This window comes from Herbaspirillum rhizosphaerae, from assembly GCF_001189965.1.
Taxonomy (GTDB): domain Bacteria; phylum Pseudomonadota; class Gammaproteobacteria; order Burkholderiales; family Burkholderiaceae_D; genus Herbaspirillum; species Herbaspirillum rhizosphaerae.
In genome coordinates this window covers 1-202,953 of record NZ_LFLU01000009.1, presented here as the reverse complement: position 1 = coordinate 202,953, position 202,953 = coordinate 1, and the positions used below count along the sequence as shown (strand labels likewise).

Below are 202,953 nucleotides of genomic sequence, written 5' to 3'. Positions count from 1 at the left end.
GCCTTTTGCCATCTTAGACTCCTAACGATTGATGAGAATGTTCAGGCAACGCGCCCGATCGACTTGCTGACTTGCTGAAGCGCTAATTGCTGTCACAACGACTACATATATAACTGGTGCCCTTGACGTGGATTGAACACGTGGCCTCTCCCTTACCAAGGGAGTGCTCTACCACTGAGCTACAAGGGCTTACCTGCCAATTGCACCAACAACCAAACGATGCAACCGGACAAAACTTGGAGCGGGTGAAGGGAATCGAACCCTCGTCATAAGCTTGGAAGGCTTCAGCTCTACCATTGAGCTACACCCGCGAGGAACTGCTTTCGAACTTCTTTCACTTCACAGCCGCAACACTAATGACTGATCCCAAAATGGTGGAGAGGGCTGGATTCGAACCAGCGTACTCGTAAGAGGGCAGATTTACAGTCTGCTGCCATTAACCACTCGGCCACCTCTCCGCGCAGGGAACTCAAAACTATAGGCGAACACTTATCCCTTGTCAACTAAAATGCGAGAAGAGAGGCATTATTTTTTCTTTGACGCCCTTAGTTTCCTGAAATCACATCATTGGCGCGACGCCCGACCTGATGCCAGGGCGCAATTCTAACCAGCATTGCCATTCCGGGCAACGCCAGGATGAAGCAAAGGATAAAGAAATTGAACCAGCCCAGTTCGGCCACGATGTAGCCGACCGATGAATTGACGAAGGTACGGGGCACCGCAGCCAGGCTGGTGAACAGCGCAAACTGCGTCGCGGTATAGCGCGGATCGGTTTCGCGCATGATGTAGGCCACGAAGGCCGCCGTGCCCAGGCCCACGCCAAACGCCTCAAAGCCGATAACCAGCGCCAGCACCAGCGTATCGGCCCCGGCCTGCGCCAGCCAGGCGAAACCGAGAATCGCGACCGCCTGGATCACGCCGAACACCCACAGGGCCTTGTTGATGCCGAGGCGAATCATCCAGACGCCGCCGACGATGCCGCCGACCACGCTGGCCCACAGGCTGGTGGTCTTGGAGACAACGCCGATTTGTGTCATCGAAAACCCGAGGTCGATGTAAAACTTGGTCGCCAGCGCCGTCGCCATGCTGTCGCCGAGCTTGTACAGGAAGATGAAGCCCAGCACCCACAGCGCCGAACTCCAGCCGTCACGCGTCACGAACTCCTGAAACGGCTGCACCACGGCTTCACGCAGGCTTTTCGGCGGTGTTCCATAGACTTTGGGCTCTTTTACCACCAAGGTGCACAGCAAACCCGGCAACATGAAGGCGGCGGTGATCCAGAATACGCTTTGCCACGCCATCAGGTCGGCCAGCACCAGCGACAAGGCGCCGGGCACCATGCCGGACAGCTTGTAGGCGTTGACGTGGATCGCGCTGCCCAAGCCCAGCTCTTCTTCCGGCAGGATTTCGCGGCGGAAGGCGTCGATGACGATGTCCTGGCTGGCGGAAAGGAAGGCCACTACCGACGCCATGAAAGCGATCGTGCCGACCTGCGTATGCGGATCCAGCATCCCCATGCCGCCGATACCGAGAAACAGCGCGATCTGCGTAAAGAACATCCAGCCGCGCCGGCGCCCCATCTTGCCGAAATGAAAGCGGTCCATCAGCGGCGACCAGAGAAATTTCCAGGTGTAGGGAAACATCACCAGCGCGAACAGGCCCAGCGCCTTGACGTTGAGCCCCGACTTCGCCAGCCATGCCTGCAGCAGACTCAGCAGGATGAACAGCGGCAACCCCGATGAAAAGCCCAGAAATACGCAAATCAGCATGCGACGGTTGAGATAGCTATGCCATGAAATCGGGGATGGGGTCATAAAGAGGCAAAGAGGGACGAAGGATGATGCGCAGGCAAGGCGCCGGAACTCCATTCACGATGCGGCATGAACGGAGGCGTCTGCGGAGTATAAGGAATTTGCCGGCGCCGGTCTGTTTTTCCGGCGCCGGCGGCGGGCTTACGATTTCTTTTTCAGACGGAAAACAGCCAGGCTGCCGCGCCAGTTCGGCAAGAAGGTAATCGGCTTGCCGTCATGCAGCGCTACGCATTCCAACACCTCCAGCCCGACTTCATTGGCCAACTCTTCGAAGTCCTTGATGGTGGCGCAGCGCAGGTTGGGCGTGTCGTACCACTCGTAAGGCAGCGACTTCGACACCGGCATGCGGCCGCGCAGCAAGGCCACACGGTGCGACCAATAGGCGAAATTGGGAAAGGACACCGTTGCCTCGCGTCCGACACGGGCGATCTCGCGCAGGATGCCCTCGACGTCCTTGACCATCTGCAGCGCGGACAGACACAACACCGTATCGAAGGCATTGTCTTCGAACATCGCCAGACCGCCCTCCAGATCCTGCTGGATCACGGAAACGTCGCGCGCCACGCATGCGGGAATCAGCGCATCGTCGATCTCGATGCCGTAGCCGCTGCAGGCCTTGTCGGTCTGCAGGTAGTCGAGCATCACGCCGTCGCCGCAGCCGACGTCCAGCACTTGCGAGCCGGCGCGTATCCAGTGGGCGATGAAGGCGAGATCGGGGCGCAGTACGCTCAGTTCGGGGAAATTCATGCGCACTCCTCCTGGGCGATTTCAGCCCACACGCGTTGGTAATATTCACGCAGCAATGTCATGTAGCGCGGATCGTCGAGCAGGAAGGCATCATGGCCGTGCGGCGCGTCGATTTCGGCATAGGTGACGCGGCGCTTGTTGCTGACCAGTGCCTGCACCATCTCGCGGCTGCGTTCCGGCGAGAAGCGCCAGTCGGTCATGAACGACGCCAGCAGGAACTGCGCCTTGGTGTTGGCAAAGGCCTTGGCCAGATCGCCGCCGAAATCGCGCGCCGGATCGAAGTAGTCGAGCGCCTTGGTGATCAGCAGATAGGTATTGGCATCGAAGTAAGTCGAAAATTTGTCGCCCTGGTAACGCAGGTAGGACTCGATCTCGAAATCGATGCCGAAGCCGAACTGGTACTCGCCCGAGCGCAGATCGCGGCCGAACTTCTCCGCCATATCGTCATCGGACAGATACGTGATGTGCCCCACCATGCGCGCCACGCGCAGGCCGTTTTTGGGCACCACGCCGTGGGCGTAAAAATCGCCGCCGTGAAAATCCGGATCGGTCAGGATGGCCTGCCGCGCGACGTCGTTGAAAGCAATGTTCTGGGCCGACAGCTTGGGCGTCGACGCAATGACGATGCAATGGCGCAGGCGATCCGGGAACATCATGCTCCACGCCACCGCCTGCATGCCGCCGAGCGAGCCGCCCATGACTGCCGCGAACTGCGCGATGCCGAGCTGGTCGGCCAGCCGCGCCTGCGCATTGACCCAGTCTTCCACCGTCACGACCGGGAAACTCGCGCCGTAAGGCTTGCCGGTCGCCGGATTGGTGTGCATCGGACCGGTCGAACCGAAACAGGAACCGAGGTTGTTGACGCCGATGACGAAGAACTTGTCGGTGTCGAGCGACTTGCCCGGACCGACCATGTTGTCCCACCAGCCGACGTTTTCCGGATCGTCGGCGTAGACGCCGGCAACGTGATGCGAGGCGTTGAGCGCATGGCACACCAGCACGGCGTTGGACTTGTCGGCATTGAGCGTGCCGTAAGTTTCATACATCAGCATGTAGTCGGCCAGCGACGTCCCGTTCTTGAGCGGCAAGGGCTCGGGAAAATGCATGATTTGCGGCGATACGATTCCGATCGACATGGGCTCTCTTTGTAATCTCGCAGTTAAACCATCCACAGGCAAAGCTGTGGATTAAAAACAAAAAAGCCCGGAAGCTTGCGCTCGCGGGCTAAATAATGGGCTTGTCTGGTACTGCTCCAAGCTCGCTTTAGCCGTATTTATATGGAACCTGGGTTCCGGCGCCCGCAAGCTGAGGTTTGGATAAACCATTCAAATCGGCGCAGTGGTGTAAGAATAACCAAGTCGACGCATGCCGTCAAACCACGATTGACGGCATGCCACTACAACAACGGCGACAACGTCAACAACTCAGCGACGGCGCACGGCAGTCGCCTTGATCTCCGGTTCGGCGTTGAGCGTGCGCAATTGCGCCATGGCGGCTTCGATCACGGACGGTTCGGTGGCTTTCAACACCTTCTTGACCTGCGGTTCCAGCAGGGTCAGGTCGCTGTTGAGGATCTCCTGCTTGACCGACAGCAACTGCGACGGATGCATGGAGAATTCCAGCAGCCCCATGCCCAGCAACAAGCGCGTCCATTTCACGTCGCCGGCCATTTCGCCGCATACCGCGACCGGGATGCCTGCTTTGCGCCCCATCGAAATCACGCTCGACAGCAGGAACAGCACAGCCGGATGCAGCGGATCGTAAAGATGCGCCACTTCGTGATCGACACGGTCGATCGCCAGCGTGTACTGGATCAGGTCGTTGGTACCGATGGAGAGGAAGTCGAGGCGCTTGATGAAGATCGGCAAGGCCAGCGCTGCGGCCGGGATTTCGATCATGGCGCCGATCTCGATGTCTTCGTCGAATTTCTGCTTGCGCTGACGCAACTGCTCCTTGGCTTGTTCGATCAGGGCCAGCGTCTGATCCACCTCGAAGGCGTGCGCCATCATCGGGATCAGCAGTTTGATCGGGCCGAACGCGGAAGCGCGCAGGATCGCCCGCAACTGCGTCAGGAACATCTGCGGCTCGCTCAGGCAATAACGGATCGCGCGCAAACCCAGGGCCGGGTTCAGGGCAGTCTGCTCATCTTCGTCCAGCGGCTTGTCGGCGCCGACGTCGAGCGTACGGATCGTAACTGGGCGGCCCTTCATGGACACCACGGTCTGGCAATACGAATCGAACTGCTCGTCTTCCGTCGGGAATTTCTCCAGATGACCGGCGCGCCCCATGAACAGGAATTCGGAGCGGAACAGGCCGACGCCGTTGGCGCCCGCTTCCAGCGCCGGGGCGCTGTCGGTCGGCAGCTCGATGTTGGCCAGCAGGGTGATTTCGGTGCCGTCTTGCGTGATGGCCGGGGTTTTCTTGAGGCGTCCGAGCTTTTTGCGGTCGCGCAGCATGCGCTCCTGGCGCGCCCGGTATTGCGCCAGCACCAGCGGCGACGGATTGACGATGGTCACGCCGGCGTCGCCGTCGATGATCAGGACGTCGTCCTGCTTGATCAGCGCCGAAGCGTTATTCATGCCGACGGCCGCGGGGATGTCCAGGCTGCGGGCGACAATCGCGGTGTGCGAGTTCTGGCCGCCGAGGTCGGTGACGAAACCGCCGAAGGCGCCGTCGCGGAACTGCAGCATGTCGGCCGGAGAAATATCGTGCGCCACGACGATGATGCTGGCGGTGGGGCCGTCGCCGCCTTCGGCCGGCGGCAGATTGATGGCGCTGCCGGTCAGCACCTTGAGCACGCGGTCGCCGACTTGCTGGATGTCGGCCTTGCGCTCGCGCAGGTAGGGATCTTCGATCTCGTCGAACTGCGCCGACAGGCCGTCGATCTGCGTCACCAGCGCCCATTCGGCGTTGTAGTAGCGATGACGGATGATGTTGAGCGGCACTTCGGCCAGCATCGGATCGGACAGGATCAGCGCGTGCACGTCGATGAAAGCGCCCAGTTCGGGCGGCGCTTCCTTCGGCAGTTCGCTGCGGATGGTCTGCAGCTCCTGATGGACGGTGGCGATCGCGTTTTTGAGGCGCAGCACTTCTGCCTCGACCTGATCGTCGGGAATGAGGTAATGCTTGACGTCGAGAGCGGCGGGAGCAAGCAGATGCGCGCGGCCGATCGCGATGCCTTTTGAAACCGGGATACCGTGTAAGGTAAAAGATGCCATCGCGTTGGTCTCCTGCGTTATTTGTTATGCCTTGATGTAAATCATGATCGCGGTAGCTCTCAAAACCTTACCGGACAACGCCATGTTTGGCAATCGTGCGGAAAAATAAGAGGGAAACAAACAGGAAAAAATCGATATTTACGACTGATTTGCGACGGCGGCTGAACACACTGGACAGCGCACGAGGGCCGCCACCGCCTGCAAACGCCTTACTGGCCTTCGCCGAAACGGTCATTGATCAGCGCTTCCAGTGCGGTGAAGCAATCCTGCTCGTCGTCGCCTTCGGTTTCCAGCAAGACCTTGCTGCCCTTGCCCGCCGCCAGCATCATCACGCCCATGATGGATTTGGCGTTGACGCGGCGCTTGTTGAAGGTCATCCAGACCTCGCACTTGTATTTGGACGCCAGTTGCGTGAGCTTGGCCGAGGCGCGTGCGTGCAGACCGAGCTTGTTGATGATCTCAAGTTCTTTTTGAATCATGAAGTTCTTTCTTTTTTCTTGTCGAAGTGAAGACGAACACCGCCGGCGCTATATTGCCAGCCTTCTTATTGGGAGGAAACACGAACCCGGTTGTCGACGCGTACGGCGCCGCTCTGTCCGCCGGCCAGCGCCATTTCCATGACGACGTCGAGCGTGTCGTTGCGATACGTCAACGCCCGCAGCAGCATCGGCAGGCTGATGCCGGCGATGACTTCCACATTGTCGATGGCGCACAGGTAACCGGTGCAGTTGGACGGCGTGCCGCCCATGACGTCGGTAATCACCAGCACGCCGCTGCCGTCGTCGAGACGACGCACGGCTTCCGCAGCCAGTTTTTGGACTTCCGCCGGGTTCTGGTCGGCGATGACGTCAATGGCTTCGATGCGCTCGGGCAGACCACGGAATACGTGCGTTGCCGCCGCGATGAAAGCCTGACCCAGCGGGGCATGCGTGAGAAGAAGGATACCGACCATGAATTTCTACTTGCTATAGATACGTTGCCAGACAAGGCGCCGGATTGCTTGCTTCAGCTGCCTGCGACTGCAGTTTCCAGCGCATCGACGAACATGGCGGCAACATCGAAGCCGCTTTGCTGCGTGATTTCCTGGAAACAGGTCGGACTGGTGACATTGATTTCTGTTAAATAATTGCCAATAGCGTCCAATCCTACCAGCAACAACCCCCGCTGCGCCAGAATCGGCGCCAGTGCTTCGGCAATCTCCAATTCGCGCGGCGAGATAGGCTGCGCAACGCCGAGACCGCCGGCCGCCAGATTGCCGCGCACTTCTCCGCCTTGCGGAATGCGCGCCAAAACATGCGGCACCACTTTACCGCCAATCAGCAAAATGCGCTTGTCGCCCTTCGAAATTTCCGGGATGAAACGTTGCGCCATGATCGTACGGTTGCCGTTGTCGGTCAGGGTTTCGATGACCGAACCAAGGTTCATGCCGTCCTGGCCGATACGGAAGATGCCCATGCCGCCCATGCCGTCGAGCGGTTTCAGGATCACGTCCTTGTGCTCGGCGTGGAAAGCGCGCAGGCGCTTGGCGTCGCGCGTGACCAGCGTCGGCGCGGTGTATTGCGGGAATTGTGCAATCGCCAACTTTTCGTTGTGGCTGCGAATCGCTTCGGGCTTGTTGAAGACGCGCGCGCCCTGCTTCTCGGCCAGTTCCAGCAAATACGTCGTGTAGATGTATTCCATGTCGAACGGCGGATCCTTGCGGATCACGATGGCGTCGAACTCGGACAGGAAGGTCGGGGCCGGCGCATCGGCGCGATACCAGTCGTCGGCGTCGCCGGTGAGCGTGATTTTGGCCACGTTGGCGGTCACCAGACCGCTTTCGAGCACGACATCGCTCTGCTCAAAAGCGTAGATGGCGTGGCCGCGCCGGGCGGCCTCACGCATCATGGCGAAGGTCGAGTCCTTGTAGGTCTTGAAGGTGTCGAGCGGGTCGGCCAGGAAAGCGATTTTCATGAAATGTCCGTCAAAAATGTCAGGCAAATAAGATTAATAGACTTCCGGATTCGGATCGGTCTTTTCCATTTCCAGCGATGCCGCCAGCAGCGCCAGGCGCGCCACCACGCCATACATATAGAAGCGGTTCGGCGCCGCAGTGCCCGGCTTGGCCTGCAGATCCGGCAAGGCGTGCTGCTGCTGGAACGCCAGCGGCACAAAATGCGCGCCCGGCGCGTTCAGGTTTTCGTTGACGTCGCGATCCGCATGCACGCGGTAGAAACCGCCGACCACATAGCGGTCGATCATGTAGACCACCGGTTCGGCGACGGCTTCGTTGATGCGCTCGAAGGAATGCACGCCCTCCTGGATGATCAGCTCGCTGACTTCCAGGCCCTCCTTGCCGACCACCATCTTGCTGCGCTGCTTGCGGTTGAAGTCCTTGACTTCGCTGGCGTCCTTGACGGTCATGATGCCCATGCCGTAGGTGCCGGCGTTGGCCTTGACGATCACGAAGGGTTGTTCCTTGATGCCGTATTCCTTGTACTTCTTGCGGATCTTCGACAACAGGCTGCTGACGTTGTCGGCCAGGCAGTCGGAGCCGGCGTCTTCCTGCAGATTCAACTCGCCGCATTTGGCGAACAGCGGGTTCAGCATCCACGGATCGACGTCGACCAGTTTGGAGAATTTCTTGACCACGTCGTCATAGGCGGCAAAGTGGTTGCTCTTGCGGCGCACGGCCCAGCCGGCGTGCAGCGGCGGCAACACGTTTTGCTCGTCGAGGTTTTCCAGCACCGACGGGATGCCGATCGACAGGTCGTTGTTCAGCAAGACCGTACAGGGGTCGAAGTTTTTCAAACCGAGGCGACGGCCGTTCTTGGAACGCTCCAGCGGTTCCAGCGTAATGCTGGTGCCGTCCGGCAAGTCGATCTGCTTGGGCTTCTTGATGTCTTCCAGGGTGCCGAGGCGCACGTTGAGGCCGGTCTGGCGGAAGATCTGCATCAGCCGCGCGACGTTTTGCAGGTAGAAGCTGTTGCGCGTGTGGTTCTCGGGAATCAGCAGCAGGTTCTTGGCATCCGGGCAATATTTTTCAATCGCGGCCATGGCCGCCTGCACGGCCAGCGGCAGCATCTCCGGCGACAGGTTGTTGAAGCCGCCCGGGAACAGGTTGGTGTCTACCGGCGCCAGCTTGAAGCCGGCGTTGCGCAGGTCGACCGAGCAATAAAACGGCGGCGTGTGCTCTTGCCATTCCATGCGGAACCAGCGCTCGATCGCGGGAGTGGCGCCCAGAATTTTCTTTTCCAGGTCCAGAAGCGGACCATTGAGGGCGGTGACAAGATGCGGAACCATAAAAGACCTTCTGCGCGTGCTGGGTAGCGATGGAGACGAAATAGCGGTCGGGAATCGATAACAAAACCGACAGGAACCGGCCATTTTAGCGGGATTCTTGCTATTACGTCGTTAGCCGTCCGGCAATATCTGGTGGAGAGGTCATTTACGTGGTGGCGTTGTCGTTTTTTTAAAGCCCCCATAAAAAAAGCGCCCGGACCGGAGGTCGCGGGCGCTTCTGAAAGGAGCCGCCAGGGCTCCCGGGACACAAATTACGAGTGGTAAGCCGATTCGCCGTGGCTGGAGATGTCCAGACCTTCGCGTTCTTCTTCTTCCGTCACACGCAGACCGATCACGATGTCGACCAGCTTGAAGGCGATGAAGGAGACCACGCCGGAGACGATCACTGTCGTCAGCACGCCCTGGAACTGGATCCAGACCTGACCGCCGATCGAGTAATCAGGAGCAACTGCGTTGGCGACGTAGTCATAGATACCTGTGCCGCCCAGGCTAGGCGCAGCGAACACGCCAGTCAGGATCGCACCCAGGATACCGCCCACGCCGTGCACGCCGAAGACGTCCAGTGCATCGTCCGAACCCAGGATCTTCTTCAGGCCGGTAACACCCCACAGGCACAGCAGACCAGCGATCAGGCCCATGACAACCGCGCCGCAAACACCCACGAAACCCGCTGCAGGAGTAATTGCCACCAGACCGGCAACCGCACCCGAAGCTGCACCCAGCATCGAAGGCTTGCCCTTGCCGATCCATTCGCCGAAGCTCCAGGACAGGACCGCGGCAGCTGTTGCCAGGATGGTGTTGACGAAGGACAACGCTGCACCGCCGTTGGCTTCCAGACCGGAGCCGGCGTTGAAACCGAACCAGCCGAACCACAGCAGCGAGGCGCCGACCATGGTCAGAGTCAGGCTATGCGGCTTGAACGCTTCCTTGCCGAAACCGACGCGCTTGCCGATGACGTAGGAACCCACCAGGCCGGCAACCGCAGCGTTGATGTGAACCACAGTACCGCCGGCGAAGTCCAGCGCGCCCTTTTGGAACAACCAGCCCGAGATTGCAGTTGCTTTTTCAGCAGCGGCAGCGTCGGTGAATGCATCCGGACCAGGCCAGAACCAGACCATGTGAGCCATCGGCAGGTACGAGAACGTGAACCAGATGATCGAGAACACGATCACGGCGGAGAACTTCACACGCTCAGCGAACGAACCGATGATCAGCGCGACGGTGATCGCAGCGAACGCGCCCTGGAAGGCCACGAACGACAGTTCAGGAATCACGACGCCCTTGCTGAAGGTTGCCGTATTCGAGTCGCCGGTCAGACCGTGCAGGAACAGACGATCGAAACCGCCGAAGAATGCGCCGCCTTCTGTGAACGCGATGCTATAGCCGTAGACGAACCACAGGATATAGATCAGCGAGAAGATCACGAAACATTGCATCAGCACCGACAGCATGTTCTTGCTGCGGACCAGGCCGCCGTAGAACAGGCCCAGGCCTGGCAGTGTCATCAGAATCACGAAGGCTGTGCAAATCAGCATCCATGCGGTGTCGCCCTTGTTAGGAACAGGCGCTGGTGCGGCAGCCGCAGCGGCGGGCGCTGCAGGTGCAGCAGCGGCGGCGGCCGGAGCTGCTGCCGGGGCGGCTGGCGCCGCTGCCTTCGGTGCTTCGGCTGCTGGCGCTGCCGGAGCAGCTGCAGCGGCGGCAGCTTCCGGCTTAGGCGCATCCTGCGCCTGCACCGGAGCGGCAAAACTCACTGCCAACAATAAAGTGCCCGCTGCCAGCGCACTCGACAACATTTTTTTGATACTCATTACTGTTCCCCCTTAAAGAGCGTCTTTGCCGGTTTCACCGGTACGGATGCGGATAACGTCCAGCAGATCTTGTACGAAGATCTTGCCGTCGCCGATTTTGCCTGTGCGTGCGGCAGCCTCAATGGCTTCCAGCGCGCGCTCGACGATGGAATCGTCGACTGCGGCTTCGATCTTGGTCTTCGGCAGGAAGTCCACGACATATTCCGCACCGCGATACAGCTCGGTGTGGCCTTTTTGACGGCCGAAGCCTTTGACTTCAGTCACGGTGATGCCTTGCACACCGATCGCCGACAAGGCTTCACGGACCTCGTCGAGCTTGAATGGTTTGATGATCGCTGTAATCAGTTTCATACCGACCTCAATTAGAAAGTTTTGCTAAGGGAGAAAACGACGCCGTTACGACCGACATTCTTGGTGCCATTCGATGCAGGTGTTGTGCTGACGCCGTCTTTCAGGTCAGTACCGACGTATGCCACACCCAGAGTGATGCCGGCCAGATCTTCAAATGTCTTGCTCAGACCGATTTTCCAGTCGTTATAGCTGAACTGGGCGGTCGCGCCGTGCACACTTTGGTGACCGAGATGCAGGCCCACGACCGTGCCCCAGTAGCTGTCGATGTTGGCGCCCAGATCGTAGTACTGGCTGTACTTGCTGTTGACTGCGCCGAACAGGTTGGTCAGCGATTGCGAATACTTGAAGTAGCCGGGACCATAGCCGACCTGACCGTAGAGTTCGAATGTATTGGCATTCTTGACGCCGCTGTTTGCCAATGTGTTGCCTGGATAGTAGTAGTACAGGCCGCCGACGTCATAAGTGAAACCGCCGCCGATGTCGCCGCGCTTGCCACCGTAGATATCCCACTCGATATTGCCCTTGGTGTTGGTGCTGGTGAGCGTGCCCGCGTCCTTGATCCACTTGATGTTGGTCGCCCATGTACCCAGGTACAAGCCTGTCGGGTTATTGGTGTAGTCAGCACCCACTTGCAAGGCCGGATCGAAGCGCGTTTGTGTCAGGCCGCGGTAGCGATAGTCGCTGACGACGGCTGCATTGAAAGTGAATTCATTATCTGGCTTAGGTGCGTCCTCGGCATGCGCGAAGCTGGATACAAACGATGCTGCGACTGCGGCTGCAAGAATCAGTTTTTTCATGGCGTCCCTCTAGGTTTCTGTTAAACAACAAATTATTCATTTCTGCACAATTTGTATAGCAGGAGCCATGCCAACCCTTTTTGGCGGCTTTGCGTTAGCTTTTTTAGCGCAAATCAACATTCCAATTAGGCATTTTTTCTTTTCCTCCCAAATATAGTGCATAAATCTCGCCCGCGCATGATCACGCACAACAATAGGGCGCAACAATTCCAATTCAACATTTTCCTTCCGGAAATAATGTGTTTTTAATGGTGCAAGTGGAATACTCACGGGTATGTACATGCCTGTTCCACCGCTGAGCGGAATGTTGCATTCCCGCAGCGGGCACACCGGTTGTACCAAAGAGATGCGGGCCTGCTGGCCGAAGTGCGGGAATCCGCCACCGCCGCCGCGTTTTTGACGGACGCTGGACGCGCCACAGGGCCGGGCCGTCAGAGATCGAGCCGCGATATTTTATTTTCAAAAAGACAACAAAACAGCTGAACGTTTTCAACCGGAATCGGACAAAAGAAAACCACCCCTGCCCGTTTTCTTTGCCGTTCAGATTCCGCCGGCATAGTGAAAGCGCTACACTTGCCAGATCGTCATTGCCGAAACACTCTATATAAAAAGGACCATCATGGACAAACCGCAATTTTTCGAAGATCTGCAATCCAAGATCAATAAAGCGATCGAAAACTCCCCCGCCAAGGACATCGAAAAGAACGTCAAGGCAATGCTGAGCCAGGGATTCTCCAAACTCGATCTGGTGACCCGCGAAGAATTCGACATCCAGGCGCAGGTGCTGGCCAAGACCCGCGCCAAACTGGAAGAACTCGAAGCCCGCGTCGTCGAACTCGAAGCCCGCCAGAAAGCATCCTGATATTTGCCTGTCTATCTCTCTATATAATTTCCATCGCCGTAGATGAGTCTTGCCGTATTGAAGAGCCGTGCGCTTGCGGGCATGCAGGCACCGCAAGTCACGGTGGAAGTCCACCTTGCCAACGGCTTGCCCTCCTTCACCATCGTTGGCCTCCCTGAAACCGAGGTCAAGGAATCCAAAGATCGCGTGCGCGCGGCGTTGCAGAACGCGCGCTTTGAATTTCCCGCAAAGAGGATAACGGTCAATCTGGCGCCGGCCGATCTGCCGAAAGAATCTGGGCGTTTCGACCTGCCCATCGCACTGGGCATCCTTGCCGCGTCCGGCCAGATGCCGGGCGACGCGCTCGATGCCTATGAATTCGCCGGCGAGCTCTCCCTGTCCGGCGACCTGCGCCCGATCCGCGGCGCACTGGCGATGACCTACGCCATGCACAAGTCGAACAACAGCGACGGTTGCCAGCGCACGTTTATCCTGCCGCGCGAAAACGCCGACGAAGCCGCGCTGGTCAGCGATGCGACCATCTTTCCCGCCGATTCCCTGCTGCAGGTCTGTGCGCACTTCGCGGGATTCGACCCGGATGCGAAATTGAGCCGGCATCGTCCTGCCGTACCGCCCGGTGCGCCGGCCTATCCGGATTTCTCCGACGTCAAAGGGCAGCTGCACGCCAAGCGCGCGCTGGAAGTAGCCGCCGCCGGCGGCCACAGCGTCCTGCTGGTCGGCCCGCCGGGAACCGGCAAATCCATGCTCGCCGCCCGCTTCCCCGGCATCCTGCCGCCCATGACCGACGACGAGGCGCTGGAATCGGCCGCGGTGCAATCGCTCACCGGCGGCTTCTCAGCCTCACGCTGGAAAACCCGCCCTTACCGATCCCCGCACCATACCGCGTCCGGCGTGGCCTTGGTCGGCGGCGGCGGCACACCGCGCCCGGGAGAGATCTCCCTCGCACATCGCGGTATTTTATTCCTGGATGAACTCCCCGAGTTTGACCGACGGGTGCTGGAAGTCTTGCGCGAACCGCTCGAGTCCGGCCATATCACCATCTCGCGCGCCGCACGGCAGGCGGATTTTCCGGCCCGGTTCCAGCTGATTGCCGCCATGAATCCCTGTCCGTGCGGATTCCTCGGCCACCGTGAACGGCAATGCCGCTGCACGCCCGATCAGGTGGCGCGGTATCAAGGCAGGATTTCCGGCCCGCTGCTGGACCGCATCGACATGCAAATCCAGGTCGGCGCGCTCGCACATGACGAACTGCTGCAGCAAGCCAACGGCGAAACCTCCGCCAGCATCGCCGGGCGGGTGGCGCGCAGCTTCGAGTTGCAGCAGCAGCGCCAGCAAAAGGGCAATCACCTGTTGTCGACAAGCGAAATCGATATCCACTGCAAACCCGACGCCGCCGGCGAAGACTTGCTGAGAACCGCCATGACACGACTGAACTGGTCGGCGCGCGCCTATCACCGTGTATTGAAAGTGGCGCGCACCATCGCCGATCTGGCGCAAACTCCCGTTATCGGCAAAGCGCACATTGCCGAAGCGATTCAGTACCGCCGCGCCTTGCGCGAGCAATAAGCGATAGCCGAATCGGTCGCAACGACCGCACAACATTGTCTTGCGGGGAATGCCTCCTTCTTGGGCTACCGGATGCCGGTATTTATTCGATTGAAACGCTCTTTACTTTTTTCGCCCCGCTTCGGGCCGGCCCCGTTTGCTATCATGACAGCCTTCCAGCCTGCTACCGCCTCTATGACCAAGCCCGTCCGCATCGCCGCTTCCCTGTTACTGGTTTTGACAAGCGCTCTTGCTTTCAGCGCCGAAAATATCGCCAGCGATCGCGACATCGGCAAAGCCATGAATCTGCTGCCGCCCGACGTGCAAAAGAATCTTGACGACAACGCCGCCAGAGATGCCAAGGGCGCAAGCGCCAATACGCCGGAACTCAGCCCGCGCTGCCGCCAGCTGCGCGCCGACATCGAACGCGCGCAACACGGCGCACCGGAACCGCAGCACAATACCTATCCGCAGGAGCGGCGGCGCGACGGCGGCTTTGTCCCCGCCCCTTCATCGATCCCCGGCGTGCAGGTCAACTCGTCCAACAGCGCCCCGGGCCAAATCCGCTATAGCCGGCGCGCCCGGCTGGAGGATCAGTTCCAGCGCGAATGCCGGTAAGCGGCGATACTGGCGCCTTCACGCCGCATCGGTTTCATGCGTGACATCGATGCCCGCGTTTTTCATGCTCACTGATGGTCTTTTATGTTGATTGGCATTCTCTGCGCCTTGTGCGCCGGCCTCATGTGGGGCCTGGTTTTCGTCACCCCCTTGTTGCTGGCCGACTATCCCGGCGTGGTGCTGTCGCTGGGCCGTTACGTCGCGTTCGGCCTGATCGCACTGGTCCCGGCCTTCTTTGATCGCAAGCGCATTGCCGCGCTCAGCCGCGCGGACTGGAAGGTCGCCTTCAAACTGGCGCTGATCGGCAATCTGCTGTACTACGCGATGCTGGCCACCGCCATCCAGCTGGCGGACGCGCCGTTGCCGACCATGCTGATCGGCACCCTGCCCATCGTGATTTCGGTCTGCGCCAACTGGCGCCCCGGACATGTGTCGGAGTCGGTGGCCTGGAGCCGCCTGGCGCCGTCGCTGGTGATCCTGTGCGTTGGGCTGATGCTGGTCAACAGCAGCGAACTTGAACATCTCAACAACAGCATCGGCGCCGGCAGCAGCGCCCGCTCAACCACGGACTACCTGCTGGGCTGCATGGTCGCGCTCTGCGCCGTCGCCGCCTGGACCTGGTATCCGATCGTCAATTCGCGCTACCTGCGCGCGCATCCGCGCATCAACCCGGTCACCTGGGCCACGGCGCAAGGATTGGCGACGCTGCCGATGGCGCTGGCGGGCTTCGTCCTTTACGGGATTTACAACCATGTCGCCGGCAACGCTTATGACTTCCCGCTGGGGCCGCGTCCGGACGTCTATGTTCTGATGATGTTGCTGATCGGCCTGTCCGCTTCCTGGATCGGCACCTTGCTGTGGAATAAAGCCAGCCAGTTGCTGCCCACCGCACTGGTGGCGCAACTGATCGTGTTCGAGACGCTCGCCGCGCTGCTATACGCCTTCCTGTTGCGCGGTGCCGCGCCGGACGTGAAGATATTGGCCGGCGTCGCCTTGCTGTGCATTGGCGTGGTGTTCGGCGTACGCACTTTTTCCCGGCACGCGCCGGTGTCACCCACAGTCTGAGCCCAGTCCATGCGCATACTCCGTCTCGCCGTCCTCGCCTGCAGTCTCGCCTTGCTGGCCGCCTGCTCGCCCAAGTACAACTGGCGCGAAGCCCATGGCGACAAAATCCAGTTCACTGTATTGCTGCCGGCCAAGCCGGCCTCGTTCTCGCGCCAGATCGATCTGAACGGCATGCCGGTAATGATGACCATGACCGCCGCCGAGATCGACGGCGTGACCTTCGCCGTCGGCGCGGCCGAGTTGTCCGACGCGGCGCAGACACCCAAGGCACTGGAATCGATGCGCACCGCACTGATCAACAATATCGGCGGTACCGCGCGCGACACCCCCATTCCCGGCAAGGCCGACGGCGACCATACGCTGGACGTCAGTGCCACCGGCGTCGCGCGCGGCCAGCCGATGATACTGATGGCGCGCCTGGTCGCCAGGGACAAGCGGATCTACCAGGTGCTGGTTGTCGGTGGCGACAAGGCTGTGACACCGGAGAATATCGAAACCTTTTTCACCTCGTTCAAGCCGGCCTGAAGCGGCTTCCGGAGACGCCGCCCGGCGCAAAGATGACAAGTGCTGCCGGGACGATGTATCCTAGTGGACTGCTGTAAACCTGATATCTGCATTAAGCGTTGTCTCCACACCTGTTTTATGAAAACGCTCTGACTAACATCAATACCCTGAGGAAATATGCTGGTTACGTTCAAATCAAAAGCTGCTGCCGATGTTGTCATGTATGAATCGCATGCCAAGCCCATCCTCGATTTGCTGCACAAAGACATCGCGCGCGGCGTGATTACCGCGGCGGAAAGCGGCGCGGCGGTCGCCCTGCTGGAAAAGCAAATCGACTCCAGCAAAGCGCACGAAGCGGCCGAAGCGCTGGAGCGCGACGTACACGCGCATCACAATGCCAACGGCGACGACCATGGCCACGAAAAGATCGAGCCGGTGACCTTCTCGGCGCGTGCTTATCCGCTGCTGGACATGCTGCGTGAAGCACACAAGGGAAATTACGACATCCTCTGGGGCGTTTGAAGCATCAAACCCCGAGGAGTGAGTACAACACAGGAGCTGCGGCTCCTGTGTTGCTTTGCGGCATGCAAAACTACTGGGCCGTGGAGCGGAATTCCGTCAGGTAATACAGCAGCGCCAGCGCCGGGAACGCGAAACCCAGCCAGGACGTCGCGCTCCAGCCGCCTTCGGCATAGATCCATGCCCCCAGGGCCGAGCCCAGCGCACCGCCGCCAAAGAAGGTGGCCATGAACAAACCGTTGAGCCGGCTGCGGATTTCACCGCCGAGCGCATAGATGGCGCGCTGGCTCAACACCAGATTGGCCGACACGCCGAAGTCGAGCAGAATCGCCGCCGCCAGCAACACAGCCAGCGAAGATTCGCGCCCACCTGACCAGAAATGCGTCGACAAGAATGCCGCTGCGCCCGCCAGCATCGCCACGCCGGTGGCCGGTCGGCTCCAGCCGCGATCGGCGACGCGCCCGGCAATCGGCGCGGCAATCGGCGCGGCAATGACGCCGATCACGCCGGCAAAGGCGAACAGGGCGATTCCCTTTTGCGACATGTTGAACGCCGGACTTGCCAGCCACAGCGGGGAAGCCGTCCAAAACAGGCTGAAGGCGGCAAACATCAAGGCGTGGTAGATCGAACGGCGACGCAGAATCGGCGTCGTTTTCACGAGCTGCCACATCGACGCCAGCAAGTCGAAGTAATGCATGCCGGCCGGCGGACGGCGCTGCGGCAGGTAGCGCAACAACACCAGCGCCAGCAAGGCAGTGGCGACCGCCGACAAGCCGAAGATCGCGTGCCAGCCCAGCAAATCCGCCACCAGGCTCGACAACGGCCGCGCCAGCAAAATCCCCATCAGCAAGCCGCTCATGACATTGCCGACGGCGCGACCGCGGGTTTCCGGCAGCGACATGTGGGCGGCATACGGCACCAGCACCTGGGCGCCGACGGAGCTGACGCCGATGACGAACGCCGCCAGGAAGAATTGTGTGGCGTTGTTGGCATACGCCGCGCCGACCAGGGCGATGCAGGTGACGACCATCAGGCTCACCACCAGCTTGCGGTTCTCAAGCAGGTCGCCGGCCGGGACGATGAACAGCAAACCCAGTCCGTAGCCGATCTGCGCCAGCGTGACGATCAGTCCGGCGGCGCCGGGCGAAATGCCGGTGGCGGCGGCAATCGGGCCGATCAGCGGCTGCGCGTAATACAGATTGGCGACGATGATGCCGCATGCGGCGGCCAGCAACATGATCATCCAGCCGGCGATATCCTGCTGCTTGCCGTGGACGGCGGAAACGGTTTCCATGAGACGGGTCTTCCGGTCAAAAATGAGGGGAACACTGTAGCCGAATTGGCGAAATCCTGCCGGTGACGGTCCGATGGGCCGCTGGATCGAGCCGGCCGGTTACCGATGTAAATTTCTCCTTTGCCGGCAATACCGCCGCTATCATGGCGCGCGGGCGTCGAACGGCGTACATGCGCATCCGTTCAACAAGCGGCGAGACAGACGACAAACAGGCCGGGACACAGACTTTTTTGCAGCCGGATCGTTTTTTGTTGTCCACAGCTCATCGGTAATGGCGACGCAGCCTTGGTCGCTGGTACACTGACGCTCCGCGTGGATGCCCGGATTTCTCAGGTTTATGCCTGATGATCCGACCCGCCACGCCATCGGCGGCGTTTTGACAGACGTCGGCTTCGGCGTCGAACCAGCCTTTAACAAGCATTAATGTGACTCAAGTTTCCTTAAAAACAGATTCCCTGGCCTACGGCCTGCATGGCGCCGCACAGGCGATCGTCAGCGTGCGCGAGGGCACCGCCCTGCCGCAGGCGCTGGCGCGCATCTTTTCGCACAGCGACGCCACGCCGCAGGCGCGCGGCGCGATCCAGGATCTGTCCTATCTGAGCATGCGCAAGCTGGGCGTGGCCGACGGCCTGCTCGGCCTGCTGGCCAACAAACCGCCGCAACCCGAGGTGCTGCACGGCCTGCTGACCTGTGCGCTGAGCCTGCTGCTGGATGAGGCCGATCCGGCCTACGACGATTTCACGGTGGTCAATCAAGCGGTCGAGGCCGCAGCCGCCGATCCCGAGATGAGCCATGCCAAAGGCGTGGTCAACGCCATCCTGCGCCGCTTCCTGCGCGAACGCGCGGGCTTGCTGCCGCAAGTGGAGAAGACGCCGGCCGGCGCATGGAATTATCCGACCTGGTGGATCGACCGCCTCAAGGCCGCCTATCCCGAGCAGTGGCAAGCCATCCTGCGCGCCGGCAATGCGCCGCCGCCGCTGACCCTGCGCGTCAATCGGCGCAAGACCAGCGTTGCCGACTACCTGCAGACGCTGGCCGCGCAAGGCGTCGGCGCACGCCAGGTCGGCCCCGATGCCGTACGCCTGGACAAACCTGTGCCGGTCGCGCAGATCGATGGCTTCGCCGCGGGTCTGGTCTCCGTGCAGGACGCGGCAGCGCAGCTGGCGGCCCCTTTGCTGGACGTGCAGGACGGCATGCGCGTACTCGACGCCTGTGCCGCTCCCGGCGGCAAAACCGGCCATCTGCTTGAATGCGCCGATATCGACCTGGTGGCGCTGGACCATGATCCCAAACGTCTGCGCCGGATTGAAGAAAACCTGCAGCGCCTGCAGCTGCATGCCGCGCTCAAGGCCGGCGATGCGCGTGCCGGCGGCGACACGGACGACGGCTGGTGGGACGGTAAACCATTCGACCGCATCCTCGCCGACATCCCTTGCACCGCCTCCGGCATCGTGCGCCGCCATCCGGACATCCGCTGGCTGCGCCGCAAAACCGATACGGCGCAACTCGCAACACTTTCCTCGCAAATCCTAGACAATCTTTGGCAGATGCTAAAGCCGGATGGTAAATTGCTGTTGGTAACTTGTTCGTTGTGGCCGCAGGAATCGGAAGATCAGGCTGCCGCGTTTGCCCAACGCAACCAGGCCATCCGACTGCCAGCTCCAGGTCAATTGCTGCCGACCGCCGGTGCAGAAACCGACCACGACGGCTTGTTTTATGCGCTGTTTCAGAAAACTGGACCATGAATTGACGCAATCGGCCCTTATTTCCACTCATCTGCCGCCATTCCGCCATTTGCCACCGGCGGCGGCATCGACAGCAGTACGCCTGTTCTGGCAACTGCGCTGCGTGTTGCTGGCGCTTGCCCTGCTGTTCTCGCAGACCAACAGCCACGCCGCGGAAATCGATATCCAACAAGCCTCGCTGGAAGCAACCGACGACGGCTATCGGCTGTCGACGTCGTATTCCTTCGAACTCAATCGCAGCCTGGAAGACGCGCTGGTACGCGGCGTGCCGCTGTACTTCACCACCGATGTGCAACTGACGCGGCGCCGCTGGTACTGGTTCGATGAAGTATCGGTGTCGGTCTCGCGCACGGTGCGCATCTCTTACAACGTGTTGACCCGCCAGTATCACGCCTCGACCAGCGGCCAGCTGCAACAAAGTTTTTCGACGCTGGAAGACGCCATGTCGCTGATCCGCCGGCCGCCGCGCTGGATCATTGCCGACAAGAGCACCCTCACGTCCGGCGATATCTACAAGGTCGGCCTGCGCATGCGCCTGGACGTGGCCCAGTTGCCCAAACCGTTCCAGATCAACGCGCTCAATAACAGCGACTGGCGCCTTTCCTCCGACTGGAAAGAATTCACCTTCAAAGTCGAATGACCCGGACCCTGCGCTATTTGCTGGTGGTAGGCGGCGGCGTCATCAGCATCCTGCTGTTCCTGCTGGCCTCGGCCTCCGAGAATTCCGCCCTGTTCGATCAGCACTACCCCTGGCTGCTCGGCCTGAATGCGCTGGCGGCGATCGCGTTGCTGTTCCTGGTCGTGCTGCTGCTCACACGGCTGTACAAACGCTACCGGCGCGGCAAGTTCGGCTCCAAATTGCTGGCGCGGCTGGTGATGCTGTTTGCGCTGATCGGCATTTTGCCCGGCGCAGTGATCTATCTGGTGTCGGTGCAGTTCGTCTCGCGCTCGATCGAATCCTGGTTTGACGTGCGCATGGAAGCGGCGCTGGAATCCGGCCTGAACCTCGGCCGCAATGCGCTGGACTCGTCATTGACCGACCTCGCTGCGCGCGGACGTTCGATGGCGCAGGAACTGGCCGACATGTCCGAGTCCGAGCAGGTCACGTACCTGTCGCGGCAGCGCGACCAAAACATGGAAATCACCATCGTCAACGCCAACGGCCAGGTTCTCGCGACCGTTGGCGGGCGCATCGGCGTGCTGACGCCGGCCGTGCCGACCGCCGCGATGATGCGCCAGGCCAAAGTCACACGCGGCTTCTCAGTGGTGGAAAGCGACGATTCGCGCCCGCTCAACGGCGAGTCGGATTCGGACGGCAACCTGCGCCTGCACGTGGTGATCTCGGTGCCTGCCTCGTCCAAAGCCATGGGCCTGCAAAACGACAGCCGTTTCCTGCAGATCCTGCAGCCGGTACCGGACTACCTCGCCACCAACGCGGAAACCCTGCGGCTGGCCTACAGCGAATACCAGCAGCGCTCGGTGGCGCGTTCCGGCCTGCGCAAGATTTACATCGTCACGCTGACCCTGACGCTGCTGCTGGCCATCTTCGGCGCCATCGCCAGCGCCTTCCTGATCGCCAGCGACCTGGCCAAACCTTTGCTGCTGCTGGCCGAAGGCACCAAGGCCGTGGCCGAAGGCAACCTGTCGCCGCGCCCCATCGTCAGCACCTCCGACGAGCTCGGCACGCTGACCCAGTCCTTCAACACCATGACGCGGCAACTGCTGGAAGCCCGTACCTCGGTGGAAAAGAACCGCGCCGAGCTGGAAAACGCCAAGGCCTATCTGGAATCCGTGCTGGCCAACATGTCGGCCGGCGTGATGGTGCTCGACAGCGAGTTCTCCATCGTCAGCGTCAACGACTCGGTGCGCCGTATCCTCGGCTACGACTTCAGCGGCCGCATCGGCACGCCGCTGCACACCATCGAAGGCCAGGCGCTGTTTGCCGAAGCAATCATCAAGGCCTTCTCCGAACAGCGCGCGCAACTGGCCTCCGACGCCACCGACAGCCTGCACTGGCAACAGCAGATCGAGTTGCCGCATCGCGGCGCAAACACCGACGGCAGCGACGTCCCGGCGCCGGAAACCCGCAAGGAAGGCAACAAGGAAGGCGACTCGACCAGCGGCAAGATCACCTTGCTGGCGCGCGGATCGCACTTGCCGGTGGAAAGCGGCGTCGGCTATGTGGTAGTGTTCGACGATATCAGCAACGTGATTTCCGCCCAGCGCTCGATTGCCTGGGGTGAAGTGGCGCGGCGTCTGGCCCATGAGATCAAGAATCCGCTGACGCCGATCCAGCTCTCCGCCGAGCGCCTGCAGATGCGCCTGGCCGACAAGCTGCTGCCGCAGGATGCAGCGATACTGGAAAAAAGCACGACCACGATTGTGAATCAGGTCACCGCCATGAAGCACATGGTCGACGACTTCCGCGAATACGCGAAGACGCCGCCGGCCAAACCTTCCGCGCTGGACCTGAATGCCTTGACCGAAGAGATTTTGCACTTGTACCTGGCCGGCGACGGTCGCGACAGCATCCACGTCAAGCTGGCGCCCGATCTGCCCAAGGTCATGGGCGACGCCACGCAATTGCGCCAGGTCATCCACAACCTGCTGCAGAACGCGCAGGACGCGGTTGCCGAGAACGGCGACATCGCGCCGCGCATTGAAGTGGCAACGGAACTGATCAAGTACCAGGGCTCGGGCGGCGCAGCGCGCGGCGCCGTGCGCCTGACCATCACAGATAACGGCCCCGGCTTCGGCCCAAAGATTTTGGCGAACGCGTTCGAACCTTATGTAACATCGAAACCAAAAGGCACCGGTTTGGGCCTGGCAATGGTCAAGAAAATCATCGATGAACATGGAGGCCGCGTCGATATACAAAATCGAAGCGAAACAAGAGGCGCAAAAATATTGATTTTGCTGTTAAAGTTAGCATCCGATGCATAAGGATTAAGATTTTTGTTATAGCTGCCGTTGATACATGGGTCTTTACCTAGTAAGGTTGCGAAATTAGCCCGGCGTTTTTTTGTGTCTGCGTGCCGTACCATTATGCGTACTGTCCTAGCCGACACATCCAGACACACTTAGCCAGATTGATTTTGCAGCGGTGCTTGATAAAGAATTCAGCGGTCGCACAGAAAATCTCAAAAATATCTAGTGAGGAAAGCAGGCACATGGCTAACATCCTGGTCGTCGATGACGAAATGGGCATCCGCGAATTGCTCTCGGAGATTTTGGGCGACGAAGGACATGTCGTAGCAACCGCCGAAAATGCACAGCAGGCGCGTGAATTGCGTTCGGGCAGCGTCCCCGATCTGGTGTTGCTCGACATCTGGATGCCTGACACCGATGGCGTGACCCTGCTCAAGGAATGGCAACGCGACGGCCTGCTGACCATGCCGGTCATCATGATGTCCGGCCACGCCACTATCGACACCGCCGTCGAAGCCACCCGCATCGGCGCGCTCAACTTCCTCGAAAAGCCGATCGCCCTGCAAAAACTGCTCAAGGCGGTCCAGCAAGGTTTGTCGCACAGCCGCGAACCGGCGCGTCCGGTGTCCTATATCCGTCCGACGGTTGCGGCCAGCGCCGACAACCTCGATCACCATGCAAGTCCGCCGTCGTCTTACGCGCCCGCCGCCGACACCCTGCACCACGGGCACGGCATGGCCGTCGCGCCGGCCTATGCGCCGATTGCCGACAACGCTTCCAACATTTCCTTCGACTTGCCGCTGCGCGAAGCACGCGATGCGTTCGAGCGCGCTTATTTCGAATATCACCTGGTGCGCGAGAACGGCAGCATGACGCGCGTGGCCGAACGCACCGGGCTGGAACGCACGCACTTGTACCGCAAGCTGAAGCAGTTGGGTGTGGAACCCGGCAAACTGTCCAAAAAGAGCATCTGATCCTGATGCCTGACGGCAAAGCGGGCCTGCCCGTTTTGCCGCTTACCGTATTTCTACCGTCCCTCTCCCGTCGGCCTTTGCGCCTGCTCCATCGTTGTTTACCTTGATTGCGGGCAAGCGCGCCGGAACCTTCCCGCCCTGCGCTTATCCACTCTGAAGGCAGCTCGCCTGTTTGTTCATGTCATTTTGTTATCCGGGGCACAAGTTCTCCCCGATTGCGCCGTAACACACTTAGGGAGATTCAAAAACGAGTCCGGGGGGAGCACCTCCCCCTGCCCTTGAAATCCCCGGATATGACGCCACTTCCTTCACAAAGCTAGCATTTGCATAAGGAGCCACTATGAACCTGATCTACAACAGTGAGCAATACAGCGTCGTTGAATTCGGTGCCGACCGTGACCATGAAGCCTTGCGCTTCGGCGGTTATGAAATCATGGACAAGTCGGGCCAGCGCGAAATCTACATCGACGGCCCCGCCGCCGAACTGTTTCGCAAGGATGTGCAAGAGTTGATCGCGACGGAACCGTCGATGGAAGACATCGATACCTTCCTCAGCAAGTACGATCTGATGATGCGCCATCCGATGACCTTGCACTAAACACGAAGCAATCCCGCAGCATTCGTCCTGGCGGGATTGCTTCGCGCCGGTAGTCCCCGGCAGTTCCCTCCGCTCTCCCCCGCACTTTTCCACACGGCTATAATGTCAGGCTTCTTCCGCATCCAAGCCTGAAGTGAACTCGTCCCCCATCACCAGCAGCCAGACCGGCATTCATGAGCAGCTCGCCACGCTGGTCGCTAGGCACCTTGCGACGCCCTTCCGCAAACCCGTCACCGCCTACAACCGCAACGCCTTCGACGCCAGCATCGCCGCGTGGCGCGCGGCCGGGTCGCCGCCGCTGATCCTCGATACCGGCTGCGGCGTCGGACTGTCTTCGTACAACCTGGCGGTTGAGTTTCCGGATCACTTCGTGCTCGGCATCGATCAGTCCGAAGACCGTCTGGCGCGCAATACCCACTGGAGCGGTCCCGCGCCGCTGAATCTGTACTTCGTGCGCGCCGACCTGGTCGACTACTGGCGCCTGCTGCTGGAGGCCGGCATCTCGCCCGCGCGCCAGTATCTGCTCTACCCCAATCCCTGGCCCAAGATCGGCCACGTGGCGCGGCGCTGGCAGGGCCACGCGGTGTTTCCGACCATCGTTGCGCTGGGCGGCTATATCGAATGCCGCAGCAACTGGCACATCTACATTGAAGAATTCGCCGCCGCGCTCAACCAGGCCGCGGCGGGCAAGCTCGACCGCGTGGCGGCGAGCGAGGCCTACACGACCGCTGCGCCGATCACGCCGTTTGAGCGCAAGTACCTCGCCTCCGGCCATGCGCTATGGCGCTGTCGCGTACACGTGGCGTAACGCCTTGTCCCCGCCTGCATCGATGCCCCTTCTTCCAACCTGCGCCCCCAGGGCCTTTCATCCCGGATATCCCATATGAGTTTCGCCGTCGTCGCCCTGGTGCTCTGCGCCGCCCTGCTGCACGCCTCCTGGAACGCTTTGCTGAAAAGCAGCGGCGACCGCCTGGCCTCGCTGACCGTCATGACCATCGGCGCCGGCATCGGCGCCATTCCGCTGGTGGTGTTCACACCGCTGCCGCATGCGGACGCCTGGTTCTACATCATCCTCTCGGCGATCCTGCATACCGGCTACAACCTGTTCCTGATCCGCGCCTATCGCATCGGCGATTTCGGTCAGTCGTATCCGATTGCGCGCGGCTCATCGCCGATGCTGGTGTCGATCGGCGCCGCCATCTTCGTCGGCGAGCAAATGAGCGCTTACACCTGGCTGGGCGTGGCGCTGGTGTCGATCGGCATCGTCAGCCTGGCGCACATCAAAGACCGCCGCAACCTGTCCGGACCGATTGCCGCCTTCACCACCGGCGCCTTCATCGCCGCCTATACGGTCACCGACGGCATCGGCGCGCGGCTGGCGGGCAACGCCATCTCCTATTCGGGATGGCTGTTCGTGCTCGACAGCTTTCCGCTGGCGTTGATTTTCATGTGGATGCACCGGCGCCTGCCGATGGCGACAGAACGCAAGCAGAACTGGCTCAGCCTCGCGGGCGGCGTCATGTCCTTGCTGGCTTACGGGATTGTGATCTGGGCGGTGACGCTGGCGCCGATGGGGACCGTCTCGGCATTGCGCGAGACGTCGGTGCTGTTTGCAGCGTTGATCGGAGCGATCTTTTTAGGAGAAAAACTGACGATGCGGCGCATCTTCGCCTGCCTCGTCATTACCGTCGGCGCTATCGTGCTGGGGATGCATCGCTAGGGCCTGTTAACAATTAATTTGCGAGATGCGTTGTTCCCTGAAAGCGTGCTGGCAAGGCGCGTGGCGCAGCAGGTGGTGGCCCACCTGCAAGCCATGCAACGCCGCCAGCGCGCTTTCAGGGAACAACCCTTCGGGAACGGCGGCCGGCGTCGCCTGCCGTTGTTGCAGCTCCTTGCCGTAGCACCGCTACGACGCGTCGCTGCGCCTAGGCAGTCAACGCCGGCCGCACGTTCGCACTCGTAAATTAATTGTTAACAGGCCCTAGTACGATAGCGCCAAGGTAAATGAAACCTTAAATTTCGACCTTGGTTCCCAATTCCACCACCCGGTTCGCCGGAATATGGAAGAAATCAGAAGGCTTGGCGCCGTTCTGGTACATCCACGCGAACAGCTGTTCGCGCCACAGCGACATGCCCAGCAACTTGCTCGGCACCACCGTATCGCGCGCCAGGAAGAAGGACGTGTCCATCAGCTCAAACTCCATGTTGAACTGCGCCGCCGTCAGGTCCAGCACCTTGTTCACCTCCGGCGCTTCCTTGAAGCCGAACGCCGCGCGCAGCAGATAGACGTTGCCGCCCATGTCCTTGAGCGTCAGGCGCTCTTCATCGGACACATACGGTACGTCCCAGATACTGATCTTCAGGAAGAACACCCGTTCGTGCAGGATGCGGTTGTGCTTGAGGTTATGCAGCAGCGCCACCGGCACGGTGTTGATATTGCCGGTCATGAACACCGCCGTGCCGCCGACGCGATGCGGCGGATGCGCCAGCAGGCCTTCGACGAAAGGCTCCAGCGGAATGCCGTCGTCCTTGATGCGCATGCGCAGCAACATGCGGCCTGAATACCAGGTCATCAGGAGGAAGAACGCCGCGCCGCCCAACAACAACGGGAACCAGCCGCCATCCGCGATCTTCAGCAAATTGGCCGTGAAGAACGCAAGGTCGACCGTGAGGAAAGCGCCGATCACCAGCGTCACCAGCACCGGATGCCATTTCCATTCGATGCGCATGACCACCGCCGCCAGCATGGTCGTAATCACCATCGTGGTCGTCACCGCCACGCCGTACGCCGCCGCCAGGTTGTCGGACTTCTTGAACGCCAGCACCACCGCCACCACCAGCACCAGCAGCATCCAGTTGATCAGCGGAATATAGATCTGGCCGCGCTCGTCTTCCGACGTATGCAGAATGCGCATGCGCGGCACGAAGCCCAGCAGGATCGCCTGGCTGGTCAGCGAGAACGCGCCGGAAATCACCGCCTGCGACGCAATCACCGTCGCAAAGGTCGCCAGCACCACCATCGGCACCAGCAGCACCTCCGGCACCATCAGATAAAACGGATTCTTGATCGCCTCAGGATTGGCCAGCAGATTGGCGCCCTGGCCGAAGTAATTGATCACCAGGCACGGCATCACGGTGTACAACCAGGCGAAGCGGATCGGACGAATGCCGAAATGGCCCATGTCCGCATACAGCGCTTCGGCGCCGGTCAGCACCAGCACCACCGAACCGAGCACGATGAAGGCCTGCAGCGAATGCTCGATCATGAAATGCACGGCGTAGTAGGGGTTGATCGCCACCATGATGCCCGGCGCCTTGAGAATATGGAACAAGCCCAGGGCGCCCAGCGAAATGAACCAGATGAACATGATCGGGCCGAACAGCTTGCCGACCAGATTGGTGCCGTGGCGCTGGATCAGGAACAGTGCGATCAGAATCACCAGCGTCAGCGGAATCACGTAATGCGAGGTCCCCGGCGCGGCGATATCCATCCCCTCCACCGCCGACAGCACGGAAATCGCCGGCGTGATCACCACGTCGCCGTAAAACATGCAGGCGCCGAACACGCCCAGCATCATCAGGAACTTGGCGCGCGGCGAGCCGCTCACGGCCGTGCGCAGCGACAGCGCCATCAGCGCCAGCACGCCGCCTTCGCCGTTGTTGTCGGCGCGCATGACGAACAGCACGTATTTGAGCGAGACCACGATCGTGATCGACCAGAACAGCATGGAGATGATGCCCAGCACGGCGTCATGCGAAAACGCGATGCCGTGTTCCGGACTGAAGCATTCTTTAAGCGCATACAGCGGGCTGGTGCCGATGTCGCCGAACACGACGCCCAGTGCTGCCAGAGTAATGATGTGGAGTTTTTGCGACCGGAAGGAATAATTTGGTCTGACCTGAGATGAACTCATTGTTTTCCCGTATTTGGTGTTGATGCTTTTAGTTCAAGTTGCGTACCGGCAGCGGCTGCGCAGTTGTTCGCGTTGTTCGACTTGATTGCAGCCAGCGATTGCAGAGCCGGTAAGCGCGTACTTTATCGCACTATTTCCCCGGCGGGATGCTGCGTTGCGCAAAGGCATCTGTCTTGCGTGTCGGCCTTGACATTGCAACAAGGCCGGGCATCGGCGAGCGCCGTCGGGCGGCGATTTTTTTCAAAAAACGCAACGCGCGGCAATGGCTTCCAAAATGCAGCGAAAACCGCATAAAGATATGCAATAAACGCGTTTTTCATTCTTCCGGCGGCTTTATATACTCCTAGCTCATAAAGAACTGCGGCTTTCGCTGCTGTTTGTTCTTAAGACTGTTTTTTCCGGGTGTCTTTCTACTTTTCTCTTCTTCTCGTCCTGACACGAGAGGAGTGCAGTATCAACACGAGGTATCCATGTTCGCCAAACGATTTCTTTCCGCCGCGCTCAGCATGAGCGTCATTGCGACTGCGGCCACCATCGGCGCACCGTCGCTGGCGCGCGCCGAAGGCCAGTTGCGTATCGCCGAACAATTCGGCGTCGTCTATTTATTGCTGAATGTCGCTCAGGATCAGAAGCTGATCGAAAAGCATGGCAAGGCCCAGGGCGTCGACATCAAGGTCGACTGGGTGAAGCTGTCGGGCGGCTCGGCCGTCAATGACGCGCTGCTGTCGGGCGCGATCGACATCGCCGGCGCCGGCGTCGGTCCGCTGCTGACCATCTGGGACCGCACCCACGGCCGCCAGAATGTGCGCGGCGTCGCTTCGCTGGGCAACCTGCCCTACTACCTGGTCAGCAACAACCCCAACGTCAAGACCATCGCCGACCTGAGCGACAAAGACCGCATCGCGCTGCCCGCCGTCGGCGTCTCGGTGCAATCGCGCGTGCTGCAACTGGCCTCGGCCAAGCAATGGGGCGATGCGCAATACAACAAGCTCGACAAGATCAGCGTAGCCGTACCACATCCCGACGCCGCTGCCGCCATCATCAACGGCGGCACCGAGATCAGCGCACACTTCGGCAATCCGCCGTTCCAGGAACAGGAACTGGCCGGCAATCCCAAAGCCCACATCATCCTGAATTCGTATCAAGTTCTTGGCGGCCCGTCGTCGGCCACCGTTTTGTACGCCACCGAAAAATTCCGCAAAGACAATCCCAAAACGTACAAGGCCTTCGTCGCCGCGCTCGATGAAGCAGCCAAATTTGTCACCGCCAATCCGGACAAGGCGGCCGATACCTACATCCGCGTCAGCAACGCCAGGATCGACCGCGACCTGCTGCTGAAGATCATCAAGAACCCGGAAGTGCAATTCAAGATCACGCCGCAAAACACCTATCCGCTCGCCGAATTCATGCAACGCGTCGGCGCCATCAAGAACAAACCGGCCTCGGTGAAGGAATATTTCTTCGACGACGCCCACATCAACGGAGGCAGCTGAAATGCGCTTCACCTCACTGCTCGTCACCACCGCCACCGCCCTCATCGCCTCGCTGGGTTTCAGCGCCGGCGCCCATGCTGAAGGCCAGATCCGCATCGCCCAGCAATTCGGTATCGGCTACCTGATCCTCGACGTCGTGCAAGACCAGAAGCTGATCGAAAAGTACGGCAAACAGCAAGGCCTCGACATCAAGGTCGAGTGGAACAGCATCTCCGGCGCCACCGCCATGAACGAAGCGCTGCTGGCCGGTGCGCTCGACGTGGTCTCGGCCGGCATGCCGCCGATGCTGACGCTGTGGGACCGCACGCGCGGCCGCCAGAACGTCAAGGCGATCGCATCGCTGGGCTCCATGCCCAACTATTTGCTGAGCAATAATCCCAAGGTCAAGACGCTGCAAGACCTGAGCGACAAAGACCGCATCGCGGTGCCGGCCGCCGGCGTCGGCTATCAGTCGCGTACCCTGCAGATCGAAACTGCGCGCGTGTTCGGCAAAGCCGACTACAAGCGCTTCGACAATATTTCGGTGAGCCTGTCGCATCCCGACGCCACCGTGGCGCTGATCTCCGGCGGCTCTGAAATCAACACGCATTTCTCCAGCCCGCCGTTCCAGTACCAGGCGCTGGAGAACAAGAACGTGCACAAGATCATCAGTTCCTACGACATCCTCGGCGGCCCGGCGACCTTCAACGTGCTTTACACCACGCAGAAATTCCACGACGACAATCCCAAGACCTACAAGGCCTTCTATAGCGCGCTGGTCGAAGCCGCGCAATTCATCCGCGCCAACAAGGCCAAGGCGGCCGACACCTTCATTCGCGTGCAGAAGTCCAAGCTGGCGCCGGAGTTCGTGCGCAAGATCGTCGAAGATCCGGAAATCGATTTCACCGTCTCGCCGCAACGCAGCTACGTCTACGCCGACAAGCTGCACGACATCGGCGTGCTGAAGAATCGCGCCGCGTCGTGGAAAGACTACTTTTTTGAAGAAGCGTATGCACAACCAGGCAGCTGATCAGGCGCAAACAGGATTGCACGCGGTTGAGGGCGGCCGCGGCCACTCGCCGCTGCTGCATGTCGACCGCGTCGGCCTGCAATATCGCAGCGCCACCGCCGTGGTGCAAGCCACGCACGACGTCAGCTTCGACGTCTATCCTGCCGACCGTTTCGTATTGCTCGGCCCGTCGGGTTGCGGCAAGTCGAGTCTGCTGAAAGCAGTCGCCGGCTTTCTCAAACCTGCCGCCGGCGAAATCCGCCTCGACGGCGCCGCCATCCACCAGCCCGGGCCGGACCGCATCGTCGTGTTTCAGGAGTTCGACCAGTTGCCGCCGTGGAAAACGGTCAAGCAAAACGTCATGTTCCCGCTGCTGGCCTCACGCACGCTGGGCAAGCGTGAAGCCGCCGAACGCGCCCTGCACTATCTCGATAAGGTCGGTCTCGGCAAATTCGCCGATGCCTATCCGCATACGCTGTCCGGCGGCATGAAGGCGCGCGTAGCGATTGCCCGTGCATTGGCGATGCAACCGAAGATCCTGCTGATGGACGAGCCCTTTGCCGCACTCGACGCGCTGACGCGCCGCAAGATGCAGGAAGAGCTGCTGATCCTGTGGGAAGAAGTACGCTTCACGCTGCTGTTCGTCACCCACTCGATCGAAGAAGCGCTGGTGGTCGGCAACCGCATCCTGCTGCTGTCGCCGCATCCCGGCCGCGTGCGTGCCGAGATCAACAGCCACCAGTACGACTTGCAAAGTATCGGCGGCGTCGGTTTCCAGGAAACCGCGCGGCGCGTCCACCGGCTGCTGTTCGACGAAGGCCAGGCCGAACCGGCGGCGCAGGTCAATTTCAAGGACGTGCGATTTTCGTATTGAGTGAATATCAGCGTGGGACGCAGTAGCAGACAGCGTCCCACGCGAAGAAAACATTGCGACGACTATCTGGGTTTGCATATACCCGTTATCAGCGAGCGCGCGGCTCACGGCAGCGCGGTTCGCGCATCATGAGGCCACTTAACCTCCAGGAGTCCGCCATGAGCGCAACCGCCACATCATCCCAGCCGGCCTACAGCACAGAACAAAGCGAAGTGCTGAAGCCCATCGAACAATACTTCCTCGGCCACGCCCGCGATGATGCTGCCCACATGCGGCAGGCTTTCCTGCCGACTGCGCACATCGAATCGATGCGCGACGGCGTGTTCACCTCGTGGCCGCTGGACGTCTACTGCGAGCGCTTCAAAGGCACCCCGGCCGCCGACGAAGCGAATCGCCGCCGCACGGTGGACTGGATCGATATTGGCGGCCTCTCGGCAGCCGCCAAAATCACGCTGGTGCACGGCCCGGTCACCTTCACCGATTACTTCGTGCTGTTGAAAACAGCCGACGGCTGGAAGATCGCCAACAAGGCCTTCCACGGCCGTCCGAGCTAAGTCTCCGCAACTCCCCCCTCCAGTTTCTCTCCCTTTCCCGCCGCCCCGCTCCTGCATACGCAGGGCACCGGCGGCGATTGCCTCCTTCGCTTTCCCCCGACAAACCACCATATACGAAATTCGCATTTGTTTGTGCGAAATGATTCGTGTGCGGCGCAATCGCTCTCCATTACGGTAAAGGATTTTTAACACGATACGGCAATCCACAAGGTCGAGTCCGCCATGAATCTCTCCCCACCCATCCGCGCAGAATACGAAATCACCCTCACGCCGTTGGACAACGTCCCGCTGGAACGCACGCTGTCGCTGCCGCAACGGATATGGCAGCAAAGCTGGGTGCGCAAGACCGTCATTCTGCTGATACTGGCCGTGATCTGGGAAGTCGTGGCCCGCATCCAGAACAATGACTTGCTGCTGCCGGGCTTCGTGCAGACGGCGCAGGCGTTCGTCGACGGCATCGCCACCGGTGAACTGATCGGCAAGGTATGGATTTCGCTGAAAGTGCTGCTCAAGGGTTACCTGATCGGCATCGTGCTGGCGTTTGCGCTGACGACGCTCGCAGTGTCGACGCAACTGGGCCGCGATCTGCTCAGCACGCTGACGTCGATGTTCAATCCCCTGCCGGCAATCGCCATGTTGCCGTTGGCCTTGCTGTGGTTTGGCCTGGGCGAGAACAGCCTGATCTTTGTACTCGTGCATTCGGTGTTGTGGGCACTGGCGCTGAATACCTACGCCGGGTTTCTGGGGGTGTCGGATACCTTGCGCATGGCGGGACGCAACTATGGCTTGCGCGGATTGCGGTTTGTGATTTTCATGCTGGTGCCTGCGGCATTGCCGTCCATCCTTGCCGGCCTGCGCATCGGCTGGGCGTTCGCATGGCGCACGCTGATTGCCGCGGAGCTGGTGTTCGGGGCGTCCAGCGGCAAAGGCGGGCTGGGTTGGTACATCTTCCAGAATCGTAACGAACTCTATACCGATAAAGTGTTTGCCGGGTTGGCGATGGTGATTTTGATCGGCTTGCTGGTGGAGAATCTGGGTTTTAACGTGATTGAGCGAGTTACCGTCAAGCGCTGGGGGATGCAGCGCTAGCCCGTCGACTGCTCCTTCAGGTTTCGGCCCAGAGTCGCAAGAGATTGTGATAATGCCCGGCCAACACAACCGTTTCATCGCTGTCGCCATGGCGCCCGCGCAATGCGTGGATGGCCTGGTCCAGCTCAAACATCATGCTGCGCCGATGGTCGTCGCGGATCATGCTCTGGGTCCAGAAGAAAGCCGCGACGCGGCAACCGCGGGTCACGGGCAAGACCTCGTGCCGGCTGGTCGACGGATAGAGGATCAGGTCGCCCGCCGGCAGCTTGATTTCATGCACGCCATAGGTGTCGTGCACAACCAGTTCTCCGCCGTCGTAGTCGCCGGGGTCGCTCAGGAACAGCGTGGACGACACGTCGGTGCGCAACTGCTGGTCGGCCCCGGGGGTTTTGCGTACCGCGCCATCGATATGCACGCCGTAACGTTCGCCGCCTTCATACCGGTTGAACAAGGGCGGCATGGTGCGCGCAGGAAGCGCGGCGGCAAAGAACGTTGCGTTGGCCGCCAACGCCGTCATGATCTCGCCTCCCAGTTTGCGACCGATGGCGCAATGCCCGGGCAACTGACGATTGCGTTTGACACGCGCCCCTTGCGACCCGACGGTCGCGCGACCGTCCGTCCAGTCGGCGGCGTCGAGCCTGTTGCGCAACGACAGTACCTGCTGCGTGGTAAGGACGCCGGGAATGTGCAACAACATCATGTACTCCTTGTAAGACAAGTCCGGAGCCGCAAGACCCGCCTGCCGGATTGCGCCGCGGCGAGGCCTTGCCCTGCGGTTGAGATAACCCCGCCGGCAGCCGCAAATCAATAGGCCAGATTCAGGCTGAGCCTGGCGGAACGCTCGGCGCCGGGGATATAGCGCGCGCCGCTGTTGTTCAGCGAAGCGACATAGCGTTCGTTGGTAAGGTTGTACAGATTCAGCTGAACGTTGACGTTCTTGCTGAGCTGGTATGCCGCCATGGCATCAGCAATCCAGTAACTCTGGGCGTAAGGCGTGTTGGTCGTGCCGCTTATCGTGGTGCTGGCGGTCCGCGCAATCGTGTCGACGTAGCGGATGCCGCCGCCGATAGTGAAACCTGACGGCAGCAGATAGGTGCTCCATAGCGTCATGGTCTTCTTCGGCGAGAAGCTCATTGCGGCGTTGTTCTGATTGCTGGTGGCGGACGCATTGCTTGTGCCGCTTGACACTTTGGCGTTCATCAATGCTGCGCTGGCATTGACCGACCAGCTCGAAGTAATTTCACCGGAAGCTGACAGTTCGAGGCCGTCGACGCGCTTCTTGCCGTTTTGCACGTACAGATTGCTGGTGACGGCATCCTGCGTGATCTCGTTGCTGACTTCAGTCCGGAACAAGACCGCCGACACCAACAATTTCTTGTTGAAAACTTCCCACTTGGTACCCACTTCCGTCGTGCCGGTTTTCTGCGGCGCGAAATTGGGATTGTCGGCGCTGCTGCCGGTGGTGCTCAGGGCAAACGCAGCGCCTCCCGGCGGCTGCTGCGATGTCGCATAGGCAGCATAGATGCTGCCGTTGCTGGCCGGCTTATAGAGTGCACCGATCTTCCAGTTCAGCAGGGTTCCGCCTTTGCCGAGCGTGACCGGCACCAGCGTTCCGACCGGCAAACCCGGCGCGCTGTCGGCCGTCGACAGGGTAATGCCGTTGTAGTCGGTGTTGTAACGATCCAGCCGCACACCGCCGTTCACTTGAAACTGCGGGCTCAGTTCCAGCGTATCGAAGAGATAGGCGCCAATCGTGTTGGTCGTGCCTTCGTTGCGAGCGCCGCTTGGGCGCACCGACAAACTCGCCGGCGCATAGGCATCGGGAGCGTAGAGATTTGCGGCGGCGAGCGTGCCGGCGTACAGCACGGCGGTCTGTTTTTCGCGGATGAATTCCACGCCGGTGGTGACCGCATGCTTGATGGCGCCGGTATTGAATTTGATGACGGCGTTGGTCTGATTGGTGAAAATCTCGTTGCCCCGATCAAGCGTCTGCGCCAGCCGGCTGACCGTCCAGTTGGCCGGGTTCGAGGCGCTGCCGTCGATCACGAACGGACTGCCGATCCGGTAGTCCTGTTTGGTCTTGCCGTAACGCATGATGTTGCGAATCGTCATGCCGGCGCTGAGGTCGTGTTCGAAGATCGCGGTAAACATGTCGCTGGTGCTCTTGTCGTAGTCGTTGGCCGTGCCGTAATAATTGCTGCGTGCGACCGCGGCGCCGTTTTTACCGACCGTGCTGGCGTTGTAAAAACCCGGTGTGCCGATGGTCGGAAGGCCGGCGTCCGGCACATTGTTGCGATCCACATGCAGATAGTCGAACAACAGGCGTGTCGGCGTCCCCAGTCCGATGGCGAAGGACGGTGCAATCGCCCAGCGCTTGTTGTTCACGCGGTCGCGGCCCGGCACGCCGCTGTCTTGCGTCATCAGGTTGAGGCGGAACGCACTGCCGTTGAGACCGTCGATCTGACGATTGAAATCGGCGGTGAGGCGTTTGTTGTTGCCGGTGCCGTAGGTGGCGCTACCGGAATAGGCATTCTCCAGCGTCGGCTGTTTGGTCACCATGTTGATGTAACCGGTCGGCGCGCCGCGGCCGTTGTCGGCGCCGGCCGGTCCTTTGACGACTTCGACCTGTTCAATGTTGAACAGGTCGCGCGAGACGCTGCCGGCGTCGCGGATGTTGTCGACGAAGATGCTGTTGGCGGTGTTGAAGCCGCGCATGAAAATCGCATCGCCGGTTGATGTGGCGCCGTTTTCGCCGGTGTTGAAAGTACCGACGCCCGCGCTGTTCTGCAATGCTTCTGTCAGCGTTGTCGCCTGTTGCGACTGCATCAATTCCTTCTTGATGACGGTGATGGTTTGCGTAGTGTCGACCAGCGGCTGCGTGAATTTGGGCGAACTGACGCGCTCGGCCTTGTAGGACTCGTTGCGTTCCTTGATTTCGACCGGCGGCAGATTGCCGTCATTCTGTTGCGCCGAAACGTTAAACGGCGCAGCCAGCGCCAGCGTTGAGGCGGCGATGGAAATGCCCAGCGAAGTGCGCAAGTTAAGTGGAAGGCCGGCAGCGCCGTGTTTTCTGCTCTTGATATGAATAGACATTGAATTTCCCAGTGGTAAGTGACGGTCAGCGCCGACCTCCGGATAACGCGATTCGGGAAGACTGGCTGGCTGGGAAAAAGAGGGGCGGGCTGCGGATCGAACGGGATATCTTGTTGCTGTGGTCGGCGCAGCGAATATAGTTTTGGCTTCGACCGAATGCAACGCATTCGGGCACGGCGATGCAGATATTCCGGTTTCCTTGATATTCGCCAATTCTCTCCTCGAAACTAGTCGGCAGAGGCGACGTGTTGTCTCGGGATTTTTATCGTTCGCTAAAAGACCCCGCTGTATGCAGGGAAAGCACTGCGCAGCATGTTTTTGTGGAGCCGGAACGCAGGCGTACAATAAAGCGCATGAACGACATGACCATTGCCACCACCATTTCCCTGACCGACCTGGAAGAAGCCATCAACTACTGGCGCATCCAGCGCCCCGCCACAGGCGAAGAATGCGCGCTGTCGCCCGAGGTCAACGCCTTGGCCGACGTCTATGCGGTGATGATCATCGAACATTCGCATGCCGTCGATCCGGGCACTCTCGGCAAGGAGCCGCTGCAGCTGATCGATGCCTGGCGCAAGGCACGCGCCCGCGTCTGAATATCGGCCGGGGCGCGCTTGTCACATTTGTAGCGTATGATTTTTATCACATGCTGCATTGAACAATTCGCTTGATGCGCAGTCTGCTGTATTCCAACTGCAAGGAACAAGATGCGACGCAAACCCGCTGTGAGTCCTTCCCCGACCTCCGTTTCAACTGAACGCAAGCATCGCATTGCATTGGTGCTGCAAGGCGGCGGCGCCCTCGGCGCCTACCAGGCCGGCGTTTATCAAGCCATGCACGAGAACAACCTGACGCCGGACTGGGTGATCGGCACCTCGATCGGCGCCATCAACGCCGCCATCATCGCCGGCAATGAACGCGAGTTCCGCATCCAGCGCCTGCGCGAATTCTGGGAAAGCATCTCGCACGACGACCTGATCAATCTGCAACAAGTCCCCGATTCCACACGGCAACTGGCGACCTGGATGACCACCATGGACACCTTCGCGCGCGGCGTGCCGGGATTCTTTACCCCGCGCCCGTTCAATCCCTTCGCCATCGGCTTGCCGGTGCCGCCGGAAGAAGCCAGTTTCTATAACACCGAGGCGCTGCGCACTACGCTCAACAAATACGTCGATTTTGACTATCTCAACAACAAGGATGTCGGCATCCGCATGACCATCAGCGCCGTCAAGGTCACCTGCGGCACACTGGTCAAGTTCGACACCGACAGCCAATCCATCAGCGCCGAGCACGTGATGGCCAGCGGCGCCTTGCCGCCCGGCTTTGCGCCGGTGCGCGTGGACGGCGACCTGTACTGGGACGGCGGCCTGTATTCGAACACGCCGCTGGAGGCTGTGCTCAGCGACGAGCCGCGCCAGGATACGCTGTGCATGATGGTCGACCTGTGGCATGCCGACGGCCCCGAGCCGCGCACCTACGAAGAAGTCCAGACGCGCCAGAAGGATGTCACCTTCGCCTCGCGCTCGCAGCGCCATATCGAGGCCTATTTGAAGCAATACCAGTTGCGCAAGCTGGCGCGCGAACTCTACGAACGCCTGCCGGCCGACCTGCGCAAACCCGCCGACCGCAAGCAACTGGCGGAACTGGGCGCCGACACCACCATCCACATCGTGCGCCTGCCCTACGCGGGACGCGACTGGAACATGGCGTCCAAGGATGTGAACTTCTCGCGCGGCTCGATCGAGTGGCGCTGGGAACAAGGTTATCAGGATGCCATGCGTGGCATTGAAGTCAGCCAGGGCTGCCCGTTCCAGGTCTCGGATGCGGGCGTCGTGGTGCACGAATTGCCGCCGGTCGTCGAGGTGGCAACCGGCTGACGGCGCACGGTGTTAGCCCTGTGCAATAACAAATTATGTTGTTTATGTTGCAATTTTCGACATTTTTGTGCGACGCACAAAAAATTCTTGACCTCACCATTTAAGTGCGTAAAATAGTATTTGTTGCGGCGCACAAAAATAGTTTTACGAGACCGAAGCCGCCAGTCCCAGCTGTTTTTTGAAAAACCAAAGGAGAAGCACATGTTTTCGTATCAAGACCAATTTTCCGCTGCAACCAAGACCCACTTCCAGGCTCAACTGGACCTGATCAACACGCTGACCACCAAGACTTTCGAAGGTCTGGAAAAGATCGTCGAACTGAACCTGAGCGCCGCCAAGGCATCGCTGGAAGAGTCCGCCGCTACTGCACAGCAATTCGCATCCATCAAGGATCCGCAAGAACTGCTGGCCCTGGCGCAAGCACAAGCGCAACCGACCGCAGAAAAGGCAGCCGCTTACGGCCGTCATCTGGCAAGCATCGTCTCGGCTACCCAGGCTGAACTGACCAAGGCAACTGAAGCGCAAGTCGCCGAAACCAGCCGCAAAGTCAGCGCCCTGGTCGACGAAATCGCCAAGAATGCACCAGCCGGTTCGGAAAACGCCGTGGCCCTGCTGAAGTCGGCTATCGGCAACGCCAACGCCAGCTACGAGCAACTGACCAAGAACACCAAGCAAGCTGTGGAAACACTGGAAGGCCACCTGAGCAACGCGGCCAAGCAATTCACACAAGTTGCTGAAAAGACCACCAGCCGCAAGAAGTAATTCGCAAGAATTAACGCTACGGCGCAGTCGCCAGACTGCTGCAAGACTTGAAACGGATCGCCTTGGCGGTCCGTTTTTTATTGTCCTTCTTACTGCCCGCCCCACAAAGCTCGGCCCTTTCCTCTCCGCTCTTCCTGCATTGCCGCGCCAATCCGGCCAGAAACTCATTTACACTCAAATTCTCACAAATCGAGAATTCAATTTTCAAATATGAGAAAAATGAGGAATTATCCGGTCATGAACTCAGCCGCCGCCACTCCGCAAGCTCCCGTCGTCGCCACCAGCGAGCGTTCGCTCATGGTGTTGTCGGTAATCGCCCGGCACGGCAAACCGATCGCCGTGCGCAAGCTGAAAGAGCTGACCGGTCTGCCGCAAAGCACGCTGTACCGCCATCTGCTGCCGCTGAAAAAATGGGGCCTGGTGCAGGAGCAGGACAATTTTTACGCGCCCGGTCCGCTCAGCGTGCAACTGGCCTGGGGCTTCGACCACACCTCTTATCTGGTCAGCAACGCCCAGCCGGAAATGCTGCAGCTGGCCAAGAAATGCGGCGAGAGCGTCGGACTGATGGTGGCCGTGAACGATCAGGTCACCTGCCTGGACATGGTCGACAGCGAACAATCGCTGCGCTGCTCGTTTTCCAAAGGCCGTTCGCATCCGCTGTCGCGCGGCGCATCCGCCAAGGCGGTGCTGGCGCATCTGCCGATCGCCATGGCCGACAACATCGTGCAGCGCCAGTTGCACGGCCAGGACGAAGAGATCGCCCGCCTGCAAAACGAACTCGCCGCCATCCGCGCGCAGGGTTATGCAGTCAGCGAGGGCGAAGTCGACTGGGGCGTGTGGGGCGTGAGCGCGCCGGTGTTTTACAAACCCGGCCAGGCGGTCGGCGCCATCACCCTGATGGCGCCTGCAATCCGGGCCGAAGAGCGGCAGCGCGAGCTGATTGCCGCCACGGTCCAGGCCGCCGCCGCCATCAGCGAACGTCTTTCATTGTTTTAAGCCAGCAGTTTTCAGCCGTCATCAGAACTATTCACTCCAGGGAGAAACCATGATTCACCGCCGCCGCTTTGCCAGCATGCTCGCCGTCAGCCTTGCTTTCAGTTTCGCCGCCAGTGTCGTTCCCACACTGGCCTCCGCCCAGACCGTCGACGTCATCCGCGTCGCCACCGACGCCACCTTCCCGCCGTTTGAATTCTTCAAGGACGGCAAGCGCACCGGTTTCGATATCGAGCTGATCGAATTGCTGGCCAAGACCATGCACAAGAAAGTCGAATGGACCGACATCGATTTCAAAGGCCTGATCCCCGGCCTGGTGTCGCGCCGCTTCGACGTCGCTTCGTCGGCGATCTACATCACCGAAGAGCGCCGCCGCGTAGTCAACTTCACCGATCCTTACTACCCGGGCGGCCTGGTGGTGCTGACCAAGGCCAGCAATACCTCGATCAAGCAACCGTCGGATCTGGCCGGCAAGAAAGTCTCGGTACAGGTCGGCACCAAGTCGGCCAATTATCTGAAAGAGTACTACCCGCAAGCCGAGCGCATCGAAGTCGAAAAGAACCAGGAAATGTTCAACCTGGTTGAAATCGGCCGCGCCGACGCCGCCGTCACCGGCAAGCCGGCCGCCATCGAATACGCCAAGACCCGTCCCGGCATGAAGGTGCTGGACAAGCAAGTCAGCGTCGAACTGTACGGCTACGCGGTGCGCAAGGACCTGCCGCAGCTGACCGAAGAAATGAACGTCGCGCTGAAGAAGGTCAAGCTCGACGGCAGCTACGACAAGCTGGTGCAGAAGTGGCTGTCGTCGTCGGCCAAGTAACTAACAAGAAACAAGAACCTGTTTGCGATCCGTAGCGAGAGGCCATCAGCCGGTGGCGGCCGGAGCACAGGAACCGGAATGTACTTCAGTGCATGATGATTCCGAGCACCGCCCGACACCGGATCATGGCCTCGCAGTAGGATCGCAAGCAGGTTATAGACGTAAGGAGAAGAGATGAGCTTGGATTTTTTGCCGGTGCTTGAGGGCTGGCCCGACCTGCTGCATGGCGCGATCGTGACGGTGGAAATCACCGCCGCATCGCTGGTGCTGGGTTGCATTCTAGGTCTGCTGGTCGGCCTGGGCCGGCTGGACCGCAGCAAGCGCCTGCGCTATGCCATCTGTACTGCTTACGTCACCTTCATCCGCGGCACGCCGCTGCTGGTGCAGTTGTTCCTGCTGTTCTTCGGCTTGCCGCAATTCGACATCCTGCTGCCGGCCTTCCTGTGCGGCGTGCTGGGCATGGGCATCTACTCGGGTGCTTATGTGTCGGAAATCGTGCGCGGTGCCATCCAGTCGATCGACAAGGGGCAGATGGAAGCGGCGCGTTCGCTGGGCATGTCGTCCGGCAAAGCGATGCGCACCATCATCCTGCCGCAGGCCGTGGTGCGCATGATTCCGCCGCTGGGCAACGAGTTCATCGCGCTGATCAAGAACTCGGCGCTGGTGTCGCTGCTGACCATCGCCGACCTGATGCACGAAGGCCAGAAGATCATCAGCGTGTCCTACCGTTCGCTGGAAGTCTACATCGCCGTCGCGCTGGTGTATCTGGTGCTGACCAGCCTTACCAGCATGGCCCTGCAACGGGTCGAGAAACACCTGCGCGCAGGAGGAGCCGTCTGATGCAGCCGTCCACAACATCCCCCATGATCAACATCGCCAAACTCGGCAAGTCCTTCTCCGGCCACCGCATCCTGCACGGCATCGACCTCGAAGTCGCCGCCTCGCAAGTAGTCGTCATCATCGGTCCCAGCGGTTCCGGCAAGAGCACCCTATTGCGCTGCTGCAACGGACTGGAAGTCGCCGAGGAAGGCAACATCTCCATCTGCAATCAGGACCTGCTGGTCAACGGCAAGATGATCGCCGACCACGCCCTGAACGATTTGCGCACGCAGGTCGGCATGGTGTTCCAGTCGTTCAACCTGTTCCCGCATCTGTCGGTACTGGAGAACGTGACGGTCGGTCCGCGCAAGATCCGCGGCACATCCAAAGAAGAAGCCGAGACCCTGGCGCGCAGCCTGCTGGCGAAAGTCGGCCTGGCCGCCAAAGTCGACGCCATGCCGGCCACGCTGTCGGGCGGCCAAAAGCAGCGCGTGGCGATTGCCCGCGCGCTGGCGATGCAACCGAAAGTCATGTTGTTCGACGAACCGACTTCGGCGCTCGATCCGGAACTGGTCGGCGAAGTGCTGCAAGTGATGAAGGCGCTCGCCAACGAAGGCATGACCATGATCGTGGTCACGCATGAAATGGGGTTTGCACGCGAGGTGGCCGATGTCGTCGTGGTCATGGACCAGGGCCGCATCGTCGAGGCCGGCAAACCCGATCAGATCTTCGTCAATCCGAAACAGGAGCGCACCCGCAGCTTCTTGCAGGCGGTATTGACCCGCAACAATTCTTCCGCCGCAGAACCCGCCTCGGCATAAAGACAGCGACAGACAAGACGAAAAATATGGATCACTCTCTCTGGAACGGCCGCCTCGACCACGACAGCGCCGGCGACACGCGCCGCCTGTACCAACTGGTGCGGCCCTTCGACAACAGCATCCGGAACGGCAGTGCGCTGATCGGCTTCGCCAGCGATGAAGGCGTACGCCGCAACCATGGCCGCGTCGGTGCGGCGCAAGGGCCGGACGCGATCCGCCGCATGATGGCGAATCTCCCGGCGCATCGCATTGAGGCGCTGTCCGACGCCGGCAACATCGATTGCAACGACGGCGACCTGGAACAGGCGCAGCAACGGCTGGCGTCCAAGATCGCCGACGTCAAGTCGCAGGGCGTGTTCCCGCTGGTGCTGGGCGGCGGCCATGAAGTGGCTTACGGCACCTTCCTCGGCATCACACGCCATTTCGGCAAGGCCATGGCGCAGCGCAAACTGCTGATCGTCAACTTCGACGCCCACTTCGACCTGCGCGAAGCGGAACGCTCCACCTCCGGCACGCCGTTCAAGCAAATGGCGGAATGGTGCGAATGGGCCGACGTCGAGTTTCACTATCTCTGCTACGGCATCAGCCAGCTCGGCAACACGCCGGCGCTGTTCAACCGCGCGCGACAGCTGGATGTCGACTACGTGATGGATACCGACGTCGCGCTCGGCAGCCTCAACACCCTGAATGCGCAACTGCATACACGGCTGTCGCAAGTGGACGACGTCTACCTGACCATCGACCTCGACGTGCTGCCCGGCGAAAAGGCGCCCGGCGTCTCGGCGCCGGCTGCTTACGGCATGGCGCTGGAAAAAGTCGAGCGGCTGGTGAGCACCATCAAGGCCAGCGGCAAACTGGCTGCGGCCGACATCGCCGAATGCAATCCGGTCTATGACCGCGACGGCATGACCGCCAAGGTAGCGGCGCGATTGGCGCATCTGATCCTGCAGCCGGCCTGATATCGTCATGCGCGGGATAAATCCCGTCATTCGTCCTATACTGTTTTCATGCCCCACCTGATTCCACAATCCAAGCAACGCCTGATGCGCTGGAAAAACGGCGGCGGCATGACGTGCGAAATCATGCGTTTCCCGCAAGACAGTTCACTGGAGGCATTCGACTGGCGCGTCAGCGTCGCCACCGTGCAGCAAGGCGGTGCGTTCTCCTTGTTCCCGGGTGTGGACCGCTCGCTGGCGATACTGGAAGGCAAAGGCATCGCGCTCGACATCGCCGGCGTCGCGCAGACACTGACGCCGCGCGACCCGGTATTGCGCTTCGACGGCGCCACTGCCGTCCAGTCCGAACTGATCAGCGGCGGCATCGTCGACTTCAACGTCATGACGCGCCGCGCTGCTTTCACCCACACGGTGGAACAGATCACCGTCATACAGCAGACGGCGCTGCCGATGCATGGCGATGCGGTATTGATCTATGTGGTCAACGGCAGTTGCAGCCTGTCCGATGAGTACAAGCTGCACGCGGGCGATGCGGTGATGTTCAGCGCGGAAGAGAAGAGTTGCATCCTGGACGCCAGCGCTGCGGAACTGATGCTGGTGCGCTTGTACCGCCAGGCAGCGTAACCGTCACCATCGCGTCACCATCGCGCCGCCGTCTTGCTGACTTACTGAGCGACGATCGCCAGCGCCACCGCTTCGGCAATCTTGATGCCGTCGATGGACGCCGACATGATCCCGCCCGCATAACCGGCGCCTTCGCCGGCCGGATACAAACCCTTGGTATTGAGACTTTGCAGCGTATCGTCGTCGCGGCGGATGCGCACCGGCGATGAAGTGCGCGTCTCCACGCCGGTCAGCACCGCGTCATGCATGGCGTAACCGCGGATCTGCTTGTCGAAGAACGGCAAGGCTTCGCGGATCGCATCGATCGCGTAGTCGGGCAAGGACGGACCGAGATCGCCCAGCAGCACGCCCGGCTTGTACGAAGGAATCACGCTGCCGAGTTGAGTCGACGGTTTCTTCGCCAAGAAATCGCCGACCAGCTGGCCCGGCGCATCGTAATTGCGGCCGCCCAGTTCGTAGGCGCGCGACTCCCACTGGCGCTGGAAGTCGATGCCTGCCAGCGGATGGCCCGGATAATCGGCCGGCGAAATGCCGACCACGATGCCGCTGTTGGCGTTGCGTTCGTTGCGCGAATACTGGCTCATGCCGTTGGTGACCACGCGTTCCGGTTCCGAGGTCGCCGCCACCACCGTGCCGCCCGGGCACATGCAGAAGCTGTAGACCGAACGGCCGTTGGAGGCGTGGTGCACCAGCTTGTAGTCAGCGGCGCCGAGGATGGGATGGCCGGCGCTCGGGCCGAAACGGCATTTGTCGATCAGCGATTGCGGATGTTCGGCGCGGAAGCCGATCGAGAACGGCTTGGCTTCCATGTAGACGCCGCGGTCGTACAGCATCTGGAAGGTGTCGCGCGCGCTGTGGCCGATGGCCAGAACGACGTGGTCGGCGGCGATATGTTCGCCGCTGGCCAGCGTGACGCCGCGCACTTGTCCGTCTTCGATGACGATATCATCGACCTTTTGCTCGAAACGGAATTCACCGCCCAGCGAGACGATCTTTTCGCGCATCAGCTGCACCATCTTCACCAAGCGGAAGGTGCCGATGTGCGGCTTGCTGACGTACATGATTTCCGGCGGCGCATCGGCGGCGACGAATTCTGTCAGTACCTTGCGGCCGTAATGTTTAGGATCCTTGACCTGGCTGTAGAGCTTGCCGTCCGAGAAGGTGCCGGCGCCGCCTTCGCCGTATTGCACATTCGATTCCGGCTTGAGTTCGCGCTGGCGCCACAGGCCCCAGGTGTCCTTGGTGCGCTCGCGCACGGTCTTGCCGCGTTCCAGGATCAGCGGATTGAAACCCATCTCGGCCAGGATCAGGCCGGCGAAGATGCCGCACGGACCGGTGCCGATGACGACAGGACGCTTGCTCAGGCCAACCGGTGCTTTCGCCACGAAATGATAATTGGTGTCGGGCGTCGGCACGATCGGCGACTTGTCCTTGAGATTCTGCTTGCGCAAGACGGCGGCCTCGTCGCGCACTTCGACGTCGACGGTGTAATTCAGGGTGACCGCGGATTTCTTGCGCGCATCGTAGCTGCGGCGAAACAGGCTCACGCTCAACAACTCCGCGTCGGACACGCCCAGGCGCGCCAGAATCGCCGCACGCAGGTCGGCTTCAGGATGTTCGAGGGGGAGTTGTATTTCAGTGATTCGCAGCATGCGCAGTCTTTCAGTTGAGAAACGCTGCATGGCAATTTCAGGCTTGTTTGCGTTGTTTGCAGCAGCCGGCATTTTACTACAAGGGCCTGCGCCCTCCGGTACGCCTCATGCGGTGCTTGCCTTGCTGATTGGATAAGGTTGTTGCTGAAAATTATTCCCTCTCCTTCTAGCAGTGTTGCCCCCGCAGTCATCGAATTTTTCTGAAAAAGAGAAAAGCTTTCATCGGTCTCCGGCGAAACGCTTGTCATCGCAAAAGAAAGCGCCTTTACTCCTAGCTGCCCGGGGGGCGGAGATCGTCCGATCTGCACGTCCCGGATGGTCTTATACATTTTTCAGGAGCTTTCGCGATGCCTGTTCGCAACATATCTACACTGCACCATTCTTTGCTGCTCCTGGCGGCCCTGACGTTCGGCCATATCGACGCCGCCAATGCGCAGACATGGAAAGAGATACGTTTTGGCGTGGAAGCCGAGGTTCCTCCCTTTGAAAGCCGGAATGCCAAAGGAGAACTGGTGGGGCTCGATATCGAACTGGGGGATGCGCTGTGTGCCCAAATGAAGGTCAAGTGCAGATGGGTGGACCAGCCGTATGCGGGCAATATTGCGGCGCTGAAAGCCAGGCGCTTCGACCTCATCGTGGGGATGACTCCCACCGCAAAACGCAAGGAACAGATTGACTTCACGGACGTCATGTATGAACTGTCGAGCCGGCTGGTGACGCGCAGGGGCACCGACTTGCAACCTACTACAGCATCGCTGAAAGGCAAACGCGTCGGCGTCCTGCGCGGCACCAGCCGCGAAGCGTTTGCCCTGGCGCAATGGGCCCCGGCAGGCGTACAGGTCGACAGTTTCGACCTGAATGCGGAACTCATCCGGAGCCTGCAGGCAGGGAGAATCGATGCCACCCTGCAAGACACCGTCGAAATATCGCACGCCTTGCTGGATACCCCCGACGGGCGCAATTTCAGCTTTTCCGGCCCCGCCGTCACCGATCCCCTGCTTGGCAGCGGCATTGCCATGGGCGTACGCAAAGACGATCCGGAACTCAAGGCCATGCTCAATCGAGCCATCGCTGCGTTGAAGGCCAACAGCGTACTCCGGGCGATCACCAGCCGCTATCTGCCTGCGCCATCCCTCTCCGACGCAACGACGCCGCCGTCGAGGGCTCCCTTGCGCTATTTCGGCACCGAAGGCGGACGCCCTTTTTCGCAAGCAGTACGGGCCGGGAACATGTTGTATCTGTCCGGCATCCTCGGCGACGACGCCAATGGCAAATTTGCAAAAGGGACGGCAGCGCAGACGACCGCGATCATGGATAACATCCGCACCGTACTCGAAGAAAACGGCTCGTCGCTTGATCGTGTCGTGCAATGCAAGGTCATTCTTGCGGACATCAACGACTTTGCCGATATGAACAAGGTCTATAGCCGTTATTTTCCCGCCGGGCGCTTTCCTGCCCGCACCACCTTCCAGGCTGCCAGATTGGTGGCCGATGCCGCGGTTGAAATTGAATGCATGGCGGATGTGGAATAACTCATCAACAATCTACGAGCGCATCGCCGCATCACGTCCAAGATCGCCTGAAAATGACATTTTTGTCATGTAAATGTCATGCCAATGGCAGATTGCCTGCCTAGAATGAAAATTCCTTAACTCGTCGGTTCCCGCCATGCATACCTCCTTCCAGAAGCGTCTTCGCGGTGCAGCAGTATCAGGTCTTATGTCCGTCCTCGCCGGCGGCCTCATCCATTCGGCCGCTTTCGCCCAGACGCCGGCGCCGGCCGGCGTGCGCGGAACCATCGTCTCGGCCAGCGCCGACAAGCTGGTCATCAAGACCAACCGCGGCGTCGAACAGACCGTTGGTCTTGACAAAGACACCCGGGTCGCGGCGATCTCCATTGCCCGTATCGAAGACATCAAACCCGGCAGCTATATCGGCACCGCAGCCATCCCTCAGCCGGACGGCTCGCAGAAGGCACTGGAGGTGCATGTGTTCCCGCCGGCGATGGCCGGCACCGGCGACGGCCATCGACCGTTCGATCTGGCGCCCAACAGCACCATGACCAACGGCACCGTCGGTGATGTCGTGGCCAGCAACGGCCGCACGCTGACGCTCAAATATAAAGGCGGCGAGAAGAAAATCGTCGTACCGGAAGATGTGCCCATCGTCAATATCGAAGCGGGCGAGCGTTCCCTGCTGGTCGCCGGCGTCAAGGTGGTCGCGCGCGCCCGCAAGAATCCCGATGGCAGCCTGACCGCGCTGTCGGTCAGTGCCGGCAAGAACGGCATTACGCCGCCGATGTAAGAAAGCCCTGCGATGCGCAAGACTATGCTGCTTCATCCGCTGGCGATCCGTATCGCGCACTGGCTCAATGCGTTTGCCATTGTCTGCATGCTGATGAGCGGCTGGGCCATTTACAACGCCTCGCCGATCTTCGGTTTCAGGTTTCCGGCGTGGGCCACCTTGGGCGGCTGGCTGGGCGGCGCCATTGCCTGGCACTTCGCGGCGATGTGGCTGCTGCTGGCCAATGGCTTGTTCTATCTGCTCTACGGGGTGGCCAGCGGCCACTTCCGCCGGCACTTCCTGCCATTGCGCGCACGCGATGTGATGGCCGATGCGCGCCAGGCGTTGCTCCTGCAACTGCCGCACCGGCCGGGCGTCTACAACGCAGTCCAGAAGTTGCTTTACTGGACGGTGATCGCGCTGGGGATGCTGGCGGTGCTGTCGGGGCTTGCCATCTGGAAGCCGGTACAGCTGGAAGTCTTGAGCGATCTGTTCGGCGGTTTTGACACCGCACGCAAGGTGCATTTTTTCGCCATGGCAGGCATCGCGACGTTCGTCGCCGTGCATCTGCTGCTGGTGATCCTGGTCCCCAAAACCCTGCTTCCCATGGTGACTGGTCGGGGCCGTTCGAACGAACATGCAGAGAATACGCCATGAGCCGGCAAGACGATAAACCCGCACGCAAACCTGCCGGCATCCGCCTGGCGGACCATCGTACCGCGCTGGTCAAACTCGAGCGGCGCCTGTTCCTGCGTTCATCGCTGTCGGTGGGTGCGCTGTCGATGCTGGCCGGCTGCAACCTGCAGGACAACGACCAGGTGGACAAGGTCTTGTGGGCCATGTCGCGCTGGAACGATCGCGTGCAGGCGGCGCTGTTTCGCGGCGACAAGCTCGCGCCAACCTATGCCGCGAACCAGATCACCAATCCGTTTCCCTTCAATGCCTTCTATGACGAAGCCAGCGCGCCGGATATCGACATCGCCGACTGGCGGCTGGAGGTCTCAGGCCTGGTCGGGGATAAAAAGCCATGGACGATCGAGCGCCTGCGCGCGCTACCCCAGGCTGGGCAGATTACCCGGCACATCTGCATCGAAGGCTGGAGCGCCATCGGCCAATGGTCAGGCGCACCGCTGAAACTATTCCTGCAGGCGGTCGGAGCCGACCTGTCCGCGAAGTACGTCGGCTTCAAATGTGCGGACCGTTATTACTCAAGCCTGGATATGCCGACGGCGCTGCATCCGCAGACAATCCTGGCGTTGGATTTCGGCAAAGAACCGCTGCCGACGCCCTATGGTTACCCGCTCAAGGTACGGGTACCGACCAAACTTGGATTCAAGAATCCCAAGCATGTGGTCGCCATCTATGTGAGCAATGAAAATCCGGGCGGTTACTGGGAAGACCAGGGCTACAACTGGTTCAGCGGCATCTGATTTTTGCGACCGGAGCGACAGGAGCTGCCCCCGGTCACCATTGCGACGCGTGCTCGTCCTGATAGCTCAAGGCAGTCTTGCGACGCGAACAACTTTCCCACACGGCGGTGAAGATCAGCACTGCCGTCGTCAGTCCGCCGACCATCAGCAGATCGGTGACATGGGCGAACATCGCCAGGATCGCCAGCAGCAACAGCCCGACGATATGCGACAGCGGGAAACGCCGGTACACGACCTTTTTGTAGACGGCGTTGCCGAACAAATACATCGCCGGGCCGGCGATCAGCACCAGCAGCGTGGTCGGCGCGATGCGCTGGTCCGGATGCGCAATCACCAGCTCGTTGCCCACTGCCGACACGATGACGCCGGCGACGATGATCACGTGCACATAGTGGAAGTAGGCGCCGATGCGGCCGGGGTCGCTGGACAGCACGATGGCTTCGCTGCCGTCCTTGCTGCTGGTGTCGAAGTACAGCCACCACATCGCCAGGCTGCCGATGAAAGTGACGATGAACGCGACCATGATAGGCGCATCCCATGCCTGCGCGTGGGCGATGGTGGCGCCGGTGATCAGCAGCGCCTCGCCCAGTGCGACGATCACGAACAGCTGGCAGCGCTCGGCCAGGTGGCCGCCTTCGATGGTCCATTCCTGCGTGTCGGAACGCCCCATGCCGGGCAGGGCGAAACCGGTCATCGGCGAGAAATATTCACAGGCGACGGCGATGACCCAGAACAGCAGACGATGCTCCTGCGACATGCCGCCGGCAATCCAGAACGCGGCGGAAATCGCCAGCCAGCCGAACATGCGGCGAAAGTTGGGCGTCAGTGCATGACGCGAACCGAGGCAGACCAGCACGAACAGCGTGCGGCCGACCTGGATGGTCGCGTAGGCAATCGCAAACACCAGGCCGCGTGCGCCGAAGGCATCGGGAATCGCCGCCGCCATCAGCAGGCCGACCAGCATGATGGCGAACAGCAAAATGCGGATCGGCAAGGTTTCCGGATCGAACCAGTTGGTGACCCACGAGGTGTATTGCCAGGCCAGCCAGACCGCGAACCAGAGGACCAGGGTTTCGATGGCGCCGTTGAGGCTGAGGTTTTCCAGCAGGCGATGCGAGAGCTGGGTGACGGCGAACACGTAGATCAGGTCGAAGAACAATTCCACGAACGAGACGCGCGCTTCATGCCCGTCGCGTACGCGCAGCAGACCGGTTTGCGATGGCTTTTTCATGCTTTCCCCCTGTGCTCTCTGGCCCTGACTCACGGCCACAGTCACATCGTCGCATGTGCGCAGCGACAGCGACAAGACATGTAGCGCGACGCATGCAGGAAAGTGCGGCGGCAGTTGCGTATTTCTGACAATCGACTGACGAGGGATTTGTTTCGGGCTATTTCCGTTGCGCCAAAACAGCCGCGTACGGATACACAAAATTACAGTCTGTACATTTCAGCTGATCTACATTGGAGTCATCGGCCGGGCAGCACTTGAAGGCAATTGCGAAACACCGCCACCGCCGAGTCATTTCAAAACACGGGAGTACATCATGAACTACAAGAACATCGTCCTGGCAGTCCTGCTGACCACGAGCGCCGCATCGGCTGTGCTGATGGCGCCGGTCGCACAAGCGCAAGCGCGCACCTCGGTGGATATCCGCATCGGCACGCCGCCGCCTCCGCCGCGCTTTGAACGCGCACCGCCGCCGCGCCGCGGCTATGTGTGGGCGCCGGGTTACTGGGCATGGGACGGCCATCGCCACGTCTGGGTCGGCGGTCACTGGGAACGTGTGCGCCGCGGCTACCACCACTATGCGCCGCCGGGCTGGTACCAGGATCGCGACGGCTGGCGCTTCAACCATGGCGGCTGGGAACGCTGATCGGGCCTCCCTCCGGCGCCGTCGCAAAAGAAAAAACCTGCATGTCGCTCATGCAGGTTTTTTTATTGACGTATTGCCGGATGAATAATCAACGCCTGTCAGCCCATACCTTGCCGATGCGCCTTCAACGCAAAACGCGCAGGATCCAGCAGCGCCAGCAAGTCTTTGCCGAGCGGGGCCGGTTCTCCTTCCAGACGGCAAGCCAGAATTTCGGCGGCCAGCGGCGCCCAGATCAGGCCGCGTGAAGCGTAAGCCAGCAAGCCGTGCAATTGCGGCTGGCGCGGCACGTCGCGCAGTTGCACTTCTCCGGCATCGGCCAGCGCCGCGCTATCCGGCAAGGCGCCGATCAACGGCAGGCGGTCGGCCGATACGCAGCGAAAACCCACTCGCCCGGACAACGCCGACTGATCGGCGGCGGACATCAGTTTTTCCACCAAGGCGGGTTGCCGCAGCAATTGACCGAGCTTGTCGAGATTGCCGCGATGGCTGTCGAGGCGCAATGCAGGATCGGCATCCTGATCGTAACTGGCGCCCACGCTGACCACGCCGTCCACCGCGCCGGTCAGGTAGCCGTCGCCGCACAGCACGAAAGGCAAATCGGGCAAGACCGCCGCCGGCACGTGGCTGACCTGGCCGCGGATGGACTGCATCGGCAAAGACGCCGCCTGCGCAAATCGCGTGGCGTGCATGCCGTTGGCCAGGATCACCACCGGCGCTTGCGCGATCACTCGCCCTTGCGCATCGCAGACCTGCCAGGCATCGCCGGTGCGCCGCAAGGCAGTGGCGGCTTGTCCGAAGTGCCGCTGCAGGCGATCACCGCAAGCCGCCAGCAGCGCCTCGCACACCACCGGCGGCCGCAACCAGCCGCCGGTCGGGAAAAACCAACCGCTGCCGGTCGCCCTGCCCAGGCGTTCGCCGGCCTCATCCGCCGACAGCCATTGCGCATAGTCGGCGGGATAGCGCCAATGCTGCGCCGCCTGCGCAAAAGCGTCAGCCTGTCCGGCATCGCGCGCCACCTGCAGCACGCCACAGGCCTCGCCGGCCTGGCGCACGCCATCGAATACGCCGCTGCGCGCCCAGACCTGCTGCGCAAACAGAAAAGCCGCACGCGTGAGGCGCGCCGTCGGATTGTCGTCGCGCGAAATCGCCGGCATGTAGATGCCGGCCAGATTGCCGGACGCTTCCTGCGCGGCTTGTGCATGCTGCTCGATCAACGCCACTTGCCAGCCGCGCGCAGCCAGGCTTTCGCACGCGGCGCTGCCGGCCAGCCCTGCGCCGATGACGATGGCGCTGCGTTCAGGCGGCGTCTCGTCCGCGGGAACCTGCCAGCGCGGAGCGAAATGCGCCGGCGTCAGTTCATCTTCATTTGCGCAGACGAAACCGGCCTGTTGCCATTCCCGCCGCGCAAACGGCAATTCGCCTTGCGCCAGCACACCCGCCTGCGGCGCCGCCAGCCGGCCCAGCCATTTCAACAGCGCGGCGTTCCACGCCGGATCGCCGCGCAGCAGGAACAGGTCGATGCGCGCTTCCAGCTGCGGCAGGCTATCCGCCAGATCGCCGTTGATCAGCGTCAGCACAAGCTGTTTTGCTCCTTGCGTCAGGAAGAGCCGGTGATACCCGGGCACCTGCGGCGGCCAGCATCGCTGCCATTGTTCCGGCAACGCAGCTTGCCGCTGCGCCAACTGCGCAAATTGCGCGCGCGTGGGCGGCTGCGGATCGATGATGAGGTAGTGCAGGCGCGCCGGCGCGTCGGCATCAGCCTGCCATGCCGAGCATGCCTGCAGCAGTTGCGCGCCGTCGCCGAAGCCGTTTTGCAAGACCGTGAAATGGACGCGCCCCTGCCAGCGCTGCCGCAAGTCGGCATCGTTGAACTGAGGAAAACCCGGTGAAGTTGGCGTCATGCGAATGGGAAAAGAGGAGCAACCCGCTGCCGACCACGGCAGCCTGCCCGATATGATACGCTGTCCGTTCACTGTGTTTGCCCTGCCCGGCGCGACGACACCATCGCCGGCAGGACCGCTGCCGGAATATTCCCCATGCCGCCCTCCACTCGCCTTCCTCCGCTGTCCGCGTTGCGCTTCTTCGAAGTCGCCGGACGGCTGCAGAGTTTCAAGCTGGCCGCCGCCGAACTGAACGTCACGCCCAGCGCCGTCAGCCACGGCATCGTCAGCCTCGAGCAAAGCCTCGGCGTCACGCTGTTCGTGCGCGAGCCGCGCAAGCTGACCCTGACGCCGGAAGGCGCCGATTATCTGCGCCATATCTCGCAAGCCTTTGCCCTGATCGCCACCGGCACGCAGCGCCTGCCCGGACGCGACCGCCATCACCGCAGCATCGCCGTCAGCTGCGCGCCGACGCTGGCCTCGCGCTGGCTGCTGCCGCGCCTGCCGGCGTTTCGCGCTCACTGGCCCGACACCAGCGTCACGGTCGATACCTCGCAGCGCCAGGTCAATCTGTTGGCGGACGGTTTCGATTTCGCCATCCGCATGAGTCGCGTGCCGGTGCTCGACGCCAATTGGGCGCGGCTGTTCGGCGAGCAGTTGGTGCCGGTGTGCAGTCCCGCCTATCGCGAGCGCCTGCTGGATGCGCACGGAGAAGCCGACCTGCGCCGCGCAACGCTGATCCACGTCAGTCCCGCCAGCGAAGACTGGTCGGTCTGGCTGGCGCATGCCGGCCTGAAGGACGTCGATGCAAATCGCGGCCTGCGTTTCGACACCATACAGATGGCCTTCGAAGCCGCCATCGGCGATCTTGGCGTGGCGCTCGGGAGACGGCCGCTGGTGGACCGCGACCTGGAAGCCGGGACGCTGGTCGAGCTCTGCCCGCAAGTAGTCGACGCCGAAACGGCTTACTGGCTGGTCAGCAGCCAGGACGAAGCGCACCGTCCCGACGTGTCCGGTTTCAAGCACTGGCTGCTGCAGGAAGCGCGCAGCTTCGAAGACCGGCGGTTGTAGCAATTTGCACAGGTGAGCCAGGCTCACCTGTCGTCAAGGGTTTTTCCTTTGTCGCGCCGTGCGCGCGCTGCTAGTGTGATGCCTGTCATTGCACTCAGGATCGCCACTATGTCGCCGACGCATACCGTCTCTCAAGCCAGCAGTCCCCTCAGCCGCAACGCGCTGGTCGTGGTTATCACGGCCGGGCTGGTGCTCAGCGTGGTGATGGGCATCCGCCAGACCTTCGGCCTGTTCATCAATCCCTTCTCTTACGACCGCGGCCTGCCGGTGACGATCATCGCCTTCGCCATCGCCATGCACAATCTGGTGTGGGGATTCGCCCAGCCCTTCGCCGGCGCGGCGGCCGACCGTTACGGCGCAACGCCGGTAGTGGCCTTCGGCGCAGCAAGCTTTGCCGGCGGCCTGGCGCTGGCCGCCGTGGCGCCGTCGGGCTTGCTGCTGGTGCTGGGACTCGGCGTACTGGTCGGCATCGGCATCAGTTGCACCAGCTTCGGCGTGGTGCTGGCGGCGGTGGGCCGCGTGGCGACGCCGCAGCAGCGCAGCATGGCGATGGGCATCGCCAGCGCCGGCGGCTCGCTCGGACAGGTGCTGCTGGTGCCGCTGGCGCAGACGGTGCGCGAAGGCGCCGGCGTGTCGGTGTCGCTGTTCGTGCTGGCGGCGCTGACGCTGCTGATTGCCCCGACCGGCATGCTGCTGGACCGCAGCCGGCGCAAGGACGCTACGTCTTCCGCACTGCAGGCATCTGCGCCGTCCTCGCTCAAGGACGTGCTGGCCCTCGCCGCCCGTCATCGCGGCTATCGCCTGCTGACCATCGGTTTTTTCACCTGCGGCTTCCAGCTGGCGTTCATCGGCACGCACTTGCCGGGATATCTGTTGCTGTGCCACATGCCGCTCGGACTAGGCGCGACTGCGCTGGCGCTGATCGGCCTGTTCAACATGGCCGGCAGCTGGGCTTGCGGCTGGCTGGGCGGACGGTTTCGCCAGCAATATGTATTGGGCTGGCTGTACCTGATCCGCAGCGGCGCCATCGTGGCCTTCCTGCTGCTGCCGACCACCACGAGCTCGGTCGTGATTTTCGCCGCCGTGATGGGCCTGACCTGGCTGGGCACCGTGCCGCTGACCAGCGGGCTGGTGGCCAAGGTGTTCGGCACGCGCCATCTGGGCACGCTGTTCGGCGTGTGCTTCCTGAGCCATCAGATCGGCTCCTTCCTCGGCGCCTGGCTGGGCGGATTCATGTTCGACCTGACCGGCTCCTACACGCTGGTGTGGGGCGCGACGGTAGCGGCCGGCCTGCTGGCGGCGCTGTTGCATTTTCCGATTGACGACAAGGTGGTTGATCTCCCCGCCGGGCAATTGCAGCCGACCTGAGCACATGGAGCAAGCGTGAAAAGACGGACCGTAGGAAACGCATTAAAATCGTTACGGCTTCGGATCCACTCCTTTCACGCTTGCGTACCTAATGCGCCTTGTGCGCCCACTTCATGCTCGCCATCTTCAACGTCGTCTTTCCGATTTTTGCGCTGATCTTCCTCGGCTACCTGTGCCGCAAGCGCAATATCCTCAGCGTCAACGCCGCCAGCGAGCTGAACCGTTTCGTCATCTATCTCGGCCTGCCGGCGCTGCTGTTCGACTCGATCGCGCGCCTGACCCCGGTCGACTTCAGCAACCTGCGCTTCATCGCCGTGTTCGCCATCGGCATCGCGGCGGTGTTCCTGCTGACGGCGTGGATCAAATATCGCCAGGGCGCAGCGGCGGGCGACATCATCATCGACAGTCTCGGCACCTCCTACGCCAACGTCGGCTTTATCGGCATCCCGCTGTGCCTGCTGGCCTTCGGCCGCGACGGCATGCCGCCGGCGGTGATCGCGATGGTGATGACCGCCTGCCTGCTGTTCGCGATTGCGATTGTGTTATTGGAAATCTGCCTGCACGCCGAGAAGCACATCGGCCGCAGCCTGCTCAAGACCGGCAATTCGCTGATCCGCAATCCCATCCTGATCGCACCGATTCTCGGCGGCCTGGTGGCCAGCAGCGGCTACGTGCTGCCGGCCGGCGTGCAGCAATTATTCAAGCTGCTGGGCGCCGCCGCCAGTCCTTGCGCGCTGGTGTCGCTGGGCCTGTTCCTGGCGCAGCCGATTGCCAACAAGCAGTCCGGCTCGGTCAGCCTGCTGGTAAGTTTCAAGCTCTTGCTGCATCCGGCCATCACGGCGGTATTCGCCTACTGGATCTTGCCGCTGCCCAAATTGTGGGCAGACACCGCGCTGCTGCTGTCGGCCATGCCGATCGGCACCGGCCCCTTCATGCTGGCGGAGTTGTATCAACGCGAAGCAGCGCTGATGTCGCGCGCAATCCTGATTTCCACCACGACCTCGCTGGTGACGATCACGCTGATCCTCGCCTGGATCGCCCACTGAGCTCATACCAAATTCGCCTATGAAAATCCAGATCGCCTCCGACCTGCATCTCGAACGCATGCGCGATTTCCCCGGCTATCGCGCGGTCGAACCGACCGACGCCGACGTGCTGGTGATCGCCGGCGACATCCACAACGGCACCAGCGCGATCGATGCCTTCGCCGACTGGCCGGTGCCGGCGATCTATGTGCATGGCAATCATGAAGCCTACGACGCGCAGTATCCGGTCGTGGTCGACGACATCCGGCGTCATGCCGACGCCCACGGCGGCAATGTCATCCATCTGGAAAACAATGCGCGCGTGATCGGCGGCGTGCGCTTTCTCGGCTGCTGCCTGTGGACCGACTATGCCTTGCAGCAGGACGGCGTGGAGCCGCTGACGCTGGAGGCGGCAATGGAAGAAGCCGGCAAGATACTCTACGACCACCGCGTGATCACGATGCCGGACGGCATCTTCCTGCCGCAGCATGCCTTGCAACTGCATCGGCAATCGCGGCACTGGCTGGAGCGGCAACTGGCGCAGGATTTCGACGGCCCGACCGTGGTGGTGACGCACCACGGCGTGCATCCGCAATCGATCCACGCGCGCTTTGCCGGCTCGCCGCTCAACCCCGGCTTCATCAGCGACCTCACGCCCTTGCTGGCGCAAGCCGACCTGTGGATACACGGCCATGTGCACGACAGTTTCGATTATGAAGTGGCAGGCTGCCGCGTCGTCACCAATCCGCGCGGCTATGCGCTCAATCTCAGGCAGGCGGGCTCACTGGAAGAGCTTGAATGGGAGAATCCGCATTTCAATCCGCAGCTGGTGGTGGAGATCTGAGCGCGGCGAGCTAGCGGGAGCTGCTGACCAATGCGCTCGTCATGAGGTCGCTCTTCTGCTGCAGCAATTTCTCGAACTGTTGCGCCGGCACCGGCGGGCTGAACAGATATCCCTGCATCTCGTCGCAACCGTGGCGGCGCAGATAAGACAACTGCTCCTGCGTCTCGACGCCCTCGGCGATGACGTGCAGCTTGAGGCTGTGCGCCAGCGAAATGATGGAGACGGTGATCGCCGCATCGTCGGCATCGACCGTAATGTCGCGCACGAAGGACTTGTCGATCTTCAGCACATCGATCGGGAAGCGCTTGAGATAAGACAGGCTGGAATAACCGGTGCCGAAATCGTCGATGGACAGATACACGCCCAGCTCCTTGAGCTGGCGCAGGATGCCGATGGCGTGTTCGACATCGGTCATCACCAGGCTTTCGGTCAGTTCCAGCTCCAGCAGACCGGCGTCGAGTCCGGTGTCTTTCAGCACGGCTTCGATCGACGACACCAGATCCTTTTGCACGAACTGCCGCACCGACAAATTGACCGACACGCGCAGCTTGCCCCAGCCGGCATCCTGCCAGGCCCTGGTCTGCTCGCATGCCGTGCGGATCACCCATGAGCCGATCGGCAGGATCAGGCCGGTTTCTTCCGCCAGGCTGATGAAGCGCATCGGCGACACCATCCCGAGTTCCGGATGCTGCCAGCGGATCAGCGCTTCCATGCCGACGATGTTGCCGCTGCGCAGATCGATCTTGGGCTGGTAATGCAGCAGGAATTCATTGCGCTCCAGCGCCAGCCGCAGATCGCCTTCGATGCGCAGGCGTTCCAGCGCCTGCTCGTTCATCGCCGGTGTATAGAATTGATAGTTGTCGCGCCCGTTCTGCTTGGCGCGGTACATGGCGATGTCGGCATGCTTGACCAGCGTCTCGGCGTCGCGGCCGTCGTCCGGATACGCCGCCACGCCCAGGCTGCAGGTCGGGAAGAAGGTATGTCCCTCGATCGTCATCGGCGCGGCGATGGCGGCCTGGATGCGTTGCAGGTTGCGCGTGTCGAGCCCGACGTCGGTGTATTCGGACATCACGATCACGAACTCGTCGCTGCCCAGGCGCGCGATGGTGTCGGTGTCGCGCACGGCGCCGCGCAGGCGTCCCGCGACCGTTTTCAGCAACAGGTCGCCGGCCTTGTGGCCCAGCGTGTCGTTGACGAACTTGAAGCGGTCCAGGTCGACGAACACCACCCACAGCGAGCGCTGGTAGCGTTCCGCGTAGGCCATCGCTTCTTCCAGCACCTTGCGCAGCATGTTGCGGTTGACCAGGCCGGTGAGCACGTCGCGGTTGGCCTGGAATTCCAGTTCGGCTTCGTAGCGCTTCATCGAGGTGATGTCGTAGAGCGCCGCGACGAAATGCGTCACCGTGCCGTATTCGCTCTTGACCGGGGCGATGTAGAAGTCGTTCCACATCAGCGCGCCGTTCTTGTTGTTGGTGCGCAGGACGACGTTGCATTCGCGTTGTTCGTTGAGCGCGCTCCAGATGTCGATGAAGCCTTGCTTGTCGACGTCCGGCCCTTCCAGCATGCGGATGCTGTGGCCGGCGACTTCGGCGGTGCTGTAGCCGGTGATGCGCTCGAACGCCGGATTGACGTATTCGATGGGATAGTCGGGCGCGCTCGCCTGCATGATGATGATGGCGTTGGCACTGGCCTCGATGGCGCGCTGGCGCAGTTGCAGGGCGCGCTCGGCCTGCTGGCGCGCGTGGATGTCTTCCTTGAGCAGGACGTTGGTCAGGCGCAGCTCGGCAGTCCGTTCGTCGACCGTGCGCTGGATGCGGCGCGAGCGCATCGACAAGGTGTAGAGATAGGCTGCGGCCAGCAGGGTCAGCAAGGTGCCGGCGCCGAGGATCAGCAGCGAGTTGGAATGATTCGACACCAGCGGGATCGGCGCCGACTTCACCTCCAGATGCCAGGGCTGGCCGGCGATGTCGAAGGTGCGCCGCACATGCACCGGACGACGATAGCCCAGCCAGGTCGGCAAGCCCGGCACGATCGCCTGGCGCGGAATGTCGTCGGTGCGGTACACCAGGTCGTCGCGGTTGGCGCTGGTGCCGATATAGACGCTGACTTCGACACCTTCGCGCCGGATCGGGCCGAAGGCGTTGAAGATCCGCTCCAGCAACACGCGGGCGTGGAATACCGCTGTGGTGTCGCCGATGACGGCGGCGCGGCGTTCGTCGGGGGTGTTCAGCGGCATGCCGTGGCGATAGACCGGCATCAGCACCAGCAGGCCGCGCTCATTGGTCGAGGCCTGCGCCAGCCGCAGCGCGCCGGTCGATACCGGGCTGTTGGTCTCGATGGCGCGCTGCAGGGTATCCATGACCACCTGGTTGGCGGAGAGGTCGAGCCCGAACGCGGCCTGGTTGCCTTGCATCGGTTCCAGATAATCCACCACCAGATAACGGTCGCGTATCGGCGCCTGGATGGTCTTGCCTTCGACCAGCGTGGTGATGCCGAATTTCGGATAGCGCGCCTGCATTGCGGTCTCGAAATCGGAGCGTTCGCTGCGCGTGATGAAACGCTGGAAACTGAACGCCTGCACGTGCGGATATTTCTGCAGCAGCGGTTCGGTAAACGTATGGAATTGGTCGCGCGTGGGACTGTCGACGGTCGTGAAGACGCGGTTGATCACGGTCAGCACCTGGACCGCCTCTTCCAGCCCGCGCTGCAAGGTGGTCACGCGTACCGATGCGCGGCGTTCGAAATCCAGATTGAAAGCGTCGTCTTCAAGCTTGCAGGTTGCCAGGAACAGCAAGGCGGTTGCGCCAAAGCCGATGACCAGTGTCAATGACACCGAAATGGAAGCCCCCACGCGTTTGATCGCTTTGTACATGCCAAGATGACGTTTTTCGTGACTCTGATGAAGCCATCATAAACGCGCGCTTGCTCATGTCGCCAAATTATTAATTAATTTTTTCTCAACTTTGTCTGAAGCAATTTTGTGCTGCATCGTATAGAGAATAGCTTCACTAAAACGGCGCGCAGCTGTCCTACAAGGGAAACTCTTGCTGTGCGCAGAACCTCACCATAACAGGGCGTATCGGAAGGCAAAACGCGCCTCAAAGTGTGGCGCGTTGTTGTAGCTTCACGGAAATATTTCCCGATGGCGCGCCGTCACAATTGCGGCATTTTTACCACGCCCCGGATTGCTTGCCGCCGCCCTGCGCGCGCTGTTCCTTTTGCTCTTTTTCGATCGCCTGCGTCTGCATGAAGGCGGTGAACGAACGCTCGATGGTCGCGCGTTCGATGTCCTTGGTGATGAACACGATGCGCGTGCGGCGATCTTCCGACGGCCAGGCCGGCAGGGTCACGGTCGGATGGAAGATATGCTGCACGCCGTGGATCACGGTCGGCTTTTCCTCGCCGGCAAGATTGACGATGCCCTTGATGCGCAGGATGTTCTGGCCCTTGAAACCGACCAGCAGGCTCAGCCATTCATCGAACAGATGCGGCTCGATCGGATGGTCGAAGCTGAAGCAGAAGGCGCGGATGTGATCGTCGTGGCGGTTGACGTCTTCATGCTTGTGCTCGTGGTCGTGGTCGTGGTCGTGGCCATGATGATGACCGTGTCCGTGATGATCGTGCGCGGGTTGCGCATAGGATTCTTCGTTCAGCCAGCGCTCGACGTCGGGCGTTTTTTCCGCAGTCTTGAACAAGCCCGCATCCAGCAATTTCTGCGGCGCAACCTGCCCTTGTTGCGACAGGATTTGTTGCGCACCCGGATTCATCTGCGCCAGCCTCGCCTGCAGGTCTTGCAAGGTTGCGGCATCGGCCAGGTCGCTCTTGGTCAGCAGCAGACGATCGGCGACGGCGGCCTGTTGCACTGCTTCAATATGGTTGTCCAGCGTCTGTTTGCCGTTGACCGCGTCGATGGTGACGATGACGCCGTCGAGCCGGTATTTGGACGCAATGAAGTTGTCGGTCATCAGCGTGTGCAGGATCGGAATCGGCGACGCCAGTCCGGTGGTCTCGATGATGACGCGGTTGAATTTGCGTTTGCCGCCTTCGGCGAAACGCCAGGTGATGTCTTTCAGCGTCTTCTTCAGATCGCCGCGGATGGTGCAGCACAGGCAGCCGCTGCTCATCTCCACCACCACCTCGTCCTGGCTGTGCGCCACCAGCAGATGATCGAGACCGATCTCGCCGAATTCGTTGATGATGACCAGCGTGTCCTTCAGCTCGGGCTGCGCCACCAGATAGTTGAGCAAGGTGGTTTTGCCGCTCCCGAGGAATCCGGTCAGCAGGGAAATGGGGATCAGTGGCGTAGCGTCTTGTGTCATGGAGCAAAGAGGCAGGCGGGCCGGCAATGTCGGCCGCCTGCCGGATGAATGATGGTCAATCCGCTATGCTACATGACTCTGCGCTTGCGCACCTGCTCACCGGTGAAGGCCGCTCCTGGTCAGCCGGCGACGGCGGCCTCGTCCTCTTCGATGCGCGTCCAGTCCGGGAACGGATCGGGAAACGCACGCCAGTGATGGATGCCCTTGCGCGTTTCGGTGAAGTTCAGTTGCGCCGATTTGAATTCGCGCTCGATCAGCGCGCGGTCCATATCCTGACCGATGAAAACCACCTCGCAGATGCGATCGCCGTAGGGTTCTTCCCAGTTGGCGTCGATGGCCGCGCGCTGCGGCGATCCGCGCGGGGGCATGCGATCCTGCGCGGCCGCCCACCATTGGCCTACGGGTTCCAGCGTGGCGGTGTTGCCCGCGCGCGAATACGATAAGGCCCATTCGGGACGGCTGGCCAGCCAGACATATCCCTTGGCGCGGATCAGGCCGGTCAGGGGCTTTTCCAGAAACGCGGCGAAGCGTTGCGGATGCAGCGGTTCGCGGCTGCGCAGGACGAAACTGCCGATACCGTATGCTTCCGTCTCGGGATGATGCTCACCGGCAAGCTCTTTGGCCCAGCCGGCCATGCCGCCGGCTTTTTCCAGATCGAATTTGCCGGTCCCAAGCACGGTAGTCAACGGCACGCGGCCGCGCTCGGCGTGCACGATCGCGGCGCCAGGATTGAGCGCCTTGACCACGCCCACCACCGCCTGCAGTTGCACCGCAGACACCATATCGACCTTGCTGATCACGACCACGTCGGCAAATTCGATCTGTTCGGTCAGCAGTCCGGCCAGCGTGCGGTTGTCGCCTTCTCCGGCGACCGCCCCGCGCTGTTCGAGCAGATCTTCGCTGCTGAAGTCGCGCAACAGATTGACCGCGTCGACCACCGTCACCATGGTGTCGATGCGCGCGACATCGTTGAGCGAATCGCCCTTCTCGTCGGTGAAATCGAACGTGGCCGCCACCGGCATCGGTTCGCCGATCCCCGTGGATTCGATGAGCAGATAGTCAAAGCGCCCTTCGGCGGCGAGCTTGCGTACTTCCATCAGCAAATCTTCGCGCAGCGTGCAGCAGATGCAGCCGTTGCTCATCTCGACCATTTTTTCTTCGGTGCGCGATAGCGCCGCGCCGTTGTTGGCGGCCGATTTCTCGACCAGGGAGGCGTCGATGTTGACTTCGCTCATGTCGTTGACGATAACCGCCACGCGCAATCCCTCGCGATTGGACAGGATATGGTTGAGCAAGGTGGTTTTTCCGGCGCCGAGAAAACCGGACAGCACCGTTACCGGCAGGCGTTGATCTTTGGCTGGCATGCGTTGTTCTCCTGATATGAACGGGCTCGCGTGGATGGCGGACATGAGTCCGCCATGTCGTTGCAACAATATTCAACTAAGTGCAGTTAGATGCAACTAAGTTGCATATTTAAGTTGAAGGCATCATAACGCAGTCAACCCTCATTTGCAACACAGTTGCAAATAGAGATTTCAAACCGACTTTTGCAGGATGGCTCAGCACAATGCGCAGTGCACAGAAGGGGGGGGAAACGGAGGAAGGGAGAGAGGAAGGAAGCGCCGCGACAGGGAACGTCGCGGCGGCATGCGACAGCGATACGACGATCGGTCAGTCGTTGTCGTGCGATGGCAGCAGATGGCCCAGCTTGGTCGCCTTGGTGCGCAGATAGCGGATATTGAAAGGATTGCGGTTTTCCACCAGCGGCACGCGTTCCAGGATCTCGATGCCGTTTTCCTGCAGGGCGTTGACCTTGCGCGGGTTGTTGGTCATCAGGCGCAAACCCTTGATGCCGAGGTGATCGATCATCGGCACCACCATGGTGTAGCGGCGCATGTCGGCCGGGAAGCCCAGTTGCAGGTTGGCTTCCACCGTGTCGGCGCCGCCGTCTTGCAGATGATAGGCGCGGATCTTGTTGAGCAGGCCGATGCCGCGGCCTTCCTGGCGCAGATAAAAGATCACGCCGCGCTTTTCCTTGGCGATGCGTTTCAGTGCGGCTTCCAGTTGCGCGCCGCAATCGCAGCGCTGGCTGAACAAGGCGTCGCCGGTCAGGCATTCGGAGTGCACGCGCGCCAGGACCGGTTCGCCGTTGGCGACGTCGCCCAGCACCAGCGCCAGATGTTCCTTACCGGAAACATGGTCGACGAAAGCATGCAGTTGAAAAGTTGCCCACGGCATCGGCAATGCGCAGGAGCTGACAAATTCCAGATTTTCTTCGGGAATGACGACGTCTGTTTCGATATTTGTTGTTGACGACATGATGAACCTATATGAGTACCTGAGGCTCCGCTAACGGATTAACGGAGCGCAGCCGCATATCTTACCTCGCGGCCCGAATTCTTTCAGGCGAGCTGAGCTTGCTGTTGCTCAATGTGACGGACCCGCTCCCCTGTCAGCGTCGCCCGGTGCGTGTTTGTATACGCAAATTAAATGGTAGCAGGCTCTGCGTTCTTCAAGTGCCACCTGGCGCTTTTTGCGCGCGAAGGCCGGCGCCGGCAAGAATTGTTGTCGTTTTCATGAGATTCACTGCCGTACTCGGGAAATGAAAAAAGCCGGAACAGCAATCCGCTGTTCCGACTTCCTTGTTTCTCCACAGCATCAGTTTCAGACCTTGCGATTCTTCCCAGGCCACATCCGCACAATCAGCGCGCCCACCGAAGCCGCAGTCGCCAGCGCAACCACGCCGATCCAACCCCATTGCGCCAGCAGCAGGCTGCCCAGTGCGGCGCCGGCGGCCATGCCGATGAACATGCCGACGAACAGGACTGCGTTCAGACGGCTGCGGGCGCCGGGTTCGATGCTGTAGACGATGGTTTGGTGCGCCACCAGCGTCGCCTGCACGCCAAGGTCGAAACCCACCGCCGCCAGCGCCAGCAACCACAGCTGGCCGCTGGTCGAGAAAGCCGGCGCAAAGGCCATCGCAATGAAGGACAGGATCGCCAGGCCGATACCCAGGCGGGTCACCAGTTCAGGACCTTTCTTATCCGAGATGCGGCCGGCCAGCGGCGCAGCCAGGGCGCCGGCTGCGCCTGCCAGACCGAAGGCGCCGGCAGCGGCGCTGCCCAGATGGAACGGCGCGGCGTGCAGCATCACCGCCAGCGTGGACCAGAAGGCGCTGAAGCCGATCGACAGCAAACCCTGGGCCAGGGCCGCGCGGCGCAGTGCAGGATGCTTGTGCACCAGCTTGCCCAGCGAGCCCAGCAGCGCGCTATACGCCAGATGGGTAGTCGCCTTGAAGCGCGGCAGGCCGCGCCATGCTGCGACGCCGATCAGCGCGATGCTCACCGAAGCCGCGACGAACATCACGCGCCAGCCGAAGTGTTCGGCCACGAAACCGCTCAGCACGCGCGACAGCAGGATGCCGAGCAGCAAGCCGGTCATCACGGTGCCGACCACCTTGCCGCGATGCGCTTCGGAAGCCAGCGTGGCGGCGGCGGGCACGATGTCTTGCGCCAGCGTCGCCGACAGGCCGATGGCCAGGCTCGCGACCAGCAGCATGGCGATGCCGGACGAAGCGCCCGCCAGCAGCAGTGCGCCGGTCAGGACGGCGGCCTTGATCAGGATGATGCGCCGGCGATCGTAACGGTCGCCCAGCGGCGCCAGCAGCAAGATGCCGAGCGCGTAGCCGAGCTGGGTCAGCATCGGCACCATGCCGACGGCGCGATCGGACGCGCCGATGTCGGCGCCCAGGATGCCGAGCATCGGCTGCGAGTAATACAGTGAAGCGACGGCCAGGCCGGCGCCGGAGGACAAGAGCAGCATCAGCGATGCCGGCAGGTTGGCGCCGGCCGGTGCTGCAGCGGCAACCTGACTTTTGCCGCCTGCTGTATGCGTTTGTTGAATGGAAGACATGATCTGCACCCCTATGGATTTGTTGATGGGTCGCAGTGTGCGCCGGGATGCTGCACCGCGGTAGTAGCACGGCTTGCAGAATTGTTATACGCTTGCCGTATGACCCCGCCCGACAACTTCAACCCGCCCGCCCCCACCGCTTCGGACCGCATCGAGCTGATCCAGACCTTCGTGCGCATCGTGCAGGCCGGCAGTCTGTCGGCGGCGGCGCAACAGCTGGGCACCACGCAGCCCACCATCAGCCGCCGGCTGCAACTGCTGGAGCGTTCCATGGGCCTGCGCCTGCTGCAGCGTTCCACCCACGCCATGAAACTGACCGAAGACGGCGAGCGCTGCTACGAGCGCGCGCTCAACCTGCTGGCGGAGTGGGAATCTTTCGAGTTCGATTTGCGCGGCGCCAGCGTCGAAGCCGGCGGCTCGCTGCGCGTGGTGGTGCCCAATGCGTTCGGACAACGCCAGCTGATTGCGCCGCTGGCCGAGTTCATGCGCCGCCATCCCGGCATCACGGTGGAATGGCTGCTGTACGACCGCATCGCCGATTTCATCGCGCACGGCATCGACTGCGCGATCCAGGTCGGCGAAGTCACCGACCCCTCGGTGGTCGCGATCCGGCTGGCGGAAGTGCCGCGCATGCTGGCGATTGCGCCCGCGCTGCTGGCGCAGCACGCGATGCCGGCGCACCCGCGCGATCTGACCTCCATGCCGTGGCTGGCGATTCCGCAGTTCTACCGGCGCGACATCACGCTCAGGAACGTCGTCACCGGCGAAGTCGCCGAGGTCGCGTTCCAGCCCCGGCTCAGTTCCGACAGCCTGTATGCGCTGACCAATGCGGCGGTCGAAGGCGTCGGCCTGATCCTCGGCTCCGCCTGGCTGCTGCACGAACACATGGAAAACGGCCGCCTGGTGCCGCTGCTGCCCGAATGGGAAGCCGCGCCGCTGCCGGTGTCGATCATCTATCCCTACGCCCGCTTCTATCCGGCGCGGCTGCGTTACTTCATCGAAACCATGCGCGAGGCGATGCCGGCGGCCGTGGGTTCCGCTGCGCGCTGGACCTGAGGATTATTTCGCCGGGCCGGCAGAAGCGACGCCCGGAATGCCCATCCGGATCAATTCAGAAAAGCGCGGATCGTTGCCGGCCGCCAGCGCACGCTGCGTGATGCGTCCGCGTGCACGCAGCGTGGCGTAGTCGAACCCCGGCGCGAGGCCGGCGACGTCGTAGGCATATTCCGCCAGATAGCCCGACGCCAGCAAGCGATAATCCAGCGGCAGTTGCGGATTGATGGCGCGCGCCAGGTCGAACACGATGGTGGTGCAATTGCTGGTGAGCGTGTTGTAGAAGGCCGGCGCCTGTTCCAGCTTGCGCGCTTCGCCGGCGTAGCCGATGAACAGCTTGCGCAGCGTTGCCGGCGCAACCTGCAGGCGGTAAAAATACACGTCCTCGCCGCGCACGTTGCTGCGCACCCGAACGATGTCGCGCTCGTCCGAGGCCACCAGCACGGTTTCGAATTTGCGGAAGAAGCCGCCCAGCGCCGAAAAACTCTCGCCCTTCTCCTTGCGGATCTCCACCGAAAACGTCAGGTAGCGGCCGTCGTCGAAGCCGAACGACACCAGCGTATGCGCAATCGCCGGCCCCATCCAGTAAGACAGCACCAGGTCGGCCGTGACCAGGTGATCGAGATCGTAGTCGCGGTTCTCCCAGCGCACGGTGTAGTCGGTCTCGCTGCGCCAGTCGAAGTTGCGCACATTGGTCAGGCGCACTTTGCTGCCGTCGACATCGATATGCAGCAGGCGCGCCACGTCGTCGGCCCAGACCCGGTCGTGCGACGGTTTGAAGCTGCTCCACCAGCCCAGCACGGCGGCGAAAAACAGCGCAAACCACAACACCGGTTTCCAGCGCCGCCGCCACAGCGCACGCACCGCTGCCAGCACCGCCAGCGCAAGAAAGACGATGGCTGCGGTCTTGATCTGCATCGGCGCGGTCAGCTGAAACCACAGCGCGAAGCCAGTCCACACGCCGGCTATCGTAATCGCCAGCGTCAGCAGCAGACACAGGACGAGCCAGAGAACTTTGCGCAGGCGGCCCGCAGGCGGGCGAGAAGGAAAAGAAGGAAAATCCGGCATGGCAGCGAGTGGATGGACGATGCGCACAGGATAGCGGAATTTTCCTTGTCTTCATTCAGTCTGTCCCCCCCGGCGCACGCCGGGAGCCAATGACGTCAATGCGTCGTTTCAGCTTCATCACGACATTGGACGATGCACGCAAAACGGCGTTGACGTATTTGCAAGCCGTCCTTGAGGCAGGGCTGTAGGAAAACCGGCGCATGTAAATCCGCTTCCGGCCTACAGTCAAACCCGCCCGGGAGGCGGAACATGGGCTCTTGCACGAATCTGCCTGCAGGAGAGCGCCATGAAGACCAGGGACATTCCGGAACAAGCCACCTTCACCGCCTACACCAACGCCGCCGGCGGCTGGGGTTCGGTGCGCGCGCTCGGCTCCATCCTGATGCAGGAGCACGTGGTCGCCAGCGGCACGCGCGCCCTGATGAAGCAGAACAAGCCGGAAGGCTTTGCCTGCGTCAGTTGCTCCTGGGCCAAGCCGGCCGATCCGCATGCCTTCGAGTTTTGCGAGAACGGCGCCAAGGCGACCGCCTGGGAAATCACCGACAAGCGCGCCACGCCGGAATTTTTTGCGCAGCATACCGTCACGGAACTGGAAAGCTGGTCCGATTTCGAACTGGAATCCGCCGGCCGCCTGACTGCGCCGATGCGCTACGACGACGAGAGCGACAAGTATCTGCCGGTCTCATGGGAGCAGGCCTTCAATGACATCGGCTCGGAACTGCGCGCCGCCGATCCCGACAAGGTCGTGTTCTACACCTCCGGCCGCGCCTCGCTGGAGACGTCCTACATGTACGGCCTGATGGCGCGCATGTACGGCACCAACAATCTGCCGGACAGTTCCAACATGTGCCACGAATCGACCTCGGTGGCGCTGCCCAAGACCATCGGCGTGGCGGTCGGCACGGTGGGACTGGATGACTTTGCCGCGACCGACTGCCTCCTCTTCTTCGGCCACAACACCGGCACCAATGCGCCGCGCATGCTGCACTCGCTGGAAGAAGTACGCAAGCGCGGCGTGCCGGTGATCACCTTCAATCCGCTGCGCGAGCGCGGCCTGGTCAGCTTCGTCAATCCGCAGTCGCCGCTGGAAATGCTGACGCCGGCACGCACCGCGATCAGCACGCAATACGTGCAGATCAAGATCGGCGGCGATACGGCGGCGGTCATGGGCATGGCCAAATGGCTGATCGAAAACGACGACGCCGCGCTGGCGGCGCGCCAGCCGCGCCTGCTCGATGCCGGCTTCATCGCCGACCACACCGCCGGCTTCGAGGAATTCGCCGACGCTGCGCGGCAAGCCGATTGGGACGAGATCGAACGGCAATCGGGCGTCTCGCGCGCGCAGCTGGAACAAGCTGCACAGACCTACGCCAACGCGCGCGCCTGCATGCTGATGTACGGCATGGGCGTGACCCAGCATCGCGAAGCGGTGCGCACCATCCACATGCTGACCAATCTGCTGCTCCTGCGCGGCAACATCGGCAAACCCGGCGCCGGCATCTGCCCGATACGCGGCCACTCCAACGTGCAGGGACAACGCACCGTCGGCATCACCGAGAAACCGGAACTGGTGCCGAAAGGAAAACTGCAGCAGCAATACGGCTTCACCGTGCCGGAAAAAAAAGGCCTCAACACCGTCGAGGCCTGCGAAGAAATCATCAACAAGAACATCTCCGCCTTCTTCATGCTAGGCGGGAATTTCGTGCGCGCCATTCCCGACCACGACCGCATGGAACCGGCATGGCGGAAGATTCCGCTGACCGTGCAAGTGATGACGCGTCTGAATCGCAGTTCGGTGATCCACGGCAAGCGATCCTACCTGCTGCCCTGCCTGGGGCGTATCGAGATCGATCAGCAAAGCGGCGGCACGCAGGCGGTCTCGGTGGAAGACAGCACCGGCCGCATGCACGGCTCGCATGGCGTGGTGAAACCGGCATCGGCGCAGTTGCTGTCGGAAGTCGCCATCGTGGCGGAAGTCGCCAAGCGCATCCTGATCCCCAATCCCAAGGTCAACTGGAACGCCTGGACCGCCGACTACGCGCGCGTGCGCAACGCGATTGCCGAGACCTATCCGGACATCTTCCACGACTTCAACGAGCGCATGTGGACGCCGGGCGGTTTCGCTCGTCCGCTGGCGGCGCGCGAGCGCAAATGGAACACGCCCAACGGCAAGGCCAATTTCATCACGCCGGACAGCTTCGACGAAGATCCCGACATGCCGGACGAGCCGGGCACCCTGCGCCTGATGACCACGCGCGGCGACAGCCAGTTCAACACCACGGTATATGGCCTCGACGACCGCTTCCGCGGTGTGCACGGTACGCGCCGCGTGCTGCTGATGAATGCGGCCGACATGGAACGCCTGGCGCTGCAGGACGGTGCCTTCGTCACGGCGCAAACGGTCTGCCACGACGACATCGCGCGCCGCGTGGCGAACCTCCGGGTGCAGACTTACGATATTCCGGCCGGGTGCATCATGGGATATTTTCCGGAGTTGAATCCGCTGATCCCGTTGTCGCATCACGCCAAAGGCAGCAAGGTGCCGGCGGCGAAATCTATCCCGGTGCGGCTGATTCCGCATCGCCTGTAAAAGCTGAGGGCCCCGGCGTGCCGGGAATCTACTGACGCTTCATCACCATCTGCACCGATCCCTGCCCATGGCATTCGAAGGCCAGCGACACATCCGTCAGCAGGCTGGCGGAGCACAGCGTCTGCTGATCCTTCCAGCTCAGCACGCTACCGCTGACCGTGCCGCTGGCGCTGATCGGCACCGTCGGGAAGTTGCCTTCCATGGTGCCGGTGATGGCCGCCTGTCCCGCTGCCGTGGTGGCGAAGCTGAGCGTCCAGCGCTGCGCCGACCCGAAGGAATTATTCCCCGCGCCCGCCCATTGCCCGTCGAACAGTCCCGGACTGAGTTCGCTCTTGACCGGTTTCTTGTCTTGCGGAATCGGCGTGATGGAGACCTGCTTGCAGACCTGGCAGCTGATCTCGGTGATGTTGGCGCGGCTGATCTGCTTGGGTCCCCAGAGATTGTCGGTGCCGGTGTTGCCGCTGACGAGCACATTGAAATACGGCGTGCCGTCGACGTAGTAATTAATCTTGGAACAGGCCGGCGCGGAGGAAGTGAATTTCAGTTCTGCCGCGTAGGAACCGAGCGTGGTGGCTTCCACCGGCTTGACAGCAATCGATGCGGAACAAGCGCCGACCGGTTGCTGGCAGTCGCAGCTGGGATCGGCGGTCGGTGTGGCCGCGGCAGCTGCAGTTTGCGCAGCGGCCTGGGGCAACAAAACAGTCGCGGCGCTGGCGAGAAAAAGTGCAGGAAATAGTTGTTTCATCATCATTGACTCACCTTGTGCTGAAGAACATGGTTAGTGCGTGACCAAGTCCATCTTACACCGGAGCCATACAAGCGACGCTGAGACAATCAGGCGCAGTCACCCGATCAACGCCACGCTCCCCGAGGCCAGCAGCAAACCGGCCACGATGCGGTTGAACCAGACGGCGGGCAAGCAACCGTACAGGCGCTCGCCGACCAGCACGCCGCCGGCGAAGGCCGGGACCAGCAGACAAGTCGAGCCCAGCAACGGCGCGTGCAGTTGCCGGTTGACGGCCAGCAGCATGGCCGCGCCGATAAACAGCACGGCAAAATAACCCAGCAGATTGGCGCGCAAGATCACCGTTTCCGCTCCGCGCGCAGCGGCGCCCGCGGCCATGCCGCTGAAGTAATACACCGCGGGCGGACCGCCCATGCCGCCGAGCGCGGTCATCGCGCCGCTGACCACGCCGGCAGCGATCGTCGACGGCATGCCGCCGTCATGTCGCCAGCGCCAGCCGCGCAGATGCAGAACCGTCATCGCCAGCACCGTGAAACCGATCACGCGATGCAGTTGCGGGTTGCCCGCCGCTTCCATCCAACGCATCGCCAGCGCGGTGCAGATCAGCGCCACCAGCGCCAGCGGCGCAACCGATTTCCATTGCACCAGCGGGCCCCAGCGGCGCACTCCCTGCAGGCAGGTGGCGCAATGCACCAGCACGATCAGCGCGCCGGCTTCGGGCGCCGGCAACAGCAAGCCGAACAAGGGCGCCATCACCATCGCCGCACCGAATCCGGTAACGCCCTTGGCCATGCCGGCGAGCAGGCTGATCAGCGCCAGCGGCAACAGAATGGAAAACGGCATCATGGCGTGGACCACTATCGGATTGAGTTGGCGCAATCATTGCATTGATGAACACGGGCGCATAAGACCAAGCGCAGCAATCGATGGGTCCAGCACAGCAGTGCAACTGTTCGCACAAAAATAGTGCCGCGATACCGAGCCATGCACAGATCGGGAGCAGACAACGTCAGGCCCGGCGTGCAGTTTGCGGGTGACCGGCAAAGGTGAACGATGTCCGCCGCATTCCGATTCGGCACAGGCGAACCTGTGCCGATGTGAACGGCGCTGCAGGCCACCCGCAGGCGGCTGGTCCAATCGAAAGCTCGCCGTGGCACCATGGTCTGGCCCGGATTCTGCGTCAAAGTAGATGTGTTGCGGCGCGCTGTGCCGACAACTGGAACGCATTTCATCGACAAGCATGAGAGGCGTTCTTCCCAACATCACATCTCATCGAGGGGTATCACATGAAAGCATCCGCGTTGTATCGCATGATCGCCAGCGTCAACAATGTGCAACTGAAGAAGTGGGTTCGCAAGTCTGGCCGGCTGCTGGTGTCCGCCGCTCTGTTGAGCGCCGCCGGCGGCACGTTTGCCGCCGACAAGGAAGTGACCATCGCCTTCCAGGACATGATGGTGCCGTGGCGTTACGCGCAGCAGCTGGACGAAGCCGCGAAGGAAACCGGCTACAAGGTCAGCTATCGCAAATTCGGCGGCGGCGGCGACGTCATCCGCGCCATGGCGTCGGGCAATGTGCAGATCGGCGAAGCCGGTTCCAGCCCGGTGGCCGCAGGCCTGAGCCAGGGCTTGCCGATTCAGCTGTTCTGGATTCTCGATAACATCAATGACGCCGAAGCGATGGTTGCGCGCAACGGTTCGGGCGTGACCAGCGTGGCGCAGCTCAAGGGCAAGCGCCTGGGCGTGCCGTTCGTCTCGACCAGCCATTTCCACGCGCTGCTGGCGATCAAGAAAGCCGGCCTGTCGCCGAGCGACGTCAAGGTGCTCAACATGCGTCCGCCTGAAATTGCGGCAGCCTGGGAACGCGGCGACATCGATGCGGCCTTCGTCTGGAATCCGGTGCTGGCGAAAATTTCCGCCAGCGGCAAGGCCATCACCAGCTCCGGCAAGATCGCCGCCGACACCGGCATCGCGACCTTTGACGGCTTCGTGGTCAACAGCGAATGGGCGCAGGGCAACCAGGCTTTCATGATGACGTTCGTCAAGATCCTCGCCAAATACGATGCCATGTATCGCGCCCATCCCGAGCAATGGACCGGCAGCACGCCGCAGGGCAAGGCGGTAGCGGCCATCAGCGGCGGCGAACCGGGCGAAGTGGCGGCGGCGCTGGCGCTGTATCAGTTCCCGACCCCGGCCGAACAGGCTTCGGTGAAGTGGCTGTCCGGCGGCAAGAACGCCGGCGCGGTGAAATCGCTGCAGGCGACCGCCGATTTCCTCAAGGAACAGAAGACGCTGCAAAGCACGCTGCCTGACTACTCGGTGGGTGTGACCGACCAGTACGTCAAGGCGCTCGCCAAGTAAATCCAGGCACCTTCATTCACGGAGACCGACCATGCTGGAAATCAACAATGTGTCCATCGAGTACGCCGCCCGCAAAGGACCGCCCAGTCTCGCGCTGGACAATGTGTCGCTGTCGATTGCGGCGGGCGAGTTCGTGGTGGCGCTGGGCGCGTCGGGCTGCGGCAAGACCACGCTGCTCAACACCATCGCCGGCTTCATTCCCGCCACGCGCGGCGAAGTGCTGCTCAACGGCGCCCCGGTCGAAGGGCCGGGGTATGAGCGCGGCGTGGTGTTTCAGAAGCATGCGCTGATGCCGTGGATGAATGTGGTGGAAAACGTCGAGTTCGGTCTGCGCCTGCGCAAGATGCCGCTGCATGAGCGCCGCCGCATCGGACTCGAATGCCTGAACAAGGTCGGCCTGCTGTCGTCGGCCTACAAGCAGGTGTACGAATTGTCCGGCGGCATGCAGCAGCGCGTCGGCGTGGCGCGCGCGATTGCGTCGTCGCCGTCGGTGATGTTGCTGGACGAACCGCTGGGCGCGCTCGACGCCTTCACCCGCGAGTCGATCCAGGAGCTGCTGCTCAACCTGTGGGACGAGGCCAAGGGCGTGTTCTTCTTCATCACCCACGATGTCGAAGAGGCGCTGTTCCTCGCCACCCGGCTGATCATCATGGCGCCGCATCCGGGCCGCGTGGTGCACGAGATGGAATTGCCCTTCGCGCGCCGCTATCTGGAAACCCGCGACGCCCGCGCCACCAAGGCCAGCCCCGATTTCATCGCGGCGCGCGAACGCGTGCTGACGCTGGTGCACGAAACGTCATCGGGAGGATTCCACTGATGCCTTCCTCTTCTCCAACCTCGTCCCTCATCGGCACACCCATCGCGGAGCTGACCATGCCTGTCGACACCACCACCGTCAAGCAGGCCACGCCTGCGCCGCTGTCCAATGCGGCGCGCCGCAAACGCGCCCGCAGCTACGGCGCGCTCGGCCAGGGCAGCACCTGGGTCATCAGCAGCGTCACCGTCGTCGTGCTGCTGGGACTGTGGTGGCTGGCGACGACCATGCATTGGATCAAGCCGCTGTTCCTGCCGTCGCCGGCGTCGACCTTCAAGGCTTTCGTCAGCGCCCTGCAGGGGCAGACGCAAGGCGACACGCCGCTGGCCCAGCATGTGCTGATCAGCATCACGCGCGTGATGTCGGCATTCCTGCTGGCGGTGGTGACTGCAGTGCCGGTCGGCATCGCCATGGGCACTTCGCGCATCGCCCGCGGCATCGCCGATCCGCTCATCGAGTTCTATCGGCCGCTGCCGCCGCTGGCGTATTTGCCTCTGATCGTGATCTGGCTCGGCATCGATGAAAGCGCCAAGGTCACGCTGATCTACCTGGCCTGCTTTGCACCGCTGGCGATGGCCTCCAAAGCCGGCGTGCGCTCGGTGGCGGTAGAACAGATCAACGCCGCGCGCTCGCTGGGCGCCAGCAACTGGCAGGTGATCCGGCTGGTGGTCTTGCCGGCGGCCCTGCCGGAAATCCTGACCGGCATGCGCATCGCGATCGGCTTCGGCTGGACCACGCTGGTGGCCGCCGAGATGGTTGCCGCCACGGCCGGCATCGGCCAGATGGTGCTCAATGCGTCCAACTTCCTGCGCACCGATGTCGTGATCATGGGCATCGTCGTGATCGGTTTGCTGGCCTACGGCATCGACGTCCTGATGCGCAAGATGGAAGTGCGGCTGATTCCGTGGAAGGGCAAGATGTAAGCGCTCCCCGGCGCATTACTATTGTTTCTATCGTTTCAATTGGCACGAAAGATGCAGGTGTCACCTGCATCTTGTCTTTGGAGAAGCATGTGCGCATCAGCGACGCTCATCAGGTGATGTGGCATCAGATTTTCCCCGAGCCGGACCGGCGCGGCAGCACGCTGCAAAGCCAGCTGCGCGTGTGCTTCGTCGACGCCGTGCTGGACGGCCGGCTGATGGCGGGCATGCGCCTGCCGTCCAGCCGCGAGCTGGCCGACATGCTGTCGATCTCGCGCAATACCGTGGTGCTGGTCTACGAAAAGCTGGCCGAAGACGGCTATCTGGAAAACCGTCCGCGCAACGGCTACTACGTCAGCGATCAGTACCTGCGCCAGGTGCGCGATGCCAGCGCGGCCAAACCCGTCCTGCAGGAGCGCGACAGCCATCGCGTCGACTGGCGCGCGCGCATGAGCGCCCTGCCGGACGCGATGAAGTGGCTGGACAAACCCAGCGACTGGCAACGCTATCGCTATCCCTTTCTCTACGGCCAGTTCGACCCCAGCCTGTTTCCGATTGCCGACTGGCGCGAATGCAGCCGCCAGGCGCTGGACGTCAGCGCCATCCGCGGCTGGGCGCCGGACGCCATCGACCACGACAACGCCTCGCTGGTCGATCAGCTGATCCGGCGCGTGCTGCCGCGACGCGGCATCGCCGCCAAGCGCGAAGAAGTCTTGCTGACGGTGGGCGCGCAACAGGCGCTGTACCTGGTCGGCGAACTGCTGGTGCCGCCCGGCTCCACCGTCGCGGTGGAAGATCCCGGCTACATGGATGCCCGCAACATCTTCCTGCGGCGCGGCGCCCGGCTGCAAGGGCTGGGCCTGGACCGCGACGGCGTGCTGCCCGATGCGGCCGTGCTGGCGTCGTCGCAGACCGTGTATTGCACGCCCAGCCACCAGTGCCCGACCGGCATCACGCTCAACACCGAACGGCGGCTGGCCTTGCTGGCCTGGGCGCGCGAGCATGACGGCATCCTGATCGAAGACGACTACGACGCCGAGATGCAATACGTCGGCAAACCTTCGCCCGCCCTCAAGGCCATCGATCACGACCAGCGCGTGATCTACATCGGCAGCCTGTCGAAGACCTTGTCGCCCGGCTTGCGCATCGGTTATATCGTGGCGCCGGCGGAAGTGATCATGCAACTGCGCGTGCTGCGCCGCCTGATGATCCGCCACCCGGCCACCAACAATCAGCTGGCGGCGGCGCTGTTCATCTCGCACGGCCATTACGACCGTTTCCTGCACGTCATGCGCGAAGAGCTGGCCAGGCGCGCCTCGATTCTGATCGAAGCGGTGCGCCGGCATCTGCCGGAGATGCAGTTCGTCGCGCCGGACGGCGGTTCGGCGCTGTGGGGAACGTTTGCGGAAGAGGTCGACACGCGCCTGCTGCGCCAGGCGGCGTCCGAACATGGGATTCTGATCGAATCGGGCGAGGCGTTTTTCCTCTCGCCGCAGGGGCAGTTCAATTGCGTGCGCCTGGGCTTTTCATCGATCCCGGCCGACCGCATCGAGGCCGGCATCCGGGAGCTGGCATTGCTGGCGGCGCCGCTGCTGCGCCGGCGTGCCGTCAGCACCTAGACGAAAAGCGATTCAGAGAATTTCGTCGCGCAGCCAGTACCAGCGATACAGCATGCTTTGCCCGAAACGGCGGAACGGCGCCGCCCACTCGCCCTGATCGGGAAACGGCAGCGGACTGTCGTAGATCGGCAAGTCCATGCTGCTGTCGCGCACACCCGCCACGCGTTCGGCCATGCGCCGCCCCGCATGCGCGGAAAACGACACGCCGTTGCCACCGTAACCGAGGGCATAAAAAACCTGCTGCTGCGGATCCGGCTGCACCACGCGCGGCATCATGTCGTGGCTGACATCGACCCAGCCCCACCAGGAATAATCGATCTGGATACCGGCCAGCGCCGGGAATTTGCGCGCCAGGCCTTCGACCAGCAAACGGTAATGGGTCTGTTTGTCAGCTTCTGCGCCGGCGATGGCGCTGCGGCTGCCAATCTGCACGCGGTTATCGGGCAGCAGGCGGTAATAGAAGCGCAAGGTCCGCGTATCGGTGATGGCCTGGTGCGTCAGGAAATTGGTGGCCTTGAGTTCTTCCGACGTCAGCGGACGCGTGACGATGGAATTCGACAGCACCGGGAAAAGGCGATTTTTCAGCAGCGGCGTCAGCCCCGGGATGCCATAGGCGCCGGTCGCAATGGCGACGGCGCGGGCGCGCACGATGCCGCCGGGCGTGCGCAGATGATGCACGCCGTTTTTGGTTTCCCAACCGATGACGGGACTCGACGGATGCACGCGCGCGCCGAGTGCGCGCGCCTTTTTCAGATAGCCGAAAGCCAGCTTGAGCGGATGCACGCAGATGCCTTCCGCCTCATGCATGGCCCCGGCCGCCTCCTGGTCGCCGCACCAGTCGCGCCGCACTTCCTCGCTGCTGAGGATGCGCGTGTCGTAACCGAACTGCTCGCGCATGACGCGCGCTTCATTCTCCAGGAAAGCCATCTTCTTGGGACGATGTGCAATGTAGAGATGCCCGCCCGGCTGCGGATCGCAATCGATCTGCGCCACCAGATTCTTGAAGGTGTCGAAGCCGTAGCGAATTTCTTCATCCAGGCGCAGGGCCGTCTTCAGGCCCCAGCGTTCTATCCATTGCGAACGATACAGGCGGCCGCTGGCGTTTTGCCCCTGGCCGCCGTTGCGGCTGGTGCAGCCCCAGGCGACCTGGTTGGCTTCCAGCACGGTGGCGCGGATGCCATGCTCCTGCGCCAGGAACAAGGCCGTCGCCAGCCCGGTGAAGCCGGAGCCGATGATCACCACGTCGGCATCGACGTCGCCGCTGACAGGACCGTCGTGCTGCGGCGGCTCGCCGGCGGTGGCGACCCAATAGGTCGGCGCATAGTCGCTATTGCGGCCGATGCCGGCCGACACCAGCGGATCGAAATGCCGGTCGTAGGGTTGCGGTGGCACCTGGGCGAAAGCGGAGTAGGGGCTATTCATGGCGGATCCTGTGGACCTGGCGAAAGGAGGAGAATCAATCAGACGGAGGCCGGCAGACGCGGACGGTCTTTGCGGAACACGTTCTTTTCGAGGATCTTGCCGTCGCGGAACGTGAACAGATCGACGCCGTCGGATTCCGAGCGCGTGCCGTCAGCGGCGGTGCCGGTAAAGGTCCATTCGGAGACGCCGCGTTCGCCGCTGACCCAGTGGCGGCCGTTGCGCCATTGCGCGTCCGGGAAGTTGGCCCAGGCGGCGGCAAAAGCCTTGCCGACGGCGGCGTGGCCGACATGGCGCGTGCCGCAGGTTTCCGGCCCGGCGGCGGTGAGGAAGACGCAGTCTTCGTGCATGAAACTCATCAGCGCCGGCAAATCATGGCGGTTCCAGGCATCCGAAAATGCTTGCAGCATCTCGGGGCCAACGCCGACGCCAGCCGCGCCGGAAGAAGGGAAAACGGACAAAGAAGAGGATGAATCCTGCATGAACGGCTCCTGGACTGACTGCATTGGCAAAGCGGACGCACTGTGCGTCGGGACGATGGATACAGCCTAAAGGAGCGCTGGACCTATCCATAGAGCCAGGGACATGTTTTGATCAGGCCAGCAAATTGCAGGGGCAAGGATGAAACGCTGACGGCATGCTGGCAAAAAGCTGACGTGAGTGTGACGAAATTGTCATGCGTTCGTCATGTTGGCGTTGAGCATCGTGGCGCACACTGTGTTCCACGATGGACGCAGCCCCCTTTTTAACGCTTCCTCTTTAGCCATGCCGTCTGCATGGCTGACTGCGACCATCGTCTGATATCTGGAGAACTACCATGCGTAAATTTCACATCGCCTTAGCCACTCTCACCGTCCTGACACTGGGCAGCGCCGCCAGCGCCTTCGCCGAAGCACCGTATCCGGTCGACCAGCCGTTCACCTCGACCGTCACACGCGCACAGGTCAAGCAAGAGCTGATCCAGGCCGAACGCCAGGGTCTGCTGTCGGAAGGCGAGAACTATCCTGTCATCTCGCAAGCGCCGTCATCGCTGAGCCGCCAGAGCGTTGAGCGTCAATTGCAGACGGCACAGCACGGCGACACGGTGTATTCCGGCGCCTGAACCCGCGGACTGCAAGACGTCGCGACACCGCTGAACAAGGGAAGCAAGTTGTTGTAGCGGAAACCATGTCGATGGACATGCACGCCGGACGGGGGGATGGCAGGCATGTTCATGTAGCATGAAAAAAGGCAGACCGGCTTTCGCCGGTCTGCCTTTTTTGTCTGGCGGATCTGCCGGCTTGCGCAGGCAGATCCGTTTTGCTTTTTACTTCAACGCCAGCCGATTACTTGACTGCGCTCAGCGCCGCATTGAAGGTCTCGCTAGGACGCATGACTTCGCTGACCTTCTTCGGGTCGGCCAGGAAGTAGCCGCCGATGTCGACCGGGTTGCCTTGCACCGCCTTGAGTTCTGCAGTGATCTTGGCTTCGTTCTCGGTCAGCGTCTTGGCCAGCGGTGCGAACTTGGCGGCCAGTTCGGCGTCGTCATTTTGTGCTGCCAGTTCTTGCGCCCAGTACATGGCCAGGTAGAAATGGCTGCCGCGGTTGTCCAGCTCGCCGGTCTTCGGCGATGGCGACTTGTTGTTGTCCAGCAGCTTGCCGGTGGCATCGTCCAGCGCCTTGGCCAGGATTTGCGCCTTCTTGTTGCCGGTCTTGATGCCCATGTCTTCCAGCGACACGGCCAGCGCCAGGAATTCACCCAGCGAGTCCCAGCGCAGATGGTTTTCTTCCACCAGTTGCTTGACGTGCTTCGGCGCCGAACCGCCCGCGCCGGTTTCGTACATGCCGCCGCCGGCCATCAGCGGAACGATCGACAGCATCTTGGCGCTGGTGCCCAGTTCCATGATCGGGAACAAGTCGGTCAGGTAATCGCGCAGGATGTTGCCGGTCACCGAAATAGTATCCAGGCCGCGGATCACGCGTTCCAGCGTGTAACGCATGGCGCGCACTTGCGACATGATCTGGATGTCCAGGCCCTTGGTGTCGTGATCCTTCAGGTAAGTCTCGACCTTCTTGATCAGTTCTGCTTCGTGCGGACGGTACGGATCGAGCCAGAACACGGCCGGCATGCCGGAGTTGCGGGCGCGGGTGACGGCCAGCTTGACCCAGTCGCGGATCGGGTCGTCCTTGACCTGGCACATGCGCCAGATGTCGCCTTGCTCGACGTTTTGCGTCAGCAGCACTTCGCCTGTCGCCAGGTCGACGATGTTGGCGACGCCGTCTTCGGCGATTTCGAAGGTCTTGTCGTGCGAACCGTATTCTTCCGCCTTTTGCGCCATCAGGCCGACGTTAGGCACGGTGCCCATGGTGGTCGGATCGAAGTTGCCGTTGGTTTTGCAGAAGTTGATGACTTCCTGATAGATACGGGCGAAGGTGCTTTCCGGGATCACTGCCTTGGTGTCTTGCGGCTTGCCGTTGGCGTCCCACATCTTGCCGCCGATACGGATCATGGCCGGCATCGATGCATCGACGATCACGTCGTTCGGTGCGTGCAGGTTGGAGATGCCCTTGGCCGAATCGACCATCGCCAGCGACGGACGGTGTTCGTGACAGGCGTGCAGGTCGCGGATGATTTCTTCCTTCTTCGACGAAGGCAGGGTTTCGATCTTTTCGTACAGGTTGACCAGGCCGTTGTTGACGTTCACGCCCAGTTCGTCGAACAGCTTGCCGTGCTTGGCGAACGCTTCCTTGTAGAAAATCTTGACGGCGTGGCCGAACACGATCGGGTGCGACACCTTCATCATGGTCGCCTTGACGTGCAGCGACAGCATGACGCCGGTCTTGCGCGCATCTTCAAATTGCGTTTCGTAGAAATCGCACAGCGCCTTCTTGCTCATGAACATGCTGTCGATGATTTCGCCGGCCTTCAGGGCAACCTTCGCCTTCAGGACGGTGGTCTTGCCGCTCTTGCCGATCAGTTCCATCTTGACGTCGCGCGCGGCGCCGATGGTCATGGATTTTTCGCCATGGTAGAAGTCGCCGTGGGTCATGTGCGCAACGTGCGAGCGCGATGCCATGCTCCATTCGCCCATGCTGTGCGGGTGCTTGCGTGCGAAGCGCTTGATCGATGCCGGCGCGCGACGGTCGGAGTTGCCTTCGCGCAGGACCGGGTTGACGGCGCTGCCGAGCACTTTGGAGTAGCTCTTCAGGATTTCTTTTTCTTCGTCGGTCTTTGGATCTTCCGGTACATCCGGAATCGCAAAACCGCGCGATTGCAGTTCACGCACGGCGGCTTGCAGCTGCGGCACCGAGGCGCTGATGTTCGGCAGCTTGATGATGTTGGCGCTTGGATCTTGCGTCAGCTTGCCCAGCGCGCCCAGGTTGTCCGGGACCCGCTGTTCAGGTGTCAGACGGTCCGGGAATTCGGCCAGAATACGCGTCGCCACCGAGATATCGCTTTCCACGACATCGACGCCCACCGGTGCGGTGAAGGTCCGGATGATCGGCAGGAGGGAGTACGTCGCCAGCAGCGGCGCCTCGTCAGTAAGCGTATAGATGATGGTGGATTTATCTGTGGTCATGATGACGTCCTTGCTGTTGATGTGTCGGTATGCTTCTCTGTTGTTTATCCAGTGCAGCCCATAAAGCTGCCGGCAAAAACCCGCTGGCGAGGTTTTGCCGGCAGCTTTTATTGCCAAGGCCTGATTGTATCGGCGCTTCCTGTCGCCAATCTTCATTGCGCGCTGAAACAGTCTGAGGAGAGTGTTTCAAAGAAGAAATTATTGCCATATGAGAAAGTTTGTTCCGCAAAACCGCAGGTTTTGGGGCTTTCTTCCCGGCGCACAACACAAAATCAGCCAGTAGTTTACATCGAAGCCGCTCTGAATGCCTTGAGAATTGGATTTTTGGAGCGGGACAGGCCTTTGCCGGAAAACGGCGCCCGCCGCGGCTGCGGCGACACCGATGAAAAAATGGCAATTTTGCTGCAACGACAAGGACGGCGAATGCGTCCCGGAAGCTCAATTCCTGAGCAGATCCACGCCCAGCGCCCGGAAATCCTGCGGCGCCACGCCATAGGCGCGGCGAAACGCGCGCGTGAAGTCCGACGGACTGCCGAACGACCAGCCGTAGGCGATTTCCATGATGCTTACATGCGATGCGGTGACCAGCTCTGCGGCCGCTTCCCGCAGGCGGCGGTTGCGGATGTAGGTGCCGATGCCGCCTTCATGCTCGAACATGCGGTACAGGGTCGGCCGCGGAATCGGGAAGGCGCGCAGGATGGTTTCCGTCGTCAGTTCGCCGTCGCGCAGGTTGATCTCGATGAAGTCGCGGATCTGGTTGCGGGTCGCCGTCTGTATGGCGGCATGCGCGCCGGCGCTGCGGCGCGATTGCTTTTTGAAGGCCGCCAGGATCAGTCCGGCGCACACGCGGATGGATTGTTCCGCTTCTTCCTGCTGCATCGTCGGCAAGCCGTGGCACAGGCTGGTCACGCGGTCGAGGACCAGGCGCGTCAGCGGCGTGGTGTAGCCGACCACCTGGCCGTGCAGCGATTCGGCATCGGGGATTTCTTCCTCCACCATGGCGCGCGGCAGGAAAAACGCCAGCACCCGCGACCAGGTCGGCCGCACCATGTGCATGGACTGCCCCATGTCGAGCGCCAGGATGCCCGGCACGAACTGCGCCGACTTGCGTTCCTTCACGGTGCCGGTGGCGGTTTCCATGATGCCTTCCACGGCGACGTGGAAAACGTAGTCGCGCACGCTGTCGCGCGAGATGCGGGCATTGGTGCGGGACTGCGACAAGGCGTCGGTGCGGCTGTCGAGGTAAATCATGTCGCTCAGGACATAGGTATCGATCTCACCCCTGAAACCGAATTCGCGCTGGGTCCGCGACACGGGAAAATCGAGGATGCGGCCGACATAGTCGCCCCAGGCCGGCGCCTGCAAAGAACGGCTTTCTCCGGCCACGGTGAAATGCTGATGGATGACGTGCGGCATCGACGCCTGCAACCCGGCGTCAGGCGCAGGAAATGCGTAGCGCTGCTCCTGGTTGGCGATGAGCCGGCTGACGGCAGCGGAATAGCCTCTGCTCATGATCTGCAGATTTTCCGGTGGGTAATACGGTGAAGTAAGTCAGCAGCCACGATCGTTCCAGATTGATTGACTTCGAAAGCGCGTCTTCAGTCATCGATGCCGTGCCGGCAAGATTCCACGAAGAAACAAAACAGGCGCAAGCGCTCAATCGCTACTGTAAACAATTGCTGCAGACTCACAAAGCCTGAAAAGAACTGTTTTCCAAAGGCAATTCCCGCGGGGACGCTCGATGCAGGCCAATTGCAGGCAAGGCCGACATCAAGTCTCGCCCATCCGCCGGCTCAGATCCGCAAATGCTGGCTCATGTGATCGATGAATACGCGCAACTTGGGCGATGCATAACGGCTCGCCGGCCACAATATCCAGAAGGTCACCGTGCGGTCGAGATAGTCGTCCAGCACCGTGCGCAGCAAACCCTGGTCGAGCGCATCGCGCACCAGGAAGGCCGGCAGGAAAGCAATGCCGCGCCCCTGCAGCACCGAATACGCCAGCGGCTCGATGGTGTTGACGGTGATGGTTTCGGGCAGCACCAGCTCGGGATCGCTTGCTTCGCGGCGCAGCGGCCAGCGCTCCAGCTTGCCGGTGGCGGGAAAGCGATGCTGCAGGCAGGCGTGCTTGGCCAGTTCGTTCGGATGCGTGGGCGTACCGTGCTGCTTGAGATAGCCGGGCGTAGCCACCAGCACATGCGGACAAGCGCCCAGGCGGCGCGCCACCAGCCGCGAATCGGTCTGCTCGCCGGTGCGGATCACGATGTCGAAGCCCTCTTCCACCACGTCCACCATGCGGTCCGACATGTCGATGTCGAGATCGATGTCGGGATAGCGCGCCATGAAGCTGTCGAAGATCGGCATCAGCAGATTGACCAGTTGCGGCGCGCCCACCCGCAAGCGTCCGCGCGGATTGCCGGCGGCATCCGACAACTCGGCCTCGGCCGCATCGACCTCGCTGAGGATGCGGCGGCAGCGTTCGAGGAACAGCGCGCCCTCCGCCGTCAGCGTGATGCTGCGCGTGCTGCGATGGAACAGCCGCACGCGCAGCCGCTCTTCCATGCGCGCGATGCTCTTGCCCACCGCCGAGGACGACACACCGAGAATGCGGCCTGCTTCCGTAAAGCTGCGCGTCTCCGCGACCTGCACAAACATTGAGATGCCGTTGAGACTGTCCATGATCCGGTTCCGAGGTGAGTGATACGTCCTGTTGTGGGATGTGCCGTGGGGAAATCAAGCAAGCGATTCAAGAACTATTGTCCGATATGTTGAGAAATCAGGGCTATTTTTCTTAAGTGCCGGGACGCCTATATTGCCTACACCGCACTTGCATTTGAATCCTGCACTGCGTTTTGCAGACATTCCAACAACTTATCCAACTTACCCGTGAGCAAAACCATGTCCCAACTCTCAACACTCCACACCGCCGTCAACGTCGGTCCTTATGAAATTGCCCACCGCGTCGTGCTGGCGCCGCTGACCCGCATGCGCGCCGAAGCCGGCGCCATTCCCGGCCCGCTGATGGCGGAGTATTACGCACAACGCACTTCGGCGGGCGGTCTGCTGATCGGCGAAGCCACCATCGCCGCCGCCAACGGCAACGGCTATCTCGGCGCACCCGGCCTGTACGACGACAGCCAGATCGCCGGCTGGAAGCTGGTCACCGACGCCGTCCACGCCAAGGGCGGCCGCATCTTCCTGCAGCTGTACCACGCCGGCCGCCAATCCAACAGCCAGCTGCAACCAGGCGGCGCACAACCGGTCGCGCCCTCGGCGGTGGAACACGGCGGCGTCGCCTACACCGAAGCCGGCTGGATTCCCAACACCCCGGCGCGCGCGCTGACGATTGCAGAAATCAAAGACCTGGTCGAAAGCTTCCGCACCGCAGCCGAACGCGGCGTGCAAGCCGGCTTCGACGGCGTGGAAATCCACGGCGCCAACGGCTACCTGTTCGACCAGTTTTTGCAGGACGGCAGCAACAAGCGCACCGACATGTATGGCGGTTCGTTTGAAAACCGCAGCCGCTTCCTGCTGGACGTGACGCGCGCGCTGATCTCGGTCTGGGGCAGCAAGCGCGTGGCCGTGCGCCTCGGCCCGAGCGGCACCTGGGGCGACATGTCGGACAGCAATCCGGAAGCCCTGTTTACCTACGTGGCGCAACAGCTCTCGGCGCTCGACCTGGCCTATCTGCATCTGATCGAACCGCGCGTGCTGGGCAACGTCGACGACGACAGCAAGGACCCGGCTCCGGTTGCCGCCCAACTCATGCGCAAACATTACAAAGGCCTCATCATTGCGGCCGGCGGCTTCAAGGGCGATAGCGCGGAAGCGATCCTGCAGGCCGGCGACGCCGACCTGGTGGCGTTCGGCCGCGACTTCATCGCCAATCCTGACCTGCCTGAGCGCCTGCGCAACGGTTGGGCCTTAAACCCGTATGATCGTCCTACTTTCTTCGGCGGCACCGAGGTCGGCTACACCGACTATCCGTTCCACGCGCGCCGCGAAGACAACGCAGGCGCTGCATTGGCGGCATAAGTACGGCGGGCACGGGCAGGATGTCTGATGCAGCGTGCCCCGTTCTTTTTTACTTTTCGGAGAATCTGACATGGCAGACGGCAACAACACTTTCCTGATCGACGGCACGACGCCGGTGCAACGCCTCGGCTTCGGCGCCATGCGCATCACCGGCCCCGGCATCTGGGGCGAACCGGAAGACCGCGCCGAAGCGATCCGCACGCTGCGCCGCCTGCCCGACCTCGGCGTCAATTTCATCGACACCGCCGACTCCTACGGCCCGAACGTATCGGAAGACCTGATCCGCACCGCACTGCATCCCTACGGCGGCATCCTGGTCGCGACCAAGGCCGGACTGGTGCGCACCGGCCCCGATCGCTGGGTGCCGCTGGGCCGCCCCGAATACCTTATCCAGCAGGCCCACACCAGCCTGCGCCGGTTGGGTGTGGAGCAGATCGGCCTGTGGCAATTGCATCGCATCGATCCGCGCGTACCGGCCGATGAACAGTTCGGCGCGGTGCGGCAACTGATCGACGACGGCGTGATCCGTCATGCAGGCCTGAGCGAAGTCAGCGTGGCCGACATCGAAGCGGCCTCGCGCCACTTCAAGGTAGCGACCGTGCAGAATTGCTACAACCTCGCCGACCGCAGCAGCGAAGACGTGCTCGACTATTGCACGCAACACGGCATCGGCTTCATCCCCTGGTATCCGCTGGCCGGCGGCGATCTGCTGCAGAGCGCGCTGTCGTCGACGCTGGCAAGCATCGCGACGCGTCACGAGGCCACGCCGGTGCAGATCGCATTGGCCTGGCTGCTCAAGCGCAGTCCGGTGATGTTGCCGATTCCCGGCACATCGAAAGTCAGACACCTGGAACAAAACGTCGCCGCAGCACGCATCTGCCTGAGCGAGCAAGAGTTCAGCGAACTCGACGCCGCCGGCCGGGCGTAACCATGACTTGAAATGACATGCTGCCGGAGGCGGCATCCCTGATCGAGAGAACGTGATGACAACAACTTCTTCCACCGGCGCGGTTTCCGCAAGCTCGTCCTTCCTGCCGCTGTTCTGGCTGGCGCTCGGCACCTTTGCGGTCGGCACCGAGAGCTTCATGATCGCCGGCCTGTTGCCGGACATGGCGGCCGACCTGCAAGTCAGCGTGGTCGCCGCCGGCCAGCTGGTGACCGTGTTTGCGCTGGCGTATGCGCTGAGTTCGCCGGTGCTGACCGCACTCACCGGCGCCATCAATCGCCGCCGCCTGATGATCGCGGCGATGGTGATGTTCACGCTGGCCAACCTGATGGCGGGCACCGCCACCAATTACTGGTGGCTGATGGCGGCGCGCATTTTGCTGGCCGCCTCCGCCGGCATCTTCGTCCCCGGCGCCAATGCACTGGCCGGCGCCACCGTGACGCCGGAACGCCGCGGCACCGCGCTGGCCATCGTCAACGGCGGCATCTCGATCGCCGTCGCCTTCGGCGTGCCGCTGGGCGCACTGATCGGCGCGCACCTCGGCTGGCGCATGACCTTCTTCGGCGTGGCGATGCTGTCGGCGCTGGCGACCGCCGGCCTGATCTTCGGCCTGCCGCGCGGCATCGGCGCCAATCTCCCCGTCGCCAGCCTGCGTGAACGCATCGCCACGGCGCGCCGTCCGATCATCCTGATGAGCTTGCTGGTGACCACCTTGTGGGCCATGGGCGCTTACACCGTCTACACCTATCTCGCCTTGCTGGTGTCGCACGCCACCACGCTGCGCGGCGCCGAAATCGGCTACGTGCTGTTCATGTGGGGCGCTGCCGCCGCCATCGGCGTGGCCATCGGCGGCAAGGCCGTCGACCGTCTCGGCCCGCGCCCGGTGATCCTGCCCAGCCTCGCCATCATGGCGCTGGCGTTCGCGCTGCTATCGGCCACCGCCTACTGGCTCTCGCCCGTGCATGCACTGCTGCCGCTGCTGATCGGCGTGGTGGCATGGGGACTGGCGCACTGGTCGTTCTTCCCGGCGCAGCAAGCCAGCCTGATCGGCATCGCCGGCCTCAAGGGAACGCCGATCGTGCTGTCGCTCAACGCCTCCTTCATGTATCTGGGATTTTCACTCGGCGCAGCGCTGGGTGCGCTGACCCTGAGCGTGTTCTCGGTCTCGGATCTCGGTTGGGTGGCGGCCGCGTGTGAAGCCGGCGCACTGGCGCTGACGCTGGCAGTCAACAATGTGTCTGCGCGATGCGTGAAACCATCGCTGGCTTGACGCGAATTAGTAACCGCTGCCGCGATCCACCAGATTGCGCAGCGGTTCGCCTTGTTGCAGGCGGCGGATGTTTTCTTCGATCTGGTCGAGCACGCTGTCGTAGCTGGCGGCAGCCGCGATATGCGGCGTGACGATAACGTTGGACATGGACCAGAACGGGCTCTCGACCGGCAAGGGTTCTTTTTCAAACACGTCGAGAATGGCGCCGCGCAAGTGGCCGTTTTCCAGCATGGCCTGTACCTCGGCCGATACCAGATGGCCGCCGCGGCCGACGTGGATCAGCGCCGCGCCGGCAGGCAATGCCGTCAGCGTGGCGCGGTTGAGGATGCCTTGCGTTTGCGCCGTCAGCGGCAACAGGCAGACCAGAATGTCAGTGCCGCCGAGGAAGTCCCAGAACTGCGGGTCGGACAAGGATTCGCCATGAAAACTCTGCATGCCGTCCACCGTTTTTTCCTGGCGCGACCAGCCGCGCACCTTGAATCCCATCCGCAGCAATTCGCCGGCGACATGCGCGCCGAGCTGCCCCACGCCCATGATGCCGACGCTGCACGACGACGCAGCGGCAGGCGGTGTTCGATTCCAGATCATGTTGCGCTGGTTGGCGAGAGCACGGTCCAGGTCGCGGTGGTAGTAGAGCACGCCCCAGATGATGAATTCCGTCATGGCGACGGTGAGGTCGGGCGCGACCACGCGGCACAAGGGCAGCGCCGGCAGGTGTGGATCGCACAGGATATTGTCGACGCCGGCCGCGATCGCGTGGATCAGGCGCAAACGCGGATACGCCGCCAGCGCGCCGGGCGGCGGCGCCCAGCAGACGGCGACCTCGGCTTCTTCTGCACCGGCGTCGCCGGGCAGCAAGACCTCGATGTCACCGGTACGCTCGCGCGCCAGCACCGCAATTTTCGGAACGTCGGAACTGACGCCGAGGAAGACGACCTTGGTCATAAGTAAAAGATCAACAGAGGATCATTGGCGATAGTCGGGCTGGTCGTTTTCGATCAGGCGCAATGCCGCCTGCCATGCCAGATCCATGATGCCGCCGGCATTGTCGCCGGCAAACTGTTGCGCTGTGCGCAGGCGCACCGCTTCCGGCGGCAAGCGCAGCGCCTGTCCGCCCGACAATGCGGCGACCTGTGCCTGGCAGGCGCGTTCGAGGAAATAGATTTCGTGGAAGGCTTCCGCCGCGCTCGAACCTGCCGCCAGCAAACCGTGATTGCGCAGGATCATCGCCTTGTTGTTGCCGAGGTTGGTGACCAGCCGCTCGCGCTCGGCCAGGTCGAGCGCGATGCCCTCGTAGTCGTGATAGCCGAGCTTGCCGTAGAACTTCATTGCATGCTGGCTGATCGGCAGCAAACCCTGTTCCTGCGCCGCCACGGCGATGCCGGCCGAGGTGTGCGTGTGGATCACGAAATGCAGATCGGGCCGCGCATGATGCACCGCCGAATGGATCGTGAAACCGGCGGCGTTGACACGCTGCCCGGCGGGTGCGCCGTTGCCGGTTCTGAGTTCGCGCCCGGCGTAATCGACCTTGACCAAATCCGAGGCGCGCATCTCGTGGAACAGCACGCCGTAGCGGTTGATCAGGAACTGATCTTCATGCCCCGGCAGACGCGCCGAGATATGCGTGTCGATCATGTCGGTCATGCGGAAATGCGCCGCCAGCCGGTACAGCGCCGCCAGTTCGCAGCGGGTGTTCCATTCGGCGTCGTCACCGGCGGCAGCAACATCAGTCATGGCTTACTTCCCCTGGTTCACGGCCACCGGCATGCTCGACGATTGCAGCTTGTATTTCGCCAGCAGCTTGTCGTAGGTGCCGTTGCGCTGCAGGTTTTGCAGTGCGCCCAGTACGGCTGCGCGCAGCGCCGGTTCGGTCTTGGAGACCGGGATGCCGGTCTCTTGCTGGAACAGCGGCTGGCCGAGCAGGACGTAGGTGTTGGCTTCCATGGTCTGGAAGTACGGCAGGGTCTCGCTGCCCTGCACCGCGACGTCGATGCGGCCGGTCTTCAATTGCGTGCGCGCATCGACCGAACCTTCGGTGCCGATCACGGTGATGGCGGCCTTGCCTTTGGCGACGCAGTTGTCGTTGCTCCAGGCGGCGATCTGCACCGGCCAGTTGGTGTTGCGGCTGGCGCCGACCTTGGCGCCGCAGACGTCGGCGATGCCTTTGATTTTGGCGGCATTGGCTTGCAGCGTGAAGAACTGCGGACCGGTCTTCATGTAGTCGATGAAGTCGGCGACCTTCTGGCGCTCCGCCGTGTCGCTGATGGCGACCATGGCGATGTCGACGCGGCCGGTGGCCAGCGAGCTGAAGACCTGAGCGAAGGCGGTTTCCTGATATTCGACCTTGAGGCCGAGTTCCTTGGCGATGGCTTCGCCGAGTTCGATGTCGAGACCCATCAGTTGGCCGGTTTCGGGATTCTTGTAGGCGATCGGCGGATAGTTGGCCTGTGTGGCGATGACCAGCTTGCCGGCCTTCTTGATGCGATCAGGCAGGTCGGCGGCGTGTGCCGAGAATGCGCCCATGGCCGTGATGGCGGTGACTGCCAGCGCGATGTTTGTCGAAAGACGGTTGAACAGTTTCACTTGATTCCCCTTGTTAAAAACATCAGCTCAAAATCGCTGCAATAAATTCCCTGGTGCGCGCATGCTGCGGACGCGTCAGGACTTCGGCCGGCGTACCGCATTCCAGCACCTGTCCCTGGTCCATGAAGACCACGCGGTCCGACACTTCGCGCGCAAAACCGAGTTCGTGCGTGACCACGATCATGGTCATGCCGGACAGCGCGAGATCCTTCATCACGCCGAGCACTTCGCCCACCAGTTCCGGATCGAGCGCCGAGGTCGGCTCGTCGAACAGCATCAGTTTGGGCCGCATCGCCAGCGCACGCGCAATCGCCACGCGCTGCTGCTGGCCGCCCGACAATTCGCCGGGATAGGCGCCCGACTTGCCGGCCAGGCCGACGCGTTCGAGCAAGGCTTCGGCTTCGTCGCGCACTTCGGCGCGCTTGCGCTGCTGCACCACCACCGGGCCTTCCATGATGTTTTGCAAGGCGGTCATGTGACCGAACAAATTGAAGCGCTGGAACACCATGCCGCTGGCCAGGCGCTGACGTGCAATCTCGCTGTCGCTCAGTTCGCGCAACTCGTTTCCCTTGCGCCGATAGCCGCACAGTTCGCCGCCCAGCCAGATGGCGCCGCCGTCGGTGCGTTCCAGCTGGTTGATACAGCGCAGGAAGGTGCTCTTGCCGGAACCGGACGGGCCGACGATGCACATCACTTCGCCGCTGGCGACTTCCATCGAAATGCCCTTGAGGGCGTGATAGCTGCCGTAATATTTCTGGACGTCGTGCGCGACCACCATAGGCATGGCGGCTTGCGTTTGCGGGACGGCGCTCATGGTTGCGCTCCTTCGATGACGGCGACATGCGCCGCTTTCGGTTTTGCAGTCTTTGCCGCCTTGCGCTGATTGCGCGCAAACGCTTTCTCCAGGAAATGCTGGCCGATGGAAAACACCGTCACCACCGCCAGGTACCAGACCGTCGCCACGATCAGCAGCTCGATCACGCGCGCGTTGGCGAAGTAGATGGTCTGGGCGTTGTGCAGGATTTCCGAAAACTGGATCACGCTGGCGACCGAAGTCAGCTTGACCATGCTGATGACTTCGTTGCCGATGGGCGGAATGATCACACGCATCGATTGCGGCAGGATGATCCGGCGCAGCGCGGTCAGGCGCGTCATGCCGATGGCCTTGGCGGCTTCGGTCTGGCCGTTGTCGACCGACAGGATGCCGCCGCGCACCACCTCGGCGGTGTAGGCGCCCTGCCCGATGCCCAGGCCCAGCAGGCTGGCGATGAAGGGTGTGATCAGGTCCACCGTGCGCGCTTCAAACAGGCCGGGAATGCCCATCGTCGGGAACACCAGCGCCAGGTTGAACCACAGCAGCATCTGCAGCAGCAGCGGCGTGCCGCGGAAGAACCAGATGTAGAACCCGGCGATGGCCTTGAGCATGGGATTGGGCGACATCACCATCACGGCGAAGATCACGCCCAGCACGATGCCGATGGTCATCGCATAAATCGTCATCAGGATGGTGTTGAGCAGCCCGTGCATGATGACCTTGGCGGTCATGAACTGGGCGACGATTTTCCATTCGATCTGGCCGTGTGCGAAGGCATTGACGATGAAGGCGAACGCCAGCAGGATCAGCGCCGCCGACAGCCAGCGGCCGTAGAAACGGCGCGGCACGATCTTCAGGTGATCGATGGCGAAAGGCGAAGTTGGCGAAGAGGATGGCATCGTCATGAGGCACCTGCAGCGGAAGATTCCAAAGAACCCGTCGGCCCGGCTTCATTGCCGCACCATACGCGCTGGCCGGCCACGGTCTGTTGCAGGCGCTGCAATTGCGCCGCGACTTGCGCCGGCGCGGTACCGCCGTAGCCGCTGCGGGCGTTGACGGCGGCTTCCGGCGTGAGCACGCTGCGCACTTCCGGTAACAGGTAGGGGCTGATGGCGCTCATTTCGGCGTCGCTCAGTTCGTGCAGTTCGACCTGCTTGTCTTCACACAGCTTGACCATCGCGCCGGTGATTTCATGCGCGGCGGAAAACGGCACGCCGCGGCGCGCCAGCCAGTCGGCCACTTCGGTCGCCAACGTGAAGCCCTGCGTGGCGTCGTGGCGCAGCTTCGCCGTATTGACGCGCATGGTGCGAATCATCCCGGCCATTGCCGGCAAGACCTTGTGCAGCACATCGACCGCTTCGAAGGCGGCGAACTTGTCTTCCGCCAGGTCGCGGTTGTAGGAAAAAGGCAGCCCCTTCAGCGCTACCAGCATGGTGGTCAGCATGCCGATCAGGCGTGCGGAGCGGCCGCGCGTGAGTTCGGCGATATCGGGGTTTTTCTTCTGCGGCATGATCGAGCTGCCGGTGGAAAAGCTGTCGTCCAGATCGACCCACTGAAACTGGCGCGACGCCCACAGCGTGATTTCTTCCGACAGGCGCGACAGATGCACGCCCAGCATGGAGGCGACGAACAGGAATTCGGCGACGTGGTCGCGGCTGCCGACGGCGTCGATGGAGTTTTCGCACGGCGCGTCGTAGCCGAGATCGGCGGCCGACAACTCGGCCTGCAAGGCGATCGCCGAACCGGCCATGGCGGCGGCGCCCAGCGGCGAGCGTGCGCTGCGGCGATCCCAGTCGATGAAGCGCGACATGTCGCGGCTGAAGGTCTGGGCATGCGCCAGCAACTGATGCGCAAACACGATGGGCTGCGCCGCCTGCAAATGCGTGAAGCCCGGCGCCAGCGTTTGCAAATGCTGGCCGGCCTGGCCCATCAGTGCGTCTTGCAGATCCAGCAGCAGGTCGCCGATGGCGCGGCTCTCGGCGCGCAGGTAGAGCTTGAGATTGTTGGCCGCCTGGTCGTTGCGCGAACGGCCCGCGCGCAGCTTGGCGCCGGTGTCGCCGAGGGCGGCCACCAGGATGCGCTCCATGAAGGTGTGCACGTCTTCGTCGGCGGGCGACGGCGTGATCTCGCCGCGCGCGAAGGCGGCGCCGAGTTCGCCGAGCTTGCCGACGATGGCCTTGCATTCGTCTTCTGTCAGCAGCTTGGCGCGCAGCAATTCGCGCGCGTGCGCCTGCGACGACACGATGTCGAACTGCGTCAGCCGGAAATGCGCCATGCCGCCGCGCGACAGGTTCATCAGGGCCTCGTCAGGGGCGGAGCGGAAACGCGCGCCCCACAACCGGGTTTCACTCATGGAATGCCATCCTTGGATTTCGTTTTAACAATACTGATATGACGCAAAACATCAGACGCGCTATCAGGCCCGATACTTCACGCCGGGAAACACGCACAACATTTCATACGCCAGATTGGCCGCCACCAGCGCCGTGGTGCCGGCTTGGTCGTAGGGCGGCGAGACTTCGACGATATCGGCGGAAGCAATATTCAGGCCTTTGGCGCCGCGAATGATCTCCATGCCCTGCTGCACGGTCAGGCCGCCGATTTCCGGCGTGCCGGTGCCGGGCGCAAACGCCGGATCGAGGCCGTCGATGTCGAAGGTCAGATAGACCGGGCCGTCGCCCATCTGCGCACGCACTTCTTCCATCAGCGGCGCGAGCGACTTGTTCCAGCACTCTTCGGCCTGCACCACGCGGAAGCCCTGGGCCCGGCACCAGTCGAAATCGTCGGCGTGATAGCCGGTGCCGCGCAGGCCGATCTGCACCACGCGCTGCGGATCCAGCAAGCCTTCTTCGAAGGCGCGGCGAAACGGCGTGCCGTGGGCGATCTTTTCGCCGTTCATCGTGTCGTTGACGTCGGCGTGGGCGTCGACGTGGATCAGGCCGACCTTGCCGTATTGCTTGTGAATAGAGCGCAGGATGGGCAGCGTCATGGTGTGGTCGCCGCCCATGCTGATGGTTTTGCAGCCGGTGGCGTAGATGCGGTCGTAGGCTTCCTCGATCATGCGCACCGAGTCGAGCAGGCTGTAGGGGTTGAGCGCGACGTCGCCGATATCGGCGACCTTGAGCGAATCGAAGGGCGCGGCGCGCGTGGCCATGTTGTAGGGACGCAGCAGCACCGATTCAGTGCGGATCTGGCGCGGGCCGAAACGCGTGCCGGAACGATTGGAGGTGCCGATATCCAGCGGCACGCCGACGAATGCTACGTCCAGGCCGGCCGGATTTTCGACATAGGGCAGCCGCATCATGGTGGCAATCCCCCCAAAACGGGGCATCACATTGCCGCCCATGGGCTGATACAGTGCATGTTCCATCGATACGCATCCTTGTAAATGGAAGTGGTTTTATGCATTGTAGCGACGGACTTTGGAAACAAATATGCGTATCTCGCGACGTTTGCATCGATCTGGATCGATGTATAGACTGAGGTCTTTTCCGCTCTGGTAACCGCCATGCTCAACAACGTATTCGATCTGGATATCCGCCTGATACGGGTCTTTCTCACCGTGGTCGACGCCCACGGCGTGTCGGCCGCGCAATCCAAGCTCAATGTCGGCCAGTCCACCATCAGCGCCCAGTTGAGCGCGCTGGAAACGCGGCTCGGCTATCGCCTGTGCGAACGCGGCCGCGCCGGTTTCCGGCTGACCGCCAAGGGCGAGAAATTCGCCGACTCGGCGCGCCGCATGATCGAGGCGCTGACGGAGTTCGGCATGGAGGCGCGCAATCTCGACAAGAAGCTGGTCGGGCGGCTCAGCATCGGCCTGATCGGCCACACGCCGACGCACCAGAACACGCGCCTGTCGGAAGTGATCCGGCGCTTTCGCCAGCGCGACGAAGCGGTGCGGCTGGACATCGTGGTGCGCACGCCGAGCGAACTGGAAGAGATGCTGATCAACGGCAGCATCCAGGTGGCGATCGGCTATTTCTGGCGGCGCGTGACGGCGCTGCAATACACGCAGCTGATGCTGGAGCGCCAGGTCGCCTACTGCGCGCCGCCGCATCCGCTGTTCTACAAGGAAGAAGAAATCGAGCCGGAAGAAGCCGCCGGCTACGCCTGGGCCTGGCGCGACTACCCGGTGCCGCCGGGCCACGTGCCGATCCACCGCCGCAACATCATGGCCATGACCGGCAACATGGAAGCGATGTCCATCCTGATCCTGTCAGGCCAGCACCTCGGCTACCTGCCGGAAGAAATGGGCCGCGAACACGTCGCGCGCGGCGCCATGAAAGCGCTCAACCGCACCGAGCTGTCGTACGAAGTCGGCATCAGCGTGGTGACCAACCGCGCCAATGCCAACGAGCCCATCGTGGCGGCGTTCCTGGAAGACCTGAAGTCGGTGCAGTTGTAGCGGCGGACTACGCCGCTGCGATCTTGCGCGCCAGCGGCAGCCACAGCGTGAAGCGCGTGCCGCCCGCGTCCGAATCCCAGGCGACCGTGCCGTCGACCGCTCTGGCGCGACGCTGCTGATTGTGCAGACCGCGTCCTGCCGCGCTGTCGAGCGCTTTCGCGATGTCGAATCCCTGGCCGTTGTCTTCGATGACGACCGATACGCCCGCGCGGTCGTGCGCGGTGCTCACGCGGATGCGGTCGGCGCGGGTATGGCGCAGGATGTTGGCGATGCTCTCCTGCACGATGCGCAGGATGTGCAATGCGCTCGATGGCTCCAGCCAGGACAGCGTCGGCAATTCCTGCACGTCCCACACCAGCGTGATGTTGCTGCCTTCGAAACGCGGTTCGAGACGGAAGCGCAGCGTCGCCAGCAACAGCAGCAGATCCGCTTCGACCGGCTCCATCGAGTCGATGGTGAGCTTGAGATCGTCGAGGCAGTCCTTGAGAATCTGCGACACCCTGGCGTCGCTGACGCCGCCGTGCTCCACAGAGCGGATGGCGCTGATGAGCGATGAGCCGAGGCCGTCGTGCATGTCCTGCATCAGGCGCTGGCGTTCTTCGCTGATGGTTTGCCGCTGGGCCGCCTCGCGCAGCAGCCGGTGGCTCTTCTCCAGCTCGGCTTCGCGCGCCTGCAGGCGTTGCGCCAGGCTGGCGTTGATCTGCTCTACCTCGGCGATGGCGTTGAGGTAGCGCCGGTACATCAGTCCGCCGAACATGGCGAAGGTGACGGCGTTGGTATATGCGCCGAGGAACCAGCCTTCCGGATTGACGACATCGTTGTGCAGCAGCCAGTCGGACATGCCGAGCAGCACCGCCACGCCGACGCCGCTGACCAGCAGCATGGCGTCGCGCGAACGTCCCCACGACGCCTGCGCGCCCATTGCGCACACCAGTATCCCCATCAGCACGGTAACCGCATACATGAAGGGCACCATCAGCGAGGTGCTCGGATACACCGGCAGGATGCCCAGCGCCGGTATCGACAGCACGCTGGCGGCGAGCGTGACGCCGGTCAGCGTACGGGTCAGCCAGGTCAGCGGACGGCCGTGCAATTGCCGCAGGAACAGATGGACTACCGTGAGCAGCCATAACAAGGCGTTAGCGGTCAGCCAGGCAAACCAGTCGGTCACGATGGGCAAGCTCACGTAATAGTGCAGATGACCGACGAAAGAAACCGCCGCGAGATTGAAGAACAGCAGATAGCGCATCTCATGGCGGCGCCGGAACCAGACGAACAAGGCAAAAATCCCCACCGCCATGAAGGCGGCGCTGAGCGTGGCCGGCAGTTCGCGCTGCAGCCATTGGCGCAGGTAATAGCGCCCGCGCAATGCTTCGGCGGTGCCCACCCACAGCGACGACAAGCCCACCGGCGTCTCGGGAAGATGCTCCACGCGGATCAGGATTTCCTTCAGCGGCGCGTCGCCGTCGTGCTGATCGAGCGCGAACCACAGCGGCGTGAACAGGCTGTTCCACAGTTGCCCGCCCTGCTGCGTGCGATACGTCAGCCGGCCGTTCGCATAGACCGCCACCGTGCCGTCGGTCTTGATGCGGATGCCGTACAGCACCAGCGGCCCGGCAGGCAGCGGCCCCGTGACGGGCAGCCTCAGCCAGGTCGTACGGATAGCCGCCGCGCCGGCCGTCGTCGCTGGCGGCGGCGCAACCGGCAACGCCGACGGCAACATCGCGTGCTGCCAGGATGGCGGCAGGCTGCTGCTGTCCATCGTCAAGGGCGGCGCCGAGAAACCATGGCCGTCCGCATCCTGCCAGTCCACCTGCGTCAGATGCAGGCCGGCCGACGTGGCCTCGCCGTCTCCGCCCTGCACATACCAGGCGCCGACGGCGATCAGCAAGGCCAGGGAAACGGCGAAAAGCGCATTGGCAAACAGGCGGGGCGAAAGTATTTTCATGCGGGCATTATTACCGAAGAAATCAGGACCGGGCGGAATGCCGTTCAGTCGGGCAGCAAGCCCAGCGTCCTCGCTTCGTAGATGGCTTCCGTCTTGGAGGTGACCTTGAGCTTGCTGTAGATGCGGCGCACGAAGGTGCGCACGGTGAAGGGAGACAGCTGCATCAGCTTGGCGATCTCCTGCGCGGTGAAGCCGCGGGTGATGTAGTCGAGCACTTCCTTTTCGCGTGCCGACAGCAGGACCTGGGCTTCTTCCTGCCCGCGCGCGCCGGCGCCGCGCTGGTCGGCTGCGGCGGAGGCGGCAGGTGCGGATGCAGGTAAAGCCGCGCCGCGGAAACGCGCCAGCACCTGGCGCGCAATGATGGGACTGATGGGGCTGCCGCCGCTGGCCAGGCTGCGGATTTCGTCGATCATCTTGGCCGGCGAACTGTCCTTGAGCAGATAGCCGGCAGCGCCAGCTTCAATCGAGCGCATGACGTGGGTCTCGTCGCCGAAGGTGGTGCTGACCATGATGTTGCAGCTCGGCCATTGCGCCACCGCCGCCACGATGACGTCGATGCCGGAGCCGTCCGGCAGGCCGAGGTCCACCAGCAGCACGTCCGCCGGCGGCCCCTGCAGCATGGCGAGTCCTTCCGCACGGGTGCCGGCCATACCCGCCAGCAACATGTCCGGCGCAGCGCCCACGGCCTTGCTCAGCGCATCGCAAAAGCCGGGGTCGTCCTCGACGATGGCGACGTGGATGACGGGCAGCACGGGAATGTCGGTGATGGATGACGGCATGGGAGGGCCATTGTACGCCGGGATATCGCCGTCCCAACGCCGATGCTTGTAGCACATTTGTTCTACAGACAAGCGCCGGCGGCAGTTCTACAGTCTCGTTCATTCATGATGCCGTAGAGGAATAATTCAAAATGCAAGGCATGATCACAACGCATCGCTCCGCGCACGCGATCAGGCGCGATGCACTGCTGGACGACATTCGCAACTACATCAAAGACCGGCTTGATCAGGAGTCGCTCACCCCGGCCGCCATCCAGGCGGCGTTCCAGCTGTCCCGCCCTACCCTGTATCGCCTGTTCGAAGCGGAAGGCGGCCTGATGGAATACATCCGCAACTGCCGTTTGCGCGAAGCCGCTGCCGAGATGATCGTTTCGCCCCAGTGCACGATCATGGACATTGCCTACGGCGCCGGCTTCAACAGCGCCTCCGACTTCTGCCGCGCGTTCCGCCGCGCCTACGGCATGACGCCGCGCCATTTCCGGCAATGCCGGCTGGCGCCGCCGGGCGCCCATTCTTCCGCCCACTGCGCCGCATCCTGACGTCGATGCCGGTTCGTCAACATTGCGCTGCCGGTTTTCCTCTCTTTCACAAAAACCGCGCATTTTCCGTACAAAAAATGAGACAGGCGGTTAAGCCGCGAAAGATTTCTCTGCCACAATCTTCGCGGCAGGCAAAAAAGACCTCTTAAAACGCAGCAAGGGAACAGGCGCAGCCTGGCGGGCAGATTGCGGGAGACATGGACACGGGCGTCGCGCAGCGCGACCGCCGTCGGCAGGGCATCGCCCTGCGCCAACCCATTCAGAGGTCTTATGGAACAGACATTACCGACCGCAGAATTCCTGCGCTACATGCCGGACGTGGCATTGTGCGAACGCTCTCTGCGCGAACTCAACTTCGCCTGGCGCCTGATCGAATCCACCGCAAAAATGGTCTGCCCGGTGGAAGCCAAAAGCATCCTGCCGACCATGAAGGTGACCCGCGAAGGATTCAACAATCTGGAGCAGCGCCTCATCGCCAACCTGGTCCGGCAGAACATCGCCAAGTCGGTGCAGGAAATCGACTTCAAGGCGCAGGTCGTCATCGACATCGTGGTGCGCAACCTGTTCGAGCGCACCGCCGACGTCGGTTTCCTGGCGATGGACGACGCCATCCGCGCATTCATCCTCGACCGCGAGCGCGGCCCTGACGACAGGGACAATATCGTCGCGCGCCTGCGCGCTTATCGCGACAAGTACACCGTCTACGACGAGATTCTGATCCTCGACACCGAAGGCCGGGTGCTCGCCAATCTCGACGGCAACAACGACGTCAGGCACTCCTTCGATCCGCTGATCGCGCAGACGCTGAAGTCCGACCGCTACGTCGAAACCTTCGCGCAGTCCGATCTGCGCGACAGCGGCGAACGCGCGCTGATCTATTCGCACAAGATCGTCGACCCGGCAGACGGCGAAGCCATCGGCCTGCTGTGCCTGTGCTTCCCGATCGCGGTAGAAATGAAGGACGTCTTCGACGGCCTGCGCAAGGCCGCCGACCGCTCGGTGATGCTCATGCTCGACGATGCCGGCTGCGTGATCGCCAGCAGCGATGCGGAACACATTCCCGCCGGGCGCACCGTGCCGCTGGCGCTGGAGGACGACTACCAGATCGTGGTCTACGCCGGCCGCGAATATCTGGCCCGCACCTGCGCGGCGCGCGACTACCAGGGCTACGGCGGCCCCGGTTGGTACGGCCACGTCATGATCCCCTGCGAAACGGCGTTCCGCCAGCAAGGTACGGACGTGCTCGCCGGCTACGACCCGGCCATGCTTGCCGGCGTGATGTCGCATGCCAAATCGTTTTGTCCGCCGCTGCACGACGTCACCATCATGGCCGAGTCGATCAATCACTCGCTGCGGCGCGTGGTGTGGAACGGCAAGATCATGTCGGCCGGAGAAGACCGCGACCTGCTGCGTCTGAAAGCGATTTTGCAAGAGATCAGCCAGACCGGCGACGAGACCAGCAAGATCTTCCGCGAGTCGATTCAGGATCTGTACGCCACGGTCATCTCGTCCAGCCTGCAGGACATGCAGTTCATCTCGCGCCTGATGATCGACATCATGGACCGCAACCTGTATGAACGCGCCAATGACTGCCGCTGGTGGGCGCTGACGCCGGACATTCGCCGCATTGCAGCCGACCGCCGGCGTAGCGAACAGGACCGCGCGCGCGTCGCGCAGATCCTGGAATCGATCAATGCGCTCTACACCGCTTATGCGCGGCTGGTCGTATTTGACGCCAACGGCGCCATCATCGCCGCCTCCGATCCGCATGGCGACGGCCCCGACATGAACGGTCGCAGCATGGACGAACTGCTGGTGCGCAAGACGCTGCAACTGACGGACAGCCAGGCTTACTGCGTTTCACCGTTCGAACCGACCTGGCTGTACGGCGACCGTCCGACTTATGTGTATTGCGCGGCGATCTTTCATCCCGACCACGAGGGACAAGCGGTGGGCGGCATCGGTATCGTGTTCGACGCCGAACCGGAGTTCCGCAACATGCTGTCGGCGTCGCTGCCGGAACAGGACCAGGCCTTCGCCGTCTATACCGACCGCAGCGGCCACGTCATTTCCAGCACGCATGCCGGCTATCCGCCAGGCAGCGTGCTGCGCACGGACAGCAGCGTGACGGAAATCGCCAACGGACTCAGCGCCGCCGCCATCCGCGTGCACGACAGACAATACATGGTGCTCGGCCACACCGCCTCGTTCGGCTATCGCGAATTCAAGAACGCCGACAGCTACGTCAACGATGTCATCGCCATGGTGTTCGTGCCGATCGGTGTGCAAGACAACGTCGCCGCCGTCCGGCACGGCGATACAGTACCGCTCGAAGTCGCCCGGCACAGCGGTGGCGCGCGCGAGTACGCCACCATCCTGATCGACGGCGACATCTTTGCGATGCCGGCATCGAGCGTGGTCGAATCGCTGGAAGCGGAACGCATGCTGACCGCGTCGACCCTCAAACCAATGATCGCCGGCGCGCTGAACTACCAGGACAACAGCGGCGGCGCGTCGTCCTTCGTGCCGGTGATCGACATGCGGCAGCTGCTCCATCCCGGCGCGCAAAAACTGGAAACGGCCAGGGAAATCGTCGTGGTCCGCCATGGCCGCCATACCCTCGGCCTGCTGATCGACGATCTGCACAACGTCATGGAATTCGGCGCCGCACAGATCGACCCACCGCTGCCGATGTTCGGCAATCGCGCCAACTATGTCTGCAACATCATCCGCACCGCCAACCCGGGACAGATGGTGCAGGTAGTCGATATCGAGAGCATCGTGCGCAATGTGTTTGGCGGCAACGTCGCGGATTTTTCTTGCGAAGAGACGCCGGGCGGCAAGAAAATCGTCGTCAGCGACGCCGTGTAGCCAGGCTGTCGCTGCAGTTGTCCCGGCCGCGCTGCTGTCGCTAGTAACCCGCCGCAGCATCCAGCTGCTGCGTCATCCAGGCGATGAAATCGCCCTGCATCTCGGCATTGAGTTCGTGGCCGGCGGGGTATTCGCGATAGGCGGTCGGGATCTGATGTTCGTTGAGCAGGCGCCGCGCATTGCGTGCGTACTCCACCGTCAGCTTGTTGTCCTGCACGCCGTGCGAGACGCAGGCGCTGCTCTTTCTCAAGGACTCCGCACCCGCGATCAGCGGAGCGATCTCGGGCAGGATGCGGCCGCTCAGGATACCGAAACCCGCCGCCTTGTCCGGCCGCGTCAGGCCGACGCTTGCGCTCATGATGCCGCCTTGGCTGAAACCGGCGATCCAGACTTTTTCCGGCGCGATGCCGTAGGCGGCCGGCAAACCATCGATGAACGCGACCAGCATGTTGCGCGACGCTTCCGCCTGCGCCGGATCGATCACCGGACCGGCCGCCGTGAAGCTGACGTTGAACCAGCCATGCTGGCCAGCTCCGAAAGCGAGCGGCCCGCGCGGCAGGATCACGGTCAGGCGCGGATCCTGCGCCTGCGCAAACGCGGCGAGATTGGTCTCGTTCGAGCCGACGCCGTGCAGCAGCAACAGGCAGGCGCCTTCTCCACCGGCTGCAGCGCGGTGCACCAGATGGTGCAAGGGCAGGCCGTGATCGTTGGATGTGCTGGAGGAGGCGTTCATGATGATCCTGTGATGAGTGTGAGTTCACTCTAACGGGATCGCTGCTGGAAATAAATACTGTCCAATGCGACGATTTGTTTTGTTATCCGTGACAATCGGCAGCGCCGTCTATTCCCCCCGCAAACAGTTTGGTCGCTGCCGAGCACAGCCGCATTCATCACATTCCTCGCATTCATGACGTGGCGGCATGAATGAAATGACGACAAGGCCATGTCATCACGCCTTCCCAGCGCCTATCATCCGCCGCATCGCGATGGATTTTCGCTGCCGGCGCTGCGCCGGAAGTACCTGTTCAGACAGGCGTACTTTTACTCTCACCTGATGGAGTCGACATGACACACAATCTCAGCCGCCGCAGTATGCTCAAGGGCGCCTCCGGCCTGCTCGCCGCCACGACGCTGGGCGGATTGCTGAGCGGCCGGGCCGCTGCACAAAACGCGCCTCAGGCCGTGCGGGACAACTACGTGCCGGACCAGGCATTTGCAGCGATCGACCGCGTGCTGGAACAGGCGGTCGACAACAAGACGGTGGCCGGCGTGGTCGCCATGGGCGCCACCGACAAGAGGATGATTTACGAAGGCGCCTTCGGCAAGGCCGATGTCGATGCCGGCACGCCGATCTCGATGGACAGCGTGTTCTGGATGCTCTCCATGACCAAGGCCATCACTGCGACGGCCTGCATGCAGCTCATCGAACAAGGCAGGCTGAAGCTCGATCAGCCGGCCGGCGAAATTCTTCCCGAACTCAAGTCACCGATGGTGCTGGAGGGCTTCGACGCCGCCGGCAAGCCGAAGCTGCGTCCTGCCAGACGCGCCATCACCGTGCGCCATCTGATGACCCACACTTCGGGTTACACCTATCCGGTCTGGAGCAGCGACATCCTGCAGTACGAAAAAGCCACCGGCATGCCGGACATCGCCTATTCGATGAACGGCGCCTTTGCCGCACCGCTGGAATTCGAGCCCGGCGAACGCTGGCAGTACGGCATCAGCCTGGACTGGGTCGGCAAGCTGGTTGAGGCGGTCACCGATCAGTCGCTGGAAATCTACTTCCGCGAAAATATCTTCGACCCGCTCGGCATGCGCAACTCCGGCTTTCTCATCGGCGGCGCGCAGAAGAAACGCGTGGCGACCATGTACAACCGCCAGCCGGACGGCTCGCTCAAGGCGGCGCCGTTCGAGATGAATCAGCGTCCGGAATTTTTCAGCGGCGGCGGCGGGCTGTTCAGCACGCCGCGCGATTACATGGCCTTCCTGCAGATGCTGGTGCGCGGCGGCAGCTTCAACGGGGCGCGCCTGCTCCAACCTGAAACCGTGGCGTCGATGTTCAGGAACCAGATCGGCGACCTGAATGTGGTGGAGATGAAATCGGCGCTACCCGCCTATTCCAACAGTTTCGACCAGTTCCCGGGCATGCCGCATAAATGGGGCCTGTCGTTCGACATCAATACGCAAGCGGGGCCGCACGGGCGCAGCGCCGGCAGCGGCAGCTGGGCCGGATTGCTCAACTCCTATTTCTGGATCGATCCCGTCAAACGCGTGACCGGCGCCATGTTCACCCAGGTTCTGCCGTTCTACGACGCGCGCGTGGTCAACCTGTGGGGACAAGTGGAAGAAGGCATATACGGCGGCCTGCGCCGCAGCTGATCAGTTGAATTCTTCAAACTGCGGCAACTGATCGGTGATGGTGAACCACGGCGCCTTGGACCCGACGAAGATATGCGCCGTCGGCCGGATCGCCGGCGTGTCGACCAGGGTGCCGAGCGTGACGTGAACATAGGCGCCGTCACGCACCAGCGAATACAGCAGCGAGCCGCATTTGCCGCAATGGGCGTCGTGCGCTTCGTGTTGCTGCGGAATGCCGTCGCCGCCGAAGCTATGCAGGTGTTCTTCGCCCGCCGTGATGCGCAGCTTGTGGGCTTCGATGCCGGCGAACGGCTTGAAGGCCGAGCCGGTGGCGCGGCGGCAGTTGGAGCAGTGGCAGTTCAGCGCGTACTGAAAGCTGTCTTCCACCGCATAGCGCACCGCGCCGCACAGGCACATGCCGGCGAGCGTGCGCGGCGGATTGTCAGTGGGAGTTGTCATGCGATACCCCTGATGAAAACGTCCTAGTTCAGCGACTGCCAGCCGCTGGCGTGCGTCTCGCTGCCGCTTTCCGCCCAGCCGCCATAGATCGTATTGCCGCCCTCTTCCACCTTGCGCGGAATCGTCACGGTGAAGACCGTGTGGCCGTTGGCCGACTGCACGCCGATCTCGCCGCGATGGGCAGTGACGATCTGTTCGACGATATACAGACCGAGGCCGAGACCGTCGCCGTGTCCTTCGCGACGGTGGCCGCCGCGGAAGGGATTGAAGATGTCCGGCAAAATTGCCGGCGGTATGAGGCCGGCATTGGCGACCGAGAACACGACGGCATCGCTGCGGGTGCCGTCGATATGCACGCGTACCGGTTCGGCAGGGTCGCCGTGGCGGCCGGCATTGCCGATCAGGTTGGCGGCGACTTGCGCCAGACGGTCGGCGTCCCACTCGCCGGCGGCGTCGCCTTCGGCATGCACGTCGATACGGCAATGCGGGAAGCCAGCCTGGTATTCCTGCACCACGCGCTGCACCACGTCGTCCAGCCGCGCGCTGTTGCGCACCAGCGCGATACCGCCGGCCAGGCGCGCACGCGCGAGGTCGAGCATGTCGTCGATCAGGCGGCCCATGCGCTTGCCGCTGTTGACGATCTGCGCCGTGGCTTTCTGGTTGATCTCCTCTTTCAGCGAGCGTTGCAGCAGGGTGGCGGCGGTGAGGATGGCGCCGAGCGGATTGCGCAGGTCGTGGCCGAGGATGGCGACGAACATTTCGTTGAGGCGCAAAGTTTCCGTGCGCTCGCGCAGTTCCAGTGCGAGCTGCTGCTTCTGGCGATACAGCTGGAAGAACACTTCGGCCTTGTTGCGCAGGATGTGCGGTTCGATCGGCTTGTACAGGAAATCCACCGCGCCGCTTTCGTAACCCTTGAACAGGCGGCGTTCGTCGCGCACGCCGGCCGTGACGAAAATCAGCGGCACGTGGCGCGTGCGCTCGCTGCCGCGAATCAGTTCGGCCAGCTCGAAACCGTCCATGTCGGGCATCTGCACGTCGATGAAGGCCAGCGCCACATCGTGCGCCAGCAGGTACTCGAGAGCTTCGAAGCCGGAGCGCGCCTGCAGCAGTTCAACATCGTCGCGCCTGAGCAGGGCCGATAACGCCAGCAGGTTTTCGTCGAGATCGTCGACGAGCAAAAATTTCACGCGGGGCAACATATTGTCCTCTTTAGTTTTATGCATTGTTTTCTCCGCGAGGCAGGGTCGCCAACAGCGCGGCGATCTGTTGCAGGGTCATGATCGCATCAACCGCGCCCTGCTGCAAAGCCAGCTCGGGCATGTACGGCGCCTGCGCATCTTCAGGCTGCTGCACGATGGTCATGCCGCCGGCCCGGCGCACCGCCTGCAAGCCGGCTGCGCCGTCGTGATTGGCGCCGGTAAGGATGATGCCGAGCAAGCCTTCGCCGTACTGGTCCGCCGCCGACTCGAACAGCACGTCGATGGCCGGCCGCGAAAAATTGACCGGCTCGTCGCCCGACAAGGCCAGCTGCGGGCCCTGGTCGATCAGCAGATGATAATCCGGCGGCGCGAAATAAATCGTCCCCGCCTCGACCGGCTCCTTGTCCTGCGCCTCGCGCACCGGCTGGACGCATTTGGGCGTGAAGATGTCGACCAGCAGGCTGGGCCGTTCGCGCGGCAGATGCAGCACCACGAAGGTCGCAGCTGCCGCGCCGCGCGGCAAGGCCGGCAGCAGCGTCGACAGCGCCTCGACGCCACCGGCCGAGGCGCCGATCACGATGGCGGCGATGCGGCGTTCAAGTTGAGTGGCGCCGTTCATAGCGGATTCTTCTTCTGAAAAATACGGTCTTCGCGCACAACCTCGTCGAAGGCCTCGGCGTGGCTGGAAAAACGCAGCGATTCTTTCGCGCCCAGCCCGAGAAAACCCTTGCGGCACAGCGAGTCGCGGAACAAACCCAGCGCGCGCTCCTGCAACTGGCGATTGAAATAGATCAGCACATTGCGGCAGGACACCAGGTGCATTTCCGCGAACACGCTATCGGTCGCCAGACTGTGGTCGGAGAACACGATGTGCTGGCGCAGCGTCTTGTCGAATACGGCGCGGCCATAGCCGGCGGTGTAGTAATCCGACAGCGAGCTCTTGGCGCCGCTCTTCTGGTGGTTGCTGGTAAAACCCGCAATCCGTTCCAGGTCGTAGACGCCGGCCTCGGCTTTTTTCAGCGCGGTCGGATTGATGTCGGTGGCGTAAATCAACGTGCGTTCCAGCAGGCCTTCTTCGCGCAGCAGGATGGCCAGCGAATACACCTCTTCGCCGGCGCTGCAGCCGGCCACCCAGATCTTGAGCGACGGATACGTGCGCAGCAGCGGAATCACCTTCTCGCGCAGCGACAGGAAATAGCCCGGGTCGCGGAACATCTCGCTGACCTGCACCGTCAGGTATTCCATCAGTACCGGGAACACATCGGGATCGTGCAGCACCTTGTCCTGCAGTTGCGACAAAGTTTCGCAGCGGAAGCGCGTCATCGCCGCCACCAGGCGGCGCTTCATCGACGCCCCGGCATAACCGCGAAAATCGCAGTGATACTTGAGGTAGATGGCATCGAGCAGCAACTGCATCTCGATGTCGAAATGGCGATTCGGCATGCGCGCTCCGGCTCCGGTCTCTGTCTTTGTTCCGATGTTTACTTTGGCATCCATACGCGCACCAGCGACAGCAGTTTTTCAACGTCGAGCGGCTTGGCGATGTAATCGTTGGCGCCGGCCGCCAGGCACTTTTCCTGATCGTCCTTCATGGCCTTGGCGGTCAGCGCGATGATCGGCAGCTTCTTCCATTCCGGGCGCTTGCGGATCTCGCGCATGGCGGTCATGCCGTCCATCTCCGGCATCATGATGTCCATCAGGACCAGGTCGATGCCGGCGCCCGGCGCGGTCTGGCTGCGCTCCAGCGCGGACAGCGCCTCGATGCCGTTGCGGGCGATCTCGATTTTCATGCCCTTGGGTTCGAGCACGCTCGACAGTGCGAAGATGTTGCGCACGTCGTCTTCCACCACCAGGATGCGGCGGCCTTCGAATACCGTCTCGCGGTCGCGCGCGACTTTGAGCAGGCGCTGGCTTTCGGCAGGCAGGGTGGTCTCGACCTGATGCAGGAACAGCGTGACTTCGTCGAGCAGGCGTTCCGGCGAGCGCGCATCCTTGATGATGATGGAGCGCGAGAAGCGGCGCAGCTTCTGTTCTTCTTCCGCCGCCAGCGAGCGGCCGGTGTAGACGATCACCGGCGGGAAGGAAACGTCGTCCTGCTGCGCCATCTTTTCCAGCAGCTCATAGCCGCTGAGGTCGGGCAGGTTCAGGTCCATGACCATGCAGTCGAAGGTGGTCGCCTGCAATTGCGCCAGCGCGTCGGCGGCAGTTTCGACGCCGACGATGTTGATGTCCTGGCTGCCCAGCAGCTGGCGGATGCTTTCGCGCTGGCGGGCGTCGTCTTCCACCACCAGCACGTGATGCAGGCTCTGCGAGAACTTGGCTTCGAGTTTTTTGAAGGCGTCCACCAGCTCCTTGCGCTGCACCGGCTTGAGCGCATAACCGACGGCGCCGCGCTCCATCGCTTCCTGCACATAGTCGGCGACCGAAACCACGTGCACCGGGATGTGCCGCGTGACCGGGTTGCGCTTGATCTGGTCGAGCACGCCGAGTCCCGAGAAGTCGGGCAAATTCATGTCGAGCACGATGGCGTTGGGGTGATACAGGCCGGCGGCGGCCACGCCTTCGTTGGCGGAATGCACGACGATGCACTGGTAGCCCATCTCGTGCGCGAGGTCGCGCAGGATCAGCGAGAACGCCATGTCATCTTCGATCACCAGGATGCGCCGCGAGTTGGATTCCAGCCGGCTGCGATCGTCGTCGACGGCGCCCGGCTGCGGTGAAATCGCGGTGCTGCGCGGCGCCGCCTCGGCCAGCGCAGCCGGCAGGGATACCGGCGCGGCGCTGTGCATGGTCTTCGGCATTGACGGCAATGATGGGGATGCCGACGCTGCCGGCAACACCGGCGCATCCAGGGCGCCGGGGCGCGTCTGCACGGCGTCGGCGGAATACCTCGCCGGCAGGATCAGCGTGAAGATGCTGCCCTCGCCCGGCTTGCTCTGCACCTGGATGTCGCCGCCCAGCAGGCGCGCCAGATCGCGCGAGATCGACAGGCCGAGGCCGGTGCCGCCGTATTTGCGGTGCGTGCTGCCGTCGGCCTGGCGGAAGGCTTCGAAGATGAAGTGATGCTGGTCCTGCGCAATGCCGATGCCGGTGTCGCGCACCGAGAACGCCACCTTGCCGGCGGCGGCCGGATACATGGTCAGCGTGACTTCGCCCTTGTCGGTGAACTTGAGCGCGTTGGACAAGAGATTCTTCAGGATCTGGCCGATGCGCTGGATGTCCGTCTCGATGTGCGCCGGCGCGCCGGCTTCGATGAGGGTCTTGAAGCCCAGGCCCTTTTGCTGCGCGGTCGGCTTGAAGCTGGCTTGCATGTCGTCGGCCAGTTTGATCAGCGCCACCGGCTCGGGCAGGATGTCGATCTTGCCGGCTTCCATCTTGGACAGGTCGAGGATGTCGTTGATCAGCGCCAGCAGATCGTTGCCGGCCGAAGAGATGGTCTGGGCGAAACGCACCTGCTCGCCGGTCAGGTTGCCGTCCTTGTTGTCGGCCAGCAGTTTGGCCAGGATCAGGGTCGAGTTGAGCGGCGTGCGCAGCTCGTGACTCATGTTGGCGAGGAACTCGCTCTTGTACTGGTTGGAACGCTCCAGCTCGGTGGCTTTTTCCAGCAGCACATCCTGGGCCTTGGACAAATCGTCCTTTTGCGCTTCCAGCTGTTGCGCCTGTTCTTCGAGCTGGGCGTTGGTTTCTTCCAGTTCGGCCTGCTGCGTCTCGAGACGGAACTGCGAGGTCTTGAGCGCCTGGCTCTGTTCTTCCAGTTCTTCGTTGTTGACGCGCAGTTCTTCTTCCTGGGTCTGCAATTCTTCGGCCTGGCGCTGGGTTTCTTCCAGCAGTTCTTCCAGGCGGGTGCGGTCCTTGGAGGAGCGCACGGCGACCGCGATCATGTCGGCGACGCCCGACAGGAAGTTCAGCTCGGCCACCTTCAATGTGCGGAAAAAGCCCAGCTCCGCCACCGCCTGCACGCCGCCGTCGATGCTGGCCGGCACGATCAGCAGTTCCAGCGGCTTGGCTGCGCCGAGGCTGGACGATACCGGCAGATAGCCGCCGGGCACGTCGCGCACGTGCATGGCGCGGTTCTGTTTGGCAGCCTGGCCCAGCAGGCCGTCGCCGGGCTGCACGCGGGCATGGGTGTTGTCGGCCGTCAGCGCATAGCCGCCGAAGCGGTGGAATTCGCCGCCGCTTTCCTGAATGTAGATCGCGCCGACCTGGGCGTCGAGATACTCGGCCAGGAAGGCCAGCGCGTTGCCGCCCAATACCTCCAGCCGCTGTTCGCCCTGCAGACGCTCGCTCAGGCCGATCTGGCCGACGCGCATCCAGACCTGCAATTCGCGCGCGCGATAGTCGCGCGAGGTCATCGCCGCGGCGATCGCAATCAGCACCAGCAACAGCACCGAGCCGCCCCAGGTGACGGTATTGGACAGGGTAACGGCGCTGCGCCATTCGGCCTGGCGGTCGGCGAGCAGGTCGCGCTCGTGCGTTTCCATGCGGTCGACCAGCGTGCGCAGGCGGTCCATCGCCAGCTTGCCGCGATCGGTGCGCACGACTTCCAGCGCTGCTTCGCTGTTCTTGGTGCGGCGCAGGTCGATGCTCTCCGCCAGTTCATCCATCTTGACCTTGACCAGCGAGTCGATGGCGTCGAGCCGCTGCAGCTGCTCCGGGCTGTCGCTGACCAGCCTGCGCAGCTTGGCCAGTTCGCCCGGCAGGGAGGCGCGGGCATTGATGTAGGGCGTGAGATAACTCTCGGTGTTGGTCAGCAGATAGCCGCGCTGGCCGGTCTCGGCATCCTTGAGCGCCGACACCAGCAGCTGTAGCTGCTCGCGCACTTCTATCGTGTGCGACACCAGCGCCGCGGTGTTCTCGCGTGTCTGCAACGAACGGTAGGAAAACAGCGCGATCAGGATCACCGCCAGAATGGCGACGGCGAAACCGACCAGCGGTCCCGGCGGCAGCGGCGGTCCACTCACCGGCCCGCGGCCGTGAGCTTGCCCCGATGGCGTTCGTTCATCAGTTTGCATGGCGGAACCTGGCACGGCGAACTCCGTAATAAAGATAAATGCTGGAAAGAGAAGGTGACCGGGTGAGATGGCCACCAGAAGAGATTCTTATATTTCTTTTAGGAAATCGCAAAAAATTATACTAGATTGCTTGGCGCGGAATGACCGGCATTCTGCTCTCGGCAGGATGACTACGCACGCTGTTTTTCGCAGGCAAATGCGAGCAGGCGCGCGATTTTTCCGGCCTCAATGCAAGACCGCCACCTCGCCCGTCCAGCCCCCGGTTCGCCGCGCGATCACCAGGCATTCGCCGTCGCCGGGCGCGTCAACGATCAGCTCGCCGCCGGCCCAGAAGGCGCTGCGGCCGACCGCCTGCCAGTCGCCGGTCGGGCCGCCGTGGTTGGCCATCAGCACGCCGATGCCGTAGCGGGCCGAGTAGCCCTGCAGCATGCTGGCTTCCGACGCGTAACCTTTATCGGTCACCATGACGCCGGCTGCGTACAGCGCCGCTTCATCCGCTGCGGCTTGGGCGACGTGCGCCGGCTGCGAAACGTCGGCGCAGATCGCCAGTGCGACGCGCGTGCCGGCTACCTCGCACAGATTGCTTTGCCGGCCTGGGCTGAACAGCTTGTTCTCGTCGCCATACAAATGTTGCTTGGCGTAGAACGTCGGTGCACCAGATCCACCCAGCAGCACCGCGCCAATGTGGGGCAAACCTCCATCCTCCGCCGCCAGCGGCACGCCAACCACCACCGTCATGCCGAGACGCTGCGCCTGCAGATGCAGCGGCGCCAGCATGGCGTCGTCCGGACGGATCGCCAGCGAGCGCGCTACGTGCAACGCGTAACCGGTCAGAGACAACTCGGGAAAGACCAGTAAATTGACGCCATGCTCGCCGGCCTGTGCGATGGCTTTGCCGTGCCGTGCGATGTTGGCGGACATGTCGCCGGTTACCGAAAGGGTCTGTGCCGCCGCGATCGCGAGTGAGGTCATGGTCTGTTCCGGAATGACTGCAAAGTTGAAGTGTGAAATGAAAACATCGGCCGCGCCGGCATCAGCCCGGCAGCATCGGCATGCGAAACGTGAACGTGGTCTGCGCCGGCTCCGACGCCAGCGTCAGCTGGCCGCCATGGGCGCGCGCGATCTCGGCGGCGATGAACAAGCCCAGCCCGAGGCCGAGCCCGTTCTTTTCCTTGCGGTCGCCGCCGCGCACGAAAGGCTGGAACAGGCGTCGCTGCACATCGGGTGCAATCGGAAAGCCTTCATTCCGCACCTGCAGTTCGAAATGCCCGGCGTCGCCGATCACCGTCACGGCGACGGCGCCGTTGCGCGCGCCGTGCGTGAGCGCGTTGGACAGCAGGTTCGACAGCATCTGGCAGATGCGCGCGCTGTCGCAATGGATGGGTGCGGAGAGCGCGATGTCAGCGTGGATTTCGCGTTCGGGCCAGACCGCACCCAGCTCGGCGATCACCATTTCCAGGTCCTTGCGCAATGCATTGTCGGCGGTCTTGTCGAGTACAAAGCCGCCGCCCAGGCGGGCCCGCGAAAAATCCAGCATATTGTCCACCAGGCCGGAAATGCGCTTGGCGCTTTGCTCGATCTGGGTCACGGTCTTCTGGCTCTCTTCCGAGGCGCGGGCGCGCAGCAGGCGCGCCGCCAGCGTGATGGCCGTCAGCGGATTGCGCAGGTCATGCCCGAGGATGGCGATGAACTGCTCGCGCAGGTCGGCCGCCTGCTGCGAGCTGAGCAGCGCCGCTTCGCTGGCTTCGGCGCGTTCGAGATTGTCGAGATGCGAGCCGATCAGTTGGGCGAACAGCTTGAAGGTATTGATGACTTCCTCGGTTTGCACCCTGGCCGGATTGGGATCGATGGCGCACAAGGTGCCGAAGAATTCATTGTTGCGCCAGAAGATGGGCACCGAGATGTAGCTCTGCAGGCCGTACATCTTCGGCGTGTGATGATTGCAGAAGCGCGGGTCCTGGGCGACATGGTCGATGGCGACCAGTTCGTGGCTGTCGCGGATCTCGTCGCAGATGGTGGTGTCGACCTTGAGCTCGCCGCCGACGCCCAGGCCGAAGGCGATCTTGTCGAGCACGCCGGCGGCGATCCAGCGTTCTTTGGTGACGCGCGCCACCGCGGCATAGCCCATGCCGGTGGTGCGGCAAACCACGTCCAGAATCATCGGCACGGCGTCGATGCGGGCCACCGACGCCACCTCGGCTTGCAGTTCTCGTTCTTTCTGTTCCATCACGGCCAACGGGCTCCCTGATTCCCTGTGTAGTTTGATGTAATCGGCATGCCCGACGGTATGTCAGCTTAACCGAAAGTGTCGGTCAAATGTTGCCTGGAATGGCGGCGGGAGGCGGTTTGTAGGACAACGCCTGACAACGCGACGCAACGGTTTGGCAAATGCGCAGTTGTTCAGGCTTCGGTGTAATCGTTGATGGCGCGCCGGGCGATGCTCAGCGCGGCGTCCAGTTCCGCCGCCTTGACCTTGCAGTCGGACGCGGAAGCGGGAGTCGCATCGGCGCCGGACAGCAAGCCTTCCAGCTCGCCGGCAAGACGATGCACGTCGGTCAGCGCCAGCGTGCCGGCGCTGCCGCGCAGCTTGTGGGCCAACGTCCTGGCCGGGGCCAGCTCGCCGGCCTGGATGTGCGCGAGGATGTCGCTGCCGGTTTTTCCGTATTGCTCGGCGAACTTGCCGAGGAATTTGCCGTAGACGTCCTTGCTGCCCCAGGCTTCCAGGCCGACGGCGACATCGAGCCCGGGCGTGGCGCTGGCAGCGGTCTCGATGATGGTCGGAAAGGTGGTGATGACGCTGGCCGAGGCGTAGGCCGGTTTGGCCTGGCGGCGCCGTTCCAGTTCGTCGGCCGACAGGTGCGCGATGTGCTGGCGCACCACCGAGATAATCTGGTCGACGTTATAAGGCTTGGACAGGAAACCGTTCATGCCCGCCGCCATCGCCGCCTCCTGCTGCGCCTTGAAGGCGCCGGCCGTCAGCGCGATGACCGGCAGCGCGGGCAGCTGCAGGGTATGGCGGATCTCGTGCGTGGCGGAGTAGCCGTCCATGACCGGCATCTGGATATCCATCAGCACCAGGTCGACGCCGTCAGGATGTTCGCGCAGCCAGTCGACTGCTTCATTGCCGTCGCCGACAGCGATGACCTCGGCGCCGTCGGCTTCGAGGATACGCTTGGCGACTTCGCGGTTGATTTCGCTGTCGTCGACCACCAGGATGCGCACGCCGTTGATACGGTCGTCGCCGGCGACGATGGGAGCGCCCGCCTTGTCGGCGCCGGTCCCCGCTTTTATCCGCGTACTGCGTTCGCCGCCGCGGCGCTGGCGCACATGGACGATGGTGTTGTACAGCGTCGAGGGCGTGACCGGCTTGGTGATGACGGCGTCGAGCAGTTCAGCGTCGGGCGAGGTCATGACGTCGTCGCGTCCGTAAGCCGTCACCATGATCACGATCGGCGGCTGGGAGTGCGAGGACGACGCTTCGCGGATCGCCCTGGCCGCTTCCAGGCCGTCCATGCCGGGCATGCGCCAGTCGAGCAGGAAGATGTCGTAGCCGAGGTTGTGGCGCAGCCGCACCATGGTTTTGGAAATCGCGTCTTCGCCCGACTCCACCGTATCGACCTGCCAGCCCATGGACTTGATGGTGTCGGCCAGCACGGCGCGCGCGGTGGCGTTGTCGTCGGCCACCAGCACTGTGAGCGGTCCTTCCAGCGGCAATTTCTCGGCGGCATGCGGCATGATCTGGAACGGCAGCATGAACCAGAACTGGCTGCCCTTGCCCGGTTCGCTGACCACGCCGATTTCGCCGCGCATCAGTTGCACCAGATGGCGGCAGATGGTCAGGCCCAGGCCGGTGCCGCCGTAGCGTCGCGTGGTGGAGGTGTCTTCCTGGGTGAAGGCGTGGAAGATGTCCTGCTGGCGGTCTTCCGGGATGCCGATGCCGCTGTCGGTCACGGCGAAGCGCAGCATGACCTGGTCGTCGACCTGGCTGACCAGGGAAACGTGGATACTGATCTCGCCGCGCGCGGTGAACTTGATGGCGTTGCTGGTGAGATTGGTGAGGATCTGCTCCAGCCGCAAGGCGTCGCCGTACAGATGTTCGGTGCCGACATCGTTGAAGCCGACCACCAGTTCCACGTCCTTGTCGCCGATGTTGGGCGCGGTGACGTTGACGACGTTTTCCAGCACGGCGCTGAGGCGGAACGGGACGTGCTCGACCTCCAGCCGCCCCGCTTCGATCTTGGAGACGTCGAGGATGTCGTTGATGATGCCCAGCAGCGAGTGGCCGGCGGTGATGATCTTGCGCACCAGGTCGCGCTGGTCGGCGTTGAGTGCGGTTTTTTCCAGCAGATAGGTCAGCCCGAGCACGGCGTTCATCGGCGTGCGGATTTCATGGCTCATGTTGGACAGGAAGCTGCTCTTGGCGCGCGTGGCCGACTCCGCCCGCGACAGCGCCAGTTCGAGGTTGCGGTTGGCGTCGAGCAAGTTCCTGGTTTGCTGCTCGACCAGGCCTTCGAGACGCTGGCGGTACTGGGTCAGTTCCTTTTCCAGGCGCTTGCGGTCAGTGATGTCGCGCGCGATGTAGGACGTGCCGACGATATTCTTCTCGCCGTCGAGGATGGGCGAGATCGTCACCGAAACGTCGAGCAGACGGCCGTCGCGGTGCCAGCGCGCGGTTTCGTGGTTGACCACGGTTTCGCCCTGCATGGTCTGCGCGGTGAAGCGGCGCGTTTCTTCGTTCTTTTCGGTCGGCACCAGCACATAGATCGACTGGTTGATCATCTCGCGTGCGAGATATCCGAACACTTTTTCCGCCCCGGGATTCCAGCTGTTGATGAGATCGTCGAGGCCGGTGCCGATGATGGCGTCGTCCGACGACGCCACAATCGAAGCCAGCATGGAGCGCGTCTCCTGATGGCGCAGCAGGTCGGCCACGCGCTCTTCGCTGGCGGCCAGCTCGGCCTCGGCCTTGAGCCGTTCGTGCACGGCGGCTTCGCGGCGTTTGCGATGCACCGCCAGTTGCCAGCTCAGCAAGGCCAGCGCCAGCAGGATCAGCGCGACGAACCAGGCCAGCCGCATCAGGATGCGGTGGCTGTCGACGATCACGCGCTTTTGCGGCAGGAACAGCGCCACGGTCCAGGGCGATTGCTGATGCAAGCCGTAGCGGCCGGTGTTGCCGTCGATGTCGACGCGCTGCCATGACCAGATGCCGTCGTCGCCGATGACATTGCCGGTCGGCCTGGCCTGCATCTGCGTCCAGATGGCGGGATAGTCGCGTTTGAGGCTGTCGTCGCGCTTGAACATGAAAGCCCATTCGTCGGCGGTATTGGTGCTGTAGAGCCAGAAGCCTTCGCCGTTGAGCAGCATGGCGCGGTTGACGCCGCGTTCGACCTGATTGGAGAAACGATCCAGCAAGGGCGTCATCAGCAGATTGATGATCAGGATGCCGCGCGCCTGGCCGCCGCTGGTAAACACGGGAACCGCCAGCCGCACGGTAGGCTTGTGCGGCACCTCGATCCTGCCGTTTTCGATATTCAGATCCATCGGCGAGATCAGGATCTCGCCGCGCGGCAGCGTCATGGTGTCGGTAAAGTACGGCCGCTCCTTCTTGTTCTGCAGATTTTTTTCTGCGACCAGCATCGGCCCGGTGCTGCCCATGTTCAGGCGTACTTTTTCCATGCCGTCCTGATCGATCCAGCGCACCTGGTCGTAGTAGGGATTGCGCAGCATCAGCGTGGAAAAACTCTCCGCCATGGTGGCCAGGTTTTCCGGCGTCGGATCGTTGACGGCGCGCGCGATGGGCGGTTCGCCGGTGAGAATGCTCAGATGGCGCAGCGGCGCGTCCAGGTCATTGGTCAGCGACGCCACGCCCAGCGCCACACGTTCGCGCTGTTCCAGCTGCAGGCGATTCAGTTCGGCATCGATGCGACTGTGATAGAGGAAAGCGGCCGCGGCCAGCACCATGGCGGCCAGCGGCAGGAACTGCGCCAGAAAGTAATGCTGATTCCCCTTCAGCCTGCGCATGCGTTCTCCCGATGGAAACACTGGCCCGGAGCTCAATGGCGGCAGCGCCGCCGATGTTATTGGTCTGGCCCGGTGTGAAGGCCATTATGCCCATGAACATTCGGCGTGGCAATTTGGTTTCTCAAGGGGAATTACGCCGCGCAGTTACCGGGGAGTTACGCCTGCGTAAATCCGGTGTTGACCGACAGCGCTGCCCACTTGCCCATTTCTTCCTGCAAGGCGCCCGGCGACCTGATCGTCGTGCTGCTTATTTCGGCAGATTCAGGGCGGAAAGACGGTGCGCCAGTTTCTGCTCGCGAAACGCCTCGGTGACGAAGTCGACAAAGGCGCGCGTCTTGCCCGGCAACAGTTTCTGGCTGGCGAAGTAGAGCGAAATCGGGCCGACGTCGGCATGCCAGTCCGGCAGCACGCGCACCAGCGCGCCGCTTTGCAGGTGCGGCAGCGCATGCAGCACGCCGACCAGGCCGATGCCCATCCCCAGCAGCGTGGCATGGCACACCGCTTCGGGGTCGTTGAACAGCATCACCGGTTTTTGCACGGCCGCCATGTCGACGCCGCGGCTGTTGCGCATGATCTGCGTGCGTATCCGGCTGTTCAGCGGCGAGCGCATGGCGACGCAAGGGAAGTCGCCGAGCCCGGCAGGATCTTTCGGCAAACGCTTGCCGCGCAAGAACGCCGGCGAGGCCGCCGCGACGATGTGCACCGGCGCCAGTTCGCGCGCGACCATGCCGGGCGGCAGATCGAAGCCGCCGCCGATGGCCGCATCGAAACCGCCGGCGATCAGATCCAGCGGACGGTTGTCGAAAAACCAGTCGGGCGTTACCGCCGGATAGCGTTCGAGAAACGCCGGCATGAGCGGTAGCAGGTAATCCATCCCCAGGGCTTGCGAGGTGCTGAGCCTGAGCACCCCGGCCGGCTGCCCGGCATTGACGGTGATATCCGCGATCGCGCCCTGGATGCTGTCCAGCCCGCCCTGCACCGATTGCAAAAAGCGCTCGCCGGCTTCGCTCAGCGTCAGCCCGCGCGTGCTGCGCTGGAACAATCGTACACCGAGATTGCGCTCCAGCTGCGCGACGTTGCGGCTCACCGCCGCCGGCGTCAAAGCCAGCCGCCGCGCCGCCGACGAAAAGCTGCCGGTCTCGGCACTGCGCACGAACGATTCCAGATTGGCCAGGGTTTCCATGTTTTACCTTCAAGTAATACTTGAAAGTGATTCTAGTCGATCACGACTAACGCTAGTGGATTCGAAAGCCTAAAGTTCAGTTCAGCAAACCCATTTATCTCCCTGAAAGGAAACATCATGAACATCGCCATCATCGGCGCCGGCGCCATCGGCACTGCCATCGCCCGCCAACTCGCCCGCAACGGCATCGCCGCCTCCATCGCCAACAGCCGCGGTCCGCAATCGCTGCAGGCGCTGACCGACGAACTCGGCCCCAAGATCAAGGCCGTCAGCGTCAAGGAAGCGGCGCAGGCCGACCTGGTCTTCCTGGCCGTGAACTGGGGCCGCATTCCCGACGCGCTCAAGGACGCCGGTCCGTGGAACCAGCGCATCCTGATCGACGCCAACAACGCCGTCGATGCAGCAACATTCAAGGCCGTCGACCTGGGTGGCCGCGCCTCCAGCGAAGCGGTGGCGGAGTTTGCGCCCGGCGCGCGCGTGGTCAAATCCTTCAACCACCTGCTTGCCGCCGTGCTGGCCGGCGATCCGCAAGCGGAAGGCGGCCGCCGCGTGCTGTTCCTGTCCGGCGACGACGCCGATGCCAAGAAGACGGTCAGCGATCTGATCACGCGCCTGGGCTTTGCGCCCATCGATCTCGGCGGCGTGAACGAAGGCCGGGCGGCGCAATTTCCCGGCGGTCCTCTGCCGGCGCTGAATCTGGTGAAGTTCGGCTGATCCGGACCGCCCCTGTTGATTCTCTGCAAGTTCAATCAGATTGCGGAATCCATGTCCGATATGTTGAGAACTGCGGGCTATTTTTCTTGTTGAGGCGGCGTCCTATATTGGTGGCACCGGCGGCGTTGAACACGCCGCTGTCCTCCAACCAGATACGGAACTGTCATGCCCACCTCCTCCGCGCCGGCCGAAACGGCCGCGAGCAAACTTTTCTCGACATCCTCGCTGCGAGCGATGCCTTTGTCCAACCGTCTCGTGGTCTCGCCCATGTGCCAGTACGTCGCCGAAGACGGCAACGCGCATGGATGGCATCAGACTCACTACGGCAGCCTCGCGTTCTCGGGGGCGGGAGCCATCTTTATCGAAGCGACAGCCGTGGAAGCCGGCGGCCGCATCACCCCCGGCGATCTCGGCTTGTGGAATGACGACAACGAGACGGCATTGCATGCGGTTATCCAGAACGTCCGCCGCTATGCCTCGACCAAACTCGTCCTCCAGCTCAGCCATGCAGGGCGTAAATCCTCCAGCGCCGAACCATGGAAAGGCGGCAAGCAGATTTCACTGGAGCAAGGCGGCTGGATCACCGATGCGCCGTCCGCCATGGCACAGATCGACGGCGAACTGCCTCCCCGCGAGCTGGATCATGCCGGTATGGCGCGCATTCGCGATGCCTTCATCGCCTCTGCAAAGCGCGCCGTGCGGCTCGGCGTCGATGGCATCGAACTGCACGGCGCCCACGGCTACCTGCTGCACCAGTTCCTCTCGCCGATCTCGAATCGCCGCAGCGATGAATACGGCGGCTCGCTGGAGAACCGCATGCGTTTTCCGTTGGAAGTCTTCGACGCCGTGCGCACCGTTTTGCCTGCCGGCATGCCGATGGGCGTCAAGGTCTCGGCGACCGATTGGGTGGACGGCGGCTGGGATCTCGAACAGACCATCGCCTTCGCCCAGGCGCTTAAAGAGCGCGACGTCGACTGGATCTCGGCGTCGTCCGGCGGCATCTCGCCCTTGCAGAAGATAGTACCGGCGCCCGGCTATCAAACGCCGTTTGCAAAAGCGATCCGCAGCGCGACGCAGTTGCCGGTGATCGCCGTCGGCCTGATTACCGAAGCGCAACAAGCGGAAGACATCCTCGCCGACGGCCAGGCCGATTACGTCGCACTCGCGCGCGCCATGCTCTACAACCCGCGCTGGGGCTGGCATGCCGCCGCCGCACTCGGCGCCAGCGTGGAAGCGCCGCAACCATACTGGCGCGCACCTCCGGCAGGACATGCCGCGCTGTTTCGCGATACGCACTACGGCGCGCGCTGAATACCTCATCGTTAAAAAAACAGGAAACGACATGAACAATCATTCGGAACAAAACCAGGCGCCGGTGGCCATCGTCACCGGCGCGCTGGCCGGCATCGGCCGCGCGACGGCATTTGCGTTTGCCCGCGCCGGCTATCGGGTCGTGGTATCGGGCCGCCAGAAGAAAGCCGGCGATGCACTGGTCGCCGAGCTGGAAGTATTGGGCGCAAGCGCCAGATTCATCCAGGCCGACGTGCGCCACGAAGCGAAAGTGGGGAACCTGCTCGACGAAACCGTCAGCCATTTCGGCCGGGTCGACGCCGTCGTCAACAATGCAGGCTTCGATGGCCGCTTCGTGCCGATCGCCGAACACGACACGGACAGCTATCACGCCGTCTTCGACGTCAACGTGCTGGGCAGCTTCCTGACCATGAAGCACGCCTTGCGCGTGATGAAGTCGCAGGGATCGGGCAGCATCGTCAACCTGTCGTCGACCATGGGCGTCAAGGGGGCCGTCAACGCATCGCTCTACACCGCCAGCAAACACGCGGTCGAAGGCATGACCAAGGCGGTGGCGCTGGAGGCGGCGCCGTTCGGTGTGCGCGTCAATGCGGTGGCGCCCGGTCCGGTGCAGACCGAGATGTTCAACCGCATCGCCGGCGACGACGGCGGCAAGAAAAGCTTTGTCGAAGGCGTACCGATGAAGCGCATCGGCACACCGGAAGAAATTGCGGAAATGATCGTCTTCGTCGCCTCGGACAAGGTGCCGTTCCTGACCGGTGAAATCATCCGCGTCAATGGCGGGAAGACCGCCTGAGCGGCCTGAGCAGCCCGAGCAGCCTGAACCAGGCCGCGTCGCCCGACCGCTGCCGTTCAGAACGGCGACGCGCCCGCATGCACCTGGCCGATACCGGCCACTTCGTCCTCGATCTGGAACAGGTCTGAAAACTCGCAGCATTCCTGCGCCAGCATCAGGATCGACGAGATGAAGTTGCTCTTGCGTTCGCCGCGGTAGAGCGCGACGTAGGGGATTTCCGGCAAGGCGGGAGTGGTTTCGACCACCTCCAGCGCGCCGCGTTCGACCAGCGAGCGCAGGCACAGATGCGGCAGGTAACTCACGCCCATGCCGGACACCGTCAGGCCGATCAGCGCCACCAGGCTGCTGCAGCTGATGGAATTGGACGGCGACACCACCTGCGACTTGAACCAGCGGTCGTAGATGATGCCGGTGCCCGACTTGTCGCCCTGCGTCAGGATCGTGTACTGCGCCAGCTCATGCATGCGCAGTACGCGTGTGTCAGGCAGCAGGCCCGGCTTGGCCATCCACACGCTCTTGACCTTGCCCATCGGCAGCACCGAGAAGCGCGATTCGGCGAAGGCGTCCGGCACGATGATGGCGTCGATCTCGTCGGCCAGCAGCTTGTCGCGCAGGCTCACGCTCAGATCCACGTCCGGCTCGATCACCACCTTGGGATAGTGCTCGCGCACCTGCTTCACGAGGCGCGGCAGCCAGGTCATTGCGGTCAGTTCGGTGACGCCGATGCGCAGGCGGCGCTCCACCACTTCCGGTTTGCTGAACTGTTCGACAGCGGCGTCGCGCTGCTCCAGCAGACGCTTGGCCACCATCAGCAACTCCTCGCCTTTTTCCGTCAGCCGCGCCTGCCGCAGGTCGCGGTCGAACAAGGCCGTGTCGAAACTGCTTTCCAATTCCTTGATGCGCTTGGACACCGCCGACTGCGTGGTGTTGAGCTTGCGCGCGGCAGCCGCAAAGCCGCCCAGGGTGGCGATCCAGTACAGGGCTTCGAGCTGTTTGAAGGAGAACATGGGAGCGCAGGAGTGAAGTGCATTGAGATGGTGCAATAAGCCGATTGTATTCCTAAAAGAGATGCAAATTGATCATTAAATATCGCTTTTTTTAGTTTTTTGACGCTCCTATTATCAAGCTAACGAGTAGGTACAAAACAAAACGTGAGCCTGAGGAGATCTTCACATGTCTGCATCCCCCTATGTCATCCACCCTGCACCCGCAGTCGCCCCGGCCTCCATGCTGGATGCGCTGCACGGACTGGTGGTGTCGCACCTGAGCGATAACCTGCAACGCCTGTCGGGCGTGCGCGGCCTGCAGCGTCTGCATCCGCAGCGCAAGCTGGTCGGCACCGCCTTCACCGTCAAGACCCGTCCCGGCGACAACCTGCTGATCTACAAGGCGCTGATGATGATGTCGCCCGGCCATGTGCTGGTGGTGGATGGCGGCGGCGATACCAGCAACGCGCTGGTGGGCGAACTGATCATGTTGTACGCCCAGCAGCGCGGCTGCGCCGGTTTCGTGATCGATGCCGCGGTGCGCGACAGCGCCGCTTTCCACGCCGCCGATTTTCCCTGCTATGCGCGCGCCATCGGCCATCGCGGTCCCTACAAGAACGGCCCCGGCCAGGTCAATGTGCCGGTCAGCATCGGCGGCCAGGTGATTCGTCCGGGCGACCTGATCGTCGGCGACGAAGACGGCGTGGTGTCTTTTGCCCCCGATCAGGCCGACGCGCTGATCGCCGCCGCCCGGCAGACCGCCGCCATGGAAGACGCCATCAAGGCCGAGATCGCCAACGGCAAGGTCGAGCAGGCCTGGCTGAGCAAGGTCTTGCAGCCGTTCGGCCTGTAGTTCAGTTTTTCCCTGTTGGTCCCCTCTTTTTCTTTTCTCTTTCACTGGAGCCGCAATTGGACAAGCTTCTGGCAGACCGCCTTTCTGCCGTCAAACCCTCGCCGAGCATGGCCGCCAAAGCCCGCGTCGACGCCCTGCGCGCCGCCGGCCGCAACATCATCGATTTCACCATCGGCGAGCCTGACTTCCCGACGCCGGCGCACATCGTCGCCGCCGGCGTCGATGCGCTGCAATCGGGCCACACACGCTATACCGGCTCGACCGGCACGCCGGCATTGCGCAAGGCCATTGCCGCCAAGCTGGAACGCGAAAACCATCTGCGCTACGGCATCGACGAGATCGTGGTCGGCAACGGCGCCAAGCACATCATCTACAACGCCTTCGCCGCCACGCTCAACGACGGCGACGAGGTCATCATCCCCACACCGTACTGGGTGTCGTATCCGGACATGGTGGCCATCAACGGCGGCACGCCGGTCATCGTCAGCTGCGACGCCGTCAGCGGTTTCAAGCTGACCGCTGCGGCGCTGGAAGCGGCGATCACCGCGCGCACCCGCTGGCTGGTGCTCAATACGCCCAATAATCCTAGCGGCGCGGTGTACACGGCCGACGAACTGAACGCCATCTGCGCCGTGCTGCTGCGCCATCCGCAGGTATGGCTGATGACCGACGAGATCTACGAACACTTCGTCTACGGCGACGCGCAGCATCTTTCGCCGCTGCAAATCGCCCCTGCGCTGAAGACCCGCACGCTGGTGGTCAACGGCGTGTCGAAGGCCTACGCGATGACCGGCTGGCGCATCGGTTACGGCGCCGGACCGCTGGCGCTGATGAAGGCGCTGGCGCTGCTGATGTCGCAAAGCACCACCTGCCCGAGCGCCGTCAGCCAGGCAGCCGCCGTTACCGCCTTGTCCGGACCGCAGCAATGCGTGCTGCAGGGACGCGATCTGTTCAGCAAGCGGCGCGACGCCATCGTGGCGCTGATCAACGGCATTCCCGGCCTGGGCTGCCTGCCGCCCGACGGCGCTTTCTACGTCTTCGTCAATGTCGCAGGCCTGATCGGCAGACAGACGCCGCAAGGTGCGACACTGGCCGACGACGTCGATGTCATGATGTATTTTCTTGAGCAGGCCGGCGTCGCCACCATCGATGGCGCATCCTATGGCCAGCCTTCCTATTTGCGCATGTCGTTTGCGACCTCGATCGAACAGATCGAATCGGGTTGCCGGCACTTGCGCGATGCTGTATTTCAGCTTGTACCTCAGCTGACGTCTCAATAACCTGTCTCAATAATTTGTCTCAGCAATTTCACTAATACCACGGGAGAGATCATGTTCACATTCAAGCAGTCCGCCATTGCAGCGCTCACGACCGCAGTCCTGATGACGCTCAGCGTTTCCGCCAGCGCCGACCAGCTCGCCGACATCAAGCAAAAAGGCACGCTGATCTGCGGTACGCTGGGTACAGCGGAACCGTTCAGCTTTCCCAATCCGTCGACGCGCGAAATCCAGGGCTACGACGTCGACTTCTGTAAAGCCATCGCCAAGAGCCTCAACGTCAAGCTGGAGCTGAAGATGATTTCGGTAGCGGCGCGTATTCCCGAGCTGCAACAGAACCGCGTCGACATCGTCATCGCCAATCTCGGCTGGACGCCGGAACGCGCCGAGCAGATCGCCTACAGCGACGGCTACTACGCCAGCCTGCAAAAGGTCGCCGCGCGCCGCGCTTCCGGCTACAAGAGCCTGAACGACCTGGCCGGCAAACGCGTCAGCGCGACCAAGGGTTCGACCTCGGAACTGGGCGTGCGCAAGTCCCTGCCGACGGCGTCGACCACCACCTTCCAGGATCCGCCGGCGGCTTTCCTGGCGATGCAGCAAGGCAAGGTGGAAGGTTTCGCCGTGTCCGAGCTGATGCTGGTCAAGTTCAAGCAGCAGACTGAAGACAGCTCGCCGATCGACATCCTGGAACCGGCGCTGATGAACGAATACTGGGGCGTCGGCATGCGCAAGGAAGAGCCGGGCCTGATCAAGCACGTCAACGGCGTGCTCGAAAACATGGAGAAGACCGGCGAAGCCAAACAGGTCTTCGACAAGTGGCTCGGCCCCAACACGGCATACAAATTGCAACGCGGCTTCAAGATCGAACCGATCAAGGGTTGAGCAAGACGTAAGCAAGGATTGAACAGCAGGGATGACGATCTGCGCTGCCGCCTGTCCCGGATCATCCGGCCAGGCGGCAGCAACGCAATTGGGGAAGGAATTGTATGAGTACCAAACTGGATTTTTCGGTGCTGTTGCGCGAGGACTATCCGCGCCTCATCATCGAAGGCATCAGCACCATGCTGCAGCTGACCGGCTACGCCTGGATCCTGGCGATGGCAGTCGGCATCCTGCTGGCGCTGCTGCGCATGACGCGCAATCGCTGGGCCGAGCGCGGCGTCGCGCTGTTCGTCGAGTATCACCAGAACGTGCCGATGCTGGTGCAGATTTTTCTCTGGTACTTCGGCGTGCCGACCTTGCTGCCGGACAGCGTGCAGCTCTGGTTCAACCAGCGTCACAGCGAATTCCTGTTTGCCGTCATCGCGGTCGGCCTGTGCATGTCGGCTTATATCTCTGAAAGCTTGCGCAGCGGCATCCGCGCCATTCCCGGTTCGCAGATGGAAGCGGCGCGCGCCCTCGGCCTGTCCTACCTCAAGGCCTCGCGCCTGGTGATCCTGCCGCAAGCCTTGCGCATTGCGCTGCCGACGCTGGTCAGCCACACCGTGCTGCTGTTCAAGAACACCAGCCTGGCGATGGTGGTCGGCGTGGCCGAACTGACCTACGCCACGCGTGAGATCGAAAGCCAGTCCTTCCACACCATCGAGACCTATCTGCTGACCACCGTGATCTATCTCGGCATTTCGCTGCTGATCATGGCCGGCGGCGCGATGCTGGAAAACCGTTACCGCATCAAGACGCGCTGAGGACCATCGTGATCATCGACATCTTTCATATCCTGCGCGACAACTGGACGCTGCTGCTGATCGGCCAGTATCCCAACGGCCCGCTCGGCGGCCTGGCGATCACGCTGATCCTTTCCGTGGCCGGCCTGCTGCTGGCCTTTCCGGTGAGCGTGCTGCTGGCGCTGGGACGCGTGAGCCCGCTGGCGATCCTGCGCGCGCCGGCCATCGCCATCATCTATACGGTGCGCGGCGTGCCGCTGGTGATGTTCATTTTCTGGGTGTACTTCTTTGTACCGCTGCTGATCGGCACCACCATTTCCGGCTTCACGACGATGCTGGTGACGGTGGTGATCTATGAAGCCGCGTATCTGGCCGAAGTGATCCGCGCCGGCATCGAGGGCTTGCCCAAAGGCCAGGTCGAAGCATCGCGCGCGCTCGGCATGAGCTATCTGCAGACCATGTTCAAGATCGTACTGCCGCAGGCGCTCTACAACATGCTGCCGGCCATGATCAGCCAGTTCGTCTCGACCATCAAGGAAACCTCGCTGGGCTATGTCATCAGCGTCAACGAACTGACCTTCGCCGCCAACCAGATCAACAGCACCCTGCTGACCAAACCCTTCCCGGTATTCGTGATGCTGGCGCTGATCTACTTCGTGCTGTGCTCGCTGCTGACGCAATTCGCGCGCTGGCTGGAGCGCCGCATCGCCCGACGCCGCAGCGGCGGACCGCGCACCGCAGCAGCGAGCGTCGCCAACGACGCAGGCAACAACACGGTCGCGGCGACCACCGCGGCCTGATCAATCTCAATGGAATCGACACCATGACGACATTCTCCGGCAACACTGCCACAGACAGTACAAACAGCATGATCAGCTTCGATCAGGTCAACAAATGGTACGGCGCCTATCACGCGCTGGCCGACGTCAACGCCAGCGTCGCCAAGGGCGAAGTGGTGGTGGTATGCGGTCCCTCGGGCTCGGGCAAGTCGACCCTGATCCGCACCGTCAACCGGCTGGAAGACATCCAGAAGGGCAAGATCGTGTTCGACGGCCAGGATGTGCATGCGCCAAAACTGAATCTGAATCGCTTCCGCGCCCGCGTGGGTTTTGTGTTCCAGAGCTTCAACCTGTTCCCGCACCTGTCGGTGCTGGACAACATCGTCATGGCGCCGGTCAATGTGCGCGGCAGCAAACGCAGCGAGGCGCGGGTGCGTGCTTTGGAACTGCTGGAGCGTGTCGGCCTGGCCAGCAAGGCCGAATCCTATCCCGGTCAATTGTCCGGCGGACAACAGCAGCGTGTGGCGATCGCGCGGGCACTGGCCATGGATCCGCCGGCGATGCTGTTCGACGAACCGACTTCCGCGCTCGATCCGGAAATGGTCGGTGAGGTTTTACAAGTAATGAAGCAACTTGCGCGCGACGGCATGACCATGATCTGCGTCACGCATGAAATGGGCTTCGCGCGCGAAGTCGCCGACCGCGTGTGGTTCATGGATCAGGGGCGTATCGTCGAGACCGGCGCGCCTGAGGATTTTTTCCTGCGTCCGCAAAGCCTCCGTGCGCAAAAATTCCTGTCGGATTTGCGCGCGCACTGACCCGCAGACGCGCACGGCAAAACGCGCTACATTGAGCGTTCTTTTCCCACTGCAAGGAACGCCCATGTCCAGTCCAGCCATCGAAATCAAGCGCGACCAGTCGCTCGCCATGCGTCACGTCGTGCACGTGCGCAACCACCTCATCTCGGTTGACGGCGCGGTGGAAGAAGGCGGCGACGACGCCGGCCCCAATCCGCATGATCTGTACGATGCCGCGCTCGGCGCCTGCAAGGCGCTGACGCTGGTGTGGTACGCCAAGCGCAAGAACATCCCGGTGGAAGACATCCAGGTCGCCATCACGCGCGACAACAGCGAAGAGCGGCAAGGCACCTATCGCCTGGCGGCGGCGATCAGCCTGAGCGGCGACCTTACCGACGCGCAGCGCCAGGAGTTGCTGGCCGTGGCCGAGAAATGCCCGGTGCAAAAACTGATGACCAGCGTCAAGACCGAAGTCACCACCACGCTGGCCTGAGCTTTGTCAGTCCGGCCCACTGCACAAGTCCCGCACCAGCCCGCGCACCCATTTGTGCACGGGGTCGGCATGGCGGCGCGGGTGCCAGCTTTGCGAGACTTCCACTTCCGGCGTCGCCAGCGGCAGCGGAAAAACGTGCAAGTCCAGATGCTCCGTGGCCCAGCGTGCAAACCTCGCGGGCGCGGCGGCGATCATGTCTGAGGACGCCGCCATCATCACCGCCGACTGAAATCCCGGCGCCACCAGCCTGACCTTGCGCCGCATGCCGCGCGCCGCCAGCGCATCGTCGATCGGACCGCTGTCGCTGCCGGTGCGCGAAGCCGCAATATGCGGCCACGCGATGAAACCGGTGAGGCTGACCTTCTTGCGCGCCAGCGGATGGCCGGCGCGCACCACGCCGACGAAGGGCGTCCTGAACAGCACCTGGTTGTGCAGCTCTTCCGCCATGTCATCGTCTCCCGGATGCAAGGCCCCGATCTCCAGGTCGACCAGGCCGTCGCGCAAGACGCCGACGTGCTTGTCGGCGCGCGGCGAAAAGCGCAGCGTGATGCCGGGCGCTTCCTGCGCGACCCGTTGCGCCAGGCGCGCGGCCCAGGCGCCGGCGAAGCCGTCGTTGGTGCGCAACACCAGCGTGCGCTCCACCGTCGACAGATCAACCTCATCGGTCATGAACACCTTGCGCATCTGTTCAGCGAGGGCGTCGATCTTTTCGCGCAGCTCCAGCGCGCGCTGGGTCGGCACCAGCCCGCGTCCGGCCGGGACGAACAGCTGATCGCCGACCGCCTCGCGCAAATTGGCGAGGCGGCGGCTCATGGCCGGCGCACTCAGATGCAGGCGTTTGGCCGCACCGACCACGCTGCCTTCACGCAGCAAGGCTTCGAGGTCGAGCACCATGTTGAAATCGAGATCGCGCATGACGGTTGCTCCTGCGGGTGATGGTTTGCGGTATCGGCAAAAAAGAATTGTTGCGGGGTGCATGCCGTGTTGACTACTTCACAGATTGCACTGATGAACTGCAACAATATCACTTTATGCATGCATAGCAATACCGCAGGATAGTGCAAAACCTCAAGGAGTCATCATGTCGAACAACACTTCTTCACTTGCGCCATCCGCAACATCTGCAACATCGGCCACATCGGCGCCCGCCGGCGGCATCCGCTTCTATCTCTTTCCGCTGGCGGCGGTCTGCATCTGGAGCGGCAACACCATCATCACCAAGGCTGCGTCCACCGCAATCGAACCGGCCGCCATCGCTTTCTATCGCTGGATGCTGGCGGTGCTGGTGATGACGCCCTTCCTCGGGCGCGAAGCATGGCGGCAGCGCGCGGTGGTTGCGGCTCACTGGCCGCGCCTGCTGCTGCTCGGCGCGCTGGGCATGGCGATGTACCAGGGGCTGGCGTATGAAGCGGCGCGCACCACGTCGGCGGTCAACATGGGCGTGACGGTGGCGCTGATGCCGCTGGTCTCGGCCTGCCTGAGCAGCCTGTTCGCCGGCGAGCGCCTGTCGTCGGCGCGTATCGCCGGCGGCGTGTTGTCGCTGCTGGGCCTGGCGGTGCTGAGTTCGCACGGCGATCCGGCGCGGCTGTTCAACGGCGGCGTGCATATCGGCGACGCGCTCATGCTGATTGCGGTGACCTCCAACGCCTTCTACGGCGTGCTGCTGAAACGCTGGGCGCTGCCGCTGTCGACCTGGGTGCAGCTGTATGTGCAGGCGGCGTTCGGCAGCCTGATCCTGCTGCCGTTCTGGCTGGCGGCGCCGGCTTCGCCGCTGACCATGCAGAACCTGCCGATGGTGATGTATGCGGGCCTCTTGGCCTCGATCGGCGCGCCCTTCATGTGGATGAACGCGATCAAGCATCTGGGCGCCCCGCGCAGCGCCTTGTTCGCCAACCTGATTCCGCTGCTGGTGGCGCTGGCGGCATGGGCGCTGCTGGACGAACAGCTGCACGCCTATCATGCGCTGGCCGGTGCGCTGGTCCTGATCGGTGTGGCCTGGGGTCAGCGCGGCGGAGGAAAAGCCAAATGAAGAGGCGATGAAACGCTGCGGCTGATCTGTCCCCCCTCGATCAGCCGCAGCAAGATACAAGTACTAGGCAGCGCGTTCGATCAAACCCTGCAACACCGTTTCCAACCCGACCACGCCCTTGCGCGTGCCGTCGCGGCCCGATGCAAAATCGATCCAGCCTTCGTTGAAACCGTCCAGCATCTGCATGCGCGGCAAGGGATTGCGCATGCCCTGCGAGCGGAATACGTCGTCCCAGGTGAAGCGCGGCACGGCTTCCGTTTTCACCTCACGTCCCAGCAGCTTGCCGAAACAGGCGGCGATCTCCAGCGGAGTGATGCGTTTCGGCCCCTCCAGCTCGACGATGCGTATGCCGCTCCATTGTTCCAGCAGCAGTTCCGCCGCCACACTGCCGACGTCGGCGGTCGCCACCATGGGCACCGGCTTGTCCAGTGGTTGCAGGTAGCTGGGGATCACGCCTTCGCGCGCCGGCGCCACATCCCAGACGGCGTTTTCCATGAACCAGCCGGCACGCAGGAAGGCCACCGGCAGCGGCAAATCGCTCAAGGCTTCTTCCAGCAGGCCGAGCTGATTGAGCAAATTGGTCTGCGTGGCGCGCGCACCGATGGTCGACAGGCAGACCACCTTGCCCGGCTTGGCCGCGAGCAAGGCCGCCTTGATGGAAGCGATGGCGGCGCGCGCTTCCGGATAGCCTTCGCTCGGGTCGAAGGTCGGCGGCAGTAAGATGAAAACGCCTTCCATGCCGGTGAAGGCGCGCTCCAGCGCGGCGCTGTCTTCCACTGCGGCCAGAGCCAGGTCGCATCCCTGCGCTGCCCACGCTGCGCCCTTGGCGGCGTCGCGCACAACGGCGCGCACCGATTTTTTCTGATTCAATAATTGACGGGCGACAACGCCGCCGACCTGACCGGTAATTCCTGTGATGGCAAACATGGCTTTCTCCTGATGATTTCAACGTTGAAATAAACACGCAGCAAACTGCTGGTTGGAGTGGATTCTCGGGCCTGGCGACAGGTTTTGCGATAGCATCAATGGCATTTCATAAGTGCTGAAATGTCACTAATGATGCCGGCATGCATGCCGGACAATAGCCGCGAGATATCAATGGGAGAATCGGTATGAGCTTTGACGAACGCACCCTGAACGGCATGAGCGTACTGGTCGCCATCGTCGACGGCGGCAGCTTTGCCGCGGCGGCGGACATCCTCAACATGTCGCCGCCGGGCGTGAGCCGCGCCGTGGCCCGGCTGGAGACGCGGCTCGGCATCCGCCTGTTCGACCGCACCACGCGCTCGGTGACGCTGACCGACGAAGGCCGCCGCTTCTATGAACAGGTGCAGCCGTTGCTGGCCGGGCTGGAAGACGCGGCCACCGCCGCCTCCGAAGGCGTCAGGACCGTGCGCGGACGTTTGCGCATCAATATCGACCCGTTCTTTTCGCGGCTGTTGCTGGGACCGCAGTTGGGCAATTTTCTGGAACGCCATCCGCAGCTGGAGTTGGACCTGGTCACGCGCGACCGTCTCGGCGACATGATCGGCGACGGCTTCGACCTGGCGCTGCGCTTCGGCCATCCCAAGCCGTCGACGCTGGTGGCGCGCAAGCTGTCCGACTCGCGCATCATCACGGTGGCGGCGCCGTCTTACCTCGAACGCCATGGCCGCCCGGCGACGCCGCAGGATCTGGAAAAGGGCCACGTCTGCATCCTGTTCCGCGAACCGGAAAGCGGCCGGCCGTTTTCATGGGAATTCCACCGCGGCCGCAAGAAGCTGGAACTGCACCCCACCGGCCAGCTCACGCTCAACGATGCCGGCACGCTGTGGAGCACCTGCCTGGCCGGCTACGGCATCGCGCAGATGATGGATATCGGTTCGGCAGGTTTCCTGGCCGACGGCAGCATGGTCGACCTCTTCCCCGACTGGCCGGACGAGCGCTACCCGCTGTATGCGCTCTACCCTTCGCGCCATCACGTGCCGGCCAAGACGCGGGTGTTCCTGGAGTTTCTGAGTACGGTTGTACAACAACAGGCCTGACAAAGCGCGAAAACCGGACATAAACCGCGTATTCTCTCTAAAAACAGGATTGCTTCCACAGCATAACGGCAGGGAGGATGCCTTGAGCCGATCACGCATCATCGTCGTCACCGGACTGGCGACCATTCTTTGCGCCACGCTGCCGCTGGCCAGCATGCTGTATTTTTCCTGGAAGCGCGCCGTCAGCGAAGAACAGGCCCGGCTCGCGGTCTATGCGCAACGCGCCATCCTGCGCAGCAACATCTCCCTCGACGAAATCCGCTCCGCACTGCATGCGCTGGAACCGCTGACCATGCAGCCCTGTTCCGAACAGCACATCGCGCGCATGCGGCAACTGACCGTCAATACGCGCTCCATCGAAGAGGTCGGTTACTTCGAGCAAGGCGTGCTCAAATGCACTTCCTGGGGACACGCAGAAAAATACGCCACACAGACGCCCATCGATTTCGTCACCGCCGACGGCATGCAAGTGAGTCTGCGCATGATGCCGGCGGTCACCCAGGGCAACACGATGGTCGCCTTCCACTATGGCTCGCACAACGTACTGACCGTGCCGTCGCGCTTTGCCGATGTGATCGTCGAACCGGGCATCCAGCTGGCGACCGCCACCGACCAAGGTTATGTGCTGGGCGACCTCAACGGCCCCGATCCGCTGCTCATCCGCGACATCATCGCCAACCCGGTCAACAGCATCGACGACGACAACCTCATCGCCACCGCCCGGGGTTCAGGACTGATTGCAGTGGCGCTGGAGCCGCGCAGTTTCCTGTTCCAGCGCCTGCATCGCCAGCAACTGATGCTGCTGCCGGTCGGACTGCTGATCGCCGCACTGATGATCGCCGTGGTGATCTGGGCCGTGCGACGGCGCCTGTCGCCGCTGGGCGAGTTGTCGCTGGCGGTCAAGAAGCGCGAATTCATCGTGTACTACCAACCCATCATCGAACTCGAGACCGGCCTGTGCATCGGCGCCGAAGCGCTGGTGCGTTGGCAGCGTCCGGACGGCAGCATGGTCAGGCCCGACCTGTTCATCCCGCTGGCCGAAGAGAGCGGGCTGATCCTGCCCATCACCGACCAGGTCATCGCACACGTGGTCGCCGACCTGCGCGCCACGCTCGCCGCCGAGCGGCATCTGCACATCGCCATCAACCTCAGCGCCGACGACATCAAGACCGGACGCGCGCTGACTTCGGTGCAGGCCGCGCTGAAGCACACCGGCATCGAGCCGCAGCAGATCTGGCTGGAAGCCACCGAGCGCGGCTTCATGGACGTCGACCCGGCGCGCATCACGCTAACCAAAGCGCGCGCTCTCGGCCACGCGGTCGCCATCGACGACTTCGGCACCGGCTATTCCAGCCTGTCCTATCTGCAGAGCCTGCCGCTGGATTCGCTCAAGATCGACAAGTCCTTCATCGACACCATCGGCACCGATTCGGCCACCAGCAGCGTGACGCCGCACATCATCGGCATGGCCAAGACGCTCAAGCTGAAAATCGTCGCCGAAGGCGTGGAAACGCAGGAACAAGCCGACTACCTGAGCCGGCACGAGGTCGAATTCGTACAAGGCTGGCTATACGCCAAAGCCATGCCCGCCGCCGAATTCATCGCTTACTACCGGCACAATCTTGCCCGGCATCGAGGCGAAACAATCACGACCGAGCCGCCAGTACCGGTATCGCTCGGCGACGACCCGCCGACTTCAGGCTGATGTCAAGCCGGCCGGCTCGTGCGCTGTCCGCACGGATTCGCTCTATCCGACTTTGACGGACAATAGACGCCGGCAGGCAAGTCATGCATCGCGGTAATGCCTTTGGCCCCAAAAGGTAATTCCAAATCGGACCACCCTCTTCCATACTTGGCCGCACAAAAATCGCGGCGGCATGATCCGCGCGCGATGTCAGACACGATAAAAATACCGACAAGAAATCCAAGGAGACAAGGCCATGCTGCAAGACAGAGTGGAAACACCCGGCGCCGCCGGCGCATTCGCCAACCCGGAGACGGCAGCATGAGCGCCTCCATCGACATCGGCAAGACCCTCGACGACGGCGTCTTCACCGCGATGCAAAAGTTCGTAGTCTGCCTGGCTGCACTGTCCATCGTCATGGACGGCTTCGACGGCCAGCTGATCGGCTTCGCGATTCCGGTGCTGATCAAGGAATGGGGCATTACCCGCAGCGCCTTTGCACCGGCGGTTGCCGCCGGGCTGATCGGCATGGGCATCGGCAGCGCCTGCGCCGGTTTGTTCGCCGACCGCTTCGGCCGCCGCTGGGCCATCATCGGCAGCGTGCTGATCTTCGGCACCGCCACCTGCGCCATCGGCCTCGCGCCCGACGTACTGACCATCGCCATCCTGCGCCTGATCGCCGGCTTCGGCATCGGCGGCGCGCTGCCCAGCTCCACCACCATGACGGCGGAATTCACACCGTCCAAACACCGCACCGTTGCGGTCACCGCCACCATCGTCTGCGTGCCGCTGGGCGGCATGCTGGCAGGCCTGTTCGCCGGCGCGGTGATGCCGCTGTACGGCTGGCGCGGTTTGTTCTTCATCGGCGGCGCGCTGCCGCTGGTGCTGGCCGTGCTGCTGATCCTTGCCTTGCCTGAGTCGCCACGCTACCTGGCACGCCGCGAACAACGCTGGCCCGAACTGCGCAAGCTGCTCGCGCGCATGGCCCGCAACGTCAACGCCGCCACCGGCTTCACCGACATGAGCGAACAGAAAGCCGAACAGCGCCTGGGTTTCCGCGCCCTCTTCAGCGACGGCCGCGCACGCGACACCATCGCCATCTGGTGCGCCTTCTTCATGTGTCTGCTGGCGGTGTACAGCGCCTTCAGCTGGCTGCCCACCATGCTCGCCGCCGAAGGCCTCAACGTCGCCATCGCCGGCGCCGGACTGACTGCCTACAATCTGGGCGGCGTCATCGGCGCACTGGCCTGCGCCGTTGCGATCACCCGCTACGGCTCGCGCGGCCCGCTGCTCCTGTGCAGCATCGGCGGCGTCGCCAGCGCCTTGCTGTTGTTGGGCGTGGATGCCTCGCACGCCACCGGCCTCTTCATCTTCGGCCTGGGTCTGCACGGCCTGTTCGTCAACGCGGTGCAATCCACCATGTTCGCGCTGTGCGCCTACATCTATCCAACGGGAGTACGCGCCACCGGCACCGCATCCGCCCTGGCCTTCGGCCGGCTGGGTGCGATTCTCAGTGCGTTTGCAGGAGCGATAGTCATCACCGGCGCGGGCGCCAATGGTTATCTGGTGATGCTGGGAACGGCGATGGTGTTTGTGTTGGGGGCGTTGCTGGTGGTGCGGGGGCATATTCCGAGTCTTTTTAAAGCTAAAGTCGCCGCCCCGAGGGAAGTCTTAAAGGAAAGCCAATGAATATAGTTCAATAATATTTATATTGGATCGAGACATCTATAGAATAGCGAGCCGACTAAATTACTCAGACTCCCCTACTATGGCTGTATATATCGACAACGCTCAGATCAGATGGCGCAATAGATATTGGTGCCATCTGGCTGCAGATTCACTTACCGAACTTCACAGCTTCGCCCAAAAACTGGGACTATTACCAACGTGGTTTCAAGATCATTTGAATCATCCACATTACGATGTAACGCAGACAGTAAGAATAAAAGCGCTGCGACTCGGCGCGATATCTTGCGACAGTCGGCAGATAGTTAGATCTGCAAGAGAGGCAAGGAAACTTTCTTGCAAAAGGACTGCAGAGAGTAGCCGGAGCTATTCATAAATTGACGGCACCAGCAAAGGTGCATTAAACACATTTAGTCCTAATTTTTTTTCCTTCCTTAGCATCTCGCGCATAGCCCTAGTGGTGTATGCCGCACGCTTTATTTCCGTATCAGAAAGATGGCTATATTTCTGCATGACTGCCTCAATAACAGCAATCTCAAGACTGGAGAAAAAAGATTGATTAGTTTTTCCCGGTGAGAACAAGTCAATTTTTCTTTTCACAAATAGACGCTCCCCTTTGAAATAAGTGGTTAAATTTAGCCCAAGATTTGCAAGTTTTTTCGGATGCAAGTCCACGCAGTACGGCCCATCTTTTTGGCGAATAATGTAGGAATCGGTTAATCGATGGCCAAGCTCATCCAATGCTTTTGCCTCCGCCATAAACACCAATTTATGAAGTGCAAAATAAGATAAGTCATTTTCTCTACTAGTAATCTCGTGCACTAATTCCTGTGTTGTTCTTTTTATTTTTCCGGCTGAAATTGACTTGGATTTCCTTTTAAGTCGACGTACTTTTTCACTAATAAATTGATAGTCGGCAAGCTGATTGGCAAAGCTGCGATGTAACATTGCCCGTTGTCCTGGGTGATATGCAGGAATCAATTCTCGCCCAAACCAACTAGTGGATTTGCGGACGTTGTCTTTCAGAGCTAGAGAGTGTTCCTCGAGTTGTCCACATGCTTTCAATGCTGTTGCGCCCAAGGTAACAACTATTGGAGGATCAATCAGCTCAAGCTGGCGTCTTAGAAAAGAAGTGCAATTTTTAATCTCTACCGGCGTAGGTGTCGCATTGTTTCCGTGCTCGTCCTTTGGATTGCAAAGAACCGCATTCGTTACAAATATTTCGTAGCGATGTAAATCTACCTGTTCAATTAAAGATTCAAAGTTATGTCCGGATTTGTCCCCATGAAAAGGAATGGCAGATTCGTCTGCTCCCAGTCGTCCCGGAGCTTCCCCTATGAACATCACTTTTGCGCTCAAACTCCCACTTGCTGGGCCGAAGATCCGAACACTTGTATCCATGCGAGCGCAAAGTCGGCACGCCTGTACTTCAGCAATCAACTGAGAAAATTTCTCTTCTGTTTGTCGCATTTCGTTATTCAACCAAATTTAATCTTGCCAATGCTGTGAGTTCCTGAACCGGTCTATCAAAATACGCATGGACCGAATGGCATATTAACTTTCCAGGTATTTTGTTAGAGGCATCTGCAATGAACTTCAATAATTGTCCCAATGCGAGAAAATTTCCCAGTGCTTTATTGAAGTAGTCGTGATTTCTATAGACGACTACTAAATCCAAAACACCTCCTGGATTCCACACTATTTCACCAAAATGCCAACAAGGACCTCCCCTAACGCGAGGAGCATCTAAAGTTGGAGAAGAAAGATGAAATACTAACCCGGTGGTATTTCTTTGCTCCCAACTGTTCAATTTTTCTATGACCCGTTCAAGTTGGTTGACTGAATTTGCTTTGTCGAAGGCAATCAAACGTTCAAAGTATGTTCCCCATCGACCTCGATTCCGAGTCCACTTCATCGCTCTTCGATGTCGACGCAGATACTCTGAATAAAACTGATTCCGGTCAATAAACTTCTCTCTTATCGTGATTGGAAAAATAGTATCTATCACATCAGATAATTTTTCGGTATTTGCTCCGATGCTGTCTGGTGAATATGAAGTTAGCCAAGCTAGATCTAGGTGACAGGGATTTGTAATCTCTAAGATCAAATTGAAAGCGTGATGATCTCTTTTTTGAAGAAGCTGAGCGGCTGCCGATCTCCACGCAGCGAGACAGGTTTCTGCTTGTACATCCAGCATTTATCCTCCCTTATTTATTATTTTAAAGATCGTTAAAGAGACTTCTGATATCTGACTTCTTGTCTATCCAAATCGAGATGCACGATGCCTCCACGATTTTCTTTGAGTTGATGGAACATCTCAAATCCAGAGTAAATCGCTCGTTGCCACTGCTTGGCAGTACATGTCCGCACTTCAAGACTTTCACATAATTTTTTGACGGTTTTCAGCAATCCAATATCAATGGCCTTTTCGTTTCTAAAACCACCTCTCGCATTTGCTTGATTAAAGATGAAGATTGAAATAGCCTCCTCAACAATTTTGGCCCGAGCGCCATCTTCTACTTCATCGATATCTGGTTTGCTTTTCCGTTTTCTATGAAGAAGTGCACGTGTGACTGGAGACCATCCCAAAACTGCAGCATAAGCAAGGTGAAAAACATCGTGATAGCGATAACCATCATCAGAGTGTGCGTTGTCCGTTAAGGCATCGCCAATGAATATTTCATTGATTCGTATCTTTACTTGAATAGCTTCGGCCACATCCTTTTCTTCGAATACAACGGAGAACTTGCGCGGAAATCTCTCATCATCAGGAAAGCCTTTATCGAATAAGGTCAGGCCGCCGCTGTCGAAAAATTGATGAGCTTTTGTCAGATTGCCTTCAGCAATTTCTTGCAAAGATAAATCGTGCCTAGATGCTAGACTCGCCACGTACCAAAGTACATCACCGATCTCTTCAATGAGTTCTTGCTTAAATGTGGGATAACCTTGCTGAACAAGCATTCTTTTAAATATGCTGTGTAGATCACCGATTTCTCCCACTAGCCCCAAAAGTGATGCAGTCGTCTTTTTTGTTTCATCCGTATTTTCGACACCTGCCTGATACATTGCAAACGTCAATGCATCATCTTTTTTCTTGGCAACATTTTTTCGCATACATCAACCTTCCCCAAAAGTTGGTACGTAGATTCTTATTGTCGCAGTAGACATGTCCTGCTAAGAGTTTGCAACTACCCCCGCTTTGTTATTACTAAAGGTGCATTCTTCTAAACATACTTCGCAGCATGTGGCGCAGTATGCAAATTGCAGATGCACTTTGTTTTTTGGGAGTATCGCATCTATTACTCCATCCGACGTGAGCTGGATCAAGTCGTGACCGTCAACACCCTCAACTCCTCCAACAACCTAACCGCCGGCCCCGGCAAAATCCCATGCCGTCGGCGGAACGCCGTCAGCGTTCTCGTCCCCGTCGCGCCTTCAATCTCCAGCGCGGTAATCAGTTGCGCCTTGCGGTCGACTTCGAACATCGGGGCGGGCATCCAGCTCAGGAATCCTGAGCGTGTCACCAGGCTCTTCAATACCATGACCGAGCGCGTCTCCACCGCGCTGTCGGGCATGGGCAGGCCGTGGTCGTGGAAGACTTGTTGCATCTGTTCGTAGGGGCCGGTGCCTTGCGGCGGCAGCGCCCAGGGTTGCGACAAGGTGTCGATGAGGGCGAGCTTCTTTTTGCTGCGCAGAGGGTGGTCGGCGGCGGCGACGACGTAGCTGGTGTCTTCCCAGCGGCAGTCGCCGATGGCGCAGATCTCTTCGGTGTCGGCTACGGCCATGCCGAGGGCGAGGTCGACTTCGTGGGTGATGAGGGCGTCGGTGAGGCGGTCCCACACGCCTTCGATGACTTGCACTTGCAGCGTCGGATGTTTCTTGAGGACTTCGCCGATGGCCAGCGGCAGGACCATGCTGGCGATGCTGCCGACGGCGCCGACGCGGATGGTGCCTTTGACGAGGCCGCGCATGGCGTCGATTTCTTCGGCGGCGTGCCGGGCTTCGCGCAGCAGCAGCGTTGCATGCGGCAGCAAGGCTTTACCGATGGCGGTGAGTTGCATGCCTTTGGAGTGGCGCTCGAAGAGCGGCGCACCGACTTGTTCTTCGAGGCGCTTGATGGTGCGGCTCAGCGCCGGCTGCGTGACGTGCAGGGCATCGGCGCTGCGGCCGAGACTGCCGGTGGCGACGATGGTGGTGAAAGCGGTGAGCTGGCGCAGATCGAAAGTCATGCGAAAGAGTAATGTCTTTTATCCCAAAAGGCAATTTCAAAACAAGGCTTGCGCTTTCATACTGGCGGCAGCTGTCGCGCGGCGCAAACACTGCACTGCGCTGCCATCCCCACATCGAATACAGGAGAACCAGGGTGAGCATTTCCCAATCCACGCAGGCTACTTCGGCCGCTTCGGCCACCTCAATCAAACCACGTTCCGCCATCACCGTACGCGACGCCGTGCTGGACTTCATGCGGCGGGTCGGCATGACGTCGGTGTTCGGCAATCCGGGCTCGACCGAGCTGCCGATGTTCCGCGATTTCCCCGAGGACTTCCGCTACGTGCTGGGCTTGCAGGAGGCGGTGGTGGTGGGCATGGCCGACGGCTATGCGCAGGCCACGCGCAATGCGGCGATGGTCAACCTGCATTCGGCGGCGGGGGTGGGCAATGCGATGGGCAATATTTTTACGGCCTTCAAGAACCGCACGCCGATGGTGATCACGGCAGGTCAGCAGGCGCGTTCGATTTTGCCGTTCGATCCGTTTTTGTTTTCTGCGCAGGCGACCGAGTTGCCCAAGCCCTACGTGAAGTGGAGCGTGGAGCCGGCGCGCGCAGCCGACGTACCGCTGGCGATTGCGCGCGCGTATTACATCGCGATGCTGCCGCCGCGCGGGCCGGTGCTGGTGTCGATTCCGGCGGACGACTGGGATCAACCGGCGGAGTTGCTGGCGCCGCGCACGGTGAGCACCGAGCTGCGCGCCGAGCCGTTTGTATTGGACCAGATCGGCGCGATGCTGGATGCGAGCAAGCACCCTGCTTTCGTGGTCGGTGCGGCGGTGGATCGCGACAACGCCTGGGACGCGGTGGTGCAACTGGCCGAGCGTCACAACGCGCGCGTGTTTGCGGCGCCGATGTCGGGGCGTTGCAGCTTTCCGGAAGACCACCGTTTGTTCGCCGGTTTCCTGCCGGCGATGCGCGAGAGGATTGTCGGCTTGCTGGACGGCCACGACTGCATCTTCGCGCTGGGTGCGCCGGCGTTCACGTATCACGTGGAAGGCAACGGACCGCATCTGCCGCATGGCGCGGTGCTGTGCCAGTTGACCGATGATCCGACCACGGCGGCGTGGACACCGTCGGGCACGGCGGCGGTCGGCAGCATTCGCCTGAGCGTGCTGGATCTGTTGTCGCGCGCTGCGCCGCCGGCGCGCGCGCTGCCTGCGCCGCGCGCGCCGCGTCAGAGGGTGGAGCCGACTTCGCCGCTGTCGGTGGCGTATGTGATGCAGACGCTGGCGGAGCTGCGCAAGCCGTCCGACATCATCGTCGAAGAAGCACCGAGCGCGCGCTCGGTGATGCAAAACTATCTGCCGATCACCCGGAGCGAGGGATTTTTTACGATGGACAGCGGCGGTCTGGGCTACGGCATGCCGGCGGCGCTGGGTGTCTCTCTTGCCAAACCGGATGCTCGTATCATAGGCATCTTCGGCGATGGTTCCAGCATGTATTCGATCCAGTCGCTGTGGAGTGCGGCGCAGATGCAGTTGCCGATCACGTTCGTGATTCTCAACAACGGCCGTTACGCAGCGCTGCAGGATTTTGCGCCGGTGTTCGGCTTCAGCGCAACGGACGTGGTGCAAGGCACGGAATTGCCGGCGATCGATTTTGTCGGACTGGCGCAGGCCCAGGGTTGCCCCGCGCTGCGCGTGGCCGATGCCTCGGCCTTGCGCGACGCCCTGCAACTGGCGCTGAACCGCAAGGATACGCACCGGCCGATGCTGATCGACGTGGAAGTCGCATAAACCAGACCTGAACAAATAACTGAATGGAGACAAGGATGAACAAGATAGCGATGCTGATCGGCGGCGAACCAAGCCAGGCGAAAAACGGCGCGACGTTTGAGCGGCGCAACCCGCTCGACGGCACCGTCGCCACCATCGCACCGGCAGCCGGCGTGGCCGATGCGGTGCAGGCGGTGGAGGCTGCGGCGGCGGCTTTTCCGGCATGGGCGGCGACCGGCCCCGGCGAACGCCGCGCCCTGCTGATGAAGGCGGCGCATGCGCTGGAGACGAAGGCCGATGCCTTCGTGCAGGCGATGGCGAGCGAGACCGGCGCGTCGGCAATCTGGGCCGGCTTCAACGTGCACCTGGCCGCCAACACCTTGCTGGAAGCCGCGGCGCTGACAACGCAAATCAGCGGCGAGGTGATCCCCTCCGACCTGCCCGGCAACCTGGCGATGGCGGTGCGCCAGCCGGCCGGCGTGGTGCTCGGCATGGCGCCGTGGAATGCGCCGATCATCCTCGGCGTGCGCGCGATTGCGGTGCCGCTGGCGTGCGGCAATACGGTGGTGCTGAAGGGTTCGGAGCTGTGCCCGGCCACGCATGGTCTGATCATCGAAGCCTTGCAGGAAGCCGGCTTGCCCAGGGGCGTGGTCAACTTCGTCACCAACGCGCCGGCCGATGCTGCGGCCGTGGTGGAAGCGATGATCGCGCACAAGGCGGTGCGCCGCGTCAACTTCACCGGCTCGACGCATGTCGGCAAGATCATCGCCATGCTGTGCGCGAAATATCTTAAACCCGTGGTGCTGGAACTGGGCGGCAAAGCGCCGGCGCTGGTGCTGGACGACGCCGACCTGGAAGTTGCCGTCAACGGCGTGGCCTTCGGCGCCTTCGCCAACTCGGGCCAGATCTGCATGTCGACCGAGCGCATCATCGTCGACAACCAGATCGCCGACGATTTCGTCGCGCGTCTGGCTGCCAAGGCGAACAGCCTGCCGCTGGGCGATCCGCGTCAGGGGCCGGTGGTGCTGGGTTCGGTGGTGGATCGGAAAACCGTCGAGCGCTGCAACGCGCTGATCGATGACGCGCTGGCCAAGGGTGCGACACTGGTATGCGGCGGCAAGGCCGATTCGACATTGATCCCGGCAACGCTGCTGGACCACGTGACGCCGGCGATGGACATCTACAGCGAAGAATCCTTCGGCCCGGTCAAAGGCGTCGTGCGGGTGGACGGCGAAGACGCGGCGATTGCCTGCGCCAATGACAACGACTACGGCTTGTCGTCGGCGGTGTTCAGCAAGGATACGGCGCGTGCTTTGCGGGTGGCGGCGCGGATCGAGGCGGGGATTTGCCACATCAACGGCGCGACCGTGCATGACGAGCCGCAGATGCCCTTCGGCGGCGTCAAGAGCAGCGGCATCGGCCGCTTCGGCGGCAAGGCGGGGATTGAAACGTTTACGGATTTGCGCTGGGTGACGGTGCAGACGTCGGCGCGGGCGTATCCGTTTTAGTTTGTTTCTGGATTTGTTTCAGCCGGGGCGACGCTTGCATGCCGTCGCCCCGGTGGATCGGATATCCAGGACCTGCGGAATGACAGGTCGCGAAAAGCGTATCCGCGGCCCTGCTTTGAGCAAGCGCTCTCATCTAACCCGGCAGGACATCCCTATGTAGCTGCATCATTAAATCGCCGATGACGAAGCCGTTGGCCAGCAGAATATGCCCATCCGGGTTGCCATCCCATTCCAGATTGGCGGTCACCATGTTGGAAGCACTTCTGCGGGAATGCTCAAGGTTAACTGAACGAACGTCGCGGCTGGCGCCATCCTCACTCGCCAATTGCATTCCGATACGTAATTGATCCGCTCTGATCCATTCGCCATTTGCCAATAACAAATGCTGATCCGGCGAGCAGAGAAGGAAGGCTGCATCCGCCCAAATCAATACAAGCGGAGCAGCAAGATCTAACGGAATTCCGTCAATGAGCGCCACCCTGGAAGGTGACCATTGCAGTGCCAGCGTTCCTCCGCCTCGAATAACCGACGCCGTCATCACCTCGTCTCCGATACGGAGCTTGGCTAAATCCTTATGGCCGCGTGGCGTAGCAATTTTCGTCTTGAGGTCGACGCAACTTAAATCCTTGCCTGCGCCGGCCGAAGCATCTGGCGAATTGGATTCCATCTTTTCCTCTTTTGTGCGTGGGATACACGGAATGCGTGGAATATCTGAGCAGACGCCGGCCAGCCGAAATTCCTGATTCTTATGCGAACACCGGAAACACTCCATCGCCGCCAGCCCGCTGGGTCATGATGTAGTACGCCAGCGCCCCGAACGGCTGGCGGTTTTCGTGCGCATCCGTCCCGCCTTCGAGCTTGCCGAGCGTGTTGCTCATCTTGGCGTCGCTGGCGGTGTGAGAAAAGATCTTGGATTCCGGCAGCGCCAGACTGTACCCTTCCGCCGGCACGTTCGACCTGTTATCCGTGATAACGCCGGTAACGGGGTCGGTGGTCTTGGGGATGCTGAAGAAGTCCAGGCCATGACCGTGTGCCGGGATGTTTTCGGTTGCCAGCACTGCCGTGTTGGCGCCGAACGTATCGCCGATCCGGCGCGACGACGTTCCATTGCCCTGGCCCTGGCCGCAAGCCGCGCGTCCCATCAGATTGGGTAACTGAAAATGCCTGACGCCGTCGCCGCCGTAGCTGGTGCCGATCAGGGAAAACAAGGGCGTAAAGCCGCTGACCGGGAGCGATGCGCCGTTGCACAGCGCCCAGCCCGGCGGCGCGTAGCCGAACCCGAAAATCTGAATCTCACCGATGAATGCCATATCGCGATACTCCTGTATTGATGGTCTTGCCGGTCTGAGGTCTTAGGCTCGGGAAGGGAAATATCCCTTGGCGCAAATGCAATACGACAGCGTCAGGGTCGGCATCGTATTTTCATGCGGTGCAGACACCCCGGTGACGGACGTCGTCGTATCGGCGGTGGACAGCGGCGCGGCCGTCTTGATGTTTTCCGGCGTGACGTAAATGTTGTCGCCGATCGGTTTGGCCAGCAGAGCGCCGTCGGGTTTCAGGCTGTTGGCCTGGTCGCCGCTGACCTCGAACGCATGGGTATGCGCTGGAATGTGCGCGACTTGCAGCGTCACTGTTTCGCTGCCGCTTTTGACGCCAAGCTTGCGGTCGGTCATGGCGCCTGACCTGCTCATGCCTTGTCCCTGATGGACGGGCACGCGGCCACGCAAATCCGGCAGCGCGAAGTTGCTCATGCCGTCGCCGCCGTAAGTGGTGCCGATCAAGGCGAACAAGGCATCGTAGTCGCTGATCTGTTTTAGGCTGCCGTCGCACAAAAGCCAGTCGACCGGCGTGCGGCCGAAGGCGAACATGCGAACTTCTCCAATCATGGGGCTAGGCATGGTAGGTGGTCCTGTCTGAAAATTGGTTAGGGCGAAACTGAATCAGGGACGCGGCGGGAAAATGCCGTTGATCGCGATGCAGAAGCTGAGCACCTGAAACGGCTGCATGTTGTCGTGACCTGCACCGCCGCCGCGGCTGTTGACGGTGTTTGCGGCGAGTTTCACTTTGGTGGCGGGCGTGCCGGTGACATAGATCTGTTTGTCGGAACTCACGCCCAGCAGATTGTTGACGGGCGTACGCAGATCGCCGGTGCCGGTCTTGACCGCATTGACACTGTCATGCGTGTGGCCCGGCACCTGATTGGCCTTGAGCACCACGGTTTCAGCGCCGTCGAGCGTGCCGATCTCGTAGGGCGACGGTTGCCACGCGGCGTCGACTGATGTTCCGGCGCCGACCGGCGTTCTGCCGCGCAGGTCAGGCAAGGCGAACGTACGGATACCGTCGCCGCCGTAACGCGTGCCGAGCAACGCAAACAATGCCTGATAGACATTGACCGGCATGAGTTGTCCATTGCAGAGAGCAAAGTCTTTCGGTACGAAACCGAAAGCAGTCGTGATGATTTGCCCCAGATAATATTCGCCGTCCATTTTTTCTTCTCCCTGAGCCATGCAATTGCAATGTCGCCGCTTGTAATGAGGCGCGTCCGGATTCATCGATCAGATGACAAACATTCTCGGTCGGATGAAAAATCCGTCATCGCAGCGTCGAACATTGCTGTTCTCATTCTGGTTTTCTGACGCTGCGAGTTCTGAATTTTTGCAAAGCATATGGATCGCGTATTGCCGCGTCAAGCCTAATTTCCATTGAATATTTTTTTCTTTTGGATATCTCAAAAAGTGAGACACACGGTCAAGTCCCGAGACAAAAAAGGACTACACTCGCGTGCGGAAACTGGGCTGTCTGCAAACAAAGACAAAGCCGCCACAGCACAACCCGCAAGGGTTTTCAGAGAGTGACGTCACACGCCTGTCACATTCGCTGCGTTATCCGGCAATACCTGCGCAGCACAGAAGTGGATTAGAAAATTGAGAGCGCAGCTTCGCCTCTCCGGTGTATTAACGCACGTCGTTTTCACCGACAACAACCCGGCGACAGCGACATCGGATTGCAAACGCCGGCTCCAGAACACCCGCACGATCATCCAGGGGGATGTATGTTTCAGGCCAGCTCCAGCGGCGGCGCAAGTCGCGTTCTTTTATCGTCACCGATGTCGCCGTGGCGGCGTGCCTGTATTGCGACGAGATTTGCAGCGAAATTTGCGACGAGATTCGCATGGTCATGTGCGATCACCTTGTCGGCAGCGCTTGCGTTGATGATGCTGGGGAGTGGATTCAACTCAGCCTACGCTTGCGGACCGATCAGCGCGAATGTTCCGTCCGGAACGCAAGTCCAGATTAACTTCAATTGCTCGGTTGGCTGGAATGGAGTGATTACCCCTCCCTCAAACGGCTCTCTCGTCGCAGCTGACCTTGCGGCTGGCGACAGCAACACATGGATCAACTATTCCAACAGCGGCAACGGTCAACTGACCGATACCTTCACCCTGAAGGATGACAGCAACAATCCGATGGTATTCAACATCACGATCAGCGCTCCCACCTCGCCGCTGACAGTGTCCCCGACGGCGTCCGCCAATCCTGTCGTCGCGCAGAGCTTCACGCAGCAGATGAGCACTACCGGCGGCACTTCGCCCTATACGTACGCGCTGGTTGCAGGCTCGCTGCCACCGGGCATCACCTTCAATGGTTCAACCGGCGCCTTTAGCGGTTCGGCGACCGCCTCCGGCGGCTATAATTTTTCGATCAAGGTCACCGACTCGGCGGCAACGCCCAATACCTTCACCAAAGCCTACCAGATGAATGTCGGCGCGGCGACGCTGGTCATTTCGCCGGGGACGCTGCCGAACGGCACGGCGACCATCGCCTACTCCCAGCAAATGAGCGTCAGCGGCGGTATTGCGCCGTATAGCTATGCGATGGACACCACCAGCTTTCCGGGAGGCGGCACGCCCTTGGGCATCAACAGCTCTACCGGTGTAATTTCCGGCACGCCGACCACCGCCGGCACCGCCACCTTCCGGATCGTGGTCACCGACAGCACTTCCGGCACGGCCGCCATCGCGACAGCCAACTACAGCATGACGATCGATCCCCTGCCGCCGCCGGTGGCCGGCCCGGTCAATCTGCCGGTGGCCTACAACAGCACCCTCAATGCGGCGACACTGTCGCTCAGCGGCGGTCCGGTGGCTTCCGTGGCGGTCCCCACGGCACCGCTGCACGGCGCGATCCTCATCAGCGGCACCACCATCCGGTACACGCCGACCATCGGCTACAACGGCCCGGATTCGTTCACCTACACGGCCACCAACGCGGGCGGCACGTCGGCGCCGGCAACCGTGAGCGTGACGATGACGGCGCCGACGGTCACGGTCTCGCCAAGCGGAACCGCACTCAGTGCGACGACGACATCGGCATTCAGCCAGTCATTCAGCGCCAGCGGCGGCAGCGCTCCTTATACCTACAGCCAGACCGGCACCTTGCCCACCGGCCTGAGCTTCAATGCCGGCACGGCGACGCTGTCGGGAACGCCGACCCAGGCCGGAAGCTTTTCTTTCACGATCAACGCGACCGACAGCTCCACCGGCACCGCTGTCACCGGTTCGCGCAACTACACGTTGAGCGTAACAGCGCCCACCCTTACTCTGGTTGCCAATAACGTCAATCTGGAACGTGGCGTACCTGCGCCCACCATACAGTTCGTCGCCGGGGGCGGCACCGCTCCTTACACCTATGCCGTCACCACCCCCAGCCTGCCCGCCGGACTGAACTTGTCGGCCAGCAGCGGCGCCGTCACCGGCACGCCGACCGTCGCCGGCAGCTACTCGTACACGATCACCGCAACCGACAGCAATGGCTTCACCGTATCATTGCCTATGTCCGGCGGTATCGGCCCCGGCGCACCGATTGCCAACGCCGTCAGTTCCTCGGTCGCTTACAACACCGGTAGCAGCAGCGCCACCACGATTGCGGCATCGATCAACGCCAGCGGCGGCACTGCGGCATCGCTGACCGTGGCCTCCGGCGCGTCGCACGGCACGGTCAGCGTGCTCAGCGCAACATCGTTCAGCTATACACCGACGCCGGGCTATGCCGGGCCGGATTCGTTCACCTACACCGCCACCAATTCCGTCGGCACATCCAATACGGCAACCGTCTCCATCACCGTTTCGCTGCCGGCGCTCACCTTGTCGCCTTCCGGTCCCGCGCTCTCCGGCGCCACTGTCGGCGTTGCCTATTCGCAGACGTTTACCGGCAGCGGCGGTATACCGACGTACACGTATAGCGTGATCTCCGGCACCCTGCCCAACGGACTGACGCTCGCCGGCGGAACACTGTCGGGCACGCCGACGCAAAGCGGGACTTTCAATTTCACGATCAAGACCCAGGACGGTTCCACCGGAGCGGGCGCACCATTCAATACCTCCAACGCCTACACGCTGGCGGTCGGCAATCCGACACTGGGCATCTCGCCCTCCTCGCTGACCACGCCTCAGGTCGGCATCGCTTTCACGCAGCAATTGTCGACTTCCGGCGGCACCGCGCCGTACGCCTATACCGTCACGGCCGGCGCGACACCGGCCGGCCTGAACGTCTCGGGCACCGGCCTCATCAGCGGCACACCGACGGCCGCCGGCGCGTACAATTTCTCGGTAACTTCCACCGACAGCTTCAACGTTACCGCAACGAACGTCTACAGCGGCACGGTCGGCGCCGGCAAACCGGTGACCGCCAACAGCAGTACAACGGTCGGCTACAGCAGCAGCAACAACAGCATCACGGCCACGATCACCGGCGGCACGCCGACTTCGCTGACCGTCACCACGGCGGCGGCGCACGGTACGGCGTCGCCTTCCGGCGTCACGGGATTCACCTACACGCCGACCGCCGGCTACAGCGGCACGGATACATTCAGCTATACCGCCACTAATGCCGTCGGCACCTCCACCGTGGCGACGGTGACCGTGACAATCGGCGCGCCGACAGTGATCATTACGCCGTCCACGACATGGAGCGCCACACAAGGCACGAGCTATACCCAGACGCTGACCTGGAGCGGCGGCGCCGCGCCCTACACTGCGATTACGGTAACCGGCTTGCCGTCCGGCCTGACGTACAGCACCAGCAGCACCGGCGCAACGATCACCGGCACGCCGACGCAGAACGGCAGCTTCTCGGTGACGGCATCGGCCACCGACAGCAGCACGCCGACACCCGCGACCAAGTCGCAGACTTTCACGCTGACGGTCGGCCAGGCAATCCCTGTCGCCGTGGCCGACAGCGCCGCTACCAATGCCAACCAGGCGGTGACGATTCCGGTCACCACCAACGACACCGGCGCCATCGCCAGCATTACCGTCGCCGGCAATCCCGCACATGGCGCCGCCGTCGTCAGCGGCTTGAACATCGTCTATACCCCCACCGCCAATTATTTCGGCAGCGACAGCTTCACTTACACTGCCACCGGCCCGGGCGGCACCTCGTCCGCGGCCACGGTTACAGTCGCGGTCGCGGCGCTGGCGGTACCGACATCGCCGCCGCAAAGCGCCAGCGTCATGGCAGGCCAATCGGTGACGCTGCATGTCGGCGCAGCTGCGGCCAACGGTCCGATCACGGCGGTGACGATCGTCGGTGCGCCGGCTTCCGGCAGCGCCGTGGTCAACGGCACCGATATCGTCTACACCGCTGCCGCCGGCTTCACCGGCAATGTGCAATTCACTTACACGTTGTCGAACGTATTCGGCGCATCGGCGCTCGTTACCGCCACCGTCAGCGCCAGCGCCGTGCCGGTCGTATCGAACCAGAGTGTGGCCGTCGCTGCGGGCGCCACGGCTACGGTGGATGTAATGGCCGGCGCCACCGGCGGTCCGTTCACCGCTGCGGCCGTCGGCGCAATCAATCCCTCAACTGCCGGCACCGCTGCCATCGTCAACGCCGCCAGCTCCGGCAGTCCGTCGTATCGCCTGAACTTCACGCCGGCGGCGGCATTCTCCGGCGTCGCCACGGTGACCTATACGCTGAGCAATGCCTCGGGAACCTCCGCCGCCGCAACCGTCACGATCACCGTCGGCACCCGCGCCAATGCCGCTAACGATCCGCAGGTCAAAGGACTGGTCGCCGCGCACGGCCAGACTGCAAGCCGTTTCGCCACCGCACAGCTGGGCAACTTCAGCCGCCGCCTGGAAAGCCTGCACGGCACGGGCTGGGCGCCGTCCAGTTTCGGCCTGGGATTCGGCCAGCCGACGGCGCCGGTCAAACCGCTGCTGGCGCAATGGAGCGAGGACGAAGTCGATCGCGTGGTCGGTTCGCCGTTGCAGGCCGGCATGCGCAAAGTGGGCTGGCCGCTGCTGAGCCAGGCGAGCAAACCGGAGAGCAAAGCAGTTGCAGAAAACAGCAAAGACCTTGCCGCCTTGCCCGACTTGCCGTCCAAACGTGAGCAATCCAGACAGCAGCTGTCGCTGTGGATCGCCGGCACGGTCGACTTCGGCCAGCGCAACACCAACGGCCAGCAGGAAGGATTCCGCTTCACCACCAACGGCGTCAGCATGGGCGCCGACTATCGCCTCAGCGATCAGCTCACGATCGGCGTAGGCACCGGCTACAGCCGCGACCGCAGCGATATCGGCGACAACGGCAGCAAGACCGTCGGACAAGCCGTGGTCGCGACCGTCTACGGCAGCGTGCGACCGACGCCTAATATCTTCATCGACGGCATGCTCGGCTACGGCGCGCTCAATTTCGATTCGACGCGCTATGTTACCGACGACGGCAGCTTCGCCACCGGTCAGCGCGGCGGCAATCAGTTGTTCGTGGCCTTGTCGAGCGGCTATGAATTCCGCGGCGACAGCTGGATGTGGTCGCCCTACGGCAAGGTCGATCTGGCGTCGACCACGCTGGCGCAATACACCGAAACCGCCGCCGGCAACAACGCCCTGACCTACTTCAAACAACGCGTGCGCACCAGCAGCGGCACTTTCGGCCTGCGCACCGAAGGCCAGTACCTGAGCCGCTTCGGCATGTGGACGCCGCGCGCGCGGGTGGAATACCGCCGGCAGTTTTCCGGCGCCAGCGAAGCGGGGATTTCCTATGCCGACCTGGCGTCGTCAGGCCCGGCTTACGTGATCCGCTCGGACGACAGCTTCACCGGCAACTGGACCGCCGGTCTCGGCATGCGCCTGCTGCTGTCCAACGGCGCGTCGCTGATTGTCGACTACAGCAGCAACCTGAACGTCGGCCAGGGCCGGTATTCTTCAGTGCTGCTGGGGATTAATGTGCCGTTGCGTTGAAGGTAAAGCGGTCAAAACCGCAATAGCGATTTCTACCGCGCGATCGGCGCTCAGGTCGAAGCGCGGATATTCGGCACCTACGTTGATGCGGCCCGTTCCTCTTGCGCAACCGCCAGCAGCTGAGACATGGTCGTGCGCAGTTGCGAGGGATCCAGCGGTTTGTGCAGCACCTGATAGCCGCTGGCGCTGGCCTGGCTGATGCCTTGCGGCGAGGTATCGCCTGTGACGATGATGGCGGGCACGTCTGCGTTCAGCGTCCTGAGCACGGCGCCGATCACGTCGATGCCGGTAATGTCGGCGGCCAGCCGGAAATCGCTGACCACCAGTTGCGGGCGATCCGCATCGTCGCCGAGCATGGCCAGCGCCTGTTCCAGTGAGCGTGCGGCAAGCACCCGGTAGCCCCAGCTCTGCAACAGGATCTGCATGCTGTCGAGGACTTGCTTGTCGTCGTCCACTACCAGCACGGTCTCAGTCCGGTCGACGACACTTGCGGGTAAACCGGCGGCTATCGGCTCGGCAACCACCATGCCGGGCGCGCGGCAATCCGGCAGACGCAGATAAAAGCAGGAACCCTTGCCCGGCACCGAACGCAGATCGACGCGCGTATCGATCAGTCTGGCCGTGCGCTGCACGATGGCGAGGCCGAGGCCCAGCCCCTGCTCGCGATCGCGGGCGATATTGTGGATTTGGTAGAACTCGCGAAAGATGGGTTCGAACTGATCAGCGGCGATGCCGACGCCGGTGTCGTATACGCAGATGTCCAGCGCATCCTGATCCTGGCGGCGCCGGCACGCCAGCAGGATTTTTCCTTTTTCCGTGTACCGCACGGCGTTGGAAAGCAGGTTGGCCAGGATGTTGTGCAGCAGGACAGGATCGGTGTCGGTCCAGGCCGATGTCGATCTGATGTGGAGTGTCAGTCCTTTGGCGGCGGCGGCCTGAGAGAACTGATTACCCAGCGCGGAGAAAATTTCCTGCAGGGCGAAACGGCGTTTTGCGGTCTGGATGACGCCGGCGTCAAGACGTGAAATGTCCAGCAATACGTTGAGCAATTGCGACATGCTGCTCAGCGCCGATTGCAGCCGGCCGGCGAGCATGTCGACCGTGCCGCGTTCGATGCGCGGCGCCTGAGCGACCGTGCGCAAGGTGGCGATGTAAAGCCCGAGCGCATGCGCAGGCTGGCGCAAATCGTGGCTGGCCGCCGCGAGAAACTGCGACTTGCTGCGATTGGCTTGCTCGGCGCGTTCCTTTTCCTCGGTCAGCTGGCGGATCAGTTCGACGTTTTCAAATCGCAGCGCGATGGCGTCGCGCACCGTGCGTTGCATCACGCGGCTGTACGCCAGATTCACGCCCAGCAAAAACAGCGAGAGCACGCCGAGTACCGAGAACAGCGGCGTGCCATGCGCGAACGATCGGATCGCAAACGGCAGGACGGTCGGCAAGGCATACGCGTAGTAGGCCGGCCAGAAGGAAGACAGCGAGGCGACCGAGCCGCCGGTCATCCCGGCCAGGACAATGCAGATGTATACCGTGACCACTGCATTGTCGGGCGCGAAGAACAGCAATCCCATCGCACCCCACAGGCAACCGGAAACCGCCGCCCATGCAACGTAGCGCCAGCAGCGCCGGGAGGTCGGCTGGCGTCCGGCGGGACCGCGCAGGTCGCGCCAGACCACGATGATGCGCAATATCGTGAGCAGATAAATCGATGCCGCCCAGCCCAGCAGCAGGGTATGGGCAAGCTGGCCCCAGAGCAGGAAGATGGTCAGACTGACCACCATGATGTTGCCGAAGAAAATCGGTGGCGACTGGCGGTAGAGCGTGTTGACCAGTTCCAGGTACACCGCCTGGTTTTGAGTGGGAAGCAGACGCGTCATTGTTGTTTGGCGTGGTTCGCGGTCTTTGACTGCCGTGGTCGGGAGGCCGGCGGACTTGCCGGGCGGAATGACAGTTTATTGTAATATCGTCGTACTGTCGGCGTTGGAAGCCGACCAGCGATCGGGGAAAAAGGCGCAAGGCCTTGATAAAGGGATAACAAAAGCATGAAGAAAATTGTGCTCGCCGAAGACCACGCCATCATTCGCGACGGCCTGAAGCTGCTCATTTCCAGCAGGTCCAATCTGCAGGTGGTGGCCGACACCGGCGACGGCGGTGATGTCGAGCGGCTGTTGCGGGAGCATGAGGCCGACCTGCTGCTGCTTGATCTCGACCTGCCGGGTTGCCACGGCATCGAGCTGACGCGCCGGATCAAGGCGTCCTCCACGGCATCTCGTGCGGTGCGCGTGCTGATCCTCACCGCCAGCCCCGGCGCGGCTTCCGTCAAGGCGGCCTTCGAAGCGGGTGCGGACGGCTATGTGCTCAAGCACGAAAACGCCGAGGAACTGCTCTACGCGATCTCGCTGGTGCTCTCGGGCATCGTCTATCTGAGCAAGGGCCTGGGCGATTTTGCCGAACGTGTGGATGGCGCGGACCTGCCGGCGCAGGCTGCGGCAATGCCGATCACGGCACGCGAACAGGAAATCCTGGCGCTTATCGCACACGGCGAATCCAGCAGCGATATTGCGGACCGCCTGAATCTCTCCGTGCTGACCGTACGCAAGCATCGCCAGAATCTCATGAGCAAGCTGTCACTGCATAACGTGGCGGAAGTCACGGCCTATGCCCTGCGCAGCAAACTGCTTTCGTCCTGAGGCCGGATCGCGGCAACAGCTTTTTCAGCATGCCTAAATACTACATATGCAGTATTTACCCCGGCGTGGCCGACTCGTAACATGAGTGCGCACAAAAACATCGTTGCGCATCATCGCGCAGCGCCAAGGGGTCAGCATGCCATTCACTCGTCAGCCGGTCGCCAGGCCGCGCCATCGCCGGAGCCGCGCGCTTCCCATTCCTTCACTGATCGGCGCATCGCTGCTGCCTCTGCTCGGTCTCACGAATGCAGTCCAGGCGCAGACGTTGCCGGGCATCAGCGCGGCCAACATCGCGACCATGGATCTGGAAACGACCCTGCAGCAAGTACAGCAGCAGCGGACGCAGGTGCAGAAGCAGCAGTCGTCTGACGGCACCGCCGCCAACCTCGCCTACGCCAGCAAGCTCAGCGCCGCACTGACCGTGCTGCGTCAGCAACTGCAACAGAATCCCCGACCTACAGCGGAACAAAAACAGCAATTAGCGCAAGTGGAGCAAAGCCTGACCGCGCTCGCAAAAGTGACGCAAGCGCTGGCGCAGCCGGCAAAGCAGGGGCAATCGTCATCGACGTCGCAAGAGCAGCAGCAACTCTTGCAGCAGATCGCGCAGTCCGTGCAATCGATGCTGGCGCAATCAGGGAACCCAGCGGGGAGTCCGGTGAACAGCCCGGAAAGCACCAAAACACAGACCAAAACACAGACCGAATCAAAGAACGAGCCTGAGACCAAGACCTCGCCCGGTAGCAAGATGACGACCGCGCCGGAATCGCAATCGCAGGAAATCGCCAGACCGGGCGTCGAAAAATCGCCTGGCAAGTCGCCCGCCAAACCGGCTACGACCAGCGAAGTCATGATGCATCTGGCAGCCGGCCAAGGCGACGGCGCCGCCCAGGCGCAAGCCGCGATACCGGCCGCCTCGACCGCCTCGACCGGTGCTGCACGCACAGCGGACGCCGCCCCGGAAGGCGGGGCGCCTCAATCTCCTGCCGGCGGCGCCACCCCCGGGAACGGCAGCGGTTCCAGCACGCCCGCGAGTTCTGAGCCCACCAGCGCCACCGCTGCAGGCGCCAGCGGCGTCACTACCGTTGGCATCGCCGGAGTATCCACCGGCGCAGTAGCGGCCGGTGCCCTGGCCATCGCCGTCGCTGCTGCCGCCGCAGTCTCGAGCGGCGACGGCACTTCCACGACAACGCAAAGCGCGCTGCAACAGCAACAGCAGCAGCAAGCCTCCACGGCCGCCACCGCCGCCCAGCAACAGGCCTTTAACTATGTCACGGCCGGTCTGGTCACCCCGCTGGCGAGTATTCCGTCTTCCTTGTCGGCGACCTACACCGGCCCGGTCAACGGCACGCTCAATTCCGGAGCGAGTATCGGCGGAACCCTGTCGGCATCGGTCAATTTTGCCACCATCCGGAGCGGCGCGCCGAGCATCGCAGGCGGCATCACGTTCAACGGCAATCAGGGCAGCACGTCGTTCAACCTGACGCTGTTGGGCGGCTACGTCGGCGGCTCCATGTCCGGCACCTATGCGGGACAAAACGTCACCGGCTTCATCATGAACGGGCAGTTCTTCGGTCCTGCGGCAGAACAACTGGCAGGCGCCTGGTCCATGCAGAACACCGGCGGTTCGCTGAGCGCAACCGGCACGTTCAAGGCCAAGCAATGACGCCGCTGCACTGCTGGCGACGTCTCGCCGCCATGCCGCCAGGCGATTGCATTTCTGATCCCATCTCTTTGAACTGACACCGATGCGCGCTTCTTTTCAGCCCCGCCATTTCAAGCCTTCCTGGCCTTCCAGCTCTTCTGCTGCGCCGGAGAATTGTCCTGCACGCTTCAGCAAACTGCCGCAGGTCGCGTGGCTGACGATGGTCTTGTGTATTACCGCCGCCGCGGGCAAGGCGTATGCCGCTGAGGCGGATACAGCGATTACTCCGATGGCTGCGGTAGAACAACAAAACGCCACCGAACTTGCCTTCGCACGGCGCGCCTTCGCCGAGCGGCGTCCCGATCTGGCCTGCGCCATGCTGAAAGACACGCCGCCGGTGGACGACACCGAAGCCGAGCGCATGCTGCTGCTGGGACGCTGCTCCAGCGCCACGCATGACCGCGTCCAGGCCGAGCTATACTATCGGCGCGCGATCGCGCTGGCGCCGGCCGATGCCACGCCGAAGATCGAACTGGCCGGGCTGTATCTGGCCATGGGTCGCCAGGGGGATGCCGCGCCGTTGCTGGGACAGGCGGCCGACGCCAGCGAAGGCCAGGCGCGTACGGACCTCGACCTGCTGGCCTCGCGGCTGCGTCCCAACGATCCGGTTTCGGCCAGCCTGAATTCAAAAGACAAGCCGTGGGCGGTGCAGCTGTATGCCGGGCTGACCTGGGACGACAACACCAACGCCGGCCCGGTGTCGCGTAGCGTGCCGGCAGTGATCGGCGGCATTCCGGTCACCTTCGACCTGCTGCAGGAATCCATGCCGCGCGAATCCGCCGGCGCCGCGCTGGGTCTGAACGGCAGCTACGCGCTGCGACTCGACGATCGTTTCTCGCTGCTGTTCCAGGCCGGGTGGTTCGGCACCGGCTACTTCGATCGCCAGGACTACAACAACGACAGCACCACCCTGGCGACGGCGCTGGTCTATAGTCATCAGGCATGGTCCGCCAGCCTGCAACCCAACGTGCGCTATACCCGTCTCGACGGACGCCTGCAGGAAACTACGCCCGGCATCGTGGGACGCGTCGCGCGCGCCATCAGCGACACCGTCTCGCTGACGGCCACTGCCGGCTATGCCAAACGTACAGTCCACACAGATAGCACGCGCAACGCCGATGCCTGGCAAGGCGGCGTGGGCGCCATCGCGCAGCTGGCGCCCGACCTGCAAGTAGGCGGCGAGTATCTGCTGCAGCGAGAGCAAGCTCAGGCTGCCGTGTATTCGCGCCGCCTGTCCGGCCCCAGCGCCTATCTGCAATACCGTATCCGGCCTGACCTGCTGCTCGGCGCCAACTTCAGTTACACCGACGTGCACTACGATCAGACCATGCCGCTGTTTACACAGCCGCGCACCGATCGCCAGGTAGTCAGCTCGCTGTCGGCGCTATGGGACATCAGCCGCTACGCCGGCCGCAATATGGTGGTGCGCGCGCAATACACGCACATCGACAATCCTTCCAACATCGCCTACGGCTACTTCCGCCGCAACATGGCCAGCCTGGGCGTGCAGATGCAATTCTGATTTACGCCGGATGCGCAACGATCAGACGTAAACGATTGTGCCGGCGCAGGATTGGTACAACGTCAACGCAACTTCAGCACACCGCGACGCACGCGCCAACTTTGTGAATAACCTCGTCTTCGCACGTATTGTGTGCGACCTCTTCCAGCTTCACCCGCCGCCGTTCACGCAGCTTTCAAGCTGAACACCGGACAGCCCTGCAGGCCAGACCCCGCGCCGCTTCTACGCCTCCCGCCGGTTCCATTTTCCACCGCCCAGTTGTGCGCGTTTTCTGGCACGGCTTCTGCTTGGTGTCGTGTTCACCACGATGGATTATGCATTATGCATAGTTATCCAAAAGAAACATCAGGCAACACTTTTGACTCATCCGCCGGCGGCAACGCCGGCATTTTTTAACGGAGCAAATGTTGGAGAACCGCCTCGAAGTCCAGAATCTGAGCCACGCCTTCATCAAGGCGAACGGCGAAGAGATCCGTATTTTTCAGAACCTCAATTTCAGCGTCGGCAAGGCCGAGATCGTGGCCATCGTCGGCCGCAGCGGCGCGGGCAAGAGCACGCTGTTCAACCTGATCTCGGGCTTGCTGACGCCGAGCGCCGGCAAGATCGCGCTGGGCGAAAAAGCCGACGGCACGCCGGGCAGCATCGCCTACATGCTGCAAAAGGATTTGCTGCTGCCGTGGCGCACGATTCTCGACAACGCCGTGCTCGGCATCGAACTGCACCGCGCGGTGACCGAGGCCGACCGCACGCGCGCCAGGGCGATGCTGGCCCGCTATGGCCTGGAGTCGGTGGCCAACGCCTATCCGCATTCGCTGTCGGGCGGCATGAAACAGCGCGTTGCCCTGACGCGCACGCTGCTGGCCGATCCGTCGGTGGTGCTGCTGGACGAACCGTTCTCGGCGCTCGACTATGAGACGCGGCTGATGCTGGAGAACGACGTCATCAGCCTCACCCGCAGCGAAGGCACCAGTGTGATCCTGGTGACGCACGACATCGACGAAGCCATCGCGATGAGCAACCGCATCGTGGTGCTCGGCGGACGTCCGGCCAAGATCACGCGCGAAGAAAAAATCCTGCTCACCGTCGACGGCGTCACCGATGGCGACCGCGACGCAGTGACGGCGCGCGGTGCGCCCGAGTTTCCCTTGTTTCACAAGGAAATCTGGAATGCGCTGCGTGCGAGCGATGTTGCGCATGCCGCCATCTGAGCGAAGGAAAGGATTCCATGAAAAAACGTAATGGCGCGACGATGATCGTCACCACCATCCTGATTGTGCTGGTCATCCTGTGGCAGATGGCGGCGCAGGCCGGCCTGATCAACGGCCAGCTGCTCGGTTCGCCGCTGGGTATTTACCATTCGGCCGTGATCGGCCTGACCAAGGGGCAGCTGCTGTACGACACCTGGGTGACGCTGTGCGAGACGCTGTTCGGCCTGGTGCTGGGCAGCGGCCTGGGCATCGTGCTGGGGCTGGTGCTGTGGTTCTATCCGCGCACCTCGGACATCGTCGAACAGTTTTCCATCCTGCTCAACAGCATTCCGAAGATCGCACTCGGCCCGCTGATCATCATCTGGTTCGGCTCGGGCATGGTGTCGAAAATCTGGCTGGCCGGCATCTCGACCTTCGCGGTGGCGATGATCTCGGCCTGCGCGGCGGCGCAGGAAGTCGACAAGGATTTACTGAATCTTTTCAAGTCGTTCAAGGCGCCGCGCGCGATGATTTTCAAGAAGCTGATCGTGCCGGCGTCGGTGCCGTGGATCTTCTCCATCTTCCGCATCAACATCGGCTTCGCGCTGATCGGCGCGGTGGTGGGCGAATTCATCGCATCCGAAAACGGATTGGGACATGCGGTGTTCGTCGCCGGCTCGCTGTTCGATCTCAATAGTGTCTGGCTGGGCGTCATCATTCTGACGCTGATGGCCGCAGTTCTTACCTGGGTTGTCCAATTAATCGAAGAGAGGATCGTTTCATGGAAAGTACAACAATGAAGTACGCTCGCAATTTGTTTGGCGCCACATTGATTGCGGCGGCTTGCGCTGCAGCGCCGGTCAGCAATGCCGCAGAAAAGGCGGTGATCTATCAGGCCTTCCAGTCGATTCAGTATCTGCCGCTGTATGTGGCGATGAACGAAGGCCTGTTCGCCAAGCACGGTCTGGAAGTGCAGAAGGTGACTGCCGGCGGCGGTGCGCAAGGCGTGGCGGCGGTGATCGGCGGCCATGCGGATTTCTCGCTGCAGGATCCGATGACGGCGGTGCTGGCCAACCTCAAGGGCGCATCGCTGGTGAACGTGGCGATGGTGGTGTCGGGCGTGCCGGTGTGGATGGTGGCGCCGCCGAATTCGCCGATCAAGTCGATCGCCGATCTCAAGGACCAGACGATTTCCGCTGCGCTGCCGCCGTCGACCAGCACCTACCTGCTGCAGAATCTGCTGAAGGAAAAGGGCTTGTCCAACGTCAAGCTCAACACGGTCTCGATCGGCACCGAAATCTCGCCGGTGACCGCCGGCCGCGCTGCTGCGGCGACGCTGTATCAGCCGCAGGTGGAGCAGGCCCTGGCGAACGGCTACAAGATCGTCTACGACTTCGCCAAACAGTATGACGGCGTGTATGCATTCTCGACCATCGACACGCTGAAGTCGACGATCCAGAAACGTCCGCAAGTGGTGCAGGGTTTTGTCAGCGCCATCGCCGACGCCGAGAAGCTGATGCAGAGCAATCCGCAAGTGGCGTATCGTGTCGCCGTGGCGGAATTCCCTTCGCTGGACAAGAGCGTGGTGGAAGCCGCCGTGAAGCGCCTGCTGGATCAGAAGATTTATCCGGCAACGCCGTCGATTTCCAAGCAGGCATTCCAGGCCGGTCTTGACCTGCAGATTTCCATCGGCAACATCAAGGCGGGCGAAGTCACTTACGATAGCGCGGTGGACAACAGCTTTGCCGAAAAGGCGAGCAAGTAGGTAGCAAGGCAAGTAGCAAAACAAGTGGGCAGACCGGTATGCCTGGTGCATCCGGTCGGCAACTTTGCCATTCATTCTGAAGAGCGGATCATGAGCACATACACGCAAGAGACAAACCAGGCGGCGCTGGCGATGGCGGTCGCGACGGCGGACCGCATCGAGGGCACGCTGAAGGCCTTCACCCATCGTCCGGACGCCTATCCCGACGTCGACGCCGGCACGGGTCCGCTGGCCGGTATCCCGGTGGCGGTCAAGGATCTGATCGACACCGCCGACATGCCGACCACTTACGGTTCGAAGATTTTTCAGGGCTATCAACCGCAGAAGGACGCCTGGATCGTCAGCAAGCTGCGCGCAGCGGGCGCGGTGATTTTCGGCAAGACGGTGACCACGGAGTTCGCCTGGCGCGATCCGGGCCCTACCGTCAATCCATGGAATACCGGACACAGCCCGGGCGGCTCGTCGAGCGGCTCGGCGGCAGCCGTCGGCGCCGGCATCGTGCCGATCGCACTGGGCACGCAGACGGTCGGCTCGGTGATCCGTCCCGCATCGTACTGCGGTGCGGTGGGCTACAAACCGACTTACGGCCTGATCCCTACCGAGGGTGTGCATGCGCTGGCGCCGACGCTGGATCATCTGGGCTTCATCACATCAAGCTTCTACTGGGCCGCCGTCTGCCACGCGATCATCGCGCGCGACAACGCGATCGCGGCGCCGGCATCGGCCAAGGCATTTGCTGCAGGCGTGAAGCCGCGCAAGATCGGCGTCTATCGCTCCTCGCAATGGGCGCAGGTGGAAGGCGATGTGCAGCAGAACTTCGACGCCGTGGTGCGCCGTCTGGAAGCGCTCGGCGTGGAATGCGTCGACGCCGATCTGGGCATGGACATCCGCGCTCTCAACACGCTGGTGGTTGACGTGCTCGCCTACGAGGCGCGCGCCGCGATTCACGACGACATCAAGGACGACGAAGCACTGGCCGGTCCTTACACGCGGGAGCTGGTGAGCCGCGGCGCGACGATATCCAAAGAAACCTATCTGGGTCTGATCGAACAGGTCGGCGTGCTGCGCGCCGGGCGCGATGCCTTGCTGAAGGACCTCGATGCGATCATGACGATCACCTCGCCGACCACGGCGCTCAAGGGACTGGAGAAGACCGGCGACGCGTCCTTCTGCGCACCGGCGACGCTGCTCGGCTTGCCGGCGGTGACGACGCCGTCAGGTTTCTCGGCCGACTTCCTGCCCTACGGCGTGCAGCTGATCGGACGCGCCGACGGCGATCTGGCGCTGCTGCAAACCGGCCAGTGGCTGAGCACCATCCTGCCGTCGATGAAACCGGCTTCGCTCTGATGCTGACGTGGACCGGCGCGGTGCTTGCGCCGGTTCACCATGCAAGACAAAATACGCCTGCAGCAACATAGCAAGAGCTCAACCGATTGAGCCGCAAGCACCGGCGAACCAGAACATCGCCCGCCAGCCGAGACACCCCATAGAAGCCGCGCATGCCGAAAGCCTTCAAGACCATTGAACAACACGTTCTCAGCCTGCTGAGAAACGACATCCTTGCCGGCAAATACCGTCCCGGCGACAAGCTGCGGCAGGACGAAGTCGCCAAGCGTTTTGAAGTCAGCACCACGCCGGTGCGCGAAGCCTTCCGCGGCCTGCGTTCGGAAGGCCTGGTCCTGATCGATGCCAACAAGGGCGTGGTGGTCAAAGGGCTGACGGTGAAAGACGTCGCAGAAATCTACGAACTGCGCATCGCGCTGGAGCCGCTGCTGGCAAAGAAAGCCGTAAGCTTGATCACCCCTGAATCGCTGGAAGCGGCGAACGCCATCCACGAAGAAATGTGCGCCTCCACCGACCCGCATCAATGGTCGGCGCTGAACCGCGAATTCCACATCAAGCTGATGATGAGCGAGGAAGATTCGCGGCTCTACGAGATCGTGAAAAACCTGCTGGTCGTCGCCGAGCCCTATGTGTCGCTCTCCATCTTCATGCATCCCAAGATCCTGCAGGTGGACAACGAAGAACACGGCATGATCCTCGAAGGCTTCAACAAGAAGAACGGCCGGCTGGTGCAAAAAATCGTCAAGCAGCATCTGGAGCAAACCCTGGCCGCCATTCAGGATTCGGTCAACGAGAAGACCTTGCGGCAGATGGCCGCACCGGCAAAGACATCAGCCAGATAAGCCGCGCTTGTCTTCTCGCTTCGGCAGCATCGGACTTATGCGATGATGCTGCTGGCGTCGCGCCGGGGCCGCGTTCTCCGGACGCCCTCTATTCAGAAAGAGATACACATGCACATCGACTGGGCTGGCTTTACACCCTGGACTTCTCTTGCCGGCGGGCTGCTGATCGGGCTGGCCGTGGCGTTGCTGATTTTGCTCAACGGCCGGATCGCGGGTATCAGCGGCATCCTGGGTGGACTGTTGCGGCCATCAAAGGGAGAGGTCTTCTGGCGCGTGGCATTTATCGCAGGATTGCTTATCGCCCCGCTGGCATATGGTCTTGTAGCATCGTTGCCAACCGTCAGCATCGAAGCCGGCACGCCGACGCTGATCATCTCGGGCTTGCTGGTGGGGCTGGGTACGCGCTACGGCTCGGGCTGCACCAGCGGACACGGCGTATGCGGCTTGTCGCGGCTGTCGGTGCGTTCACTGGCAGCGACGATCACCTTCATGGCGGCCGGGTTCGTCACCGTGTTTGTCGTGCGCCATTTGCTCGGCTGAGGAGAACCGTATGTATATCGTGACGGCACTCATCGCCGGATTGATCTTCGGCATCGGACTGATCGTATCGGGCATGACCGATCCTGCGAAAGTAACCGGCTTTCTGGATCTGGCCGGCAGCTGGAATCCCTCGCTGGCGTTCGTCATGGCCGGTGCGATTCTGATCGGGTTTCCGGTGTTTCGCTTTATCGGCGCAAGAAAACAATCGCTGACGGGCGCGCCCCTGCACCTGCCGACAGGCACCCGCATCGACCGCCGCCTCATCGCTGGTGCGCTGCTGTTTGGCGCAGGCTGGGGACTTGCCGGTTATTGCCCCGGTCCGGCGCTGGCATCGCTGGCCACGGGCAGCATGAAGCCGGTGCTGTTCACCATCGCCATGTTGGCCGGGATGGCGATCTTTGAGATTCTGGAGCGTGTTGCTTCTGCGAAGAAGCAAATACGCTAGACGCACCATGAGGATCTCAACGATGAGACCCTCTTTCTGATTTCCCGCACCTCTATTTGGCACCAGCTGACGACAACTGCGCCAGCCGCCGACTGTATTCCTCACTCTCCCGTTCCAGCTCCGGCGCCATGCGCCGCACGGTGCGCAGGAAATGCTGCGCCACCGGCGTGAGCGTCACGCCGCGCCGGCGCACCAGGCCGATGGTGCGCGCCACTACGGGATCAACCAGCGGACGGATCGCGATGCGCGAGCGCGGCTCTTCCGGCAGGGCCGACTGCGGCACCACCGAAATCCCCAGCCCTGCTTCCACCAGACCGAGCGAGGTGGTCAGATGTTCGATCTCGACCGGACGCTCGGGCTGCCAGTTGATGCTCTGCAGCGCCTGGTCGAGGATGATGCGGTTGCCGCTGCCGGAACCGGAAATGATGAGCTGGTAGGGCTTGAGATCTTCCCATCGCACGGTGCTCAGTTGCGCCAATGGATGATCCGTGGGACAGACCAGGCAATAGGGATCGGTGACCAGGGCATCGAAAACGAAATCGGGTTCGGGCAGCGTGGGAAACGTCAGCCCGAGGTCGGCCGTACCGTCGCGCACATTGCGCGCCACCACTTCAACGGTGCCGTCGATCATGCGGATGCGCACGTCGGGACGATGCAGCCGGTAGTCGCGGATGATGCGCGGCAGCAGCTGCTTGGCGACGGTGGGAATGCAAGCGACGACGATCTGCCCGACCCGCGTGTTGCCGGCGTCCTCGACCTGGCGCAGCGCGGCGCCCAGTTCCTGCAGGCTGCGTTGCGCGCCCGGCAGGAACAATTGGCCCGCCGGGGTCAGCGCCACGCGCCGGGTGGTGCGCTCCAGCAGGGGCGTGCCGATGGCCGTTTCCAGCCGCTGGATGCGGCGCGTCAGCGCCGAGGCGGAAATGTTGAGCGACAGCGCGGCGTCGGCAAAGGTCTGGCGTTCGGCCACGGCAACGAAGCCGCGCACGCCGTCCAGATCGACACCGGCGAATTGTTTCTGACTCATTGCTGTTGACTCATGGATGCAGCCTCTTTCTTGTGTACGTCTCCGTCTTGCGATTACTTCCTGAAACGCAATAATAAACACGAAACCTGCAATTTACAAACGAATGTCCGGGGACCAATACTGACGTCACCACAAAGCGCGTCGTTCTTGCCTCCTCCATGGCGGAATCTTGTTTCGACGGCTGCGACCTAATCCTGCCTTCACTACGTCAATTGCTTATGAGTCATTCCGACCAGCTTCAGAACCCTTATACCCGCGGCATTGCCGACTTCGTCAGCACGCTGCGTTACGACGCCATCCCGGCGCCGGTGATCGAGCGCATCAAGCTGCTGATGCTCGATTCGCTCGGCTGCGCGATCTACGGATCGCAATTGCCGTGGAGCCGCATCCTGATGGAAACCCTGGGCGAGGTGGACACCACCGCCGGCGGCTGCACCGTGTGGGGCACCGGCCAACGCCTGTCGGCGCCGCATGCCGCGCTGGTCAACGGCACGCTGGTGCAGAGCTTCGAGCTGGACGACGTGCATCGCGTCGGCGTGCTGCACGTCGGCGCGGTGACGTTGCCGTCGCTGTTCGCCGCGGCGGAGATCAATCCCGGCATGAGCGGCCGCGAGTTCCTCACCGCCTGTGTCGCCGGTTACGAAATCGGCCCGCGCGTCGGCATGTGCATGGGCCAGGAACATATCGCCCAGGGCTGGCATTCGGGCGCCACCGTCGGCGTGTTTTCGGCGGCGGCGGCGGCGTCTGCCGCGCTGAAACTGACGCCGGAGCAAACCGTGCACGCGCTGGGCATCGCCGGTACGCAGGCGTCGGGCCTGATGGCGGCGCAGTTCGGCGCCATGGTCAAGCGCATGCATGCGGGACGGGCGTCGCAAAGCGGCCTGTACGGCGCACTGCTGGCGCGCAAGGGCTTCACCGGCATCATGGATGTGTTTGAAAATCCTTACGGCGGATTCTGCTCGACCTTCTCGCGCTCCACCGACCGCTTCGACATGCACAAGCTGACCGCCGGTCTGGGCGATCGCTTCGAGACGACGCAGATTGCGCTGAAGTTTTATTCCTGCGTCGGCAGCAACCACACCACGCTGGACGCCATCCGCAACATGCAGGCGCGCCATCCCTTCGGCGTGGCCGATGTGGAAAAGGTGCAGGTGCAGGGCTCGCGCGTCACGGTGGATCACGTCGGCTGGAAATATGTGCCGCAAGGCCTGACCTCGGCCCAGTTGAACCTGCCGTATTGCGTGGCGACGCTGCTGCTGGACGGCGATGCCTTCGTCGAGCAGTTCACCGAAGAGAAAGTCACCGATCCGGAACGCATCCGCGTCTCGCAACTGGTGGAGGTGATCGAGGATCCGGCCATCACGGCGCGCGGTTCGGTCTATCGCCACATGGTGCACGTGAAGGTCACGCTGCGCGACGGCACGGTGCTCACGGAAACCGTGGAGACGCCGCGCGGCAGCGAACATTCCTTCGCTTCGGCCGGACAGGTGATCGCCAAATTCCGCAAGCTGACTTCGCACCGGCTGTCGGCGGTGCACAGCGAGCGCATTATTGAACAAGTCATGCAGGCAGAAAAGATGAGCAACGCCGGCGATCTGGTGAATTTGCTGGCCGTACCGCAATAACCGGAAATCACGCGCGCCCTTGCGGGCGCCGCCAAGCTCACAACGCACAAGACGGGACGCCAGAGTCCCGCCTGCCCTACACAGGAGACAACATGAACGCAACTTCGCAAGCACCCGATGGTGCTGCGCATCCGCAGTCCGCAGCATCGGCATCATCGACACAATCCGCACAATCCACACCGGGCCGCCTGCGCTCCATCATCGGCGGCAGCGCCGGCAACGTGATCGAGTGGTACGACTTCCTCGCGTATTCCATCTTTTCGATCTACTTCAGCAAGGCTTTTTTCCCCGGCGGGAACATGACGGTGCAGTTGCTCAACGCCGCCGCCATCGCCTCGGTCGGCTACGTGGTGCGGCCGCTCGGCAGCTGGCTGATCGGCACGCTGGCCGATCGCTACGGCCGCCGTCTGGCGCTGAGCCTGTCGGTGGCAATGATGAGCGTCGGCTCGCTGATCATTGCGCTAACGCCGACCTACGCCACCATCGGCATCGCGGCGCCGGCGATCCTTGTGTTTGCACGCCTGCTGCAAGGCTTCAGCATGGGCGGCGAAGCCGGCACCAGCGCCACTTATCTGAGTGAAATGGCGCCGCCGGGACGTCGCGGCTTTTTCGTCGGTTTCGTGCAGGTGACCGTGGTGATGGGCCAGCTGCTGGCGCTGGGCCTGATGCTGTTGCTGCAGCGCGCATTGCTGACGCCGGAACAGCTGGAAGCCTGGGGCTGGCGCATTCCCTTTTTCATCGGCGGCCTGCTGGCGGTGTTTGCGATGTATCTGCGCCGCGGCATCGCCGAGACCGATTCCTTCATCAAGCATGGTCACGGCGGCAAGCGTTCCGGCGAAAGTCTGCTCAAGGTCTTGCTGCGCCATCGCCGCGAAGTGATCTGGAGCGTCGGCATCAGCGTCGGCGGTACGGTGGCGTTTTACACCTTCACCATCTACCTGCAAAAGTACATGGTCAACACCAGCGGCTTCAGCCGCGACGAGGCGACGCTGATTGCGACGATTGCGCTGCTAATCTACATGGTGTTCCAGCCGCTCTACGGTTTGCTGTCGGATGTGATCGGCCGCCGCAAGGTGATGATGATCTTCGGTTTCGGCGGCACCTTCCTGACCATCCCTATCATGCATGCGCTGGGCAACACCAAGAGCTTTGGCACCGCTTTCCTGCTGAATCTGGCGGCGCTGGGAATACTCAGCGGCTTCAGCTCGATCCACTGGCTGGTCAAGTCGGAACTGTTTCCAGCCAAGGTGCGCGCACTGGGCGTGGGCCTGCCCTTCGCCATCGTCACGGCGGTGATGGGAGGCACCACCGAGTTCGTCGCGCTGCGTCTGAAGGCGTCCGGCCACGAGCCCTGGTTCTTCTACTATGCCAGCCTGTGTGCAGCGATTTCGCTCGTGACGTATATTGTGATGCCCGAGACGCGCCACAGCTCGACCATCGACCGCGAAGCGGCGGCGTCGCACCCTGTCTGAAACGAAACGGAAGACATCATGCTTGCCAAAAACGACTTGTGGGACGCGTCGCAATATCTGCGCTTCGGCGATGAGCGCCTGCGCCCGGCCATCGACCTGCTCACCCATGTACCGGCGACGGCACCTTCGCGCATCCTCGACCTGGGCTGCGGCGCCGGCAACCTGACCGCGATCCTCAAGCAACGCTGGCCCGACGCCGACGTGCACGGCGTGGACGGCTCCGAGAGCATGCTGGAGAAAGCGCGCAAGGAAGCACCCGGCTGCACCTTCCTGCAGGCCGACATCAGCGCATGGACGCCCGACGCCCCGTTCGACCTGATTTATACCAACGCCACCCTGCAGTGGCTGCCCGACCATGCGCAGCTGTTCAGGCGGCTGATCTCTTTCTTGCGGCCCGGCGGCTACCTGGCGGTGCAGATGCCGGTCATGCATGACGCGCCCTTGCGTCTGGCGCAGGTGCAACTGGCGCGCTCGCCGGCTTTTGCCGATGTGCTGGGCGATGTGTCAGAGCGGCGTTCGGTGCTGCCCCCTCAGGGCTATTACGATCTGCTGCGCCCGCTGGCGGCGAACATTGATATCTGGCAGACAACTTATCTGCACGTCCTCAGCGATCCGGATCCGGTGCTGCAATGGGCCAGCGGTAGCAGCCTGCGTCCTTATCTGGAGAAATTGCAGGGCGAGCGTCTCGCCGCTTTCCGTGAAGCGTATGCGCAGCAGATGCGCGAGGCCTATCCGGCCGGCGCGGACGGCACGACCTTGCTGCCTTTCCAACGTTTGTTTTTAGTCATCACTCTTTGAGCAAAATCGGCGCGCACGCCGGTTTTTACGCGGAAAAATATTTCCTGCAATAAAGTTCTCCGCCATACTTGCCGTTAACAAACATCCAGTGCGAAACATTCTCCATCGTCAGCGTCTTTGCCCCAAACCGGTTCGAAGATTGACATTGAAGGATTCGCCACTAAAGTCTTAACGTGCACGGCAGTACTCCGGGAGAAGAACATGAAAAAAATCAACATGAACGTCAAGGATGAAGTCTATGACTCGCTGGATCGCGAGTTCAAGAACTTCATCCGCCTGTCATTGAAGTGCGACTCCGGTTTTGTGTCGCCGTCGTTCGACAATTTTTTGTTGGCAAAACTATCAGACAACACGACCTTCCTGACCGAAGAAGCCGTGCAGCATCTGATGATGTCGGGCCAGTACGCATGGGCCAAGCGCGCGCTGGACAAGGATTTCCCGGACGTGGTGGCGATCCTGATTTCGCAGGCGTCGAACTACGGCTTCCATATCGCGGTGCGCCAGGACTGGGGCTCGGACGATCTGACGGCGGCGTCCAAGGCGTGGTCCACGGCCATCGTCAAGCAGGCCAAGGGCGATGAATCGCAGATCGACATCCTGGCCGCGCAGATCAAATCGTCGGCGGTCAGCATCGCCCACGTGGAAGAGAAACTGAAGACGCCGGCCTGGCGGCTTGCGGCGTCGCTGGCGCAGCAACTGCACGACGCCAAGATCGCCGTCGAACACGCCCGCGGCAGCGTCGCGCATGAAAAGCTCGGCGCGTTGCGCAGCCTGCTGAAGCTGGGCATCGCCTACGGCTCGGTCAAGGAAAAGGACGAGAAGGAAATCCTGGAGCGCCTGCGCGTGAAGAAGCCTTATCTCTTCGCCGAGGAAGAAAGCTTCCTCACCCGCGCGATTGCCTGGTGGCGCAGCGTGTTTGCCTGATCTTGCCGGATCTGCGAGGACGCGCTCTTCGGCGTTGTGTCATCATCCGGTGTTGTGCATCAGGCAAGACGAATCGACAAGACTGATAATAACGAGGCCACAGCAAGATGATGAAGACATTCACGACACTGAAGAACCGGACGGCGGCGATATCGGCAATCGCGGCGCTATCGACACTGACGGTTCTGCTGACATGCAACGCCGCCGCACAGGCGCAAACTCCAGGAACCACGATGACGCAAGCCACCCCCTCCTCCGCACCGGCAAACCCCTCCATGGCGGCGCTGTTTGCGCCGCACGGCGCCTTGCGCGCCTCGATCAATCTCGGCAATCCGGTATTGGCGAACCTGGATCCCAAGACCGGCGCGCCGGTCGGGGTTTCGGTCGATCTGGCGACAGAACTGGCCAGACGGCTGGGCGTGCCGCTGCAACTGGTGGCGGTGAAGTCGGCCGGCAATTCGGTGGAAAACATCGAGCAGGACAAGGCCGACATCGGCTTTTTCGCGGTCGATCCCAAGCGCGCGCAAGAGATCAGTTTTACCGGTCCGTATGTGCTGATCGAAGGTTTCTACGCCGTGCGCAACGACTCGCCGATCACGGCCAATGAACAGGTCGACAAGGCCGGCATCACCGTCGCCGTCGGCAAGGGCAGCGCCTACGACCTGTTCCTCTCACGCGAACTGCATCAGGCAACCATCGTGCGCATCCCGACTTCGCCTGCCGTGGTGCAAGGTTTTATCGACCAGAACCTGAGCGTGGCGGCCGGCGTCAAGCAACAGCTTGAACAGGATGCAGCCAGGGTCGGCGGCATGCGGATTTTGCCGCAGCGCTTCATGGTGATCCGCCAGGCGATGGGCGTGCCCAAGGCCAGGGGCGACGCCGCCGCGGCTTATTTGGCCGGCTTTGTCGAAGAGATGAAGGCGTCCGGTTTTGTCGCCGCCTCGCTGGCGAAGAACGGTATCGAAGGCGCTATCGTCGCCAAGGCCGGCGACTGATTCAGAAACCGGCCGGAGAAACGGCCGTTGCGCCCGGCCTTGCAGGCCGGGGCTGTGCGGTATCGCTTGAGGTAGAACTTAAGCGATGCGGCGTTGTACGGCAACAGCCGGCGATGCCGGCGCCTTGCGCACCGGCTTGTGTGCGAAGTCCTCGAGACGCTGCACGGTCGCCGTCGGCGCCGCGATGACATGTTCCGCGTGGGCGTCGGCATTCTCTGTTTCCTCTTCCAGCTTGAACACGCTCACGGCGCTGGCCAGCAGACCGGCATGCTGTTGCAGGCTCTCGGCTGCCGCCGCGGCCTCTTCCACCAGCGCGGCGTTTCTCTGCGTCATGGAATCGATGTGCGCCATCGCGCCGCCCACCTCGGCAATGCCCGCGCTTTGCTCCTGGCTGGAGGTCGTGATTTCGGACATGATGCCGACCACTTCATTGATTGAATTGACGATGTCGTTCATGGTCTGTCCAGCGCCCTGCACTTGACGGCCGCCGGCTTCAACCTTGCCGACCGAGTCGTCGATCAGTCCCTTGATTTCTTTTGCCGCAGCCGCGGAGCGTTGCGCCAGCACGCGCACTTCCGACGCCACCACCGCGAATCCGCGTCCTTGCTCGCCGGCGCGTGCTGCTTCGACTGCCGCGTTCAGCGCCAGGATATTGGTCTGGAAGGCGATGCCGTCGATCACGCTGATGATGCCGCTGATCTTGTCCGAGCTTTGCTTGATGGACGCCATCGTTTCGACCACATCGCCGACCGCTTGCCCGCCCTTGACGGCAAAGTTGGATGCCGACAAGGCCAGCGCATTGGCATGCTCGGCATTGGCGGCATTCTTCTTGACGGTGGCGGTCAGCACTTCCATCGACGATGCGGTTTCCTGCAGGCTGGACGCCTGCGACTCGGTGCGCTGCGACAAGTCGTTGTTGCCGATCGCGATCTCACGCGAAGCTGCCGTGATGACCTTGGCGCTGCGGCGCACATTGGAAATCAATTGCGCCAGGCTCACGTTCATGTTGCTGAAAGCGCCGACCAGCGCCGAAATCTCGTCCTTGCCGTGCGACACGCTTTGCAGGCGCAGGTCGCCGGCGGCGGTGCTTTCCACCGCACTGCTCAGGAAGCCGATTTCTTCCCTGAAGGAGTTATAAAACCCCGCCAGCAGATAGCCCGCCAGCGCCAGCACCGCGAGCACTGCAGCCATGATCAGGTTGCGACGCTCCTGGTAGTGTCCTACGCGCTGCGCCAGCTGATCGTTAAGCAAAGTCGTCGCCGCGCCCGACAGCGTCTGCAGTTGTTGCGTGGCCTGCTCGGCGGCGCCGATGAATTGCTCGCCGGAGGTCTGGTCCAGCGACTTCATTACTTCGTTGGTGGCGCGCTCAAAGAAAGCGGCGGCAACCGGCAGCGACGCCACCTGCCGGCTCAGTTGCGCCTTCCATTCCGGCGTGTCGTAGAACAGCGCATTGAGTTTTTCTGACAATTGCGTCAGCTCGATTTTGCCGCTGGTCACGGTCGAGGCGAGCATGACTTCTTCGTTCGCTTCCAGCAAGCCGGTGTCGATGTAGGCGGCGCCGCGGCCGCCGATGGTCAGCAGGTTTTCGGTGACGGCGGGGATGTTGTCCAGCAGAGTCAGCGCGAGATAATGCGTGCTGGTTTCCGGATCGAGGCGCAGATTAGTGCGGTCAGCGATGCCGGTCCGGAACTTTTGCACTTGCGCGATCAGGGCGGCGTGCGCAGCATAGTCGTCTTTGGCTTTCACGTCCGTCTGTTGCTGCATCGCGGTCCATTTTTTCTGTATGTCGGCGAGCGCGTCGTGCAGGCCGATGCGAGATACCGTCGCGCCATCGCGCTCGAACTCGGTCAGCTTATTGGAAATCGATGTCTGCAACAGCTTGGCCGGCGCCTGCATCTTGGCGTTGCCGCCGAGCTCCATGTAGCGCAGCGCCTGATGGCGTTGCAGCAGGACGTGGATATCTTCCGCCTTGACGGCATAGCGCAGGCCGTCTTGCTCCAGCTCGGCGAAGGCGATGGATTTTTGCAATTCGTTGAAGAGCAAGCCGGTCACCAGACCCAGCGGCAGGATGAACACCAGCGACACAAGCAAGAACTTGGGCAGCAGACGCAACTGCTCCATCAATCTGGTGGCGGGGAGTAACAGGGCGTTCACGGGCGACCTCACTGGCATGGCTAAAGACCTCGCAGTATGAGCAAGGAATATGACCAGTTTGTGAACATGGGAGGTCGGAACGCGAGCCGGATGGGGGCGTGCGCTGCCGCGCCTGATGCGAGTGTGACGAGTATCGCGATATCGCGATGTCGCGCAATACAACATCCGCGTGGCGGATGATGCAATGGTATGGTGGTGCCGGTATATTTCCCGACCGCCGGCTCCGGTAGGTGCAATGCTGAATTGCGCGTTTGCCGGGATTCTAAAGATGCTTTTTGACAGACGTGTGACGTTGGCGTTCTTACTGCCGATTCATGTGTAAAACTTGTCTTTACATCAAGGACCTTATCGATATGGATGGAACGATCACTACCCGACATGCCGTGCCGGGCGACGCGCAGGCACTCTGCGCGGCGGAACGGAAAACCGGCAAGACGCCCGGACTGCTGATTTCTCTTCCGCATGAGTTCTCCGTCAGCAGTTTCGAAGACAAGATTGCGTGGCTGGCGACCGCCGGCGTTTACCTGGTCGCAGAGTTGAACGGCGAGATGGCCGGCCATGCCTTGCTTGAGCCTTTGCCGCTGAGTGCGATGTCACACGTGTTTTCACTGACGGTTGTTGTGCATCCCGGCCATACCGGGCGCGGCGTCGGGACGCATTTGATGGGTGCGGTATTGCAGTGGTCCGAAGACCATCCTGCGGTCGAGAAGATTGAATTGCGAGTGCGTGAAAGCAATGCCGTTGCCAGACATCTGTACCGGCGTTTCGGCTTTGTCGAGGAAGGGCGTTTTGAGAAACGTATCAAGCTTCCTGACGGCACCTATCTGGCGGATGTCTGCATGGCTAGATTCTCGAAGAAATAAAAAAGCCCGCGATCGGCGCGGGCCGACGGCGGGCGAATCAGTCTTTCGACCGAGAGGAGACGACGTGATGTCAGGTGTTACTTTATCGATCACGCCGCTTCCGGACTATCGGGCATTTCCTGATTTCCGCATGCCAACGTCATCAGAATCCGAGACGGCGCAGGTCTTCCGCGACGAACATTTGTCCGCTGCGGTTTTTGACGGCGGGCAGCTCCGCCACTTTGGCGCGCCAGGCACGTAATGCCGTGAGTTCTTCCGCGATGGGGATGCCGGCTGCATCGGCAAACGCCAGGCCGGCGAAGACGGTGATGTCCGGCATTGAGAATTGCTCGCCGGCGACGAAACTGCTGGTGCGCAACACCTGATCGAAGTAAACCATTCCCTGCAGCGCCTTTTCGCGCTCACGCTCGCCCCACTCCTTGCGATGCGCCCATTCCGGACTCTTGTACTTTTGCAGATCGTTGCCCAGGCCCGGCGTGGCGTGGTGGAAGTAGATGCCCACCGCGTCGATCAGGCCGTTTTCGGCGCGGCGCTGCATCATGTGGATGACGGCTTTTTCCTTGGGCGTGCGGCCGGTCAGCACCGGATTGCCGTCGAGGTTGTCAAGATACTCGGTGATGGCGGTGCTCTCGGAGATCAGGGTGCCGTCATCCAGTTCCAGCAGCGGCAGAACGCCGGAGGGGTTCTTCGCCAGATAGGCGGCCTGCTTGTGCTCGGCGCCGATCAGGTCCACGGATTCAAACGTGACCTGCGCATCCAGGCCCTTTTGTGCGAGAACGATGCGGATGCGGGCGGGGTTGGGGAAACCGGGGCGGTCGTAGATCTTCATTGTTGAAACTCCTGTCTGTTGGTTAATTGGTGGTCAATTGGTTGGCTGATCGATTTACTCATTCATCTATCTATCGATAGATAGACATTAAAGAAGTACAATGCTCCTGTCAACAACTATCTATCGATAGAGAGATTTGCACGATGAATGCGACAGATACCAGAGAGAAAATCATGAGCGCCGCACGCAAGACCGTGCAGGCGCATGGCTATAGTGCGCTGAGCTTTCGCGACCTGGCGGCGGAAGTCGGCATCAAGAGCGCCAGCGTCCACTACCATTTCCCGACCAAGGGCGACCTGGGCGCGGCGATCGCGCGCCGTTATACCGACGACGGCATCGCGTATCTGAGCGAATTGATGGCGGGCTACAAGGACCAGCGTTCATGCCTGAAGAAGTACACCGACATCTTTCGCGCGGCGCTGATCGACGATAACCGCATGTGTCTGTGCGGCATCATGTCTGCCGAGCACGAAGATCTGCCGCCCGAAGTGAGCGCGGAGGTAGACCGCTTCAACGCCGTGAACATCGACTGGATCACCACCCTGCTGTCGTTGGAACAAGCCGATCCGAAACAGAAAAAAGCCCTCCGGCACCGCGCGCTCGGCATCTTTGCCGCCATCGGCGGCGCGCAATTGCTGGCGCGTGGACAGAACGACGTCGCCGTCTACGACGAAGTCCTCGACAGCTATCGCGTTGCCGGGCTCATCCCCTGAATTGCCGCACGGCATGCAGAATTCTCCTTGCGGACGGAAGCATTTGTCTCAGCGCGTTGATTCGGATAACTTTGCCGGAAGCGGCCTGAAATTCATCCACCAATAGGGAGAAATAAACCGTGTCTGATTCCGTTGCTATCGCATCGATATTACTGGCGCTGTTAATCGGTGCAATCAGTCCCGGGCCGAGTTTTGTGCTCGTCGTACGAAATGCGATCGGCTTGTCGCGGCGAGACGGGATTGCAACCGCGTTGGGAATGGGTCTGGGCGGAATTCTGTTCAGTGGCGTGGCGCTGGCGGGCCTCTACTCGCTGCTGACTGCCGTCTCCTGGCTCTACGTGACCTTGAAAATCATTGGGGGAGCCTATCTTGTTTTCCTGGCGACCAAAATATGGCGATCCGCAAGCGCGCCCCTTGTCATCGATAATCTCGCGCGCACAGCATCAAGAGGACTCAGGCATTCGTTTTGGATCGGTGTCGCGACTCAGCTCAGCAATCCCAAGACCGCCATTGTCTACGGCAGTATTTTCGCGTCATTGCTGCCCCAACATCCTCCTCTCTGGTGTTACCTCGTCATGCCGCCGCTGGTTTTTATCGTCGAGTCGGGCTGGTACATGGTCGTCGCCCTCTGTTTCTCAAGCAAAGCCCCCCGCGATCTCTATTTGCGAAGTAAGAAGACGCTGGATCGTTTCGCTGCCGGCATCATCGCCGCACTGGGAGTGCATCTGGTGTTCAGCACCTATGGCATGAAGAGCTGACAAGGGAAGCCGCCGGATTTTTCAAAAATTGCCGGGCCGTATCAAATGGCCTGATGGCCGACGTCAGGCAGGCCTTGCGCCGTCTCACCCGCAGCGTTCATGTTGATCCCCGGCAGCGGCATGGCGGTGCGCATCGGTTTCAGCGCTGCGCACCGTCCACTCTGCATCAGAACAGGTGGCGTATTCCCACGCCCATGGCCTGGTTCCCCGATCCCAGTTCCGTCGCGTTGCCGACCGTATAGAAGCCCGTCGTTCCTGCGGCAGCGTGGTTGCGGATATGCGCATAGGTCGCATACAGATCGGTACGCTTGGACAAGGCATAGGTGTAGCCGAGGCCGATCTGGCTGGCATCGTTGTGTTGCGCCGTCCGGTCTTGCTTCTTGATGTAAGAGACGATGAACTTGTGCACCACGGCCACCGGGATGACGGCGCCCACCAGATAATCCCGCGAGTCTTTGTTGACGGTGCCCATCACGCTGTTGTTCTTGTTGATGGCATAGTTGAGGTAACCGGTGACGGCGCCGAAGTTGTAGCGCGCGCCGAGGAAGATATCCCTGCCGTTGGCCGAACTGCTGCTATTGACGCTGGCCCACGCCAGCTTGACGTTCAGGGCGCCGGTGCCATACCCGATTGCCGCGCCCAGCTGGCGGCTCGCGGTACTGCTTCCCGCCACTTCACCGAAGCCGTAGGCCAGCTCCGAGTTCAAACCGGTGACGCCGCCGTAGGTATATTTCACGGTGTCGGTCATGCGATTATTGCCGCTGACGCCGCCGGCGCTGATGAGGTTGGACGACTGGCCCGCCAGGCCGGTAACGAACGGGTCGTTCTCGACTTGCGCGTTGGCCAGCGGCGTGTATTGACGCCCCAATGTGACGGCGCTGCGGTCTTGCCGCAAGCCGACCACGGAGGTGCGTCCGAATAGCGCGCCGCCTTGCCCCAGGGCGCCGGTGTCGATGGTGAAACCGGACTCCAGGATGAAGAACGCAGCCATGCCGCCGCCCAGATCTTCGACCCCCTTGAAACCCAGCCGCGACCCCGATTCGACACCGCTGGTGAGCTTGGTGATTGGACCGGCGACGCCTCCGCTTTCACGGACGATGCCGGCGTCGACCACGCCATAGATCGTCACCGAACCTTGCGCCTGCGCCGCACCCGCCGTCATTCCTACTGCGCCTACGAACGTCAACATCATTTTTTTCATTGCTCGCTCCCTTTTAGAAAATAAGAAAACACCCGTTGTGACCACGAAATTCCTGCCCTTGATCTTTGCCCTTGCTGCGGCGCTATCCTTCGGTATCTTCAGGACGAGAAGAGACCGGCTGCAGCAGCCATTTGCAGATAACTGAAAAATGCGGACGCGCGTTTCCACCACCGCCGGAAACGGCAGTGCGCTACATCAGGTGGTGGAAAGAGAATTGCCCGTCAGCGAGGCAATCCGTCAGACGAGAAAGCGTTCCGCCAGCAAGACCCAGTAAGCCGATCCGGTGGCGATGTTTGCATCGTTGAAATCGTATTGCGGATTGTGTACGGAGCAGGCCCAGTGAGCGCCTGCTGCTGCGTCGTCATCGTCGCCGTTGCCGATGAAGAGGTAGCATCCGGGCACTGCTTCCAGCATGAAGGCGAAATCCTCGCTGGCAGTAACCGGCGCGGCCGGCGCCACCACCTTCGACGCGCCCACCAGCGCCAGTGCAACGTCCGTGGCGAACGCGGTTTCCGCAACGGTGTTGACCAGCACCGGATAGCCCCGGCCATGCACGATCTCAGCCTGCACGCCGTAGCTGGCGGCCTGCGCATGCACCAGTTCGGCGATGCGCCGCTTGACCAGATCGTGCGTCTGCCGGTCCATGGTGCGCACGCTCAGTTTCAGCGTGGCGCTGTCGGGGATGACGTTGTTGGCGTCGCCCGCCAGGAAGGCGCCTACCGTAATCACCGCCATCTGCAGCGGCGCCACGTTGCGCGACACGATGCTTTGCAATCCCGTGACGATGGCCGCCCCAGCCACTACCGGATCGGCCGCGTGCTGCGGCATGGCGCCATGCCCGCCGCGTCCGGTCAGGATGATATTGATGTTCTCGCTGGACGACATGGCCGCGCCGGCGCGCAAGTGCAGCTCGCCCGTGGGGATGCCGGGCAAGTTATGCATCGCGAACACGGCATCGCACGGAAACTGTTCGAAGAGTCCTTCGTCCATCATCTTCCTGGCGCCGCCCAGGCCTTCTTCCGCGGGTTGAAAGATCAGGTTCAGGGTGCCGTCGAAACGCCCGTCCCCGGCCAGGTATTTCGCTGCCGCCAGCAGCATGGCGGTATGTCCGTCATGGCCGCATCCATGCATGATGCCGGCGCGGCGGCTGGCATGCGGCAAGCCGCTCGCTTCCTGTATCGGGAGGGCATCCATTTCGGCCCGCAAACCCAGGCGCCGCGACCCGCTGCCGCGGCGCAATTGCCCCACCAGGCCGGTGCCGCCCAGGCCGCGTGTAACGTGGTAACCCCAGTCCGTCAGTCGCTGTGCAACGATGTCGCTGGTGCGCACTTCCTCGAATCCCAGCTCGGGATGCTGATGAAAATCGCGGCGCAGGCTGACAAACTCGCCACTGCGCTCTTGCATGGCGAGGAGTAATTGGTGCATCTTCAATTCCTTGGTTCGTTAAGTCGGACGGACGCCGGCGCTCAGAGTTGTTTGCCTTTTCCTTCAGGCATCATCCACAGGGCAAGCAATGTGATCAGGGCAGTCGCCGCCAACAGCCAGGCTGGCGATGTCGGATCGCCGGTGGCGCCGATCATCCAGGTGATCGCGAACTGGGTCGCGCCGCCGAACAAGGTGCCCCCCACGGTATAGGCTATCGACATGCCGGTAGCCCGCACCTCGCGCGGCAACAGCTCAGGCACCGCGACCAGAGCCGCGGCGGCGCTGATCGAATTCAGCAGCGCCAGCACCCCGGTGACGCCGAGCAAGGCCAGGTAACTTTTCTGATCCACCAGCAGCATGAATGCCGGGTAAGCCACCAGCAGCAAGAGAATGCGCGGAATGATCATGACCGGCTTGCGGCCCACGCGATCGCTCAGCCATCCGCCCAGCAACGACGCCAACAGCGTGACCAGGCCGCTCACCACCGTGGCCGCCATCGCAATGGCCGGAGCCATCTTCAGGGTGGCGATGGCGTAGGTCGTCATGTACAGCACCACATACACCGTCACCGATGGCGACATCAAGGTGAAGGAGGCGATGACGATGAGGCGGGCGTTCTGCGCGAGCAGACGGTAGCGGCTGCCGGCGGCTTTGCTCCTGGCCGCCGGAACATGGGTGTCGGGCATGGCGCGGCGCAGGTACATGGCCACCGGGATAATCAGCAGCCCCAGCGCGAATGCGGCGCGCCAGCCCCAGCTTTGCAATGCCTCCGGACTCAACAGCTTGCTCAGCAGCGTGCCGACGAGGCCACCCGCCAGCATGGCCAGGCCTTGACTGGCCAGCTGCCAGCTGCCGACCAGTCCGCGATGCCGGGAGGGCGCCATTTCAACCAGGAATGACGTCGCCGGGCCGATCTCGCCGCCCAGCGCCAGACCCTGCACCAGCCGGCACAGCACCACGATGACGGGAGCCGCCAGGCCGATGCTGTCGTAGCCGGGGCAGACCACCAGCCCCAGCGTGCCGACCGTGACCAGCGCAATGGTCAGCAGCATCGCCGGCTTGCGTCCGGCGCGATCGGCGTACAGGCCGATGAGGATCGCGCCGACCGGACGAGTGACAAAGCCGACGCCGAACACCGCAACCGACAGCAGCAGGCTGGTCAGCGGCGAACTGCTCGGGAAGAAAGTCTTGCCTATGTAGACGGCGAAAAAAGCGTAGGTAAAAAAGTCGTAGAACTCGAGTGCGTTGCCGGCAACTGCGGCGGCAACCAGGCGGCGCGAGGGAGATTCTTCGCTCACAACTGCCGAGGGATCTGAAGTAGTTTCGCTGGTGGAACGTACGGTTGCAGAGTTCATGGTGGCATTCTTGTCAGGGAAAGATTTTGTTTAAATTCTTAATATTGTTCATACCGGGTTGTATTCTAGGTGGCACCAATCTTGCAGGTCCAACGCATTAATTACATAACAACGATGACTTTTGAGAATAGGGAGTAGGCCATGAATACCAGGCAGCTCGAGCACCTGATCGCGGTCAGCGAAACCGGCTCGTTCAGTCGCGCGGCGGAGAAACTCTTCATCACGCAGTCCGCGCTTAGCCGCAGCCTGCAGTGCCTGGAAGAAGAACTGGGAGGACGCCTGCTGGATCGCATCGGCAAACGCAACAGCCTCACGCCGCTGGGACTTGGCGTGGTTCAGCGCGCCAGGGAAGTGGTCTTGCAAACTTCGGAGCTGCGCCGTTCGGCGCAATTGCTGCAGCAGGGAACAGGTGGCAATATCCGCGTCGGCATGGGATCGGGACCGGGCTTTCTGCTGATGACGCCCTTGCTGTGCCATGTCGCACAACACCATCCGGATCTGCGCAGTTTCATCAGCCGCGGTCCGGTCGAATTGCTGCTCGCCCAACTGCGCGAGCAGCAGCTGGACGCCCTGGTGGTCGACGCCCGCAGGGTCATGCCGCACGCCGATCTGGACATCGACGTCGCGATCGAGATGCGCACCGGATTTGTTTGCAAGAAATCGCATCCGCTGGCCGCGCGCGGCGCCATCGGCATCGACGATATTCTCCAGTTCCCGGTCGTCTCCACGCCCTTGTCGGACGAGGTGGTGCGCCTGCTGGTCAAGACCTATGGCGCCAGGGCCAACGCCGATGAGATGATCACCTTGCAGAGCGAAGATATCCGCAGCCTGGTCGATACGATTTACGCCACCGACGCGGTGTACCTGGGCATACTGGCGGCCGCGCGCGCCGGGCTGGAGCAAGGCGAGCTGGTCGAACTCGATGTCCGCCCGACGCTGACGGCCAGCGCACGCTTTGCGCTGGTGACGCTGCGTGGACGCACACAGGCGCCGGTGATGGTCTGGTTCCGTGAATTCGTGACGACGATCTTGCGCGACAACGCGATGTATCAGGTCTCGCAGGAAAGCGAACCGTCAGCGGCCTGAAATCGCTGCCGGGAACGACCGGCGAATGAGCGGCTGTCCGGCGCTGTAAATTCCTGATGATCCTCAAACGACAAAGCCTGCATTCGCAGGCTTTGTTATTTTCATTCATCAGCCATTCAAAATAACCGGCTGGAAATGCTGTGCAGCTACGCCATGGAATCGTCGTAACCACCGCCGTCGCTGCTGTCGTCAAGATCGATATTGCTCAGGTCGGCAAGATCACTGCCCGATGCGCTATCGCTGCCGCTGTCGGCGCGGTCTGGCGTACGCCCTTTGTCGGCATCGCTGCCGTAGTAGTTATTGACGGTGGTGTTTTCGATGTTTTCCACAGGAGTGGACAGTCCATTCTGATGCATCAGCCCCGAACCGCTGCCGCCGTTCATCAGATGTTCAATTCCCTGGAACAGGAAGGCGCCGCCGGCAACGCCAGCGGCGGTGGCCGCGACGGTACCCAGCATGCCGCCCATCCCGCCGCCGAAAAAGCCCGGGGACGGCGCCGGTGCAGCCTGGTATGGCGGAGCTGCCGGCGCGGGTGCAGGCGTGTAAGTCGGTGCATAAGCAGGAGCCGGATTGGAACGTAAGGACGCCGCCGGCGCATTGCCCCAGGCGTTGCTGTCGAGAAAACCGTGCGCCGGGGCTGCGCCGGACTGCAACGCCTGTAACTGGCTTTGCAAGGAGGCAACCTGCGCCTTGGACGTCGCGAGCGCCTGGTCCATCAACAGCGCTCGCTGTACCAGCAGATAGGCCGCATCCGGCTGCCGGGCGACGGCCGCGGCAATCATCGCATCGGCCTGGGCGTCTTTGCCGATGCCGCGCACCTGTATCAGTTGATTGAGGAAATCTTGAAGCGCTTGCGTTTCTTGAGGACTCATGATGCTTGGCTCCCTGCCGATGTAATGCACAACGATAAACATGACAATATGCGGCCAGTCTTCAGGCTGGCCGGATCCTGATTATGCGCGCGATATCGCCCTGCATTTGTGACCGTAATTGCAAAGTTCGAAACAGCTTGTAACCGGATGTCTGCAAACGGCCGGGAGGCTCCCTTCATCCGCAGCTGAGTGCAGCGGTCGGCAGGACTGCTTTTCAAGAATCGCTCAAGGTGTTTGTCAGCATTGACTGAAACAGCGTGATGAGATGGGATTGATCTTCACCTAAAGGCGCAAAGAATTTGCGGTCAACTTCTTCAACGACCTTGATCGCCTGATGCGCAAGCTTGCGGCCGGCTGCAGTGGTGGAAATAATCTTGGCGCGCGTATCGGTCGGGTGAGCATCGCGCTCGAAGAGTCCATTGGCGAGAAGCGCGCGCACTACCTGAGAGGTCGTCATCGGGTCGCTGCCCGTCAGTTGGGACAGACGCATTTGCGTAAGCGGTTCTTTTGCACCGAACCAGGTCGCCACCGCGAGCATGACAAACTGCGTGTGGGTCAATCCAAGCGGCTGCAAGGCTGCGCGCTGTTCTCGCTGCCAGTTGTTGGATATCCGCCATAGCAAAAAACCAGGACTGTCGGAGGGACCGCTGTGAGCGGTGGGAAGTGGTTTTTCTTTCATCGATACACCTGCTCCATATTCAGTTTGACGCCCATTGTACGAAGCCGCCGGCAACGCTGCGCATGACATGGCGGCGCGGCACCGCTCCCAGCCACGCGCAGCTCATTCCGCCATCCGATTTTCGGCGCGTGAGACAAGTGCTTTCAAGACTTCAGGAAAATCGGAGGATACCGCCGCGCAAATGTCGCCGGCATTCTCTCCGATCACCTCGATCTTGTAGGTTACGCAATGGCGTTCGTTCGGAACAGGGCTGATTTCATGACGCACGCGAACCACGATGTCGCCCAGCTTTGTTTCGTCTGTGAAGAAGTTCGGCTCTTCGACTTCGACAACTTCTGACCTGATGACATCCTGATCGGGAAGCACCATGGTGAACCATGAGCCCGTCGCGAAAGGACCTTCCAGGGTGCATGCATGTACGCCTGCGTTCCAATCCTTCCATTCGGAAACGGCTTTGAAGATTTCCCAGATTGTTGCAGGCGATGCTTTGGTCTCATGGCTGAAAGAGGTGCTGGCGTGGGTGGCATTGGTCATTTCGACTCCTTATATAAGTGAACGTATTATATGTACACTTACATAAAATATCAAGCACGCCGCAAACCCGGAAAACAAGCGTTGGCAAACCCCAGGACTGCAAGCTGCCGGGAGTTGATAATCGGGGAAATAAGATACGCCTTGACGGCTAGCTGGTCATACCGGCTGGTGCGCCTGACCGCGGCATGTGCGGCATTGCCGGGGACGACATCATTTCAGCAGGGCCTGTGAGGAAAGCGCCGGCTCGCGTGCAATGCAATCCATCAGGAAATTCATCACGATTTCCACCAGGGGACTGCGCCGGATATCAGGATAAACGATGATCCAGATATCGCGCGCCGGTGCTGCCGCCTGTGTCGGCAGCGGCACCAGCTGAGGGTCGACGTCGCCGATCATGGTGGGGAGCACCACTGCACCGATGTGGTCGCGCGCCGCCATCTGCTGCGACATGAGATCGCTAGCAAAAAACGCGACCGGGCGCTCGCCCCTGATCTGATGCAACCAGATTTGCTGAGGCAGGTGGTCGAGTGATTCGTCATACGAAATGAACGTCCATTGCCCGGCCGGACGTCGGCTGAATTCGCGCGTACCGTAGAGGCCGAAGCGCACCTCGCCGACTTTCTTGCAGATCAGGTCGCCGTCTTCCGGGCGGACGGTGCGAATGGCGATATCGGCCTCGCCCTTGCCCATGTCGTCCAGCGCAGTGGACGGTTGCAAGATCAGGCGCAGCTGGGGGTGACTGGCTCTCAGCGCCGCGATGCGGGGCACGATGCACGCGCGCGACAGCGAGGGCGGAGCGCTTACCCGAACCGAACCGGCCAGCCCGATCAGCGAGGGACGCGCACGTTGCTCTACCAGGCCCGCGATCTGTGCCATATTCTGCGCCAAAGCGGCGATGGCCTGCCCGTCGGCCGTCAGCGGACGGCTGCGCGGAAGTTTGTCGACCAGCCGCAAACCCAAGGCCCGCTCCAGCGATTCCAATCGCCTGCCCACCGTCGCATGCTCGATCCCGAGTTCCCGCGCAGCACCGGAAAGCGACCCTGTACGGGCCAGCACGCTAAACACATAGAGATCTTGCCAATCAAACATCGGTCAATATTTTCACGGAAAAGGCGAATGTATCGGGAATTTTCTATCGAATCTCGCTGTTTTATCATGCCTGCTGGCAGAGCGAAACAGAAAAATCCAGAACCGATAAGGAGGCAGGCGATGAGAGCGATCACCATAGAACAATATGGCGGCCCGGAAGTGCTGCAAAAACGCAAGGACGCGCCCATGCCGCAAGTGCAGGCCGGCCACGTGCTGGTCAAGCTGGCGTGCGCCGGCATCAATTTCATGGACGTGCACACGCGTCAGGGAAAGTACGCGAACTCGCAGACCTATAACGTGCGCTTGCCTTGCACGCTGGGCATGGAAGGCAGCGGCGAAGTGGTCGCGTGCGGCGACGATGTCCGGGATATCGCCATCGGCGACCGCGTGGCCTGGTGCATCGCCTGGGGCAGTTACGCCGACTACGCCTCGGTCCCGGCTGCGCTGGTTGCCAAACTGCCCGATGGCATGACCCATCAGTTGGCCGCGGCATCTATCTTCCAGGGCTCGACCGCACACTATCTCATCGAAGACGTCGCGCGGCTGGCGCCCGGCAGCACCTGCCTGATCCATGCCGCCGCCGGCAGCATCGGCCAATTGCTGGTGCAGATGGCGAAACTGCGCGGGGCAAGGGTCTTCGTCACGGCCGGCACCGCAGAAAAACGCGCTATGGCAATCCGGCGCGGCGCCGATCACGCATTCGACTATTCGCAGGGCGGCGTCGCCGATCAGATCCGCGACGCCACCGCAGGCGAAGGTGTGGATGTGGTGTTCGATTCGGTCGGCAAGGCGACTTTGCGGGACAGCTTCCGCGCATGCAAAAAACACGGATTGATCGTCAACTACGGCAACGTATCCGGCTCGCTCACCGACCTCGACCCCATTGAGCTGGGCGAAGCCGGTTCGCTGTTTCTCACCCGTCCCCGCCTGGCCGACCACATGACGAACCGGGAGACGGTGCAGCGCAGGGCCGATGCAGTCTTTGCTGCACTACTCGACGGTTCGCTGCAGGTGGACATTGAGGCTTGCTACTCGCTCGACAACGTCGAACAGGCGCACGCGCGAATCGAGAACCGGCAGCAAGTGGGCAAGCCCATCCTGCAACTGTAGGCGCCATCCCGGCCGGGAATAGAAAAGAAGATGGTGCCGGGGATATGGCGGTCGGCGTTAAAGATAAGGAAATGAATTACTGTTTGCCATTCTTTGACGCTCGCTACCGGCAAATAGCAGACCCGCGATCCCATACCGCCTACAACTTTTCCTGGCTCATGCGCCGGGACAGCTCAAGCGCAGTCTCGCGGCGTTCGCTGTATCGGTCTGTCAGGAAGGGCGAGACATCCCTGGTCAGCAGGGTGAACTTGAACAGTTCCTCCATCACGTCGACCACCCGTTCATAGTACGGCGACGGTTTCATCCGGCCGGCATCGTCGAACTCCTGATACGCCTTCGCCACCGACGACTGGTTGGGAATGGTCAGCATCCTCATCCAGCGCCCCAGCACGCGCATCTGATTGAGCGCATTGAAAGACTGCGAGCCGCCCGACACCTCCATGACGGCGAGCGTCTTGCCCTGGGTCGGACGAATCGCCCCTTGCGACAAAGGAATCCAGTCGATCTGCGATTTCATGATGCCGGTCATAGCGCCGTGGCGTTCGGGCGAACACCAGACCATTCCTTCGGACCAGTTGGCCAGATCGCGCAGCTCCACGACCTTGGGATGTGTATCGGGTTCGCTGTCCGGCAACGGCAAACCATGCGGATCGAAAATCCTGACTTCACCGCCGAATGCTTCCAGCAGGCGCGCCGCTTCCATGGTCAAAAGCCGGCTGTAGGAACGCTCCCGCAGGGAGCCGTACAGCAGCAGGAAGCGCGGCCGGTGGCTGGACGCGCCGATTCCTTTGAAATTGGCGACGACCGGCTGCCGGAACAGATCGGGTTCGATATTGGGCAGATCACTGAGCTGGTGCGACACGCTGCCCCTCCGCATTGACCACGACTTCGCCATCTTCCTTGGTGAACGCTCCCAACTGCGGATTGGTCAGGATCTCCAGCACCAGCTCGGATGGCCGGCACAAACGTGTGCCCTTGGGCGTCACGACAAACGGCCGGTTGATCAGAACGGGATGCGCCAGCATGGCGTCCAGCAACTGCTGATCCGTCAGCGCGGCGTTATCCAGGCCCAGTTCAGCGTAGGGCGTGCCCTTCTGGCGAATCGCTTCGCGTACGCTCAGGCCGGCGTCGCGGATCATCGCGACCAGCTGCTCGCGACTTGGCGGATGCTGCAGATATTCAATGACGGTCGGTTCCTCGCCGCTGTTGCGGATCATGGCCAGTGTATTGCGCGAGGTGCCGCAGGCCGGATTGTGATAGATGATGGTCATGATGTTTCCCAGATAGTGAGAGGTGTTGCTATTGCAGGCGTAAGGCCAGCGCCGCGAGCGTCGCCAGCAGCACCGGCATCGTGAGCATGGCGCCGGTGCGGAAGTAGTATCCCCACGAGATGTGGAGCTTCTTCTGATCCAGCACGTGCAGCCAGAGCAGCGTCGCCAGGCTGCCTATCGGCGTGATCTTGGGGCCGAGGTCGCAGCCGATCACGTTGGCATAGACCATGGCCTCGCGTACCGCTCCATGCGCCGTCGTGGCATCGATGGAAAGCGCGCCCACCAGCACCGTCGGCATGTTGTTCATGATGGAAGACAGGATGGCGGTCAAGAAGCCGGTTCCCAGTGCCGCCGTCCAGACGCCATGTCCTGCCAGGGCGTTGAACACCTGTGTCAGGTGAGCCGTCAGGCCGGCATTACGGAGGCCGTAGACGACCAGGTACATGCCGACGGAGAAGAATACGATTTGCCACGGAGCGCCTTTGATGACCTCGCGCGTCGGAATCGCACGCCCCCTCGCGGCGACCGTCAACAAGATGACGGCGCCGCCGCCGGCGACCACACTGATCGGTACGCCCAGTTTTTCCAGCCAGAAAAAACCGAGCAAGAGCAATCCCAGCACCCACCATCCCGCCGTGAAAGTGGCCCGGTCCCGGATCGCTTCGGCCGGCGCCTTGAGCTGCTTCATGTCGTACACAGCCGGGATGTCCTTGCGGAAGAAGATGCAGAGCATCAGCAGGGTGAAGGCCACCGACGCCAGATTCACCGGCGCCATGACGCCGGCGTACTCGGCGAAACCGAGCTTGAAATAATCCGCCGAGACGATATTCACCAGGTTCGACACCACCAGCGGCAAGCTGGCGGTATCGGCGATGAAGCCGGCCGCCATGACGAACGCCAGGGTTGCCTGCGGCGAAAACCGCAGCGCCTGCAGCATGGCAATGACGATGGGTGTCAGGATCAGTGCGGCGCCATCGTTGGCAAAGATCGCCGAGACGACCGCACCCAGCAACACCAGCAGCACGAACAAGCGCCTCCCGTTGCCCCCTCCCCATCGGGCCACATGCAGCGCCGCCCATTCGAAAACGCCTGCCTTGTCCAGCAACAGGCTGATGATGATGACGGCAATGAAGGTCGCGGTGGCATTCCAGACGATATGCCACACCGTCGGAATATCCGCCCAATGGATCACGCCGCAGGCCAGCGCCACGGCTGCGCCGCCGCATGCGCTCCAGCCGATGCCCAAGCCTCTGGGCTGCCAGATGACCAGTAGCAGGGTACACAAAAAGATGACAACCGCCGCCGGCATGATCGTCTCGTCTAAGCCACCGAGGCGGACGGCGGGCAGCACGCGCTTACCGGCGAACACACGTTGCCGCCGCAGCAATTCTCCGTGAGAAAACCGAGGACGTCGTTCATGGCCGCATAGTTGGCGGCATAAATGACGAAACGTCCCTCTTGCCTTGACGTCACCAGGCCGGCGTGCGACAGCTCTTTCATGTGGAAGGACAATGACGAAGGAGCAATCTCCAAGGCTTCACCTATCTTGCTGGCCGCGCAGCCTTCCGGACCGATCTGCACCAGATGGCGAAAGATGCTCAGGCGGGATTCCTGGGCCAATGCGCTCAAGGCTGCGATGACGGCTTTTGTTTCCATGGCTTTTCTCATTAATTCAATATTTCAATTATTATTGAAATATAAGTGATGGGCAAGGAAAAAATTCATTGCCGGCCGACGCCGGTTTACGACCAAAAGCCGGCATGGGACGCTGAAAAACGCCCGCAAATGCAGGCCTTTCCATGATCAATCAAGAAAATGACCCAATGAATAAGCGAGGCCGACGCCATGATCGCAAGAAGATTATTTAGATAAGCGTTGCCACCAAAAAGGAAAAATGCTCTGGCGTCGGATGAGCAAAATATCGTGACTTGAAAATGACGATCCGCAGTCGCTGCCTGATTTAAATTGAGAGAAAACGATTTCTTTTCCGTCCAGAACCATCAGATTTTTCAGCGTACGGCCACTATGCAGTTTGACGTCGATCCAATGGATACCCTCACCCATTTCAGGTCCCAGTTTGCTGCGCAGTTGCTCAGGTATCTCAATTCTGGTCATGGGAATACATGTTTGCGGTTATACGTGATCGGCATATTTGCCTGCTTAATTAACAGGACTGCTGAAAGATCTGATTCAACAGTGATAGAACGATAGCGTCACGAGGCGGCATTGGCATCTATACAGACGTATGTATCGCCGCAAAAGAATTGTGTGTATCTTTCCTATTTGTCAGCTATTTCCTCGCGGGCCGAACTCAAACTTATGGCAACGACCACTCTTATCGTTGAAGATCACCCGCTCTACCGCGGCGCACTGGTCCATCTGATGCATGTCGTCCTCAGTGAGTCGACTACCTTGGCGGCTTCTTCCGCAGAAGAAGGACTCCGTATGGCTGATCAGGCTGAGAACGTCGGCGTGATCATGCTTGACCTGGGGCTGCCGGGATTGCGCGGGGTGGATGCGATTGCATCCTTCAGATACAAATGCCCGTCAGCGCTGATTGTGGTGGTCTCGGCCTCGGAAGATCGTCGCGAAACAATGGCGGCCATCCGCGCCGGTGCGAAAGTTGTGCTGTCGAAAGCAGTGTCAACCGAGGTGATGGCCGATATCATGCGGCGCTTGCTGAACAATGAGTTGCTCGAGCCGGAGTGGATTACTGCCAATGGCAAGATTGCCATCGATGAAGAGGCGTCCATCAAACTGACGCCGCGCCAGCAAGAAATCCTCGTGCTGCTCTCGTATGGGCAATCCAACAAGGAAATTGGCCTGCGTCTCGGACTAGCTGAAATCACGGTGAAGATGCATGTCTCGGCCGTGTTTCGTACCTTGAACGTGGTGAATCGGACCCAGGCCGTATCGGCCGCGCGGCGCCTGGGCCTGTATCAAATCAGCGAAGTCGGATAACAACGCGTCATTACTGTGGTGGCGATATCCCGCCGCTTCGCTCAGGCGCCGGAAACTTCCTGCTTGCCGTTGACCAGCGTGGCCAATGCAGCGTGCAGCATGTGATCCAGAACCGGCTTGTGCAACACGGTCAAGCCGCTGGCCTGAATTTCCTGGACTCGTTGCGGGCCGGTATCGCCGCTGATCAACAAGGCCGGGATATTTTCGTTGTACTCGTTCCGGATTGCATTGATCACGTCGATGCCGGTTTCGTTGCCGCGCAAACGGTAATCGCACAGCAATGCATCGGGTATTTCCGAACTGAGACTGAGCTGTTCAATCGCCGCGCTCCCCGAGGTGGCGGCAATCACCGTGCAGCCCCACTGCTCCAACAGGGTCCGGGTTGCATCCAGAATCACGGGTTCATCATCCACCACGACAACCAGGGCCCCTGCCAGCTCGCCGTCATTGCCGCGCGCCGGCATGATGCGATCGAGCACCAGGTTTTCGGCATGCACGAGCGGCAGATCGAGTGCGAACATGGAGCCATGACCGGGCCTGGAAATCAGCGTCATATGCGTATCAAGCAGCACTGCCAGGCGCTTCACGATGGCCAGACCCAGCCCCAGCCCCTGCCTTCTGTCGCGTTCGGGATTCCCGACCTGGTAAAACTCTTCAAATACCTCCGCCTGGTGTTCCGGCGCGATCCCGGGACCGGTGTCATACACCGCCAGTTGCAGCTGATTGCCTTTACGGCGGCAGCCCAGCAGAATTTTTCCGTGCTCGGTATAGCGCACGGCATTGGCCATTAAATTGCTCAGGATGCGCGACAACAATACCGGGTCGCTCTTGATGAATGCAGAACACGGTGCAACATGCAGCGCCAGGCCCTTGGCTTGTGCTGCCGGCAGAAACTCCATTCTGACCCGCTCCAGTAGCTGTTCGATAGGGAAAATGCCGATTTCCGCCTGCACGATGCTGGCATCCAGCTGCGAAATATCCAATAAGGCGCGGAACATTTCATCCATGGTTTCAGCGCACAGGCGTACGTTCGCCAGCACCGGCAGCGCAGACGGCGGCAATTGGTGCAGGGTCAGTGCTCCCAGATACAGGTTCAGTGCATGCATGGGCTGGCGCAGATCGTGGCTGGCCGCGGCCAGAAAACGCGATTTGGCTTGATTCACCAGCTCCAGCTGGTGCGAGCGCACCTCCGCTTCGCTCTTCAGGCGCTCGGCCTCGCTCACCGCGGTTTCCAGCACGCCGGCCATGTTGTTGAAGGCCCGTCCCAGCAAGCCGATTTCATCGCGCCGGCGCAGGGTAACCCGCGCCGACAATTTCCCGGCCGTCATATCGAGCACGGCGGCCATCAAATGATCAATCGAATCCAGGATCAGCGAATTGCCGATCCACCATGCCGCCAGCAAAATGGCGCAGATGGCTGCCGACAAGATCAACAAGCCGCGCTTCAATGTCGCATTGGCATTGGCGTAGGCTTCCCCTCTGGGGATGCTGACCACCACGTAGAAACTGTGTTCGCCGTAGGGAATGCGTGCAAAAGCATTCAGGCGTTCGATGCCATCGCCCACATCGCTGCTGGAAAACACGCCGTCATCGTTACCGGTCAATAGCTTGGAGAACAGCGCGTCTTTCTTTCCCACCATGGTGCTTTGGTCGGAGCTATGCACCAGTATCGTCCCGTTGCTATCGTACAAGCTCAGAATCGCGCCTTTCGGCAGCCGCGGAGCAATCGTTTTGGAGAGCCAGGAGAGATTGACTGTGACCAGCATCACCCCCTTCAGCTGATGACGGGCATCGAAAATCGGGCCGGCGAACGGCACGATCGGGGCTTTGATGATTTTACCGAACACGTAGCCGCCGGTAACCGGCTTCTCCATGGTCCGGACTTGCCAGAAATACTCGCGGTCGCGGACGTGCATGTTTCCAGGTTCTCCCTTGCGCGCCGCGCAATAGATATCCCCGTTCAAGTCAATGGCGACAAAATTGAAAAAATTTTCCGGCTGGTTCACGGCATTGAACAGCAAATCGGCGAAGCGCCGGTTGCATGCGTCGTGATCTTTACTGAACACGATCGGGTCGCGCGCCAGCAACTCAACCATGGTTCTGGTCTGGCGGTCCAGATCGCGCTGGTAGTTGCTGATCACATGCACCCATTCCAGCGCCGACTTTTCAGCTTCGCTGATTGCCAGCTGCCTGGATGAGGCCGTGTTGTACAAGATCACTCCCAACGCCGGCAAGACGGCAATGAAAACGACGATCAGCAACTTGGCTCTCAAGCCGCCGATATTCAGCGTCAGCGATCTTGTCGGGAACATGGTGCTAGCGATCTTCGCAGTGGCGGCATAGGCTGGATGTCAAAGTCGAATCGGATCTGGCGCGTTATAGATAATCGGGGAGTTCTCTGGCCATACAGGTGAATGTGCCGCCATCGGCGCCGAGGGAAATTCCCAATAGGGTTTTGTTTCTGAATACGAGGTGATTGGCCCCATGAAGCGCAGCATACCGTAAGGCGTTTCTCGCGTGGTCTCCAGCCGCCCCAATAATTCTGCGGACGGCCCCGGGACTGGCTGCCACTCATGTGGCAGCAGACGGCCAAATGACTGAGTCCACATGGCACTACGACACAATGACACCCGCACATGGTAGCTGCCGCCCTCTCTCGCTCGCATCAAGAGTGCAGCCAGCGCGCCATAGGCGCCGAGATAACCGGTGATGTAGTCGTTCGGATAGACCGGACTCAGCGTGGGATTGTCCGCACTGCCCTGGGCAAACGCCATGCCGGTGACTGACTGGGCCAGTTGTTCCCAGCCGCCGCGCTCGCCCCACGGACCGCTCTCGCCGTAGCAACTGAACGACACATAGACAATGCCGGGCCGCTGCCGGGCGGCGGCTTCAGCCGAAAAGCCCAGCCCCGCCATCGTTCCGGGGCGATAGCTCTGAACAAAAATGTCAGCGCTTTTCAGCAAGCCATTCAGACGTTCCGCATCCGGTGTCTGGGTCAGGTCCAGCAACGTAGAGAGTTTGCCATGGCCGGTATCCATCACGAATGAGGGAATCACCGGATGGGCAGGCGGACGCACCCGCAACACTGTCGCCCCCTGCTCCGCCAGGGTGCGCGTGCACATGGGGCCGGCCAGAACATGGGTGAGGTCAAGCACCCGAATTCCCTCCAGCGGGCGTCTTGCCGCGCCCATTGCTTCCGGTGCGCTATCGCCAATGCGTTCAATTTCGATGACTGGCTGACTGGCCAGCAGACGGCCTTGCGGCGTATTCAGCCACTCATCTTCGCTGCGCGCAATGCCGCCGCACAGCTTGGCTTTGGCGATGGCGTCTTCCAGAGCAGCAGAATCCCAGGTCGACACGGCTTCTGCGATGGATGCTGCCTCGTTGGGACAATTGAGCAATTTCAGCAAACCATCGCGCAAATGGGGGTAGCCGGCATGCATGAAGATGTGACGGCCATCGCGGCAGCGGAAGAAATTGGTCAGCGGGTACGCCTCATCGGGATAGGGTACGGGATAGCCGCGTTGACGCAAATGCACAACGCTCTTGAGCGACACCGCTGCATCGGCTATATCGACCGAGACTGCTTGCGACCTGCCGCTGCGCTGGTGCCAGATGGAAGATATCGCGGCCCCTTGCGCCGCCAATACCGTTGCAGCGGCCTTGCCAAGCAAAAAAGGAGTCGGAAACACCGGATCGCGACCGGTGATACTGATATTGCCGCCCGGCGGGATAGTGACGCGTCCCAATTCCAGCAATTCACACAGAGCCAGATCCATTGCTGGTGCATACGTTTTCATTTTCTCTCCATCGCGCTTGCGGATTGATTTATCACTGAAGAAAAATGATAACCGGATGGACGTCATGCATCGATACATACTTTCGTATAGGAAAGGTGCCGGGCTGCCCCATCTCTGTTCGATCTGAGAAGAAATCAGTACGCCGGCGCCATTCTCCAGGATGTCGTGACGGCCAGGACGGCGGGCCACGCTATCGGTGGCTATTCAGGATTTCATCCTGGTAGCCAAGAAAGACTAACTTCGGGCAATGCCCTTAGACCTACTTCCGCTTTCGGCCAGAAGCCGACATTCCCGTCTAAAGAAAAAGCCCGCTTGAGCGGGCTTTTTCATGTACGGAAGCGAGAAGTCAGCTATCGGATAGTAACGGACACCGAGTCAATCCTCGGGCCATGCCATCAGACATACCGTCACATCCCCGATTGACTAAAATTTTTGCGACGCTGAACAAATTAGTATTGACTTATATATTAGCAATTACTAATATATTCACCATGCACACCACTTCTCTTGACACTGTTATGCGCACACTCGCCGATCCCACGCGGCGCGCTGTTTTTGAACGGATTGTGCAAGCGCAGGAAATCAGCGTGGCTGAACTGACCGAGGGCAGCGGCGTTACCCAGTCTGCGATCTCACAGCATCTTGGCTCCCTCAAACGTGCAGGTCTGGTTGCTGACCGTGCACAAGGCCGCAACGTGTTCTATCGCGCCGAGCCGAAAGGCCTGGCGCCGCTTGCTGATTGGATGAGCCATTACGGCGTGTTCTGGAGCAAGCGCTTTGCCGATCTCCGAATCCTCTTGAAAGAAATTGATCCATGAATGATGTCAATTTGAAATCGCCTACGCAGGAAATCGTGGTGGATGAAGTCTTCCCTCACGCCCCCGAAACAATCTGGAAGACTCTTACCTCGGGAGCATTGATGGCTCGCTGGCTCATGGAGCCGCACGGCTTCTCCCCCGTACAGGGCACACACTTCACTTATCAAACCAAGCCGGCCGGGGAATGGGACGGCACCATCCACTGCGAAGTGCTGGAGGTTGTGCCGAACGAGCGCTTCGTCTATGCCTGGAAAGGCGGTCACGAGAGCAACAAAGGATATGGCTCGCGGTTGGATACAGTCGTCGCATTTACGTTGACCAGAGTTCCGGAAGGCACGCGATTGCGGCTGGTGCATTCCGGCTTTGTCACGCCAACGAATGACACCGCGTTCCACAACATGCGCGAGGGGTGGCGTAAGGTCGTGCCCAATCTGGGCAACTTTACTGACGGGGTGCACTGAGAAGCACCGGCGAACTATGCTTCAAGACAGGAGAAATGCATGAGCGATACCTACACCGGCGGATGCGCCTGCGGCGCGATTCGCTACGAAATTCCCGGCGAGCCGTTCTTTATGAATCACTGCCAGTGCCGCGACTGCCAGCGAAAAAGCGGCACCGGCCATGGTTCCTATCTGACCTTCGCTGCTGACGGTGTAAAGCTTACCGGCGAAGCGACGCAATGGGACATGGTCGCCGACAGCGGGAATGTGAAGACGCGCGCATTCTGCCCACGCTGCGGTTCCCCGGTCTATATGCGTTTTGCAGCCATGCCGCAAATCTTCACGGTTCATGCGGCGAGCCTGGACGATCCGGGTCGTTATAAGCCACAGGTCGTCACTTACCGTATGCGCGCTCAGACGTGGGATTATCTCGATCCCGCTTTACCTGCCTTCGACAAGATGCCTCCCGGCTGATCAACAATAGCGCGTCTGGCCAGACACGGTCGGGCGTTTTTTTCAGAACGAAAAACGTGCGGTTGCCCGCATTGCTTGCCGCCTCTGCAATCCGGCGGCATCCCTTTCAATCTCAGACAAAATCCGGAATCTGCCGAGCCAACAATCGTCAATGAGCAGTGTTGCCGCTGGATGGTTTCATACCTGGCGCCAACACCAGTTCTGCATCGGCAGCGACGTAGCGGGAATAGCGATAGTCACGGATGAAACTGATTCTTCCGTTCTTCCATTCCAGCCACATGATGTAGCTCGGTTTCGGATTATCGCGGTCTTCGAAGACCGCAATGACCTCCCGTCCCTCAAGCCAGCCAGGGACAAGCCACACGCCGTCAATCTTGGCATAAATGGTGAAGAACATGCCGACGTCTGCCGCTCCGACGCGCAGCGGATACGTGGATTGATTGAGTTTAACGTCGTCAGCCAGAAGCGCCCGCAAGCCATCCCAGTCTCGTTGGTTGAACAGAGCCACATAGCGTGCGACCGCCTCGGATGCCGGCCCCGGTTCTTGACGCTGGCTGGTCTGGGCGTTGATTTCACGAAGGCGCGTGCGTCCTCTTGCCAAATGGCCTTTCACGGCATCGACGGTAAGATCGAGCAGGGCGGCGATCTCTACCAGCGATTCGTCGAGCACATCCTTCAGAATAACGACGCTGCGTTGAACGAGGGGTAATTCCGCAAAACGGGATACCGCGGTTTTAACAGCTTCCTGGCGCATCAACGTCTCCACGGGATCAGGGTTGGCCAAATCGACGACATCCGAAGCCGCAACCATTGGCTCGGCTTTTCGCACCACCCGGCTGCGCAGCAGGTCGAGAGCGCGGTTATGTGCGATTCGGAACAGCCACGGTCGAAGCGGTGTTGCCTCATCCAGATCCGGCAATGCCTCCAAGGCCCGGATGAGCGTGTCCTGCACAACGTCCTCTCCGTCGATAACCGATCCCATGAGGCGCGCGCAGTAGCGGTGCAACTCGGGCCGCAGTTGGCCGGCAACGGCAAGGATCTCCGCTTTGCGGTCGCCGTTCCCGGAAGGCGGCCCGGCGCTCACGCTCCGGCTCCTTCCAGTACCGAGATCCCCGCACCCTTGATTCCGAATGCGACGGCGCCGGAAAACTGCGGATCGTCCAGCAGGGAGACGACCATTTCACCGAACTGGCGAGGCGGCATCGGGGCGCCAAAGCGAACGACAAATTCTTCCGGCGTGACGCCTGCAACATGCGCGTAGGCGTTGGCTCCCGCGTCCCCGACTCCGGTGCCGAGAACCATTTGCTGCGGCACGATCGTCTGGAAGCTGATGTCCAGATTCTTCTTCTCCGCGACGCCGTTGGCGTACTTGGCCATGGTCCAGAGCATGCGTTTGGCGCCGGCATAGCCTCCCGATAACGGAGAACCGTTCACGGCAGCGCCGCTGGAAACTGTGAGGACACGACTTCCGGGATTGAGTGGCAGGTTGAGGGCCGCTTGCAACCAATAGAGCCCGGCCTTGACGTCGGTATCCCAGGTCGCCGTGAAATCCGCCCAACTCACCTGATCCAGCCGCTCCATCCGAGGCTTCGCACCCGCGTTAAGGATGAGAATATCCGGGCGGACCTCACCAAGGATGCGATGAGCAGCGGCTTCGTCCGTCACATCGGCCGCGATCGTAGCGACGCCCAGACGAGCCTGAGCAGACGCGAGCGCCTCGACGCCACGGGCGACAACCGTCACCTTGGCGCCCTGTGCAACCAGAGCTTCGACCAGTCCGAGCCCAAGACCGCGGCTTCCGCCGGTAACGATGACATTCTTGCTGTTGAGATTCATGATTTGCACTCCATTGTCCAAGTCTAGCTAAGACGAATGAACCTTGAAAAAAGAGTCAATCTGCAAGACCAAACCTCATCGTCTGAAATAGCGGGCCGGCAATCGTGGAAATCTCAGAGTTCGAGGCAGACTTTTCCAAAGTGTACTTGGGATTGATAGTGCTCAAAAGCAGCGGCAATTTCTTGCAGCGGGAAACAGCTGTCGACAACGGGTCTCAAACGATTGACGTTGATCGCTCGAATCATATCTTCCTGGTCTGCCCTGCTACCAATCGAGATCCCGCTCAGCCGGATCTGATTTGAGAATAAGGCTGGAATGGATATCTGCCCCGCAAAACCGGTCAATACGCCAATTAGAGCAATGTGGCCGCCTGTCCTGCACGCTGCGATCGATTGCGCCAGCGTGTCGGGTCCGCCGACCTCGATAACATGATCGACTCCGCGTCCGTCCGTAAGAACTCTGGCCGTGCCGCCCCAATCCGGATCGGTCTTGTAGTTTATGAAGGCGTCCGCCCCGAGAAGCTTGAGCTTCTCCAGCTTTTCGTCGGAAGAAGAAGTCGCGATGACCTGCGCACCCGCAGCTTTCGCAAACTGTAATGCGAACAGCGATACGCTCCCTGTCCCGAGAATCAATACCGTATCGCCGGGTTTCACCTGACCGGATACCACCAGGCCTCTCCAGGCAGTTACTCCGGTGCAAGTCAGCGTGGCAGCTTCAACATGTGTATACCCCTCGGGCGCCTTCGTGAAAGCGCTCGCCGGCATGCATACGTACTCGCGGGCAAAACCGTCAAAACTTTCGCCTGGGATATCCCGCCGGGTTGCGGGCGTCATGGCTCCTCCCTGCCAATAAGGATAAAACGTACTGACAACGGCGTCTCCGACTTTCCATTCATCGACATCGTCGCCTATCGCGACAACTTCGCCCGCACCGTCTGACAAAGGAACACGACCGTCATCGCATGGCGCTTCCCCGCGCACGATGAAGAGATCGCGGTAGTTCAACGAAGAGGCGTGTATTCTGACCAACACTTCACCTGATTCAGGGCGAGGAGGATCTTCCTCAACCAAGCTGAGATTTTTCAATCCTCCGGGCGCTCGCAGTCTGACCGATTTCATTGATGTCTCCTTCAGTAAGCAGGCAACGGTTCATGATCTGTGCTGGAATCAGGCTGCCCTTTTCCCCGCTGAATTAAGTCACGCAAACTGCCGTTGATCAGGCCATCCCATGCATTTGTGCAAACTCCATAGCATTCATACTCGGGAACAAGGCCCACGTGAGTGAAACGGACTTCCGTCTTTCCTCCTATCCTGATGATGTCGAAAACAATGTAAGTGCCTTTCCACTCGGTCTTGTCCTGGATAAAACTAAAGTAGTTATCGACGACGGTCCATACGACTTTTTCTCCGGGGACGAGATCAGTGATCTCAATGTCACACCGGTGCACATCCAGGAGATGATGTCTGAAATGCGCGCCGATTTTATCGGTGCTGCCTTCTATGCTTTCAGACCACCATTCGCGCACATTATTGATGGCAGCGAAAACCGCTTCGGGCGACTGGCTCACCACGAAACCGGTGGAATAGCTGCGATGCTTCGTCGTCTTTTTCAGCGAGAGCTTGCGTTTGTTCATGATAAATTCTTTTCCGGATACAGACAGTGATTCCGAAGGCCGGGCTGCCCCGGCGCAATGTCAGACATACCTAAATGACAGGTACAAATTTTCTGGCGGCCTTCCAGAGTTGACGATTGATGAAATCGGGAGCGAGACGGCGCATGAAGGAAAGTTGCCGGGATTGGCCGGGATGGATTTCGAGCCGCCCTTTTCTGAGGGCGTCAATGGAAAGCGCTACCAGTTCGTCGGCTGTGATCAGCGTGATGCCATCGTCGTCGGACACATCTTTCGTCATGTCGGTCTTTACCGCAGGCGGCATGATCTCGATGATTTCCACGTCTGCATCTTCCAGCTGAAATCGCAGCGACTGGGTGTAGGAGTGAATCGCCGCCTTGGTCGCGCAGTAAATGGGCAGGCACGGTAGCGGCACGAAGGCGAGACCTGAAGATACATTGATCAAGGTTCCCTTATTGGTTGTGAGGATGTCCATGAACGCGGAGGTCATGCGAACTACGCCGCCTACGTTGATGTTCACCTCTTCCATCAGTTCGTCCAGGCCCGCTGCAGAGGTTGTGAGGTTTCTGTAGCGACTGATCCCCGCATTGTTGACGAGCACGTCGAGTTTGGGAAAATCCGCCTTCATCCTCGCAGCGAGGGAAGTGATCTCCGCGGGATTGCCGACGTCGCTGCGGATGGTATGGAGTTCCGGATATTTCGCGTTGATCCGGTCAAGCGCAGCTTGACGTCGGCCGGTCACGATGACGGTATTGCCGAGGTCGGCGAACTTCAGGGCGAACGCAAGGCCAATACCTGCGGAACCGCCTGTGATGAGGATAGTGCGATTGGTGAGTCTCATGAGGATCCTTGTGATATCCGGCTCTCTACGCTGTGGAGGCGCTGCGCGTCAGAAACGATGCGCAGCGTTTTCAAGTATCGATTTCTGCCTGCCTGACAGGTGGAAGGCAGCGCACCAGGGTTAATCGTCGAGGCTGCCCAAGCTTAAGTTGAGAGTCGTCCCCGTCAGCCCGCTCGCCTGATCGGAGGCGGCAAAGACTGCCATGTGGGCCATTTCCGAAAGCGACGACAGCCGCTTGGTGTGAGTTCTTCCAGCGATCACACCTTGAAATTGTTCCCAGGTCATCCCCCATGCCTTGGCATGAAGTCCAAAGACTTCCTTGATCGTGTCAGACTCCGGCATTCCGTGAGGGCGAAGGCCGACCACGCGAATGCCGTAAGGTGCAAGCTCCGCAGACAGACCGCGCGTCAAGGATTCGACCGCGCTCATCGCCGGCCCCACGCCACCCATCAATGGGATACCTATTCGCGAGGGAGTCGATGTCACCGTCATGATGACACCCGATTTTTGCTGGATCATTTGTCGGGCGGCAAGCCGGGACGTCAAAAAATACGACTTGGTATAGGTGGCTATCGGCAGTGAGAACTGCTCTATATCCAGATTGCTTAAGGCGGTACCCTGCAATGTCGTGTTGCGAATACCGACGGCATTGAAGGAAATGTCGACCCTTCCGACCTTGTCGACCACAGATTTCAAATGTCTTTCGATTGCGTGCTCATCGAGCGCATCGACTTCGGCAGCTTCAGCCGCGCCGCCGATTTCAGTTGCGACCGCTTGCACCTTGGCAAGAGTCCGGCCCGTCAGGAACACCGTGGCCCCCGCTCGCGCAAAAGCGCGGGCCACGGAGCTTCCGACGGCTCCTGCTGCACCATAAACGATTGCGTACTTGTCTTTAAGTTGCACGATTACTTCCTTTCCTTATATTGATGGACACGCCGTTGCCGCAGGAGCGGCATGACGAGAACCGGCATTTACCGGCAACACACGAGAGAGTTGATGAAACACGTCTGCCGTGCATTTGTAGTCAGGACGTTTGAGGCGGACAAAAAGAGTCACGCCGAGGAAGGATGTCCGTCATCAAGACGGTGAAATAGTGTTGAAACCGAAGTCACACTTGTTCGTTGGACGCTGGTGCGCGTGATTGCTGCGGGATGACCGAAATGACGGCCGATTGCGAGATGCCAGGCCAGGCGCCCTAGATACAGAACTGGGACAGCTGATTTCACAGGCGATACGAGGCGCCGGCACGGCATAAAACTCGCGCCGGCTATTGACCTACTCCCCCATGAGGACAGGAACCTGAGCCACTAGGGCGTCAATCAGGGTCCGAGTCCTGAGAGGCAGATATTTGTTCTGCGGCCATACTGCGTAGATATCGACCGACAGCACCCGGTCCATATCCATGACGAGTGCCAATTCTCCGGAAGCCAGATAGGGCGCACCCAACCAGCGCGGCAACCAGGCTAATCCGCCGTCGTGGACAGCTGAATCGGCAACAGCCTGGAGATCGTCGTAACGTTCCCGGCTGTTTAAAAGCACCTCCCGGCTGGAACCGTCCACATCACGAACGCGCCAGGTACGCGCCTGGATCGTGCGGCCGTAAAGAATACCCGTGTGCTGCTTCAGGTCGGCCACGCTGGACGGCCAGCCATTTTTCGCCAGATAGGCCGGCGAGGCAAAGATTGCCATCTGCTGTCCTCCGATCTTGCGCGCAACCAGGCTCGTTGAATCCGCGATAGATCCGATTCGGATTGCCAGGTCGAACCCGTCCGCCAACACGTCCACAATCACGTCTGAAAATTCCGCCTCCAGCTCAAGCCGGGGATGTTCGCGAATCAACGATCGCAGTACAGGCGCCACGCAGCGACGACCGAAAAGAATGGGGGCGCTCACGCGAATTCGCCCCTCCAGTCCTTGTCGCCCATCCTGCAAAACCGATTCCATGTCTCGCAAATTCGTCAGCAGCCGACTACAGTGTTCGTAGTATCGGCCACCCTCGTCGGTAAGCGTCTGTTGCCGGGTGGTGCGATGAAACAAGCGGAGACCGAGGCGAGCCTCCAGCTTTGCGATCGATTTGGCGACGGCGGAGCGAGTGACGTTGATGCGGGTCGCCGCACCGGCGAAGCTGCCAGCCTCGACCACCGTCAGAAAGGTCACAATGCCGTTGAGGTTGTCTTCAAACATGGTTTCTTTGCGATGTCGTGAGTTGTAGCCCGGGCGCGCCTGATGTCATCCCGCTCGCGACCGGGCGGTGCGTACTCTTTTAGCGATTTTATGACGACTCAAGCATTGGATCAATTAACTATCCAATGTGCTTCTTTATATTCTCCAATGGAGAAAATTATTCCATTTAAACTCTTTTTCAAGATCATCACGCCAGGAACATTCAAACCCGCGCATGCCTGATCGATCTCTCCACTACCTAAGAGACCAACATGAATCTGACGACAAAAATTGCGCTGCGTAGCGCTTCACTGGTGGCCACGGCTCTGCTCGCTGGAGCTTGCTGGGCCGCGGCACCCATGCAGAAATTTCAAGCACCTGGCTTCTATCGGATGATGCTGGGCCGCTTCGAGGTCACAGCCCTTCACGATGGGACCATTGATCTTGAACCAGGCAAGCTGCTGACCAATACAACTCCAAAGAAAGTGGAAAATGCGCTGAACGCATCGTTTCAAGGGCCGGTGGTTCCCGCTTCAGTGAACGGCTTCCTGATCAACACCGGCGACAAGCTTGTCCTGATCGATAGTGGCACCGGTCCCAGCGGCATATTTGGACCGAGCCTCGGACAACTGCTAAAAAATCTGACGGCCTCGGGTTACCGCCCCGAACAAGTCGATGAGGTATACCTTACCCATCTCCACCCGGATCATGTCGGAGGATTGCTGACACCATCTGGTGAAGCATTTCCGAATGCCGTCATACGCCTCGATCGCCGTGAATTTTCCTATTGGACGGATGCCCAACAAGCGAAGACTGCGCCGGAAGGACATCGGCCATTTTTCCCATTCGCTGAATCTGCGCTCAGACCCTACAAGGAGACGGGGCGCATCAAGCCCTTCGACGGCAACGTTGAGCTGACTCCAGGCATTCAGGCTGTCTCAGCGGCTGGACATACGCTTGGCCATACCGTCTACAAAGTTGAGTCGGAGGGACAACGCATGCTGGTGTGGGGGGATGTGATGCATGTGGGTGCTATTCAATTCGCACAACCGCAGGTCACGATTGTCTTCGACACCGACTCTCCAATGGCCGCCAAGGCCAGAGCGAAAATCTTTGCCGAAGCTGCTGCGGATCGTGTCATTGTCGCCGCCGCTCACCAGCCATTTCCTGGACTCGGCCATCTTCTGCGCACACGCGTCGGATATACATTCATCCCCTATCCCTTTGGTGGTGTGAAATAAGCTGAAGGAACCTGGTTCTCGGCAACACGATTCGACAAACGCCCCAAGCGTCCTGCACGCTGAAACCAGAAGAAATTCGCGGGGGAAGTTTTCAGAAAGAATTTCCTCCTCGTTTTGTAGAAGTGAAACTGTTGATTTGCTCGCGGAATTGACCCTCTCCAATTGATCCACCTTCCAACGTCTGGCGAAGGCCGCGACCCGATCGTACGACCCCTCATAACCCAACGCGCGCAGCTCCAGATGGAGTTGTTTTAACGTACGACGTTGCTTGCGTGATTTGGCCGCTTCGGTCTTTAACCAGGCCGAGAGTTTACGTGTGTACTTGTCCAGAGAACTTCGAGGACGCCTGTCTGCGTAGGCTGGCTCAATGGTTTCCGCGCGAATGTATCGCCTGACGGTGTTTCGTGAGATGCCTAAACGTCTGGCGATCTCTCGCAATGGGACCTGGTCACGAAGGTGCCAGCGTCGAATAATTCCAAGTAATGCCACGTCGATCACTCCGATCTCCTGCTTATGGTCATAAGCAGAATTGTGTTCTA

At 61.5% G+C, this 202,953-nt stretch carries 181 protein-coding genes, 3 tRNA genes and 1 pseudogene; 93 read left to right on the top strand and 92 right to left on the bottom strand.

Translation table 11 applies throughout. The annotated features are described in order from the left end of the window. Positions 1 to 114: 114 nt before the first annotated feature. The 15 genes from AKL25_RS14480 to AKL25_RS24250 all read right to left on the bottom strand — a co-directional run bounded on the left by AKL25_RS14480 (position 115) and on the right by AKL25_RS24250 (position 12,284). Positions 115 to 189: transfer RNA gene (locus tag AKL25_RS14480), tRNA-Thr, on the bottom strand. A gap of 48 nt (positions 190 to 237) precedes the next feature. Further along, a tRNA-Gly gene (locus AKL25_RS14475) sits at positions 238 to 311 on the bottom strand. A gap of 61 nt (positions 312 to 372) precedes the next feature. Next, positions 373 to 458: transfer RNA gene (locus AKL25_RS14470), tRNA-Tyr, on the bottom strand. Between the two features lie 87 nt (positions 459 to 545). Then, positions 546 to 1,814 (bottom strand): AmpG family muropeptide MFS transporter, encoded by a 1,269-nt coding sequence (locus AKL25_RS14465; protein WP_050478384.1) that lies wholly within the window; start codon positions 1,812 to 1,814, stop codon positions 546 to 548. Positions 1,815 to 1,952: 138 nt separating this feature from the next. After that, positions 1,953 to 2,558, bottom strand: coding sequence for a methionine biosynthesis protein MetW (gene metW / locus AKL25_RS14460; protein WP_050478383.1), 606 nt, complete (start codon positions 2,556 to 2,558; stop codon positions 1,953 to 1,955). Then, the gene (gene metX, locus AKL25_RS14455; RefSeq protein WP_050478382.1) at positions 2,555 to 3,694 is read right to left on the bottom strand and encodes a homoserine O-succinyltransferase MetX; all 1,140 of its coding nucleotides are present in this window, start codon (positions 3,692 to 3,694) and stop codon (positions 2,555 to 2,557) included. Before metX ends, metW begins: the two co-directional genes overlap by 4 nt. A gap of 288 nt (positions 3,695 to 3,982) precedes the next feature. Then, complete coding sequence (ptsP, locus tag AKL25_RS14450; RefSeq protein ID WP_050478381.1) at positions 3,983 to 5,776, bottom strand: phosphoenolpyruvate--protein phosphotransferase; 1,794 nt, start codon at positions 5,774 to 5,776, stop codon at positions 3,983 to 3,985. 209 nt (positions 5,777 to 5,985) lie between these two features. Further along, positions 5,986 to 6,255 (bottom strand): HPr family phosphocarrier protein, encoded by a 270-nt coding sequence (locus AKL25_RS14445; RefSeq protein WP_050478380.1) that lies wholly within the window; start codon positions 6,253 to 6,255, stop codon positions 5,986 to 5,988. Positions 6,256 to 6,320: 65 nt separating this feature from the next. After that, complete coding sequence (locus AKL25_RS14440) at positions 6,321 to 6,728, bottom strand: PTS sugar transporter subunit IIA (RefSeq protein WP_050478379.1); 408 nt, start codon at positions 6,726 to 6,728, stop codon at positions 6,321 to 6,323. Positions 6,729 to 6,781: 53 nt separating this feature from the next. Then, on the bottom strand, positions 6,782 to 7,729 hold the full coding sequence (gene gshB, locus AKL25_RS14435) for a glutathione synthase (RefSeq protein WP_050478405.1): 948 nt from the start codon (positions 7,727 to 7,729) through the stop codon (positions 6,782 to 6,784). Positions 7,730 to 7,762: 33 nt separating this feature from the next. Then, positions 7,763 to 9,058, bottom strand: coding sequence for a glutamate--cysteine ligase (gene gshA, locus AKL25_RS14430; RefSeq protein WP_050478378.1), 1,296 nt, complete (start codon positions 9,056 to 9,058; stop codon positions 7,763 to 7,765). Positions 9,059 to 9,309: 251 nt separating this feature from the next. Beyond that, positions 9,310 to 10,866, bottom strand: coding sequence for an ammonium transporter (amt, locus tag AKL25_RS14425; protein ID WP_050478377.1), 1,557 nt, complete (start codon positions 10,864 to 10,866; stop codon positions 9,310 to 9,312). Between the two features lie 12 nt (positions 10,867 to 10,878). Continuing rightward, the gene (locus AKL25_RS14420; RefSeq protein WP_007884397.1) at positions 10,879 to 11,217 is read right to left on the bottom strand and encodes a P-II family nitrogen regulator; all 339 of its coding nucleotides are present in this window, start codon (positions 11,215 to 11,217) and stop codon (positions 10,879 to 10,881) included. Positions 11,218 to 11,228: 11 nt separating this feature from the next. Then, entirely contained in the window at positions 11,229 to 12,014 is a 786-nt protein-coding gene (locus AKL25_RS14415; RefSeq protein WP_050478376.1) for a TorF family putative porin, read from the bottom strand. A gap of 36 nt (positions 12,015 to 12,050) precedes the next feature. Continuing rightward, the gene (locus tag AKL25_RS24250; protein ID WP_157050648.1) at positions 12,051 to 12,284 is read right to left on the bottom strand and encodes a hypothetical protein; all 234 of its coding nucleotides are present in this window, start codon (positions 12,282 to 12,284) and stop codon (positions 12,051 to 12,053) included. Positions 12,285 to 12,633: 349 nt separating this feature from the next. On the opposite strand from AKL25_RS24250, the gene AKL25_RS14410 reads away from it, so the two are divergent. The 6 genes from AKL25_RS14410 to AKL25_RS14385 all read left to right on the top strand — a co-directional run bounded on the left by AKL25_RS14410 (position 12,634) and on the right by AKL25_RS14385 (position 17,130). Next, on the top strand, positions 12,634 to 12,876 hold the full coding sequence (locus AKL25_RS14410) for an accessory factor UbiK family protein (protein WP_050478375.1): 243 nt from the start codon (positions 12,634 to 12,636) through the stop codon (positions 12,874 to 12,876). Between the two features lie 42 nt (positions 12,877 to 12,918). Further along, complete coding sequence (locus AKL25_RS14405; protein WP_050478374.1) at positions 12,919 to 14,442, top strand: YifB family Mg chelatase-like AAA ATPase; 1,524 nt, start codon at positions 12,919 to 12,921, stop codon at positions 14,440 to 14,442. Between the two features lie 174 nt (positions 14,443 to 14,616). After that, positions 14,617 to 15,039, top strand: a complete 423-nt coding sequence (locus AKL25_RS14400; protein ID WP_050478373.1) for a hypothetical protein — start codon at positions 14,617 to 14,619, stop codon at positions 15,037 to 15,039. Between the two features lie 84 nt (positions 15,040 to 15,123). Further along, on the top strand, positions 15,124 to 16,104 hold the full coding sequence (locus tag AKL25_RS14395; protein WP_050478372.1) for a DMT family transporter: 981 nt from the start codon (positions 15,124 to 15,126) through the stop codon (positions 16,102 to 16,104). A 9-nt stretch (positions 16,105 to 16,113) separates the two neighbouring features. Continuing rightward, positions 16,114 to 16,629 (top strand): hypothetical protein, encoded by a 516-nt coding sequence (locus tag AKL25_RS14390; protein WP_050478371.1) that lies wholly within the window; start codon positions 16,114 to 16,116, stop codon positions 16,627 to 16,629. 156 nt (positions 16,630 to 16,785) lie between these two features. Then, a complete protein-coding gene (locus tag AKL25_RS14385; RefSeq protein ID WP_050478370.1) occupies positions 16,786 to 17,130 on the top strand; it encodes a DUF1840 domain-containing protein in 345 nt (114 codons plus the stop codon). A gap of 70 nt (positions 17,131 to 17,200) precedes the next feature. On the opposite strand, the gene AKL25_RS14380 is transcribed toward AKL25_RS14385, so the two are convergent. Continuing rightward, on the bottom strand, positions 17,201 to 18,421 hold the full coding sequence (locus AKL25_RS14380; protein ID WP_050478369.1) for an MFS transporter: 1,221 nt from the start codon (positions 18,419 to 18,421) through the stop codon (positions 17,201 to 17,203). 425 nt (positions 18,422 to 18,846) lie between these two features. Between AKL25_RS14380 and rsmB the strand changes: the two genes are divergently transcribed. The 7 genes from rsmB (at position 18,847) to AKL25_RS14345 (ending at position 26,386) form a co-directional block, all read left to right on the top strand. Continuing rightward, positions 18,847 to 20,166, top strand: coding sequence for a 16S rRNA (cytosine(967)-C(5))-methyltransferase RsmB (gene rsmB, locus AKL25_RS14375; protein WP_050478368.1), 1,320 nt, complete (start codon positions 18,847 to 18,849; stop codon positions 20,164 to 20,166). Continuing rightward, positions 20,138 to 20,806 (top strand): DUF4390 domain-containing protein, encoded by a 669-nt coding sequence (locus AKL25_RS14370; RefSeq protein WP_240475748.1) that lies wholly within the window; start codon positions 20,138 to 20,140, stop codon positions 20,804 to 20,806. The genes rsmB and AKL25_RS14370 overlap by 29 nt, the downstream gene beginning before the upstream one ends. Then, positions 20,803 to 23,109 (top strand): sensor histidine kinase, encoded by a 2,307-nt coding sequence (locus AKL25_RS14365; protein ID WP_050478367.1) that lies wholly within the window; start codon positions 20,803 to 20,805, stop codon positions 23,107 to 23,109. The genes AKL25_RS14370 and AKL25_RS14365 overlap by 4 nt, the downstream gene beginning before the upstream one ends. Positions 23,110 to 23,336: 227 nt before the next feature. Beyond that, complete coding sequence (locus AKL25_RS14360) at positions 23,337 to 24,068, top strand: response regulator (protein WP_050478366.1); 732 nt, start codon at positions 23,337 to 23,339, stop codon at positions 24,066 to 24,068. 340 nt (positions 24,069 to 24,408) lie between these two features. Continuing rightward, complete coding sequence (locus AKL25_RS14355; protein ID WP_050478365.1) at positions 24,409 to 24,666, top strand: BTH_I0359 family protein; 258 nt, start codon at positions 24,409 to 24,411, stop codon at positions 24,664 to 24,666. A gap of 133 nt (positions 24,667 to 24,799) precedes the next feature. Next, on the top strand, positions 24,800 to 25,474 hold the full coding sequence (trmB, locus tag AKL25_RS14350) for a tRNA (guanine(46)-N(7))-methyltransferase TrmB (protein ID WP_050478364.1): 675 nt from the start codon (positions 24,800 to 24,802) through the stop codon (positions 25,472 to 25,474). Positions 25,475 to 25,549: 75 nt separating this feature from the next. Further along, the gene (locus AKL25_RS14345) at positions 25,550 to 26,386 is read left to right on the top strand and encodes a DMT family transporter (protein WP_050478363.1); all 837 of its coding nucleotides are present in this window, start codon (positions 25,550 to 25,552) and stop codon (positions 26,384 to 26,386) included. Between the two features lie 292 nt (positions 26,387 to 26,678). Here AKL25_RS14345 and AKL25_RS14340 read toward each other — a convergent pair whose 3' ends face one another. Then, the gene (locus AKL25_RS14340; RefSeq protein WP_050478362.1) at positions 26,679 to 28,580 is read right to left on the bottom strand and encodes a potassium transporter Kup; all 1,902 of its coding nucleotides are present in this window, start codon (positions 28,578 to 28,580) and stop codon (positions 26,679 to 26,681) included. Between the two features lie 506 nt (positions 28,581 to 29,086). Here AKL25_RS14340 and AKL25_RS14335 point away from each other — a divergent pair. From AKL25_RS14335 to AKL25_RS14315, 5 genes are all read left to right on the top strand, one after another. Continuing rightward, positions 29,087 to 30,073 (top strand): ABC transporter substrate-binding protein, encoded by a 987-nt coding sequence (locus AKL25_RS14335; RefSeq protein ID WP_420840714.1) that lies wholly within the window; start codon positions 29,087 to 29,089, stop codon positions 30,071 to 30,073. 1 nt (position 30,074) lies between these two features. After that, complete coding sequence (locus tag AKL25_RS14330) at positions 30,075 to 31,082, top strand: ABC transporter substrate-binding protein (RefSeq protein WP_050478360.1); 1,008 nt, start codon at positions 30,075 to 30,077, stop codon at positions 31,080 to 31,082. Next, the gene (locus AKL25_RS14325; RefSeq protein WP_240475747.1) at positions 31,063 to 31,935 is read left to right on the top strand and encodes an ABC transporter ATP-binding protein; all 873 of its coding nucleotides are present in this window, start codon (positions 31,063 to 31,065) and stop codon (positions 31,933 to 31,935) included. The genes AKL25_RS14330 and AKL25_RS14325 overlap by 20 nt, the downstream gene beginning before the upstream one ends. A 158-nt stretch (positions 31,936 to 32,093) precedes the next feature. Next, the gene (locus AKL25_RS14320; RefSeq protein ID WP_050478359.1) at positions 32,094 to 32,489 is read left to right on the top strand and encodes a nuclear transport factor 2 family protein; all 396 of its coding nucleotides are present in this window, start codon (positions 32,094 to 32,096) and stop codon (positions 32,487 to 32,489) included. 222 nt (positions 32,490 to 32,711) lie between these two features. After that, positions 32,712 to 33,578, top strand: coding sequence for an ABC transporter permease (locus tag AKL25_RS14315; RefSeq protein ID WP_050478358.1), 867 nt, complete (start codon positions 32,712 to 32,714; stop codon positions 33,576 to 33,578). A gap of 16 nt (positions 33,579 to 33,594) precedes the next feature. Here AKL25_RS14315 and AKL25_RS14310 read toward each other — a convergent pair whose 3' ends face one another. Both AKL25_RS14310 and AKL25_RS14305 read right to left on the bottom strand, forming a co-directional pair. Next, complete coding sequence (locus AKL25_RS14310; RefSeq protein WP_050478357.1) at positions 33,595 to 34,275, bottom strand: Fe2+-dependent dioxygenase; 681 nt, start codon at positions 34,273 to 34,275, stop codon at positions 33,595 to 33,597. 107 nt (positions 34,276 to 34,382) lie between these two features. Continuing rightward, complete coding sequence (locus AKL25_RS14305) at positions 34,383 to 36,671, bottom strand: catecholate siderophore receptor Fiu (protein ID WP_050478356.1); 2,289 nt, start codon at positions 36,669 to 36,671, stop codon at positions 34,383 to 34,385. A 353-nt stretch (positions 36,672 to 37,024) separates the two neighbouring features. On the opposite strand from AKL25_RS14305, the gene AKL25_RS14300 reads away from it, so the two are divergent. From AKL25_RS14300 to AKL25_RS14260, 9 genes are all read left to right on the top strand, one after another. Further along, the gene (locus tag AKL25_RS14300) at positions 37,025 to 37,267 is read left to right on the top strand and encodes a DUF3717 domain-containing protein (protein WP_050478355.1); all 243 of its coding nucleotides are present in this window, start codon (positions 37,025 to 37,027) and stop codon (positions 37,265 to 37,267) included. Positions 37,268 to 37,378: 111 nt separating this feature from the next. Further along, on the top strand, positions 37,379 to 38,551 hold the full coding sequence (locus AKL25_RS14295; protein WP_050478354.1) for a patatin-like phospholipase family protein: 1,173 nt from the start codon (positions 37,379 to 37,381) through the stop codon (positions 38,549 to 38,551). A gap of 201 nt (positions 38,552 to 38,752) precedes the next feature. Next, positions 38,753 to 39,313: a TIGR01841 family phasin gene (phaP, locus tag AKL25_RS14290; RefSeq protein WP_050478353.1), complete on the top strand. Its 561-nt coding sequence runs from the start codon at positions 38,753 to 38,755 to the stop codon at positions 39,311 to 39,313. A 237-nt stretch (positions 39,314 to 39,550) separates the two neighbouring features. Next, positions 39,551 to 40,309: an IclR family transcriptional regulator gene (locus tag AKL25_RS14285; RefSeq protein ID WP_050478402.1), complete on the top strand. Its 759-nt coding sequence runs from the start codon at positions 39,551 to 39,553 to the stop codon at positions 40,307 to 40,309. A gap of 49 nt (positions 40,310 to 40,358) precedes the next feature. Next, positions 40,359 to 41,126: a transporter substrate-binding domain-containing protein gene (locus AKL25_RS14280; RefSeq protein ID WP_050478352.1), complete on the top strand. Its 768-nt coding sequence runs from the start codon at positions 40,359 to 40,361 to the stop codon at positions 41,124 to 41,126. Positions 41,127 to 41,300: 174 nt separating this feature from the next. Further along, complete coding sequence (locus AKL25_RS14275) at positions 41,301 to 41,966, top strand: amino acid ABC transporter permease (RefSeq protein ID WP_050478351.1); 666 nt, start codon at positions 41,301 to 41,303, stop codon at positions 41,964 to 41,966. Next, entirely contained in the window at positions 41,966 to 42,766 is an 801-nt protein-coding gene (locus AKL25_RS14270; RefSeq protein WP_050478350.1) for an amino acid ABC transporter ATP-binding protein, read from the top strand. The genes AKL25_RS14275 and AKL25_RS14270 overlap by 1 nt, the downstream gene beginning before the upstream one ends. Positions 42,767 to 42,792: 26 nt before the next feature. Next, a complete protein-coding gene (gene hutG, locus AKL25_RS14265; RefSeq protein WP_050478349.1) occupies positions 42,793 to 43,725 on the top strand; it encodes a formimidoylglutamase in 933 nt (310 codons plus the stop codon). 48 nt (positions 43,726 to 43,773) lie between these two features. Further along, a complete protein-coding gene (locus tag AKL25_RS14260; protein ID WP_050478348.1) occupies positions 43,774 to 44,346 on the top strand; it encodes a HutD/Ves family protein in 573 nt (190 codons plus the stop codon). 41 nt (positions 44,347 to 44,387) lie between these two features. Here the strand turns inward: AKL25_RS14260 and AKL25_RS14255 are convergent, their stop codons facing one another. Then, positions 44,388 to 45,998, bottom strand: coding sequence for an NAD(P)/FAD-dependent oxidoreductase (locus AKL25_RS14255; protein ID WP_050478401.1), 1,611 nt, complete (start codon positions 45,996 to 45,998; stop codon positions 44,388 to 44,390). A gap of 347 nt (positions 45,999 to 46,345) precedes the next feature. Between AKL25_RS14255 and AKL25_RS14250 the strand changes: the two genes are divergently transcribed. The 4 genes from AKL25_RS14250 (at position 46,346) to AKL25_RS14235 (ending at position 49,711) form a co-directional block, all read left to right on the top strand. Beyond that, positions 46,346 to 47,530 carry a transporter substrate-binding domain-containing protein gene (locus AKL25_RS14250; protein WP_050478347.1) on the top strand — a complete coding sequence of 395 codons (1,185 nt, stop codon included), beginning with the start codon at positions 46,346 to 46,348 and terminating at the stop codon, positions 47,528 to 47,530. Positions 47,531 to 47,717: 187 nt separating this feature from the next. Then, entirely contained in the window at positions 47,718 to 48,302 is a 585-nt protein-coding gene (locus tag AKL25_RS14245) for a hypothetical protein (RefSeq protein ID WP_240475746.1), read from the top strand. Between the two features lie 12 nt (positions 48,303 to 48,314). Continuing rightward, entirely contained in the window at positions 48,315 to 48,938 is a 624-nt protein-coding gene (locus tag AKL25_RS14240) for a cytochrome b/b6 domain-containing protein (protein WP_050478345.1), read from the top strand. Continuing rightward, positions 48,935 to 49,711 (top strand): molybdopterin-dependent oxidoreductase, encoded by a 777-nt coding sequence (locus AKL25_RS14235; RefSeq protein WP_050478344.1) that lies wholly within the window; start codon positions 48,935 to 48,937, stop codon positions 49,709 to 49,711. Before AKL25_RS14240 ends, AKL25_RS14235 begins: the two co-directional genes overlap by 4 nt. 34 nt (positions 49,712 to 49,745) lie before the next feature. On the opposite strand, the gene AKL25_RS14230 is transcribed toward AKL25_RS14235, so the two are convergent. Beyond that, a complete protein-coding gene (locus AKL25_RS14230; protein ID WP_050478343.1) occupies positions 49,746 to 50,942 on the bottom strand; it encodes a low temperature requirement protein A in 1,197 nt (398 codons plus the stop codon). A 313-nt stretch (positions 50,943 to 51,255) separates the two neighbouring features. Between AKL25_RS14230 and AKL25_RS14225 the strand changes: the two genes are divergently transcribed. Then, positions 51,256 to 51,585: a YXWGXW repeat-containing protein gene (locus AKL25_RS14225; protein WP_083444716.1), complete on the top strand. Its 330-nt coding sequence runs from the start codon at positions 51,256 to 51,258 to the stop codon at positions 51,583 to 51,585. A 98-nt stretch (positions 51,586 to 51,683) separates the two neighbouring features. Here AKL25_RS14225 and mnmC1 read toward each other — a convergent pair whose 3' ends face one another. Beyond that, positions 51,684 to 53,486, bottom strand: a complete 1,803-nt coding sequence (gene mnmC1 / locus AKL25_RS14220; protein ID WP_050478342.1) for an FAD-dependent 5-carboxymethylaminomethyl-2-thiouridine(34) oxidoreductase MnmC1 — start codon at positions 53,484 to 53,486, stop codon at positions 51,684 to 51,686. Between the two features lie 135 nt (positions 53,487 to 53,621). On the opposite strand from mnmC1, the gene AKL25_RS14215 reads away from it, so the two are divergent. The 4 genes from AKL25_RS14215 (at position 53,622) to AKL25_RS14200 (ending at position 57,773) form a co-directional block, all read left to right on the top strand. After that, positions 53,622 to 54,536 (top strand): LysR substrate-binding domain-containing protein, encoded by a 915-nt coding sequence (locus AKL25_RS14215; RefSeq protein ID WP_050478341.1) that lies wholly within the window; start codon positions 53,622 to 53,624, stop codon positions 54,534 to 54,536. Between the two features lie 108 nt (positions 54,537 to 54,644). Further along, a complete protein-coding gene (locus AKL25_RS14210) occupies positions 54,645 to 55,904 on the top strand; it encodes an MFS transporter (RefSeq protein WP_050478340.1) in 1,260 nt (419 codons plus the stop codon). A gap of 113 nt (positions 55,905 to 56,017) precedes the next feature. Further along, positions 56,018 to 56,950 carry an AEC family transporter gene (locus AKL25_RS14205; RefSeq protein WP_050478339.1) on the top strand — a complete coding sequence of 311 codons (933 nt, stop codon included), beginning with the start codon at positions 56,018 to 56,020 and terminating at the stop codon, positions 56,948 to 56,950. A 19-nt stretch (positions 56,951 to 56,969) separates the two neighbouring features. Then, complete coding sequence (locus AKL25_RS14200) at positions 56,970 to 57,773, top strand: metallophosphoesterase (RefSeq protein WP_050478338.1); 804 nt, start codon at positions 56,970 to 56,972, stop codon at positions 57,771 to 57,773. 10 nt (positions 57,774 to 57,783) lie between these two features. On the opposite strand, the gene AKL25_RS14195 is transcribed toward AKL25_RS14200, so the two are convergent. From AKL25_RS14195 to AKL25_RS14175, 5 genes are all read right to left on the bottom strand, one after another. Beyond that, a complete protein-coding gene (locus AKL25_RS14195) occupies positions 57,784 to 60,645 on the bottom strand; it encodes a bifunctional diguanylate cyclase/phosphodiesterase (RefSeq protein WP_050478337.1) in 2,862 nt (953 codons plus the stop codon). Positions 60,646 to 60,943: 298 nt separating this feature from the next. Next, on the bottom strand, positions 60,944 to 62,092 hold the full coding sequence (locus AKL25_RS14190; protein ID WP_050478336.1) for a CobW family GTP-binding protein: 1,149 nt from the start codon (positions 62,090 to 62,092) through the stop codon (positions 60,944 to 60,946). Between the two features lie 119 nt (positions 62,093 to 62,211). After that, the gene (locus AKL25_RS14185; protein ID WP_050478335.1) at positions 62,212 to 63,456 is read right to left on the bottom strand and encodes a GTP-binding protein; all 1,245 of its coding nucleotides are present in this window, start codon (positions 63,454 to 63,456) and stop codon (positions 62,212 to 62,214) included. 307 nt (positions 63,457 to 63,763) lie between these two features. Further along, on the bottom strand, positions 63,764 to 64,411 hold the full coding sequence (gene ribA, locus AKL25_RS14180; RefSeq protein ID WP_050478334.1) for a GTP cyclohydrolase II: 648 nt from the start codon (positions 64,409 to 64,411) through the stop codon (positions 63,764 to 63,766). A gap of 345 nt (positions 64,412 to 64,756) precedes the next feature. Then, positions 64,757 to 66,004 (bottom strand): MFS transporter, encoded by a 1,248-nt coding sequence (locus AKL25_RS14175; RefSeq protein WP_050478399.1) that lies wholly within the window; start codon positions 66,002 to 66,004, stop codon positions 64,757 to 64,759. Positions 66,005 to 66,103: 99 nt separating this feature from the next. On the opposite strand from AKL25_RS14175, the gene AKL25_RS14170 reads away from it, so the two are divergent. Next, positions 66,104 to 67,060: a LysR family transcriptional regulator gene (locus AKL25_RS14170; RefSeq protein WP_050478333.1), complete on the top strand. Its 957-nt coding sequence runs from the start codon at positions 66,104 to 66,106 to the stop codon at positions 67,058 to 67,060. 3 nt (positions 67,061 to 67,063) lie between these two features. On the opposite strand, the gene AKL25_RS14165 is transcribed toward AKL25_RS14170, so the two are convergent. Beyond that, positions 67,064 to 68,125, bottom strand: a complete 1,062-nt coding sequence (locus AKL25_RS14165; RefSeq protein ID WP_205627255.1) for an Lnb N-terminal periplasmic domain-containing protein — start codon at positions 68,123 to 68,125, stop codon at positions 67,064 to 67,066. A 286-nt stretch (positions 68,126 to 68,411) separates the two neighbouring features. Between AKL25_RS14165 and AKL25_RS14160 the strand changes: the two genes are divergently transcribed. After that, positions 68,412 to 70,715 (top strand): FdhF/YdeP family oxidoreductase, encoded by a 2,304-nt coding sequence (locus tag AKL25_RS14160; RefSeq protein ID WP_050478332.1) that lies wholly within the window; start codon positions 68,412 to 68,414, stop codon positions 70,713 to 70,715. A 28-nt stretch (positions 70,716 to 70,743) separates the two neighbouring features. On the opposite strand, the gene AKL25_RS14155 is transcribed toward AKL25_RS14160, so the two are convergent. Both AKL25_RS14155 and AKL25_RS14150 read right to left on the bottom strand, forming a co-directional pair. Further along, the gene (locus tag AKL25_RS14155; RefSeq protein WP_240475745.1) at positions 70,744 to 71,466 is read right to left on the bottom strand and encodes a hypothetical protein; all 723 of its coding nucleotides are present in this window, start codon (positions 71,464 to 71,466) and stop codon (positions 70,744 to 70,746) included. Positions 71,467 to 71,559: 93 nt separating this feature from the next. Next, positions 71,560 to 72,339, bottom strand: a complete 780-nt coding sequence (locus tag AKL25_RS14150; protein WP_050478331.1) for a sulfite exporter TauE/SafE family protein — start codon at positions 72,337 to 72,339, stop codon at positions 71,560 to 71,562. 431 nt (positions 72,340 to 72,770) lie between these two features. Between AKL25_RS14150 and tauA the strand changes: the two genes are divergently transcribed. The 4 genes from tauA (at position 72,771) to pdxR (ending at position 77,170) form a co-directional block, all read left to right on the top strand. Further along, positions 72,771 to 73,817: a taurine ABC transporter substrate-binding protein gene (tauA, locus tag AKL25_RS14145; RefSeq protein ID WP_050478396.1), complete on the top strand. Its 1,047-nt coding sequence runs from the start codon at positions 72,771 to 72,773 to the stop codon at positions 73,815 to 73,817. Between the two features lie 31 nt (positions 73,818 to 73,848). After that, complete coding sequence (locus AKL25_RS14140; RefSeq protein ID WP_050478330.1) at positions 73,849 to 74,634, top strand: taurine ABC transporter ATP-binding protein; 786 nt, start codon at positions 73,849 to 73,851, stop codon at positions 74,632 to 74,634. A 56-nt stretch (positions 74,635 to 74,690) separates the two neighbouring features. Beyond that, positions 74,691 to 75,554: an ABC transporter permease subunit gene (locus AKL25_RS14135; protein WP_050478329.1), complete on the top strand. Its 864-nt coding sequence runs from the start codon at positions 74,691 to 74,693 to the stop codon at positions 75,552 to 75,554. Positions 75,555 to 75,643: 89 nt separating this feature from the next. Continuing rightward, on the top strand, positions 75,644 to 77,170 hold the full coding sequence (gene pdxR, locus AKL25_RS14130) for a MocR-like pyridoxine biosynthesis transcription factor PdxR (RefSeq protein WP_083444715.1): 1,527 nt from the start codon (positions 75,644 to 75,646) through the stop codon (positions 77,168 to 77,170). A 12-nt stretch (positions 77,171 to 77,182) separates the two neighbouring features. On the opposite strand, the gene AKL25_RS14125 is transcribed toward pdxR, so the two are convergent. Both AKL25_RS14125 and AKL25_RS14120 read right to left on the bottom strand, forming a co-directional pair. After that, complete coding sequence (locus AKL25_RS14125) at positions 77,183 to 78,592, bottom strand: NAD(P)/FAD-dependent oxidoreductase (RefSeq protein WP_050478328.1); 1,410 nt, start codon at positions 78,590 to 78,592, stop codon at positions 77,183 to 77,185. A 38-nt stretch (positions 78,593 to 78,630) separates the two neighbouring features. After that, entirely contained in the window at positions 78,631 to 78,999 is a 369-nt protein-coding gene (locus AKL25_RS14120) for a nuclear transport factor 2 family protein (protein ID WP_240475750.1), read from the bottom strand. A gap of 407 nt (positions 79,000 to 79,406) precedes the next feature. Here AKL25_RS14120 and AKL25_RS14115 point away from each other — a divergent pair, with 407 nt between their 5' ends. Beyond that, complete coding sequence (locus AKL25_RS14115; RefSeq protein ID WP_050478327.1) at positions 79,407 to 79,691, top strand: DUF4148 domain-containing protein; 285 nt, start codon at positions 79,407 to 79,409, stop codon at positions 79,689 to 79,691. Between the two features lie 223 nt (positions 79,692 to 79,914). Here the strand turns inward: AKL25_RS14115 and AKL25_RS14110 are convergent, their stop codons facing one another. From AKL25_RS14110 to AKL25_RS14100, 3 genes are all read right to left on the bottom strand, one after another. Further along, complete coding sequence (locus AKL25_RS14110; RefSeq protein ID WP_050478393.1) at positions 79,915 to 82,149, bottom strand: NADP-dependent isocitrate dehydrogenase; 2,235 nt, start codon at positions 82,147 to 82,149, stop codon at positions 79,915 to 79,917. 438 nt (positions 82,150 to 82,587) lie between these two features. After that, positions 82,588 to 83,661, bottom strand: coding sequence for a helix-turn-helix domain-containing protein (locus AKL25_RS14105; protein WP_050478326.1), 1,074 nt, complete (start codon positions 83,659 to 83,661; stop codon positions 82,588 to 82,590). Positions 83,662 to 83,942: 281 nt separating this feature from the next. Next, positions 83,943 to 84,827, bottom strand: a complete 885-nt coding sequence (locus AKL25_RS14100) for a LysR family transcriptional regulator (protein ID WP_050478325.1) — start codon at positions 84,825 to 84,827, stop codon at positions 83,943 to 83,945. A gap of 219 nt (positions 84,828 to 85,046) precedes the next feature. Here AKL25_RS14100 and AKL25_RS14095 point away from each other — a divergent pair, with 219 nt between their 5' ends. From AKL25_RS14095 to AKL25_RS14085, 3 genes are all read left to right on the top strand, one after another. Further along, positions 85,047 to 86,183, top strand: coding sequence for an alkene reductase (locus AKL25_RS14095; RefSeq protein ID WP_050478324.1), 1,137 nt, complete (start codon positions 85,047 to 85,049; stop codon positions 86,181 to 86,183). Positions 86,184 to 86,253: 70 nt separating this feature from the next. Then, positions 86,254 to 87,111, top strand: a complete 858-nt coding sequence (locus AKL25_RS14090; protein ID WP_050478323.1) for an aldo/keto reductase — start codon at positions 86,254 to 86,256, stop codon at positions 87,109 to 87,111. 55 nt (positions 87,112 to 87,166) lie between these two features. Then, complete coding sequence (locus AKL25_RS14085) at positions 87,167 to 88,399, top strand: MFS transporter (protein ID WP_050478322.1); 1,233 nt, start codon at positions 87,167 to 87,169, stop codon at positions 88,397 to 88,399. Positions 88,400 to 88,405: 6 nt separating this feature from the next. Here AKL25_RS14085 and AKL25_RS14080 read toward each other — a convergent pair whose 3' ends face one another. The 7 genes from AKL25_RS14080 to speB all read right to left on the bottom strand — a co-directional run bounded on the left by AKL25_RS14080 (position 88,406) and on the right by speB (position 95,166). Beyond that, on the bottom strand, positions 88,406 to 89,344 hold the full coding sequence (locus AKL25_RS14080) for a 2-hydroxyacid dehydrogenase (RefSeq protein ID WP_050478321.1): 939 nt from the start codon (positions 89,342 to 89,344) through the stop codon (positions 88,406 to 88,408). A gap of 21 nt (positions 89,345 to 89,365) precedes the next feature. Continuing rightward, a complete protein-coding gene (locus tag AKL25_RS14075) occupies positions 89,366 to 90,133 on the bottom strand; it encodes a class II aldolase/adducin family protein (RefSeq protein ID WP_050478320.1) in 768 nt (255 codons plus the stop codon). A 3-nt stretch (positions 90,134 to 90,136) separates the two neighbouring features. Beyond that, the gene (locus AKL25_RS14070; protein ID WP_083444713.1) at positions 90,137 to 90,982 is read right to left on the bottom strand and encodes an ABC transporter substrate-binding protein; all 846 of its coding nucleotides are present in this window, start codon (positions 90,980 to 90,982) and stop codon (positions 90,137 to 90,139) included. 22 nt (positions 90,983 to 91,004) lie between these two features. Further along, positions 91,005 to 91,796, bottom strand: a complete 792-nt coding sequence (locus tag AKL25_RS14065) for an amino acid ABC transporter ATP-binding protein (protein WP_050478319.1) — start codon at positions 91,794 to 91,796, stop codon at positions 91,005 to 91,007. Next, positions 91,793 to 92,701 carry an amino acid ABC transporter permease gene (locus tag AKL25_RS14060; protein WP_050478318.1) on the bottom strand — a complete coding sequence of 303 codons (909 nt, stop codon included), beginning with the start codon at positions 92,699 to 92,701 and terminating at the stop codon, positions 91,793 to 91,795. The genes AKL25_RS14065 and AKL25_RS14060 overlap by 4 nt, the downstream gene beginning before the upstream one ends. Next, on the bottom strand, positions 92,698 to 94,149 hold the full coding sequence (argH, locus tag AKL25_RS14055) for an argininosuccinate lyase (RefSeq protein ID WP_050478317.1): 1,452 nt from the start codon (positions 94,147 to 94,149) through the stop codon (positions 92,698 to 92,700). The genes AKL25_RS14060 and argH overlap by 4 nt, the downstream gene beginning before the upstream one ends. A gap of 63 nt (positions 94,150 to 94,212) precedes the next feature. Next, a complete protein-coding gene (gene speB / locus AKL25_RS14050; protein ID WP_050478316.1) occupies positions 94,213 to 95,166 on the bottom strand; it encodes an agmatinase in 954 nt (317 codons plus the stop codon). Between the two features lie 138 nt (positions 95,167 to 95,304). Between speB and AKL25_RS14045 the strand changes: the two genes are divergently transcribed. Continuing rightward, a complete protein-coding gene (locus AKL25_RS14045) occupies positions 95,305 to 96,201 on the top strand; it encodes a LysR family transcriptional regulator (protein ID WP_050478315.1) in 897 nt (298 codons plus the stop codon). 7 nt (positions 96,202 to 96,208) lie between these two features. On the opposite strand, the gene AKL25_RS14040 is transcribed toward AKL25_RS14045, so the two are convergent. After that, positions 96,209 to 98,149 carry a sensor histidine kinase gene (locus AKL25_RS14040; RefSeq protein ID WP_050478314.1) on the bottom strand — a complete coding sequence of 647 codons (1,941 nt, stop codon included), beginning with the start codon at positions 98,147 to 98,149 and terminating at the stop codon, positions 96,209 to 96,211. A gap of 44 nt (positions 98,150 to 98,193) precedes the next feature. Continuing rightward, a complete protein-coding gene (locus AKL25_RS14035) occupies positions 98,194 to 98,928 on the bottom strand; it encodes a response regulator transcription factor (RefSeq protein ID WP_050478313.1) in 735 nt (244 codons plus the stop codon). A gap of 131 nt (positions 98,929 to 99,059) precedes the next feature. Here AKL25_RS14035 and AKL25_RS14030 point away from each other — a divergent pair, with 131 nt between their 5' ends. Both AKL25_RS14030 and AKL25_RS14025 read left to right on the top strand, forming a co-directional pair. Continuing rightward, positions 99,060 to 99,467 (top strand): helix-turn-helix transcriptional regulator, encoded by a 408-nt coding sequence (locus AKL25_RS14030; protein WP_050478312.1) that lies wholly within the window; start codon positions 99,060 to 99,062, stop codon positions 99,465 to 99,467. A gap of 270 nt (positions 99,468 to 99,737) precedes the next feature. Continuing rightward, positions 99,738 to 102,338, top strand: a complete 2,601-nt coding sequence (locus AKL25_RS14025) for a chemotaxis protein CheW (RefSeq protein ID WP_050478311.1) — start codon at positions 99,738 to 99,740, stop codon at positions 102,336 to 102,338. Positions 102,339 to 102,378: 40 nt separating this feature from the next. Here AKL25_RS14025 and AKL25_RS14020 read toward each other — a convergent pair whose 3' ends face one another. Then, complete coding sequence (locus AKL25_RS14020; protein WP_050478310.1) at positions 102,379 to 103,071, bottom strand: alpha/beta hydrolase; 693 nt, start codon at positions 103,069 to 103,071, stop codon at positions 102,379 to 102,381. A 332-nt stretch (positions 103,072 to 103,403) separates the two neighbouring features. On the opposite strand from AKL25_RS14020, the gene AKL25_RS14015 reads away from it, so the two are divergent. Next, positions 103,404 to 104,717 (top strand): serine hydrolase domain-containing protein, encoded by a 1,314-nt coding sequence (locus tag AKL25_RS14015; protein ID WP_050478309.1) that lies wholly within the window; start codon positions 103,404 to 103,406, stop codon positions 104,715 to 104,717. Here AKL25_RS14015 and AKL25_RS14010 read toward each other — a convergent pair whose 3' ends face one another. The 9 genes from AKL25_RS14010 to AKL25_RS13970 all read right to left on the bottom strand — a co-directional run bounded on the left by AKL25_RS14010 (position 104,718) and on the right by AKL25_RS13970 (position 118,570). Beyond that, positions 104,718 to 105,155 carry a GFA family protein gene (locus AKL25_RS14010; protein WP_050478308.1) on the bottom strand — a complete coding sequence of 146 codons (438 nt, stop codon included), beginning with the start codon at positions 105,153 to 105,155 and terminating at the stop codon, positions 104,718 to 104,720. Positions 105,156 to 105,178: 23 nt separating this feature from the next. Further along, positions 105,179 to 106,378 carry a hybrid sensor histidine kinase/response regulator gene (locus AKL25_RS14005; RefSeq protein WP_083444712.1) on the bottom strand — a complete coding sequence of 400 codons (1,200 nt, stop codon included), beginning with the start codon at positions 106,376 to 106,378 and terminating at the stop codon, positions 105,179 to 105,181. After that, entirely contained in the window at positions 106,371 to 106,973 is a 603-nt protein-coding gene (locus tag AKL25_RS14000) for a chemotaxis protein CheB (protein WP_050478307.1), read from the bottom strand. Before AKL25_RS14000 ends, AKL25_RS14005 begins: the two co-directional genes overlap by 8 nt. Beyond that, the gene (locus tag AKL25_RS13995; protein ID WP_050478306.1) at positions 106,970 to 107,797 is read right to left on the bottom strand and encodes a CheR family methyltransferase; all 828 of its coding nucleotides are present in this window, start codon (positions 107,795 to 107,797) and stop codon (positions 106,970 to 106,972) included. Before AKL25_RS13995 ends, AKL25_RS14000 begins: the two co-directional genes overlap by 4 nt. Positions 107,798 to 107,835: 38 nt before the next feature. Continuing rightward, positions 107,836 to 111,366 (bottom strand): response regulator, encoded by a 3,531-nt coding sequence (locus tag AKL25_RS13990; RefSeq protein ID WP_050478305.1) that lies wholly within the window; start codon positions 111,364 to 111,366, stop codon positions 107,836 to 107,838. Positions 111,367 to 111,591: 225 nt separating this feature from the next. Next, positions 111,592 to 112,338, bottom strand: a complete 747-nt coding sequence (locus AKL25_RS13985; protein WP_050478304.1) for a carbon-nitrogen hydrolase family protein — start codon at positions 112,336 to 112,338, stop codon at positions 111,592 to 111,594. Positions 112,339 to 112,399: 61 nt separating this feature from the next. Then, positions 112,400 to 113,593 (bottom strand): GAF domain-containing sensor histidine kinase, encoded by a 1,194-nt coding sequence (locus tag AKL25_RS13980; protein ID WP_050478303.1) that lies wholly within the window; start codon positions 113,591 to 113,593, stop codon positions 112,400 to 112,402. Between the two features lie 173 nt (positions 113,594 to 113,766). After that, positions 113,767 to 117,387 carry a response regulator gene (locus tag AKL25_RS13975; RefSeq protein ID WP_050478302.1) on the bottom strand — a complete coding sequence of 1,207 codons (3,621 nt, stop codon included), beginning with the start codon at positions 117,385 to 117,387 and terminating at the stop codon, positions 113,767 to 113,769. 247 nt (positions 117,388 to 117,634) lie between these two features. After that, positions 117,635 to 118,570, bottom strand: a complete 936-nt coding sequence (locus AKL25_RS13970) for a LysR family transcriptional regulator (protein WP_050478301.1) — start codon at positions 118,568 to 118,570, stop codon at positions 117,635 to 117,637. Positions 118,571 to 118,687: 117 nt separating this feature from the next. Here AKL25_RS13970 and AKL25_RS13965 point away from each other — a divergent pair, with 117 nt between their 5' ends. From AKL25_RS13965 to AKL25_RS13955, 3 genes are all read left to right on the top strand, one after another. After that, positions 118,688 to 119,284, top strand: coding sequence for an NADPH-dependent F420 reductase (locus AKL25_RS13965; RefSeq protein WP_050478300.1), 597 nt, complete (start codon positions 118,688 to 118,690; stop codon positions 119,282 to 119,284). Between the two features lie 165 nt (positions 119,285 to 119,449). Then, positions 119,450 to 120,595 carry an NADH:flavin oxidoreductase/NADH oxidase gene (locus AKL25_RS13960; protein ID WP_050478299.1) on the top strand — a complete coding sequence of 382 codons (1,146 nt, stop codon included), beginning with the start codon at positions 119,450 to 119,452 and terminating at the stop codon, positions 120,593 to 120,595. A gap of 31 nt (positions 120,596 to 120,626) precedes the next feature. Beyond that, positions 120,627 to 121,391 (top strand): SDR family NAD(P)-dependent oxidoreductase, encoded by a 765-nt coding sequence (locus tag AKL25_RS13955; RefSeq protein ID WP_050478298.1) that lies wholly within the window; start codon positions 120,627 to 120,629, stop codon positions 121,389 to 121,391. Positions 121,392 to 121,447: 56 nt separating this feature from the next. Here AKL25_RS13955 and AKL25_RS13950 read toward each other — a convergent pair whose 3' ends face one another. Continuing rightward, positions 121,448 to 122,398 carry a LysR family transcriptional regulator gene (locus tag AKL25_RS13950; RefSeq protein ID WP_050478297.1) on the bottom strand — a complete coding sequence of 317 codons (951 nt, stop codon included), beginning with the start codon at positions 122,396 to 122,398 and terminating at the stop codon, positions 121,448 to 121,450. Positions 122,399 to 122,564: 166 nt separating this feature from the next. Between AKL25_RS13950 and AKL25_RS13945 the strand changes: the two genes are divergently transcribed. The 7 genes from AKL25_RS13945 to AKL25_RS13915 all read left to right on the top strand — a co-directional run bounded on the left by AKL25_RS13945 (position 122,565) and on the right by AKL25_RS13915 (position 128,240). Then, positions 122,565 to 123,230, top strand: coding sequence for an RraA family protein (locus tag AKL25_RS13945; RefSeq protein WP_050478296.1), 666 nt, complete (start codon positions 122,565 to 122,567; stop codon positions 123,228 to 123,230). 56 nt (positions 123,231 to 123,286) lie between these two features. After that, complete coding sequence (locus AKL25_RS13940; protein WP_420840713.1) at positions 123,287 to 124,510, top strand: pyridoxal phosphate-dependent aminotransferase; 1,224 nt, start codon at positions 123,287 to 123,289, stop codon at positions 124,508 to 124,510. 51 nt (positions 124,511 to 124,561) lie between these two features. Then, on the top strand, positions 124,562 to 125,389 hold the full coding sequence (locus AKL25_RS13935) for an ABC transporter substrate-binding protein (RefSeq protein ID WP_050478294.1): 828 nt from the start codon (positions 124,562 to 124,564) through the stop codon (positions 125,387 to 125,389). 104 nt (positions 125,390 to 125,493) lie between these two features. Further along, entirely contained in the window at positions 125,494 to 126,192 is a 699-nt protein-coding gene (locus AKL25_RS13930) for an amino acid ABC transporter permease (RefSeq protein ID WP_050478293.1), read from the top strand. Between the two features lie 11 nt (positions 126,193 to 126,203). After that, positions 126,204 to 126,971, top strand: a complete 768-nt coding sequence (locus AKL25_RS13925; protein ID WP_050478391.1) for an amino acid ABC transporter permease — start codon at positions 126,204 to 126,206, stop codon at positions 126,969 to 126,971. Between the two features lie 68 nt (positions 126,972 to 127,039). Beyond that, positions 127,040 to 127,768, top strand: coding sequence for an amino acid ABC transporter ATP-binding protein (locus AKL25_RS13920; RefSeq protein WP_050478390.1), 729 nt, complete (start codon positions 127,040 to 127,042; stop codon positions 127,766 to 127,768). 64 nt (positions 127,769 to 127,832) lie between these two features. Beyond that, positions 127,833 to 128,240 (top strand): OsmC family protein, encoded by a 408-nt coding sequence (locus AKL25_RS13915; RefSeq protein WP_050478292.1) that lies wholly within the window; start codon positions 127,833 to 127,835, stop codon positions 128,238 to 128,240. A 6-nt stretch (positions 128,241 to 128,246) separates the two neighbouring features. On the opposite strand, the gene AKL25_RS13910 is transcribed toward AKL25_RS13915, so the two are convergent. Beyond that, a complete protein-coding gene (locus AKL25_RS13910) occupies positions 128,247 to 129,155 on the bottom strand; it encodes a LysR family transcriptional regulator (protein WP_050478291.1) in 909 nt (302 codons plus the stop codon). A gap of 166 nt (positions 129,156 to 129,321) precedes the next feature. On the opposite strand from AKL25_RS13910, the gene AKL25_RS13905 reads away from it, so the two are divergent. Beyond that, a complete protein-coding gene (locus AKL25_RS13905) occupies positions 129,322 to 130,269 on the top strand; it encodes a DMT family transporter (RefSeq protein ID WP_050478290.1) in 948 nt (315 codons plus the stop codon). 63 nt (positions 130,270 to 130,332) lie between these two features. Here the strand turns inward: AKL25_RS13905 and AKL25_RS13900 are convergent, their stop codons facing one another. Next, entirely contained in the window at positions 130,333 to 131,196 is an 864-nt protein-coding gene (locus AKL25_RS13900; protein WP_050478289.1) for an NmrA family NAD(P)-binding protein, read from the bottom strand. A gap of 185 nt (positions 131,197 to 131,381) precedes the next feature. Between AKL25_RS13900 and AKL25_RS13895 the strand changes: the two genes are divergently transcribed. The 4 genes from AKL25_RS13895 (at position 131,382) to AKL25_RS23765 (ending at position 136,039) form a co-directional block, all read left to right on the top strand. Continuing rightward, on the top strand, positions 131,382 to 132,293 hold the full coding sequence (locus AKL25_RS13895; RefSeq protein ID WP_050478288.1) for a LysR family transcriptional regulator: 912 nt from the start codon (positions 131,382 to 131,384) through the stop codon (positions 132,291 to 132,293). Positions 132,294 to 132,375: 82 nt separating this feature from the next. Further along, complete coding sequence (locus AKL25_RS13890; protein ID WP_050478287.1) at positions 132,376 to 133,998, top strand: EAL domain-containing protein; 1,623 nt, start codon at positions 132,376 to 132,378, stop codon at positions 133,996 to 133,998. Between the two features lie 300 nt (positions 133,999 to 134,298). Beyond that, positions 134,299 to 135,666, top strand: a complete 1,368-nt coding sequence (locus AKL25_RS13885) for an MFS transporter (RefSeq protein WP_050478286.1) — start codon at positions 134,299 to 134,301, stop codon at positions 135,664 to 135,666. A gap of 79 nt (positions 135,667 to 135,745) precedes the next feature. Next, the gene (locus tag AKL25_RS23765; protein WP_083444711.1) at positions 135,746 to 136,039 is read left to right on the top strand and encodes a DUF4031 domain-containing protein; all 294 of its coding nucleotides are present in this window, start codon (positions 135,746 to 135,748) and stop codon (positions 136,037 to 136,039) included. On the opposite strand, the gene AKL25_RS13880 is transcribed toward AKL25_RS23765, so the two are convergent. The 4 genes from AKL25_RS13880 to AKL25_RS13870 form a co-directional block, all read right to left on the bottom strand. After that, on the bottom strand, positions 136,030 to 137,145 hold the full coding sequence (locus AKL25_RS13880) for a uracil-DNA glycosylase family protein (protein WP_240475743.1): 1,116 nt from the start codon (positions 137,143 to 137,145) through the stop codon (positions 136,030 to 136,032). The two genes, AKL25_RS23765 and AKL25_RS13880, sit on opposite strands and share 10 nt — an antisense overlap. Further along, positions 137,138 to 137,860 carry a thymidylate synthase family protein gene (locus AKL25_RS24245; protein ID WP_157050646.1) on the bottom strand — a complete coding sequence of 241 codons (723 nt, stop codon included), beginning with the start codon at positions 137,858 to 137,860 and terminating at the stop codon, positions 137,138 to 137,140. The genes AKL25_RS13880 and AKL25_RS24245 overlap by 8 nt, the downstream gene beginning before the upstream one ends. A gap of 32 nt (positions 137,861 to 137,892) precedes the next feature. Beyond that, on the bottom strand, positions 137,893 to 138,777 hold the full coding sequence (locus AKL25_RS13875; RefSeq protein ID WP_083444710.1) for a nucleoside triphosphate pyrophosphohydrolase family protein: 885 nt from the start codon (positions 138,775 to 138,777) through the stop codon (positions 137,893 to 137,895). Positions 138,778 to 138,986: 209 nt separating this feature from the next. After that, the gene (locus AKL25_RS13870; protein WP_050478284.1) at positions 138,987 to 139,892 is read right to left on the bottom strand and encodes a LysR family transcriptional regulator; all 906 of its coding nucleotides are present in this window, start codon (positions 139,890 to 139,892) and stop codon (positions 138,987 to 138,989) included. A 134-nt stretch (positions 139,893 to 140,026) separates the two neighbouring features. Between AKL25_RS13870 and mdlC the strand changes: the two genes are divergently transcribed. After that, complete coding sequence (gene mdlC / locus AKL25_RS13865) at positions 140,027 to 141,670, top strand: benzoylformate decarboxylase (protein WP_050478282.1); 1,644 nt, start codon at positions 140,027 to 140,029, stop codon at positions 141,668 to 141,670. A gap of 35 nt (positions 141,671 to 141,705) precedes the next feature. Then, positions 141,706 to 143,157 (top strand): aldehyde dehydrogenase, encoded by a 1,452-nt coding sequence (locus tag AKL25_RS13860; RefSeq protein WP_050478281.1) that lies wholly within the window; start codon positions 141,706 to 141,708, stop codon positions 143,155 to 143,157. A 133-nt stretch (positions 143,158 to 143,290) separates the two neighbouring features. Here AKL25_RS13860 and AKL25_RS13855 read toward each other — a convergent pair whose 3' ends face one another. From AKL25_RS13855 to AKL25_RS24455, 5 genes are all read right to left on the bottom strand, one after another. Next, positions 143,291 to 143,824, bottom strand: a complete 534-nt coding sequence (locus AKL25_RS13855) for a Hint domain-containing protein (RefSeq protein WP_050478280.1) — start codon at positions 143,822 to 143,824, stop codon at positions 143,291 to 143,293. 79 nt (positions 143,825 to 143,903) lie between these two features. Next, positions 143,904 to 144,467: a phage tail protein gene (locus tag AKL25_RS13850; RefSeq protein WP_050478279.1), complete on the bottom strand. Its 564-nt coding sequence runs from the start codon at positions 144,465 to 144,467 to the stop codon at positions 143,904 to 143,906. 42 nt (positions 144,468 to 144,509) lie between these two features. Beyond that, positions 144,510 to 145,043, bottom strand: coding sequence for a phage tail protein (locus AKL25_RS13845; RefSeq protein WP_240475742.1), 534 nt, complete (start codon positions 145,041 to 145,043; stop codon positions 144,510 to 144,512). Between the two features lie 54 nt (positions 145,044 to 145,097). After that, the gene (locus tag AKL25_RS13840) at positions 145,098 to 145,643 is read right to left on the bottom strand and encodes a phage tail protein (RefSeq protein WP_083444709.1); all 546 of its coding nucleotides are present in this window, start codon (positions 145,641 to 145,643) and stop codon (positions 145,098 to 145,100) included. A gap of 468 nt (positions 145,644 to 146,111) precedes the next feature. Further along, entirely contained in the window at positions 146,112 to 146,336 is a 225-nt protein-coding gene (locus AKL25_RS24455; RefSeq protein ID WP_167541887.1) for a hypothetical protein, read from the bottom strand. Positions 146,337 to 146,482: 146 nt separating this feature from the next. On the opposite strand from AKL25_RS24455, the gene AKL25_RS13835 reads away from it, so the two are divergent. Further along, positions 146,483 to 151,399, top strand: coding sequence for a putative Ig domain-containing protein (locus AKL25_RS13835; protein WP_050478275.1), 4,917 nt, complete (start codon positions 146,483 to 146,485; stop codon positions 151,397 to 151,399). A 77-nt stretch (positions 151,400 to 151,476) separates the two neighbouring features. On the opposite strand, the gene AKL25_RS13830 is transcribed toward AKL25_RS13835, so the two are convergent. Continuing rightward, the gene (locus AKL25_RS13830) at positions 151,477 to 153,273 is read right to left on the bottom strand and encodes an ATP-binding response regulator (RefSeq protein WP_050478273.1); all 1,797 of its coding nucleotides are present in this window, start codon (positions 153,271 to 153,273) and stop codon (positions 151,477 to 151,479) included. Between the two features lie 165 nt (positions 153,274 to 153,438). Between AKL25_RS13830 and AKL25_RS13825 the strand changes: the two genes are divergently transcribed. The 10 genes from AKL25_RS13825 to AKL25_RS13780 all read left to right on the top strand — a co-directional run bounded on the left by AKL25_RS13825 (position 153,439) and on the right by AKL25_RS13780 (position 163,433). Continuing rightward, positions 153,439 to 154,086, top strand: coding sequence for a response regulator (locus tag AKL25_RS13825; protein WP_050478272.1), 648 nt, complete (start codon positions 153,439 to 153,441; stop codon positions 154,084 to 154,086). A 136-nt stretch (positions 154,087 to 154,222) separates the two neighbouring features. Continuing rightward, on the top strand, positions 154,223 to 155,749 hold the full coding sequence (locus tag AKL25_RS13820) for a HupA family protein (protein WP_157050645.1): 1,527 nt from the start codon (positions 154,223 to 154,225) through the stop codon (positions 155,747 to 155,749). 82 nt (positions 155,750 to 155,831) lie between these two features. Continuing rightward, on the top strand, positions 155,832 to 157,310 hold the full coding sequence (locus tag AKL25_RS13815; RefSeq protein WP_050478268.1) for a surface lipoprotein assembly modifier: 1,479 nt from the start codon (positions 155,832 to 155,834) through the stop codon (positions 157,308 to 157,310). Positions 157,311 to 157,714: 404 nt separating this feature from the next. Then, positions 157,715 to 158,518, top strand: coding sequence for an ABC transporter ATP-binding protein (locus tag AKL25_RS13810; protein WP_050478267.1), 804 nt, complete (start codon positions 157,715 to 157,717; stop codon positions 158,516 to 158,518). A 17-nt stretch (positions 158,519 to 158,535) separates the two neighbouring features. Continuing rightward, on the top strand, positions 158,536 to 159,297 hold the full coding sequence (locus tag AKL25_RS13805; protein WP_050478266.1) for an ABC transporter permease: 762 nt from the start codon (positions 158,536 to 158,538) through the stop codon (positions 159,295 to 159,297). After that, the gene (locus AKL25_RS13800) at positions 159,279 to 160,262 is read left to right on the top strand and encodes an ABC transporter substrate-binding protein (protein WP_083444707.1); all 984 of its coding nucleotides are present in this window, start codon (positions 159,279 to 159,281) and stop codon (positions 160,260 to 160,262) included. Before AKL25_RS13805 ends, AKL25_RS13800 begins: the two co-directional genes overlap by 19 nt. A 90-nt stretch (positions 160,263 to 160,352) precedes the next feature. Next, positions 160,353 to 161,609, top strand: a complete 1,257-nt coding sequence (locus tag AKL25_RS13795) for an amidase (RefSeq protein WP_050478388.1) — start codon at positions 160,353 to 160,355, stop codon at positions 161,607 to 161,609. 152 nt (positions 161,610 to 161,761) lie between these two features. Then, a complete protein-coding gene (locus AKL25_RS13790) occupies positions 161,762 to 162,448 on the top strand; it encodes a GntR family transcriptional regulator (RefSeq protein WP_050478263.1) in 687 nt (228 codons plus the stop codon). 42 nt (positions 162,449 to 162,490) lie between these two features. After that, positions 162,491 to 162,988: a YeeE/YedE family protein gene (locus tag AKL25_RS13785; RefSeq protein ID WP_338034488.1), complete on the top strand. Its 498-nt coding sequence runs from the start codon at positions 162,491 to 162,493 to the stop codon at positions 162,986 to 162,988. 10 nt (positions 162,989 to 162,998) lie between these two features. Then, a complete protein-coding gene (locus AKL25_RS13780; protein WP_050478261.1) occupies positions 162,999 to 163,433 on the top strand; it encodes a YeeE/YedE family protein in 435 nt (144 codons plus the stop codon). Between the two features lie 52 nt (positions 163,434 to 163,485). Here the strand turns inward: AKL25_RS13780 and AKL25_RS13775 are convergent, their stop codons facing one another. Then, the gene (locus AKL25_RS13775; RefSeq protein WP_050478260.1) at positions 163,486 to 164,457 is read right to left on the bottom strand and encodes a LysR family transcriptional regulator; all 972 of its coding nucleotides are present in this window, start codon (positions 164,455 to 164,457) and stop codon (positions 163,486 to 163,488) included. Between the two features lie 218 nt (positions 164,458 to 164,675). Here AKL25_RS13775 and AKL25_RS13770 point away from each other — a divergent pair, with 218 nt between their 5' ends. The 5 genes from AKL25_RS13770 to AKL25_RS13750 all read left to right on the top strand — a co-directional run bounded on the left by AKL25_RS13770 (position 164,676) and on the right by AKL25_RS13750 (position 170,271). Then, positions 164,676 to 166,082 carry an MmgE/PrpD family protein gene (locus AKL25_RS13770; RefSeq protein WP_050478259.1) on the top strand — a complete coding sequence of 469 codons (1,407 nt, stop codon included), beginning with the start codon at positions 164,676 to 164,678 and terminating at the stop codon, positions 166,080 to 166,082. A 92-nt stretch (positions 166,083 to 166,174) separates the two neighbouring features. Then, on the top strand, positions 166,175 to 167,554 hold the full coding sequence (locus tag AKL25_RS13765; RefSeq protein ID WP_205627252.1) for an MFS transporter: 1,380 nt from the start codon (positions 166,175 to 166,177) through the stop codon (positions 167,552 to 167,554). A gap of 18 nt (positions 167,555 to 167,572) precedes the next feature. Further along, positions 167,573 to 168,352, top strand: coding sequence for a methyltransferase domain-containing protein (locus tag AKL25_RS13760; protein WP_050478258.1), 780 nt, complete (start codon positions 167,573 to 167,575; stop codon positions 168,350 to 168,352). A gap of 201 nt (positions 168,353 to 168,553) precedes the next feature. Beyond that, positions 168,554 to 169,276, top strand: a complete 723-nt coding sequence (locus tag AKL25_RS13755; RefSeq protein ID WP_050478257.1) for a DUF4088 family protein — start codon at positions 168,554 to 168,556, stop codon at positions 169,274 to 169,276. Between the two features lie 233 nt (positions 169,277 to 169,509). After that, positions 169,510 to 170,271: an ABC transporter substrate-binding protein gene (locus AKL25_RS13750; RefSeq protein WP_050478256.1), complete on the top strand. Its 762-nt coding sequence runs from the start codon at positions 169,510 to 169,512 to the stop codon at positions 170,269 to 170,271. Between the two features lie 78 nt (positions 170,272 to 170,349). On the opposite strand, the gene AKL25_RS24770 is transcribed toward AKL25_RS13750, so the two are convergent. After that, complete coding sequence (locus AKL25_RS24770; RefSeq protein ID WP_276203013.1) at positions 170,350 to 172,425, bottom strand: methyl-accepting chemotaxis protein; 2,076 nt, start codon at positions 172,423 to 172,425, stop codon at positions 170,350 to 170,352. Positions 172,426 to 172,778: 353 nt separating this feature from the next. On the opposite strand from AKL25_RS24770, the gene AKL25_RS13740 reads away from it, so the two are divergent. Further along, complete coding sequence (locus AKL25_RS13740; protein ID WP_050478254.1) at positions 172,779 to 173,288, top strand: GNAT family N-acetyltransferase; 510 nt, start codon at positions 172,779 to 172,781, stop codon at positions 173,286 to 173,288. A gap of 142 nt (positions 173,289 to 173,430) precedes the next feature. On the opposite strand, the gene AKL25_RS13735 is transcribed toward AKL25_RS13740, so the two are convergent. After that, entirely contained in the window at positions 173,431 to 174,117 is a 687-nt protein-coding gene (locus AKL25_RS13735) for a glutathione S-transferase (protein ID WP_050478253.1), read from the bottom strand. Between the two features lie 173 nt (positions 174,118 to 174,290). On the opposite strand from AKL25_RS13735, the gene AKL25_RS13730 reads away from it, so the two are divergent. Continuing rightward, positions 174,291 to 174,830 carry a TetR/AcrR family transcriptional regulator gene (locus AKL25_RS13730; RefSeq protein WP_338034486.1) on the top strand — a complete coding sequence of 180 codons (540 nt, stop codon included), beginning with the start codon at positions 174,291 to 174,293 and terminating at the stop codon, positions 174,828 to 174,830. Positions 174,831 to 174,949: 119 nt separating this feature from the next. Then, entirely contained in the window at positions 174,950 to 175,588 is a 639-nt protein-coding gene (locus AKL25_RS13725; RefSeq protein ID WP_050478251.1) for a LysE family translocator, read from the top strand. A 166-nt stretch (positions 175,589 to 175,754) separates the two neighbouring features. Here AKL25_RS13725 and AKL25_RS13720 read toward each other — a convergent pair whose 3' ends face one another. The 3 genes from AKL25_RS13720 to AKL25_RS13710 all read right to left on the bottom strand — a co-directional run bounded on the left by AKL25_RS13720 (position 175,755) and on the right by AKL25_RS13710 (position 179,569). After that, positions 175,755 to 176,789 (bottom strand): porin, encoded by a 1,035-nt coding sequence (locus AKL25_RS13720; protein ID WP_050478250.1) that lies wholly within the window; start codon positions 176,787 to 176,789, stop codon positions 175,755 to 175,757. 237 nt (positions 176,790 to 177,026) lie between these two features. Then, complete coding sequence (locus tag AKL25_RS13715; protein ID WP_050478249.1) at positions 177,027 to 178,214, bottom strand: M20 aminoacylase family protein; 1,188 nt, start codon at positions 178,212 to 178,214, stop codon at positions 177,027 to 177,029. Positions 178,215 to 178,255: 41 nt separating this feature from the next. Next, complete coding sequence (locus AKL25_RS13710) at positions 178,256 to 179,569, bottom strand: MFS transporter (RefSeq protein WP_050478247.1); 1,314 nt, start codon at positions 179,567 to 179,569, stop codon at positions 178,256 to 178,258. 141 nt (positions 179,570 to 179,710) lie between these two features. Here AKL25_RS13710 and AKL25_RS13705 point away from each other — a divergent pair, with 141 nt between their 5' ends. Next, positions 179,711 to 180,655 carry a LysR family transcriptional regulator gene (locus AKL25_RS13705; protein WP_050478245.1) on the top strand — a complete coding sequence of 315 codons (945 nt, stop codon included), beginning with the start codon at positions 179,711 to 179,713 and terminating at the stop codon, positions 180,653 to 180,655. Positions 180,656 to 180,801: 146 nt separating this feature from the next. Here AKL25_RS13705 and AKL25_RS13700 read toward each other — a convergent pair whose 3' ends face one another. The 4 genes from AKL25_RS13700 to AKL25_RS13685 all read right to left on the bottom strand — a co-directional run bounded on the left by AKL25_RS13700 (position 180,802) and on the right by AKL25_RS13685 (position 183,829). Continuing rightward, positions 180,802 to 181,527 carry a DUF2076 family protein gene (locus tag AKL25_RS13700; RefSeq protein WP_050478243.1) on the bottom strand — a complete coding sequence of 242 codons (726 nt, stop codon included), beginning with the start codon at positions 181,525 to 181,527 and terminating at the stop codon, positions 180,802 to 180,804. 214 nt (positions 181,528 to 181,741) lie between these two features. After that, complete coding sequence (locus AKL25_RS13695) at positions 181,742 to 182,206, bottom strand: MarR family winged helix-turn-helix transcriptional regulator (RefSeq protein WP_050478241.1); 465 nt, start codon at positions 182,204 to 182,206, stop codon at positions 181,742 to 181,744. A gap of 102 nt (positions 182,207 to 182,308) precedes the next feature. Next, positions 182,309 to 182,740, bottom strand: coding sequence for an SRPBCC family protein (locus tag AKL25_RS13690; RefSeq protein ID WP_050478240.1), 432 nt, complete (start codon positions 182,738 to 182,740; stop codon positions 182,309 to 182,311). A gap of 210 nt (positions 182,741 to 182,950) precedes the next feature. Beyond that, entirely contained in the window at positions 182,951 to 183,829 is an 879-nt protein-coding gene (locus AKL25_RS13685; protein WP_050478239.1) for a LysR family transcriptional regulator, read from the bottom strand. Between the two features lie 120 nt (positions 183,830 to 183,949). On the opposite strand from AKL25_RS13685, the gene AKL25_RS13680 reads away from it, so the two are divergent. After that, positions 183,950 to 184,939, top strand: coding sequence for a quinone oxidoreductase family protein (locus AKL25_RS13680; protein ID WP_050478238.1), 990 nt, complete (start codon positions 183,950 to 183,952; stop codon positions 184,937 to 184,939). Positions 184,940 to 185,078: 139 nt separating this feature from the next. Here the strand turns inward: AKL25_RS13680 and arsH are convergent, their stop codons facing one another. The 5 genes from arsH to AKL25_RS24240 all read right to left on the bottom strand — a co-directional run bounded on the left by arsH (position 185,079) and on the right by AKL25_RS24240 (position 188,325). Beyond that, a complete protein-coding gene (gene arsH, locus AKL25_RS13675; protein WP_157050644.1) occupies positions 185,079 to 185,816 on the bottom strand; it encodes an arsenical resistance protein ArsH in 738 nt (245 codons plus the stop codon). After that, positions 185,782 to 186,210: an arsenate reductase (glutaredoxin) gene (gene arsC, locus AKL25_RS13670; RefSeq protein WP_050478236.1), complete on the bottom strand. Its 429-nt coding sequence runs from the start codon at positions 186,208 to 186,210 to the stop codon at positions 185,782 to 185,784. Before arsC ends, arsH begins: the two co-directional genes overlap by 35 nt. A 28-nt stretch (positions 186,211 to 186,238) precedes the next feature. Continuing rightward, positions 186,239 to 187,519 (bottom strand): arsenic transporter, encoded by a 1,281-nt coding sequence (locus tag AKL25_RS13665; protein ID WP_050478386.1) that lies wholly within the window; start codon positions 187,517 to 187,519, stop codon positions 186,239 to 186,241. A gap of 11 nt (positions 187,520 to 187,530) precedes the next feature. After that, positions 187,531 to 187,866, bottom strand: a complete 336-nt coding sequence (locus AKL25_RS13660) for an ArsR/SmtB family transcription factor (protein WP_205627251.1) — start codon at positions 187,864 to 187,866, stop codon at positions 187,531 to 187,533. Positions 187,867 to 188,070: 204 nt separating this feature from the next. After that, the gene (locus AKL25_RS24240; protein WP_157050643.1) at positions 188,071 to 188,325 is read right to left on the bottom strand and encodes a hypothetical protein; all 255 of its coding nucleotides are present in this window, start codon (positions 188,323 to 188,325) and stop codon (positions 188,071 to 188,073) included. 153 nt (positions 188,326 to 188,478) lie between these two features. Between AKL25_RS24240 and AKL25_RS13655 the strand changes: the two genes are divergently transcribed. Beyond that, positions 188,479 to 189,171 carry a LuxR C-terminal-related transcriptional regulator gene (locus AKL25_RS13655; RefSeq protein WP_157050642.1) on the top strand — a complete coding sequence of 231 codons (693 nt, stop codon included), beginning with the start codon at positions 188,479 to 188,481 and terminating at the stop codon, positions 189,169 to 189,171. A gap of 41 nt (positions 189,172 to 189,212) precedes the next feature. Here AKL25_RS13655 and AKL25_RS13650 read toward each other — a convergent pair whose 3' ends face one another. Both AKL25_RS13650 and AKL25_RS13645 read right to left on the bottom strand, forming a co-directional pair. Further along, a complete protein-coding gene (locus AKL25_RS13650; RefSeq protein WP_050478233.1) occupies positions 189,213 to 191,483 on the bottom strand; it encodes a hybrid sensor histidine kinase/response regulator in 2,271 nt (756 codons plus the stop codon). A 39-nt stretch (positions 191,484 to 191,522) separates the two neighbouring features. Next, positions 191,523 to 193,037 (bottom strand): CoA transferase, encoded by a 1,515-nt coding sequence (locus tag AKL25_RS13645; protein ID WP_205627250.1) that lies wholly within the window; start codon positions 193,035 to 193,037, stop codon positions 191,523 to 191,525. 425 nt (positions 193,038 to 193,462) lie between these two features. Between AKL25_RS13645 and AKL25_RS13640 the strand changes: the two genes are divergently transcribed. Genes AKL25_RS13640 through AKL25_RS13630 form a run of 3 tightly spaced genes read left to right on the top strand, consistent with a single transcriptional unit; the run spans position 193,463 to position 194,703 of the window. Next, complete coding sequence (locus AKL25_RS13640; RefSeq protein WP_050478385.1) at positions 193,463 to 193,789, top strand: ArsR/SmtB family transcription factor; 327 nt, start codon at positions 193,463 to 193,465, stop codon at positions 193,787 to 193,789. Beyond that, positions 193,786 to 194,250: an SRPBCC family protein gene (locus AKL25_RS13635; RefSeq protein WP_050478231.1), complete on the top strand. Its 465-nt coding sequence runs from the start codon at positions 193,786 to 193,788 to the stop codon at positions 194,248 to 194,250. The genes AKL25_RS13640 and AKL25_RS13635 overlap by 4 nt, the downstream gene beginning before the upstream one ends. Before the next feature lie 39 nt (positions 194,251 to 194,289). Continuing rightward, positions 194,290 to 194,703 carry a GFA family protein gene (locus tag AKL25_RS13630; protein WP_050478230.1) on the top strand — a complete coding sequence of 138 codons (414 nt, stop codon included), beginning with the start codon at positions 194,290 to 194,292 and terminating at the stop codon, positions 194,701 to 194,703. A 148-nt stretch (positions 194,704 to 194,851) separates the two neighbouring features. Here the strand turns inward: AKL25_RS13630 and AKL25_RS13625 are convergent, their stop codons facing one another. The 7 genes from AKL25_RS13625 to AKL25_RS13595 form a co-directional block, all read right to left on the bottom strand. Then, a complete protein-coding gene (locus AKL25_RS13625; protein ID WP_050478229.1) occupies positions 194,852 to 195,787 on the bottom strand; it encodes a sigma-70 family RNA polymerase sigma factor in 936 nt (311 codons plus the stop codon). Continuing rightward, positions 195,784 to 196,539 carry an SDR family oxidoreductase gene (locus tag AKL25_RS13620; RefSeq protein WP_050478228.1) on the bottom strand — a complete coding sequence of 252 codons (756 nt, stop codon included), beginning with the start codon at positions 196,537 to 196,539 and terminating at the stop codon, positions 195,784 to 195,786. The genes AKL25_RS13625 and AKL25_RS13620 overlap by 4 nt, the downstream gene beginning before the upstream one ends. Before the next feature lie 113 nt (positions 196,540 to 196,652). Further along, on the bottom strand, positions 196,653 to 197,657 hold the full coding sequence (locus tag AKL25_RS13615) for a zinc-dependent alcohol dehydrogenase family protein (protein WP_050478227.1): 1,005 nt from the start codon (positions 197,655 to 197,657) through the stop codon (positions 196,653 to 196,655). A gap of 11 nt (positions 197,658 to 197,668) precedes the next feature. Further along, entirely contained in the window at positions 197,669 to 198,172 is a 504-nt protein-coding gene (locus AKL25_RS13610) for an SRPBCC family protein (protein WP_050478226.1), read from the bottom strand. A gap of 70 nt (positions 198,173 to 198,242) precedes the next feature. Further along, complete coding sequence (locus AKL25_RS13605) at positions 198,243 to 199,010, bottom strand: SDR family oxidoreductase (protein WP_050478225.1); 768 nt, start codon at positions 199,008 to 199,010, stop codon at positions 198,243 to 198,245. Positions 199,011 to 199,130: 120 nt separating this feature from the next. Continuing rightward, positions 199,131 to 199,913 (bottom strand): SDR family NAD(P)-dependent oxidoreductase, encoded by a 783-nt coding sequence (locus AKL25_RS13600; protein WP_050478224.1) that lies wholly within the window; start codon positions 199,911 to 199,913, stop codon positions 199,131 to 199,133. A gap of 372 nt (positions 199,914 to 200,285) precedes the next feature. Further along, positions 200,286 to 201,194, bottom strand: coding sequence for a LysR family transcriptional regulator (locus AKL25_RS13595; protein ID WP_050478223.1), 909 nt, complete (start codon positions 201,192 to 201,194; stop codon positions 200,286 to 200,288). 251 nt (positions 201,195 to 201,445) lie between these two features. On the opposite strand from AKL25_RS13595, the gene AKL25_RS13590 reads away from it, so the two are divergent. After that, complete coding sequence (locus tag AKL25_RS13590) at positions 201,446 to 202,414, top strand: MBL fold metallo-hydrolase (protein WP_050478222.1); 969 nt, start codon at positions 201,446 to 201,448, stop codon at positions 202,412 to 202,414. A gap of 173 nt (positions 202,415 to 202,587) precedes the next feature. Here the strand turns inward: AKL25_RS13590 and AKL25_RS24675 are convergent. After that, positions 202,588 to 202,912: pseudogene (locus AKL25_RS24675) on the bottom strand (helix-turn-helix domain-containing protein); the annotation flags it as partial. Between the last annotated feature and the right edge of the window lie 41 nt (positions 202,913 to 202,953).

Coding starts and splice junctions, on each gene's coding strand:
- AKL25_RS14355 (WP_050478365.1), top strand. CDS start 24,409: ATGAACCTGATCTACAACAGTGAGCAATACAGCGTCGTTGAATTCGGT.
- AKL25_RS14420 (WP_007884397.1), bottom strand. CDS start 11,217: ATGAAACTGATTACAGCGATCATCAAACCATTCAAGCTCGACGAGGTC.
- AKL25_RS13680 (WP_050478238.1), top strand. CDS start 183,950: ATGAGAGCGATCACCATAGAACAATATGGCGGCCCGGAAGTGCTGCAA.
- AKL25_RS14315 (WP_050478358.1), top strand. CDS start 32,712: ATGAATCTCTCCCCACCCATCCGCGCAGAATACGAAATCACCCTCACG.
- metX (WP_050478382.1), bottom strand. CDS start 3,694: ATGTCGATCGGAATCGTATCGCCGCAAATCATGCATTTTCCCGAGCCC.
- AKL25_RS14170 (WP_050478333.1), top strand. CDS start 66,104: ATGACCCCGCCCGACAACTTCAACCCGCCCGCCCCCACCGCTTCGGAC.
- AKL25_RS14465 (WP_050478384.1), bottom strand. CDS start 1,814: ATGACCCCATCCCCGATTTCATGGCATAGCTATCTCAACCGTCGCATG.
- AKL25_RS14240 (WP_050478345.1), top strand. CDS start 48,315: ATGCGCAAGACTATGCTGCTTCATCCGCTGGCGATCCGTATCGCGCAC.
- AKL25_RS13935 (WP_050478294.1), top strand. CDS start 124,562: ATGTTCACATTCAAGCAGTCCGCCATTGCAGCGCTCACGACCGCAGTC.
- AKL25_RS14005 (WP_083444712.1), bottom strand. CDS start 106,378: ATGCATAAAACTAAAGAGGACAATATGTTGCCCCGCGTGAAATTTTTG.
- AKL25_RS14345 (WP_050478363.1), top strand. CDS start 25,550: ATGAGTTTCGCCGTCGTCGCCCTGGTGCTCTGCGCCGCCCTGCTGCAC.
- AKL25_RS14155 (WP_240475745.1), bottom strand. CDS start 71,466: ATGATGATGAAACAACTATTTCCTGCACTTTTTCTCGCCAGCGCCGCG.
- AKL25_RS13960 (WP_050478299.1), top strand. CDS start 119,450: ATGCCCACCTCCTCCGCGCCGGCCGAAACGGCCGCGAGCAAACTTTTC.
- mnmC1 (WP_050478342.1), bottom strand. CDS start 53,486: ATGACGCCAACTTCACCGGGTTTTCCTCAGTTCAACGATGCCGACTTG.
- AKL25_RS14305 (WP_050478356.1), bottom strand. CDS start 36,671: ATGTCTATTCATATCAAGAGCAGAAAACACGGCGCTGCCGGCCTTCCA.
- AKL25_RS14235 (WP_050478344.1), top strand. CDS start 48,935: ATGAGCCGGCAAGACGATAAACCCGCACGCAAACCTGCCGGCATCCGC.
- AKL25_RS13640 (WP_050478385.1), top strand. CDS start 193,463: ATGCACACCACTTCTCTTGACACTGTTATGCGCACACTCGCCGATCCC.
- AKL25_RS13905 (WP_050478290.1), top strand. CDS start 129,322: ATGTCGAACAACACTTCTTCACTTGCGCCATCCGCAACATCTGCAACA.
- AKL25_RS13970 (WP_050478301.1), bottom strand. CDS start 118,570: ATGGAAACCCTGGCCAATCTGGAATCGTTCGTGCGCAGTGCCGAGACC.
- AKL25_RS14390 (WP_050478371.1), top strand. CDS start 16,114: ATGCGCATACTCCGTCTCGCCGTCCTCGCCTGCAGTCTCGCCTTGCTG.
- AKL25_RS14380 (WP_050478369.1), bottom strand. CDS start 18,421: ATGGAAACCGTTTCCGCCGTCCACGGCAAGCAGCAGGATATCGCCGGC.
- AKL25_RS13620 (WP_050478228.1), bottom strand. CDS start 196,539: ATGAATCTCAACAGCAAGAATGTCATCGTTACCGGCGGAAGCCGCGGT.
- AKL25_RS14325 (WP_240475747.1), top strand. CDS start 31,063: ATGCACAACCAGGCAGCTGATCAGGCGCAAACAGGATTGCACGCGGTT.
- AKL25_RS13820 (WP_157050645.1), top strand. CDS start 154,223: ATGCCATTCACTCGTCAGCCGGTCGCCAGGCCGCGCCATCGCCGGAGC.
- AKL25_RS13635 (WP_050478231.1), top strand. CDS start 193,786: ATGAATGATGTCAATTTGAAATCGCCTACGCAGGAAATCGTGGTGGAT.
- AKL25_RS14090 (WP_050478323.1), top strand. CDS start 86,254: ATGGCAGACGGCAACAACACTTTCCTGATCGACGGCACGACGCCGGTG.
- AKL25_RS13700 (WP_050478243.1), bottom strand. CDS start 181,527: ATGAGTCCTCAAGAAACGCAAGCGCTTCAAGATTTCCTCAATCAACTG.
- ptsP (WP_050478381.1), bottom strand. CDS start 5,776: ATGGCATCTTTTACCTTACACGGTATCCCGGTTTCAAAAGGCATCGCG.
- AKL25_RS14440 (WP_050478379.1), bottom strand. CDS start 6,728: ATGGTCGGTATCCTTCTTCTCACGCATGCCCCGCTGGGTCAGGCTTTC.
- AKL25_RS13610 (WP_050478226.1), bottom strand. CDS start 198,172: ATGAACAAACGCAAGCTCTCGCTGAAAAAGACGACGAAGCATCGCAGC.
- AKL25_RS13955 (WP_050478298.1), top strand. CDS start 120,627: ATGAACAATCATTCGGAACAAAACCAGGCGCCGGTGGCCATCGTCACC.
- AKL25_RS14080 (WP_050478321.1), bottom strand. CDS start 89,344: ATGACCAAGGTCGTCTTCCTCGGCGTCAGTTCCGACGTTCCGAAAATT.
- AKL25_RS14065 (WP_050478319.1), bottom strand. CDS start 91,796: ATGAGCGCCGTCCCGCAAACGCAAGCCGCCATGCCTATGGTGGTCGCG.
- AKL25_RS13590 (WP_050478222.1), top strand. CDS start 201,446: ATGAATCTGACGACAAAAATTGCGCTGCGTAGCGCTTCACTGGTGGCC.
- AKL25_RS13990 (WP_050478305.1), bottom strand. CDS start 111,366: ATGCAAACTGATGAACGAACGCCATCGGGGCAAGCTCACGGCCGCGGG.
- AKL25_RS14370 (WP_240475748.1), top strand. CDS start 20,138: ATGCGCTGTTTCAGAAAACTGGACCATGAATTGACGCAATCGGCCCTT.
- AKL25_RS24455 (WP_167541887.1), bottom strand. CDS start 146,336: ATGACCATGCGAATCTCGTCGCAAATTTCGCTGCAAATCTCGTCGCAA.
- AKL25_RS13715 (WP_050478249.1), bottom strand. CDS start 178,214: ATGCACCAATTACTCCTCGCCATGCAAGAGCGCAGTGGCGAGTTTGTC.
- AKL25_RS13660 (WP_205627251.1), bottom strand. CDS start 187,866: ATGGAAACAAAAGCCGTCATCGCAGCCTTGAGCGCATTGGCCCAGGAA.
- AKL25_RS24240 (WP_157050643.1), bottom strand. CDS start 188,325: ATGACCAGAATTGAGATACCTGAGCAACTGCGCAGCAAACTGGGACCT.
- ribA (WP_050478334.1), bottom strand. CDS start 64,411: ATGTCGTCAACAACAAATATCGAAACAGACGTCGTCATTCCCGAAGAA.
- AKL25_RS14125 (WP_050478328.1), bottom strand. CDS start 78,592: ATGAATAGCCCCTACTCCGCTTTCGCCCAGGTGCCACCGCAACCCTAC.
- AKL25_RS14010 (WP_050478308.1), bottom strand. CDS start 105,155: ATGACAACTCCCACTGACAATCCGCCGCGCACGCTCGCCGGCATGTGC.
- AKL25_RS13795 (WP_050478388.1), top strand. CDS start 160,353: ATGAGCACATACACGCAAGAGACAAACCAGGCGGCGCTGGCGATGGCG.
- AKL25_RS14040 (WP_050478314.1), bottom strand. CDS start 98,149: ATGAAAATACTTTCGCCCCGCCTGTTTGCCAATGCGCTTTTCGCCGTT.
- AKL25_RS14405 (WP_050478374.1), top strand. CDS start 12,919: ATGAGTCTTGCCGTATTGAAGAGCCGTGCGCTTGCGGGCATGCAGGCA.
- AKL25_RS14060 (WP_050478318.1), bottom strand. CDS start 92,701: ATGACGATGCCATCCTCTTCGCCAACTTCGCCTTTCGCCATCGATCAC.
- AKL25_RS13790 (WP_050478263.1), top strand. CDS start 161,762: ATGCCGAAAGCCTTCAAGACCATTGAACAACACGTTCTCAGCCTGCTG.
- AKL25_RS13605 (WP_050478225.1), bottom strand. CDS start 199,010: ATGAGACTCACCAATCGCACTATCCTCATCACAGGCGGTTCCGCAGGT.
- AKL25_RS13885 (WP_050478286.1), top strand. CDS start 134,299: ATGAGCGCCTCCATCGACATCGGCAAGACCCTCGACGACGGCGTCTTC.
- AKL25_RS13645 (WP_205627250.1), bottom strand. CDS start 193,037: ATGACGTCCATCCGGTTATCATTTTTCTTCAGTGATAAATCAATCCGC.
- AKL25_RS13615 (WP_050478227.1), bottom strand. CDS start 197,657: ATGAAATCGGTCAGACTGCGAGCGCCCGGAGGATTGAAAAATCTCAGC.
- AKL25_RS13840 (WP_083444709.1), bottom strand. CDS start 145,643: ATGGACGGCGAATATTATCTGGGGCAAATCATCACGACTGCTTTCGGT.
- AKL25_RS14120 (WP_240475750.1), bottom strand. CDS start 78,999: ATGCTGCAAGCATTTTCGGATGCCTGGAACCGCCATGATTTGCCGGCG.
- AKL25_RS14270 (WP_050478350.1), top strand. CDS start 41,966: ATGCAGCCGTCCACAACATCCCCCATGATCAACATCGCCAAACTCGGC.
- gshB (WP_050478405.1), bottom strand. CDS start 7,729: ATGAAAATCGCTTTCCTGGCCGACCCGCTCGACACCTTCAAGACCTAC.
- AKL25_RS13750 (WP_050478256.1), top strand. CDS start 169,510: ATGACGCAAGCCACCCCCTCCTCCGCACCGGCAAACCCCTCCATGGCG.
- AKL25_RS14100 (WP_050478325.1), bottom strand. CDS start 84,827: ATGGACAGTCTCAACGGCATCTCAATGTTTGTGCAGGTCGCGGAGACG.
- AKL25_RS13860 (WP_050478281.1), top strand. CDS start 141,706: ATGAACAAGATAGCGATGCTGATCGGCGGCGAACCAAGCCAGGCGAAA.
- AKL25_RS14110 (WP_050478393.1), bottom strand. CDS start 82,149: ATGACCACAGATAAATCCACCATCATCTATACGCTTACTGACGAGGCG.
- AKL25_RS13765 (WP_205627252.1), top strand. CDS start 166,175: ATGAACGCAACTTCGCAAGCACCCGATGGTGCTGCGCATCCGCAGTCC.
- metW (WP_050478383.1), bottom strand. CDS start 2,558: ATGAATTTCCCCGAACTGAGCGTACTGCGCCCCGATCTCGCCTTCATC.
- AKL25_RS14365 (WP_050478367.1), top strand. CDS start 20,803: ATGACCCGGACCCTGCGCTATTTGCTGGTGGTAGGCGGCGGCGTCATC.
- AKL25_RS13740 (WP_050478254.1), top strand. CDS start 172,779: ATGGATGGAACGATCACTACCCGACATGCCGTGCCGGGCGACGCGCAG.
- AKL25_RS23765 (WP_083444711.1), top strand. CDS start 135,746: ATGGCTGTATATATCGACAACGCTCAGATCAGATGGCGCAATAGATAT.
- speB (WP_050478316.1), bottom strand. CDS start 95,166: ATGGAACATGCACTGTATCAGCCCATGGGCGGCAATGTGATGCCCCGT.
- AKL25_RS13755 (WP_050478257.1), top strand. CDS start 168,554: ATGAAAAAAATCAACATGAACGTCAAGGATGAAGTCTATGACTCGCTG.
- AKL25_RS13830 (WP_050478273.1), bottom strand. CDS start 153,273: ATGACGCGTCTGCTTCCCACTCAAAACCAGGCGGTGTACCTGGAACTG.
- AKL25_RS13705 (WP_050478245.1), top strand. CDS start 179,711: ATGAATACCAGGCAGCTCGAGCACCTGATCGCGGTCAGCGAAACCGGC.
- AKL25_RS14215 (WP_050478341.1), top strand. CDS start 53,622: ATGCCGCCCTCCACTCGCCTTCCTCCGCTGTCCGCGTTGCGCTTCTTC.
- AKL25_RS14095 (WP_050478324.1), top strand. CDS start 85,047: ATGTCCCAACTCTCAACACTCCACACCGCCGTCAACGTCGGTCCTTAT.
- AKL25_RS13805 (WP_050478266.1), top strand. CDS start 158,536: ATGAAAAAACGTAATGGCGCGACGATGATCGTCACCACCATCCTGATT.
- AKL25_RS13770 (WP_050478259.1), top strand. CDS start 164,676: ATGAGTCATTCCGACCAGCTTCAGAACCCTTATACCCGCGGCATTGCC.
- AKL25_RS14115 (WP_050478327.1), top strand. CDS start 79,407: ATGCGTAAATTTCACATCGCCTTAGCCACTCTCACCGTCCTGACACTG.
- AKL25_RS14360 (WP_050478366.1), top strand. CDS start 23,337: ATGGCTAACATCCTGGTCGTCGATGACGAAATGGGCATCCGCGAATTG.
- AKL25_RS13730 (WP_338034486.1), top strand. CDS start 174,291: ATGAGCGCCGCACGCAAGACCGTGCAGGCGCATGGCTATAGTGCGCTG.
- AKL25_RS24245 (WP_157050646.1), bottom strand. CDS start 137,860: ATGCTGGATGTACAAGCAGAAACCTGTCTCGCTGCGTGGAGATCGGCA.
- AKL25_RS14075 (WP_050478320.1), bottom strand. CDS start 90,133: ATGACTGATGTTGCTGCCGCCGGTGACGACGCCGAATGGAACACCCGC.
- AKL25_RS14280 (WP_050478352.1), top strand. CDS start 40,359: ATGATTCACCGCCGCCGCTTTGCCAGCATGCTCGCCGTCAGCCTTGCT.
- AKL25_RS13780 (WP_050478261.1), top strand. CDS start 162,999: ATGTATATCGTGACGGCACTCATCGCCGGATTGATCTTCGGCATCGGA.
- AKL25_RS13875 (WP_083444710.1), bottom strand. CDS start 138,777: ATGCGAAAAAATGTTGCCAAGAAAAAAGATGATGCATTGACGTTTGCA.
- AKL25_RS14310 (WP_050478357.1), bottom strand. CDS start 34,275: ATGTTGTTGCACATTCCCGGCGTCCTTACCACGCAGCAGGTACTGTCG.
- AKL25_RS14245 (WP_240475746.1), top strand. CDS start 47,718: ATGTCCGTCCTCGCCGGCGGCCTCATCCATTCGGCCGCTTTCGCCCAG.
- AKL25_RS13975 (WP_050478302.1), bottom strand. CDS start 117,387: ATGCGCAGGCTGAAGGGGAATCAGCATTACTTTCTGGCGCAGTTCCTG.
- AKL25_RS13695 (WP_050478241.1), bottom strand. CDS start 182,206: ATGAAAGAAAAACCACTTCCCACCGCTCACAGCGGTCCCTCCGACAGT.
- AKL25_RS14300 (WP_050478355.1), top strand. CDS start 37,025: ATGAACGACATGACCATTGCCACCACCATTTCCCTGACCGACCTGGAA.
- AKL25_RS13710 (WP_050478247.1), bottom strand. CDS start 179,569: ATGAACTCTGCAACCGTACGTTCCACCAGCGAAACTACTTCAGATCCC.
- arsC (WP_050478236.1), bottom strand. CDS start 186,210: ATGACCATCATCTATCACAATCCGGCCTGCGGCACCTCGCGCAATACA.
- AKL25_RS13920 (WP_050478390.1), top strand. CDS start 127,040: ATGATCAGCTTCGATCAGGTCAACAAATGGTACGGCGCCTATCACGCG.
- AKL25_RS14445 (WP_050478380.1), bottom strand. CDS start 6,255: ATGATTCAAAAAGAACTTGAGATCATCAACAAGCTCGGTCTGCACGCA.
- phaP (WP_050478353.1), top strand. CDS start 38,753: ATGTTTTCGTATCAAGACCAATTTTCCGCTGCAACCAAGACCCACTTC.
- AKL25_RS13800 (WP_083444707.1), top strand. CDS start 159,279: ATGGAAAGTACAACAATGAAGTACGCTCGCAATTTGTTTGGCGCCACA.
- AKL25_RS14255 (WP_050478401.1), bottom strand. CDS start 45,998: ATGCTGCGAATCACTGAAATACAACTCCCCCTCGAACATCCTGAAGCC.
- AKL25_RS14140 (WP_050478330.1), top strand. CDS start 73,849: ATGCTGGAAATCAACAATGTGTCCATCGAGTACGCCGCCCGCAAAGGA.
- hutG (WP_050478349.1), top strand. CDS start 42,793: ATGGATCACTCTCTCTGGAACGGCCGCCTCGACCACGACAGCGCCGGC.
- AKL25_RS13760 (WP_050478258.1), top strand. CDS start 167,573: ATGCTTGCCAAAAACGACTTGTGGGACGCGTCGCAATATCTGCGCTTC.
- AKL25_RS13855 (WP_050478280.1), bottom strand. CDS start 143,824: ATGGAATCCAATTCGCCAGATGCTTCGGCCGGCGCAGGCAAGGATTTA.
- AKL25_RS14340 (WP_050478362.1), bottom strand. CDS start 28,580: ATGAGTTCATCTCAGGTCAGACCAAATTATTCCTTCCGGTCGCAAAAA.
- argH (WP_050478317.1), bottom strand. CDS start 94,149: ATGAGTGAAACCCGGTTGTGGGGCGCGCGTTTCCGCTCCGCCCCTGAC.
- AKL25_RS13690 (WP_050478240.1), bottom strand. CDS start 182,740: ATGACCAATGCCACCCACGCCAGCACCTCTTTCAGCCATGAGACCAAA.
- AKL25_RS14260 (WP_050478348.1), top strand. CDS start 43,774: ATGCCCCACCTGATTCCACAATCCAAGCAACGCCTGATGCGCTGGAAA.
- AKL25_RS14415 (WP_050478376.1), bottom strand. CDS start 12,014: ATGAAAAAACTGATTCTTGCAGCCGCAGTCGCAGCATCGTTTGTATCC.
- AKL25_RS13965 (WP_050478300.1), top strand. CDS start 118,688: ATGAACATCGCCATCATCGGCGCCGGCGCCATCGGCACTGCCATCGCC.
- AKL25_RS14200 (WP_050478338.1), top strand. CDS start 56,970: ATGAAAATCCAGATCGCCTCCGACCTGCATCTCGAACGCATGCGCGAT.
- AKL25_RS14230 (WP_050478343.1), bottom strand. CDS start 50,942: ATGAAAAAGCCATCGCAAACCGGTCTGCTGCGCGTACGCGACGGGCAT.
- AKL25_RS13850 (WP_050478279.1), bottom strand. CDS start 144,467: ATGGCATTCATCGGTGAGATTCAGATTTTCGGGTTCGGCTACGCGCCG.
- AKL25_RS13945 (WP_050478296.1), top strand. CDS start 122,565: ATGTCTGCATCCCCCTATGTCATCCACCCTGCACCCGCAGTCGCCCCG.
- AKL25_RS13775 (WP_050478260.1), bottom strand. CDS start 164,457: ATGAGTCAGAAACAATTCGCCGGTGTCGATCTGGACGGCGTGCGCGGC.
- AKL25_RS14105 (WP_050478326.1), bottom strand. CDS start 83,661: ATGAGCAGAGGCTATTCCGCTGCCGTCAGCCGGCTCATCGCCAACCAG.
- AKL25_RS14210 (WP_050478340.1), top strand. CDS start 54,645: ATGTCGCCGACGCATACCGTCTCTCAAGCCAGCAGTCCCCTCAGCCGC.
- AKL25_RS14385 (WP_050478370.1), top strand. CDS start 16,786: ATGCTGGTTACGTTCAAATCAAAAGCTGCTGCCGATGTTGTCATGTAT.
- AKL25_RS13810 (WP_050478267.1), top strand. CDS start 157,715: ATGTTGGAGAACCGCCTCGAAGTCCAGAATCTGAGCCACGCCTTCATC.
- AKL25_RS14000 (WP_050478307.1), bottom strand. CDS start 106,973: ATGAACGGCGCCACTCAACTTGAACGCCGCATCGCCGCCATCGTGATC.
- AKL25_RS14135 (WP_050478329.1), top strand. CDS start 74,691: ATGCCTGTCGACACCACCACCGTCAAGCAGGCCACGCCTGCGCCGCTG.
- AKL25_RS14195 (WP_050478337.1), bottom strand. CDS start 60,645: ATGTACAAAGCGATCAAACGCGTGGGGGCTTCCATTTCGGTGTCATTG.
- AKL25_RS14335 (WP_420840714.1), top strand. CDS start 29,087: ATGAGCGTCATTGCGACTGCGGCCACCATCGGCGCACCGTCGCTGGCG.
- AKL25_RS14165 (WP_205627255.1), bottom strand. CDS start 68,125: ATGCCGGATTTTCCTTCTTTTCCTTCTCGCCCGCCTGCGGGCCGCCTG.
- AKL25_RS14030 (WP_050478312.1), top strand. CDS start 99,060: ATGCAAGGCATGATCACAACGCATCGCTCCGCGCACGCGATCAGGCGC.
- AKL25_RS13630 (WP_050478230.1), top strand. CDS start 194,290: ATGAGCGATACCTACACCGGCGGATGCGCCTGCGGCGCGATTCGCTAC.
- AKL25_RS14285 (WP_050478402.1), top strand. CDS start 39,551: ATGAACTCAGCCGCCGCCACTCCGCAAGCTCCCGTCGTCGCCACCAGC.
- AKL25_RS13910 (WP_050478291.1), bottom strand. CDS start 129,155: ATGCGCGATCTCGATTTCAACATGGTGCTCGACCTCGAAGCCTTGCTG.
- arsH (WP_157050644.1), bottom strand. CDS start 185,816: ATGCGGAGGGGCAGCGTGTCGCACCAGCTCAGTGATCTGCCCAATATC.
- AKL25_RS13650 (WP_050478233.1), bottom strand. CDS start 191,483: ATGTTCCCGACAAGATCGCTGACGCTGAATATCGGCGGCTTGAGAGCC.
- AKL25_RS14330 (WP_050478360.1), top strand. CDS start 30,075: ATGCGCTTCACCTCACTGCTCGTCACCACCGCCACCGCCCTCATCGCC.
- AKL25_RS14250 (WP_050478347.1), top strand. CDS start 46,346: ATGCCTGTTCGCAACATATCTACACTGCACCATTCTTTGCTGCTCCTG.
- AKL25_RS13930 (WP_050478293.1), top strand. CDS start 125,494: ATGAGTACCAAACTGGATTTTTCGGTGCTGTTGCGCGAGGACTATCCG.
- AKL25_RS14225 (WP_083444716.1), top strand. CDS start 51,256: ATGAACTACAAGAACATCGTCCTGGCAGTCCTGCTGACCACGAGCGCC.
- AKL25_RS14205 (WP_050478339.1), top strand. CDS start 56,018: ATGCTCGCCATCTTCAACGTCGTCTTTCCGATTTTTGCGCTGATCTTC.
- AKL25_RS14320 (WP_050478359.1), top strand. CDS start 32,094: ATGAGCGCAACCGCCACATCATCCCAGCCGGCCTACAGCACAGAACAA.
- AKL25_RS14410 (WP_050478375.1), top strand. CDS start 12,634: ATGGACAAACCGCAATTTTTCGAAGATCTGCAATCCAAGATCAATAAA.
- AKL25_RS13895 (WP_050478288.1), top strand. CDS start 131,382: ATGAGCTTTGACGAACGCACCCTGAACGGCATGAGCGTACTGGTCGCC.
- AKL25_RS14015 (WP_050478309.1), top strand. CDS start 103,404: ATGACACACAATCTCAGCCGCCGCAGTATGCTCAAGGGCGCCTCCGGC.
- AKL25_RS14400 (WP_050478373.1), top strand. CDS start 14,617: ATGACCAAGCCCGTCCGCATCGCCGCTTCCCTGTTACTGGTTTTGACA.
- AKL25_RS13980 (WP_050478303.1), bottom strand. CDS start 113,593: ATGGAACAGAAAGAACGAGAACTGCAAGCCGAGGTGGCGTCGGTGGCC.
- AKL25_RS13915 (WP_050478292.1), top strand. CDS start 127,833: ATGTCCAGTCCAGCCATCGAAATCAAGCGCGACCAGTCGCTCGCCATG.
- AKL25_RS13720 (WP_050478250.1), bottom strand. CDS start 176,789: ATGAAAAAAATGATGTTGACGTTCGTAGGCGCAGTAGGAATGACGGCG.
- AKL25_RS13815 (WP_050478268.1), top strand. CDS start 155,832: ATGCGCGCTTCTTTTCAGCCCCGCCATTTCAAGCCTTCCTGGCCTTCC.
- tauA (WP_050478396.1), top strand. CDS start 72,771: ATGATCGCCAGCGTCAACAATGTGCAACTGAAGAAGTGGGTTCGCAAG.
- AKL25_RS14175 (WP_050478399.1), bottom strand. CDS start 66,004: ATGTCTTCCATTCAACAAACGCATACAGCAGGCGGCAAAAGTCAGGTT.
- AKL25_RS13845 (WP_240475742.1), bottom strand. CDS start 145,043: ATGATTGGAGAAGTTCGCATGTTCGCCTTCGGCCGCACGCCGGTCGAC.
- AKL25_RS14295 (WP_050478354.1), top strand. CDS start 37,379: ATGCGACGCAAACCCGCTGTGAGTCCTTCCCCGACCTCCGTTTCAACT.
- AKL25_RS14035 (WP_050478313.1), bottom strand. CDS start 98,928: ATGCCGTCATCCATCACCGACATTCCCGTGCTGCCCGTCATCCACGTC.
- gshA (WP_050478378.1), bottom strand. CDS start 9,058: ATGGTTCCGCATCTTGTCACCGCCCTCAATGGTCCGCTTCTGGACCTG.
- AKL25_RS13735 (WP_050478253.1), bottom strand. CDS start 174,117: ATGAAGATCTACGACCGCCCCGGTTTCCCCAACCCCGCCCGCATCCGC.
- AKL25_RS14190 (WP_050478336.1), bottom strand. CDS start 62,092: ATGACACAAGACGCTACGCCACTGATCCCCATTTCCCTGCTGACCGGA.
- AKL25_RS13870 (WP_050478284.1), bottom strand. CDS start 139,892: ATGACTTTCGATCTGCGCCAGCTCACCGCTTTCACCACCATCGTCGCC.
- AKL25_RS14275 (WP_050478351.1), top strand. CDS start 41,301: ATGAGCTTGGATTTTTTGCCGGTGCTTGAGGGCTGGCCCGACCTGCTG.
- AKL25_RS13595 (WP_050478223.1), bottom strand. CDS start 201,194: ATGTTTGAAGACAACCTCAACGGCATTGTGACCTTTCTGACGGTGGTC.
- AKL25_RS13665 (WP_050478386.1), bottom strand. CDS start 187,519: ATGCCGGCGGCGGTTGTCATCTTTTTGTGTACCCTGCTACTGGTCATC.
- AKL25_RS14045 (WP_050478315.1), top strand. CDS start 95,305: ATGCTCAACAACGTATTCGATCTGGATATCCGCCTGATACGGGTCTTT.
- AKL25_RS14160 (WP_050478332.1), top strand. CDS start 68,412: ATGAAGACCAGGGACATTCCGGAACAAGCCACCTTCACCGCCTACACC.
- AKL25_RS13950 (WP_050478297.1), bottom strand. CDS start 122,398: ATGTTCTCCTTCAAACAGCTCGAAGCCCTGTACTGGATCGCCACCCTG.
- AKL25_RS14020 (WP_050478310.1), bottom strand. CDS start 103,071: ATGAACGCCTCCTCCAGCACATCCAACGATCACGGCCTGCCCTTGCAC.
- AKL25_RS13825 (WP_050478272.1), top strand. CDS start 153,439: ATGAAGAAAATTGTGCTCGCCGAAGACCACGCCATCATTCGCGACGGC.
- AKL25_RS14185 (WP_050478335.1), bottom strand. CDS start 63,456: ATGCCAGCCAAAGATCAACGCCTGCCGGTAACGGTGCTGTCCGGTTTT.
- AKL25_RS13785 (WP_338034488.1), top strand. CDS start 162,491: ATGATGCTGCTGGCGTCGCGCCGGGGCCGCGTTCTCCGGACGCCCTCT.
- AKL25_RS13900 (WP_050478289.1), bottom strand. CDS start 131,196: ATGTTTGCCATCACAGGAATTACCGGTCAGGTCGGCGGCGTTGTCGCC.
- AKL25_RS14025 (WP_050478311.1), top strand. CDS start 99,738: ATGGAACAGACATTACCGACCGCAGAATTCCTGCGCTACATGCCGGAC.
- AKL25_RS13685 (WP_050478239.1), bottom strand. CDS start 183,829: ATGTTTGATTGGCAAGATCTCTATGTGTTTAGCGTGCTGGCCCGTACA.
- AKL25_RS13995 (WP_050478306.1), bottom strand. CDS start 107,797: ATGCCGAATCGCCATTTCGACATCGAGATGCAGTTGCTGCTCGATGCC.
- amt (WP_050478377.1), bottom strand. CDS start 10,866: ATGAGTATCAAAAAAATGTTGTCGAGTGCGCTGGCAGCGGGCACTTTA.
- AKL25_RS14085 (WP_050478322.1), top strand. CDS start 87,167: ATGACAACAACTTCTTCCACCGGCGCGGTTTCCGCAAGCTCGTCCTTC.
- AKL25_RS14395 (WP_050478372.1), top strand. CDS start 15,124: ATGTTGATTGGCATTCTCTGCGCCTTGTGCGCCGGCCTCATGTGGGGC.
- AKL25_RS13985 (WP_050478304.1), bottom strand. CDS start 112,338: ATGACCTCACTCGCGATCGCGGCGGCACAGACCCTTTCGGTAACCGGC.